Raw genomic sequence first — 227,119 nt, 5'->3', positions numbered from 1 at the left:
TCGAGACGAGGCGCTCGCCGCCGGGCATGAGCCGGTCGGCCTCGAACGCGGCGTGACCGCCGTTGGCGCTGACGACCTCGATGTTGGCGCGCCGGGCGGCGGCGATCACCGCGGCCACGCCCGGCGGCACCTGCCTGCCGAGCCCGATGACGGCGGTCAGCCGCTGGTCCCGCACCAGGCCGAGGACCGCCGCCGCGCCGCGCTTCTCGAGCTGCTCGCGCTCGTGCGCGCCTTGGTCGACGCCCAGCTCGTCGAGCGGACCAACGCGCCAGCCGTCGTCTTCGTGGACCTTGCCCGGGGTGTGCGCGTCGAACAGCTGCCAGGCGCGTTCGACCAGCTCGCTGGTGTCGCCGTCGCCGACGGGGACGAGGTCGTTGAGGACCATGCGCCCGGTGTCGAAGGCCTGCTCGTCGAGGACCAGCGTGTCGATGGCGTCCAGGTGGCGCAGCACCCCGCGATCCATGACCAGCACGCCCTCGGTGGCCAGCACGCGGCCGAGGCGCGCGCCGAACGCGGTGCGCCCGGCCTCGGCGGCCTTGGGCAGCGCGGCCAGGCCGATGCCGATCGCCCGGCGGGGACGCGCGAACGGCAGCGAGACGGCGGCCGCGGCGGCGCCGAGGTTGAGAATGCGCTGCTCGTACTGTTCGACCGGGCCGTCCGGGATCTCCCGCGGCCGCTCGACGACGACCGGGCCGGCCGCGGCGTCCTCGGGGCCTTGGATCAGGCGGTTCTCGGCCTGGCACCACAGCCGTTCGTGCGCGCGGGCCTCGCGCCACTGCTCGGCACGCTGGACGATGTCGACGACCGTGCCCTCGCCGCCGGACGCCAAGCCCTGGGCGAACGCGCCGAACGCCGAGGTCGCGGTGTCGGCCTTCTCGCTGCTGCCCGCCCGCTCGGCGGCGATCTTGCGCAGGCGCGGGTGCAGGTCGACGACGCTGGGCAGCGCGGCGATCTCGGTCGGGATCGGCGCCCACGGCGCGAGCCGGGTGATCAGCGACAGGCCGAGGCCGAGGGTGTCGGCGGCGAGGGTCGGCAGAAGGCGGGTGCCGCGCAGGCCGTCGGCCGGGTGGTGGAGCTCGTCCTCTTTGATCTCTTCGCCGACGCCGTTGGGCGCGCCCTCGGCCTCCTCGACGACGCGGATCAGCTCGTCGCTGTCCGGGGCGGGGTCCTCGACGCCGATGATCACCCGGGAGGAGGGCGCGTTGACCCGGGCCCACGCGACGCCGGGGTGACGCTGCACGGCCTGCTCGATGCGCTGCGCGACCGCTTCGCCGCCCGGCCCGTGCACCCCGTGGGCCTCGATGTGCAACCGGCCCGGGCAGGACCACACCCGGCGGCGGGGCCTGCTCAGCGGCGACAACACCGCCCCGGCGAGGCCCTTCACCGCCGACACCGGACCCGGCACCCGGACACCCAGCAACTCCATGAACCACTCCCGCACCTCGACGCCTCAGGTGCATGGGGTTGCCCATTAAGGGTGAAGATATGCGTGCCGCCGCAGGTCGGCCCCTGGTTTCGGGACCGGCTGCGGCGGCCGCAGGGCCGCGGGCCGCACTCTGCCGTCAGGCGGGCGCGGCCGCCACGCGGCGCCCCACCGCTTCGCGGCCCGCCACCGTCACACAGCGCGCCGCTGTCAGGCGGCCCGCGGCGCCCCACCGCCTCGCGGCCCGTCACCGCCACGCGAGCACGGCCGGTCAACCGAGCACGGCCGGTCAGGCGAGCCCAGCCGATCAGGCGAGTGCGTCGGTGATGGCGGCGCCCAGCTCGGTGGTCGTCGACTTGCCGCCCAGGTCGGGGGTCGCCACCGAGCCGGCCGCGAGCACCTCCTCGATTGCCTTCTGCACCGCCGCCGCGGCTGTCTTCTCGCCCAGGTGCTCCAGCATCATCGCGCCGGCCAGGATCTGCGCCACCGGGTTCGCGATGCCCTGCCCGGCGATGTCCGGGGCGCTGCCGTGCACCGCCTCGAACATCGACGGGTACTCGCCCGGCGGGTTGATGTTGCCGGACGGCGCCATGCCCAGCCCGCCGGTCACGGCCGCCGCCAGGTCGCTCAGGATGTCGCCGAACAGGTTCGACCCCACCACGACGTCCAGCCGGTCCGGGTGCTGCACCATGCGCGCCGCCAGCGCGTCGATGTGCGTCTGTTCACTGTGGACGTCCGGGTACTCCGCGGCGACCTCCGCGAAGACCTCGTCCCAGAACGGCATCGTGTGGATGATCCCGTTCGACTTGGTCGCCGAGCACACCCGGCCGCTGCGGGTGCGGGCCAGCTCGAACGCGAACCGGATGATCCGCTCGACCCCGACCCGCGTGAAGATCGACTCCTGCACCGCGAACTCGCCCGGCTGCCCCGCGTTGTGCCGCCCGCCGATCTGCGAGTACTCGCCCTCGGTGTTCTCCCGGACGATCACCATCTCCAGCTCGTCGGCCTCCCGGCCGGCCAGCACGGACGTCGTCCCGGGCAGCAGCCGCACCGGCCGCAGGTTCACGTACTGCGCGAACGCCCGCCGGATCGGGATCAGCAGCCCCCACAGCGACACGTGGTCCGGCACGCCGGGGAACCCGACCGCGCCGAGCAGGATCCCGTCGAACGGCCGCAACTGGTCGATGCCGTCCTCCGGCATCATCCGGCCGGTCTTGGTGTACCGCTCGCAGCTCCAGTCGAACTCCGTCCACTCCAGACGGAACCCGTGCACTTCGCCTGCCCGGTCCAGGACCTGGCGCGCCTCGGCGGTGACGTCGACCCCGATGCCGTCACCGGGGATGCTCGCGATCCGGTAGGTGCTCACAGGCTCACCGCGATGTACTTGGTCTCCAGGAACTCGTCGATGCCGACGGTGCCGCCCTCGCGGCCGAGCCCGGACTGCTTGACCCCGCCGAACGGCGCCGCCGGGTTGGACACGATGCCCTGGTTCAGCCCGATCATGCCGGCCTCCAGCGACTCCGACACACGCAGCGCGCGCTTGAGGTCGTTGGTGTAGACGTAGCTGACCAGGCCGTACTCGGTGTCGTTGGCCGCGGCGACGGCCTCGTCCTCGTCGTCGAACACGCTGATCGGCGCGACCGGCCCGAAGATCTCCTCGCTCGCCATCCGCGCGTCCCGCGGCACGTCGGTGAGCACCGTGGCCTGGTAGAAGTTGCCCGGACCGTCCACAGTGGCCCCACCGGTGAGCACCTTGGCGCCCCGCGAGGTGGCGTCGGCGACCAGCTCGGTCACCTTGTTCACCGCGTCGGCGTCGATGAGCGGGCCGACGACCACGCCGGGCTCGGTGCCGCGTCCCAGCGGCAAGGCGGACATCCGCTCGGTCAGCCGCCGGGCGAACTCGTCGGCGACCCCGCGCTGCACGTAGAACCGGTTGGCCGCGGTGCACGCCTCGCCGATGTTGCGCATCTTGGCCTGCATCGCGCCCTCGACCGCCGCGTCCAGGTCGGCGTCGTCGAAGACCAGGAACGGCGCGTTGCCGCCCAGCTCCATCGACGTGCGCAGCACCTTGTCCGCGCACTGCTCCAGCAGCTTGCGCCCGACCGCGGTGGACCCGGTGAACGACAGCTTGCGCGCGCGGCCGTCCTTGATCATCGGCTCCATCACGCCGCCGGGATCGCTGGTGGTGACCACGTTGAGCACGCCGGCGGGCAGCCCGGCCTCGGTCAGGATCGCGGCCAGCGCGAGCATCGACAACGGCGTCTGCTCGGCCGGCTTGATGACCATCGTGCAGCCCGCGGCGATGGCAGGCCCGATCTTGCGGCCGCCCATGGCCATCGGGAAGTTCCACGGCGTGATCAGCAGGCACGGCCCGACCGGCTGCTTGGTGACGAGGAACCGGCCCGCCCCGTTGGGCGCGACCTGGTAGCCGCCGTCGATGCGCACCGCCTCCTCGGAGAACCAGCGGAAGAACTCGGCCGCGTAGGCGACCTCGCCCTTCGCCTCGGCCAGCGGCTTGCCCATCTCCAGCGTCATCAACAGCGCCAGCTCGTCGACGCGCGCGTTCAGCAGTTCGTAGGCGCGGCGCAGGATTTCGCTGCGCTCGCGCGGCGCCGTCTTCGCCCAGTCGGCCTGCGCGGCCACGGCTGCGTCGAGGGCCGCCTTCCCGTCCTCGGGCGTGGCGTCGGCGACCTCGCAGAGGACCCGGCCGGTGGCGGGATCCTCGACGGCGAAGGTCCGCCCGGTGCTCGACGGGACCCACTTCCCGCCGATGAACAGCTCCTTGCCGACGGCGTCCACGACACCCGATTCGGTCAGCTCGGCCATTGGTCCTCCTGATCAACCTTGCGCCTGTCCACGGGCCATGCTAGACAGATTGTCAACAATCTACAAGCTCACTCCGGTTAGGAGTTCCGCCGTCATGGCCCAGCTCTCCCCCCTGCTCAAGCAGGCCACTCCGGTCGTCGTCGAGCACGGCGAAGGCGCCTACCTCTACGACGTCGACGGCAACCGCCACCTCGACTTCACCGCCGGGATCGGTGTGACCAGCACCGGCCACTGCCACCCGAAGGTGGTCAAGGCGGCGCAGGAGCAGATCGGCAAGGTCATCCACGCGCAGTACACCACCGTGATGCACCAGCCGCTGCTCAAGCTGACCGAGCGGCTCGGCGACGTGCTGCCCGCGGGGCTGGACTCGCTGTTCTTCGCGAACTCCGGCAGCGAGGCTGTCGAAGCCGCGCTGCGCCTGTCGCGGCAGGCCACCGGGCGGCCGAACGTCATCGTCTTCCAGGGCGGGTTCCACGGCCGCACGGTCGCCGCGGCGTCGATGACCACCTCCGGCACGCGGTTCAGCGCCGGCATCTCGCCGCTGATGGGCGGCGTGCACGTGGCGCCGTTCCCCTACGCCTACCACTACGGCTGGGACGAGCAGACCGCGACGAAGTTCGCGTTGCGCGAGCTGGACTACCTCTTCCAGACGATCAGCGCCCCGAACGAGACGGCCGCGTTCTTCATCGAGCCGATGCTCGGCGAGGGCGGGTATGTGCCTGCGAACAGGGAGTTCATGGCCGGGCTGCGCGAGCGCGCCGACCGGCACGGGATCCTGCTGGTGATCGACGAGATCCAGACCGGGTTCGGGCGCACCGGCCGGTTCTGGGGCCACGACCACTTCGACGTGCGGCCGGACGTGGTGCTGATCGCGAAGGGCCTGGCGAGCGGCTTCCCGCTGTCCGGCATCGCGGCGTCGAAGGAGCTGATGTCCAAGGCGTTCCCCGGTTCGCAGGGCGGCACGTACGGCGGCAACGCGGTGTCGTGCGCGGCCGCGCTGGCCACCCTCGACGTGATCGAGGAGGAGAACCTGGTCGAGAACGCGGCGGCACGCGGCAAGCAGCTGCTCGAAGGCGCGCGGCTGATCGCCGACAAGACGCCGGAGATCGGCGAGGTGCGCGGGCTGGGCCTGCTGGTCGGTTCGGAGTTCACCAAGGCCGACGGCACACCGGACACCGCGCTGGCCGCGGCGGCGCAGCAGGAGGCGGCGCGGCGCGGGCTGCTGCTGCTCACCTGCGGCGCGTACTCGAACGTCGTGCGGATGATCCCGCCGCTGGTGGTCACCGCCGAGCAGATCGACGACGCGCTCGCGATCTGGGCCGAGACCGTCGCCACCGTCACCGGTTCCAAGTAGGGAGAAGAGGCACGTTGGCCCGCTACATCACCATCTCGCTCGACAAGCGCGGCGTGTCCTGCCGCGCGGTGCTGCTGGACGCGGAGGCGCCGCGGACCTGCCAGGCGGTGTGGAACGCGCTGCCGCAGAGCGGTTCGGCCTACCACGCGAAGTACGCCCGCAACGAGGTCTACACGCTGGTGCCGCCGTTCGCCGACCCGAAGCCGGGCCGGGAGAACCCGACGGTCACCCCCATTCCCGGGGATGTCGTCTATTTCGGGTTCGAGGCGTGGGAAATCGGAAATCCGGCGTACGGGTACGAAGACAGCAGCGAGGCCCACAGCGACCAGGGCGCGACCGATCTGGCGATCTTCTACGGCCGGAACAACCTGCTCATCAACGGCGACGCGGGCTGGGTTCCCGGCAACGTGTTCGCCACGATCGTGGAGGGCCTGCCGGAAATGGCGGCGGCCGCACAGGACCTGTGGCTGCGTGGCGTCGAGGGCGAAACGCTGTCCTTCGCCCGCGCCGAGTAGCCCTCGACCTGCGGCCGTTAGGGGCAGAACCCTGGTCCCCCGTCACTCGTTAGCGTGATCATAGGGGGATCACCTTAAGTGGCAACGTGTTCACCCGTTCGGGCGGGCATCACCCGGTGGGTCGGGTCAAGATCGACATCACCCCAGGTGGGCCCGCCCGACGGCGCTACGAGCGGCACAATGGGACCCCCAGCCGAAAACCCGAAAGTGTTACGTGTTTAGGCTGGGCGGATTTTCCACCGCGCTATTCGAGGGGCACTGTGCTTTCCGCGGCGGTTTGACACCTCCCAGCGGAACTGAAAATCTTCCCTTGCTTTCGAAAGCAGCCAGATTCGCAAGGATTGATTTCGCAAAGGAGCCCCTCTCCAATGTTCGCTGCGCACTTCCACCACGGCCACGACATCGTTTCCAACATCCTGGCCGGTCTCGCGCACGTCCTCGGCTGGCTGGTCTGACCCGCTGACCCGAGAAGGCGGGGCCGGTACGTTGGCGCGGACCGGCCCCGCACCCTTTCCGGCGGCGGTAACGTCGCCGCTGCTCCGTCAGACATGAATCTCCTTCGCTTCCGGTCCTGAGCTCTCCCGTACTAGGCTTCCGTCATTCGGGCAGGCGCAGGAAAGGACCGGGCACGTCATGGGCGACGTCACCGCGCGGATCGCCGAGATCGTCGGCGAGCGCAACCTCCTCTCCGGGGACTCCGTCCCGGACGACTATGCGAAGGACGAGTCCCTCACCGTCGGCGCCGTCAAGCCGGCCCACGTCGTCAAACCCGCCACCGCCGAAGAGGTCGCCGCAGTGCTGGCCGTCGCCGCCGAGAACGGCCTCCCGGTCACGGCTCGCGGCTCGGGCAGCGGGTTGTCCGGCGCGGCCCGCCCCCGCGAGGACGGCCTGCTCGTCTCGTTCGAGCGGATGAACGCGGTCCTGGAGATCGACACCGCCAACCAGGTCGCCGTCGTCCAGCCGGGCGTCACGCTCAGCGAACTGGACGAGGCGACCAAGGACGCCGGCCTCGCCTACACGGTCTACCCGGGCGAGTTGAGCGCGAGCGTCGGCGGCAACGTCGGCACCAACGCGGGCGGTATGCGCGCGGTCAAGTACGGCGTGGCGCGGCACAACATCGTCGGCCTGCAGGCGGTCCTGCCCACCGGCGAGATCATCCGCACCGGCGGCAAGACGTCCAAGATCTCCAGCGGTTACGACCTGACCCAGCTGATCATCGGCTCGGAGGGCACGCTCGCGCTGGTCACCGAGGTGATCGTCAAGCTGTACCCGCGCCTGCCGCACGCCGCGACGCTGCTCGCCCCGTTCGGTGATCTCGACCAGGTGATGCGCGCCGTCCCGGAGGTGATCGCCAGCGGTTTGACGCCGAACATCCTCGAGTACATCGACAACCTGACGATGGCGGCGATCACCTACAACGAGAAGCTGGAGCTGGGCGTCCCCGAGGAGGTCCGCAACGCCACGCAGGCTTACCTGGTGGTGGGCCTGGAAAACCGCGACGGCGACCGGCTGGACGGCGATGTCGAGCGGGCCGGCGAGCTGCTCGGCGAGCTGGGCGCGTCCGACGTGTACGTGCTGGACGGCGGCTCGGCGCGCAAGCTCATCGAGGCGCGGGAGAAGGCGTTCTGGACGGCGAAGGCCGCCGGCGCCGACGACGTGATCGACGTCGTGGTGCCGCGATCGGAGATGCCCGGGTTCCTGGCTAAGGTCCGGGAGCTCGCCACGGCAGCCGAGGCCGGCGCGATCGGCTGCGGCCACGCCGGGGACGGCAACGTCCACTTGGGAATCTTCTGCAAGGACCCGGAGAAGCGGCACCGGCTGCTGCACGACATCTTCGCGGCGGGCATGGCGGCAGGCGGGGCGATTTCCGGTGAGCACGGGATCGGGCAGGCGAAGAAGGACCACTTCCTCGCGCTCGAGGACCCGGCCAAGGTCGCGTTGCTGCGCCGGATCAAGCAGGCCTTCGACCCGAAGGGCATCCTGAACCCGGATGTCCTGTTCGACTGAGGAGTGAGATGAACGGCGCGCAGTCCCTGATCCGCACGCTCGTCGACGCGGGTGTCGACGTGTGCTTCTCCAATCCCGGCACGTCGGAGATGCACTTCGTCGCGGCGCTCGATTCGGTGCCCGAGATGCGTGGTGTGCTGGCCCTGTTCGAGGGCGTGGTCACCGGCGCCGCCGACGGTTACGCGCGGGTCGCGGGCAAGCCGGCCGCGACGCTCCTGCACCTGGGGCCGGGGCTGGGCAACGGCCTGGCGAACCTGCACAACGCCCGGCGCGGCCATGTGCCGGTGGTGAACGTGATCGGCGACCACGCGACCTACCACAAGAAGTACGATGCGCCGCTGGAGTCGGACATCGAGGCGATCGCCGGTTCGCTGAACGGGTGGGTGCGCCGGTCGGGGAACAGCGCGGACGTCGGCGCGGATGCCGCGTTCGCGGTCGCCGCGGCGCAGGAGGCGCCGGGCAAGGTGGCGACGTTGATCCTGCCCGCGGACGTCTCGTGGGGCGACGGTGGTGTGGCGGTGAAGCCGATGCCGCCGCGCTCGCCGCAGACCGTCTCGGACACCACGGTCAAGGCGGTCGCGGAGGTGCTGCGGACCGGTGAGCCGGTCGCGTTGCTGGTGGGCGGACCGGCCTGTCGCGAAGCCGGTCTGCGGGCGGTGAGCCGGATCGCCACCGCGACCGGCGCGAAGCCGTTCGTGGAAACCTTCCCGGCGAGGCTGGAACGCGGCGCCGGGCTGCCGACGATCGAACGCCTGGCGTACCTGGCCGAGCAGGTGCAGTGGCAGCTGGAGGGCATCAAGCACGTCATCGTGGCCGGCACCAAGCCGCCGGTGTCGTTCTTCGCGTACCCCGGCAAGGCGAGTGACCTGGTGCCGGAGGGCGCGCAGGTGCACACGCTGGCAGAGTTGGACCAGGACGTGGTGGGCGCGCTGGAAGCACTCGCGGACGAGGTCGCGTCCGATGTGGACCCGGTACTGCAGGAACCGGCTCGTCCCGCCTTGCCGAGCGGCCCGCTGACGGTGCAGAACTGGGTCGAGGTGATCGGCGCACTGCTGCCGGAGGGCGCGATCATCTCGGACGAGGCCAACACCTCCGGACTGCTCCTACCGGGCGCGACGGCCGGTGCCCCCCGCCACGACGTGCTCACCCTGACCGGCGGCGCCATCGGACAGGGACTCCCGGTGGCCGTGGGCGCCGCGATCGCCGCCCCCGACCGCCCGGTGATCGCACTGCAGGCGGACGGCAGCGCCCTCTACACCATCTCGGCACTGTGGACGATGGCGCGGGAGAACCTCAATGTGGCCACGGTGATCCTGAACAACCACGCCTACGCCATCCTGCGCATGGAACTGCAGCGAGTCGGAGCGGAAGCGTCCGGCCCGAAGGCGAAGGACCTGCTGGACCTCGCAAGGCCCGACATCGACTTCGTGAAGATCGCGGAAGGCATGGGCGTCCCAGCAACACGGGCGACAACGGCCGAGGAACTGGCCGAGCAATTCCGCAACGCCCTCAACGAGCCCGGCCCCCACCTCATCGACGCAGCAGTACCCCCGTTGCTCTGACGGCGAAGCGCCAGGGCTTTGAACCCAAGGTAGCTGGGTGGTCATCCCGTCGCCTGACACCGGCGCGATCACCTTGAGCCAGGGCCGCAACCCAGGCCGCCAACCGGCGGCCGAACATGCCAACCTTGCGGCCCTGGCTCAAGGTGATATGCACAAACCGGAAGGCGACGGGATGACCACCCGGCGACCACCCACCCAAGGCGAGACTAGGCACCCAACCCCTGGTCATCCCGGAGCCTGCCCGTCCGGCGAGGACTCTTTTGATCTTTAAACCCGCGCCTTCGCGCGGAAAAAGCGCCTCACGGCGCTCGAACGGTAACCTTTCGACCACCCCCGCCCCCGATGCCTGATTGTGTTTCAGTCGCCGAGCAGCCGTGTCAAGGCGGGAAAGCGTGCCTTGACACGGCTGGTCGGCGACTAAAGATCGGCTGTGGATCGGGGGCGGGGGAGGTCTGGTTGGGGTAGTCGGTGGCGTTGCGTTGCCCGGTTCCTGTTTGGTGCAAAGAAAAAGCGCCCTTCCCGGGTTGTTGGGAAGGGCGCCTCTTCTTTTTGTTATTCGAACTTTTCGCCTGCTTCGGCCTTCTTCACCAGCGACTCCGGCGGCTGGAAGTGCTCACCGTACTTCTCGGCCAGTTCCTTCGCCCTTGCCACGAAGCCGGGCAGGCCGCCCTCGTACTGGTTGATGTACTGGATGACACCGCCGGTCCAGGCCGGGAAACCGATGCCGAAGATCGAGCCGATGTTGGCGTCCTGCACCGACATCAGCACGCCTTCGTCGAAGCAGCGGACCGTCTCCAGCGCCTCGGCGAACAGCATGCGCTCCTGCAGGTCCTTGAACGGCACATTGCCGCTGCCGGACTTGAACGCCTCGCGCAGGCCGGGCCACAGTCCGACGCGCTTGCCGTTCTCGTCGTACTCGTAGAAGCCCGCACCGGACGACCGGCCCTTGCGGTCGAACTCGTCGATCATCCGGTCGATGACCGCCTCGGAGGCGTGCGCCTTCCAGGTGCCACCGGCCGCCTCGATCGCCGACTTGGTCTCCTCGCGGATCTTGCGCGGCAGGGTCAGCGTCAGCTCGTCCATCAGCTGCAGCGGCGGCGCCGGGTAGCCGGCCTGCGAACCGGCCTGCTCGATCGACGCCGGCTCGACGCCCTCGCCGAGCGCCGCGACCGCCTCGTTGATGAACGTGCCGATCACCCGGCTGGTGAAGAAGCCGCGGCTGTCGTTGACCACGATCGGCGTCTTCTTGATCTGCAGGGTGTAGTCGAAGACCTTCGCCAGGGTGGCGTCCGAGGTCTTCTCCCCACGGATGATCTCCACCAGCGGCATCTTGTCGACCGGCGAGAAGAAGTGGATGCCGATGAAGTCTTCCTGCCGCTGCACACCCTGCGCGAGGCCGGTGATCGGCAGCGTCGAGGTGTTCGACCCGAGCACGGCGTCCGGGTTGACGATGTTCTCGATCTCGCCGAAGACCTTGTGCTTGAGTTCCTGGCTCTCGAAAACGGCCTCGATCACGAAGTCCACCCCGGCGAAGTCCGCCGGGTCGGCCGTCGGCTTGATGCGCGCCAGCAGCGCGTCCGACTTCTCCTTCGTGGTCTTGCCCCGGGACAGCGCCTTCTCTTCGAGCTTGACCGCGTAGCCCTTGCCCTTCTCGGCCGCCTCCAGCGAGACGTCCTTGAGCACGACCTCGATACCGGCCTTCGCCGACACGTAGGCGATCGCGGCGCCCATCATGCCCGCGCCGAGCACGCCGACCTTCCGCGCCTGGTACTTCTCGTACCCGTCCGGCCGCGAACCGCCGGAGTTGATGTGCTGCAGGTCGAAGAAGAACGCCTTCGTCATGTTCTTCGCGACCTGGCCGGTGACCAGGCTGACGAAGTACCGGGTCTCGATCTGCGTCGCGGTCTCGATGTCGACCTGCGCGCCCTCGACCGCGGCGGCCAGGATGGCACGCGGCGCGGGCATCGGGGCGCCCTTGAGCTGCTTGCGCAGGTTCGCCGGGAACGCCGGCAGGTTCGCCGCGAACTTCGGGTTCGACGGGGAACCGCCGGGCATCTTGTAGCCCTTGACGTCCCACGGCTGCTGCGCCTCGGGGTTGGCCTTCACCCACTCCTTGGCCTTCGGCAGCAGCTCGTCCACACTGGACACGACCTCGTGCACGAGGCCCAGCTCCAGCGCCTTCGCCGGCTTGTGCCGCTGGCCCTGCACCAGCACGTTCAGCACAGCGCTCTGGATACCGAGCAGCCGCACGGTGCGCGCGACGCCACCGCCGCCGGGCAGCAGGCCCAGCGTCACCTCGGGCAGGCCGATGACGGTGCCCGGCACGTCCGCGACGATCCGGTGGTGCGTCGCCAGCGCGATCTCCAGGCCACCGCCGAGCGCGGCGCCGTTGATGGCGGCCACGACCGGCTTGCCGAGGGTCTCCAGCTTGCGCAGCTGGGCCTTCATGGCGTTCGTGCTCTCGGTGATCTCGGCCGCGTGCTCCGGCGTGGCCTGGATCAGGTCGCGCAGGTCACCGCCCGCGAAGAAGGTCTTCTTCGCCGAGGTGATCACGACACCGGTGATCGAGTCCTTTTCGGACTCCAACCGCTCGACCGTGTTCTTGAAGGACTCGCGGAAGTCGGCGTTCATCGTGTTCGCCGACTGGTTGGGGTCGTCCAGGGTGAGCACGACGATGCCGTCGGAGTCCTGGTCCCAGCGAATAGTGTTGGTCATGATCACACCCGCTCGATGATCGTCGCGATACCCATTCCGCCGCCGATGCACAGCGACAGCAGCGCGCGCCGCGCCTGGCGCCGCTCCAGCTCGTCGACCATGGTGCCGAGGATCATGGCACCGGTCGCGCCGAGCGGGTGGCCCATCGCGATCGCCCCGCCGTTGACGTTGACCTTCTCGTCCGGCAGCTTCAGGTCCTTCATCCACTTGAGCACGACGGAAGCGAACGCCTCGTTCAGCTCGAACAGGTCGATGTCGTCGACCGTCAGGCCGGCGATGTCGAGGACCTTCTTCGTGGCCGGGGTGGGGCCGGTCAGCATGATCGTCGGATCGGACCCGGTGATCGCGGCCGCCACGATGCGGGCGCGCGGGGTCAGGCCCAGGTCCTTGCCGACCTGCTCATTGCCGAGCAGCACCAGCGCGGCGCCGTCGACGATGCCCGAGGAGTTGCCGCCGGTGTGGACGTGGTTGATCTTCTCGACCGAGTGGTACTTCTGCAGCGCCACCGCGTCGAAACCACCGAACTCGCCGATGGTCTCGAAGGCGGGCTTGAGCTTGGCCAGGCTCTCCAGCGTGGTGCCGGGGCGGCGGTGCTCGTCGTGGTCGAGGATCGTGACGCCGTTGATGTCCTTGACCGGCACGACCGACTTCGCGAAGTAACCGCCGGACCAGGCCGCCTCGGCCTTCTCCTGCGAACGGACCGCGAACCGGTCGACGTCCTCGCGGCTGAAGCCCTCGATGGTGGCGATCAGGTCCGCGCCGATGCCCTGCGGCACGAAGTACGTGTCGTAGTTCGTGGCCGGGTCGGTGAACATCGGGCCGCCGTCGGAGCCCATCGGCACGCGCGACATCGACTCGACGCCGCCCGCGATGATCAGGTTCTCCCAGCCGGAGCGCACCCGGGCGGCGGCCTGGTTGACGGCCTCCAGACCCGAGGAGCAGAAGCGGTTGAGCTGGACACCGGCGACGGTGTCGGGCAGGCCGGCGGCCATCGCCGCGGCGCGCGCGATGTCGGCGCCCTGGTCACCGACCGGCGAGACGACGCCGAGGATGATGTCGTTGATCGCGGCCGGGTCCAGGCCCGGGTGCCGCGCCTGGAGTTCGTGAATCAGTCCGGTCACGAGGTCGATCGGCTTCACCCCGTGCAGGGATCCACCCTTGTTCTTGCCACGGGGCGTCCGGATCGCCTCGTAGATGTATGCCTCGTTGCTCACACCGACGGTCCTTCCTGCTTACTGCATCCGTCTGGGTCTGACGCTAATTGCCACTAACATACTCTGCCTGAATCCCCTGGTGTCAACCGTTTGCAGGGGGCCTCACTCCGGCTAGAGTGGGATCACCATGTCGAGCACCTCCCGTCGCCCCGACCGCAAGAGCCAGCTGGCCGGACTCGCCGCCGAGCTGTTCCGCGCCCGCGGCTACCACGGCGTCGGCATCAACGACATCGCCGCGGCGGCCGGTATCACCGGGCCCGCCCTGTACCGGCACTTCGCGGACAAGCAGGCGATCCTCGCGTACGTGCTGCTCGGCGGGGTGCAGGAGATGGAGGACGCGACCGCGGCCGCGTTGTCGAGCCTGCGGCGGCCGGACGGCGCGCAGGTGGAGCGGCTGTTGCGGGGCATCGCGGAGGCGTCGGTGGAGCGGCGCGACGTGGCGGCGCTGTGGCGGTGGGAGGGGCGGCACCTTTCGCCCGAGGACCAGCGCGAGATCGCCCGGCGGTCCACGGCGCTGCTGTCGACCTGGGCCAAGGAGCTGATGAACCTCCGCGCCGACCTGGGGCCGGCGGACGCGGAGCTGCTGTGCTGGGCGGCGATGAGCGTGTTCGGCAGCGTTTCGGTGCACCGGACGTCCGTGGCGCGGAAGCGGTTCGCCGAGTTGCTGGCGGAGCTGGCGCGGCGGGTGCTGCACGTGCGGCTGCCGTCGGAGGTCGTTGAGGACGAGCCGGTGCCGGTGGGCGTCGGGGTGCCGTCCCGGCGGGAGCAGATCCTGTCGGCGGCCGCGGAGCTGTTCCACCGCAAGGGTTTCCACGCGGTGAGCATGGAGGACATCGGCGCGGCGGCCGGCATCGCGGGCCCGAGCGTGTACCGCCACTTTTCGAGCAAGGCGGCGCTGCTGGGGGCGATCGCGCGGCGGGCGGGCGACCGGTTGCTGCTGGACGCCGAAAGGGTGCGCCTGAGCAGCGCCGACGAGACGGAGGCGCTGCGCGGGCTGATCGACTCGTACGTGCGGGTGCTGACCGGTTCGGCGGAGCTGGCGGTGTCGTTTTCGGCGGACGCGGTCAACTACGCGGAGGAAGAGGGCCCCGAGCTGCTGCGCATCCAGCGGGACTACGTGGCGCAGTGGGTGAGCCTGCTGGGCGCGGCGCAGCCGGCGCTGAACCCGCGCGAAGCGAAGATCACGGTGCACGCGGCGCTGACGATCGCGAACGACCTGTCCCGCACGCGGCGGGTCAACTCGCGGCCAGGGCTGGCGGCCGAACTGCGAGTCCTGATGGCGGCGGTGCTGGACCTGGATTAGGGCTTGGGCAGCAGGGGTTCGAGCCTGCCGGCGAGCTCCTGCGCCGCCGTGCAGACCTGATCGCGAACATCGGACCGCGAAATCGAGGCGATGACGAGGGCACGCGCGTGCTCACCGACCGCGAGGCCCACCTCGCACATCCCATCCGCTGGAGAACCCACCTGAAGCGCGCGGCGGCCGTTCACCTGCGTGGACATCGCCCGCGGTTCCTGAGCCTGCAGTTCGGCAAGCCCCTGGACCGGATCAAGCGCGATCGCAAGGGCGCCGTACTCGCTCTTGGAGGCGACGCACTCGTTCCGCACGGTCTTCCGCTCGCCGGGCTGGAAGCCCTGACCGGCGAGCAGCTGGTCGAGCACAGTGCAGGCATCGAGCGAACGCAGCAGATCGGAAGCGTTCGTCCCGGTCGCCGAGGCGGTCACGGCCGGATCCGGCGCCGGGGCACCGTCCACGGTGGCGGTGCAGGCAGCCAACCCCAGGGCGACACCGGCCAGAAGGCTCGCCATACCTGAGCTACGGATCACTGGTCCCCTCAGTCCTTGAAACGCCCGAGATACTGCGTCGCGGCTTCATCGGCGGCGTCATAGTTGCGCATTGCCACCTCCAGCGCCTGCTGAAGATTATCCAGCCCTTCCAACAGCGCCTTGAACACCGGCACCAGGGATTGGGCATCGGAATCCATCGCGGCTCGCATGTGCTCCGCCACCTGCCGCGCGTATACATCATTACCGAGCTTCGGCGCCCGTCGAAGCAACTCGATTCGGGCGTTCAGCGCGTCGAGCTGGCCGTGAGCATGCGAAATCGCACTCCGCAGATGAGTTCCGGTCTCTTCGTCGACGGCCCACCGGCCCGCCTGCGCCTCTCCGAGCATGTGCTTCGCGCCGTCAGCGAAGGATTTTGCCTGCTCGGGGCTCCCCACAGCGTTCGTGATCGCGGAAGCCACCGATTGAACAGGTTCGCCGCTCTCGCTCACTTCGCCCCCTCGAGTAACAAGTCGCTCACTCACGGTACAGCGCGCCCAGCCGCACCTGGCCGAAACTTGCCAACTCACCCCAAAACCGGCACCCCGTCGATACCGTGCTCACTGTGAAGCGCGCCCTCCTGCTCCTCCTCCTTCCGCTGGCCGCGTGCAGCGGCGACGGCGAGCCCACCGAAACCCCGGCGCCGGCCGCCACCTCGTCCGCGCCACCGGCCCTCACCGCCGCCGATGGGCGTGACTACGGCGCCTGCCTGGACGGCACCTGCGAAGTCCTGGTGAGCGGCCCGGTCGACATCGTGCTCACCGGGCAGGGCGGGGTGGACCGGATCGCCGTCCGCGCGGTCACCGCCGGGGGCATCGAGTTCGCCACTGGCGACGGCAGCGGCAGCCTCACCCCCGGTTGCGTCTCCACCCTCTACGAGAACGGCTCCGGCTCGCGCTGCAGCAGCGGCGAACCCGAGAAGCCGAAGCCGGTCGACGGGGTCCTCGCGATGCAGGTCGTCGACGTGCGGGACGGCACCGCCGTGCTCCGGCTCGTGTCCGGGGCCGTCGGTCCGCCGCCCAGCTCGCTTCGGCCCCCGATGCCCGTCATCCCGACCTGGCGCCCCTGACGTCGGGCGGCTGGCGTTCACCGGCCCCCATGCGTTAACCTACTCACGAGTAGGTAACGGCGATGGGAGTGCGACGTGGCAGCGCTCAGGGAGAACAGCGGCCGGAAGAGGGACGTGATGGGCCTCGGCCTGGCCGCCCTCTCCCGGCTCGCGGGCAGCAGGACGCTGGAACGCAGCGGGTTGCGCGAGCCGGTTCAGAACCTGGTTTCGGCGGCGACGAGGAACGGTTTCAAGGTCGCCGGCGCGGCCAGCCGGACGTTCTCCTCGTCGCGCAAGCGGGGCGGCGACGCGACCCGCCCGGCGCCGGCCGAGGACAAGGGCCTGTTCGACCTCACGCCGTCCGAAGACCAGCAGATGATCGTCGAGACGGTGAGCGAGTTCGCGGCCGAGCAGCTGCGGCCCGCGGCCGCCGAGGCGGACGAGAAGCTCAGCCCGCCGGACGGCCTGCTCACCAGGGCCGCCGAGCTGGGCGTGACGCTCATCGGCATCCCGGAGGAGCTGGGCGGCGCGGGCGCGGAGCGCTCGGTCGTCACCAACGCGCTGGTCGCCGAGGCACTCGCCCACGGCGACCTCGGCCTGGCCGTCGCGGTGCTCGCGCCGTCCGCGGTCAGCAACGCGCTCGTCCTGTGGGGCGACGCCCAGCAGCAGGCCGACTACCTGCCGGAGTTCGTCGGCGAGAACGTGCCTGCCGCGGCGCTGGCCCTGCTGGAGTCCAAGCCGCTGTTCGACCCGTTCAAGCCCGCCACCAAGGCCCGCCGCACCCCCGGCGGCTACCAGCTGGACGGCGTGAAGTCCCTGGTCCCCCGCGCGGGCCAGGCCGAACTGTTCGTCGTGTCCGCCGACCTCGAAGGGCGCGGCCCGGCGCTGTTCCTCGTCGAGTCGTCGACCAAGGGCGTGTCGATCGAGGCCGACCCGGCGATGGGCCTGCGGGGCGCGGCGACCGGGAAGCTGCACCTGGAGAAGGTGTCGCTGCCCGCGGGCGCGTTGCTCGGCGGCGGTTCGCCGGACGTGTTCACCGAGGCCGTGCGGCTGTCCCGTCTCGGCTGGGCCGCGCTGGCCACCGGCACCGCGAAGGCCGTGCTGGACTACGTGATCCCGTACGTGAACGAGCGCACCGCGTTCGGCGAGCCGATCAGCCACCGCCAGGCGGTCGCGTTCTCGGTCGCGGACATCGCGATCGAACTGGAGGGCATGCGCCTGGTGATGCTGCGCGCCGCCGCGCGGGCCGAACAGGGCAAGCCGTTCGCCCGCGAGGTCGCGCTGGCCCGCAAACTCGCCGCGGACAAGGGCATGCGCATCGGCAGCGCCGGGGTGCAGCTGCTGGGCGGGCACGGGTTCGTGAAGGAGCACCCGGTCGAGCGGTGGTACCGCGACCTGCGTGCGATCGGTGTGCTCGAGGGCGTCGTCCTCCTCTGACAAGCCTGGGAAGGTCATCATGATCAATCTGGAAACCCCGAAGAAGGCCCGGGCGCTGATCAACCAGGCGTACCAGGCGGCGTCGGAAGTGCTGCGGCCGATCTCGCGCAAGTACGACCGCGCCGAGCACGAGTACCCGGTCGAGCTGGACATGTTCGCCGCGGTGCTGGACGGGCTGAACTCCTCAGGTGAGGGCGGCGCGGGCGCGGCCGGCGTGCGGCGCAACGAGAAGGAGAAGGCGACCGGGAACCGCAACGGCGGCAACCTGGCGACGGTGCTCGGCACGATCGAAATGTGCTGGGGCGACGTGGGTCTGCTGCTGTCGATGCCGCGGCAAGGTCTCGGCAACGCCGCGATCGCGTCGGTGGCCAACGACGAGCAGCTGAAGCGGTTCGCGAAGGTGTGGGCCGCGATGGCGATCACCGAGCCGGGCACCGGTTCGGACTCCGCGAACATCACCACGACCGCCACCGAGGACGGCGACAGCTACATCCTCAACGGCGAGAAGATCTTCGTGACCTCCGGTGACCGCGCGGACGCCGTGGTCGTCTGGGCCACTTTGGACAAGTCGCTCGGCCGGGCGGCGATCAAGTCGTTCGTGGTGGAGAAGGGCACTCCGGGCTTCGAGGTCGTGCGGCTGGAGCACAAGCTCGGGATCCGCGCGTCCGACACGGCGGTGCTGCGGTTCGACAACTGCCGCGTGCCGAAGGAGAACCTGCTCGGCTCGCCGGAGATCAACACGTCCAAGGGGTTCGCGGGGGTCATGCAGACCTTCGACAACACGCGCCCCCTGGTCGCGGCGATGGCGGTCGGCCTGGCGCGGGCCGCGCTGGAGGAGACGGCGAAGATCCTTGCCGAGGCGGGTGTCGTGGTGGACTACGACCGCCCGGCGCACCACCAGCACGCCGCGGCGGCCACGTACCTGGAACTGGAAGCCGACTACGAAGCGGCGTACCTGCTGACGCTGGAGTCGGCGTGGATGGCCGACAACCGCAAGCCGAACTCGCTGCAGGCATCCATGGCGAAGGCGAAGGCCGGCCGATCGGTCGTGGACATCACGCTCAAGTGCGTCGAGCTGATCGGCACGCTCGGCTACACGGAAGAGATGCTGCTCGAAAAGTGGGCCCGGGACTCGAAGATCCTGGACATCTTCGAAGGCACGCAGCAGATCCAGCAACTCATCGTCGCGCGGCGGTTGCTGGGGAAGACTTCGGCGGAGCTGAAATAGCGCGCCACCGCCCGGCTCCCCGTGTGCGGAGAGCCGGGCGGACTCGCCCGCCGGGTGACGGCGCTGGTCTTTCCGCGCGTTCGCGCGTTCAATGGGGATCCCGGAGGTGAACCATGGGCGATCGCGACGATTTCCTCACCTGGGTCGGCTCCCGGCTGCGGGACGCCGAAGTCGCGTTGCACAACGGCGACCCGGTGCCGCGGCGGGCGATCTGGTCGCGGGCGGAACCGGTCTCCGTGCTGGGCGCCTGGCTGAACGCCACCGGCCAGGCCGAGATCGACGACCTGTTCAGCCGGCTCGGAGCCACCTTCTCGGACTGCGCCTCCTACGAACACGAGATCGTCGCAGCCGATGTGGTCGGTGACATGGCCTACACGGTGGGCTACGAACACACCCGGGCGTCCGTCGACGGGGAACCGCGCGACTACACCCTGCGCGCGACCCAGATCTACCGCCGCGAGGACGGCGAATGGAAAGTCGCCCACCGGCACGCCGACCTCGTCCAAAACGCCTGAGCCATCGCAGTCGTTAGGCTTCCCGCGTGCGAAAAGCGACGGTGAAGATCCGGCCGGACACCGATCCCGCCACCATCGAACCGCGCATCGCCGGGCAGGCGACTGAGCGGGTCCTCGTCGCCGCGCCCTTGCCCGCCCCTGTCCTCGCCGCCGCCGCGGAGGCGCTCGCCGCGCATCCCGGCGTCGCGCTCCACCTGCTGGGACACGCCGATCCCGCGCAGCTGCCCGTGTTCCGCCACGTGCGAGAACTCGCCCTCGACGTGCCGCACGCCACGGCCTTCGACGTGCTCTCCGAGTTCACGGAACTCCGCGAGCTGCGGCTCGGCCGCACGAACTCCGCCAAACCGTCCCTCGCCTTCCTCGGCGGACTGCCGAACCTGGTCACGCTCGCCGTCGACGAGCACGGCAGGGGCTTCGAGTCGATCGCCGGCGCCTCATCCCTGCGCCACCTCGCACTGCGTTCTCCGCGCGCGAAATCCCTCGAACCCCTGCGCGGTCACCCCGCGCTCGAGACCTTCGCGATGGACTTCGGCGGCATCCGGGACCTGACCCCACTGGCCGGCATCCCGACGCTGCGCGGGCTCGCCCTCTTCCAGATCCGCGGGCTCGACGACCTCAGCGCCCTGGCCGACTGCGTCAACCTCGAAGCGGTCTCCCTCGGGGCACTCAAGAACGTCCCCGACTTGCAGGCGCTCGCCCGGCACCCCGCCCTGCGGTTCCTCATCCTCGAACTCCTCCGCGGCCTGGACACCCTCGCCCCGCTCGCGACGTGCGCACGCCTCGAACAGCTCGCTCTCTTCGACTCGCGCCCGGCCGACCGGCGGCTCGACGTCCTCGTCCCCGCGCCCGGCCTGCGGCACGCCCTGATCGGCGACCCGTACCCACCCGCCCAGGTCGACGCGCTGCGCGAGCGGTTGTACACCCTCCATTACCGCGGCGAGAACCTGCGCGGCGACGGCTCCGCTCTCCGCGTCCACTGGCGCACCCCGGTCACCGACCTCCTCTGACCGTCCACAGAAGATCTTCCGGCTCGACGTAACGCGCAACTCCCGGGTGCGACTCTCCCTACTATCCCGAAGGGAGGCCCGAAGATGACTGGTTACCTCGTCCAGCCCGCCTCGGTGGAAAGGTTCCGCGACGGCTTCGACGGCCGGATCGTCACGCCGGAGGACGGCGACTACGAGAGCGTCCGCGGCGTCTTCAACGCCATGATCACCGCCCGCCCGCAGGTCATCGCCCAGTGCGGGACCGTCCGGGACATCACGGCGGCGCTGCGGTTCGCCCGGGACAACGCACTTCCGGTCGCCGTGCGGGGTGGGGGGCACAGCGTCGCCGGGGCGTGCCTGGTCGAGGACGGTCTCGTCATCGACCTGCGCCGCCTCAACGCCGTCACCGTCGACGCCGAGGCGAAGACCGCGACGGCGGGCGGTGGCGCCACCTGGGGCGACTTCGACCGAGCCTGCCAGCCGCACGGCCTGGCCACCACCGGCGGCCGCGTGTCGACCACCGGCGTGGCCGGCCTGACGCTCGGCGGCGGCTCCGGCTGGATCGAACGCAAGTTCGGCCTCGCCTGCGACAACCTGCTCTCCGTCGACCTCGTCACCGCCGACGGCCGCGAGGTCACGGCAAGCGAGCAGGAGAACCCCGACCTCTTCTGGGCCCTGCACGGCGGCGGCGGCAACTTCGGCGTGGCCACCCGGCTCACCTTCCGGCTGCACGACCTGCCGGAGTTCTCGATGGCCCTGATGCTGTGGCCCGGCGACCAGGGGCGCGCCGTCGCCGGTGTCTACCGCGACCTCATGCGCACCGCGCCGGACGAGATCGGCGGCGGCCTGCTCTACCTCACCGGCCCGCCCGAGGAGTTCGTGCCCGGACACCTCGTCGGCCGGCTCTGCTGCGGCGTCCTGGTCACCTGCACCGGCCCGGAAACCCGGCTGCGCGACATCATCGGCCCGCTGCTCGCGACCGCGCCGCCCGGCCAGGTCATCACCGACGTCCCCTACGCCGGCCTGCAGTCCATGCTCGACGACCCCGCGGGCTTCCGGAACTACTGGTCCGACGAGAACCTGCGCGAACTGCCCGACGAAGCCCTCGACCGGTTCTGCGAACGCGCGCTGGACATGGTGGTGCCGTCACCGTCGCAGCACGCGCTGCTGCCGTGGGGCGGCGCCGTCACCCGCGGCCAGGACTGGCCGGGGTTCGACCGCGACAACCAGTGGGCCGTGCACCCGCTGGGCCTGTGGGCCGACCCGGCCGACGACGACCGCGCCATCGCGTGGGCCCGCAACCTGCGCGCCGACATGCGGCCGTGGGCATCCGGCGACGTCTACCTCAACTTCATCGGCGACGAGGGCGACGACCGCATCGTGGCCGGCTACGGCGAGGAGAACTACCGGCGCCTGCAACGCATCAAGGCCGACTACGACCCGGACAACGTGTTCAACCGCTGGCACGACATCAAGCCGGCCTAACCGAGCAGAGCCCGGAGCGCCGCGGCGAACTGCGTGGGGCGTTCGACCGGCCCGAGGTGGCCGCCGGGAAACTCCGTCAGCGGTAGTCCGAGCCGGTTCGCCAAAGCGGCGGCGGCCCGGTACGGCAGCTGGCCCCGCGAGTCGATCCCGGCGACCGGGACCAGCCGCGGCCCGGCGGCGGCGAGCGCGGCCACGTCGACGTCCGCGGACGTGAACGGCACCAGGACGTGCTCGAGGAACAGCGGCTGGAGTTCGCCGAGGCGGGCGAACAGCTCCAGCAGTTCCGGCGTCGGCGGCTCCGGGCTGGTTTCCGCGTACCCGTCCAGCCAGTCGCCGGGGTGGCGCAACTCCGGGGTCGCCGCGCCGGGTTCGGGAGCCGTCATGGCGTCGGTCATCAGCCGCGCCGCTTCGTCCAGGTCCCCGGTGCGCGCCGCCGCCCGGACGGCCTCGAGCGCGGCACGGTGGCGGTCCGCGTCCGGCAGCAGGCCGACCACCGGCGGCTCGTGGACCACCGCGAGACGCACGCGCTCCGGGTGGCGGGCGAGCAGGTCGAGGGTCGTGATGGCGCCGGCGCTGAACGCGAACACCGCGGGCGGCTCGTCGAAGAGCGCCTCGATCAGGCCGAGCACGTCCTCGGCGTAGACCTTCGGGTGCTGGTCGCCGTCCGGCCGCGCCGACACCAGGCGGCTGGACATGGCGACGACGCGGTAGTGATCGGCCAGGTGCGCGGCGAGCCCGTCGAAGACGCCGGCGTGCCCCGCCCCGCCGGGCAGGAGCAGCAGCGGCGGGCCGTCGCCGCGCTCGTGGTAGTCGATGGGCGTGCCGTCGAGCGTGATGCGCATGGGTTTCTCCGGTCCCGGGTCAGTGGATCTTCGTCCAGTTGGTCAGCGTGTGGTGGAGCGCGTCGACCGCGCGACGCCAGGACACGTCGAGACTGTGGTCGGCGGTGAAGGCGCCGGTGGCTTCCAGGTCGCTGAAGCCGTGCAGGGTGCTGCGCAGGAACCGGACCGCGTCGGTGGCGTCCGGTTCGGACAGGTCGTACCCGCGCAGCAGCGCGTAGCAGACCTCGATGATGCGCATGACGCCCGGCGTTTCGGCGGCCCGCTCCGGCGGCACCGGGTGCCGCGTGGCGGCGTAGCGGCCAGGGTGCTCCGTCGCCAGGGTTCGGTAGGTGTCGGCGAAGGCGGTCAGCGCGTCGCGGCCGGCGCGTCCGGCCACCGCCGCGCTCAACGCTTCCGCCCATTCGGAAAGCGCCCGCAGCGCCACACGTTCCTGCAGGTCTGCGAGGCCGCGGATGTGGGTGTAGAGGCTGGCGTCGCGGACGCCGAACCGCTTCGCGAGCGCCGCGAGCGTCACGTTCTCGAAGCCGATCTCATCGGCCAGGTCGGCGGCGGCCGACACCAGCGCGTCCGGCGTGATCCTCCCACGCGGCATTTTCCTAACCTCCCTAGGACTGGTCCTAATATACACAGGACCCGGCATCGCGGTCATCGGCAAGCAGATGCGGGTGCCCGAGCGGAGGTCCTCGATGGGGCACGCCAACGCAGGCACCACGGTGTATGCCGGTAGTTGATCGTGCAGCGTTATCAGGGGGGTGGCCGGCGGCGCGGATCGCTGAGCAGCTCGGGGTGGCCCGTTCCACGGGCAGCTTGGGCTCCGTCAGCTCACGACATCTAGTGCCTACCGTGGGCGGTTGAACCAGGCGCCGGCCTGTGCGGTGACCATCAACGCCAGGATGACGCCGCTGCAGGCGAGGCCGATGACCGGGCCGCCCGTGAAGATGAGGCCGAAGCCGTCCCCGAGGCCAAGGCTGCCCAGGCAGGTCATGATCATCAGCGAGGCGTACACGATCGTGGCGACACGGACACCTCCGCCGCGGGTGGCGAACTTCGTCCCCAGGACGATCGACAGCACACCCAGGCCCAGCAGCACACCGACAATGGCGACAGCATCGGCGATGCTGCCGCCGTCGTTGGCGATGACGCCGGCCAAGAGGCCGGCGACGAGCACGCCGACGGTGAGCTGCATGCCACCCATGACGAACAGGAGCACCCGCGCCCCCCTGATCAGTCCGGGCATGCCCGGGTGGCCGTACATAGTGGCGTCTCCTCCTTCGGACCGTCCGGGACGGCGCAGTGTACGACGAAGACAGGGGTAAGACCGGCGAGAGTCCTCCTCGCCGAACACGAATTTGACAGGCAAGTACTCACTTGCCTATCGTTGCCGGCGTGGGTGACGTCTTCAAAGCCCTGGCCGACCCCACGCGCCGCACGATCCTCGACGAACTGACCGACCGGGACGGGCAAACGCTCTTCGAACTCTGCGCCCGGCTGGTGTCCATCCACGGGCTCAGTTCGTCACGGCAGGCGGTTTCGCAGCACCTCGACGTGCTCGAATCCGCCGGTCTGGTCGAGTCGAGGCGTGAGGGCCGGTACAAGTTCCACTACATCAACACGAAACCGCTCGAACCGATCGTCGAGCGGTGGCTCAGGAAGCGGGGACGGACATGAGGATCAACCTGGCGAGCGTGCTCGTCGACGACCAGGAGAAGGCGCTGCGGTTCTACACCGACGTGCTGGGTTTCGTGAAGAAGCACGACATCCCGATGGGTGCGGACCGGTGGCTGACCGTGGTGTCGCCGGAGGACCCGGAGGGCACCGAACTGCTGCTGGAGCCGAGCGGGCACCCGGCGGCGAAGCCGTTCAAGGACGCGCTCGTCGCCGACGGCATCCCGTGGACCATGTTCGCCGTGTCCGACGTGCAGGCGGAGTACGAGCGGATGCGTGGCCTCGGCGTGCGTTTCACGCAGGAGCCGACGGACATGGGCACCGTGATCACCGCCGTGTTCGACGACACCTGCGGCAACCTCATCCAGATCGGCCAGATGAAGTCCTAATCGGACACCTGATCGCCGAGGAAGGCGTCGATGTGCCGCCAGGTGGTGTCCCGGGCGCGACGGCCGGTCAGCACGCCGAGATGCCCGCCAGGGGCGGTCTCGAACCGCACGTCCGGCGCGTTCTCCAGCAACGGCACCAGCCGCTCCACGGCGCGCCGCGGGGCGATGGTGTCGTTGCGCCCGGCGATCACCAGCGTCGGCACCTTCACCCCGGACAGCGAGATGATCCGGCCGTTCAGGTCGAGGCCGCCCTCGACGAGGTCGTTGGCGCGGAAGAACCGGTGGTACATCTGCCCGAACGTGCGGCCGGGGTAGGCGATCATGTTGTCCATGAAGTGGTCGACCGCCTCGATCTGGGCGAGGTAGTCCCGGTCGCCGAGGTTCTGCAGGATCGCCAGCGGCTTGGTCAGCTGCTTGTTGATGCCCGTCGCCCAGAACACGCGTTCGACCACATAGGACGGTGCGCCGCCGAGCATCCGGTACAGCGGCGTGAGCAGGTAGCCGCCGGTCAGGACCACCAGCGGCCGGAACGGCGCGACCAGCGGGATGGCGGTGAAGTCGACCGGCGAGGCGACCGTAGTGATCGACTGCACCGGCAGGTCGGGGCGGTCCGCCGTGGTCAGCAGGGAGAACAGCCCGCCGAGGCACCACGCGACCAGGTGCACGCCGCGCCCGCCGGAGTCCTCGCTGACCTTGCGGATGGCCCGCGGCAGCACCTCGTCGATCCAGTGCTCGATGCCCAGCCGGCGGTCGGAGAACGCGACGGTGCCGTAGTCCACCAGGTAGGTGCGGCGGCCCCGGTCGACCAGGTGCTCGGCGAGGCTGCAGCCGCGCCGCAGGTCGAAGCACAGGGCGGGCGCGGCCAGCGGCGGCACGAGCAGCACCGGATCACCGTCCGGCGACGGCGTCATCCGGTACAGCGACCGGTTCGGGCCCTGGTCGACCAGCACGCGCGGCACCGGTCGCAGGTCGGCGAGACCGCCGCGCAGGACGCCGAGCGCGTTGGCCGCCATCGCGGTCACTGCTGGTACCACCATCTACCTCGAAACTCCGTTCTCCGCACCGATCCTTCCCCGGGACCGACGCTACTTCAAGGCCGCCTCACCCTCGCTTCGTACTCCGCCCGCGCGCCCGCGTGCGCCTGGGTGAACACCTTGTCGGCGCCGATGGCGCGCATGAACCACTCCGCGGCCGCGCGCGGCAGCAGGCGGCTGACAGAGCAACGTTGCCATGGCGGCCATACTGCCCGGTAACTGACATTAGCGCCAGAGGTGTCACACCCGTTGTTCGAAGATCTGGACCCACACGTCGTCGCGCACACGCACCCGCTCGGTCGGCGTGAACCCCTGGCCCTCGTAGTAGCGGACGAGCTTGCCGTCTCCGCCCGCCCAGCAGTCGACGCGCAGCAGGCCGATGCCGCGGTCGCGGGCGTCCTGGCGGGCGAACTCCAGCAGCCGGGCGCCGACGCCGCGGTGCTCGCGGGAGGCCAGCAGCAGCGTCACGTACACCTCGGGCTCGTCGACCGGCGGCGTGTACGGCAGCGGGTGGTCGAGGATCAGGGCGCCGGCGGGCACACCGTCCGAAATGGCCAGGAACGGTCGGCCGTCGCGCAGCATCGTGCGGACGCGCTCGACCTTCGCCGGGTCCGCCGACCACGGTTCGGTGCCCCACTGGCCGGCGCTGCCGCGGGCGACGAGCCATTCGACGGCCGCGTCGAACAGCCCCAGGACGATGTGCAGGTCGCCCTCGCCGGACTCGCGGATCTCCATCACGGCGCCGTCAGGACGAGCGGGCCGTCCGCGGTGACGGCGATGGTGTGCTCGACGTGCGCGGCGCGGGAGCCGTCGCTGGTCAGGATGGTCCAGCCGTCGTCGGCGTAGCGGTAGTCGTCGCGGCCGCCCGCGAGGAACATCGGCTCGATCGCGATGACCAGCCCTTCCCGCAGCACCATTCCCTTGCCCGCGACGGCTTCGTTCGGCACGTGCGGCGCTTCGTGCATCGCGCGACCCACACCGTGACCCCCGTGGTCGGCGAGCAACCCGTACCCGGCGCGACGCCCGACCTCGGCGATCGCGTGGCCGATGTCGCCCATCCTGTTCCCTGGGCGGGCCTGCTCGATGCCCGCCCACATACCCCGCTCGGTGGCGGCGATCAGGTCCAGGTCAGCCTGATTCCCGTTGCCGACGACGAAGCTGACCGCGGCGTCCCCGTGCCAGCCGTCGACGTGCGCTCCGAAGTCGACACTCAGCAGATCACCCTCGCCGAGGCGGTAGTCCGTCGGGATGCCGTGCACGACGGCGTCGTTGACACTGGTGCAGAGCACAGCCGGATAGGGCGACGGCGCGAAACGCGGGTGGTAGTGCAGGAAGGACGACTTGGCGCCCTCGTCGTTGAGGACGTCCGCGGCGAGCTGGTCCAGCTCGCGCAGACTGGTGCCGACGGCCGCCTGCTCGCGGACGCTCTGGAGCACCTTCGCGACGACCCGCCCCGCGGCGCGCATGGCGTCCAGCTCACCGCGACTCTTCAGCTCGATCACTTCTCACCTCGCCGGTATAGTTATACCGGAAGTTATAGCACCGCGCCCACGACCCAAAGGTAGCTGGGTGGTCATCCCGTCGCCTGACACGCAACGATCACCTTGAGCCAGGGCCGCAACCCGCGCTGGGTCCGGCAGCCGAAAACAGAAAGCTTGCGGCCCTGGCTCAAGGTGATATGCACAAGCCGGAAGGCGACGGGATGACCACCCAGCGACCACCTCGCCAAGGTGAGACGACAACGGTCCCCTGGTCATCCCGGAGCCTGCCCGTCCGGCGAGGACTATCTTTTGATCTTTAAACCCGCGCCGTCGCGCGGAAATGCGCCTCACGGCGCCGAACGGTCACCTTCCGACCACCCCCGCCCCCTCTCCCTGAGTGTGTTTCAGTCGCCGAGCAGCCGTGTCAAGGCGGGAAAGCGTGCCTTGACACGCCTGGTCGGCGACTAACAACTCGTTTCATAATGAAGTCGGCAGCTTGCGGTAGCAGATGAGGACGCAGGCCAGGTGCATGAGGCCAAGGTGGATGTCGGCTCGGCGTTCCCAGCGGATCCGTAAACGCTTGAACTGGTGCAGCCAGGCGAACATCCGCTCAACTACCCATCTGATCTTGCCGAGACCGGAGCCGTGAGCGGTGTTCTTGCGAGCGATTCGCGGGACGATGCCCTTGTCTCGCAGGGTCTTGCGGTGATGGTCGTAGTCATAGCCGCGGTCGCCGTAGAGCCAGCGCGGGCGCTGACGAGGCCGGCCGCGTTTCCCGCGGATCACTGGAAGCGCCTCGACCAGCGGTATGAGCTGCGTGCTGTCGTGCCGGTTGCCACCAGTAACAGACACCACGAGCGGAATACCGTTGCCGTCGGTGATCACATGGTGCTTGGAACCGAGCCGAGCCCGATCGACGGGCGAGGGGCCCGTCGCTTCCCCCCTTTCAACGCCCGTACATGCGACCCATCCACCACCGCCACATCCAGATCGAGCCGATCCAGCGCTCGCAGCTGGTCAAGCAAGAGCTTGTGCACCGCGTCGAACACCCCGGCCTCGGTCCAGGCCCGCAACCGACGCCAACAGGTCACCCCGGAGCAGCCGAACACCTCACGCGGCAGCTCCCGCCACGAGATCCCGGTCTTGAGCACGAACACGATCCCCGCCAACGCCGCCCGGTCATCCACCGGCAACCGACCCGGATACCGACTCCGCCGCACAGGCCTCGGCGGCAGCAACGGCTCCACCCGCTGCCACAGACTGTCGGGAACCAACTTCTCAATCACCACATCAGCATGCCCACACTTGATCAACTACGGCCAGCAGACGCGCCGATCATTTTGAAACGAGTTGTAAAGATCGGCTGTGGATCGGGGGCGGGGGAGGTCTGGTGCGTGGTCGGTCTTCTTTCGTTGCCGGGTGGCGGTTTGTCTTCAGCAGTTGTGTGTTGTCAGTTCCAGGCGGAGGCTGAAGATCTTTTGTGATGGGTCCGTGTTGAACACGTAGACCGCTTTCGGGTTTCCCGGCACTGGTGCGGTGATGACGTAATTGGCGGTTGTCGCGTTGGGGTAGGCCGCCATCACTTCCGCGTCCGTCGAGCCGACGCCGATTCCCTCCGGCGTGGTGACGCCGGGCTTCGCGTTGATGCGGGCCACCCCGTAGGTGGGTGATATGTCGACCGGGGTTCCACCGCCGCGCAGCCAGTACCTGTGGCACGGGCTGCCCGAGTAGCCCTCGCTCATGTCGAACTCGTCCGTCGCCACCGCGTCCGCCTCGCTCATGCCCAGTGCGAGCCTGCCCCAGCCGGTGGGGCCGATCGTCGGGTCGGTAGACGCCGGGCGTTGTGCGGATCCGGTCGGTGTGCTGGAACTCCGCACCGGGCTGTGGGAGGCGCTCTGCGAACCTGTCACGCTCGGCACGCTCGTCACCCCCGTCGACGACTGCGGTGGCGGGACGCTGGAGCTGGTCGCGACCGGCGGCAAACCCGTTTCCGAGCCTGCCGTCGTCGCGATCGTCGTCACCGGGAGGTTCGTCGCGGGCAGCGTGTCCGTGCGGCCCCCACCCACGCCGGACAGGGCGATGCCCACCGCGGTGACCGCGACCAGCGTCAACGCCCCGCCGCTCGCCACCACCGTGTTGCGCCGGTGCCTGCGTCGCCGGGCGCCGGCCACCACCAGCAGCTCCGCGCCGGGCCGGACGGGCATGTCGAGGCGCTCATCCTCGAACAGCCGGCTCAGTTCGTCCTCGAGGTTCACCACTCGTCACCCACCCCCACCAGGCTCCCCAGCTTCCCGCGCAGGCTGGCCAGCGCCTTGCTGGCCTGGCTCTTCACCGTCCCGGGGCTGATCCGCATCGCATCGGCGATCTCGGCTTCGGACAGCCCCTCGTAGTACCGGAGCACGACGACGGTCCGCTGCCGCGGCGGCAAAGCCGCGAGCGCCTGCCACAACGGCTCGTTTTCCAGCCGGTCGGGCGGGGGGTAGGGGGGCGGTTCCGGGATGTCGGCGACCAGGCTTTCCCGCCGCCTGCTGCGCCACCTGCTGACGTGCGTGTTCGCCATGGCGCGCTTCACGTACGGCAGCGGGCTCTCCGCACCGCGCAACGTCCCCCAGCGGACGCCGATCTTCTCCAGGACGATCTGCACCAGGTCGGCCGCGTCATGGGGGTTGCCGGTCAGCAAGTGACCGTAACGGAGCAGCCCGGGCAACGCCGCCCGCACGAACTCCGCGAAATCCTCGTCCACCGCGCCCCCTGCTCAGCCGTCCCGGCTCGTCCGGGCGGTACACGCGCAGGGGGCGCCGCAGGTTGCCTCAGTTCACCGGATTCAACGAAGACCCAGCTCACGGGCGATCAGCATCCGCTGCACCTCGCTCGTGCCCTCACCCACCTCGAGGATCTTCGCGTCCCGGTAGAACCGTCCGACCGGGAACTCGTTCATGAACCCGTAGCCGCCGAAGATCTGCGTCGCGTCGCGGGCGTTGTCCATCGCCGCGTTCGAGGCGACCAGCTTCGCGATCGAAGCCTCCTTCTTGAACGGCTCACCACGCAGCATCTTCGACGCGGCGGCGTAGTAGGCCAGCCGGGCGGTGTGCGCGCGCACCTCCATGTCGGCGATCTTGAACTGGATCGCCTGGTACTCGCCGATGCGGTGCCCGAACGCCTCCCGCTCCCCCGCGTACCGCAGGCACTCGTCGACACAGCCCTGCGCGAGCCCGACGCTCAGCGCGGCGATCGCGACCCGGCCCTCGTCCAGGATGGACAGGAACTGCGCGTACCCGCGGCCACGCTCGCCGAGCAGGTTCTCCGCGGGCACCCGGCAGTCGTCGAACGACAGCTCGTGCGTGTCCGAGGCGTTCCAGCCGACCTTCGAGTACTTCGGCGCCACCGTGAACCCGGGCGTGCCGGACGGCACGATGATCGCCGAGATCTCCTTGCCACCGCCGGGCTTCTCCCCGGTCACCGCGGTCACGGTGACCAGCCGGGTGATGTCGGTGCCGGAGTTGGTGATGAACGACTTGCTGCCGTTGATCACCCACTCGTCGCCGTCGAGCCGGGCCGTGGTGCGCGTCGCACCCGCGTCCGAACCGCCGCCGGGCTCGGTGAGCCCGAACGCGCCCAGCGCCTCCCCGGAACACAGCGACGGCAGCCACTTCTCCTTCTGCTCCGCCGAACCGAAGCGGAACAACGGCATCGCGCCCAGCGACACACCCGCTTCGAGCGTGATCGCCACCGACGAGTCGACCCGCGCGAGCTCCTCCAGCGCCAGGCACAGCGCGAAGTAGTCGCCACCCATGCCGCCGTACTCCTCCGGGAACGGCAGCCCGAACAGGCCCATCCGCGCCATGCCCCGCACGATCTCGTACGGGAATTCCTCGCGCTCGTAGAAGCCGCCGATGACGGGCGCGACCTCCTTCTGCGCGAAGTCGTGCACGCTCTTGCGCAGCGCCTCGTACTCTTCACCGAGCCGGAAGTCGATCATTTCTGCTCCTTGACCACCGCGAGCGTCTCGTCGAGGGCCACCTGCTGGCCCACCTGGACGCGGAGTTCCTCGACCACGCCGTCGACCGGAGCGACCAGCGTGTGTTCCATCTTCATCGCCTCGACGACCAGCAGCGGCGCGCCCGCGCTCACCACGTCGCCCTGCGCGACCTTGACCACCAGCACCGTGCCGGGCATCGGGCTGACCACCGGGCCGGCCTCGCTCACGTCGCCGTGCGTGGCGAGCAGGTTGGGCCGCTCGCCGACCACCACGCCGTGCCCGTCGCGGCCGAGCCACACCCGGTCCTGCGGCGCGTCGGCCCGCAGGTACCGGCGGAACTCGCCGTCGTAGTGCACTTCGAGCCGGTTCCCGTTGCGCCGCGCGGAAACCGGGATCGGCTCGCCACCGTCCACAGTGACCTGCGCGGCGTCCGGCGGACCCTCGATCGTGACGAGCGCTTCGGCGTCCCCGGCCCGCAGCCGGAACGTGACCCCGCCCGGCCCGCCGAGCCGCCACCCGCTGGGCACCGCCCACGGATCGGAGGTGTCCTCCGGCACCAGGCCGAGCAGCCGGTCCATCGCGGCGGCGACGAAGAACTCCGCCGGCACCGCCGATTCGACCAGCTCGTCCAGGCGACGCTCGACGAGACCGGTGTCCAGCTTCCCGGCCTGCACGTCGGGATCGGCGAGCAGGGCACGCAGGAACGTCACGTTGGTGGGCACGCCCAGCACGGACGTCCCGGCCAGCGCCCGGTCCAGCCGGTGCAGCGCCGACGCCCGGTCCGGGCCCCACGCGATGACCTTCGCCAGCATCGGGTCGTAGTTCGAGCCGACCACCGAGCCCTCGGTGAGCGAGGAGTCGACCCGGACACCCTGCCCGCGCGGCTCGTCGAGCGCCAGCACGGTGCCGCCGGTCGGCACGAACCCGCGCGCCGGGTCCTCGGCGTAGACGCGGGCCTCGACGGCGTGCCCGTTGAGCCGGATGTCGTCCTGGGTAAGGGAAAGCGGCTCGCCCGCGGCGACCCGCACCTGCCATTCGACGAGGTCGAGTCCGGTCACCATCTCCGTCACCGGGTGCTCGACCTGCAGCCGGGTGTTCATCTCCATGAAGAAGAACTCGTCCGGCTTGCGCGCGGAGACGATGAACTCGACCGTGCCCGCGCCGACGTACCCGACCGAGCGGGCCGCTTCGACGGCGGCCGCGCCCATCCGGGCCCGGGTCTCCTCGTCGAGCAGCACCGACGGCGCCTCCTCCACGATCTTCTGGTGCCGCCGCTGCAGGCTGCACTCGCGTTCGCCCAGGTGCAGGACCGTGCCGTGGGTGTCGGCGAGGACCTGGATCTCGATGTGCCGCGGCGTGGTGACGAACCGCTCCAGCAGCAGCCGGTCGTCCCCGAACGCCGAGCGGGCCTCGCGCTGCGCGGACTCGACCGCGGCCGCGAGCTCACCGGGCTCGGTGACCAGCCGCATGCCCTTGCCGCCCCCGCCGGCGGAGGGCTTGAGCAGCAACGGGTACCCGACCTCGTCGGCCGCCTTCGCGAAGTCGTCCACATCGGACAGACCGGGCACCACGGGCACGCCTGCGGCGGACACCGTGGCCTTGGCCCGGATCTTGTCGCCCATGGCGTCGATCGCGCTCACCGGCGGGCCGATGAAGACCAGCCCGGCCTTTTCGCACTCGGCGGCGAACTCGGCGTTCTCCGCGAGGAACCCGTAGCCCGGGTGGACGGCCTGCGCTCCGGAATCCACGGCGGCGCGCACGATGTCCGGGATGGACAGGTAACTGCGGGTCGCCTCGGCAGGCCCGATGCGGATCGCGGTGTCGGCCTCGTGCACGTGCCGTGCATCGGCGTCGGCGTCGCTGTAGACCGCGACCGAGCGGATGCCGAGGCGCCGCAGGGTGCTGATGACGCGAACCGCGATCTCGCCGCGGTTGGCGATGAGGACTGTGTCGAACATGCCCCTCACATCCGGAAGACGCCGTAGCTGACGGGTTCCAGCGGCGCGTTCGCCGCGACCGACAACGCGAGCCCGAGCACCGTGCGGGTGTCCGCCGGGTCGATCACGCCGTCGTCCCACAGCCGCGCGGTCGAGTAGTAGGGGCTGCCCTGCTCCTCGTACTGGCGGCGGATGGGCTCCTTGAACGCCTCTTCCTCCTCGGCGGGCCACTCGCCGCCGCGGCTCTCGATCGAGTCGCGGCGCACGGTCGCCAGCACCGACGCGGCCTGCTCACCGCCCATGACGGAGATCCGGGCGTTGGGCCACATCCACAGGAAGCGGGGCGAGTACGCCCGGCCGCACATGGAGTAGTTGCCCGCGCCGAACGAGCCGCCGATGATCACGGTCAGCTTCGGCACCCGGGCGCACGCCACGGCGGTGACCATCTTGGCGCCGTGCTTGGCGATGCCGCCGGCCTCGTAGTCCCTGCCGACCATGAACCCGCTGATGTTCTGCAGGAAGACCAGCGGGATCGAGCGCTTGTCGCACAGCTCGATGAAGTGCGCGCCCTTCATGGCCGACTCGGCGAACAGGACGCCGTTGTTCGCGACGATGCCGACCGGGTGGCCGTGGATGTGCGCGAAACCGGTGACCAGGGTGGCGCCGTACTCCTTCTTGAACTCGTTGAAGCGGCTGCCGTCGACGATGCGCGCGATGACCTCACGCACGTCGTACGGGGTGCGCGAGTCGGTGGGCACGACGCCGTAGAGCTGCTCCGGGTCGACCGCGGGCGCCTCGACCTGGCGGACCTCCCACGGGCGTGGGCTGCGCGGGCCGAGGGTGGCGACGATGTTGCGGACGATCGACAGGGCGTGCGCGTCGTCGTTGGCGAGGTGGTCGGTGACGCCGGACTGGCGGGCGTGCACGTCCCCGCCGCCCAGCTCCTCGGCGGTGACGACCTCGCCGGTCGCGGCCTTCACCAGCGGCGGGCCGCCGAGGAAGATCGTGCCCTGGTTGCGGACGATGACGGCCTCGTCGCTCATCGCCGGGACGTACGCGCCACCGGCGGTGCACGAGCCGAGGACGGCCGCGATCTGCGGGATACCGCGCGCGGACATGGTCGCCTGGTTGTAGAAGATGCGGCCGAAGTGCTCGCGGTCCGGGAACACGTCGTCCTGCTTCGGCAGGAACGCGCCGCCCGAGTCGACCAGGTAGATGCACGGCAGGTTGTTGTGCAGGGCGACTTCCTGCGCGCGCAGGTGCTTCTTGACCGTCATCGGGTAGTAGGTGCCGCCCTTGACGGTCGCGTCGTTGGCGACGATGACGCACTCGCGACCGGAGACCCGCCCGATGCCGGTGATGATGCCGGCGGCGGGGGCCTCGTCGTCGTACAGCCCGTTCGCGGCCAGGGGCGACAGCTCCAGGAACGGTGAGCCCGGGTCGAGCAGCGCGTCCACGCGGTCCCGCGGCAGGAGCTTGCCGCGTTCCACATGCCGGGCACGCGCCTTCTCGGGGCCACCCGTTCGGGCGGCCGCCAAGCGCTTGCGCAGATCCTCGACCAGCTCCGCGTGCGCGGTCGCGTTCCGGGCGTACTGCTCGCTTCGCGGGTCCGCGGAGGTGCCGAGCACCGGGAAGTCCATGACCCTCCTCATCCGACGCCGGACGTGGTTAGTAGTCGTTAACGCCGGTACCGATGTTAACCACTACTAACGTGCGGTGTCCAGATCCGGGGTGCGGGAGGTGTCGAACAGCGGCGGGTTCGCGCGACGTAGAGGTGAGAGACCGGCAACCCGAGGAGGGCGACCATGACAGCCACCTACACCTTCGACGTCTTCACCAGCCTCGACGGCTTCGGCGCGGCCGGCGGCGACTGGACCGGCTACTGGGGCAAACAGGGCCCCGAGCTGCTCGAACGCCGCCTCGCCCTGTACGACGAGGAGCCGCGGATCGTCTTCGGCGCCAACACGTACCGGGCGTTCGCTCAGATGCTGGCCGAGAGCACCGAGGACTCCGACGTCCGCGACCCGTGGGTGACCCGGATGCGGAACCTGCCGGCGACCATCGTGTCGTCCACGCTGCGGGAACCCCTCGACTGGCCGGACGCGACCGTGGTCAGCGGCGACGCCGTCGACGTCATCAGGCGACTCAAGGAGGAGTCGGCGGCGCCGCTGCGCTCACACGGCAGCCTGTCGATGAACCGGGCGCTGATGGCCGCCGGCCTGGTCGACCGCCTGCACGTGACGCTCTTCCCGGTGATCACCGCCAAGACCGGGCTGGACCCGATCTTCGCCGGCGGGGGCGACTTCGACCTGGAACTCCTCGAGCACCGGACGCTCGACGGGCACATCCAGGAGCTGATCTACCGGCCCACGCTGCACGGCTGAACACAGCGAGGGGGCGGCCGCAGCACGCGGCCGCCCCCTCGGAGACAGTCATCCGAGCGCCGCCACCAGCGACGGGTAGTAGCCCTGGGCCTGCCCGGTCGCCGTCGGGTGGTAGGACTCGTCGATCGGATAGGTCACGCTGTGCAGCCACGCCGAGCCGGAGCAGATCTCGTGCCCGGTGAAGGCCGGGCGCACGTCCGCGAAGGCGAATCCCGCCTCCGAGGCCTCCTTCTGGATGACCGAGTCGAGCGCGTCGGCCCCGCTGTTGATGTACCCGCGCGAGGTGTCGGACAGCCCGACCGAGCACGACCCGCCGATCTTGTAGAAGTGCGGGTAGCCCAGCACGATCACCGTCGCCTCCGGCGCGCGGGACCGGATCTCGCCGTAGGTCTTCTCCAGCAGCCCCGGCAGCGTGCCGTTGACGAACGCCTTCGCGTTGTCGATCGCGGTCTTGCAGCCCGAGTCCCCGCCGAGGATGCAGTCCTGCATGACACCCGCGAAGCCGGCGTCGTTGCCGCCGACGCTGATCGTCACCAGATCGGTCTCGTCGGACAACGCGCTCACCTGGTTGTTCAGCACGTCCGAGGTCTTCGCGCCGGAACACGCCTGGAAGTCCAGCGAAGCCGACGTCTGCCCGGCGTAGAGCACCGGGTAGGCGTTCGAGCTGCGCTTGCAGCTGGACGAGTCCAGGTAGCTCCCGGCACCGACCCCCGAGGAGTAGGAGTCGCCGAGCGCGACGTAGTCGAGGGTGGCGGCATCGGCCACCCCGGAGGTCAGGCCGATCGTGGCCAGGGCCGCGACGACGGTGGTTGCAAGCGTTCTCAGCACAGCGGGGACCACCTTCCGTGAGTAATCAACTCAATGAACGATTACCAGGTGCAATGCTCACAAGGGAGCCCCTTTTAGTAGGCTTTTCGGCTACCAACAGGTGACGGGAGGCGGACGTTAGCGCTCGCTAACCTGACTCGATAAGATGTTCACGTGTCGACGAGTCCCACACCGCTGGTCACCGGCGAGAAGGCCACCCGCCGCGAGGAGATCCTGAGCGCGGCCGCGGAGCTGTTCGCCCGGCATGGCTTCCACGGCGTCGGCATCGACGACATCGGCGCGGCGGTCGGCATCTCCGGCCCCGCGCTGTACCGGCACTTCCGCAGCAAGGACGCGATGCTCGGGGAGATGCTGAACTCGATCAGCCACTACCTCCTCGACGGCGGCACCGCGCGGGTCGACGCGACCGCCGACCCGCAGCAGGCGCTGGCGCAGCTGGTCGAGTTCCACGTCGACTTCGCGCTCACCCACCCGTCGCTGATCACGGTGCAGGAACGCAACCTCGCGAACCTCACCGACGCCGACCGCAAGCAGGTGCGGGCCCTGCAACGTCGTTACGTAGAGATATGGGTGAAGGTCATTCGCGATGCCGTCCCCGGAGTGGGGGAACGCCAGGCACGCTCGGCGGCACACGCCGTGTTCGGATTGATCAACTCGACGCCGTACAACCGCCATCTGGACGACGACGAACTGGCCGTCCTGCTGCGGCGCCTCGCACTCGGCGCCCTGCAGTCCGCCGCGTGATCATCACGTCACTCGTTTTTCCCACTACCGTTGAACGCCTTTCCCCGGCTTTGATAGATCCCGTGACCCAGGACCGGCAGCAGCTGATCTCGCGGGCGCAGCGCGCCCTCGTCGCGATGCAGCTCGGCCGAGACGACGACGCGCTCGACGAGGTGGCCCCGTCGAGCCGGGACGAGACGCGCGAGCTGATGCTGCTCCTGTTCGAGGAGTGCAGCACGATGGTGACCACGCTCGGTGACGGCGGCAGCGCCCCGGTCAAGGTCCAGGTGTTCGACGAGACCGGTGAAGAGGTGTCGATCGACCAGGCCGACCCGCCGGTGCGCACCGCCGTCCGCACGCTGCTCGCGGAGGTGCACGGCAACACCGAGGCCGCCGCGGAACAGGTGGAGATCGCCCTGGCGAGCGCCAACCGCGAAGAGGTGGACAGCCTGACGCTGCAGGCACTGCGGTGGACGGTGCGCCTGTCGGCCGAGTGCCTGGAGCGGGACCTGCCGGTCACCGAGTGGATCTCCGAGGCGCTGACCTGATCCGGAACGTAGGCGTGTCCCGGCCGCGGCCCGGCGTCAGTAGTGGTAGCGGCGCACGGTCTCCGGGTGGATGACGATGCTGACCTGTTCCTCGGCCCCGATCCCGGCGAGGTCCGCGGCACGGGCCGGGTCGTCGAGGTCCCAGTAGCGGGCGGCCAGGCGGGCGCTCAGTTCCTGTGCGCCATCCGGTTCCAGCGTGACCCGGCCGGCGACCGACACCCAGCGTTCGCGTTCACCGACCGGCGCGGCGACGACGATCGAGGCGCGCGGATCGCGGCGCAGTTGCCGCACCTTGGGCGAGTCCGGGGTGGTGAACAGCTGGATCGTGCCGTCGTCGGTGGCCTCGAACCACACCGGCCGCGGCTGCGGCGGGACCGGACCCGCGGCCACGGTCAGGAACCCGTGCAGGGGGCGGCGGAGGAACTCGAGGTCGTCGGGGGTCAGCGCACTGTCGCTCATGATCCCGATTGAACACCGCCGGCTCGGACGAGCACATGGTCGAAAGACCGGATCACCTGTGTGATCGTCTAACCTCGTCGCCGTGGACGTGTTCAGTGATCTGATCCGCGGGGTGCGCGCCCACGGCTCGCTGTTCGGCAGCACGACCCTGTCCCCACCCTGGAACCTGCACTTCGTGGACAGCGCGCCGCTGACCCTGTGCACCGTGCTCACCGGGGAAGGCTGGATCGTGCCGGAACACCACGCGCCCGAGCGACTGCGCGCCCGCGAGACGGTCATCGTGCGCGGTCCCGGGACGTTCACGTTCGTCGACGAGCCGGACACCCGGGCCGAGCCGGTCGCGTGCGGCGAGTTCTGCGCGACGCCCGAGCAGGGCGGGACGCGGTACCGGCGCGGCTGGCACGACCACGGCGACGGCGCGACGACGCTGATCGTCGGCGCCTACCCGGTCCGCGGCGAGATCAGCCGCCGGTTGCTGGACGCGCTGCCCGTCGTGGTGCGCGTTGGCGATGCCGGCGACACCTCCGACCCCGTCCTGGACCACCTCGCCGCCGAGGTCGCCGTCGACGCGCCGGGTCAGCAGGTCGTGCTCGACCGGCTGCTGGACTGGCTGCTGGTCTGCACACTGCGCGAGTGGTTCGACCGGCCCGGCGGCGAGCCCCCGGCGTGGTGGGACGCGCAGCGCGACCCGGTGGTCGGCCGCGCGCTGCGCCTGCTGCACGCCGAGCCTGCGGTGCCGTGGACGGTCGCCGCGCTGGCGGAGCGCACCGGCGTGTCGCGGTCGACCCTGGCCAAACGGTTCGCCGACCTGGTGGGCGAACCGCCGCTGACCTACCTGACCCGCTGGCGCATGACGCTCGCGGCGGACCGGCTGGTGACGCGGGAGGCCGCGACCATCGGCGAGATCGCCCGCTCCGTCGGCTACGCCGACCCGTTCGGGTTCAGCGCGGCGTTCAAACGGGTCCGCGGCGTCAACCCGAGCGAGTTCCGGCGGGACCGGACGGGAGTCAGTGCAGCAGCGCCTTCACCAGCGCCGACACCTGCGCGACCTCGATCAGGAACGAGTCGTGCCCGTACGGCGAGGTGATCTCCGCGGCCTCGCCCGCGCCCGGGATCCCCGCCGCCAGCTCGTGCGCCTGCCGCATCGGGTAGAGGCGGTCGGAATCGACGCCCGCGATCACGCTGCGCGCGGTCACCCCGGCCAGCGCGGCGCCGACGCCACCGCGGTCGCGGCCCACATCGTGCGTGTTCATCGACCGCGTCAGCCACACGTAGGACGCCGCGTCGAAGCGGCGCACCAGCTTGGCCGCGTGGTGGTCCAGGTAGGACTCCACGGCGTACCGGCCGTCGTCGAACGGGTCCTCGTCACCCTGCGGCGACCGGCCGAACCGCTGGTCGAGTTCGAGTGAGCTGCGGTAGGTCACGTGCGCGATCCGCCGCGCGACGCCCAGCCCGCGGTGCGGGCCCTCGCCCGGCGGCGAGTCGTGGTAGTCGCCGCCGCGCCAGCCCGGGTCCGACGTGATCGCGTGCAGCTGCGGCGCGGCCCACGCGATCTGGTCGGCCGAGGACGCGGCGGGCGCGGCGAGCACCAGCAACGCCGCGACCCGGGACGGGAACGTCGCCGCCCACTCCAGCGCCCGCATGCCGCCCATCGACCCGCCGAGCACCGCGGCCCACCGCTCGACACCCAGCTCGTCGGCCACCACGGCCTCGGCCCGGACCTGGTCGCGGATCGTGATCCGCGGGAACCGGCTCCCCCACGTCCGGCCGTCCGGGTCCGGCGACGACGGCCCGGTCGACCCCTGGCAGCCGCCGAGCACGTTGGGCACCACGACGAACAGCTCGTCGGTGTCCAGCGCGCGGCCGGGCCCGATCAGGCCGTCCCACCAGCCCGGGGTGGGGTGCCCCGGGCCGGCCTCACCGGCGGCGTGGCTGTCGCCGGTGAGGGCGTGCTCGATCAGGACCGCGTTGGAGCCGTCGGAGTTCAGCGTGCCCCACGTCTCGTACGCGATCCGGTACTCCGGCAGCGAGCCGCCGGCGTCCAGCCGCAGCTGCCCGCCGGCGGCCCACTGCCGCCGTCCCGGTGGATCTCCCTCCCGCCACGCACCCGTCGCAGGCGGCAGATCCACAGTGGACGGTTGCGTCACAGGGCCGCCTTCGCCGCCCGGAACCCGGCCTCGAGGTCGGCCTTGAGGTCCTCCAGGCCCTCCAGCCCCACGGCGAGCCGCACCAGGCCCGGCGTGACGCCGCTGGCGAGCTGCTCCTCCGGGGTGAGCTGGCTGTGGGTGGTGCTGGCGGGGTGGACGATGAGGCTGCGCACGTCACCGATGTTAACCAGCTGGCTGTGCAGCTCGGTGCCGTCGACGAACTTCCGCCCGGCCTCGACGCCGCCACGCAGCTCGAACGACAGCACCGCACCGGCGCCCTGCGGCAGGTACTTCTGCGCCAGGTCGTAGTGCGGGCTCGACGGCAGGCTCGCGTAGTAGACGCGCTCGACCTCGTCGCGCTGCTCCAGCCACTCGGCCAGCGCCTTCGCGTTGCTGACGTGCCGCTCGACGCGCAGCGACAGCGTCTCGATGCCCTGCAGGATCAGGAAGCTGTTCAGCGGCGCGATCGCCGCGCCGGTGTCGCGCAGCAGCTGGACGCGGGCCTTCGCCGCGTACGCGCCGGGGCCGAGGGCCTCCCAGTACTTGAGGCCGTGGTAGCTGGGGTCGGGCTCGGTGAAGCCGGGGAAGCGGTCGCCGTGCGCGCCGAAGTCGAAGGTGCCGCCGTCGACCAGCACGCCCGCGACGGTGGTGCCGTGGCCGCCGAGGTACTTCGTGGCCGAGTGGACGACGACGTCCGCACCGTGCTCGATCGGGCGCAGCAGGTACGGCGTCGGGATGGTGTTGTCCACGATCAGCGGCACGCCCACCTCGTGCGCCAGGTCGGCGATCGTCCGGATGTCCAGGACGTCGCTGCCCGGGTTGGCGAGCGTCTCGCCGAAGAACGCCTTGGTGTTCGGGCGGACGGCGGCCCGCCACTGCTCCGGGTCGTCCTGCTGCTCGACGAACGACACCTCGACACCCAGCTTCGGCAGCGTGTAGCGGAAGAGGTTGTAGGTGCCGCCGTACAGCTTCGCGCCGGACACGATGTGGTCGCCGGCGTTGGCGACGTTCAGGATCGCCGCCGTGGTGGCCGCGGAACCGGACGCGAAGGCCAGTGCGGCCACACCGCCTTCGAGCGCGGCGAGGCGCTGCTCGAGCACGTCCTGGGTCGGGTTCATGATGCGGGTGTAGATGTTGCCCGGCTCGGCGAGGCTGAACAGGTCGGCGCCGTGCTGGCTGTCGCGGAAGACGTACGACGTCGTCTGGTAGATCGGGGTCGCGCGGGCGCCCGTGGCGGGGTCGGGGCTCGCGCCGGCGTGGATCTGCTTGGTCTCGAAGGACCAGGCCTGCGACTCGGTCATCGTCGTTCTCCTTGATGCGTGGGCTGTTCAGCGGAAGCCGCCGTGTCCGAAGCTAGTCAGATCGGATCAATCCGCCCAACCGGTTCCCACGCTGTGGATTTTTCTCGCTTGCTTAATCTCTTAGGTTCTAAAATACTTGGCGAACGGGATTTCCACAGCGAGGAGGAATCATGGAACGAGTCGACGTCCTGGTCGTGGGGGCCGGACTGGGTGGCCTGTCCGCGAGCGTGTTCCTGGCGCTCGGTGGCGTGGACGTGCTGACGGTGGAACGGCATCCGGGCACGTCGCTGCACCCGCGGGCGTCCGGGCAGACGCCGCGGACGATGGAGCTGTACCGGTTCGCCGGGATCGACCGGAAGGTGCTCGGCGTCAGCGAGCGCGCCTCGCAGGGGCTGCGGATCACCGTCGCCGCGAGCCTGAGCGGGCCGGTGTTCCACCGGATCGTCGAAGACCTCGGGGAGATCGACCTGAGCGCGGCGACCGCGGCGCCGTGGGGCATGGCCGGGCAGGACGTGGTCGAGCCGATCCTGCTGGAGCGGGCGCGCGAGGCGGGCGCGGACGTGCGGTTCTCGACGGAACTGGTGTCGTTCACGCAGGACGACGACGGGGTGACCGCGGTGCTGCGCTCGCGGGCCGGCTCGGAGACCACCGTGCGTGCGTCGTACCTGGTGGCCGCGGACGGCGGGCGGAGCCGGATCCGGGAGGCGCTCGGGATCGGGACCTCCGGGCTCGGCGCAATCGCACAGTCGATCGGGGTGGTGTTCGACGCCGATCTCGGTGACCGGCTGCTGCCCGGCGTGACCGACCTGTTCTACCTGCAGCACCCGGAGTTCACCGGCGCGCTGGTCAACACCGACGTGCCCGGCCGGTACGTGTGCGCGGTGGACATCGGGCCGGGTGAGACGGCCGACGACTTCCCGGAGGAGCGACTGGTCCACCTGATCCGGGTCGCGACCGATCTGCCGGACCTGGAGCCGAAGATCCAGTGGACGGGCGCGTGGGAGATGGCGGCGCGGGTCGCCGACCGGTTCGCGGCGGGCCGGGTGTTCCTGGTCGGCGACGCCGCGAAGGTCACGCCGCCGACCGGCGGCATGGGCGGGAACACCGCGGTCGGGGACGGCCACGACATCGCGTGGAAGCTGGCGGCGGTGCTCCGCGGCGACGCCGGGCCAGGGCTGCTGGACAGCTACGAAGCCGAGCGCAAGCCGATCGCGGAGATGGTGGTCAGCACTTCGCTGCACAACGCGAAGGAGCGGATGGTGCCGGACCTCGACCTGACCGGGGTGGCCCCGCCGGTCGACCAGATCGCGCTCACGCTGGGGTTCCGCTACCGGTCGGGCGCGGTGCTGGCCGAGGACGACGACCTGCTGGAGAACCCGGTGGAGCCGTCCGGCCGCCCCGGGTTCCGTGCGCCGCACGTGCCCACCACGACCGGGTCCACCTGGGACTTCCTCGGCCACGGCTGGGTCGTCTTCGGCACCGGCGGCTGGCGCGACGCGGTCGCGGAGGTGCGCGCGGAGACGGGCATCGCGTTGGAGTACCGGGAGTGCGGCGCCGATTTCGACGACCCCGACGGCGTGTTCCGCGCGCGGTTCGGGTTGGGCGACGGCGGCGCCAGCCTGGTGCGGCCGGACGGGATCGTGGCGTGGCGGTGCCCCGGCAGCGCCGCCGACCCGGCCGCTACCTTGTGGGACGTGCTGGCCAGGGTGCTGAGCAGGTAGCCGCGACTGGCGGCGCGGGGGCACCTCGCGCCGCCACTCGCGCGCCGCCGAGCCGTATCCTGCGGAAATGGTGTCCGTCCGCAGTGTGGTCGACCGTGTGGGGCCGACGTTGCTGCACGCGGTCCAGCTGCCCGACCCCTGCCCCGCGGTGGCGGACGTGGTGATCGCCGAGCCGGGCGCGCCAGCCCAGCTCGCGGCGGGCGACCTGGTCCTCGGCGTCGCCACCGGCGACACCGACGCGGCGGTCGAGCTCGTCCGGCACAGCGCCGCGGCCGGCGCCGCCGCGGTGCTGCTCAAACCCCCGGTCGCGCGGAAGCCGCCGGTCCGTCGGGCGGCGAAGGCGGCCGGCATCGCGCTCATCGAGGTCCGCGCGGCTACCGCGTGGGCCCAGCTGGTGTGGTTGCTGCGCACCGTGCTGGACGCCGCCGCGGAGGAACCCGAGTCGCTGGAGGGGGATCCGGCCTCGGCGGACCTGTTCCGGCTCGCGGACGCGGTGGCGGCGGTCGTCGACGCTCCGGTGACGATCGAGGACACCAACTCCCGCGTGCTGGCCTACTCGGCGCGGCAGGACATCACCGACCCGGCGCGCGTGTCGACGATCATGGGCCGCCGCATCCCCGACGACGTCCTCGCGAAGTTCCGCTCCCGTGGTGTGTTCCGCGAACTGTCCCGCGGCAGGCAGACGATTTTCGTGCCCGCGCAACGGGACGGCACGCTGCCGCGGCTCATCGTGCCGATCCGGATGGGCGGCGAACTGCTCGGTTCGATGTGGGCGGTCGTGCGCGGGCCGGTGTCCGACGAGCGCGCCGCCGCGTTCGCCGACACCGCGCCGGTCGTCGCGCTGCACCTCCTCCGCCGCCGGGCCCACGCCGACGCCCAGCGGCGTGCGTCGGCCGAACTGCTGCGTGCCGTGCTGGAGGGAAAAGCCGGCCCGCGCGCGGCGATCGCCGAACTGGAGCTGACCGACGAACCGCACCGCGTGGTCGTCGTCGACACCCCCGGCGACGACGAAGGCCTGCGACTCGCCTTGATGGAACGGATGTCGATGGGCATCGGGCGCCGTCCGATCGCGACGGAACTCGGCGGGCTGCTCTACACGGTCGTGCCGGACGGCGCGGACTGGCCGTCGCTGGCCGACCCGTCCCGCGGTGCGCCACGGGTGGCGGCGGGCAGCGCGGTGAAGACCGGCGAGCTGCCGCGGTCACGCGCCGAGGCGGAGGAGACGCTGAGCCTGCTGCGCGCCGGGGTGATCGAGGGACCGTCCGGCAGTTTCGACGGTCTGTGGACGGCGCTCGCGCTGCACCGCACGGCGACCGCGGCGGCCGCGGCGGGCGTCGCCGGACTCGGGCCGCTCGAACAGCTCCGCGAGTACGACCGGATCAACGGCACGGGTTACGTCGACACGCTGTACGAGTGGTTGCGCCACCCCGGGGACCCGCGCTCGGCGGCGCAGGCGCTGCGGATCCACCCCAACACGTTCCGGTACCGCATGCGGCGCGTGCTCGAACTCGTCCCGCTCGACCTGGACGACCCGGACGTCCGGTTAGCATTGCTGGTCCAGCTCGTCGCCGTGCGCTGGTCGTAGGAGGGTTTCAGTGTTCGAGGGGACGGTTGCCGGGCTGCACCGCTGGCCGGTGAAGTCGTTGCGGGGCGAGGAGGTCCGCGCCGCGCGCTTCGACGGGCGGGGCATGGCGGGCGACCGGGCGCACGCGCTGGTCGACGGGCGGGAGAAGCGCCGCGGGAAGGTGCTGACGGTGCGCCAGAACCCGCCGATGCTCACCTGGGGCGCGGAGTACGGCGCCGAAGTCATCGACCCGCCGAAGCCGCCGATGCTGCACGCGCCGGACGGCCGGTCCTGGTCGTGGGACGAGCCCGGCCTGGTGGACGCGCTCGCCAGGTCGTTCGGCATGCCCTTGGAGCTGCGTGCGGCGGACGGGCAGCAGGACCGCGGCCCCACCGTGCTCGTCACGTTCGAGGCGTCGCTGGTGGCGCTCGCGGTGGAGCTCGGCAGGCCCGTCGAACTCCACCGCTTCCGCCCGAACATCCACCTGGCCACCGACGCCCCCGCCTTCGCCGAGGAGGACTGGACCACCGGGACGACGCTCGACATCGGTGAGGTGTCGCTGGAGGTGACCGGCGAGCACGCCGGACCGTGCATCCGCTGCGCGGTGCCCAGCTGGGAGCCGTCCGGCCGGGAGCGGTGGCCGGAGTTGCAGACCCACCTGATCGACCGGCACGCCAACAAGTTCGGCGTGATCATGCGCGTGACGCGCGCCGGGGTGATGGCGGTCGGGGACACCGCCGTCGCCCGTCCCGCGTGAGGGTCACACCTCCAGCAGCGTCTTGCCGATCGTCGCGCGGTTTTCGATCGCCCGGTGCGCGTCGGCGGCCCGGTCCAGTGGGAAGCGTTGTCCCACAAGCGGTTTCACCCGGCCGGCCGCGGCCTCGGCCAGGATCCACTCCGTCGCGGCGCGCAAATCAGCCGGGCTGCCCAGCGGGCCCCGGTGCAACACCACGCCCCGCGCGGCGGCCTCCTCTTCGGACACCTCCGTCCACGCGCCGCTCGCCAGGCCGTAGCTGAAGTGCCGCCCGCCGCGCTGCACCAGCCCGAACGCGGCGACCCCGATCGCGCCGCCCACGCCGTCGAACACCACGTCCACCGGGCCGACCTGCGCGGCCCAGTCCGGCTGCGTGTAGTCGACCACCACGTCCGCCCCGAGGTCGCGGGCCACCGTCGTCTTCCGCGAGCCGCCCGCTGCCGCGATCACCGTCGCGCCCGCGTTGCGCGCCAGCTGCACCAGCAGGCTCCCCACGCCACCCGCGGCGGCCTCCACCAGCACCCGCTCCCCCGCCGACACACCGGCCGCGCGGATCAGCGCCGTCGCGGTCCGGCCGTCGGCCAGCAACGCCACCGCGTCGTCCAGCGCCAGGCCGTCCGGCACGCGGAACGGCGCCGCCGCATCCACCACGACCCGCTCGGCGTATCCGCCCGACCCGTTCAGGCTCGTCACCACCGGCGCGCCCACCAGCTCCGAGGGCCCGGCCAGCACCACCCCGCCGACCCCGTTGCCCGGGATCACCGGCGGCTCCGCGCGGAACGGCCCCGGCAACCCGGCCCGGAACTGCGTCTCCACGAACGTCGTGTTGGCGAACGTCACACCGACCAGCACCTGCCCGGGGCCGGGCACCGGATCCGGCGCCTCACCGGCGACAAGCACATCGGGCCCGCCGAACTCCCTCAACCACACCGCTCTCATGGAGATCATCCTGCGATCTCCACCAAGGTGGAGGTCAAGACCTTGTCCTGCGGGCACCACCCGAGCGACAGAGAATTGTCGGCAAGGCACGATGACACCGCCATCCGGGTGGTTCACCGTGGTCAGCACCACGTCCACGGATGCAGGAGGAAGCAGTGCGCATCGCCGTCCCCCGCGAGGTCAAGAAGCACGAGTACCGCGTCGCCGTGACCCCGGCCGGGGTGCACGAACTGACGGCGCGGGGCCACGAGGTCTTCGTCGAGGCCGGCGCCGGCATCGGGTCCGCCATCAGCGACGACGAGTACGTCTCCGCGGGCGCGAAGATCCTCGCCACCGCCGACGACGTCTGGGCCGAGGGCGAGATGATCCTCAAGGTCAAGGAGCCCGTCGCCGAGGAGTACCCGCGGCTGCGCCGCGACCAGGTGCTGTTCACCTACCTGCACCTCGCCGCGGACCGCCCGCTCACGCAGGCCCTGCTGGACGCGGGCACGACCGCCATCGCGTACGAGACCGTGCAGCAGCCCAGTGGAGCGCTGCCGCTGCTGGCGCCGATGTCCGAGGTCGCCGGGCGGCTCGCCCCGCAGGTCGGCGCCCACTCCCTGATGAAGCCCAGCGGTGGCCGTGGTGTGCTGCCCGGCGGCGTGCCCGGCGTGCACCCGGCGCGGGTGGTCGTCATCGGCGGCGGCGTCGCCGGCCTCAACGCGGCGCGCATCGCGCTCGGCCTCGGCTCGGACGTCGAGATCCTGGACACCAACGTGGACCGCCTGCGCCAGATCGACCACGACTTCGCCGGCCGCATCCGCACGGTCACCTCGAACGCGTTCGCCGTCGAGCAGGCCGTGCTGGAAGCCGACCTGGTGATCGGCGCGGTGCTGGTGCCGGGCGCGCGGGCGCCGAAACTCGTCTCCACCGATCTGGTCGCGCGCATGAAGCCGGGCAGCGTGCTCGTGGACATCGCGATCGACCAGGGCGGGTGCTTCGCCGACTCGCACCCGACGACGCACGACGACCCGACCTACACCGTGCACGAGTCCGTCTTCTACTGCGTGGCGAACATGCCCGGCGCGGTCCCGCGCACCAGCACCTACGCGCTGACCAACGTCACACTCCCCTACGCCGTCCAGCTGGCCGACCACGGCTGGCAGGCCGCGCTGCGCGCCAACGGCCCGCTGTCGCTCGGCCTCAACGCGCACGACGGCGCGCTGGTCAACGCGCCCGTCGCGCAGGCACACGACCTGCCGCACACGCCGCTGGCCGACGTCCTCGCCTGACCGGTGGGCGGTCCCGCGTCAGGGACCGCCCACCCCACCAGCGAACGTGTGAAGAACTTTTCAGACCAACATGGGCCCCCGCGTAAGCGAAGTCCGGGGAGACCACCTAAGCTTGTACGTGGCGGCCCGCTCCCAGTGACCCCCAGGCTGGTTGAGCGGGCCGCCCCTTTGTGCGCACCCTCCCCGACACACGGCACCCGGACGGGTTGAACCGGGCACGAGTAGGGCACTATGTGCCCGCGATCAAGTTCACCGGGCCGGGAGGGGCGCGCATGCAACACGACGGCAGCGGCCGGATATTCGTGCAGAACCTGAGCAAACACTTCGGGCCGGTCGCCGCGGTGCAGAACCTGAGCTTCGAGGTCCGCCCCGGCTCGGTCACCGGCTTCCTCGGCCCGAACGGCGCTGGGAAGACCACCACGCTGCGCATGCTGCTCGGCCTGGTCACGCCGTCGGCGGGTGTCGCCACCATCAACGGCCGCCCGTACCAGCAGCTGGGCAACCCGGCGCAGGTCGTGGGCGCGGTGCTGGAGAACGAGGGCTTCCACCCGAAGCGCACCGCGCGGAACCACCTGAAGGTGTACGCCGCGGCGATCGGCGCGCCGGACAACCGCGTCGAGGAGGTGCTGGGCCTGGTCGGGCTTTCCGGCGCCGCGGACCGCCGCGCGGGCGGGTTCTCGCTCGGCATGCGGCAGCGGCTCGCGCTGGCGACCGCGCTGCTCGGCAACCCGCAGGTGCTGGTGCTGGACGAGCCGGCGAACGGCCTCGACCCGGAGGGCATCGTGTGGCTGCGCAACTTCCTGCGCGCCTACGCCCGCGAAGGCCGCACCGTGCTGGTGTCGAGCCACCTGCTGTCCGAGGTGGAGCAGACGATCGACCAGGTCGTCATCATCAGCCACGGCGTCACGCGCTACTACGGCCCGCTGGACCAGCTGCGCAGCAGCCAGCAGTCGCGGGTGCTGGTGCAGGCGGCGGACGCGAACGCTCTGGTGAAAGCGCTTCAGGAAGCCGGTTTCACGCAGGTGGAGCCGACACCGGACGGGCGCGTCGCGGTGGTCGGCGCGACCCGTCAGCAGATCGGTGACCTGGTCGCGAAGTCCGGGATCGCGGTGTACGGGATCGAGGAGGAGCGGGCGGACCTGGAGAAGCTTTTCTTCCAGCTGACCAGCCCCCAGTACCCGGGAGCACAGTACGCGGGAGCGCCGCAGCAGCCGTACGGCCAGCCGCCGCAGCAGGGCGGTTGGGGCGGCCCGCCGCCGCCGGGATACCCACCGCAGCAGCAGTACCAGCAAGCACCGCCGCAGCAGGGGCACGGCGGCTGGGGAGGACAGGGCTGATGGGCCGGTTGATCAAGGCGGAGTTCCGCAAGACGCTCAGCCTCAACACCTGGTGGATCCTGATCATCCCGCTGGTGCTGGTCGCGTTCTGGATGTCGTTCGCGTGGGGCAAGATCACCAACGACTTCGCCGACTGGATCGGCTCCGGCACCGCGCGGATCATCGCCGAGCAGGCCGGGGTGTCCGCCGACGCGCTGCCGGTCGGGCTGCTGAGCATCGCGCACGGCGTGAACATCGCGCAGCTGGTCCCGGCGATCTTCGGCGTGTTCGCGCTGGCCGGCGAGTACAACAGCAAGACGATCACCACGACGTTCCTCACGGCGCCGAACCGGGTGTCCGCGCTGACCGCGAAGATGATCACCTACGTCCTGTGGGGCGCGCTCTACGGTCTGCTCAGCTTCGCGGTGTCGGCGCTGGCGACGGCGATCACGGTGGACAGCGACCGGTTGCCCACCGGCGGTCAGTGGCTCGCGGCGTTCGGCGCGACGGTGCTCGCCTACATCCTGGTGACGCTGTTCGGCATCGGGTTCGGCGCGGTGCTGAACAAGGTCGTGCTGGCCGTGATCCTGCTGATCGGGTACTTCCTGATCGTGGAGAACGTGCTGGTCATCGCGATGTGGAACACCACCGACGTGCTGGGCGCGATCCTGCCGAACAGCACCGCGAACGGCATCGTCGGCGGTGTCGCGGCGGAGGCGTTCGGCATCGACTCGATCAACCTGCCGGGTGGTGTCGAGCACTGGGACAAGCTGGGCCTGCAGCTCTCCGCCGGTGCGCCGGGCCTGATCTCGTGGTGGGCCGCCGCGCTGGTGTTCCTCGCCTGGACGCTGGTGTTCTTCGTCGGCGGCTGGGCCTCCAACCAGCGCCGCGACATCACGTAGGCGCACACACGCATAACCTGGCGTGGTGACTGTCGCACCACCACGCACTGTCGAAAACCCCGGGACCGGATGGATCCGCCGGCTGGCCGCGGCCTGCTGGCGCCATCCGGTCCTGGTCGTCTCGTCGCTCGCCGCGGCGGTGTTGAGCGTCGGCCTGCAGGCCGCGAGCCCGCTGCTGGTGAAGGTCGCCGTGGACGACGCGGTGGCCTCGCAGACCGGGCGGCTCGGCCTGCTGGTCGCGGGGCTGATCGGCGTGCAGCTGCTCATGTTCGGCACCGCGTTCGTCCGCCGCTACCTGGGCGGGCGGCTCGCGCTGGACGTGCAGCACGACCTGCGCCAGCGGGTGTTCGACTCGGTGTCCCGGCTGGACGGTGGCAAGCAGGACTCGTTGCGCACCGGCCAGGTGGTGTCGCGGGCGATCACCGATCTGCAGCTGGTCGTGTCGCTGTTGTTCGTGGTGCCGTTGTCGGCGGGCTCGGTCGTCTTCGCGGTGTTCTCGGTCGCCGCGATGCTGTGGATGTCGCCCGGCCTGACGGTGATCGCGTTGATCGTGGTGCCCGCGGTCGCGATCGTCGCGGGGATGGCCCGCAAGCGCCTGTTCCCGGCCACCTGGTCGGCGCAGCAGCGGGCGGCGGACCTGGCGCAGCACGTCGAGGAGACCGTCACCGGCGTGCGCGTCGTGAAGGGCTTCGGGCAGGAGGCCAGGGAGGTCGCGCGGCTGGAGAAGACCGCGCGACGGCTGTTCGCGGAGCGGCTGCGCGCGGCTCGGCTGGCCGCGGTGCCCACGGCGACGACGTCCGCGCTGCCCGCGGCGGGGCAGGTGGCGGTGCTGGCCTTCGGCGGCATCCTGGCGCTCAACGGGCAGGTCACGCTCGGGACGTTCCTCGCGTTCGCCAGCTACGTCTCCGGCCTGATCGGACCGGCCCGCATGATGTCGGCGCTGGTGGTGCAGGCCCAGCTGACCCGTGCCGGCGCGGAACGCGTGTACGAGCTGGTGGACGCCCAGCCGGAGGTCACCGACCCGGTCGAGCCGAAGCCGCTGCCGGACGGCCCGCTCGGCATCGAGCTGGACGACGTGCGCTTCGGCTACACGCGCTCGGAACCGGTCCTGGACGGGCTGAGCCTGCGTGCGGAACCCGGCGAGACGCTGGCCCTGGTCGGCACCGCGGGTTCCGGCAAGTCGACGATCTCGTTGCTGCTGCCCCGGTTCTACGACGCGCACTCGGGCAGTGTGCGGCTGGGCGGCTGCGACGTGCGGGACGTGAAGCTGACGGACCTGCGGCAGGCGATCGGCGTGGTGTTCGAGGAGGCGTTCCTGTTCTCCACGTCCATCCGCGACAACATCGCCTACGGCCGCCCGGACGCGAGCGACGAGGAGGTGATCGCCGCGGCGAAGGCGGCCGAGGCGCACGAGTTCATCTCCGAGCTGCCGGACGGCTACGCCACCCAGGTCGGTGAACGCGGCCTGACGCTGTCGGGCGGTCAGCGGCAGCGGCTGGGCCTGGCGCGGGCGCTGCTGACCGATCCGCGGGTGCTGATCCTGGACGACGCGACGTCCGCGGTGGACACGGTCACCGAGGCGGCGATCTACGAGACGCTGCGCTCGGTCACCGCGACGCGCACGACGTTGCTGATCGCGCACCGCAAGTCGACGTTGTCACTGGCCGACCGGATCGCGGTGCTCGACGCCGGCCGGGTGGTGGACGTCGGCACCTACGACGAGCTGGCGGAGCGCTGCGAGCTGTTCCGCGAGCTGATCGCCGGGCCCGGCGAGGGCGTGGAGAACGTGCACAAGCGCGACTGCGTGGCGAGCCCGGAAACCGGGACCACACCCGCGCTGTGGCCGGAGACCGGCGAGCGGGACGCGGTCGACGAGCTGGCCGAGGCGGCGCAGCAGCGGAACGCGCCGGCGCCGATGCCGGGCGGCGGGGGCATGGGCGCGAGCAGCGCGCTCAACGCGCCGCCGACGGCCGAACTGCTGGAGGGCGTGCGCAAACTGCCGCCGGCCAAGGACCGGCCCGCGCTGGATCCGCATTCGGTCACCGCGCCCGATCCGGGGTTCCGCCTGGGTTCCGCGCTGCGGCCGGTGCGTGCGCTGCTGATCACCGCGGTGCTGCTGGTCGGGCTGGACGCGGCGGCGTCGATCGCGTTGCCCGCGCTGTACCAGCAGGGCGTCGACCACGGTGTACGTCCCGGCCTGGCGTGGGTGGTGTGGCTGTGCGCCGGGATCGGCGCGGTGATCATCGCGGTGGACTGGTTCGTGATCGCGGCGCAGACGCGGATCACCGCGCGGGCCGGTGAGACGGTGCTGTACTCGCTGCGGGTGCGCAGCTATGCGCACCTGCAGCGGCTCGGGCTCGACTACTACGAGCGCGAGCTCTCCGGCAAGATCATGACGCGGATGACGACCGACGTGGACGCGTTGTCGACGTTCCTGCAGACCGGTGTCGCGCAGGCGGTGATCAGCGCGCTGACGCTGATCGGGATCACCGGAGCGCTGCTGATCACCGACGTGTCGCTGGCGCTGTACGCGTTGTCCGTGGTGCCGGTGCTGGTGATCGCGACGGTCATCTTCCGGCGCCTGTCCAGTGCGGCGTACACCGAGGCGCGGGAGAAGGTCAGCGCCGTGAACGCCGACATGCAGGAGAACGTGAGCGGTCTGCGGGTCGCGCAGGCGTACAGCCGGGAGGAGCGGTCGGCCGAGGACTTCGCGTCGAGGAGCGACGCGTACCGCCGCTCGCGGCTCCGGGCCCAGCGGTATGTTGCGACGTACTTCCCGTTCGTGACACTGCTTTCCGGGGTCGCCGAGGCGATCGTCTTGATAGCGGGCGCGAACCGGGTCGCGGACGGCACCCTGGCGGTCGGTGTGCTGCTGGCGTTCCTGCTGTACCTGAACCTGTTCTTCTCGCCGATCCAGCAGTTGTCGTCGGTGTTCGACGGGTACCAGCAGGCGAAGGTCGGCCTGCACCGGATCGGTGACCTGCTGCGCACCCCGACGTCGGTGCCGCCGCCCACGGACCCGGTGCCGGTGCCCGAGCGCCTCCGCGGCGAGGTCGCCTTCGACGCGGTCGACTTTTCGTATACCGGCACAGAGTCCCTTGCCCTGACGGATGTTTCGCTGAAGGTGTCGCCGGGCGAGACGGTCGCACTGGTCGGCGCGACCGGCGCCGGTAAGTCCACAGTGGTCAAACTGGCGGCGCGGTTCTACGACGCGACGAGCGGCAAGGTGAGCATCGACGGGGTCGACGTGCGAGACTACGACCTGGCCGGGCTGCACCGGCGGATGGGCGTCGTGCCGCAGGAGGCGCACCTGTTCTCCGGCACCGTGGCCGACAACGTCCGGTACGGCAACCCGTCCGCGTCGGACGCCGAGGTCGAAGCCGCGGTGCGCGCGGTCGGCGCGGTGGACGCGATCGCCGCCCTGCCGCAGGGCTTCCACCAGCCGGTGGGCGAACGGGGCCGATCGTTGTCCGCCGGGCAGCGGCAACTGGTCGCACTGGCCCGCGCGGAACTGGTGGACCCCGACGTGCTGCTACTCGACGAGGCGACGGCCGCACTGGACCCGTCCGCGGAAGCCACGGTCCTCGCCGCAACGGAAACGGTGGCGAGACGCCGCACGACTTTCGTGGTGGCACACCGCCTGGCGACAGCCTCTCGCGCGGACCGGATCGTGGTGCTCGACCACGGACGAATCGTGGAACAGGGCACCCACGAAGAACTACTGGCAGCGAACGGCCACTACGCACACCTGTGGAAAACAGGCGCATAGCGCCAGCGCTCTGAACCCAAGGTAGCTGGGTGGTCATCCCGTCGCCTGACACCGGACGATCACCTTGAGCCAGGGCCGCAACCCGCGCTGGGTCCGGCAGCCGAAAACACAAAGCTTGCGGCCCTGGCTCAAGGTGATATGCACAAACCGGAAGGCGACGGGATGACCACCCAGCGACCACCTCGCCAAGGTGAGACGACAACGGTCCCCTGGTCATCCCGGAGCCTGCCCGTCCGGCGAGGACTATCTTTTGATCTTTAAACCCGCGCCGTCGCGCGGAAATGCGCCTCACAGCGCCGGAAGGTCACCTTCCGACCACCCCCGCCCCCTCTCCCTGATTGTGTTTCAGTCGCCGAGCAGGCGTGTCAAGGCGGGAAAGCGTGCCTTGACACGCCTGGTCGGCGACTAAAGATCGGCTGTGGATCGGGGGCGGGGGAGGTCTGGTGCGTGGTCGGTCTTCTTTCGTTGCCGGGCGGCGGTTTGTTGTTTGGGGCTAGAAAACCTTGCCTGGGTTCAGGATGCCGTGTGGGTCCAAGGCATTCTTGACTGCGCGGTGCATCTCCAGCACCTCGGGGCTCACCTCACGGCGCAAGCCGCCGCGTTTGAGCAATCCGATTCCGTGCTCGCCGGTCACCGTGCCGCCCAGCTCTACCGCGTCGGCGATGATGTCCTCGAATGCGGCCTGCGCCCGTAGCCGAGCCGCGTCGTCTCCGATTGGTGTGATGAGCAGCGGGTGGAGGTTTCCGTCGCCGGCGTGGGCGATGTTCGCGATCAGCGTGTCGTGCCTGGCGGCGGCCTTCTCTATCCGTGCCAGCATTTCCGGCACCAGCGCTCGCGGCACGCACACGTCCTCGGTGAGCACCGGGCCGAGCCGCTCCAGTGCGGGGTACGCCAGGCGCCGTGCGTCGAACAGGGCTTCGGCCTCGTGCTCGTCCGTGGACAGCGCCGCCCAGGTCGCGCCGGCCTCCTCGAAACACCGCAGGATCGTCCGCGCCTCCTCCTCGCCGGCGTGGCCGGGGGTGTCGACGCGGCCCAGGAGCACGACGTTCGCCTCCGTGGACAGGCCCATGTTCTTCCACGCGTCGACCGCCTCCAGGCAGTGCCGGTCGACCAGCTCCAGCGCCGACGGGATCACCCCGGACGCGGACACCGCGCTCACTGCCTCACCCGCGGCGATCACCGAGTCGAAGTACCCGGCGATGGTGCGCTCGGGCTCGCGCCGCGGACGCAGCCGCACCGTCACCTCGGTGATCACGCCGAGCGTGCCCTCGGAGCCGACCATCAGGCCGCACAGGTCGTACCCGGCGACACCCTTCGCGGTGCGACGGCCCAGCCGCACGACCTCGCCGCGCCCGGTGACCACCTCGAGCGCCAGCACGTAGTCCCTGGTCACGCCGTACTTCACGCAGCACAGCCCGCCGGCGTTGGTGGCCACGTTCCCGCCGATCGTCGACCACGGCGAACTCGCCGGGTCCGGCGGGTACCACAGCCCCTGCTCAGCGCAGGCCGCCCGCAGGTCGTCGTTCACCACGCCCGGCTGCACCACCGCGAGCCGCTCGGCGCGGTCGATCTCCAGCACCGAGTCCATCGACTCGAACGAGATCATGATGCAACCGTCGACGGCGTTCGCCCCGCCGGACAGGCCCGTCCCGGCCCCGCGGGGCACCACCGGGATCCGGTGCTCCACCGCGAACCGCACGACGTCGCGCACTTCGGCGGTCGAGCGCGGCCGCACCACCGCGGCGGCCTGCCCGTATTCGGCCCATTCCGCGTGGTCCTGCAGGTAGGACTCGACCACGGCCGGGTCGTCCACCACGCGCTCGGCCGGAACGACCCGCCTCAGGGCGGCCACCAGTGTCGGGGAATCCATCACAACCTCCACCGAGGAGGCTACCGGTGTGACGACGGCCTCCGGGCACGCTGAGCGGCAGGTGAGACGCCCGCTACAGCCTCAGGTCACCGCGGCGACGGCGCGGTCCCTGGCCTGCTCACCGACCTCGGGCACCACGTAGCCGCGCGCCCGGATGTGCGCCACCAGCTCCGGGTCCGGCGGGACACCGTGCTCACGCAGGTAGTGGGTCACCGCACCCGGCCACACCCAGTGGCCGTCGGTCCGGAAGTTCAGCGGCACCGACGGCGGCTCCTCCGGCGCGAACTCGTCCACGGCGTAGCTGCGCGCGGCCAGCACGACCGGCGCGGCCTCCAGGTACGCGAGGACACGCGCCCGCTCCTCCGGCGCGAGCGGCTCCCGGCGCACGATCGGGCGCCCGTCGGAGTCGAGCCCGTCGTACACGCGCGGCGAGCGCACCAGGGTGTCCACTTCGGACCGCGGCTGGGCCCGTTCCCGCAACCACGCGGGCACGAACTCCTCGGCGCGCGGGAAGAACCGGAGCTCATCGGCGAACCCGATCGGCGGCGGCACCTGACGCCACCGCGGCTCGTGGTCGATGACGTAGTCCACCTGCGGCGGGCGGCCCGGGTCGAACACCACCACCGCCGCGAGCCACGTCCCCCGGCCCGGCTGGTACATGCCGGCCCGCAGCCGCCCGAGCAACTGGACCACCGGCGGGGGCGGCGGCACCGGCCGCGCGACCCCGTCCGGCCCGACGACGGCGACATCCACCTCGACGTGCCGCCCGGCGGCGCGGTACTCGGCCCGCATCTGACGCCACCCCGGCTGCACGGCGCCCGCGAGCACCTGCCCGGCCTGGGCGAGGATCTGCCACTGCTGCTGCGGCGTCAGCGGCGCGAACGGCTGGTTCACGGCCGCGAGCCGGACAGCAGACCGGCGGGCAGGTAGTCCGACTCGACGTCGAGGGTGAACCCGACGGCCTGCCCCAGCACCGCGACGGCCAGCGGGGCGAGCGCGACGAACCCTTCGGAGTCGGTGGCCCGGTCCCGCGCCGTCCAGTACTCGCGGTGCAGCTCCAGCGCCTGCACCAGGGCGTCGTTGAAGCGCTCCGCGTCGCGGCGGAGGATGTAGTAGAACATCTTGATCGGCGGGTACACCAGCTGCAGCATCGCGCCCCGCGGCGTGATGCGCGCCGAGTCGGGGTCGGTGCCGTCCATCGCGGGCGTGAACATCGACGGTGGCACCCGCTCGCGGCGCAGGAACGCCTGCAGCGACTCGATCCACGGGTACACGTACGGATCGTGGTCGACGCCGGAGGCGCGGAGCAGGTCCAGCGGCACCGCGCACAACTCCTGGACACGGGCGTCGTCGCGCAGCACCACCGCGTACCACACCGCGGTCAGCCACTTGCCCGCGTTCGCGTGCCTGGCCGGACCGGTCGCCGGGAGCTGGAACCGGTTGTCCCCCAACTGGTATCCGACCGTGCCCTCGCTCGCCCCGGCCATCGCGAACGTCGCCGCGGCCGCCTGCCCGGTGAGGTCGAACGCGCGCCAGGTCGCCGGGTCCGCGGCGCCCGGGTCGAGGACCGTGCGGTTCCGCGCGACCAGCCCGGCCCACCGGAAGACCGTGTCGACCGCGTCGGCCTTCTTCTCGACGTAGCCGAGGAACTGCCCCAGCCTCGGCTCGGCGGCTTCCACCTCACGGCTCGCGGCCTCGCGGTCGACGGGGTGCCGGGGAACGGTCGTCATGAAGTCGCTGTCCTCACGTCGTCTATTCGCCGAATGGCGGTTGGTAATCGTAGCCCAGATAAGGCTTGTATTCGTATCCCAGGTTCACGTGCGGGGAATCGGTTTCGTCGACGAGCGCGCGCACTTCCACGTAATCCAGCCGGTTGTCCAGCTTCGCCAGTTCCAGTTCCGCGGCGAGGTCCCGGTCCGGGATCCGGCTCGCCACGTCGTCGAAGTAGTCCGGGTGCCCCTGCGCCACGACCCGGTTCTCCCCTGGCAGGTACCGGGAACTGGGCTGGCCACCCGGGCCCTTGGCCTCGTGCACGATGTAGTGCGGCGGTTCACCCGGCTGGTAGTGCACCTCCCAGATCTGGTCGAACTTGCCGGACCCGGGTTTGCCGCCGTCGGTCGAGTGGCGCGGGATGATCTCGCCCAACACGTCGCCGGTGTCGGCGTCGACCACCTGGTAGTGCTGGCTGCCCGGCCCGTGGTCCGGGGATTCGCGCAACGTGATCGGCCGGTCCGGGTACGCCTCGCTGAAATCGCGGTGCACGCGGTCGCGGATCGCGTGTTCGGCCGCCCGTTCGCCGAGCGCTTCCGAGGCGTCGTTCTTCTGGTTGTGCGCGTCGGGCCATTCGTCGGCGTCCTCCGGGGTTTCCCGGTAGCGCTCGATCTTTTCCTCGCGGTCGGCGATCTTCTCGTCGATCGCGTCGTAGTCGTCGTCGCGCCAGTCCTGGCTGTGGTCCGGGTAGTCCGGCTGGTCGGGGTTGTCGGGGGTCGCCGGGCTGTCCGGGGTCGCAGGCGTGTCCGGAGTGTCCGGTGTGGACGGATCCGGCGCGCCGGCGAGGTCGTCGGCCTGGCGGGTGGGCGGGTAGACGCGCGAGCGGGCGTCGTCGAACCCGAGCCGTTCCACCGGCGGCCGGTCCGACTTGAAGGCGGGCTTGCCGTCGACGAGATCGAGCGGCGGCGGCGGGTTCCGCGGATCGACCCGGTTCGGGTTGACCACCAGTTCCTCCACGCCGTCCGCGCGAGTCCGCCGGTAGTAGTGCTCCTCGATGTACTTCGGGTCGGCGATGTTCTCGCGCGGGGTGCGGCCGTCCGGGCCGGGGCGGTCGCGCCAGTCGTCCGGCTCGTCGCCGCGGTCGCGGGCGTCGGCCGGGTCCACGTCCTGCTTGTCGGCGTCCCGGGTGCCCGGGGTGAAGCCGTCGTCGCCGGCGCGGGAGGTCGTGCCGTCCGGCCGGTGGACCTCCCACTCCCCGGTCGGCGGGATCTTCGGGCGGCGGGTGCCGTCCGGGCCGATCTCGTAGTCCGAGGAGTAGACCCGGCCCTGCGAGTCGCTCCAGCCCGGCCTGGTCGGGGCCAGCACCTCGGTGTCCAGCTCGCGGGACAGCCGGTTCGCGAAGCCGTTGGTGCTGCTGTCGCAGCCGAGCAGGCGGATGGGGCCGCCGTCGTAGCCCGGGTTGCGCCGCAGGATGTCGGCGAACTCCTCCGGGGTGTAGTGGCGGTCGCCGATGCGGGCGCGCCCGTCCGGGGTCACGTGCACGTCGACCGTGTGCCTGCCGTCCGGGTCGGGGCGGACGCGCTGGGGCAGGTCGCCCATCTCCGGGTCGCCCGCGTGGTAGGAGGTGCCGGCCGGGGTCGGCTCGGCATGGCGCTGGTTGACCTCGTCCGGGGTCAGCGGGTCCTGGTCGTGGGCGGTGTCCGGGCTGTCCTGTTCGGGACCGTCCTGGCGCGGGCCGTCGTGGCTGGGGGCGTCCGGATCGGCGGGGTGCGTGTGCGGGGTGCGGCCGGGCGCGTCGCCGCGGGCGGCGACCTCGGGCGTGCGGGTGCCCGGGGTGCCGGTCCAGGTGCCGCCCGGGCGCGCGGACGGCGAGGCCAGTGTGCCGGGCGCGTTCGGCGAGGCGGGTGCGGCGGGTGCGGCGCCCGGGCTCTGCGGGCTGGACGGCGCGTCCGCTTGGCGCGGCGAGGGCACCGGCCCCGGCTCGGCCGGCGCTCGCGGGGTGGCCGGGGGCGCGACGGAACTCGCGGAGGTCTGCCCGGAGCTGTGCGGAGCGCTCGACCCGGAGGGACCGTCGGCGGACGGCCTGCCCGCCGGCGCGTCCGGGGAGTGCGGCCCGCTGGGCGCGTCCGGCGCGCCGGGCGAGCGCGGGCCGCCAGGCGCGTCCGGCCCGTCAGCCGAGTGCCGTGTGCTGGGCGAGTGCGGCCCACCGGGCGCATCTGGCGCGTCAGGCGAGTGCCGCCCGCCGGGCGAGCCCGAAGCGTCGGGCAATCGTGCTGCGTCCGGCGAGTGCGGCCCACCGGGCGAGTGCGGCGCGTCCGGCGACCCCGGCGCGTCCGGCGAGTGCGCGGGTGTCCGGGCCGGGCCCCCGCTCTCCGGTGACCGGGCAGGCGCGTCGGGCGCCGGCGAGGGCGTGTCCGGGGCGTCGTCGGTGTTCCGCAGCGGCGAACGCGGACCGGGCCCGTCCGGCGAGGACGGCGCATCCGGCGACGACGGCGCGTCCGCACTACGGGCGGCGGTGCTCGGCGACCGGGGGCCGTCCAGGTTCGGCAGGTCGACGTTGCGGGCGCCGGCGGACGGGGCGGACGGGGCCGAGCCGTCCGCGCGCCCGAACCTGCGGCCGATCTTGGTCAGCTGCTGGATGATCTCGTCCAGCTTGCCGATGATCCGGCTGATCCGCGGCGACACGTTGCCGATGGTCTTGACCAGCTTGCGGATGAAGTCCGAAATCCGCGTCACCGCCGACGAGATCGCCGCCGTGGCCTGCGCGGCGATCAGCGGCGTGGCGAAACCCAGGGTGCAGGCCGCCTCCAGCGCCCAGGTGATCAGCTTGCCGACCAGCTCGGCCACGATGTCGCGCACCATTTCGCGCACGAACCCGACGACCATCCCCATGATCATCACGCCGGTGGAGATGCCGTCGGCCAGCGACGCCGCCCCCGCGATCGCCTCGGCCTGCTCCGCGCCCGACTGGCGGTAGGTGTCCGCGCCCTGGCCGGTCCAGCCCGCCGTGCCGCCGTCGACCTCGTTCTTGAGGTCACCGGCGACCGCGCCGACCTCCTTGGCCACGTTCGCCCAGGTGTCGGCGAACGACTGGATCACCGGCGGGTCCCCGGCCAGCCAGTCCAGCGCCTCCTTCAGCGGCCGCACGTGCTCGATCAGCCACGCGACCCCGTACTGCGCCAGCGTGCCCAGTGGGTCGATGACCATGGACAGCACCTCGAGACCGGTGCCGAGCGCGCCCAGCCCGCCCTCGACCCACGAGCCGTCCTTGATGCCGTTGGACAGGTCCTGCGCGGATTCGAGGATCCCGATGCCGGTGACCGCGGTCGTCTGCGACTGGGCCTGCGCGACGAGCGGGTTGCTCATGTCAGGGGCTCACCCAGCTGCTTGACCGTCTGCCGGGTGGTGTCGTCCTGTCCGTCGTAGTTGGTGACCGTCGTGCGGACGTTGCCCGCGGTGCCGCTGACCGACTCCGTCGCCACCTCCAGCGCGCGGACGCCCATCTGTTCGAACGGGTCGAGCATCATCGCGAACGGCTGGCAGATCACCCCGAACGCGCTGTTGTCCATGCTCACCTGGCGGGCCGCCTCGACAGCGGTCTGCAAGCGTTCCGCCAGCCCGTCGACCTTGCCCGCGTGCGTGCCGAGCTCGTCGGTGAGCACCTCGTAGCCGTTGGCGGCGCCGCGGGCGGCGGAACCGCCCGCCCTGGTGCCCGCGCCCCGCGCGAAGCTGCTGGTCATCGCTCCCCCTAGTCGCGTCGCAGGAAGGACTGGTCGCCGAAGTCGTCGTCGTCATCGCGCCGGGGCGGCGCCGGGCGGCGCGGCGGACGCGGCGGCTCGTCGTCGGCCTCGTTCTCGATCCGCAGCTGGCGGCCCGGTGCGGGCGGCTCGGGGTCCTCGGGCGGGGCCTCCGGGAAGTTCTCGGCCGCGGTCCGCACGATGTGCTGCGCCGCGCTGTCCGACTCGCCCACCGTCCCGGCCACGATCTCCTGGATGACCTGCGGGTACTTCGACTGGGCCTTCTGCATCGCCTTGAGCACGTTCGCCGCGATCTCGTCCGGGCTCATGCCGCGGACGGCGTCGGTCATGCGCACGTCGGTGGGGATGCCGTTGTTGCCGACGGTCACGCTGACCGCCCCGTTCGCCACCGATTCGGTGATCGAGATCTGCTCGACCTCGTGCTGCATCGCCTGGAAGCGCTGCGACCGCTCGACCGCGTTGCGCTCCCAGTCCCCGACCATGCGCTCGATGTCCGACAGGTCCGCCACCGAAACCCCCTTCCGCTCTTCCTGCAGACGGCCCGGCGACCGTACCGGTTCCACACCGGCCCCGTACTCGGTATCGGCAGGTCCCATACTCGTCCGGATGGACGCTGGACCGATCAAGTGAGGAATCCCAAACCCGAGTCCCGGGACTTGGGCCACTTCGGTCACAACGGCGAACGCGAGGGGGTTAGCCTGGTAGGCGCATCAAGCGGACAACAAGATCGAGATATGGATAGAGGCGAGTCCCTGCCGTGTCCAGCAGCAGCCCTGCGTCACAGTTCGGCCCCAACGAATGGCTCGTCGAGGAGATGTACGACCAGTTCCTCGCCGACCCCTCTTCAGTAGACGCCGCATGGCACGAGTTCTTCTCGGACTTCAAGCCGACGCAGACCACGGAGTCGAAGCCGGACGCCGCACCCGCGCCCGTCCGTGAGCAGCCCGCCAAGCCGGGCAACGGCCAGGTCAACCAGGCTGCGACGGCCCCGGCCGCGCCCGCCCAGCCGAAGCCCGCCGCCAAGCCGGCCGCACAGCCCGCCAAGCCGGCCGCCGCCAAGCCCGCTGCCGCGAAGCCGGCCGCCGCGGCGACGAAGCCGGCCGCCGCCGAGCCGGAGAGCAAGCAGCTGCGGGGCGCCGCGGCCGCGATCGCCAAGAACATGGACGCCTCGCTGGCCGTGCCGACCGCCACCAGCGTGCGCGCGGTCCCGGCCAAGCTGATGGCCGACAACCGCATCGTCATCAACAACCACCTCAAGCGAACCCGCGGCGGGAAGATCTCGTTCACGCACCTCATCGGCTACGCCATGGTGCGGGCGCTGCAGGACTTCCCGAACATGAACCGGCACTACGCCCTGGTCGACGGCAAGCCGCACGCCGTCACGCCGGAGCACGTGAACCTCGGCCTCGCCATCGACATGAAGGGCAAGGACGGCGGCCGCACGCTGGTCGTCGCCTCGATCAAGAACTGCGAGAACATGACGTTCCGCCAGTTCTGGCAGGCCTACGAGGACATCGTCAAGAAGGCCCGCAACAACAAGCTGACCGCGGACGACTTCGCGGGCACCACCATCTCGCTGACCAACCCGGGCGGCATCGGCACCAACCACTCGGTGCCGCGGCTGCAGGCCGGGCAGGGCGCGATCATCGGCGTCGGCGCCATGCAGTACCCGGCGCACTTCGAGGGCACCAGCGAGGAGACCCTCGTCAAGCTGGGCATCAGCAAGATCATGACGCTGACCTCGACCTACGACCACCGCATCATCCAGGGTGCCGAGTCGGGCGAGTACCTCAAGCGCATCCACGAGCTGCTGCTCGGCGAGGACGGCTTCTACGACGACATCTTCACGTCGCTGCGGCTGCCCTACGAGCCGGTCCGCTGGGTCTCCGACATCCCCGAGGGCGAGATCGACAAGACCGCCCGGGTGCTGGAGCTGATCGACGCCTACCGGATGCGCGGCCACCTGATGGCCGACACCGACCCGCTGAACTACCGCCAGCGCCGCCACGAGGATCTGGACGTCCTCTCGCACGGACTGACGCTGTGGGACCTGGACCGCGAGTTCGCGGTCGGCGGGTTCGCCGGCCAGCAGAAGATGAAGCTGCGCGACGTGCTGGGCGTGCTGCGCGACTCCTACTGCCGGACTGTCGGCGTCGAGTACACCCACATCCTGGACCCGGAGGAGCGCCGCTGGATCCAGGACCGGGTGGAGGTCCCGCACGCCAAGCCGGACCCCAACGTCCAGAAGTACATCCTGTCGAAGCTGAACGCGGCCGAGGCGTTCGAGACGTTCCTGCAGACGAAGTACGTCGGCCAGAAGCGGTTCTCGCTGGAGGGCGGCGAGACCGTCATCCCGATGCTGGACACCGTCCTGGACAAGGCCGCCGAGCACGAGCTCGACGAGGTCGTCATCGGCATGCCGCACCGCGGCCGCCTGAACGTGCTGGCCAACATCGTCGGCAAGCCGATCTCGCAGATCTTCCAGGAGTTCGAGGGCAACCTCGACCCGGGCCAGGCGCACGGCTCCGGCGACGTGAAGTACCACCTGGGCGCGGAGGGCAAGTACTTCCGCATGTTCGGCGACGGCGAGACCCGGGTGTCGCTGACCGCGAACCCGTCGCACCTGGAGACCGTCGACCCGGTGCTCGAAGGCATCGTCCGCGCGAAGCAGGACATCCTCGACAAGGGCGACAGCGACACCGGCGGCTTCTCGGTGCTGCCCGTGCTGCTGCACGGTGACGCGGCGTTCGCGGGCCAGGGTGTCGTGGCGGAGACGCTGAACCTGGCGCTGCTGCGCGGCTACCGCACCGGCGGCACCGTGCACATCATCATCAACAACCAGGTCGGCTTCACCACCGCGCCGGAGCACTCGCGGTCCTCGCAGTACGCGACCGACGTGGCGAAGATGATCGGCGCCCCGATCTTCCACGTGAACGGTGACGACCCGGAGGCGGCGCACTGGGTGGCCAAGCTGGCCGTCGACTACCGCCAGGCGTTCAACAAGGACGTCGTCATCGACATGATCTGCTACCGCCGCCGCGGCCACAACGAGGGCGACGACCCATCGATGACGCAGCCCGCGATGTACGACATCATCGACACGAAGCGCTCGGTGCGGAAGACCTACACCGAGTCGCTGATCGGCCGCGGTGACATCTCCGTCGAGGAGGCCGAGGCCGCGCTGCGGGACTTCTCGAGCCAGCTGGAGCACGTCTTCAACGAGGTCCGCGAGCTGGAGAAGCACCCGATCGCGCCGAGCCCCTCCGTCGAGGAGGAGCAGCAGGTGCCCGCGAAGGTGCCGACCGCGGTGCCCGCCGAGGTCATCGAGCGGATCGGCGACGCGTTCGTCAACGTCCCCGAGGGCTTCACCCCGCACCCGCGCGTCAAGCCGGTCATGGAGCGGCGGTACAAGATGTCCCGCGAGGGCGGCATCGACTGGGCGTTCGGCGAGCTGCTGGCGTTCGGTTCGCTGGCGATCGAGGGTCGTCTGGTGCGGCTGTCCGGCCAGGACTCCCGCCGCGGCACGTTCACCCAGCGCCATTCGGTGCTGATCGACCGCAAGACCGGCCGGGAGTACGCGCCGCTGCAGAACCTGGCCGAGGACCAGGGCCGCGTGATGATCTACGACTCGGCCTTGTCCGAGTACGCGGCGGTCGGTTTCGAGTACGGCTACTCGGTGGCCAACAGCGACGCGCTCGTGCTGTGGGAAGCCCAGTTCGGCGACTTCGTCAACGGCGCCCAGACGGTCATCGACGAGTACATCTCGTCCGGTGAGGCGAAGTGGGGCCAGCGGTCGGACGTCGTGCTGCTGCTGCCGCACGGCCACGAGGGCCAGGGCCCGGACCACACGTCGGGCCGCATCGAGCGGTTCCTGTCGCTGTGCGCCGAGGGCTCGATGACCGTGGCGGTCCCGTCCACCCCGGCGAACTACTTCCACCTGCTGCGGCGCCACGCGCTGGACGGCATCCAGCGCCCGCTGATCGTCTTCACGCCGAAGTCGATGCTGCGCAACAAGGCGGCGACGTCGGGCCTGGAGGACTTCACCGGCGACTCGAAGTTCATGTCGGTCATCGACGACGCCGAGGTGGAGCCCGGCAAGGTCCGGAAGGTGCTGCTGACCTCCGGCAAGCTCTACTGGGAGCTGGTGGCCGAGCGGGCCAAGCGCGAGGCCGACGATGTGGCCATCGTGCGGATCGAGCAGTACTACCCGCTGCCGAAGAAGAAGCTGCTGGCGGCGCTGGAGCGCTACACCGGCGCCGAGGTCGTGTGGGTCCAGGAGGAGCCCGAGAACCAGGGCGCGTGGCCGTTCTTCGGCCTCCACCTGCCGCGCATGTTCCCCGACGTGCTCGGCAAGCTGGACGTCGTCTCGCGGCGCCCGATGGCCGCCCCGTCGGCCGGCTCGTCGAAGGTGCACGAGGTGGAGCAGAAGGCACTGATCGCCAAGGCCTTCAGCTGATCTAGCAAGAAAAGAAGGCGCCCTCCCCCAAAACCCAGGGGAGGGCGCCTTTTCTTTGCACCAACCGCCGCCCGGCAACGAAACAGCACCGACCATTCCAACCAGACCTCCCCCGCCCCCGATCCACAGCCGATCTTTAGTCGCCGACCAGGCTTGTCAAGGCACGCTTTCCCGCCTTGACAAGCCTGCTCGGCGACTGAAACACAATCAGGCATCGGGGGCGGGGGTGGTCGGAAGGTGACCATTCGAGCGCCGTGAGGCGCATTTCCGCGCGACAGCGCGGCTTTAAAGATCAAAAGATAGTCCTCGCCGGACGGGCAGGCTCCGGGATGACCAGGGGACCGTTGTCGTCTCACCTTGCCGAGGTGGTCGCCGGGTGGTCATCCCGTCGCCTTCCGGCTTGTGCATATCACCTTGAGCCAGGGCCGCAAGGTTGGCATGTTTGGCCGCCGGTTGGCGGCCTAGGTTGCGGCCCCGGCTCAAGGTGATCGTTGCGTGTCAGGCGACGGGATGACCACCCAGCTACCTTGGGTTCAAGGCCCTGGCGCTATGCGCCTGTGTAGAGCAGGACGTTGGGGCTGTTTGTTCCGGCGCTGGTCACCTTCCCTGTCGTGGCTGCTGCCACCAGTGCGTCTCGCACCTGCTGGGGCGTCGCGGAGGTGTGGGTTGCCAGGTAAAGCGCTGCGGCTCCGGCGACGTGGGGCGTCGCCATCGAGGTGCCGCTGATGGTGTTCGTCGCGCTCGTGCTGCCGATCCAGTCCGACTTGATGCTGCTGCCGGGCGCGAAGATGTCCAGGCAGCTGCCGTAGTTCGAGTAGCTCGCCCGTGCGTCCGTGCTCGTCGTGGCTCCGACGGTGATCGCCGCCGGGACGCGGGATGGGGACGAGCTGCAGGCGTTCGTGTTGCTGTTGCCCGCCGCGACCGCGTACGTCACGCCCGCCGCGATCGAGGCCTTCACCGCGTTGTCCACGGCTGTCGACACGCCACCGCCGAGGCTCATGTTCGCCACCGCCGGCTTCACCGCGTTCTGGGTGACCCACTCGATGCCGGCGATCACCTGGTCGTAGGTGCCCGAACCCTCGCAGTCGAGCACCCGCACGGCGGTCAACTGCACCCCCTTCGCCAGACCGTACGCCGAACCACCGACAGTTCCGGCGACGTGCGTGCCGTGGCCGTTGCAGTCGCTGGCGTTCGAGTCGCCGTCGACGAAGTCGTAGCCGGACGTCGCGCGGCCGCCGAAGTCGCTGTGGCTCAGGTTGATGCCGGTGTCGATGATGTAGGCGTGCACGTTCGACGCGGTGGTCGAGTAGTTGTACGCCTGGTTCAGCGGCAAATTGCGCTGGTCGACGCGGTCCAGGCCCCACGACGGCGGATTCGCCTGCGTGGCGGTGATCGTGACGCGCCGGTTCTGCTCCACGAACGCCACCGACGGATCGGCCGCGACCCGCTTCGCCTGCGACTCGCTCATCGACGCCGAATAGCCGTGCAGCGCACGCGAGAACGTCTGCCGCACGTTGCCGCCGAGTTTGCCGGTCACCTCGCTGACCAGCGAAGACACCGGCGACGACGATTCCTTGAACACCACGATGTAGCTGCCGGAGATCGCGCCGGGCGCATCCGCGCCGACGATCGACCCCTCCTGGGCGGAAGCCGGGGCGGTGAACCCGACGGTCGCGACCGCCGCGGCCGCGAGCGCCACACCGGCTGATCTGGCCTTGCTGAGCAGGGACTTGGACATGAGTCCTCCTTGGCAGGGCCGGCGCGATGAGCTGGGGAATCGCTCACCGCGCCGCAAGGGGTGAGACTTTTTCACGGTAGGACCGCGTCACCGCCCCACGGAAGGACTGGCACCCGGGTGGCTCCCGGCGAAAGTAGGGCGGACCAGCCGCCCGGTCTGGATCAGTCCGCTGCCGTGACGCCCTCGATCACGTCCAGCACCTGCCGCGCCGTCACCGCCCCCACGGCCTTGCCCGTCTCGTCCACCACGACCCCCAGCCCGGCCGGCGACGACAACGCCGCGTCCAGCGCGCCCCGCACCGACGTGCCGCGCCGGTAGAGCGAACCACCGGCGACCAGGTCCGACTCGGCCAGCCCGCCGTCCACACTGGACCCGGGAGCCAGCCAGCCACGCGGCTGCCCGGAATCGTTCACCGCGAGCAGCCACTCCTCCGTCGGACCGGAAACGTTGTCGCCCAACGGAACCGTCGCCACCGAGCGTACTTCCACACCAGCGGAGTCCACAAACGACAGTCCACGGTAACCGCGGTCGCGGCCCACGAAGGACGCCACGAAGTCGTCCACCGGGTGCCGCAGCACGTCGGCCGGCGTGCCGTACTGCGCCAGCCGACCGCCGACGCGCATCACGGCCACCTTGTCGCCAAGCCGCACGGCCTCGTCGATGTCGTGGGTGACGAACACGATCGTCTTGCCCAGCTGCGACTGCAGCCGCAGCAACTCGTCCTGCAGGCCCTCCCGCACGATCGGGTCGACGGCCGAGAACGGCTCGTCCATCAGCAGCACCGGCGCGTCCGCCGCCAGTGCCCTGGCGACCCCGACCCGCTGACGCTGACCACCGGACAGCTGCGCCGGATAACGCTTCCCCAGCTCCGCGGGCAGACCGACGATGTCCAGCAGCTCGGCCGCGCGGTCGCGCGCCTTCCGCTTGCCCCACCCGGACAACACGGGCACGGTGGCGACGTTGTCCAGCACCGTCCGGTGCGGGAACAGCCCGGCGTTCTGGATCACGTACCCGATGCCGCGCCGCAGCACCGGCGGGTCCTGCTCGCGGATGTCCTTGCCGTCGAGCAGCACCCGTCCCGAGGTCGGCTCGACCATGCGGTTGATCATCCGCAGCGACGTCGTCTTCCCGCAGCCCGACGGCCCGACGAACACCGTGATGGTGCCGTCCTCGACCGTCAGGCTCAGATCGTCGACGGCGAGCGTGCCGTCCGGGTAGCGCTTGGTCACGCCGTCGAACTCGATCAACACGCCCTCCCAGCGAAAGCCTTCCCGGAGACGCGCCCAGCGCCTCCGGGAAGGTCCAGCTTAGCCGGTGACGCCGTCCTCGATCGCCGCCTTCGCCACGGCGGCGGCGACCTCGGGGGCGACGCGCGGGTCGAGCGGGCTCGGCACGATGCGGTCGGGCCCCAGGTCGTCCTGCGCGACGGCGACGATCGCCTCGGCGGCCGCCAGCTTCATGTTCTCGGTGATCGCCCGCGCGCCGGCGTCCAGCGCGCCCCGGAACACGCCGGGGAAGGCGAGCACGTTGTTGATCTGGTTCGGGAAGTCGCTGCGCCCGGTCGCCACGATCGCCGCGTACTTGGCGGCCTCGTGCGGGTGGACCTCCGGGTCCGGGTTGGACAACGCGAACACGATCGGGTCATCGGCCATGTCGGCCAGCAACTCCGGCTCGATCGTGGACCCGGACAGCCCCAGGTACACGTCCGCCCCGCGCAGCGCCTCGGCCAGGCCGCCACGCAGACCGGCCTTGTTGGTGGTCTGGGCCAGCTTCTCCTTGACCGGGTTCAGCCCGTCCCGGCCGGGGTGGATGATGCCGCGCGAGTCCAGCACCGTGACGTCGGCGACACCGGCCTCCTGCAGGATCTTCGCGCACGCGACACCCGCGGCGCCCGCGCCGGAGACGACCACCCGCTGCTGCTTGATGTCCCGGTCGAGCACCAGGTTCGCGCCACGCAGCGCGGCCAGCGTCACGATCGCCGTGCCGTGCTGGTCGTCGTGCATGACCGGGCAGTCCAGCGCCTCCTTGAGCTTGTCCTCCAGCTCGAAGCAGCGCGGCGCGGAGATGTCCTCCAGGTTGACGGCACCGTAGGACGGGCGCAGCCGCACCAGCGTCTCGACGATCTCGTCGACGTCCTTGGTGTCCAGCACCAGCGGGATCGAGTCCAGGCCGCCGAAGGTCTTGAAGAGCACCGACTTGCCCTCCATGACGGGCAGCGACGCGCTCGCGCCGATGTCGCCAAGCCCCAGCACCGCGGTGCCGTCGCTGACGACGACCACCAGCCGGTGCGCCCACGTGTAGCGCTGGGCCAGCTCGGCGTTCTCGGCGATGGCGCGGCTCGCCTTGGCCACCCCCGGCGTGTAGGCGATCGAGAGGTCGCGCGGCTGCGAGATCGGGCGCGTGGCCGCCACCGACAGCTTGCCGCCCTCGTGACCGCGGAAGATCTCGTCGTCGGTCACCGGCGAGTAGTCGGTACCCGTCGGCGGCACTGCCTCGGCCGCCGTGCTCTTGCTGACCTCGTCGTTCATCGATGTCCCTGCCCTCGTATCAGAGGTCTGAGCGTAGGTCATGGAAATGAATCCCTCCCGGGACCGTGTGCGGGGACACTGCCCCATCCCCCAGTGGCGTGGTTGATCTCGCAGCTCGGTAGCCCGGGCGCGGTGGCGCCGGCAGCCGGCTCGGCGTCCGTCTCGGCCGTGCGAAGCCCTTGGTGAGGCGACGGCCGCGGACGCGGCGGTCCCCCCAGTGTTGCAGGCTCCGCACCGGTTGTGATGCCGAGGTGCGGTTGATGTCACAAAAAGGGGAGGTCAACGGGGTTCTAGCAAGACGTCCGTCCGGCTTGGGAGTGCCCCGCTAAGGTTCGGTGTATGGAGGTCCGCCAGCTCGCCGTCCCCGACGCCTACGAGTTCACGCCGCGTTCGTTCCCGGACCACCGCGGCCTTTTCGTCGCGCCGTTCCAGGAGGCGGCGCTCGTCGAGGCGATCGGGCACCCGCTGCACGTGGCGCAGACGAACCACAGCGTGTCCCGGCGGGGGACGATCCGGGGAGTGCATTTCGCCGACACGCCGCCCGGCCAGGCGAAGTACGTCTACTGCCCGCGCGGCGCGCTGCTCGACGTCGTGGTGGACCTGCGGGTCGGCTCGCCCACGTTCGGCACCTGGGACGCGGTGCGGCTCGATTCGGTGGACTACCGCGCGGTCTACATCGCGGAAGGCCTCGGGCACGCGTTCGTCGCACTGGAGGACGACACCGTGATGGCCTACCTCTGCTCCACCGGGTACAACCCATCGGGCGAACACGGGATCACCCCGCTGGACCCGGAACTGGGCCTGCCCTGGCCGTCGGACCTCGCACCGATCCTGTCCGAAAAGGACGAAGCGGCCCCGGCTCTCGCCGAGGCCGCCGCCGCTGGGCTGCTGCCGGTCTACGCCGACTGCGTCGCCCACTACGAAAAACTCCGCGCGGGCTAGAGCCTCATCCGACGACGTTCACACGCTCATCGTCCGCGTGCGCGCCGAACTCGGCGACGCGCACCTCCGCGATGCGCTCGTACCGGCTGATCCGGTCGGTCCACTCCGCGTCGACGCCGAACGCCGCCTGCGCGAAGCCCACCCGCCGGACGGCCTCGGCCAGGCCCGGATCTCCAGGGGCCAGCAGCCGCACCGGCGCGTCGAGCGCCACGGTGTGCGGCGGCACGAAGTACTCGTCCGGCAGAACGGTGCGCGCATGGACGAGCGCGCCGACAGCGACGACCGAGCCGGCCCCCAACCGCGCGCGCTGCAGGACCGTCGCCGCGGTCGCCACGTAGACGCACCTGCCGGCCTCGCAGCCCAGCAGCGTGGCATGTGGCCCCACGAAGACGTGGTCGCCGAGAAGCACCGGCTGGTCGCCGGCGACCGCGGACCCGCGCAACACCGCGTTCTCGCAGATCACCGCCGCCTCCCCGACCTCGATCCGAGACCCCTCGGCATCGAGCACCGCGCCGTACATGACCCGCGCCCTCGGCCCCACGCGGACATCGCCGACGAGTGTGGCCGTGGGGGCGATGTAGGCGGTGGGGTGGACCTGCGGTTCACACCCGCGGTGCCGGATGCGGATTCCCCGCGCTCGCACGATCACGACCGGATTCTCGGCCGACCGGCCGGGAGCGTGCTGGCGGATTTCGGACGTCTCGTTCGCCCGTCGGCTGATACGGGCTAGAAGTCCTCCGCGAGCACCCGCGCGATGTTGCGCTCGGCCAGCGCGGTGATCGTGACGAACGGGTTCACGCCCGTGCTGCCCGGGATCAGCGAGCCGTCGGTGACGTAGAGGTTGCGGTAGCCCTTCACGCGCCCGTACAGGTCGGTCGCCTTGCCCAGCACCAGGCCGCCCAGCGGGTGGTAGGTGAACCGGTTCTCGAACGCACGGGTGTCGCCGAACAGGTCGTAGCGGTAGATCGTCCCGTTCGCCGAGTTGATCCGGTCGAACAGGCTCTTCGCCGCGTCGATCGACGGCTGCCCCTGCGCCACATCCCACTGCAGAACGGCCTTGTCGGCGCCCGGGTCGTACTTGAACCACCCGCGCTCGGGGTTCTTGGTGATCGCCAGGTACAGGCTCGCCCACGTCTCCAGCCCGGCGGGCACCGGCGCGATCTCGGCGAACACCGGGTTGACCGGGTCCTCCCACGCGTCGATGCCGAGCGCGGGCATGCCCGACTCGACGGCGCCGACCGGGTCCCACACGTGGTTGGCCCGGCCCAGCATGACGTTGCCGTTGGTGCCCCAGCCCTGGCCGACGTCCTCGCCGAGGTCCGGCAGCTTGCCGGTGTCGCGCGCCCGCACCAGCAACTCGGTCGAGCCGAGGCTGCCCGCGCCGAGGAACAGGTACTTCGTCCCCAGCTGGCGCACGCCGAGCACGTTGCCATCGGCGTCGATCTGCCGCACCGTCAACGTGTACGTGCCGTCCTGCTGCTGGGCGATGTCGCGGACCTCGGTGAGCGTCCGGATGGTGACGTTGCCGGTGCCCAGCGCGGCGGCCAGGTAGCTCTTGTCCAGCGAGCGCTTGCCGTGGTTGTTGCCGTAGATGACCTCCGAGGCCAGCGCGGAGCGGGGCACCTCGCCTGCCTCTTCGCGGCGCATGTAGTCGAAGTCGTAGACGCTGGGCACGAACGTGGTCTTCAGCCCGGTCTTCTGCGCGTGCTTCCGTGAGACACGCGCGAACTGGTAGGAGTCGCAGGTCTCGAACCAGTCCGGGTCGATGTTGTTCACGCCCAGCATGGAGTTCGCGAGCGGGTAGTACCTGCCGTACATCTCGTCGGCGTCGACCTCGGGCAGGATTTCCTCGAAGTACCAGCGCTTCGGCGTCACGGCCATCGCGCCGTTGACCAGGGAGCCGCCGCCGACACCGCGGCCGACGTAGACCGACATGTCGCCGAAGTGCACCCGGTCCAGCACACCGGCGTACGGGTCGATGTCGCGGTTGGCCAGGTCGAGCCACAGGAACGAGGCCAGCGGCGCCTCCGTGCGGTTCTTGAACCACGACGACCGGCGGTCCGGGCTGAGCATGTCCGAGAAGATCTTGCCGTCCTCGCCCGGCGTGTTCCACAGCTGGCCCATTTCGAGCATCAGCGTCGGGACGCCGGCCGCCCCGAGGCGCAGCGCCGTGACGGCGGCCCCGTAGCCGGTGCCGACGACGACGGCCGGCGAGTAGTCGGTGGCCGCCGAGGCGGAGGTCCGGGTCGAGATCGTGGTCAGCCCGAGCGTGGCGGCGGAGCTGAGCGCGGTCAAGCCGAGGAACCGGCGTCGAGAGAAGGACATAACGCGAACCATATTCGGATCAGCCACGCTTTGTAAACGGTGTTAATCCCTAGTGGGGCGATGCCAGGGTCGGCTCCGGGCTTTCCCCGATGGTGCCGTTTGCGCAGGTCGGACAGGATTTGGATCATGAAGATCGCGCTCGCAGCGGCCGCCGTCGCCGCACTCGCCCTGACGGTCACCAGCGCTCTCCCCGCCCGCGCCGCGGAGGACACGTTCGCGGACTGCCCCGCCCTGCCCGCCGGCGCCGACCCGAGCCAGTGGCGCTGCGAGGTGCTCGACTCGACCGCCACCATGTCCTTCGGCGACGTCCGGGACCTGCCGCTGGGCCCGATGCGCCTGACCTTCGCCGAGGGGCAGCTGGACGGCCGGTACGCGCAGGTGTTCGGCGCGCTGAGATCCGAGCCGGTCGCGGTGCCCGGACTGCCGCGCGCCACGGTGCGGTTCGGCTACGGCGGCCACTCCGACTTCCAGTCCAACGACGAACGCAAGGGCGAGATCGACCTGGTCGCCGAGTTCGACGCGCCCTACCTGCCGCGCGACTGCGCGACCGGCGTCATCCACTCCGTCCTGCGGGCGGACGGGCCGACCGAGGTCGTCTCGACCGATCCGCTGACCCTGAAGTTCGCCACCTACGACCACGAACTGGCCGTGCCGGCGACGGAGAACTGCGGCCCGCTCGGCCGGGTGGTCGACCACCGGCTCGGCCTGCCCGCCGCGTCCGGGACGAACTCCTACGCCCAGACCACGACGGTCCGCCTGCGCGACTACTGACGTTTGGGCGTCACCCAGATAGTGATGGTGGCGGTGACGACGGGTTTGCCCGCCCGGTCGGAGATGACGACGGGCACCGGCAGTTCCACGCCATCGACGCCGAACTCCGGGATCTCCGGCAGCTCGGCGACCGCACGCAGGCCCGTCTCCGCCTTCGCCACGTACCCCACCGTCATGCCCTTGGGCAGCCACCGGTGCGTGGCGGGCAGGGTCGACTCGGCGAGCATCCCCATCGCGATCTCCGCGAGGTTGCACGCCGCGATCGCGTGAAACGTGCCGATGTGGTTGTGAACACCCCACCACTTCGGCGCGCGCACCGCGCAGTAGCCGGGACGCAGCTCCTCCACGGTCGGCAGCACCGAACCGAAATAGGGCACACGCAGGCAAATCGCGGTCGAGAACAGTCGTTTGCCGCCGGGCAGCGCGCTCAGCCGCTGCCACAGCGAGTAGGTCGAAACCACCGGCTCCTCCAATGTTACCGACCGGTAGCAAAGCAGACCGGTGGCTATATTCGCAAACGTGGACCACGAGCTCTTCCTCTTCCGCCACGGTCAGACCGAGTGGTCGGTGAACGGCAAGCACACCGGTCGCACCGACATCCCGCTGACCCCCGCCGGGGAGAACCAGGCGCGCGCCGCCGGCCTGACCCTGCAGACGCTCCGCAAGGGCCCCGCGCTGGTGCTGACCAGCCCGCGGCAGCGCGCGGTGCGTACGGCCGAGCTGGCCGGGCTGCGGATCGACGAGCAGACCGAAGACCTCGCGGAGTGGGACTACGGCGACTACGAGGGCGTCACCACGCCGGAGATCCGCAAGACCGTGCCCGGCTGGACCGTGTGGACGCACGAGATGCCCGGCGGCGAGACCGTCGAGCAGGTGACCGCCCGCGCGGACGCCCTGCTGGAGCGGGTGCGCGCGGCGCTGGCCGACACCGAGGTGATCCTCGTCGGCCACGGCCACTTCAGCCGGGTGCTGATCGCACGCTGGATCGGGCTGCCCGCCACCGCCGGCGTCCACTTCGGACTGGACCCGGCCGGGGTGACGGTCCTCGGCGACGAGCGCGGCGAGCCGAAGATCGAGCACCTGAACATCCCGCCGTCCTGACCGTAGCGATCCCGTACCACCGACGCGGTCAGCTCGCTTGACTCGAGGTCAACGAGGACAGCCCGGCGCCATCCACCTCGCCTAGCGTCGAGCCGTGAACTCCTTCGCTCGGGCCACCCACGTCGGCAGCCTCCTCCGTCCCCCGCGACTGCTGAAGGCACGGGCCGACCACGCCGCTGGCCGGCTCGACGACGCCGGGCTGCGGCGTGTCGAGCAGGAGTCGATCCTGGTGGCGTTGTCGGCGCAGCAGGACAGCGGCATCGGCGTCTACACCGACGGCGAGTACCTGCGAACGGATTTCATGAGCAGGCTCACCGAGCACGTGGACGGTTTCGCCGCGCAGGCGCCGTCGCTGGAATGGCGGTCCGGCGACCACGCCGAGGAGGACAGCGACATCCTCCGGCTCATCGGGGGCAAGCTCGCCTACCGCGAACGGTTCACCGACCGCGAGGCCGCCTTCCTCGCCGCACACGCGCCCGGCCCGTTCAAGATCGCCATCCCGGAGGTCACGAACTTCGTGGTGGCCAACTGGGACCCGCGGGTCAGCGGCCCGCACTACCCCAGCCGCGCCGACATCGTCGACGACCTGGCGGCCGTCCTGCTGCAGGAGGCCGCGGCGCTCGCCGAGGACGGCGTCCGGCAAGTCCAGATCGACGCGCCGTGCTTCATCGCCTTCGCCAATCCGCGCATCCTCGGGCTCCTCGAGTCGGAGGGCATCGACGCGCGGGATCTGCTGCGCCGCTGCATCGAAGCCGACGCGGCCGTCGTCCGGCTGCTGCGCGACCGCGGCGTCGTGGTGGGCATGCACATCTGCCGCGGCAACTACCGCGGCCAGTGGTTCAACGAGGGTTTCTACGACGACATCGCGGCGGACGTGTTCGGCGGCATCCCGGTGGACCACTGGCTGCTGGAGTACGACACCGAACGTGCCGGCACCTTCGAGCCGCTCCAGCACGTGCCGGACGGGGTGCGGGTCGTGCTGGGCCTGGTCACGACGAAGACCGGTGAGCTGGAGGACGCCGACGAGCTCGCCCGGCGGGTGGACGAGGCCGCGCGGATCGTCCCGCTGGCGGATCTGGCGGTCAGCCCACAGTGCGGGTTCGCATCCGAGGTGCGGGGAAACCCGCTGACTTGGGACGATCAGCGCCGGAAGCTGGACCTGACGGTTACGGTGGCGCAGCGGGTCTGGGGAGGGGTCTGAGTCTGGCAGGATCGGGTGCAGCTCACCCGCCGAATCCTGGGAGTCCCCATGCCCGACAGCCGCATCCGCCGGATCCGCGAGTCCGATGTGGACGAAGTCGCGCAGCTGGTGCACGAACTGGCCGCCTACGAGAAGGCGCCGCAGGACTGCCACCTGACGGCCGACCGCCTGCGGGTGGCGCTGTTCGGCGACAACCCGGCGGTGTTCGGGCACGTCGCCGAGCAGGACGGCGAGATCGTCGGGTTCGCGCTGTGGTTCCTGAACTTCTCCACGTGGCGCGGCGTGCACGGCATCTACCTGGAGGACCTGTTCGTCAAGTCCGAGCTGCGCGGCTCCGGCCTGGGCAAGGCGCTGCTGGCGACGCTCGCGAAGGAGTGCGTTGACCGCGGCTTCGCGCGACTGGAGTGGTCAGTGCTGGACTGGAACCCGGCGACCGGGTTCTACAAGTCCCTCGGGGCGACCCCGATGGACGAGTGGACCGTCTACCGCCTCACCGACACCGCGCTGGACAAGCTCGCGAAGCTCGCCTAGTCCTCCTCGCCGCGCTCCCGGCGGCGGCCGGCCATCCCGCCGCGCTCGGCGGCCTCCTCCTCGGTCTCGTCCTCGTGCTGCCCGAGCGCCCACGCCCGCGCGGGCTGGCGGAACAGCAGCACGATGATCGCCACGCCGAGGACGATGATCGGCACCCCGAACGCCGGCCGCCCGGACGGCCCGGCCATGTACCAGCCGACGCCCGCGGTGATGAGCGCCATCACCAGCCCCGGCGAGCGGGCCCAGGTGTGGCCGAACAGCAGCCCGATCCCGCAGCCGACGACGGCGAGCCCGAACAGCACGTAGAAGGCACCCTCGGCGAGCACGCTGGTCAGCGGCATGGAGTCACCGGGCGAGGCGAACAGCAGCGCGCCGAACACCAGCAGGCCGATCCCCGGCAGGACGGTCAGCGCGCCGGCCACCCTGACCTCGCGCGGAGCGGGTGAAATCTTGTCGGCGAGCGCCATCGCAAAGGGCCTTCCACCAGCGGCTGAGCGGCACGGGTGACCGTGCGTGAACGCCATCGATACTAAGCCACCCGGTCGGCCGTTTTCGAACCGCGGCCAACCGCGCCAAGATCTGGGTGTCGTCGATGAGCCGGCGGACGCCCGGGGTGCACTTGTCACGACGAACGGACCGTGCCGAACGACGGGAGGTCAACCGGCAGGCTTTTCGCAGTGATGAGGTTCGCGCTGACGCTTGGGATGCGCCCGATTGGCCTACCCTGCGAGCATGCGCGCGATTCTGGTGGTCAACCCGCAGGCCACGTCCACGACGGCAGGCGGGCGGGACGTGCTCGCGCACGCGTTGGCCAGCCAGGTGAAGCTGGAGGTCGTGGAGACCGACTACCGCGGCCACGCGCTGGCGGTGGCCAGGGACGCCGCACGGGACGGGGTCGACCTGGTGGTCGCCCATGGCGGTGACGGCACGGTGAACGAGGTCGTCAACGGCCTGCTCGCCGACGGGCCTGGCGCGCCGGTGCCCGCGCTCGGCGTCGTGCCCGGCGGGTCGGCCAACGTGTTCGCGCGCGCCCTCGGTGTTTCCCGGGATCCGGTGGAGGCCACGCACCAGCTGCTGTCGGCCATCGAGTCGGGCCGCAGCCGCCGCGTCGGGCTGGGCCTGGCGGACGGGCGGTGGTTCACCTTCAACGCGGGCCTCGGCTGGGACGCCGACGTGGTCGCCACGGTCGCCGACCGGCGCGGGAAGCAGACCAACGCGCAGCTGTACATGCGGGCGGCGGTGACGTGCTACTTCCGCCCGCGGTCCCCCCGGTTGCCGCTCACCGTGCACGTACCCGGCGAGGAGCCGGCCGAGGTGCGGATGGCGTTCGTGTCCAACACGGATCCGTGGAGCTACCTCGGCGAGCGGCCCGTTCACCTCAACACCGGCAGCTCCTTCGAGCGGGGTCTCGGGCTGTTCGCGCTGCGCAAGCTGTCGCTGCCGCTGGTGTTCCGGCACGTCCGCCAGGCGCTGCGGGCGGAGGCCGAGCACCGCGGCAAGGCGCTCGTGAAGTACGACGACCTGGCGAAACTCAGCGTGACCGCGGAGGAGCCGGTAAACTTCCAGGTCGACGGCGACCTGATCGGCCGTCGGACGCAGGTGGACTTCACCAGCGTGCCCGACGTGCTGACCGTGCTGGCGTGAGTGATCGGTCCGGCGATCTGCAACTTGCCGTTCGTCGACGCACACGGTCCACTCACCGCATCGTCCTTCCCCCGCGAAGGCCGTTTCGGAGAGAAACCGCAGGTCAGCGGGGTCGCCTGACCAGGTGAGCTGACTCACCGATGTTGCGAAAACACTTGTCGAAAGCGGTGCTTCGTGAAAGCATTCACAAGCACCCCAAGAAACGATCCGCCATGACGACCTGTGGCGCAGCACGCTCTGCGCCCCGAGAAGGAGCTCACAGAAATGGACTGGCGCCACGACGCTGCCTGCCGCGACGAGGACCCCGAGCTGTTCTTCCCTGTCGGGAACAGCGGTCCCGCGCTGCTGCAGATCGCCGAGGCGAAAGCCGTATGCCACCGCTGCCCGGCAGCGTCCGAGTGCCTGGCCTGGGCCCTGGCCAGCGGCCAGGACTCCGGTGTCTGGGGCGGGATGAGCGAAGACGAGCGCCGTGCCCTGAAGCGCCGTCGTGCTCACATCGGCATGCGCACCGCCTGACCTCTCCACGCGCTGCGGCGTCGCTTAACGCGTCTCTTACGAGAGTACGCGGGACCTGACGCAGGGGCTCACACGCCCCCACTTAACGTTCGAAGGCCCGGCACCCACCTCCCGCGGGTGCCGGGCTTTTGAACGTCCTGAGCAGGAATTTTGGGTTTCGGCTGCCCTCGCCCGAGTGGGTTCCGCACATGCCCGGTGACGTTCCACCCGCTCCTGGGCTCCTGCTTTCGTCCGGCGTCGGCTCCTGCTCCGGCCAACTCCAGCTGCCGCTGCTTTCGTCCGGCGTCGGCTCCTGCTCCGGCCAACTCCAGCTGCCGCTCCTGCCTGACGGCTGCTCCCGTTTCGTCACCGGCACCGGCCGTCGCCCTGTCTGAGCGCCTCCCATCCGCGGGAGACGCCCACTCACACGGGCACCGTTGGCCCTCTCGCCTAGGCACCATTGGCTGGCTCTCTCGCTGGCCCTCTCCGGCCTCTCGCCGGCCCTTTCACGCTCCACGCACCGCTGGCCCACCCACGCGGGCACGGTTGGCCACCTCGCCGGACACGACTGGCCACCTCACGCAGCCACCAGCGGCCACCTCGCGCGGGCGCGACTGGCCCACTCACCCGCGCCCCGACCGGCCACCTCACGCAGTCCCGATTGGCCACCTCACGCGGGTGCCAGCGGCAACCTCGGGCAGTCCCGACTGGCCACCTCACGCGGGTGCCAGCGGCAACCTCGGGCAGGCGCGACTGACCCACTCGTGGGAGGCACACGACCGGCCACCTCACACACGCACCAATGGCCACCCCATGCAAGCATGACTGGCCACCTCACCGCGGGCCACACGCCCGGCCACCTCACGCAGCCACCAGCGGCCACCTCGCACGGGCGCGACTGGCCCACTCACCCGCGCCCCGCCCGGCCCCCTCACGCAGCCCCGACTGGTCACCTCAAGCAGGTGCCAGCGGCAACCTCGCGCAGGCGCGACTGGCCAACACAACCCACCCAAGCAGGCCCAAAGAAACTACGGCCGCCGCCCCAGGGGAAGCCTCAACGCGGCCTCCGTACCGCGCGCCGCACCGTCCCGCAGCTTCCGCAACGACAGCGAGCCCCGCAGCTCGGACTCGACCAGGGTGCGCACGATCTGCAGCCCCAGCCCGTCAGCCCGCTCCAGCGAGAACCCGGACGGCAACCCCCGGCCGTTGTCGCGGATCAGAACATCCAGCCAGCGCGCCGAGCGGCTCACCACGATCTCCACCTTGCCCGGCCGCCCATCCGGGAAGGCGTGCTCCACCGCGTTCTGCACCAGCTCCGCCAGCACCATCACGAGCGGCGTCGCGATCTCCGCGACCACCACCCCGAACGAGCCGGACCGGCTGATGCTCACCCGCGACTCCGCGGTCGCCACCTCGCCGACCATCGGCAGCACGTTGTCCAGCAACTTGTCCAGGTCGACCCGCTCGTCGACCGACACCGACAGCGCCTCGTGCACCATCGCGATCGACGCGACCCGCCGCACGGACTCCGTCAGCGCCTGTCTCGCCTCGGCATTCGAGGTGCGCCGCGACTGCAAGCGCAGCAACGCGGCCACCGTCTGCAGGTTGTTCTTGACCCGGTGATGGATCTCCCGGATCGTGGCGTCCTTCGACAGCAGCGCCCGGTCCCGCCGCTTCACCTCGGTCACGTCCCGGCACAGCACCAGCGCCCCCGCCGGCTGCCCGTGCGGCCGCAGCGGCAACGCCCGGAACAACACGACCGCCCCCCGCCGCGACTCGGCCTCCGTGCGGCTGCCTGGCTTCCCGTCCAGGGCGTCCAGGATCCGGTGCGCGACCTCCGTCGCGTCGAACGGGTCCCGGATCAGCGACCGCGTCAACGGCGCCAGCCGCGTCCCCACCAGGTCCGACTCGTGGCCCATCCGGTGGTACGCCGACAGACCGTTGGGGCTCGCGAACACCACGTTGCCGGCCGCGTCCAGTCGGATCAGCCCGTCCCCCACCCGCGGGCTCGTGTGCACGTCCGTCTGGCTGTCCACGTGCGGGAACGTGCCGTCGACGATCATCTGGCACAGGTCGCCCGCGCTGCCCAGGTAAGCCACCTCGAGCGGGCTCGGCACGCGCGGCGCGGCCAGGTTCGTCTCACGGGACAGCACCGCGATCACGTTCGAGCCGAACGTGACCGGGATCGCCTCCCGGCGCATCGGCAGGTCGCGGTACCAGTGCGGGTCCTCCTCGCGGCAGATCCGGACCTCCCGGATCGCCCGCGCGAGCTGCGGGTGGTCCGCCACCGTGAACCGCGCGCCGACCACGTCCTCGGGGTGCGCGGTGGGCGCCGTGGTGGGGCGGGCCTGCGCGACGCACACGAAGTCGCCGCCCTGCTCGTTGTGCTCCGGCGACACCGGCACCCACAGCAGGAAGTCGGCGAAGGACAGGTCGGCGAGCAGCTGCCACTCGGCCACCACGGCCTGGAGGTGGTCCGCCGCCTCGCCGGACAGGCCGGTGTTCTCGGCCAGCAGGTCGGAAAGTGTCGTCACGCTGGTACTCCTCCTCGGGGCAGCTCAAGTGAACCAGAGCGGGACCTTCCCAGCACCCGTCGGGGCGAACCTGAGACACTGGTGGGCAGATCGCGACCAGGGAAGGAGCAGGCATGTCGAAGCGAGCCCGCAAGCGCCGCGACCGCCGGAAGAACGGCGCCAACCACGGCAAGAAGCCCAACAGCTGAGTTCGGGCAACGAGAAAGGCCCCGGTGTCATGCACCGGGGCCTTCGTCGTGTCCGGGGTACTACTCGGCGTTCTGCTCCAGCCGGACCTCGGTCCGCTCGATCGTCACGTCACCGCGCCGCTCGACCGTCTGGTAGATCGACGCCCGCAGCTTCTGCTTGAACTCGTCCGGTGCGGTGTCGCCGCCGCACTTGCGGTGCAGGAGCTGCTTGAGCTGCTCGTCGATGCCGTACTCCTCGAGGCACGGCGGGCAGTCCTCGATGTGCTTGCGCAGCTGCGCGTCCCGCTCCGGGCTGCACTCGCGATCCAGCAACAGGAAGATCTCGGCGAGCGCCTCGGAACAGCGGACGTCGTCCTTGTGCGGCTCACGACCGGTGGTCATCGCGCTACCTCCTGCTTGGCGCCGCGGATGAAGCCGCGCTCGCGCGCGACGTCGGCGAGCAGGTTGCGCAGCTGGGCGCGGCCACGGTGCAGGCGGGACATCACGGTCCCGATCGGCGTGTCCATGATCTCGGCGATTTCCTTGTAGGCGAAGCCCTCGACGTCGGCGAGGTACACGGCGAGCCGGAACTCCTCCGGCAGCTGCTGCAGCGCGTCCTTGACGTCGCTGTCGGGCAGCCGGTCCATCGCCTCGACCTCGGCCGACCGCAGACCGCTCGAGGTGTGGCTCTCCGCCTGGGCGATCTGCCAGTCGGTGATCTCCTCGGTCGGCTGCTGCACCGGCTGACGCTGACGCTTCCGGTACCCGTTGATGTAGGTGTTGGTGAGGATGCGGTACATCCAGGCCTTGAGGTTCGTGCCCTCCTTGAAGGAGGCGAACGCGCCGTAGGCCTTGAGGTAGGTCTCCTGCACGAGGTCCTCGGCGTCCGCCGGGTTCCTCGTCATGCGCAGAGCGGCCGAGTACAGCTGGTCCAGCAGCGGCATCGCGTCGCGCTCGAAGCGCTCGGCGCGCTCTTCGACCGGCTCCTGCTCGGAGCCGGATTCGGGCACCGCGGAGTTCTGCGTGCTCGGCAAACCGTTCCCTTTCCCATCCGCGTCGAAGCGGTCCACACCCGTGGCCGGGTGCGCATACGACAGCTTCGAGGATACGCGGACGGGCTTGGCCGGGCCGGGTACACCGGCCGGCCGGGTGACGGCCTGCACACGGGCTCGTCGATCAGCAAGCTTTGACGGCACGTCCCTGTCAACACCGCACGATCCGGGCACATTCCCCGCCGCGGGAAAAGGACTTGCGCCTCCCGGCTAACGTGCACCCCATGGCCGGGAAGGGAACGCCGGCGACCGCCCTGCTCGCGAAGCAGAAAGTCGCACACAAGCTGCACGCCTACGACCACGATCCGAAGCACGAGTCCTACGGCCTGGAAGCGGCCGAGGTGCTTGGGCTCGAACCGGACCGCGTGTTCAAGACGCTGGTGGCCGATGTGGACGGAAAGCTGACGGTGGGCGTGGTGCCGGTCACCGGACAGCTGGACCTGAAGGCGCTGGCCGCGGCGGTCGGCGGCAAGCGGGCGAAGATGGCGGACGCGGCCGCCGCCCAGCGCGCGACCGGTTACGTCCTCGGCGGCATCTCGCCGCTGGGCCAGCGCTCGCGGCTGCCCGTGGTGATCGACGAGACGGCGGAGAAGTTCGAGACGATCTACTGCTCGGCAGGCCGCCGCGGCCTGGAGGTAGAACTGGCGCCCGCCGACCTGGTGCAACTGACCTCCGCCACCGTGGCACCCATCCGCGCCTGACCCGACGGGTAGCACCCGGCCACCATCGCGCCGACACGGGCAGCGTGCCTCGGGCGCGACGCCGCCCAGCCAACGCCTGCCGCCGCGGCCTGGAGGTAGAACTGGCGCCCGCCGACCTGGTGCAACTGACCTCCGCCACCGTGGCACCCATCCGCGCCTGACCCGACGGGTAGCACCCGGCCACCATCGCGCCGACACAGGCAGCGTGCCTCGGGCGCAACGCCGCCCAGCCAACGCCTGCCGCCGCGGCCTGGAGGTAGAACTGGCGCCCGCCGACCTGGTGCAACTGACCTCCGCCACCGTGGCACCCATCCGCGCCTGACCCGGCTGGCGGCACCCAGCCACCATCGCGCTGACCGGCGCCGCGGCGAGCACCGTGCCTCGGGCGCGACGCCGCCCAGCCGACGCCTGCCGCCTACGTCAGTGGCCGCAGCACCTTCGCGAGCCACTCGTGCACCGTGCGGTACACCGCTTCCAGGTCGGCGTCCAGCGCGTGCGTCCCGCGCACCACGACGACCTCGTGGTGCGGCCCCGGCTTCGGGCAGCCGAACGGGTCGGTCTCGCCCTGCACGACCAGCGTCGGGACCTCCACGGCGTCCAGCTCGGCCTGCCTGCTCTTCTCCGGCCTGCCCGGCGGGTGCTCCGGGAACGCCAGGCACAGCACCGCCACCGCCTGCCCGGCCGCCGCGGTCCGGCACGCCACCCGCGCCCCCGACGAGCGGCCGCCGAACACCATCGGCAGGTCGTCGAAGCGGTCGCACAGCTCCTCGGCCACCGCGAGCCACGCCGTGTCCAGCTGCTTCGCAGGCGCGGGTGCCCGGCGGCCTGCCACCCGGTAGGGCTGCTCGACCAGCGCGACGTGCACCCCGGCCGCCTGTCCCGCGCGCGTGGCCGCGACCAGGTCCTTCGCCTCGATCCCGCCGCCGGCGCCGTGGCCGAGCATCAGCACCGCCTCGCCGTCGGGCGCGCAATGCAGCTCCGCCATGGCCGGGCCGTGCGGTGTCGGGATCTCGATCCGGGTCATGGGTTCGGCAGGTCGAACAGGGCTTCGGCGGCGTCCAGGTCGGTGGCCGGCTCGACCCGCTCGATCAGCTCCGGGCCGTTGTTGCGCACGTTGCCGACCCGGTCGGACACCGGCCGCAGCTCGATGGTCTCCATCAGGTCCATCGGCGGCGCCAGCAGCTCGCCGACCTCGGTGCGGTCCGGGTCGAGCCAGTCCGCCCAGTTCCGCTCGTGGATGACCAGCGGCATCCGGTCGTGCACGTCGGTCAGCCGCCCGGCCGCGTCGGTCGTGATGATGGAAAAGGTGATCAGCTGCGGGGCGTCCGGGTCCTTCGGGTCGCGCCAGGTGTCCCAGATCCCGGCGAAGGACAGCGAGTGGCCGTCCGGCCGGGTCATGTAGAACGGTTCCTTCTGCTTTCCCGTGCGCCGCCACTCATACCAGCCGTCGGCGGGCACCAGGCAGCGCCGCTGCGCGAGCGACTTCTTGAAGGCCGGCTTCTCGGCCGCCGTCTCGGCGCGGGTGTTGATCATCCGGTTGCCGACGGACACGTCCTTGGCCCAGAACGGAACCAGCCCCCAGCGCATGACCCGCAGGCTGCGCACGGCTGGCTCGTCCTCCAGGACCTGCCCGTCGGCGTCCCGCGGGTGCCGCTGCACCACGGTGACCACGTTCTTGGTCGGCGCGACGTTGTAGTCGGCCTCGCGCGCCTTGCCGTCGGTCTCGTCCACGGCGTCGAACTCCTGGGCCAGATCGGCCGGGTTCTTCTTCGCCGCGTAGCGGCCGCACATCTCGCCCAACTCCTTCGGACCGGCTGCGGATAACCCATCGTGACACGGGTGGCGCACCACTGGCGAGCGGGATGGGGGATCATCTGTGCTCGGAAGGAGGCTCGGGGCTTGGCACGCAGGGACTGGCGCGATCTGGACGAAAGCGATGTCCGCGTGCGCCCGGGAAAGGGTTCGCGCCCACGCAGCAAGCGCAGGCCGACCCACTCCGACGCCACCCAGGCGATGGTGATCGCGGTCGACCGCGGCCGTTGGACCTGCGCGATCGACAGCGACCCCGGCCGCCTGGTCACCGCCATGCGCGCGCGTGAGCTCGGCCGGACCCCGGTCGTCGTGGGCGATCAGGTCGGCCTGGTCGGCGACACCAGCGGCGAGCCGGGCACGCTCGCCCGCATCGTCCGGGTCGACGAGCGCACCAGCCTGCTGCGCCGCACGGCCGACGACACGGACCCGTTCGAGCGGGTGGTCGTCGCCAACGCCGAGCAGCTGCTCATCGTCACCGCGCTGGCCGATCCGCCGCCGCGGCCCGGGTTCATCGACCGCTGCCTGGTGGCCTGCTACGCCGGTGGGCTGCAGCCGGTCCTGTGCCTGACGAAGGCCGACCTGGCGAGCCCGGACGAGCTGCTGTCCCGCTATGCCGAGCTGGACGTGCCCGCGGTGGTGACCCGCTTCGACGAGGATTCGCTGCCGCTGGCCGAAACCGTGCGCGGCCGGGTGTCCGCGCTCGTCGGCCACTCCGGGGTCGGCAAGTCGACACTGGTGAACCGGCTGGTGCCGGACGCCGAGCTGGCCACCGGCGAGGTCAGCGCGGTCGGCAAGGGGCGGCACACCTCCGTCGCGGCCGTCGCGCTGCCGCTGCCCGACGGCGGCTGGGTGATCGACACGCCCGGTGTGCGGTCGTTCGGCCTGGCGCACGTGACCGCGAACGACATCGTGGCCTCCTTCGACGAGTTCGCCGAGGCCGCCGAGGAGTGTCCGCCGGGGTGCGGGCACCTCGGACCGCCGGAGGACCCGGACTGCATGCTCGACGAGGTCGAGGACAAGCGCCGCCTGCCATCGCTGCGCCGCCTGCTCGCGTCGCGGGCGGGCATGGAGGTTTGATCTTCGCCCGTTTTGCCCATCCCAGTCGGTGACAACCCACATGGGGGACATTCGACTGAGGGATTCTTGTCATGCACAAAATCGCTCTCCTGGCGGGTGCGCTGGCGCTGGTCGCCGGCACCACCGCCTGTGGTTCGACCGCCGACTCCGGGCAGGCGGGCGAGGCGCCCACCCTGTTCGGCAACGCACAAGAGCTGGTGCTGGCCTCGTCCGGCAAGACCAGCCAGGCGCAGACGGCGAAGTTCACGATCACCGGCTCGGTGGCCGGCGAGACCCTGGACGCCAACGGCGAAGGTCGCTTCACCGGGCCCTCGCCCGCGATGAGCATGACCATGACCGTCGCCGGGCAGAGCCAGGAGATGCGGGTCGTGGACAGGGTCTTGTACCTGAAGCTGCCGCCGGAACAAGCGGCGCAGGTGGTCGAGGGCGGCAAGCCGTGGGCGAAGGTCCCGGAGGACAGCGAGGTCGGCAAGGCCATCGGCGCGAGCATGGACCAGGCCGCCCAGGGCGACCCGACGCAGATCTTGGAGCAGATCCAGCAGGCCGGCACGATCACCCGCAGCGAGCAGACCACGCTCGACGGGCAGCCGGTGAGCCACTACTGGGTCAACCTGGACGTGGCGAAGGCCACCGGCACGCTCAACACCGGCGAACTGCCGCCGGAGGTGCTGGACAAGCTGAAGAACTCCGGCGCCGTCATCCCGGTCGAGATCTGGCTCGACTCCGACCAGCTGCCCGTGCAGGTGACACAGGACCTGACGCAGGTGATGCAGGCGGCAGGCGCGCCGGCCGGTTCGCAGAACGCCACGATGACGATGAAGTACCGCGACTGGGGCGCGCCGGTCGACGTCGCGGCCCCGCCCGCCGATCAGGTCGGCGAGCTGAAGACCGCGAGCTGACGGAAGTAACGCCGGAGTCCTCTTGGGACATATCCCCGTTAGCCACCCGAAGACGGGTGGCCCCGACCAAAGGGGAATGTTCCACATGAAGAAAACCGCTCTCGCGTCCGGGATCCTGGCGCTGGTGCTCGGGCTCACCGCGTGTGGTGGCGGGGAGTCCGGCTCCAGCGGCGGGACCGCGGGGCCGGCGCTGTTCGGCAACGCGCAGGAGCTCGTCCGGGCGGCGTCGGCGAAGACCGGTCAGGTGCAGTCGGCGAAGTTCAGCATCTCCGGCTCGATCGCCGGGCAGCAGATGACCGGCTCCGGCGAGGGCCGTTTCAACGGCGCCGACAGCGCGATCGCCATGACGATGACCGTCGCCGGGCAGAGCCAGGAGATGCGCATCGTCGACAAGGTCCTCTACCTCAAGCTGCCGGAGCAGGCGCAGGCCGCGACCGGCGGCAAGCCGTGGGCGACGTTCCCGGAGGGCAGCGAGGCCGCGAAGACGCTGGGCGCGAGCCTCGAGCAAGCCGAGTCGAACGACCCGTCGAAGACGCTGGAGCAGATCGAAAAGGCAGGCACGATCACCCGCAGCGAGCAGACCACGCTCGACGGGCAGCAGGTCAGCCACTACTGGGTCACGATCGACGTGGCCAAGGCGTCCGACGAGCTGGCCTCGTCCGGCCTGCCCGCGGAGACGCTGGAGCAGCTGAAGTCGATGAACGTGACCTACCCGATGGAGCTGTGGCTGAACAGCGACCAGCTGCCGGTGCAGATCACGCAGGACCTCGGCCCGGTGATGCAGGCCGTGGGCGCGCCGGCCGAGGCGCAGCAGGCGAAGATCACGATGAAGTACAGCGACTGGGGCGCCCCGGTCGACGTCACCGCCCCGCCCGCCGACCAGGTGGGCGAGCTCAAGATCGGCGGCTGACACTCGTTGTTGCGGCGCGGTCTCGGTTCGCCGGGACCGCGCCGTTTTCGGTAACGCGAGTGTCCCTTCGCGACATATGTCCGGTAGTTCACCCGGCAGAGGTGATCCGACGGAGCCCAGCGCGTCGAGCGGTTCGATTTCGGTCCTGCCCGAGGAGGACCGCGGTGCCTCCCCACCATCGGGAAGCTGCGCTTCACCCCTTCCGGGTGGCCACGGGAGATAGCGCACATCGCCGACGGCGTCAGCTCAGCGGCTCAGCTCGCGACGGCGCCGAAAAGAACGACTCGGCGCCATGATGCGCGAGTCCGGCCAGAGCGATCCCGCCCAGGTGCTCGACGACGTCCGCAAGGGCGGCACCATCGACCGCAGCGAGCAGACCACGCTGGACGGGCAGCAGGTCAGCCACTACTGGATCACCGTCGACCTGGGGAAGACCTCCGGGCTGCCGGAGATGGCAGGCCGGACGGCGCCGATGGAGTTGTGGCTCGACGCCGACCAGCTCCCCGCCCAGATGCTGTTCGACTTCAGCGGGCTCACGTCCGCGGGCGACCCGCAGGTGGGCCCGATGACCATGCGCTACACCGGCTGGGGCGAGCCGGTCGACATCGCCGCCCCGCCTGCCGACCAGGTCGCCGAGCTGCCCGCCGGCTAACCCATGTGCGGGTAGCCGATCGCGGTGGGCGCGTCGAACGTCTCCTTCACCGACCGCGGGCTCGTCCACCGGAGCAGGTTGAACATCGACCCGGCCTTGTCGTTCGTGCCGGAGCCGCGGGAACCGCCGAAGGGCTGCTGGCTCACGATCGACCCGGTCGGCTTGTCGTTGACGTAGAAGTTGCCCGCCGCGAACCGCAGCGTCTGGTGCGCCTGCTGCACGGCGGCCCGGTCGTCGGCGAACACCGCGCCGGTCAGCGCGTACGGCGAGGTGCGGTCGACCAGTTCGAGGATCTCGCCGTACGAGCCGTCGTCGTAGACGTGCACCGCGAGGATCGGGCCGAAGTACTCGGTGGCGAACGCGGTGTGCGCCGGATCGTCGGACACCAGCACGGTCGGCTCGACGAAGTACCCGATCGAGTCGTCGCAGTGGCCGCCGACCAGCACGTCGAGGTCGTTGTCCGCGTCCACGCTGTCCAGCAGCCGCTGGTGCTTCGCGAACGCCCGCGCGTCGATCACCGCTCCGCCGAACACCGACAGGTCCGCGACGTCGCCGTACTTCACGGTCCGCGTCAGGTCCGCCAGCTCGTCCCGCAGCCCGCTGTCCCACAGCGACCGCGGGATGTACGCACGCGAGGCCGCGGAGCACTTCTGCCCCTGGTACTCGAACGCGCCACGGACGAGCCCGGCCACCAGCTTCTCGCGGTTCGCCGAGGCGTGCGCGACGACGAAGTCCTTGCCGCCGGTCTCGCCGACGATGCGCGGGTAGCTGGCGTAGGTGTCGAGGTTCTCCGCGATCCGCCGCCACAGGAACTTGAACGTGGCCGTCGAACCGGTGAAGTGCAGGCCGGCGAAGCCGGGGTCGGCGAGCGCGACCTCGCTGACCGCGTGCCCGTCACCGGTCACCAGGTTGATCACGCCCGGCGGCAGGCCGGCCTCCTCGAACACCTGCATCGTGTAGTGCGCGGCGAGCTGCTGGGTCGGCGTCGGCTTCCAGACGACCGTGTTGCCCATCAGCGCGGGTGCGCTGGGCAGGTTGCCCGCGATCGCGGTGAAGTTGAACGGGGTGATCGCCACGACGAACCCGTCCAGCGGCCGGTAGTCCATGCGGTTCCACGCGCCCGGCACCGAGTTCGGCTGCTCGGCGAGGATCCGGCGCGCGTAGTGCACGTTGAACCGCAGGAAGTCGATCAGTTCGCAGGCGGCGTCGATCTCGGCCTGCTGCACCGACTTCGACTGGCCGAGGATCGTCGCGGCGTTGAGCGTGTCGCGGTGCCGGCCGGCCATCAGGTCCGCGGCGCGCAGGAACACCGCCGCGCGCTCGTCGAACGGCATCTCCCGCCAGGCGGGAGCGGCCTCCTTCGCGGCGGCCACGGCGTCCGCGACGTCCTCGCGGGTGGCCTGCGCCGACGTGCCCAGCACGTGCGCGTGGTCGTGCGGCTGGACGACGTCGAAGGTGTCCCCGCCCGCCATCCGCCGCCTGCCGCCGATGGTCTGCGGCAGCTCGTGCTTGTCGCCCTCCAGCTCGGCGATCCGGCGTTGCAGGGACTCCCGCTCGGGACTGCCCGGCGCGTAGGTCCGGACGGGCTCGTTGACCGGGACGGGCACGTTCGTGATGGCGTCCATGCCTACCTCCTCGACGGCTGCTGTAAACGCTAGAGCAGGTCGAGGAGGAACGGCAGCTCCTGAGGCGCGTACCAGGCCAGTTCGTGGTCCTCCGCCTCCCCGAGGACGAACTCCGCGTCCGGGTCGCCGAGGTCCGCGGCGTCGACGACCTGAGCGGCCGCGCGCACGGCCTCCTCGGCCTCCTCCGCGTCGACGTGCACGGCCGCGACGTCCTCGTAGCTGATCGGCCCGGACAGCTTCACCACCGGCGCGTCCAGGTCCGGCCGCGGCGTCGCGTTCTCGACGTCGACCGAGATCACCACCCGGCGCGGGAGCTCCTTGGCGTCCTCCTCGGCTGCCCCGATCAGCCGCAGCGACGCGCGAGCGGCGTCCAGCAGCGCGACGTACTCCAGCTCCTCGGTGTCCCCGCTGAGGTAGGACTCGCGCAGCGCCGGGGTCAGGGCGAAGCCCGTCCCGCCGGGCGGCTGCAGCCTGCCGTCCGCCACCAGCCTGCGCAGCATTCCGATCGTGCCCGGAAGGTAGACCCTCACCAGCTCGCACCCTTCAGCTCTTCCAGCGAATCCTCGATCATCCCCGCGAGGACGTCCACATCGGACAGCGCCTTGCGGTCGCCGTTGAGTCCGAAGTAGACGCCACCGTGGTAGGACGTGACCCCGATGGCCAGCGCCTGGTTGCGCGCCAGCGGGATCACCGGGAACATCTCGGTCATCCTCGCCTGCCCCGCGTACAGCGGCACCTGCGGCCCCGGCGAGTTGATGACCACCAGGTTGAAGATGCGCCCGGAGAACGAGCCCGCCGCACGGGCGGCGAGCGCGTGCATCGTCGCCGGGGCGAACCCGCCCACCTTGAGCATCGCGCGGGCGGCCACCGAACGGCCCGAGTCGGCGTGCGCCCGCAGCGTGTGGCTGATGTGCTGGAGCCGCAGGACCGGGCTTGGCTCGCCAACGGGCAGGTCCACCAGGTACGGCTCGACCTCGTTGTTGACCAGCCCGGCCGGGGAGAACTCGACGGTGTCCGGTTCGAGCACCGCCAGCGGGACCAGCGCGCGGACCGTGGTCGCCTCCGAAACGCCCTCGCCGCGGGACAGCAGCCACTCACGCAGGGCTCCGGTGATCGCGGCGAGGACGATGTCGTTGACCGTGACGCCGTGCTCGGCGCGGATCTTGCGGTAGTCCTCCAGCCGCGTGCGCACCACGTCGAACACGCGGCCACCGGAGACGTGCCGGTTGAGCGGCCCGGACGGCGCCGGCTGCAGGACCCGGTGGACCGCGGCGGCGACCCCGCCGACCGCGTCGGTGACCTTGCCCGCCGTGGCGGACAGGTCGCTCACCACGTCACGCACGTTCTCGACGAGTTCACCCGGACGGCGGACCGCCTCGCTGACCGCGTCGAGCACCAGCTGGGCGGGGCTGGGCAGGCGGCGGGGCGTCCAGGTGTCCTCGTACGGCTCACAGGCCTGCGGCATCGTGTCCAGGATCAGCTGTCCCAGCTCAACGGTGCCGGCGCCGTCCACGACGGACTGGTGGGTCTTGGTGACCAGCGCGACCCGGTCGCCCGCGAGCCCTTCGATGAAGTAGGCCTCCCACAGCGGGCGCTCGTGGTCCATCGGCCGGGCCATCAGGCGGGCGACCAGGTCGTACAGCTGGTCGTCGGTGCCCGGGCCGGGCAGCGCTGAGCGCCGGACGTGGTAGTTGAGGTCGAAGTCGACGTCGTCCACCCACACCGGGCGGGCGAGGTGACCGGGCACGTTCAGCACGCGCTGCCGGTAGCGCGGCAGGAACGCGAGGCGCTGACCGACCAGGCACAGGAGCTGCTCGTAGTCGAACCCGTCGCGCGGCCGCTCGAAGACCGCGACGCCGCCCACGTGCATCGGCGTCGTCGCGTCCTCCAGGTAGAGGAACGACGCGTCGAGGGCGGAAAGGCGGTCGGGCATGAGGCGATCCTGACACATCCTGGTTCACTGGGGGCGTGGCTGAAACGACCGTCTCCCCGAAAGACCGATTCCTGACCGTCTACGGGCGCAAACCGGTGCTGGAAGCCCTGGACGACCCGGAGCTGCGGGTGGACAAGGTCATCCTCGCCGACACCGCCCGCGGTCCGGCCGCGGCGGAGATCCAGCGTGCGGCGAAGGCGGCGGGCGTGCCGGTGCAGCGGGCGAGCGCGCACCGGGTGAAGGTGCTGGCCGGCAACGGCAAGCAGGACCAGGGCGTGCTGGCGGACGTGGTCGCGCCCCGCATGCGGCCGCTGAGCGCCGCGCTGGCCGACGCGCCGGCGCGGGTGCTGCTGCTGGACGGCATCACCACGCCGGCGAACGTCGGGATGATCCTGCGCACCGCGACGGCGGCCGGCCTCGGCGGGATCGTCGTGCCGCGGCGGGGTGTGGCGGCCCTGGATCCGCTGGTCGTGAAGGCCTCGGCGGGGGTCGCGTTCCGCGCGCCGGTCCTCCGCTGCGCCACGGCGGCCGAAGCCGCGTCCATGCTGGCCGAGGCTGGATACGGATTGTATGCACTTGGTGCACAGGGCGGATCGTCGCTGTTCGAGGCGCCGTTGCCGGAGCGGGCGGCGTTCGTGCTCGGCGGGGAGACGGCGGGGGTGAGCGACGAGGTCGCGTCGCTGGTGACCGGGTGGCTGTCGATCCCGATGCCGGGCGAGGTCGAATCGCTGAACGTGTCCGCGGCCGCGGCGGTGCTGTGCTTCGAACTGGTCAGGCGGGGAACAACGCGCTGAGTTCGGCGAGCGTGTCCGCCACCGAGGTGTGGTGCACGCCGACCATGCCGGCGGCGGTGGCGCCGTCGACGTTGACCCGCGAGTCGTCGACCATGACGCACCCGGTGACGGAGAGGCCGAGGCGTTCGGCGGTGAGCCGGAAGACCCGCGGATCCGGTTTGGCGATGCCGACCTCGCCGGAGAAGACGAACGCGTCGAAGTGGCGGGCGAGACCCCCGCGGCCGGCGCCACCGTCCGCATTGGACAGCACGGCGGTCCGGATTCCGCGTTGGCGCAGGGCATCAACGGCGGCCAGCAGTTCGGCGGCGTCCGGATCGGTCAGGACACCGGCGTAGTCGAGCACCAGTCCTCGCAGCACGTGCGGACCCTACCGGCCCCGTTCACACCATCGGGCCAAGGCTGTCCGGTTCTCCCGGGAGTGCCGCTCTAGGGAGCGGCATGACTCGACCGAGGGGGACCGATGACCGGACTGTGCAAGCTGTACCCGTACGAACCGAACCGTGGCGCGGCGCCGCCGGATTCGATTCCGGAACAGGCGGGTGCCGCCCGCACGTGGCGGCGCGGCCGTCCGGGCGAACCGCTCGAACTGCGCCACGCGAGGACCGTCCTGACGGCAATCCTGGAAGTCCGCTCCGGACGGCGCGCGCCGGGCCAGTTGCGGGCGGTGGTCACGCCGCGGATGTACCAGCACCTGCGGGGCGCGCCGCCATCGCCCGGCCCGCGCTACACGGTGAAGTCGGTGCGGGCGAGCCACAGCGCGCCCGGCACGATCGAAATCTGCGGAACCGCCCACGCCGACCGCCGGGCGACGGCCGTGATGGCGAGGTTCGAACACTCCGAAGCCGGCTGGCGGTGCGGCTTCTTCACCGTGGTGCAGCCGCAGAGACACCGCTGACCTGCAGGCTCCAGCTCCTGGCGGCCCTGCCAGGAGCCGGAGCCGCGCACCCCACCTGCCGCGCGTGCGCTGTGCGCCAATCTGCAGGCCCAGCGGGCGCACACCCAACAGGCGTGGGGTACCACGCGCCAAGGCGCGGTGCCCTCTGGGCGCAGCGGCACTCGCCCACCTGCATCGTCGCCCAGCGGGCACCAGGCGTGCCGCAACGGCCGCCAAGCACGCGGCTGCGGCACCACTCACCCACCCCAGGCCAACCCACCAGCGGACCCACGCCCGCCCCGAGAGCCGCCCACCGAAAAACGCGGGGGCGGCACCAACCGGTGCCGCCCCCGCGGAAACGCCCAGCTCAGCGACGCTTCTTGGTCTTCTTCGCCTGAGTGCGGGCAGCCGCGCGACGCTCCCGCCGCGTGCCCGCCGCGCCCTGGCCGTCGGAGGACGCCGTGGCCGTCCCGCGGGACTGCACGCCGCCCTGCTCGGCCGGCCCGGAGAAGGTCAGGCCCTGCTGCGGGTTCTCGTTGCCGAGCCCCTTGCCGCGCAGCGCGCTCGGCACCGGGGAGCGCGGCGGCTCGGGCTGCTGCTGCGGCACGGGCTGCGCGTGACGCCCGTTGCCCGCCGCAGGCGCGGCTGCGGCGGCGGCCGGAGCCGCCGCCTCCTGCGGCTGCGCCGCCTCGACCTGCAGGTTGAACAGGAAGCCGACGGCCTCCTCCTTCAGCGAGTCCAGCATGGCGTTGAACATGTCGAAGCCCTCGCGCTGGTACTCGATCAGCGGGTCGCGCTGCGCCATGGCCCGCAGGCCGATGCCCTCCTTGAGGTAGTCCATCTCGTAGAGGTGCTCACGCCACTTCCGGTCCAGCACCGAGAGCAGCACCTGCCGCTCCAGCTGCCGCATCGCGCCCTCGCCGACCCGCGCGTCGATGTCGGCCTCGCGCCGCGCGTAGGCCGCCTTCGCGTCCTCGACCAGCGCGTCCCGGAGCACCTCGGCACTGAGGTCCTCGTGCTCCTCCATCAGGTCTTCCCAGTTCAGCGACACCGGGTAGAGCTGCTTGAGCGCGGTCCACAGCTTCTCGTGGTCCCAGTCCTCGGCGTAGCCCTCGGCCGTGGCGCCGTCGACGTACGCGGTGAGCACGTCGACCAGCATGTGCTGCATCTGCTCGGAGAGGTCCTCGCCCTCGAGGACACGGCGGCGCTCGGCGTAGATCACCTTGCGCTGCTGGTTCATGACCTCGTCGTACTTGAGGACGTTCTTGCGGATCTCCATGTTCTGCTGCTCGACCTGCGTCTGAGCGCTCTTGATGGCCCGCGAGACCATCTTGTGCTCGATCGGCATGTCGTCGGGCAGCCGCATGGTCGTCATGACGCGCTCGACCATCACCGCGTTGAACCGGCGCATGAGCTCGTCACCGAGCGACAGGTAGAACCGCGACTCACCGGGGTCGCCCTGACGGCCGGAGCGGCCGCGCAGCTGGTTGTCGATGCGCCGCGACTCGTGCCGCTCGGTGCCCAGCACGTACAGGCCGCCTGCCTCGCGGACCTCCTCGGCCTCGGCCTTGACCTCGGCCTTGACCTCTTCGAGCACCTTCGGCCACAGGGCCTCGTACTCGGCCGAGTTCTCGACCGGGTCCAGGCCGCGCTCGCGCAGCCGCTCGTCGGCGATGATGTCCGGGTTGCCGCCCAGCACGATGTCGGTACCGCGGCCGGCCATGTTGGTCGCGACCGTGACAGCGCCCTTGCGGCCGGCGCGCGCGATGATCAGCGCTTCCCGGTCGTGGTACTTCGCGTTCAGCACCTCGTGCGGCACGTTCAGCTTGACCAGCAGCTTCGACAGGTACTCGGACTTCTCGACGCTGGTGGTGCCGACCAGCACCGGCTGGCCCTTGGCGTGCCGCTCGGCGATGTCCTCGGCGACCGCCTCGAACTTCGCCTCCTCGGTCTTGTAGATCAGGTCCGGCTGGTCCTTGCGGACCATCGGCCGGTTGGTCGGGATCGGCACCACACCCAGCTTGTAGGTCTGGTGGAACTCCGCGGCCTCGGTCTCGGCGGTACCGGTCATGCCGGCGAGGCGGTCGTAGAGGCGGAAGTAGTTCTGCAGCGTGATCGTGGCGAGCGTCTGGTTCTCCGCCTTGATCTCGACGCCTTCCTTGGCCTCGATCGCCTGGTGCATGCCCTCGTTGTAGCGGCGGCCGGCCAGGATGCGGCCGGTGAACTCGTCGACGATCAGGACCTCGCCGTTGCGGACGATGTAGTCCTTGTCGCGCTTGTACAGCTCCTTGGCCTTGAGCGCGTTGTTCAGGTAGCCGACCAGCGGCGTGTTCGCCGACTCGTACAGGTTGTCGATGCCGAGCTGGTCCTCGATGAAGGCCACGCCCTTCTCGGTGACACCGACGGTCCGCTTGCGCTCGTCGACCTCGTAGTGGGTGTCGCGCTTCATCAGCGGCGCCATCCGGGCGAACTCGACGTACCAGCGGGCCGACTGCTCGGCCGGGCCGGAGATGATCAGCGGCGTCCTGGCCTCGTCGATCAGGATCGAGTCGACCTCGTCGACGATGGCGAAGTTGTGGCCGCGCTGGACGCAGTCGTCCAGGCTCCACGCCATGTTGTCGCGCAGGTAGTCGAAGCCGAACTCGTTGTTCGTGCCGTAGGTGATGTCGGCGTGGTAGGCCTTGCGGCGCTCCGCGGGCGTCATCTCGGAGAGGATCGCGCCGACCTCGAGACCGAGGAAGCGGTGGACGCGGCCCATCCACTCCGAGTCGCGCTTGGCGAGGTAGTCGTTGGTGGTGACGACGTGGACGCCCTTGCCGGAGATCGCGTTCAGGTACACCGGCAGGACCGAGGTCAGGGTCTTGCCCTCACCGGTCTTCATCTCGGCGACCTGGCCGAGGTGCAGCGCCGCGCCACCCATCAGCTGGACGTCGTAGGGGCGCTGGCCGAGCACCCGCAGGGCGGCCTCGCGGGCCACCGCGAACGCCTCGGGCAGCAGGTCGTCCAGCGACTCGCCGTCCCCGCCGTCGTGCCGCTCGCGGAACTCGGCGGTCTTCGCACGCAGCTCGTCGTCGGTGAGGTCCTTCACCTCGTCTTCGAGGGTGTTGATGTGTTCGGCGATGTTGCGCAGCCGCTTGATCATCTTGCCCTCGCCCGCACGCAGCAGGCGGTTGAGAACCATCCGGTCGACCTCACTAGCTGTTGGGACGCACCCAGGCTCAGTCCCTGGACCGCGCCGTGTCCGACACCTCTCCGACCCGTGGTGCGGGTCGTGCGCACCCTCCATCGTAGGGAAGGTGCGCGCGTCGGCGCACGCAACGTGCGAACATGCGCGAAACGGCCCGCGCGCTGGTCGCGCGCGGGCCGTTCCGGACGCCGCTAGTGGTCGAGGCGGATCACGCCGTAGGCGAAGCCCTTGCGCCGGTAGACGACGCTGGGGACGCCGGCCTCGACGTCGTTGAAGAGGTAGAAGTCGTGTCCGACCAGCTCCATCTCGGAGAGGGCCTGGTCGATGGTCATGGGCTTGGCGGAGTGGTGCTTCTCCCGGACGATCCGGCCGGGGAGGTGTTCGGCGGCCTGGTCGTCCCAGCGCTGCTGGGTGGGCAGCTCGATGTCCTCGGGGAGAGCGGTCCCGACCTCTTCGGCCACGGGAGCCGGCGCCTCGAGCACTGCGGTCGACGCGCGGCCGGTGGCCGGCGTCGCTCCCGCGGCGACGGCGCTCGACGTCGCTTCGGCGACGGATTCCGGACAGCGGCGCCCGTAGTGGACGCGCCGGCGGTCGTGCATCTTGCGAAGGCGGTTCTCGAGCTTGTTGAGAGCGGTGTCGAGGGCGGCGTAGAAGTCACCCGCGGTGGCCTCGGCCCGGACGACCGGGCCCTTGCCCCGGCCGGTGATCTCCACCCGCTGGCAGTTCTTCAGCTGCCTGCGGTTGGGCTCGTGGAAGAGCTCGACCTCGTAGCGGAAGACCTTCTTGTCGTAGCGCTCCAGGCGCTCGAGCTTGTCACCGACGTGTGTGCGGTAGTGATCCGGCACCTCGACGTTACGGCCTTTGACGACGATTTCCATACACGACCTCCCTCATTGCGGAATGAGTTCGAGAGCTCTCCTGATGGATCGGCGCCGACGCCGCTCCCGCCCGACCGGTCTGATGGCAGAACCGGGGGTCAATCTTCCGTCGGCGCCAGGGTCATCGGCTGTTCACCTCCCTGCCGGCGGGACTTGCTATAGCGCAGCACGCTAGCGCGGTAACGCGGATCACAAAACCCCCCGAGCCGGGGGATGTCACGGATCGGGAACCGGTGACGGTGCGCGTCCGAACCCGTCCGGGCACGCTGACCTGCTGCTCCGTTCGGAGCAGGACGCGAGACCGGTTTTCACCTTGACATTGAGCCGTTTTCCGGCGTCCAGCCCCGTGGGTGACGGAACCGCGCTCCGGCCGCAGCACTCCCCTGGATGCTTGCGGGTGAGCCGCTCCGGCGTTCCAGGGCCTCATGTCCCGACAACGGCCGGGGACCGCCTCGCGTTCCCGGCGAGTTGCGCCCGGGTGGGTGACAGACGCGAGATTCCTTGTCACACAAGGAAGATTCTTGAACGTCGATCAGTTGCGGTTGGACGAAGCGCCGGGTTTGCGCGCTCCTCGACGGCCGGGCTCGTTGGTCCATTTGATCTAATCGCCGGCCCGTGGTGGCCGGGACGCCCGAAACTGTCGGTGCCCATCCGCACACTCTCCGCATGAAGCTCGCATTGGATCTGCTCCTCCCCGTCCTGTGCGCCGGCTGCGGGGTGGCCGGCGCCGCCTGCTGCGCGGCCTGCCTGCTCGACCTCGCCCGCCCGCACCCGGCTCCACGCGGTTCGGCCGGGGTGCCGGTCTACGCGCTGGCCGCCTACGAGGGCACCGCACGCCGACTGGTGCTGGCCTACAAGGAACGCGGCCGCCGGGACCTGGCCGATCCGCTGGGGCGGGCGATGGCGGCCGCGGTGCCCCATCTCCCCGAGGCCAGGGCGGCCCCGGACGGGATCTGGTGGCTGGTCCCGGCCCCGTCGCGCCGGTCGGCGTCCCGGCAGCGGGGTGGCGCGCACCTGCTCCGCCTGGCCCGGCGGTGCGCGGCGCACCTGGCGCGCGCCGGGCACGCGGCCGCCGTCGCGCCGGCGCTGTGGTTGTCGTCCCGGGCCCGCGACGCGGTAGGGCTCGACCGCGACCAGCGCGCGGAAAACCTCGCCGGCCGGCTCCGGCTCGACCCGCGGGGCCACCCACCGCCCGGCGCCCCGGTTGTCCTGCTGGACGACGTGACCACCACCGGCGCGACGATCGCGGCGTGCACCCGGACACTCGCCGCCGGAGGATGGGAGGTGAGCGCGGCACTAATGCTGACCGCCGCTCGGTGAGCTGGAGACCTCCGCTGCTCGCTGCGCGCGCCCGAAGATCAACCCCGGTCACTCTGCTAGACGCCACCACCCGCGGTGATCACCACCTGCACCCGGACACCCGCCACCCGTGGCTGGCAGGCGAGCTCGGCACTGGCGCCGACCGCCGCCCGGTGACCTGGAGACCCCGCCGCTCGCTGCCGCACGCCCGAAGATCAACCCCGGTCACTCTGCTACACGCCACCACGCGCGGTGATCACCACCTGCCCCCGAACACCCGCCACCGGCGACTGGCAGACGAGCACGACACTGGCGCCGACCGCCGCGCCGTGACCCTGAAGTCTCCACAGCGAGGGGCGTTGCCTCGCGCCCGAAGATCAGCCCGGGTAGAACGGCGAGGCGTTGCCGCCGAAGCTGTGCGGGTGCGGGCGCCACACTTCGCCGACGTCCGAGGCCGTCCACAGGCCACCGTCGTCGGCGACGACGATCGACCGGCCGGGCGCGGCGGTGATGGCGTGGACCGGGAGCGTCAGGTTCGAGATGTTGAACGGGTCGAGCCGGAGCCCGTCGATCGGGATCTTGACCACCGGCTGCGACGGCATGGTCGTGGCGGCGACCAGGGCGTCCTGGCTGAGCCAGTCGACGTCCACGACCCCACCCAGGGTGCCGCCCTGCAGGATCCGCGGCGCCCGCAGCGTCACCGAGTCCTGGGCGCGCACCACCGACGCCACGAGCAACTGCCCGCCGGCGACCACCGCGGCCCGCGCGCCGTCGCGGGACAACCGCAGCACACTGATCGGACCGACCTGGAGGATCTCATCGGCGTTCACCACCTGCGGCACCCAGCTGCCGTCCGGCGTCCGCAGCGCGCGGACCACCGTCTGCCCGTCCACGACGGTCCACACCTCACCGGAACCGTCCGCGGTGGCCGTGGGCCGCCAGGTCGGCCGGGTCATCGTCGCGCCCGCGAGGTCGACAGCGGCCGCGTCCTTGCCGAACTGGCCGACCCGCAACCGCTGCCGCCCGTCGGCGTACTCGACGATCGCCAGCTGACGCCCGTCGATCGACTGGGCCGCGCTCGCCACCTGGTAACCGCTGCCCTGGCCGGCCGGGCCGGAGATCAGCGAACCGTCACCGAGCGAGCGCACCCGCCCATTTACGGTCACCAGCCCGGGCTGGTCCGCGCTCGGCGAGGCCAGCGCCGTGTAGGACGGCAGGTCACTCGGCACCCAGTCCTCGTGCCCGTCCACCAGCGGGGCGCCGTCGGACAACAGCCGCACCCGGTTCGTGGTCACCGACTGCAGCGACAGCACGATTTGCGCGGCGATCAGCCGCCGCACGTCCGCGGTCTGGTCGGCCACGCCGGTCAGCGGGACGACGAGCGCGCCGTCCGGCGCGGTCGTCACGTTGCCTTCGGTGTTCGCATCCTCGGGAAGGAGGTTCCGCACCGCGCCGACCAGGCTCGTCGACGGCCCGGCCAGCAGCAGCCCGACCACGCGCCCGGCAAGGCCGGTCTGCGGCTTGCCCGCCACGTACCGCAGGTCGGGGACCACCGTGTTCGAGTCCTGCGCGAAGAAGAACGCCTGGACCCGCACGTAGTTCGCGGTGAAGTCGCTGTAGGGCATCACGAGGTTCGGCGGCGGGTTCGTGATCCGCCACTGCCCGTCGGACTGGCGCCGCACCAGCAGCTTCAGCTCGACCGGCGTGCGCAGCGAGATGAACGCGCCGTCCTCACGCAGCGTGCCCAGGCCGGTGCCGCGCAGCACGACGTTGACCTCGTTCGGGTTCGCCGTCGTGTCCGCGCCGGTGGCCGGGACGGTGGCGAATACGTCGTCGATGATCGTGATGACCTTGCCGGGCGTCCACGCCTTGCCCGCTCCCTCGTCGAGGTACATGCGCGCGGCGGCGTTGTTGCTGATCGGCTGGGCGCTCGCGCGGACGAAGTCGCGGACGACGGTCAGCGCGTCCAGGTCCTTCGCCGGCTGCGGCACGTCCGGGTTGACCGGCTGCCCAAGCTCCTGCTGCGGAACGGCGACGGGCTGCGATTCCTCGGGCACGTTCGCACACCCCGCGGCGAGCACAAGGCAGGCGAACAAGGCGAACAGGCGCGGCAGGACCCTCACATGCCCTCCCGGGTGGACAGCCGCGCCCGGCCGGCCAGCGGGAGCCGCGCTTCGGGCAGGGCCGCGCTCAACGAGCGAGCGGCCCCGAGAACAGCTCCGCCGAAGGAGGGGCACACCCCGGGAACGGCTGCGCTCAAGGAGCGACCCGCCCCGGCAACAGCAGAGAGACGGCCCACCTCGGGAAGGACTGCGCTCAAGCAGCGACCCGCCCCGGCAACAGCAGAGAGGCGGCCCACTTCGGGAAGGATTGCGCTCAAGGTGCGACGTGTCCCGGGAGCAGCCGAGCTCGAGAAGCGGCGCCGCCCGGGAACAGCTGCACCCAAAGACCGACCCGCCTCAAGACCAGCTGCACTCCAGGAGGAAGCCGCCGCCCCGGGAAGAACTGCGCCTACGGAGCGAAGTGCCCCGGGCCGGGCCACACCCACAGACCGCCCCACCCCAGGCACGGCCGCACCCACAGACCGCCCCACCTCAGGCCGGGCCGCGCCGAATGACCGCCCCACCCCGGGCAGAGCCACGCCCACAGACCACCCCGCCCCAGGCAGAGCCACGCCCACAGACCGCCCCACCCCAGGCAGGGCCACACCCACAGACCGCCCCACCCCAGGCAAGGCCGCGCCGAATGACCGCCCCACCCCGGGCCGGGCCGCGCCCGAAGAGTGGCCGCCGCGTGCCCGGTCGAAACGCAGCGGAACAGCAGCGCTCACGGGGCCGGCGCCGCGCACCACACGGAACCGCGGGCTGGGGCGCTTGAGCGGCGTCGCGGGCAGCTCACTCATGCGTCCTCCTTGCGCATCTCGCCGATCGTGATCGTGTACTCGGTCGGCAGGCCGATCTGCAGGTGCCCGTTGGTCGCCGGAGCGTCGTCCGGGACCAGGGGCAGCGGGCTCTCCTCGAAGGGCTCGTCCTGCTTGCGCGGCAGCGTCAGCCGGAAGCACGCGCCGTGCCCTGGCGCGCCCCACGCCTCCAGCTGGCCGCCGTGCAGGCGGGCGTCCTCGTGGCTGATCGCCAGCCCCAGTCCGGTGCCGCCGGTGCGGCGGTTGCGCGACGGGTCCGCGCGCCAGAACCGGTTGAACACCAGGTCGGCCTCCCCTGGCCGCAGGCCGACACCGTGGTCCCGGACTGTGATCGCGACCGCGTGCTCGTTCGCCGCCAGCGTGAGCCGCACCGGGTTGCCCTCGCTGTGGTCGACCGCGTTGGCCAGCAGGTTGCGCAGGATCCGCTCGACGCGGCGGGCGTCGATCTCGGCGAGCGTCTCCTCCTCGGGCAGCTCCAGCTCGATCTCGGTTTCCGCGTTGCCCGCGATCACCCGCACCTGCTCCACCGCGCGCCGCGCGATCGACGACACGTCGATGAACTCCGCGGCCAGCTCCTCGACACCGGCGTCCAGCCTGCTGATCTCCAGCAGGTCGCCGAGAAGCGCCTCGAACCGGTCCAGCTCGTCGACCAGCAACTCGGTGGACCGAGCCAGCCCGGCGGGGAACTGCTCACGCGACGCGTGCAGCACGTCCGCCGCCATCCGCACCGTCGTCAACGGGGTCCGCAGCTCGTGCGACACGTCCGAGGTGAACCGGCGCTGCAGCGTGCCGAACTCCTCCAGCTGCCGGATCTGGTGCTGGATGCTCGCCGCCATCTCGTTGTAGGACACGGCGAGCTTCGACAGGTCGTCCTCACCCGTCACCGGCAGACGTTCGTCCAGCTCACCACCCGCGAACCGGGCGGCGGCCGCCGCGGCCTGCCGGACCGGGCGCACGACCTGCCGGGTAACCAGGTTCGCGATGCCGGCCAGCAGGACCAGCAGCACGAGACCACCGACCAGCAGCGTGTTCTGCACCGTCTGGACGGTGTTCTGCTCCGCGGTCATCGGGAACAGCAGGTACAGCTGGATCGGGCGGCCGGTGCTGGTGACCGGCGCGCCGACGATCAGGTGCGTCGTGCGGGTGCCGTCCGCGTCGGTGTCGGTGTTGATCTGCCAGGCGACCTGGTTGTTCTCGACGAACCGCTGCAGGCCGTCCGGCACCTTGGTGATCGGCCCGGCCGAGTCGGTCGAGTCCTCCCCGCCCGCGGTCAGCACCGGCTCGAACGCGCCCGCCGCCGACGCCGCGGTGCCCTGGTCCTCCGACGAGCTGCTGGTGATCTTCTTCAGCGCGTTCTGCAGCCGGTCGGCCAGCGCGTCCTGGTCGCTGATGCCGACCAGCTCGTTCTCCGCCGTGCGCACGACCTGCAGGGTCTGCGCGACGGCGGCCTGCCGCTTGGTGTCGGTGAGGCGCTGGGTGATCTGGTTCTGCAGCACCATGCCCAGCACGAGACCGACCGCCGACGACAGGGCGAGCGTCGACACGGTCACCTTGAACTGCAGCGACCGCCGCCACAGCACGCCGAACGCGACCGCGCGGCCACGGGCGTAGGCGCCCGCGCGGGGGGCCAGTCGCAGCACCGCGCGGACGAAGGCCAGGACTCTTCGCTTCATGTGTCTGTTACGGCGGGCCCGCCTTGTACCCGACGCCGCGCACGGTCAGGACGACCTCGGGGTGCTCGGGGTCCTTCTCGACCTTCGAGCGCAGCCGCTGCACGTGCACGTTGACCAGGCGGGTGTCGGCCGCGTGCCGGTAGCCCCAGACCTGCTCGAGCAGGACCTCGCGGGTGAACACCTGGCGGGGCTTGCGGGCCAGGGCGACCAGCAGGTCGAACTCCAGCGGGGTGAGCGGGATGGCCTTGCCCTCCCGGGTCACCTCGTGACCTGGCACGTCGATGGTCAGGTCACCGATCGTGAGCGTCTCGGCGGGCTCGGCCTCCGTGCGCCGCAGCCGGGCGCGCACGCGGGCGACCAGCTCCTTCGGCTTGAACGGCTTGACCACGTAGTCGTCGGCGCCGGACTCCAGGCCCAGCACGATGTCGACCGTGTCGCTCTTCGCGGTGAGCATGACGATCGGCACGCCCGACTCGGCCCGGATCGCCTTGCAGACGTCGATGCCGTTCATGCCGGGGAGCATCAGGTCGAGCAGCACGAGATCGGGCTTCAGCTCCCGCAGGGCGGGCAGCGCCCGGGAGCCGTCCGCCACCACCGCGGTGTCGAACCCCTCGCCGCGCAGCACGATGGTGAGCATCTCCGCGAGAGCGGGGTCGTCGTCGACGACCAACACACGTGCCTTCATGACCACATATTCGCACTACGGAGACCGTTCGTGACGTCCGACCCTGCGAAGACGTCACGAACTGAGCACACCGGTTAGCCCGGATGGACCAGCCGGGTGACGAGGGCGGCGTGGTCGACCCCCGCCGCGCCGTCCACGACGTGCCATCCGGACAACCAGGACGCGGCGGCGAGCTCGTCGTAGACGGCCGCGCAGCGGGACTGGAGGTCGTCGTCGGACTCGAACGCGTCCTTGGCCCGGGCGGCGTCGGTCGAGGCGCGTTGCTCGGCCCGCTGGGCGGCGACGGCGGGCGGGACGCGCAGCAGGATCTGCGCGTCCGGCAGCGGCAGGCCGAAGCGGTCGATCTCGATCTCGCGGACCCAGCGGACGAACTCGCCGTCGGCGTGCTGCCGCAGGCGGGCCGCGCCGTAGGCGGCGTTGGAGGCGACGTACCGGTCGAGCAGAACGACGTCGTGGGTGTCGAGACCGGCGCGGATCTCGGGCGCGGCTTCGCGGCGGTCGAGGGCGTAGAGCAGGCCCATGCCGTAGACGGAGTCGGTGAGGTCGCCGTGGCGGCGGTGCAGGCCCTCGTGGATGAGGTCGGCGTGCACGCTGCGGCCGTAGCGGGGGAAGGCGAGCGTGGTGACCGTGCGACCCTGGTCGTGCAGCGCCTTGGTGAGACCGTCGGTCAGGGTGCGCTTGCCCGCACCGTCGAGCCCCTCGATGACCACCAGCTTTCCCACGGGGCTCAGGCTATCCGGCGGTGGTCAGCGCACTTCGAGGCCGTGTGCCTTGGCGGCGTCGGCCTGCCGCTGGTCGCGGGTGACCATCACGACCGGTTCCCCATCGGCCAGGCCAGCCGTGTCGTGCAGCGCGACGGCCAGGTGGATCGCGTCGAGCGTGCGGAGCGAGTGGTGGTCGGACACCAGCCGGTACGCCGCCGGCATGATCACCTGGGGCACGAGCGGCACGAGGCTCAACGCGCCGTCACCACCGGCTTCGGCGTCGAAGCGCGAAAGCGCGAGCTTGGCGTCGCGGATCCGGCCGTTGTTCCACGCGGTCGCCATCGCACTGGCGAACTCGACCCTGGTCAGCTCGCTCGTGAGCACCAGGTCTTCGTTGTCGAGGAGCAAGTCGATCATCTGCTCGTGCTCCGGCTCGTCGGGGAGGAACGCCCGGACCACCGCGCTCGTGTCGGCGTAGAGGACCGTCACCACTCGCCCCGCGTCCAGTCGAGAGCCTCGCTGACGGAGGTCCCGCTACCCCTGAGAGCCTCGTCCAGTTGCGCGCGGGTGGGCACCGGGCCGTCGGGCGCGAACGCGACGAGCTTGCCGTCGGCGAGCAGGCGCTGCTTGCGTTCCCGGCGGGACTCCGGCCGGTCGACCGCGGCCTTCAGGATTTCGGTCACGAACTCGTTGACGCTGCGCCCCTCGGCCTCGGCTTTCGCCTTCACCCTGGCGTGCAAGTCGTCGTCAAGACGCGTGATCATCTGCCGCATACTGAGATGCTATCACAGGCTGCAAACTGTGATAGCACCCCAGTGCGGCAGGGTGCGGTCAGTAGCGGTAGTGCTCCGACTTGAACGGGCCCTCGACGTCGACGTCGATGTACTCGGCCTGCTCCTTCGTCAGCTTGGTCAGCTCGCCGCCGAGGGCCTGGAGGTGGATGCGCGCCACCTTCTCGTCCAGCTTCTTCGGCAGGCGGTACACCTCCTTGTCGTACTCCTCGTGCTTGGTGAACAGCTCGATCTGCGCGATGACCTGGTTGGAGAAGGAGTTCGACATCACGAAGCTGGGGTGCCCGGTCGCGTTGCCCAGGTTCAGCAGCCGGCCCTCGGACAGCACCAGCACGCTGTGGCCGTCCGGGAAGACCCACTCGTCGACCTGCGGCTTGATGTTGATGCGGCGAATCCCGGGGTAGCGGGCGAGCCCGGCCATGTCGATCTCGTTGTCGAAGTGGCCGATGTTGCCCACGATCGTCTGGTGCTTCATCCGGGCCATGTGCTCGGCCATCACCACGTCCTTGTTGCCGGTCGTGGTGATCACGATGTCGGCCTCGGGCAGCGCCGACTCCAGCGTCTTGACCTGGTAGCCGTCCATCGCCGCCTGCAGCGCGCAGATCGGGTCGATCTCGGTCACGATCACCCGTGCGCCCTGGCCGGACAGCGACTCCGCCGCGCCCTTGCCGACGTCGCCGTAACCGCAGACCACCGCGACCTTGCCGCCGATCAGCACGTCGGTGCCGCGGTTGATGCCGTCGATCAGCGAGTGCCGGATGCCGTAGCGGTTGTCGAACTTCGACTTGGTCACCGAGTCGTTGACGTTGATCGCCGGGAACAGCAGCTCACCCGCCGCCGCCAGCTGGTACAGCCGCAGCACACCGGTGGTGGTCTCCTCGGTCACCCCGCGCACGCCCTGGCCGATCCGGGTCCACTTCTGCCCGTCCGCGGCGAGCGACGCCCGCAGCAGCTCGAGCACGACCTTCCACTCGTCGGAGTCGTTGTCGTCGGGCTGCGGCACGACGCCGGCCGCCTCGTACTGGGTGCCCTTGTGCACCAGCAGCGTCGCGTCGCCACCGTCGTCGAGGATCATGTTCGGACCCTCGCCGTCCCAGGTCAGCATCCGCTCGGTGCACCACCAGTACTCCTCCAGCGACTCGCCCTTCCAGGCGAACACCGGCACCCCCTGCGGCGCCTCCGGAGTCCCGTGCGGGCCCACCACGACCGCGGCCGCCGCGTGGTCCTGCGTGGAGAAGATGTTGCAGGACGCCCAGCGCACTTCGGCGCCGAGCGAAACCAGCGTCTCGATCAGCACCGCCGTCTGCACCGTCATGTGCAGCGAACCCGACACCCGCGCACCGCGCAGGGGGTTCACCTCCGCGTACTCACGGCGCAGCGCCATCAGCCCCGGCATCTCGTGCTCGGCCAGCCGGATCTCCTTGCGGCCGAACTCGGCCAACTCCAGATCCGCGACGGCGAATTCCACCCCGTTGCGGGTGTCGTGCCACTTCGCAACGCTTTCGGGGGTCATAGCGGCATTTCCTCCAACGATCGACTCCACCTGAACAGTACCGTTGTCCGTTCATCGCGGAACACCCGGAAAAGGAGACAGCCGACGTGCCGCTTCCTGGTCCCGACACCCGAGTGGTCGAACTACGCGTGCCGGGCCTGTCCGGCACCAGCGGCGAAGAGCTGCTGGACGCGGCCGGCACGGTGGAAGTCGCCGGGGACGGTGTGGGCCGGGTGATCCGCCCGTCGGACCGGCTGCGGCGCCCGGCGCCCGGTCCGGTGCTGCAGGCGCTCGGCCGCTCGGTCCCCCGCACCCTCGAGGGTTACCTGTGGAGCGGCATGACCTCCGGGGGCGCCACGAAGGCGGCGTGGGCGCTGCTGTTCCCGTTCTCGCTGGCCAACGTGGCGCACTGGATGCTGCCGCCGGTGCCGGACGGCAGCCGCGCGGCGGCCGCGCTGGGCGGGCTGTGCCGGGGTGTGCTGCGGATCGCCGCGCTGCTGCTGACGATGCTGCTCGTCGCGCAGGTCGCGGTCATCACGCTGGACCTGTTCGCCGCGCAGTGCCTGGCGCCCGGCCGCCGCTGCCTGACGTGGCTGCCGGAATGGCTGCGCGACGTCGAGCAGGTCCGCCTGACCGCGGGGCTGCTGCCTGCCGCGCTCGTGGTCCTCGTGTTGTTCCGGGTGTCCGGCACGAACTGGACCGTCCGGGCGCACACCCCGCCGCCGCCCGGGGACACGCTGCCCGGTGACGCGCTGCGCGGCGACACCGACTCGCCCGTGCTGCGCTGCGTGCACACCCTGGCGGCGCTGAGCACCGTCGCGCTGCTCGCCGTCGGCGGGCCGCTGCAGGTGCCCGGCGACGTCTTCGGGCGGCTGCTGTGGGCCGCGTCCCTGGTGCTCGCCGGGGTCGCGCTGGTCACGTCGGCGTCCGGGGTGCGGGACCTGCCGCGGTGGGCGCGCGGCGGGCTGCTGTGGGTGGCGGTCGCGCTGCTGGTCGCGGTCGGGGTGCGCGGCGCTGTGCCCACCGGGTCGGACGCGACCGTGGAAGGCGTCGGCGCGGCGCTGCTCGGCGCGTGGCTGGTGTTCGCGTTGCTGCTGGTCCCGGCGGCGCTGCTGGCCCGCAGGACCTGGCGCGAGCTGCCGAAGCGGCTGCGGCCGTGGGCGGGTGGCTGGGCGGCCGCGCCGGCGCTGGCGCTCGCGGCGCTGCTCGGCGGCGGGTTCGGCGCGGGCCTGGCGACTGGTCTGCGGCGGCTGGCCGGCGCGAGCGACCTGCGGCTGCCGGACAGCTACCGGCTGGTGACCGCGCTGTGGGGCGGCGGCCTGGTGCTGGCGATCGTGCTGGGCGTGCTCGGGTTCGCGGTGGCCGTGCCACTGCGGCGGCGGTCGCGCGGGATTCCCGGAGTCGTGCGGATGCTGCAATCTCCGGCGGACCAGCAGGCCGCCGCTGCCGCGTGGGCCCGGTCGGCCTGGGAACGGCGGCACCTGCACCACCTCGCGCTCGGCGTGATCGCGGGACTGTCGCTCGGCGCGGCCGCACTGTTGGTCGCCTGGTACGGCTTCGGCACGTTCCCCGGCTGGCTCGACCCGCTGTCCGCGGCCGGGGTGTTCGGGCTGGGCGTGCTGGCCGTCGGGTTGCTGCGGGTAGTCTACACCGCGGCCACGAAGCCAGGACGCAACCGGCACCTGGGCGCGCTGGCCGACCTCGTGTGCTTCTGGCCGCGGGCGGCGCACCCGGCGATCCCGCCGTGCTACGCGCTGAAGGTGGTGCCGGACCTCGCGGCCCGCGCGAAGGAACACCTGGCCGAGCCGAACACACGCGTCGTGCTGGGCGGGGAGAAGCTGGGCAGCGTGCTGGCAGTGATCGCGGCCGCACGGCTCGTGCACACGGTGTCCCCGGCGGACCGGGAACGGGTGGGCCTGCTCAGCGCCGGGTCACCGCTGCAGTGGGGGTACCAGCGGGCGTTCCCGGCGGTGCTGCCGCACGCCGCGCTCGCCACGCTGTACGGATCGCTGGACGGGCGGTGGCGCGGGCTGGCGCGCGGCACGGACATCTTCGGCGGCGGCGTGACCACCTGGCGGCACCAGGTCGACGGCGACAAGCTGACCGGCGAGGGCTACCTGCCGGACGGCGGCTGGGGCGCGCTGCCGCCGGCCGCGGCGGGCGCGACCGGCGTGCTCGTCCTTGGCGGGGACCACTGGCTGCCCGATCCGGTACATCCGCCCTCCGGCGCGCGCCGCTGGGCGGCCGGGGTGCTCGGGCACGCGGACTACCTGGTGGACCCGGAATGGGACCAGGCGGTGGCGATCGCGGCCGGCCTGGAGACACCGGGCAAACCGGCGCGCGGGGAGGCCGAGCAGGTTCCCCTGTTCCCCGACCTACCCCGGTTCCACCTGAACCTGGCTCGCTGACCGCGACGAAAAGGCCCCCTCCGCGCGGAGGGGGCCTTTTCGTCGCGGTCTAAGGCTTCGTCGGGTCGGCGCCTTCCACCGGCATCGGCGACTCGGTCGCGCCGCGCTTGCCGAGCAGGGAGTGGCGGCGGCTGTAGGCGAAGTAGATGACCACGCCGAGCACCATCCAGGCCAGGAACCGCAGCCAGGTCAGCACCGTCAGGTTCAGCATCAGCCACAGGCACGCCAGGATCGCGAGGATCGGCACCACCGGCACCCACGGCACCCGGAACGCGCGCGGCAGGTCCGGCCGCGTCCGGCGCAGCACCAGCACGCCCGCCGACACCAGCACGAACGCGAACAGCGTGCCGACGTTGACCATCTCCTCCAGCTTGTCCGCCGGGAAGAACGTGGCCGCCACCGCGACCAGCAGGCCGACCAGCATGGTCGCGCGCGCCGGGGTGCCCCGCTCGCTCGTGCGGGCCAGCGAGCGCGGCAGCAGACCGTCGCGCGACATCGCGTACAGCACCCGGACCTGGCCGAGCATCAGCACCATCACCACGGTGGTCAGGCCGGCCAGCGCGCCGATCGAGATGACGTTCGCCGCCCAGTTGACGCCGTTCGCGGCGAACGCGGTCGCCAGGGTCTTGTGGCTGCCGTCGCCCGCGTCGGTGGCCAGGTCGGTGTAGGGCACCATGCCGACGACCACGAGCGACACGGCCACGTACAGCACGGTGACGATCGCCAGCGAACCGAAGATGCCGCGCGGCACCGAGCGCTGCGGGTTCTTCGTCTCCTCCGCCGTGGTGGCCACGATGTCGAAGCCGATGAACGCGAAGAACACCAGCGAGGCGCCTGCCAGCAGACCGAACAGGCCGAACGAGCTGCTCGCCCCGCCCGCGATGACCGAGAACAGCGACTGGTCGACGCCCGACTCACCGCTGGCCGCAGGCGCACCCGGCGGGATGTAGGGCGAGTAGTTGGCGCCCTTGACGTAGAACAGGCCGAGCACGATCACGAACAGCACGATGCCGACCTTGATCGCGGTGATCACCATGGACACCCGGGACGACAGCTTGGTGCCGATCGTCAGCACCAGTGCCAGCGCGAGCACCAGGATCAACGCGCCCCAGTCGACGGTGACGCCGCCGATGTCGAACGTCGTCTTCGCGCCGTCGCCGAAGATGTAGCCCAGCACCGTCTCCAGGTACACCGACCAGCCCTTGGACACCGCGGCCGCGCCGACGGCGAGCTCCAGCACCAGGTCCCAGCCGATGATCCAGGCCATGAACTCGCCGAACGTCGCGTACGAGAACGTGTACGCGCTCCCGGCGACCGGCACCGTCGAGGCGAACTCGGCGTAGCACAGCGCGGCGAGACCACACGCGATCGCGGCGAACACGAAGGCCAGCGACACCGACGGTCCGGCGTAGTCGCCCGCCGTGCGCGCGGTCAGCGTGAAGATACCAGCGCCGATCACGACCGCGACCCCGAACACCGTCAGGTCCCACGCCGACAGGTTGCGCCGCAACCTGGTGTCCGGCTCGTCGGTGTCCTTAATGGACTGCTCGATCGACTTCGTGCGCCACAGCCCGTTACCTGGCAAGGGTGTCTCCTCCCGGTGTCCTGGGTCTCAGGTCCGGTTGGCCACCCTAACGCGAACGGGTGAGGCGAGCGAATCGGAGGTCAGACGAGCTGACGGTCCAGGTCCGGCTCCAGGTAGATCAGCCGCGCGGACGGCACCCGCTCGCGCACCCTGGCCTCGGCGGCGTCGATCTCGCCCGCCACTTCGGAGAGCTCCAGGCGCGGGGCGAGCGCGAGCTTCGCGGCGACCAGCAGCTCGTCCGGGCCGAGGTACTGGGTGCGGATGTGGATGACGCGGTCGACGCGGCCGCCGGTCAGGGCCTCGCAGATGCTGTCCAGCTCGCGGTCGGTGGCGCCCTCGCCGATCAGCAGGCTCTTCATCTCGACGATCAGGATGATCGCGATGATGCCGAGCAGGACACCGATCATCACGGTGCCGATGCCGTCCCACACCGGCTCGCCGGTCACCTCGGACAGCCCGACGCCGATCAGCGCGAAGACCAGGCCGAGCAGCGCGCCGGTGTCCTCCAGCAGCACGACCGGCAGCTCCGGCGTGCGCGACTGGCGGATGAACTGCCACCACGTCGCGTCGCCCTTGATCTTGCGCGACTCCCCGATGGCCGTGACGAACGAGTAGGTCTCCAGGCCGATCGCGACGACCAGGATGCCGACCGCGACCAGCGGGCTGGTCAGCGGCTCCGGGTGCTCGATCTTGTGGATGCCCTCGTAGAGCGCGAACGCCGAGCCGAGCGTGAACAGCATCAGCGCGACCACGAACGACCAGAAGTACCGCTCCCGGCCGAAGCCGAACGGGTGCTCCCGGGTGGCCCGCCGCCGCGCCTGGCGCTGGCCGAGCAGAAGCAGGCCCTGGTTCGACGTGTCGGCGACCGAGTGCACGGACTCGGCGAGCATCGACGACGACCCCGTGATCAGGAACCCGACGAACTTCGCCACCGCGATCCCGGCGTTGGCGCCGAGTGCCGCGAGGATCGCCTTCGTTCCGCCACTTGCCGACACGCTGACCCCCTGTGAGTCTTACCCGTTTTGTCGCGATGAGCCTAAGGCCAACGGGTTCACCGCAGCAGAGGGAGCCCGCCGACCAGTTTGTCGATCTTGTTCCGCGGCCCCACCAGGCTCACGGCGTAGTACTCGAAGGCCTCCTCGTCGGTACCCGCCATGGCCTCGGTGTACTCCACGTAGGACCGGCTGGCCTGCGCGTGCTTGGACATGTCGGCGACGAAGATCCCCTCGCGGTTGGCGGCCTTCGTGCGGATCTGCAGCAGCTTCGCGGCGTCGGCGGCCAGGATCGAGCAGCCGGTCCACGGCAGCCCCGCGTGCGGGCGGGCGGAGGCGTCCTCGACCTGCGGGCCGACCAGGGCGGGCAGGACTTTGCCGACCGCGGCGCCGAGGCACGCGGTCGCGTTCGCGACGAGACCCGGCCCGAGCGACGGGTCGGCGACGATCACCCACTTGACCTTCGCGGTGCGAGTGGTGGCGTCGAGCTGGACTTCAACCTGAGGATCTGTGGTCACGAGCGCACAAGCTAGGCAAAGATGTGCGAGTCAGCCAGCAAGTCCGAACTTAATTCGACGGGAGGCCCGTTTTGGCGCGATTGGACGAACTTGATCAGGCGTTGCTGCGGGAACTGCAGCGCGACGGACGGCGCACCAACCGCGAGCTGGCCGCCGCGACCGGGGTTTCGCCATCCACGTCGCTGGAGCGCGTCCGGGCCTTGCGGGAACGCGGCGTGATCCGCGGCTACAACGTCGACCTCGACCTGGCCGAGATCGGCCGCCCGGTGCAGGCGCTCATCGCCGTCCGGGTGCGCCCGCCGTCCCGGCCGGTCATCGATGCCTTCCGGGAATGGGTGACCCTGCTGCCCGAGACGCTGGGCGTGTTCGTGGTCTCCGGCGGCGAGGACTTCCTCGTGCACGTGGCGGTGCCGGACAACGACGCCCTGTACGCGTTCGTCATCGACCGCCTCACGCAGCGCAAGGAAGTGGCCGACGTGCGGACCAGTGTCGTCTACGAGCACATCCGCAGCCGTGTGATCGACCCGGCCTAGCGGTCGCGGAGCAGAGCCACCCCGTCGCCGTCGAGCTCGTCGCAGTACGCCGTGCGACCGGTCATCGCCATGATCAGCGACAGGGTGGGTCCGGTGACCAGCGGACCGGAGCCGGTCGCGAACGGTCCGTCGGTGGCCGCCAGCCGCAACCCGCTCGCGCGGCTCTTCGCGACGACGACGAGGTCGGAGCCCGCGTAGTACTCGGCCAGCCGGGTCAGCACCGGTTCCGGGTGATCCCGCCGCAGTCCGAGCGGCCGCCGGATGTCCTCGCCGTGCACCACCGCTTCACCGAGCAGGGCGATCACCGGCAGCGGCGGCTTGGTCGTGCTGCCGACGACCCGGCGGAAGCGCGCGAGCGTGTCGGCCGGCGCGTCGCCGAGGTGCTCGGCCAGCCGCACCGCCACCTGCTGGTCGAAGTCGAAACGGCAGCGGATCACCCCCGCCAGCCACCGCACGGGCGTCAGGCTCGCCGACGCGGTGAGGTGGGCGAGCACCTCGCGCACCGACAGGCCGGCGCACAGCGACGGCGTCGCCCACTGCCCATCGGTCAGGTCGGCGAGGTCATCCGCGAGTGCCGCCCGCTCGGCGTGCACCAGTGGCCACAAGTTTCCGGTCATGCCGCATACGACCGCTCCGGCGCGCCGGAATCATCGCTACAGGCAGCCCGAGGTGGCGCGGAACAACTGCGTCCGGCCGCTCTCCGCGGGGTGCACGGCGACCGCCGGGTCCGAAGCCGGCACCCACACCGACTGCCCGCGGCGCAGCTCGATCTCCTGGCCGCTCTCCGCCTTGATCCGCACCGAACCCTGCGTGCACAGCAGGATCTGCGGCTTGCCGTTGTCGACGCGCAGCGAACCGGTCTCGCCGGCGTCCCACTCGCACCGCGACAGCTCGAACTCCGGCGCGTCGGTCGTGTACACCTCGCCGCAGGCGGACGGCTCACCACGCAGGATCGGCATGTCCGCGCAGGTGAAGTCGACGACGCGGAGCAGCTCGGGCACGTCCACGTGCTTCGGCGTGAGCCCGCAGCGCAGGATGTTGTCCGAGTTCGCCAGGATCTCCACGGCCGTGCCGTGCAGGTACAGGTGCAGGTTCCCGGCAGGCAGGTAGATCGCCTCGCCCGCGCTCAGCGTCAGCCGGTTCAGCAGCAGCGCGGCCAGCACACCGGCGTCCCGCGGGTGCGCCTCGCCCAGCTCGAGGATCGTGCGGCACTCGACGTCGAACTCGCCGTGGTCCTTCACGTGCAGCACGCACGCGTCGAGCACCTCGGGCAGCAGCTCGTCCAGCACCGGCTGCGGCAGCGTGATCCACGTGGTGAACAACGCGCGCAGGCCGTCGGAATCCGGCTGGGCGGCCAGCAGCTCGGTGTACTTCGCCAGACCGGGGGTCTCGATGGCGCGCAGCAGCTCCACCGTGCGCTCCGGCTTGCGGAAGCCCGCCAGCGCGTGGAACTCGGTCAGCGCGCACACCAGTTCCGGCTTCGCGGTCGGGTCCGGGTAGTTCCGGTTCGGCGCGTCCCGCGGGATGCCGGCGGCCTCCTCGCGGGCGTAGCCCTCGGCCGACTGCTCGGCCGACGGGTGCGCCTGCATCGACAGCGGCTCCTCGACGGCGAGGATCTTCAGCAGGAACGGCAGCCGGTTGCCCCAGTGCTCGGCGCACTCCCGGCCCAGCTGGCCGAGCGGGTCGGCCTCGACGAGTTCCAGCAGGCTGCGCTCGTCGCCGTCCGGGCCGACGATGCGCGACGGGTCGCCGGGGTGGGCGCCCATCCACAGCTCCGCCTCCGGGTGCGGCGCGGGCACCTCGCGTCCCAGCAGCTCGGGGATGGTCGTCCGGGACCCCCAGGCGTAGGGCCGCACCGCATTGCGCAGCAGCTCCACTGTCTTCTCAACTCCTTGGCTCTTCCAACCCCTCGCCCGATTCCCGCGGGATCGGGCCCGAAACCGGCGTCACGCGGACGCGGGCTCGTAGTGCCCGCCACCACCCGTGGTGGCGGTCGCCAGCCCGAGGTAGACCGCGGCCAGCTCGAACCGTAGCGCGAGGACCCCGGCGCGCACGGGCTCGTCACCGACGATCTCGTCCGCTGGGGCGACCACTCCGGCCCCGGGAAGCGTATGCGAAGCGTCGTGGCGCGCCGCGTCGGCCGCCGGGCCGCTGTGCACCGCGAGCAGCAGCACCCGGTAGTTCGGCAGGTCGGTGTCGAAATCGGGGTCGGCGAAGATGTCCCGCTCGCCGGAGCTGCTCGCCGCGGCCTGACGCAGAGCGCGACGGGTCATCGCCTGCCGGTAGTCGGCGATGTCGGCGACGACCCCGGCGAACGAGCCCAGCGCGTAGCCGGCGTGCTGGGCGACCGCGACCGCGATCGGGTCCAGCCCCCACAGCAGCGGGATCCGGTCGGCGAGGCGCAAGGCGAGCGCCTTGGCGGGGTTGGCGAAGGAGTCGCGGCCGAGGTGGCCGCGCTCGGCCTCGGAGTCGAGCTGGTCGGCCAGCAACTGCACGTCGGCGACCAGCAGGCCGAGCGCGTTGGCGGTGAGCAGCCCGGCGGCGAGGCCGCGGGCGAAGGTCAGCTCGGGCGGCACCGGGACCCGCGGGACGAGCTGGACGCCCTTGCCCGCCAGCGACGCCGCGACCGGGCCCTCGTTCGGAGCGGACAGCACCACCGTCGCCCCGTACCGCGCGGCCCGCTCCACGCCTGCGGCCAGCTCGCGGTCGAACGGGTCGTCGGTGTGCGCGAAGACGACGTCGAGCGCCCCGATCCACGGCGGCACCGCCTCGCTGACCACGACCGGCGCCGGGCAGGCCGGCGCCAGCAGCGCGTACAGCAGACGCGCGACGCTCCGGCTCACCCCGGGACGGACGATGAGCACGAGCGCCCGCGGACGGCCGAGGTCGAGCCGGTCGGCCAGCTCGGCGTCCGCGGCGACCTCGGCGGTGGAGCGCACCTGGGCACCGGCCATCGCCGCCGCCCTCAGCAGTCCTGCGGTGTCGGCCTCCGCCAGGCGTGCGGGGTCGTCCAGGAGGGTGTCGTCAAGCACCGTCGGCACGGGACTCACCCGGGATCGTGGCCTCGTCGAGCAACAGCACCGGGATGCCGTCCCGGACCGGGTACTCGCGACCACAGGACGTGCACGTCAACGCGTCGGCCTCCGGATCGCTCGCCGTTCCGGGGCGGAGCGGCGCGTGGTCGTCGGACGGGCACGCCAGGATCTCCAGCAACTGGGCATCGAGCGTGACTGCCATGGAACCTCCCTAGCTGCGAACGATCGCGAGGACTTCGTCGGTCAGCGCGCGGACCGCGTCCTCGTCGGCGGCCTCGACGTTGAGCCGCAGCAGCGGCTCGGTGTTGGACGGGCGCAGATTGAACCACGCCTTGCCCGGCAGCTTCACCGTCAGGCCGTCCATCTCGTCGATCTCGACACCGGGACGGCTCGCGAACGCGTCCTTGACCGCGAGCTGCTTCGCGACCTGGTCGTCGACCGTCGAGTTGATCTCGCCGGACGCCGCGTAGCGCGAGTACGCGGCGGTCAGCTCGGACAGCGGCCGGTCCTGCTCGCCGAGCGCGGCCAGCACGTGCAGCGCGGCCAGCATGCCGGTGTCGGCGCGCCAGAAGTCGCGGAAGTAGTAGTGCGCGGAGTGCTCGCCGCCGAAGATCGCGCCGGTGGCGGCCATCTCCTGCTTGATGAACGAGTGCCCGACCCGGGTGCGCACCGGCTTGCCGCCGTGCTCGGCGACGATCTCCGGCACGGCCTGCGACGTGATCAGGTTGTGGATGATCGTGCCGCCCGGGTCCTTGGCCAGCTCGCGCACGGCGACCAGCGCGGTGATCGCGCTCGGCGACACCGGGTCACCGTTCTCGTCGACCACGAAGCAGCGGTCGGCGTCGCCGTCGAAGGCCAGGCCCGCGTCGGCGCCGACCTCGCGGACCTTGGCCTGCAGGTCAACCAGGTTCTTCGGGTCGAGCGGGTTGGCCTCGTGGTTGGGGAAGCTGCCGTCGAGCTCGAAGTACATCGGCACGATCTCGATAGGCAGGCCCTCGAAGACCGTCGGGACGGTGTGGCCGCCCATGCCGTTGCCCGCGTCGACAGCGATCTTCAGCGGGCGGCTGCCGGACAGGTCGACCAGCTTGCGCAGGTACGCGGCGTAGTCGGGGAGGACGTCCCGCTCGGTGACGCTGCCGGGCTGGCCGGCGAACTCCGGCACGCCCTGCTCGACGGTGTCGCGGATCTCGGCGAGCCCGGACTCCTGCCCCACCGGGGCGGCGCCCGCGCGGCAGAGCTTGATGCCGTTGTACTTGGCCGGGTTGTGGCTCGCGGTGAACATAGCGCCCGGCATGTTGAGCGACCCGGAGGCGAAGTAGAGCTGGTCGGTGCTGCACAGGCCGATCGACACGACGTCCAGGCCCTGCGAGGTGACACCCTCGGCGAACGCGGCGGCCAGGCCGGGCGACGACTCGCGCATGTCGTGGCCGATCACGACCGACGGCGATTCCGGCTTGATCAGCAGCGCGAAGGCGGCGCCGAAGTCCCGTACGAGGCCGGCGTCCAGCTGCTCGCCGACGACGCCCCGGATGTCGTAGGCCTTGACGATGGCCGACAGGTCTGACACGCGCTCTCCCCGAGAGTTGTCCATGGGCTGCGGATACCCGAGAGCCTACCGGGGGAACGCCGGGCGGATGTGGCGTGACCTACGAGATCGGGTCGGGCAGCACCCGCAGGTGGCCGCGACGGCCGGAGGGGCCCTCCGGTTCCGGCGGCGGGGCGGGCCTGTCGGACCGGCCCGCCTCCCGGACGGCCTCGGCGAGCGCCGTGAGCTCGTCGTCGGACCGGTCCGGGGCGGCGAACTCGCCCTCGTGCCGGACGACCTCCCACCCCCGGGGCGCGGTCAGGCGGAGCGCGTGCGCCTCGCACAGGTCGTAGGAATGCGGCTCGGACGCCGTCGCGAGGGGACCGACCACCGCGGTCGAATCGCTGTAGGCGTAGGTAAGCGTGGCGACGGCCGGGTTCAGGCACCCCGTTCGCGAACACTTTCGTACGCTCGACACGATCAGGGACGATAGCGCTTCCCCCTGACAAGTGCGCGCAGGCGCACCGGTGCGGGCCACCGACCGAGGCCAACGCGTAACCTTCCGGATGTGTCTATGGCTCGAAGTTCCCGGCATCGGCGGCGTGTCCGCCGGGACCGGCATGGCCGCGGGCTGCGCGGGCCGCTGTACCCGGCGACCCTGCCTGCCGCGGCCAGCCGCGCGGAGAAGTTCGACCAGCTCGTGCTCGACGCGCTCGAGCCGATCGAGGCCAGATGGCGGGACCAGCTGACCAAGCTCGACGTGGCGGTTGACGACGTGCCCGAGATCCGCGGCGCCGGGGGCCCGGTGGACGACGGGGTGCTCCACGACGGGGCGGTGCCGCTGTCCCGCCTGGTCCCGGCGGGTGTGGACCGCACCGGCCTGCCGACGCGCGCCCGGATCGTGCTGTACCGGCGGCCGCTGGAGGCGCGGGCCAAGGACCCCGGCGAACTGGCCGAACTCGTGCACGACGTGCTGGTCGAGCAGGTGGCGGGCTACCTGGGCGTCGAACCGGACATCATCGAGGGCGGCGAGTAGTTCCCGGGGCGGTGCCCGGAACGAGTGGTTTCCGGACCGTTGGTTCTCGAGTGGGCGCAGCAGCTCGCCGGCCCGCTGGATCGCTCAGGAGTGCGCCGGCTCCGCCGTCGGCTCCAGCGGGCGTGGTTCGCGCAGCCGGGTCGGCACCGCGGTCAGCAGGGTGAACAGCGCGGCCGCGATCTGGACCAGCAACAGCACGTCCCGCAGGGTCGACGGGTGCTCGAGCGTCACCTCGGCCTGGGTGGTCGGCACCGCGACCGCCACCTGGTGCCCCCACGCCGGCACGATCGGCACCGGCTTGCCGTCCACCTGCGCCCGCCAACCGTCCTCCTGCTCGGCGGCCAGCACCAGCAGCCGCCCCGGCACGCCCTCCGACACCCGCACCCGCACGTCCGGCAGCTGCGCGTCCACCGGCGTCACCCCGAGGGTGCTCGTCGGCGCCTGCGCGGTCACCGCCTGGCGCGCCACCCCGGGCGGGACCAGCACGACCTGCCCGCCCGGCTCCAGCAGCCGCAGCACCGGCCGCCCGTCGGAGGTCGGCGCGACCGACGACGCCAGGTCGCCTGCCATCGTGATGATGGGCCGCGGATCGGCGCCCGCCGGAAGCACCACGAACAACGCCCCGGACGCCGCGGCGCCGGACAGCGCGGCCCTGGTCCGGCCCGGCTCGGGGTCGGTCAGCGCGTCCTGCCACCCGGCCAGCCGGGCGGGCGTCGCCGCGCTCACCGCCAGCTGCTCGTCCCCGAACCGCGGCATCCGGCCGCCCGTCTGAAGCGCGGGCGCGTCCCCGGCGTCCAGCACCAGCACCGACCGCCCGGTGCGGGCCAGCTCGTCGGCCTGGTCCTGCGCCAGCGCCGGCCCGCCGCCGGAGTGCAGCGGCCCGCCGCTGCCCGCCACGACGACCCCGACGGCCAGCGCCACCAGCAGCACCGCGCCACCGGCGAGAAAGGGCTTTCCGACCGGGCCGCGGCACGCGGACAGCACGATCCACAACAGCCCGGCGCCGATGACCATGAGCGGCACCCCGGCGAAGCCCGGCGACACCGGCCCGCCCTGCAACGGCGCCACTTCCACGAGCCGCACGACCAGCAGCCCGGCGACGCCGAGCACCACCACGGCGAGCCCGGCCCCGGCAGCCCGGCTCGGGCGCACCGCGAACGCGATCACGGCCGCCAACAGCAACGCGAGCCCGGCAGGCCACGCCCCGGCGCCGCCCGGGTCCAGCCCGGCCAGGTCGACCGCGGTCACCGGATCGCCCGGCCCGCTCAGCCCGTGCAGCACCAGCGCCGGGTGGTTGACCAGCACGGTCGGCCACGGCATCAGCAACGCCAACGGCACCAGCACGACGATGACCACCGACGCGGCGCGCTTGAGCAGCGGCGCCGGCGAGGGCAGCACGACGAACCCGACGACCAGCCCGGCCAGCGCGAGCAGGTGCGCCAGCGGGGAGAACGCGCCGAGCAACGCCAGGCCGAGCGCGCACAGCGACGACGAGTGCAGCCACCGCTGCCCCGGATCGGCGAGCACGCCCGCGATGCCGGCGATCACCGGCGGCAGCAGGATGTGGGCGGCCACGACGTCGAGCCGGCCCTGCGACACCGCCGCGGTCGCGGCGGGCAGCAGCCCGTAGGCGGCGGCGATCACCGCCCGCACCCACGGCTGGACCGGCAACCGCCGCGTAGCGAAGAACGCCGACACCCCGGCGAGCGGAGCGTCGGCGATCATCAACAACGACACGAACCCGTGCGGCGTGAACACCGCACCGAAGGTGCCGAGCACGGCCAGCGCGGCCGGCGCGGCGCTCGCGGTGCCGCCGTCCACGGCGTGCCAGCCCGCGAGGTAAGCCGACCAGACCTCGCTCAGCGAACCGGCTTCGAGGAGCCGTCCGCCTGCGAGGTCGAACCCCAATCGTCCCGCGTTCACCGACAGCCCCAGCGCGGCGAGCACCACGAAAACGCCCGCCACCGGGGCGATCCTGGCCACCTTCGAGGTCCTGTCCGGGACGTTCACGTTGTCGGGCAAGGCTTCTCCAGTGGGCGGCGGCGATCGGTGAGGATCTTTGCCGCGCCAGCCTAGCTGAGCCGACCGTGACTCCACGCACCCGCACGAGCACGCGGAGACCTGTCACCTCGTTGTGAAGCAGGCGTTAAATTCCCTTACACAGCCCGCTTTTTGAGCTTCCGACGCTCCCGTTCGGACAGACCACCCCAGATGCCGAAGCGCTCGTCGTGGGCCAGCGCGTACTCCAGGCATTCGCCCTTCACTTCGCAGCCCTGGCAAATCCGCTTCGCCTCACGGGTCGAGCCGCCCTTCTCCGGGAAGAACGCCTCTGGATCGGTCTGCGCGCACAGTGCGCGGTCCTGCCACTCGGGGGGCTCGTCGTTGTCGAAGAGGTCGACGAGCTCGCCCAGCTCCACCTCCGGGCCTTCTCGCCACTCCACGACGTTCCCCCAATCCCTTCCGTCGGATTCCAACCGCACGTCCGCCTCCTCTGCTTCCACGCACTCCCCAGGCTGGCGGTCTTGCATCGCCGTCACCGTCGCCCCCTTGCAGCAACGAATAACAGCACTGTGATTACACCTGTGTAATGAGGCTAGGTCAAGCGGAGTAGCGAGGTTGGGGGATGCTTCTGCCCCGTCGCGCAAGCGGACACGCCGAACATCAACTCGCCAGGATGCGACAGACTGGACCCCGTGCAACGATCCGCGGTCCGACCAAGTCCTGTCTTCTTCGGCATTCTCGCACTCACCGTAGTGGGTGGCCTACTGGCCGCGTTCGGTGACGCGAGCACACTGCTCACTTCCGACCAAGACCCGATGGTGGTAGCCGGCGTCTTCATCCTCGTGATCGCCGGCTGGGTGCTCTCACTCACGCTGCACGAGTTCGGGCACGCCTTCGTCGCCTTCAAGGGCGGCGACTACGAGGTGGCCTCGAAGGGCTACCTGTCGATGGACGTCCGGCACTACACCGATCCGGTGCTGTCGATCGTGCTGCCGCTCGTCTTCCTGCTCATCGGCGGCATCCCGCTGCCCGGTGGCGCGGTGTGGATCAACCGCTGGGCGCTGCGCACCCGCGGGGTCGCGTCCTGGGTGTCGCTCGCCGGGCCGCTGTCCAACCTGCTGATCGGCATCGTGCTGACCGTGGTCGTGATGCTGGTGCCGATGCCGGCCGGCCTGCTGGTCGGCCTGTCGTTCCTGGCGCTGCTGCAGATCGCGACGTTCGTGCTGAACATCCTGCCGGTGCCCGGGCTCGACGGCTACGGCGCCATCGAGCCGTACCTGTCACCGGACGCGCGCGAGTTCGGCGCGAAGGCGCGGCCGTGGGCGCCGCTGGTCCTGTTCGCACTGCTGTTCGCGGTTCCCGCGGTGGGCGACGCGTTCTGGGACCTGGTCACGTTCATCTACGGAGCGGTCGGCGGCGACGACATCGCGGCGGCGGTCGGCCAGTACACCTTCCTGTTCTGGCGCCACTGAGGTTCAGGCCGCGCGGGCGAGCCACTCGTCCGCGCGGCGCACGACCCGCTTCAGCCCGCTGCGCTCGCCGAGGTAGTCGCCGACCATGCCGACCACCGGCAGCATCCCGACGGCCCGGTGGTAGAACCGGCCGTGCGGCCGCTTCTCCAGCTCGTCGGTGATGGCCAGGAGCGAGCGGCCCATGCGCCACAGCGTCTTGCCTGCCGACTTCAGCGTGATCCGGCGCGGTCGCTGCTCCACCTGGGAGAACTCGCCCGCCAGCTTGGCGGTCTCGGCGTCCTCGTCGGCGGCGTCGAAGTCCTCGTTCTTGCCCGCGGCGAGCGCCGGGTCGATGTCGCGCTGGAAGAGCACCCAGGCGGCCAGCCGGACCTTCTCGCCGACGTCGCGGATGCCGTACTCCTCCGCGATGGCGGTCAGCAGCAGGGCCTGCGTGGCCGTGCCGAGCGCGTCCTGCACCGGCAGCCGGTCGGCGAGCGCGCCGCCCAGCCCGGGGATCGAGGTGACCAGCGACGTCAGCCTGCCGAGGCGGTTGACCCACCAGTCGATGTGGCCGTCGCGGTCGGTCGCCTCCCACGCGGCCGATCCCGGCACCCGCACCGAAGCCAGGCCCTCCAGGCGGCCCGGCGTGCGCAGCGCGAGCAGCACCGGGCCGGACGCGCGCACGACCGGGCGCAGCACGCCGACGACCTGACGATCGGAAATCGCTTCACCCACGGCTGGCAGCACCCTTCTTCGGCGGTACGGCGAGCGCGCCGCCGAGGCTCATGGCCGCCGGCAGTGCCCCGCCGGCGATGAGCAGCAACGCTCGCCAGTCCTGCAGCAACACGAGATCCCCGCCGGGCCCGAACAGCCCGACGATCACTATCACCAGTACCCACGCGACGAGCGGCGCAAACGCCGCGCGCGGCGCCACCAGCCGCCCGGCCAGCCGCACGAGCAGCGGGGTGGTGAGGGCCGCGACGAGCACGGTCACCGGGAACGGGATGGTCCCGCCCACGTACAGCGGCAGGAAGAACAGTTCGAGCACGGCCAGCAGGGCCGCGTCGAGCACCAGCAGCACCAGCAGCAGCCTGGACACCTACAGCCCTCCGAACAGGTCGCGCTCCGCGCCCTCCGCCGGGCCGCGCACAAGCACATAGTGCTCGACCTCGTCGATGGGCTGCGCGATGCCGTTGGACAACGCGAACGCCGGCGGCCGCACGCTGATCTGCGTCTCGTGGGCGGCCAGCGCCGCGATCTTGGCGTCGAGGTGGTCGCGCACGTCGATGGCGGTGGTGATCTCCTCGTCCGGGGTGACCGGGAGCTCGCCGTCGGCGGGCAGCCGCCACGGCAGCCCGGGCTCCGCACGCAGGCGCGCGACCCCGCGGGCGAGCGCGTCGCGCGAGGCGGCGATGTGGAAGACCCGCCGCACGTAGGGGGCGTCCTCGACGGCGAGCATGGTTACTGCGTGTGCCCGGATGTGGTCCGGGTGCCCATACCCTCCGAAGTCGTTGTAGGTCACCACCACATGGGGCCGCGTCTCGTCGAGAACGGCCCGCAGCTGGGCGGCCTGCTCACGTGGATCTCCTCCGGAAAACGCCCGCGGGTGGTCGGCCGACGGCGTGCCGGCCATGCCCGAATCGCGCCAGCGCCCGATACCCCCCAGATAACACTGCCGGGTCAACCCGAGCGCCCGGACGGCGGAGGCCAGTTCCCCCGCTCGGTAGCCCCCGAGCTGGTCCCCCGCCCACGCCCCGAGCTGGTCGAGCCGCTTCGGGATGATCTCCCCCTCCTCACCGAGTGTGCAGGTCACGAGGGTCGTCTCGACCCCTTCGGCGGCGTAGCGGGCGATGGTCCCGCCGGTGGTGATGCTCTCGTCGTCCGGGTGGGCGTGGACGAGCAGGAGCCTGCGTGCGGAGGTAGCGGTCACGACTTCAGGTTAATTAGAAGATTGTGTGGCGTTCCTGTCACAGGCGTATGACTAGTCCTTTCGTGGGGTCCACAAAGTGGGACGCGTCGGTTATTCTCCCCCGAGCTACGCACCGCGCCGTAGCAGGGGAAATCCAAGAAGGGGTGCCCGTGCACCGAGATCCGGTGGGCAGGACCTGCGGCCACGAACGGCGACTCTCGTCACCCGTTCGAGTTAGGGACCGCGCGTCACTGTTCCATCACAATCTCACGCTGAGTGGCCGTCTCGGCTGTTCCGCTGCCTAGGTTGCACGATTACGGTGGGCAAACTCGATCACCTCGACAGTTCGCCGCCACAGGACGAGGCCGCCTCGCTACCCACGACGGCGTCGAGCAAGGAGAATGAATGTTAGGGAAGACCAAGTCACGTGCCGCCAGAATCGGCGCGCTCGCCGCGACCGCCGCGCTGGTCCTCGCCGCGTGTGGCGGCGGCGGTGGTGACAACAGCGGTGTGCAGACCGGACAGGCCTTCGCCGAGTGCGACGCCAACGCCAACGCGTGCAACTCGGCCGCCGCTGACCAGCTGCAGGACGGCGGTGACGTCACCTTCGCGATCGAGAAGAACATCCCGAACTGGAACGTCACGTCCGGTGAGGGCAACGTCTTCGAGACCGGCATGGTGACCAAGGGCATCTTGCCCTACACCTTCTACACGACGCCGGACCTCAAGCCGACGCTGGCGACGGACTTCGTGACCTCGGCCGACATCACCAGCACGAACCCGCAGACGGTGGTCTACAAGATCAACCCGAAGGCCGTGTGGTCCGACGGCACGCCGATCACGGCGGACGACTTCATCTACAACTGGAAGGTCCAGAACGGCAAGGACTGCCCGGACTGCGCCCCCGCCAGCACCTCCGGTTACGACCGGATCGCCTCGGTCGTGGGCTCGGACAACGGCAAGACGGTCACCGTGACCTTCACCAACCCGTTCACCGACTGGAAGGTCCTGTGGAGCTCGACCGGTGCGATGTACCCCGCGCACCTGGCCGCCCAGCACGGTGACCTGAACACCCCGGCCGGCCTGGCCGAGTCGTACAAGTGGTTCGGCGAGACGGTTCCGACCTGGTCCGGCGGCCCGTGGAAGATCGACAACTTCCAGAACAACGTGTCGATCACCATGGTGCCGAACCCCGCGTGGTGGGGCGCCAAGCCGAAGCTGTCGCGCGTGATCTTCCGGATCATCACCGACGCCTCGCAGGAGCCGACGGCCCTGCAGAACAACGAGGTCCAGGTCATCTACCCGCAGCCGCAGGTCGACCTGGTCAACCAGGTGCGCAACATCCCGAACGTGTCCTCCTACATCGGCCTCGGCCTGACCTGGGAGCACTTCGACTTCAACCTGAAGAACCCGGCGCTGGCCAACAAGGCGCTGCGTCAGGCGCTGTACACCGCGGTCGACGTCCAGGGCATCATCGACAAGACCGTCGGCCAGTTCACCGACAAGGTGAAGCCGCTGCAGAACCACAACTTCATGCCGGGCCAGGAGGGCTACAAGGACGTCATCTCGTCCACCGGCCAGGGCACGGGTGACATCAACAAGGCGAAGCAGATCCTCACCGAGGCCGGCTACAAGCTGCAGGGCGACCAGCTGATCGACCCGAGCGGCGCGCCGGTGCCCGCCCTGCGGATGCGCTACACCGTGGGCAACCAGATCCGCCAGAACGAGTGCGAGCTGTTCCAGCAGGCCGCGAGCCAGCTGGGCGTCAAGGTGGACATCATCCCCACCGACGACCTCGGTGACACCACCAGCAACGGCGACTTCGACGTGATCGTGTTCGCGTGGGTCGCCTCGCCGTTCCCGTTCTCCGGTGCGCAGCAGAACTGGACCACCGGTTCGGAGAGCAACTACGGCGAGTACAGCAACACCCAGGTCGACAACCTGATCGCGCAGGCCAACGCCGAGACCGACCAGGCGAAGGCGTCGGAACTGCTCAACCAGGCCGACCAGATCATGGCCGACGACGCGTACGTGCTTCCGCTGTACCAGAAGCCGACCTTCATCGCGTCGTACGACAACATCGCCAACATCCGCAACAACTCGACCCTCGACGGGCCGGTCTACAACATGCAGGAATGGGGCATCCGGAAGGGCTGACCAGCCGAGCCGGAGTACATTACTGAGAAGTAATTCGGTGGGGGAGGCCGGCGACGCCGGTCTCCCCCACCCCCTAACCGCACGAAACCACCACAACTAGACAGGTCGCGCCGCCCGGTTCCGCCGTCACGAGCGGCGTGCTGGTCGAACTTCAGCAGGAAGACCTCCATGCTCGCCTTCGCATTGCGCCGGCTGCTCGTGTCGGTGCCGATCCTCATCTTGTCGACGTTCGTCGTCTTCGTGATGGTGTCGCTGTCGGCCAACCCGCTCAGCAACCTCATCACCCGAAATCCGCCACCGCCACCGCAGACCATCGCCGCCGAGACCCACCGGCTGCACCTGGACCAGCCGCTGATGGAGCGATACTGGAACTGGATCACCGGCATCTTCCGCGGCGACTTCGGCCCGTCCGTCAACTCGACGATGGACATCGGGTCGGAGGTCATCTCCCGCTTCGGCGTCACGTTCCGCCTGATCTTCCTCGCGATGGTCATCGCGCTGATCCTGGCGATCGTCGTCGGCGCCGTCAGCGCCGTGAAGCAGTACTCCAAGCTGGACTACACGGCGACCTTCTTCGGCTTCCTCTTCCTGTCGATGCCCGCGTTCTGGCTCGCGGTGCTCCTGAAGCAGGCCGGCATCAACATCAACAACACCGTCGGCGACCAGGTCTTCTACACGATCGGCGCGAGTTCGATCTACGTGCAGGGCGGCTTCTGGGCGCACCTCGGCGACGTGCTGGGGCACATGATCCTGCCGACCATCTCGCTGGCGCTGATCTCCTACGCCTCCTGGAGCCGCTTCCAGCGCGGGTCGATGCTCGAGGTGCTCAACAGCGACTACGTGCGGCTCGCCCGCGCCAAGGGCCTGTCCCGCGGCGTCGTGATGCGGCGGCACGCGCTGCGCAACGCCCTCATCCCGCTCACCACCGTCACCGCGCTGGACCTGGCGTCCATCATCTCCGGCGCCGTGGTGACCGAGAAGGTGTTCCAGTGGCAGGGCGCGGGTACCTTCCTGCTCGACGCCATCGCGCAGAGCGACGTGTACGCCGTCGAGGCCTGGCTGCTGATCTCGGCGACCTTCGTCATCCTGTTCAACCTTGTCGCCGACCTGCTGTACGGCGTGCTCGACCCGAGGATCCGCCATGCCTGAGCCTTCGACCACCGAAACCACCGCGACGGCCCAGCTGCAGGACAGCCCCAAGGGCACCGTCGAGCGCGAGTTCACCGTCCAGGAGCGCGGCCAGTTCCAGCTGGTGCTGCGCCGGTTCCTGCAGCACCGGCTGGCCGTGGCGAGCCTGATCCTGCTGATCGTGATCGTGCTGCTGGCCTACGTCGGCGGCTGGCTCTGGAAGTACGGGCCCGAGGACATCACGCCGGACAACTCCGAGGCGCCGTCGCTGGCGCACCCGTTCGGCACCGACGCGGTCGGCAAGGACATGCTGGCCCAGGTGCTCCGCGGCACCCAGATCTCGCTGCAGATCTCCGTGCTGGTCGCGATCTTCTCCACGGTCGTCGGCACGATCTGGGGCGCGGTCGCCGGCTACTACCGCGGCTGGATCGACACGGTGCTGATGCGCATCGCCGACCTGGTGCTGACCCTGCCGCTGCTGGCCGTCGCGGCCGTGCTCGGCCACAACGCGGGCGGCAGCTGGTGGCTCATCGCGGTCGTCATCGCCGGCCTGTACTGGGCCTACGTGTCCCGGGTCGCGCGCGGTGTGGTGCTGTCGCTGCGGGAGAAGGAGTTCATCGAGGCGGCCCGCGCGCTCGGCGCGGGTGACGGGCGGATCATCTTCCGGCACCTGGTGCCCAACGCGCTCGGCTCGGTGATCGTGAACGCGACGATCCTGGTGTCCATCGGCATCCTGCTGGAGACCGCGCTGTCGTTCCTCGGCTTCGGTGTGCGGCCGCCGGACACCTCGCTCGGCCTGCTGGTGAGCAGCGCGCAGACGGCGGTCGACACCCGCCCGTGGCTGTTCTACTTCCCGGGCCTGTTCATCATCCTGATCGCGCTGACGATCAACTTCATCGGGGACGGGCTCCGCGACGCGTTCGACCCCCAGCAGACGAAGGTGCGCGCATGACCTCGTTCGACTCCCAGACGACGGCCGACCCCGTCCTCTCGGTGGAGGACCTCACCGTCCAGTTCCCCAGCGACGACGGCCTGGTGCAGGCCGTGCGCGGTGTGAGCTACCAGCTCGGCCGCGGTGAGGTGCTGGGCGTCGTCGGTGAATCCGGCTCCGGCAAGTCGGTGACCTCGCTGGCGATCATGGGCCTGCTGCCCCGTTCGGCGCGCGTCAAGGGCACGATCAACTTCAAGGGCCGCAACCTGCTGGAGCTGTCCGAGAAGCAGATGACGCGGGTCCGCGGCAGCGGCATCGCGATGGTCTTCCAGGACCCGATGACGTCGTTGAACCCGGTCTACCCGGTGGGCGACCAGATCGCCGAGGCCATCACCGCGCACCACGACGTGCGCAGGGACGTGGCCCGCAAGCAGGCCGTGGAGCTGCTGGACCTGGTGCGCATCCCGAACCCGCAGCAGCGGGCCACCGAGTACCCGCACCAGCTCTCCGGCGGTATGCGGCAGCGCGTGGTGATCGCGATCGCGATCGCCAACCGGCCCGAGGTGATCATCGCCGACGAGCCGACGACCGCGCTGGACGTGACCGTGCAGGCGCAGGTGCTGGACGCGCTGCAGGCGGCGAAGCAGGAGACCGGCGCCGCGATGGTGCTGATCACCCACGACCTCGGCGTCATCGCCGGGCAGGCCGACCGGGTGCAGGTCATGTACGCGGGCAAGGTGGTCGAGGCAGGCACGGTCGACGACATCTTCTACACCCCGCGCATGCCCTACACGCTGGGCCTGCTCGGCAGCCTGCCGCGGCTGGACATCAAGACCGACCGGCTCACCCCGATCGCGGGTTCGCCGCCCTCGGTGGTCAACATGCCGCCGGGCTGCCCGTTCAGCCCGCGCTGCCCGATGGCGCAGGACATCTGCGACCGGGAGGAGCCGGTGCTCGCGCCGACCACCGACGGTCTGCACAAGGCGGCCTGCCACTTCAGCGACCAGCTGGCCGGCCGCGAAGCCACTGATCTGTTCAACCCCACCTCGGTCGACGACGTCGACGCGGTGGCCGCGGTGACCCCCGGGGAGAAGACCGAATGAGCGAGAGCGCAGCCGGCGTGCTGCCCGAGCAGGACCAGCGGACCCCGGTGCTGTCGGCCCGCGACGTCGTCAAGCACTTCCCGGTACGCAGCGGCGGGCTGATCCGGCGCCAGATCGGCGAGGTCCAGGCCGTGTCCGGGGTGTCGTTCGACATCTACGAGCGGGAGACCCTCGCGCTCGTCGGCGAGTCGGGGTGCGGGAAGTCGACCACCGCGCGGGTGGTGCTGAACTTGCAGCCGGCCACCGCGGGCGAGGTGCGCTTCGAAGGCACCGAGCTGCACAAGCTGAACCGCAAGGACATGCAGCGCCTGCGCAGGCAGATGCAGATCGTGTTCCAGGACCCGTACGCCTCGGTGGACCCGCGCATGCCGGTCAACGAGATCATCGCGGAGCCGCTGCGGATCCACAACCTGTACGAAAAGGGCGGCCGGGAGCGGGTGCGCGAGCTGCTCGCCACGGTCGGCCTGCGGCCCGAGCACGGCAACCGGTACCCGCACGAGTTCTCCGGCGGCCAGCGGCAGCGCATCGGCATCGCGCGGGCGCTCGCTCTGCAGCCGAAGCTGCTGGTGCTGGACGAGCCGGTGTCGGCGCTGGACGTGTCCATCCAGGCCGGTGTGCTGAACCTGCTGCAGGACCTGCAGTCGGAGTTCGGGCTGTCGTACCTGTTCGTGTCGCACGACCTGTCCGTGGTCCGGCACATCGCCAACCGCATCGCGGTGATGTACCTGGGCAAGATCGTCGAGACGGCGCCGTCGGAGGAGCTGTTCGAGAACCCGGCGCACCCGTACACGCAGGCGCTGATTTCGGCGATCCCGGTGCCCGACCCGCGCAAGGAACGCTCGCGGGAGCGCATCGTGATCACCGGTGACGTGCCGAGCCCGGCGAACCCGCCGAGCGGCTGCCGGTTCCGGACGCGGTGCCCGAAGTTCGCGAACGAGTTGAGCGACGCGGAGCGCTCGAAGTGCATCGACGAGGAGCCGTTGCTCGTCGACCGCGGGCAGGGTCACCCGGCGGCTTGCCATTATGCGCAGGCGCGGCAGTTGATCTGATCTCCGCTACGCGGGTGGCTCGATCGCCGGCTTCGCTTCGCTACGCCCCGATCGAGAGAGTCCTCCCGAACCCGATCTTTCAGTGTTCGGTTGCCGAGACACCGCGTCAAGGCGGGAAAGCGTGCCTTGACCCGGTGGCTCGGCAACCGATTTGGCTGGGGATCGGGTTGCGGGAGAGGGGTGGCTCGGGCGGTTGGTGTGTTTCGTTGCCGGGTCGCGGTTGTGTTCTGTTTTGTGCGAGAAGAAGGCCCCCGGTTCCGCCGGGGGCCTTCGTCGTTGCGGGGTCAGCGGGGGCTGCGGGTCCAGTTCACGGCTTCGCTGAACGGGCCGAGCAGCGGCGGGCCCGCGGTCATCCCGGAGATGCCCTGCCCGGTGGCGAGTGTGTCGGCCAGCTGGAACAACGGCAGCACCGTGTGCTGCGCCCACAGCTTCGGCTCCAGCTCGGCCAGCGCGTCGGTTAGTGGCTTCTCCCCGGTCAGCGCCTCTTCGATCGTCGTCTGCAGGTTTTCGTCGCAGACGGCGGCCGGGTTCGCCGGGATCACGGCCACGTTCGCCGACGGCGTGGACTGTCCGGGACGGCAACCGAACGTCGAGGCCAGCACCGTTGCCGCGTCGCCACCCACCGGGAGCGGCACCACCGCGATGTCGACGCCCACGGCGTTCGTGTTGCCCGTGGGGGCGGTCGAGCCCTGGCTCACCGGCAACGCCAGCAGGTTGGCGAACAGGTCGCGCGGCTGGGCGTTCAGCGTGTTCACCTGGATACCGGCCGCGATGAGCTGGTTGCTCAGCTCCTTCGCCATGCTCGCGTACGGCTCCTGCTGCCCCGGCGACGCGACGACCAGCGTGAGCGCCCTGCCGTCCTTGCGCCAGATGCCGGCTTCCTTGACGTAGCCCGCCGCGGTCAGCAGCGACTCCGCCTTCGCCGGGTCCGGCACGCCGTAACCGGCGGGGATCGTCGGCGCGTAGCCGGCCTGCGAGGGCCACCGCACCTGCGCGTCGGCCCGCAGCCCGGCCGACGGGCCGCCCCCGGTGCCCTCGTCGATCAGCTTGTTCCGGTCGATGATCGCCGACACGGCCTCGCGCACCTGGTCGTCCACGAGCGGGCCGTTCGCCGGGCGCAGCAGCACCTCGGCCACCCGCGGGCTGGCCACCGTGCTCAGCTGGACACTCGGCCCGAGCACCTGGAACTGGTTCAGGCCGGCGCTGTCGGTGCGGGACATGACGAACTGGTCGTTGCCGCTGCGCAGGGCGCCCGCCAGGCCGGTGGCGTCGGACCGGCGCAGCACGATCTGATCTACCGCGGCCGGCTTGTCCCAGTAGCGCTCGTTGCGCTCCAGGATGATCTCACCGCGCGCGTTGTCCCGCGTCTTGATCGAGAACGGCCCGCCGTAGGCCGGGAAGCTGTCCTGCAGCGCGCCCTGCCAGCCGCCCGGCGCGTCCTTGAGCAGGTGCTGCGGCAGCAGGTTCGAGAACAGCGTCTGCCAGCCCGGGTACGGCTCGGAGAACGTCACCTGGACGCCCTTGCCGCCCTCGCTGGGCTGGATGTTGCTGATCAGCCGGTACCCGGCGGGCTGCACGACACCGGGCTGGTCGCGCATGGCCTCGGCGAGGTAGACGAAGTCCTCCACCGCGATCGGCGCGCCGTCGGACCACGAGGCGTCCTGCCGGATCAGGTAGGTGACCGTGAACGGGTCGGTCGAGGTGACCTCGGCCGAGCGCATCAGCGTCGTGTCGAGCTGGTTCTCGCCGTTGGCGTCGGGCCGGAACACCGACGGCAGCAGCATCTGCGACAGCGCCGTGGTGATCGTGGACTGGTCGGCCAGGTTGTGCGGGTTGTAACCGCCCGCGATGTCGTCGACGCCGATCACGATCTGCGATGCCGTCGGCGCCGCCGGGCTCGACGACTGGGCCACCGGCGACGTCACGACCGGCGGTGGCGGGGTGCTGGTGCAGGCGGCCAACGCGGTCAGCAGCACCGTGACCAGTGCCGCCGCTTTACCGCTTCCCCGCACGCTGCCTCCCCTGATGAGCCCATGATGGTGTCACAAGGCCTGTAGCCGCGGTACCGAGATTGCCAGACCGGCCGGGACTCGCTGTCACCGGATCAGGTACCGCCGAAAGGTGGACGTTGCTGAGCGTGTCGTGGTTCCCCCGGAAAACGAGACGGGGGACGCCCACCGCGATGGACGTCCCCCGGCCCGGCGAACTCAGCCGCGCGACTTGGCGCGCGAACGCTCCTTGGCCCGCTGCGTGATCTCCAGCGTCACCTTCCGCACGCGCACCGCGTTCGGCGCCACCTCGACGCATTCGTCGGCGGCGCAGAACTCCAGCGCCTCCTCCAGGCCCAGCTTGCGCGGGCGCGCGAGGCGCTCCAGCTCGTCGCCGGTGGAGGAGCGCATGTTGGTGAGCTTCTTCTCCTTGGTGATGTTGATGTCGAGGTCCTCGGCGCGCGGGTTCTCGCCCACGACCATGCCCTCGTACACCTCGGCGCCCGGCTCGACGAAGAACGTGCCGCGGTCGGCGAGCTGGATCATCGCGTAGGAGGTGACCGGTCCGGACCGGTCGGCGACCAGCGAACCGCTGTGCCGCGTGCGGATCTCGCCCGCCCACGGGTGGTAGCCCTCGAACACGTGGTTCGCGATGCCGGTGCCGCGGGTCTCGGTCAGGAAGTCGGTGCGGAACCCGATCAGGCCACGCGCGGGCAGCACGAACTCCAGCTTGATGCGGCCGGTGCCGTGCCCGCTCATGTCCTCCATGCGGCCCTTGCGGGCGGCGAGCAGCTGGGTGACCGCGCCGAGATGCTCCTCGGGGATGTCCAGCGTGAGCCGCTCGAACGGCTCGTGCAGCTTGCCGTCGATGGTCTTGGTGACCACCTGCGGCTTGCCGACGGTCAGCTCGAAGCCCTCGCGGCGCATCTGCTCGACCAGGATCGCCAGCGCCAGCTCGCCACGGCCCTGGACCTCCCAGGTGTCCGGGCGCTCGGTGGGCAGGACGCGGATCGACACGTTGCCGATCAGCTCCTGGTCCAGCCGGGCCTTGACCAGGCGCGCGGTGACCTTGTCGCCGCCGTTGCGGCCGGCCAGCGGCGAGGTGTTCACGCCGATCGTCATCGAGATGGCCGGCTCGTCGACGGTGATCCGGGGCAGCGCCACCGGGTTCTCGACGTCGGCCAGCGTGTCCCCGATCGTGATGTCCGGGATGCCCGCGATGGCGACCAGGTCACCGGCCGAGGCCTCCTGCGCGGGCACCCGCTCCAGGGCCTCGGTGACCAGCAGCTCCGAGATCCGGACGTTCTGCACCGAGCCGTCCTCGCGCAGCCACGCGACGGTCTGGCCCTTGCGGAGCTTGCCGGCGTGGATGCGGATGAGCGCGATGCGGCCGAGGAAGTTCGACGCGTCGAGGTTGGTGACCAGGGCCTGCAGCGGGCTGTCCGGGTCGGCCTTCGGCGGCGGCACGTGGCGCAGCAGGACGTCGAACAGCGGGTCGAGGTTCTCGCTGTCCGGCAGGGCGCCGTCGGCGGGCTGCTCCAGGCTCGCCTTGCCCGCCCGCGCGGAGGCGTAGATCACCGGCAGGTCGAGGACCGCGTCCAGGTCGGCATCCTCGATGTCGCCGGCCAGATCGAGCAGCAGGTCGTGGGTCTCCTCGACGACCTCGGCGATGCGGGCGTCCGGGCGGTCGACCTTGTTGACCACCAGCACGACCGGCAAGCCGGCCTGCAGGGTCTTGCGCAGCACGAACCGGGTCTGCGGCAGCGGCCCCTCGCTGGCGTCGACCAGCAGCAGGACGCCGTCCACCATGGACAGGCCGCGCTCGACCTCGCCGCCGAAGTCGGCGTGGCCGGGGGTGTCGATCACGTTGATGGTGACCGGGCCGTCGGCGGTCTCGCGGCGGATGGCGGTGTTCTTGGCGAGGATCGTGATGCCCTTCTCACGTTCCAGCTCGCCCGAGTCCATCACGCGGTCGACGAGCTCGGCACGTTCGCCGAAGGCGCCGGACTGCCGCAGCATGGCGTCGACCAGGGTGGTCTTCCCGTGGTCGACGTGCGCGACGATGGCGACGTTGCGGAGGTCGGTGCGGACCTTCTCGGCGGTTGCTGTGGGCACGCGAGGGCTCCTGAACATTTCGAAGGGATGAATCGCGGGCCCGCTTTGGCATACGCGATCCCGTTCAGGATACCCGGTACCACATTGTGACCAGTGCCACGGTGGATGATCACTTAGGCTCACCTAACCTGAGGGCACCCCCGAGTCGTGGAGTGGTGGTTTTGGGCAAGAAGGACGCGGACCCGCGCAAGGTCGTCCGCAAGCTCATGAAGGCGGGCAAGGTCAAGAAGAAGTGCTGCCGCTCGAAGCCCCGCTGCAAGAAGTGCCCGGTCCTCGCACTCCAGCGAGCGAAGGCGGACATCAAGAAGGCGGCCTAGACGGCCAGCGCCTCGTTCACCAAGCGGAGTTCCGGCGCGGTGCGGGTGGCGCCGAATTCGACGATTTCGTGTCGCGCGAGGCGGCGCAGGTGGAACGGGTCGGAGGCCAGAATCGCCTCCAATTTCACCCGCGGCATCGGCCGCGTGATGATGACGCAACCGGAATGCGGCGTGCGCCGGCCGGCCGTCAGGAACTCGCCCGACCGGAAGTGCCGGTCCAGCCATTTCGCGTGGTCGGCCAGGTAGTAGTCGACTTCCTCCACCGGGGCCGTGTAGTCGATCAGCACGATGTACATGCCTTCACGGTAGCCCCGGCGAGGACCCCCGGGAAACAATTCTCAGCCATTTGCCAGTAATCTGTGCAACAGCGGTTCGACATTCCAAAGAATTGCTTTCCGGAAGGCAATGTGGATATTACTTTCGGGCGCTGCTACGCTGTCCGCGTGCGTACGATCGTGAACTTCTGGTGGCCGCCCGCAGGCGGTCCCTCCGACGTGCGCTGAAACCCACGACAAGGCCGCCCGCGCAGGCGGCCTTCGTCGTTCCCGGGGCCGTGGCGGGGGTGGCCACCGACCCGAGGAAGCAACCGATGCGAATTTCCGGGATCACCCCGTCCGGCCACACCCACCTCGGCAACCACCTGGGCGCGATCCAGCGCTGGGTGACCGACGGCGGGCCGGACGACCTGTACTTCGTATCCGACCTGCACGCCATGACGACCACGCACAACCCGGGCAAGCTGCGCGGCCGGACCAGCGAGATGCTGGCCATCCTGGTGGCGGCCGGGATCCCCGCCGAGCGCGTTTTCGTGCAGTCGGACCTGTCCCGCGAGCTGGGCGCGCTGACCTGGATCCTGGAGTGCACCTGCAGCTACGGCGAGGCCGCGCGGATGATCCAGTTCAAGGAGAAGGGCAGTGGCCAGCCGGGGGTGCGGCTGAGCCTGCTGACCTACCCGGTGCTGATGGCCGCCGACATCCTGCTGCAGGGCGCGGCGGAAGTGCCGGTCGGCGAGGACCAGAACCAGCACGTGGAGCTGGCGCGGGCGCTGGCCAGGCGGTTCAACGGCACCTACGGCGAGGTGTTCACGGTGCCGCGGCCAGTGCTGCCGCCGACGGGCGCGCGGGTGCGGGACCTGAGCGACCCGGCGCGGAAGATGTCGAAGTCGGCCCGGGACGCGGCCGGGGTGGTGTTCGTGCTGGACGAGCCGGACCTGATCCGGCGCAAGGTGCGGCGCGCGGTCACCGACGGGCTCACCGGGGTCGAGTACGCGCCGGAAGAGCGTCCCGGGGTCGCGAACCTGCTGGAGATCCTGGCCGGCTGCCGGGGCGAGCGGCCCGCGGACGTGGCGGCGGAGTTCTCGTCCTACGGAGCGCTGAAGGAAGCCGTGGCGGAGGCGGTGGTCGAGACACTACGCCCGATCCGGGAGCGGACGCTGGAGCTGCTGGCGGACCCGGCGGAGCTGGCGCGGATCCGCAAGGAGGGCGCGAGCCGGGCCGCCGAACGCGGCGAGCACCGCCTGACCTCGGCGATGCGGCTCATCGGCGCGGGAATGTGACCCGGCCTTGCTGATCCGGCAAATTTCCGTGCCGACCGGGTAGAGCCCGTGCCAGGGTGGCGGCCATGCCTCCCACAGCGCGCCGTCGTGACACCCGCCCGCCGAGGACCGGCCCCGGGGAGAAGGACGTGCTGGCAGGCTTCCTCGCCTACCTGCGCGCCGCGGTGGTCGCGAAGGCCCAGGGCGTCCCGGAACCGCAGGCCCGCACCCCCGGGGTGCCGTCCGGGACGAACCTGCTCGGCCTCGTCAAGCACCTCACCCACGTCGAACGCCACTGGCTCCTCGGCCAGCCGGCAGGCGACTGGGCGGCCACCTTCCGCCCGGAACCGGACGAGACCGCCGACGACATCCTCCGCGCCTACCGGGAGACCACGGCCCGCGGCGACGAGGTCATCGCCGCCTGCCCGGACCTGGCCGCGCCCGGGCCGCGTCCGGGCGGGCGGCGTGGCCCGGCGCCGTCCCTGCGCTGGACCCTCACTCACTTGATCGAGGAGACCGGGCGTCACGCCGGGCACGCCGACATCCTGCGTGAACTGATCGACGGCGCCACGGGACGCTGACTCAGGCCAGCAACCGCCGCAGGTCCGGGAGCAGTTCGAGGTCCGCGGGCAGCCACTCGACGCCGTCCAGGCCGTCCGCGTCGAGCCAGCGCAATGCCTTGTGGTCCAGCGCCTCGGGCCGGGCGCGCTCGTCGGTCAGCGAAGCGGCGAACACCCGCAGCACCAGCCCGGCCCGCAGCGGCACGTCCGGTCCCACGCGCGAGCCGACCACGACGTCCACCCCGAGCTCCTCGCGGCACTCCCGCCGCAACGCGTCCACTTCGGACTCGCCGGGTTCGACGCGGCCGCCGGGCAGTTCCCACAGCCCGGCCACCTCGCGCGGGTACGCGCGCTGCTGGGCGAGCAGGGACCGGCCCCGCACGATGGCCGCTCCCACGATCACCTTCACGAGGTGGAGACGTTACCGGCCGATCGCCAGACGATCTGGAAGCGGGCACCGCCCTCGGGCGACTCGCCGACGGACACCCGACCGCCGCGCCGCCGCACCGCTTCGGCGACCATCGCCAGCCCGAGCCCGGTGCCGCCGGAGGTGCGAGCCCGGTCGTCGCCCACCCGGTAGAACCGGTCGAACACGCGGTCGCGATGACCGGGCGGGATGCCCGGCCCGTCGTCGTCCACGACCAGCCGCACCGTGGAGTGCCCGGGCAGCACCGACACCACGATCTGCGAGGACGCGTACCGGCAGGCGTTGCGCAGCAGGTTGTTCAGCACCAGCTCCACCTCGGAGTGCGCCGCGTGCGCCCACGCCTGCCCGACCACCCCGGTCACGCGCACGGCGGGCGATCCGGGCGGCAGCCGGTCCGCGGCCGCGCGCGCCTCGGTGAGCAGTTCCACCGCTTCGGCGGGCGGCAGCTCCCCGGCGTCCGACCGCGCCAGCGTCAGCAGCCCGTCCAGCAGCGCGGACAACCGCTCGGCCTCGGCGAGGACGTCGGCCAGCGTCTCCTGCGCCAGCTCCGGATCGGGGTTCGCGACGGCGACCTCGGCCTGCACGCGGATCGACGCGACCGGCGAGCGCAGCTCGTGCGCGGCGTCGCCGGTGAACCGCCGCAGCCGCTGCGCCGCCTCCTCCTGCCGCGCCAGCAACGCGTTGAAGTCCGCCGCCAGCGCACGCAGCTCGTCGTCGGCCTCGGGCAGCGGCACCCGCTGCCCCGGCGGCAGCGCACGGACGGTGCGACGCAGGCGGCTCACGCGCCGCAACGCGAACCGCACCACGAGCCAGGTCGCGATCGCGGCGAGCGCCGCGCCGATCCCGGCCGCCCACAGCAACCAGGTCGCCGCTTTCTGCACGGCCGCGCGCTGGCCCACCAGCCCGGTCCCGGCCGCGACCAGCCGCAGCTGCCCGTCCGGCGCGGTCACCACCGAGCCCAGCCACCGCATCCGGTCCACGGTCACCGACTGCCCCGCCTTGAGCGCACGCACGTCACCCGGCCCGAGCGTGGCCGCCGGGCCCCCGTCGACCGGCGCGCCCGCGGTGTCGAGCACGCGCAGGGTGACCCCGTCCGACGGCGCCGGCGGCTGCCCGGCGGACACGGCCGCGGCGGCGGGCGCGAGCGCCTCGGACAGCTCGGTGTCGACGGAGGAGTCCCGCAGTGGACCGAGGCCGCGCCCCGCCACGATGGCGAGGCCGAGCAGGAACGCCAGCGTGACCGCGGCGGCCGGCGCCGTGATCCGGAACTGCATGGACCGGCGTTCCCACCACCGGCGGAGGAACGTCACCCGGGCAGGACCTCGTCCAGCGCGGCGTCGGAGGCCAGGTAGCCGTGGCCGCGGACGGTCCGCACCAGCGCGCCCGCCCCGACCGCGTCGAGCTTGCGGCGCACGTACCCGACGTAGACCTCGACGACGTTGCGGGTCGCGGCCTGCTCGTCACCCCAGACGGCACGCAGCAGCTCGTCCTTGGTGACGACCGTCCCTGCGCGCCCGACCAGCACCTCCAGCAGGCTGAACTCGCGCGGGCTCAGCGCGACCGGGTCGTCGTGCCAGTGCACCTCGCGGGTTGCGCGGTCGACGACGAGACCCCCGATGCGCAGTGGCCCGCGTGTCCCCTCGCTCGAGGCGCGCCGCAGCACCGCGCGGATCTGCGCGACCAGCACGACGAACGAGAACGGCTTGACCAGGTAGCCGTCGGCGCCCAGGTCGAGCCCGTCGGCCTGGTCGACCTCGCCGTCCTTGGCCGACACCATCAGCACCGGCGTGGTGATGCCCTGCGCGCGCAGCGCCTGCAGCACCCGGTACCCGGACAGGCCGGGGAGCATGATGTCCAGCAACAGCACGTCGAACGACCCGGTCTGCGCGAGGCGCAGGCCGCTCGGGCCGTCGGGAGCGGTGACGACGTCCATGCCCTCCGCGCGCAGCCCGCGGTGCAGCGCCTTGCGCACACCTGGCTCGTCGTCCACCACGAGGATCCGAGGGTTCACGGTTGTCTAGCATGCCCGGTTTTTCCAGCTCGGGCGCGCGCTCTCAGCGGTCTCTCAGCATCTCAGGCCCATCTCAGGGCGGATCGAGGAGTGTCAGCGGCGGGGAAAGAGCACACTGGTGCTCGGTTGACACAGGGAGAACAGATGCAGCCGAAGACGAAGGCCATCACCGCCGCGGTCACCGGATCCGCGCTCGGCGCCGCCGGGCTCGCCTGGCTCGCGATGCCCGCGGCCGCGGGCGAGGCGCCCGAGCTGCCGGCGATCAGCGCCGAGGAGCTGGTGCAGTCGGTGGCCACCACCAAGACGCCTGCGCTGGCGGGCACGGTCGAGGTGGACAACAACCTGGGCCTGCCGGTCTCGACCCTGCCGGGGGGCACGAGCCTGGACATCGACGCGGCCCGCGTCTACAACGACGGCGCGGGCAACAGCAAGCTCGCGATCGAGCAGGGGGCGAGCGAGCACACCATCGTCCGCAACGGGGCGACCGTGTGGACGTACGACTCGGCGTCGAACGAGGCCACGAAGGTCACCGTGCCGCCGGAAGCGCTGCAGAAGCCGGAGGAGTACCAGCTCAGCGACCCGGCGACGGCGACGACGCAGGTGCTCGCGAAGGTCCGCGAGAGCAGCACCGTGACGGTCGAGGGCACGGCGCGCGTCGCCGGCCGCGCGGCGTACGAGCTGGTGCTGACGCCGAAGCCGACCGAGCGCACGCTGCTGCGCGAGGTGCGCGTCGCGGTCGACGCCGAGAAGCGCGTGCCGCTGCGCCTGGCCGTGATGACCTACGGCACGTCGGACCCGGCGTTCCAGGTGGCGTTCAGCGACATCGCGTTCGCGCCGCAGCCGGCGAGCGAATTCCAGTTCACCCCGCCGCAGGGCGCGAAGGTGACCGAGGAGCAAGCGCCGGCCGAGCACCCGGACCAGCGGGCCGTCGAGGACGCGGTGCAGGTCAGCGGCGACGGCTGGGACAGCGTCCTGACCGGTTCGTTCCCGGCCGAGGCGCTGGCGCCGCAGCAGGGCGAGCGCGGGCAAAACGTGGACCCGAAGGCCCTGCTGGCGCAGTTCGGCAAGCCGGTCAGCGGCGCGTTCGGCACCGGCTACGTGATCACCACGAAGGTCGGCACCGCGCTGGTCACCGACGACGGCCGCTTCGCCGTCGGCGCGGTGCCGGAGCAGGTGCTGATCGAGGCTCTGGGAGCGAAATGACGGAGACACTGCCGGTGGGCGCTTCGGTCGAAGCGCCCACCGCGGGTCCGGCACTCGCCGCGCGGACCAGGGGGTTGCGCAAGGTGTACCGGACCGCGGTCGCGGTGGACCAGGTCGATCTGGACGTGCCGGAAGGCGCGGTGCTGGGCATGCTCGGGCCGAACGGCTCGGGCAAGACCACCACGATCCGGATGCTGCTCGGCCTGGTCCGCCCGACCGAGGGCGAGGTGGAGCTGCTCGGGCACCGGATGCCCGACGGCGCGCCGCGGGCGCTGCCCGAGGTGGGCGCGCTGGTCGAGGGGCCGGGGTTCCACCCGTTCCTGTCCGGGCGGGAGAACCTGCGCCGCGTCGCGGCCGCCGAGCCGCGGCTGTCGTCGGCGGCGATCCCCCGCGCGGTCGACGACGCGCTGGAGCGGGTCGGGCTCGGGCACGCCGCGCACCGGCGCTACCGGGGGTACTCGCTGGGCATGAAGCAGCGGCTGGGGCTCGCCTCGGCGCTGCTCGTGCCGCGGCGGATGGTCGTTCTGGACGAGCCGACCAACGGGCTGGACCCGGCGGGCACGCGGGAGATCCGCAACATCATCGGCGAGCTGCACGCCGAGGGCGTCACCGTGCTGGTGTCCTCGCACCTGCTCGCCGAGGTCGAGGCGACCTGCACGCACGTGGCCGTCCTGCACGACGGCACGGTGGTCGCGCAGGGCGAGCTGGACGAGCTGCTGGAGTCCGGCACGCCGTCGCTGGTCGTGTCCACTCCGGACGGTGACGAGGCGCTCACCGCGCTGCGCGACAACCGCATCCCCGGCCGGCTCACACCGGAGGGCGTGCGGGCGGACCTGACCTCGGCGACCGCGCCGCAGGTGATCGAAACGCTGGTGCGGGCCGGGGTGTCCGTGCACGAGGCGAAGCGGGCCCGCACCGGGCTGGAGGACCTGTTCGCGCGGCTGACGCAACGGGATTCCGAAACCGGGGGCCTGCCGGATGTGGACGAGGGGACGTCATGACGGCGACACTGGACGCGGCGCCGGTGGAACGGTGGAGTGTGCCGTTCCACCGGCTCTACCGCGCCGAGCTGCGGTGGATCTTCCGCCGCCCGCGCACGCTGATCGTGCTCGGCCTGCTCGCGCTGATCCCGGTGATCGTCGGGATCGGGCTGACGATCGCGGGGGACAGCGGCGGCGGGCCCGGCGGCGGTGACGGCGACAACGCGCTGCTGGCGTCCGCGGCCGGGAACGCGCTGGTCCTGCCGCTGGCCACGCTCGGGCTGACGCTGAACCTGATGCTGCCGCTGGTCACGGCGATGTCGGCCGGCGACGCGCTCGCCGGTGAATCGGCCGTGGGCACGCTGCGCGGGCTGCTGCTCGCGCCGGTGAGCCGCGGCAGGCTGCTACTGATGAAGGCGCTCGGGGTCGCGACGTTCACGCTCGCCGCGGCGCTGCTGATGGCCGTGGTCGCGATGATCACCGGGCTGGTGATCAACGGGACCGGCTCGCTGTTCACGCTGTCCGGCAACACGCTGTCCTTTGTGGACGCACTGGGCCGGGTCGCGCTGGCGGCGGCGTGGGTGACGCTGCAGCTGTGGGCGGTCGGGGCCATCGCGCTGGCGATCTCGGCGTGCACCGAGCACCCGATGGTCGTGGTGGTGTCGATGCTGGCCGGCGTCGTGGTGTCGACGGTCCTGCTCCTGCTGTCGGCGGTGGACTGGCTGCACCCGTTCCTGCTGCCGCAGTCCTGGACCGCGATCGCGGACATCCTGCGCGACCCGATCCCGGCCGACCAGCTCGGCGAGGGCGCGATCCGCGCCGCGTGCTACGTCGTGATCGGCCTGTCGCTGGCCTACGCGCGGCTGTCCACGAAGGACGGTTAGCCGATCAGGGCCACGCCGTCCGGGTCGGGGGCGATGCTGATCTCGTCGCCCGGGTTGACGTCGGCGGACACCGCCGCGACCGCGTCCACCGTGCCGGCGCTCGTGCGCACGGACAGGCGGACGTTGTCGCGGCGGTGCACCTTGGTCAGCACCTCGCCGGTGATCCCGGCGGTCGCGAGCCGCAGCCCGGCGGGACGCAGGCCGAGCCGCACCGGCCCGTCCGCGGCCTCCGGGATGGCGACCTCGCCGAACGGGCAGCGCACGATCCCGTCCGCCGCCTCGCCGTCGACGACCGTGGTGACACCGAGGAAGCGCGCCACGTTCTCGTCCGCGGGCCGCCGCCACACCTCGCGCACGGCCCCGGCCTGGCGGATCTTCCCGGCCTGCAGCACGGCGACGCGGTCGGCGAGGGTGAACGCCTCCTCCTGGTCGTGCGTGACGAGCAGCGCGGTGATCTTCGCGCTGCGCAGCATCTCGGCCAGGTCGACGGCCAGCTGCTCACGCAACCCGGCGTCCAAACCGGACAGCGGCTCGTCGAGCAGCAGCAGGCGCGGCTCCGGCGCGAGCGCGCGGGCCAGCGCGACCCGCTGCGCCTCGCCGCCGGACAGCTCGGTCACCCGCCGCTTCTGGTAGCCGGTCAGGCCCACGAGGTCGAGCAGCCGGCTCACGCGTTCCGCGCGCTCGGCCGACGACATCCCGTGCATCCGCGGCCCGAACGCGATGTTCCCGGCCACGTCCCGGTGCGGGAACAGCTGGCCGTCCTGGAACACCAGCCCGAACCCGCGCTTGTGCACCGGCACGCGCGCCAGGTCGGCGCCGTCCCAGCGCACGCTGCCCGCGGTGATCGGCTCCAGACCGGTGATGGCGCGCAGCAGCGTCGACTTCCCGGAGCCGGACGGGCCGAGCAGCGCGAGCACCTCGCCGTCGGCGATCTCCAGGTCCACGCCGGAGACGGCGATGAACGAGCCGTACCGCACGGTCAGGCCGGACACGGTCAACGCCATGGCTAGAACTCCCCCACCCGGCCGGACGCGAGCCGGTCGATCACGATCACCGCGGCCGCGGTGACCAGCATGAGCAGCGCGCACGCCGCGTACGCCATCTGGTTGTTGAGCTGGCCGGGCCGCGCGATCAGCGCCGCGATCGCGACCGGCAGCGTCGGCGTCTGCGGGCGCGCCAGGAAACTCGTCGCGCCGAACTCGCCGAGCGCGACGACGTAGCCGAACCCGGCCGCGGCGACGACGGCGCGGGAGGCCAGCGGCACGTCGATCTCGCGCCACACCCGCGCCGGGCTCGCGCCGAGGGTGGCCGCGGCCTGGCGCAGGCGGTCGTCGATCGACCGCACCACGGGCAGCACCGTGCGGATCACCAGCGGGATCACCACCAGCGCCTGCGCGAGCGGCACCAGCAGCGGCGACCGGCGCAGGTCGCCGGGCAGCGCGTCGAGCGTGATGAGGTAGCCGAACCCGACGGTCACCGCGGACACGCCGAGCGGCAGCATCAGCGCGGCGTCCATCGACTCGCCGACCCCGCGCGCGAGCCGTCCCGGCGACCGGCGCAGCGCAACCAGCAGGACCGACGCCGACACCCCGATGACCATCGCCAGCACCGTCGCGTCGGTGGCTGTGCGCAGCGAGTTCAGCGCCGCGTCCCAGCCGGAGACCTGGAGCGTGCCGTCGTTTCCGGTGCTGGACAGCGCCCGGTAGCCGGCCAGGCTCCAGCCGTCCACGGTGGACACCGAGCGCAGCAGCAACGCGACGATCGGGGTCAGCAGCAGGCCGAGCACGACGACCGCCGCGCCGACCACGGCCCACTCCCCGCCGACCGGGCGGCGCGCGGTCTCCCGCCGCGACCGCAGCCGCAGCGCGCTCTCCCGGCGGCGGCGGGCGGCCGCGCCGAGCAGCAGCGCGCCCAGGACGGCGGCGATCTGCACCAGCGACAGCGCCGCCGCTCCGGTCAGGTCGAGCAGGTTCTCGGTGCGCAGGTAGATCTCGGTCTCCAGCGTCCGGTACCGCGCGCCGCCGAGGATCAGCACCACGCCGAAACTGGTGGCGCAGAACAGGAACACGACGGCAGCCGCGGACGTGATCGCCGGCATCAGCGCGGGCAGCGTCACCGAACGGAACGCGCGCCAGCGGGACGCGCCCAGCGCGCGGGCGGCGTCCTCGGCCCGCGAGTCCAGCAACGCCCACAGCCCGGCGACCGTGCGGCCGACAACGGCGACGTTGAAGAACGCGTTGGCCAGCACGATGGACAGCCAGCCGCCGTCCGGCCACAGCGCCCGGAACGCCAGGCCCACCACCACGGTGGGCAGCACGAACGGGACGAGCACCAGCGTCCGGACGACCGCCACCCCGGGCAGCCGCACGCGCGCCAGCAGGAACGCGACCGGCAACCCGGCGACCACCGCGATCAGGGTCGAACCGGCGGCCTGCGCGACCGTGAACCACGCCAGCCGCCACGTCTCGCCCTCGGCCAGCGCGGCGAGCACCCCGCCGTCGGCGAAGCCCAGCCGCAGGATCGCGACGACCGGCCAGGCGAAGAAGACGACCAGGAACCCGAGCGGCAGCACAGCCAGTGCCGCCAGCCCGAGCCCGGCACGGCTCACTGGCCGAGCAAGGAGCGCCACTGCTCGATCCACCGCTCACGCCCGGCCTGCACCGTCTCGGCGGGCAGGCTCGCCGGGTTCGGCGGCAGCGGGGCGGCCGTCGTCCACGCGGCGGGCAACGCCACGCCCTCCCGCGCCGGGTAGACGTACATGTTCTCCGCCACCGTCGCCTGGAACTGCTGGGACAGCAGGAAGTCGATCACCTTCTGGGCCTTGTCCGCGTTCGGCGACCCGGCCAGCACGCCGGCGTACTCGACCTGACGGAAGCAGGTGTCCAGCAGCGCCTTCGTGCGCGGCTTGCCGTCCTCGCCGATCTCCGCCGCGGGCGAGGACGCGTAGGACACCACGATCGGCCGCGGCCCCTTGCCGGAGGAGCCGGAGAAGTCCTGGCCGTAGGCCTCCTCCCAGCCGGCGACGGCACGCATGCCGTTGTCCTTCAGCCGGGTCCAGTAGCCCTGCCAGTTCTGCTCGCCGTAGCGGGCGATGGTGCCGAGCAGGAACGCCAGGCCGGGCGAGCTGGTGGCCGGGTTCTCCACGACCAGCAGGTCCTTGTACTCCGGCTTGACCAGGTCGTCGTAGGTCGCGGGCTCCGGGATGCCGCGCTCGGCGAACCAGGTGCTGTCGACGTTGACGCAGACGTCGCCCACATCGACGGCCGACAGGCGGTGCTCGGAGTCCACGGCGTAGCGCTGCGGGCCGCGGTCGGCCTCGGGGCTGGTGTAGGGCGCGAAGACGCCTTCGGTGAGCGCGCGCGACGCGAAGGTCGAGTCGACGCCGAAGGCCGCCTCGCCGATCGGGTTGGCCTTCGTGAGGACCAGGGTGTTGGTGAGCGCGCCCGCGTCACCCTTCTTCACGACGTTGATCGTGATACCGGTCTGCTGCTGGAAGGCGTCGAGGACCTGCTGCGGAGCGGCGAACGAGTCGTGGGTGACGAGCGTGACCGTGGCCGGGCCGTTGTCCGCGTCGTTGCCGGCCAGCGTGCAGCCCGCGGTCAGGGCGGCGACAAGGCCGACCAGGACGCCCGTGCGGAATCTCATGACCACTCCTCGCTCGTTCCGGCGAGAAAGGTCGGGGCCCTCCCTGCGCCGGCATGATCCGGATCAGGTGCGAACGGTCGCGGGCGAACCCGCCTCTCAGCCCGGTGGACCCGGACTCCCGTGGCAACCGTGCAGCGTACCCGCCGCCGTACCACCATGGAGCACATGGCGGAACTACTGAGCGAAACCGAGATCTCCGAGGCCCTCAACAAGCTGCCGTACTGGCAGCGCGCGGGCGACGCGCTGGAGCGCACCGCCGAACTCGCCGACTTTCCGCAGGCCATCGCGGTGGTCAACCGCGTCGCCGAGATCGCCGAGGGCGTGAACCACCACCCGGACATGGACATCCGGTGGCGCACCGTGACGTTCCGGTGCAGCACCCATTCGGCGGGCGGCATCACCGCGAAGGACGTGTCGCTCGCCGAACAGATCGACGGCACGATCGACGCGCTGTGATCTAGGCCGGACCGGCAACTTCGCGGCCGGTCCCGTGCGTTGCCCCTGGTGGAGGGAACGCACCATGAGGAAGGTTGTCACGCGACTGGCCGCCGTGGGAGCCGCCGTCGCCTTGTTGCTGGGAGTGCTCGCCGGGACCGCTTCGGCGGTCACGTCCGCCGCCGTCGAACCGCCGGGCGAGACGCGGGCGGTGGTGGTCGGGACGCTGGCGTTCGGGTTGATGATCGCCGCGGCGGGTGCCGTGTTCTGGTAGACGGCGCGACATCGGGGACCGCAGGAGTGATTTCGGTCACGTCGGCCGCCGGGTTGTAACGACGGGGGCGTCGCGGGCGCTGTCACGCGCGGAAGTCCCTGCTCACCCCGAGGTTCGCCGCCATGAACAGCACGCCCGCCCTGTCGCCCGTCCAGCGCGCCTGGGTCACCGGCCTGGCCACCGCCATCACCCTGCTCGCCGTTCTCGTGCTCGCCGCGCTGGGCTGAGTCCCAGCAGGTCAGCGGCCCGCCGGTGCCCCGGCGGGCCTTTTTCATGCGCTGTTGATCTGTGTCCATGACCACTCGTTGGTGACATTTCCGTGTCCTATTCGTAATGTCACGGGCGGCCATCCCCCGAACGGCCGAAAAGTCCCCTCCCCGAAAATGGTGATCTTCCGAATGGTGGGTCGACATAGATCCAAAGCGAAATCGCTGAGAGTCCCCCTGGCGATCGGCCTGGCCGCGGCGTTCGTGCTGGGCTTCGCGGTCTGGCTGACCGGTAACTTCAGCAGGCAGGACACGGCCAGCATGGCGGCGCAGATGAAACCGCTGCCGACGACCTCGGCCCCGACGAGCACGTCGAGCAGCACGACCACCCCGCCGCCGCCTCCCCCGCCGTCGACGACGACGCCGTCCGTGGCGCCCCCGCCGTCGACCACTTCGAAGTCGACGCCGAAGTCCACGACGACGACCCCGAAGACGACGACCAAGGCGGCGAACGCCTGCTCGTCGGTGCTCGAGGGCACGCTGCCCCACGTGGCGAAGGTGGGCAACCACATCGCCGCGAAGTTCGGCGTGGACGAGATCGGCGGCCGAGCGGGCCGCTCCGGCACGAGCGACCACCCCAGCGGCCTGGCGCTGGACTTCATGGTGGACACCTCCACGGGCAACGCCATCGCGGATTACGTGCTGGCCAACCAGTCCGAGTTCAACGTCAAGTACGTGATCTGGAGGCAGCGCTACAACGACGGCAGCGGCTGGTCGACGATGGAAGACCGCGGCGACGCCACGGCCAACCACTACGACCACGTGCACGTGTCGTTCGAGTCGAGCGGCACGGTGAACGTGACCTGCTGATCGGCGCGGCGTGCGGGCACTGCCCGTGCGCCCCGTCGGTTCACGGAGAACGCCCAGGCTTCCCCCGCCTGGGCGTTCTCGTGTTCCCGATGTCGCCCAGCCGCCAGCGGCTGCCCTGTCCCCCGAGCAGATCCCGCGCCGCCTCTGCACGACGCGCAACACCCGGCACCCGGCACCCGGCATGCGGCACGCGGCACGCGGGCTACGCTCCCCGCCCGCCCGGCACCCCCACCGCCGCGGCAGGCAGCCTCGCCCTTCCCGCGCCACCGCACCCAAGGCCCCGTGCCCGCAACCCGCACCCGATATCCCCACTCGCCCGAGACCACTGGGCTCGGGCACCACCCCGCACCCGGGACCAGCGAACGGGCCACCAGCCGCCCGAACCCCCACTGCCCTCGTGCCACCCCACCTCCCGCGCCCGGAGTCGCCATTCACGCCATGAGCTCGCGCTCCGTGGATCGAGGGCTACTTTCGGTCACGTGGTTCCCGCGCCTCGAACGTCCTGGGCCGTGTCCCGCGGGTGGCACGGGCTCATCGCGCTCGGCGTGACCGCCTCGCTCGCCGTCCCGCTGACGCTGATCTTCACCGGCCGCGCGGACGCGAACTCCGGCCAGACCGGGGAAGCCTCAGCCTTGGCGTCCGCCTGTGGCGGCTCTTCAGCTACTGCACCGTCGAGAGCGACATGGTCGTGCTCGCCGCTGCTCCGGTGCCGGTGTGGCGCCCCACTTTGGACGGCCCGGTCTGGCGCGTGGTGCGGCTGGACGCGCTCCTGGGGATCCTCATTGGTGTTCGCGATCGTGCTGGCCCCCCAGGTGCACCTCACCCGGAGCCGCCCTGTCCGCGACCATCGGCTTCCACTACATCTCCCCGCGGGCGACGATCGCGGCGTGGCTGCTGTTCGGGCCGCGCGCGGATCTCGTGGTCGACGGTCGCGGGCGCCTTCACCGACTGGTACCCGTACCCGTTCCTGGACGTGACCGAACTGGGCCTTGGAGCAGCCATCCACAACGCGGGGCTCGTCGTGGTGCTCGCCCTGGCGTTCGCGGCGCTGTTCAAACTCGCCGACACCCGGATGCCTGCCCTCCTGGGCAACGCACCCACCCGCATGTCGACGCGCGATCCCGCGTGACCCATCGGCGCCGCAGGCCGGCTCAGACGTTGAAGCGGAACTCCACCACGTCGCCGTCAGCCATGATGTAGTCCTTGCCTTCCATCCGGACCTTGCCCGCGGAGCGCGCGGCGGCCATCGAGCCGGCTTCCACGAGGTCGTCGAAGGACACGACCTCCGCCTTGATGAAGCCCCGTTCGAAGTCCGTGTGGATGACGCCCGCGGCCTGGGGCGCGGTGGCGCCCTGCGGGATCGTCCACGCGCGGGACTCCTTCGGGCCCGCCGTGAGGTAGGTCTGCAGGCCCAGCGTGTGGAACCCGGCGCGAGCCAGCGCGTGCAGGCCGGGCTCGGTCTGGCCGACCGACTCCAGCAGCTCGCGCACCGACTCCTCGTCGTCGAGTTCGAGCAGCTCGGCCTCGACCTTCGCGTCCAGGAACACGGCGTCGGCTGGGGCGACCAGCTTCGTCAGCTCCTCGCGCTTCGCCTGGTCGGTCAGCACACCCTCGTCGGCGTTGAAGACGTACAGGAACGGCTTCAGGGTGAGCAGGCTCAGCTCACGCAGCAGCGCGGTGTCGACCTCCTTCTGAGCGGAGAACAACGTCCGCCCGCTGTCGAGGATGTCCTTCGCCTTCTGCGCGGCCTCCAGCGCGGGCCGGTTCTCCTTCTTCGTCCGGGCTTCCTTCTCCAGCCGCGGCAACGCCTTCTCCAGCGTCTGCAGGTCGGCGAGGATCAGCTCGGTGTTGATCGTCTCGATGTCCGACGACGGGTCCACCCGGCCGTCGACGTGCACCACGTCCGGGTCGTCGAACACGCGGATGACCTGGCAGATCGCGTTGGCCTCACGGATGTTCGCGAGGAACTTGTTGCCGAGGCCGGCCCCCTCGGACGCGCCCTTGACGATGCCTGCGATGTCCACAAAGGACACCGTGGCCGGCACGGTGCGGGCGGAGCTGAACATCTCGGCGAGCTTGTCCAGACGCTCGTCGGGCAGCGGCACGACGCCGACGTTCGGCTCGATCGTGGCGAACGGGTAGTTCGCGGCGAGCACGTCGTTGCGGGTCAGCGCGTTGAACAGGGTCGACTTGCCGACGTTGGGCAGGCCGACGATACCGAGGGTCAGACTCACGGCCCGAAGTCTACGGGGCGGGCCCACGGCCCGACCGGGCCGCCCGTTCACGGCCATGTCGGAATTCCGCCAGTCAGGCGCCTGACCTGCTGGCAGGATCGAACCCATGACAGCCATCGCCGCACCGGCCGAGCAGGCACTCTGGCGCGACAACGAGCGGTGCTACCGCGCCGTCGCCTCGCGCGACGCCCGCTTCGACGGCCAGTTCATCACGGCCGTGCGCACCACCGGCATCTACTGCCGGCCGTCCTGCCCGGCGCTCACCCCGCGGCAGGAGAACGTGCGGTTCTACCCGACCGCCGCCGCGGCGCAAGCCGCCGGATTCCGCGCCTGCCGCCGCTGCCTGCCGGATGCCGTGCCCGGCTCACCGGAGTGGAACGTGCGCGCCGACCTCGCCGCACGGGCCATGCGGCTGATCGCCGACGGGGTCGTCGAGCGCGAGGGCGTGCCCGGCCTGGCCCGCCGCCTCGGCTACTCCGAGCGGCAGCTCGGCCGGGTCCTCACCGCCGAGCTCGGCGCGGGACCGCTGGCACTGGCCCGCGCGCACCGGGCGCATTCGGCGCGGCTGCTCATCGAGCTGTCCGAGCTGCCACTGGCCGACGTCGCGTTCGCGGCCGGCTTCGCCAGCGTCCGGCAGTTCAACGACACCATCCGCGAGGTCTTCGCCCGCACTCCGTCGCAGCTGCGCACCGCCGCGGCCGCGGCACGCCGCCGGGCAGGTGCGGCCGAGCCCGAAGCGGGCACGGCCGGGACCCGGCTGTCCCTGCGACTGCCGTTCCGCCCGCCGTTCGACGCCGCCGGGCTCCTCGGCTTCTTCGCCGCCCGGGCCGTGCCCGGCGTGGAGTCCGTCGACGAGCACAGCTACGCCCGCACCCTCCGCCTCCCGCACGGCGCCGCGACGGTGACGCTGACGCCACAGGACGGGCACGTGCGCTGCGACCTGCGGCTCGCCGACGTCCGCGACCTCGGCGCGGCCGTCACCCGGGCCCGGCGCCTGCTGGACCTGGACGCCGACCCCGAGGCCGTCGCGCGCGTGCTCGCCGGCGATCCGGCTCTGGCCCCGGCGGTCGCCGCGACCCCGGGCATCCGCGTCCCCGGCGCCGCCGACGGTTTCGAGCTGGTGCTGCGCGCCATGCTCGGCCAGCAGGTCTCGGTCGCCGCCGCGCGCACCGCCGCCGGCCGCCTCACCGCGGCGCTCGGCGAACCGGTCCCGTGGCAGCAAGACCTCCTGCTGTTCCCCACCGCCGAGGCGGTGGCCGAGCGTGGCCACGAGGTGCTGCGCGGCCCGAAGCGCCGGATCGACGCCATCCTCGGCGCCGCCGCCGCACTCGCCTCCGGTGACGTCGACGTGCACGTCGGACGCGATCCCGCCGAACTGCGAGCCGAACTCCTCGCCCTCACCGGCATCGGCCCTTGGACCGCCGACTACGTGCTAATGCGCGTCCTCGGCGCTCCCGACGTGCTGCTCACCGGCGACCTCGTCCTCCGCAAGGGCGCGGCCGCCCTCGGCATCGCCGACGACATCCCCGCACTCAACGAACGCGCACAGGCGTGGCGGCCCTGGCGGTCCTACGCCGGCATGTACCTGTGGCGCTCCAGCCAAGCCTGAACCCCGTCAAGGAGAACCGACATGAGCATCGCCCACTGGTCCACGACCGACACCCGGATCGGACCGTTCACCGCCATCGTCGCGAGCGACGGCGCCGTCCTGGCCTCCGGCTGGACCGCCGACCTCGGCGAACTGACTCCCCAGATCTCCCCCTCCCTGCGCCCGTCCGACCTCCGTGAGAAGCGCGACCTCGGTGCGGTCAGCACCGCGGTCCGCCGCTACCACGACGGTGAACTGGACGCGATCGACGACATTCCCGTGCGCCAGCGGTCCGGCGAGTTCCTGCAGCACGCGTGGGACGTGCTGCGCACGGTGCCCGCCGGCAAGCCGGTCACCTACACCGAGTACGCCGCCCTCGCCGGCCGTCCCGCCGCCGTCCGCGCCGCGGCCTCGGCCTGCGCCCGCAACGCCGCGGCGCTGTTCGTGCCCTGCCACCGGGTGCTTCGCATCGGTGGCGCGCTGGGCGGCTTCCGCTGGGGAGTCGACGTCAAGCGCTGGCTGCTCGACCACGAAACCCCGTACCGCTCCTGAAGTTCACGCCATCTGCAGCTCCAAACTCGACCCGGTGCGGGACTTGCGCACCCGCAACCGGGTCGGGATCCGCTGCCGCAGCTCCTCCACGTGGGACACCAGGCCGACCACCCGGCCACCGGCCCGCAGCTCGTCGAGGATGTTCATCACCACGTCGAGGGTTTCGGAGTCGAGCGTCCCGAAGCCCTCGTCGACGAACAACGTGTCCAGCAGCGAGCCGCCGGTCTCCGCCGCGACCACGTCGGCCAGCCCGAGGGCCAGCGACAGTGACGCGAGGAACGACTCCCCGCCGGACAGCGTCTTCGCCGGACGGACCGTGCCGGAGAAGTCGTCCAGCACGTCCAGTCCCAGGCCACCCCTCGTGCCGTGCGATCCGGCCGCATCGGAGTGCACGAACGAGTAGCGGCCCTGGCTCATCGTCTGCAACCGCGCCGTCGCGGCGATGGCCACCTCTTCCAGCCGTGCCGCCAGCACGTACGACCGCAGCGACATCTTCCGCGCGTTCTGCCCGCGCCCGTTGACCACGTCGGTCAGCGCGTCGAGCTCGGCGAACTCCTCTTCCAGGGGCCGCAGCCGCTCGGTGGCGGCCGCCAGCCGCTCGGCCAGCGTGCCCAGCGCATCGGCTTGGGCCGTCGCCGACCGCAGGACAGCGACCGCAGCCTCGGCCCGTTCCCGCGCCGCCTGTGCCTTCGCCCTGGCCGACTCGACGTCCACCTCGTCGTCCGGCCCCACCCCGAACAGCTCGGGCTCGTTCAGCGTGGCGCGCGCCGCCGCCTCCGCCGCACGGGCATCGGCCAGTCGCTTCTCCAGATCACGGACCGTCGCCTCGTCACGCGCGGCGGCCCGCATCTCCTCCACGGTCTCGAAACCGGCCCGCCACAGCGCTTCCCGAACGTCGGCGCGCTGACGCTCGAGCTGTTCGGCGGCGCTAGCGGCCGCGGACCGCGCCTCGGCCAGGGCGTCCAGCGCCCGCGCGATCCCCGTCAGGTGCGCGCGGCGGGCGGCGACGTCGGGGTGGTCACCGCGCGCTTCGTCCAGGCGCCGGGCGCGTTCAGCGACGCGCTCGGTCAGCGCCCGGTGCTGGGTCTCGGCGGCCGTGGCCGCCTGCAGTTCGGCCGCACGCTTCGCTTCCAGCTCCCGTTGCTCGGTCTCGGCTGCCTGCACCTGCTTCGCGAGCGGCGCCCGCTGTTGTGCCAGCGCGTCGAGCCCGGCGATCTCCCTGCGCAGCAAGGAAAGTTCCTCGGTCAGCTGCGCGCCGTCCCGGCCCCGCAGACGCTCACGCAGCGCCGCGAGCTTCGTTTCGGCGTCGTGCTTGGCCGCCTCCGCCGACTTGCGGCGCCGCTCCGCCCGGCTCTCCGCCTCTTCCGCCGCCTGCTCCTGCTCCGGTGAAACGGCCTCCGGCGCGGCCATGGCCGGAGCCGGGTGATCGGAGGAACCACACACCGGGCACGGCGAGCCGGACGTCAACCGGGACGCCAGCTCGGCCGCCATGCCGTCGAGCCGCCACCTCCGCAGCTCGAGGAACCGTTCACGCGCCTCCTGGTGCTGGTCGATGGCCTCCCGGGCCGCCGCTCCGGCATCCGCCACGGCGCGCTCGGCCGCGGGCAGGCGCTCCGCGTCCCGGACCGCGGCGACCAGTTCGGACTCGCGCTTGCGGACCTCACCGAGCTTCGCCTCGGCGTCGATCGCGACGTCGAGGCGCTCCCGCAGGTCTCGCACACGCTCCGGGATGCCCGCCAGCTTTTCCCCGAGCACCTGCACGCGTGCCCTGGCCTCGCTCGCTGCCTCGGCGTGGCGCTCGATGTCCCGTTGATCGCGCACCTGCTGCTCGGCCTCGGCCACCAGCCCGGCGAGCGCACCGGCCTCCTCGCGCAGCTTCCCGGACAGCTTGCGCAAGTGCGCGGTGTCCGCCTGCACGTCCGTGAATCCGGTCGCCGCGAGGGCTGCTGCCTTGCGTTCCTCGGCCTCGCGGGCTTCGTCCAGCTGCGCCGCGCACCGGTCCGCCTGTGCCGCGACACCCACCACCGCCGCCGCCCGCCTCGCCGCCTCGAGCTCGGCAGCCCAGCGCGTCCGTTCCTCTTCCTGCTCGGCCAACGCCGCGAGCCGCCGGTGCGCCTCCCGGACCCGGCGGACGCGTTCCGCCGCCGACAGCCGCTCGGCCAGCAGCTCATCAGCCGATTCGCGTGCCGCCCTCGCGCGTTTCTCGTCGTCGCGGGCCTGCTCCACGCTGGTCCGGATCCGCTCGCCGGTGCGTGCGACCCAGCCCGCGATGTCCTCTTCGGGCACGTCCTCCCCGGCCACCTGGGCGAACCGCGCCGTCCATTCGCGCAGTTCCTGGCGCTGCTGGTCGAGTTCGCGCCGCCGGTCCGCCCTCCGCTCCCGGAACCAGCCCTCGACCTCGGCGAACCGCTTGGTGCCGAAGAGCCTCTCCAGCAGCTTCTCGCGCTCGTCGGTGTCCGCGCGCAGGAACCGGGCGAACTCGCCCTGCGGCAACAGCACGACCTGGAAGAACTGCTCGGCGCTCATCCCGAGCAGACGCTGGACCGCGCGGCCGACCTCGTCTATCCGCGTCAGGCCCTCGGGGGGCTGGCCGGCGGGCGGCGGACCGACCCACCGGAGCACCGCCTTCGCCTGCTGCGTCGTCGTTCCCTCGCCGCGCCGTTTCGGACGCTGGTATTCGGGGCTGCGTTGCAACCGCAGCCGCTGCCCCTGCACGGTCAGTTCGAGCACGACCTCGGTCGGCTCGTCCGGATCCGCCAGGTCGCAGCGCAGGCGCTTGACCTGACCGCGCGCGCCGGGAACCGTGCCGAACAACGCGAACGCCACCGCGTCCAGCAGCGTCGTCTTGCCCGCGCCGGTGTCCCCGTGCAGCAGGAAGAGCCCGTCGGCGCCGAGCGCGTCGAAGTCGACGACCTCGCGGGACCGGTACGGTCCGAAGGCCGCCACCTCCAGCCGGTGCAGTCTCATGCCGCGTCCTCCCTGTCCGCCTTCTCCAGGGCCGTCCGCAGCAGCGCGGCCTCCCGCTCGTTCGGCGGCGCGCCACGGCAGTCGTCGAGGAAACCGTGCGCGATCTCCTCGTCGGACCGGCCCCGCACCGCCGCGGCGTACCGCAACGCCGCGGACGTCTTCCCGTTCTCCGGCTGCCACTCCAGGTGCACGGCGTGGGGGAACCGCTCCCGCAGCAACCGCATCGCGTCCACCGGACGGACGGCGTCGGTGAGCGTGACCGACAGGTAGCACTCGATCAGCTCGTCGTGTGCCGGGTCGGCGAGCAGGTCCGCGAGCCTGCCGGTGATCTTCGCGAGCCGGCGCGGAACCGGCAGCTCGTGCCGCCGCACGCCGGTCAGGCCGGACGCGTCGAGGTCCACGATCCACACCGATTTCCGTTGCTGCGCCTCGGAGAACGAGTAGGCGACCGGGCTGCCCGAGTACCGCAGGTGCTCGGCGAGCGTCTGCGGGCCGTGCAGGTGTCCCAACGCGACGTAGTCCGCGCCGTCGAAGACCGAGCCGGGAACCTGTTCCACACCGCCGATCGCGATGGACCGCTCCGATTCGGTGGGCGCGCCGCCGGTCACGAACGCGTGTGCGAGGACGACCGAGCGGGTTCCCGGCGCACGGTTCGCGAGATCGGCGCGGATGCGGCGCATCGCCTCGGTGAGCACGCCCGTGTGCCCGCGCGCGCCCGTCACGCCGAGGGCGTGCCGCGCCGGTTCCGGCTCCAGGTAAGGGATGCCGTATATCGCGACCGGCCCGTGGTCGTCGTCGAGCAGGACCGGATCGGCGATCCGGTCGATCGTCGTCCGCAGGTGCAGACCGCCCGCGGCGGCGAACTCGCCGAACGCGCCCAGCCTCGGGGCCGAGTCGTGGTTGCCGGAGGTCAGGACGATGTGCGCGCCTGCGTGCCGGAGGCGGCTCAGGGCGCGGTTGGCGACCTGCACCGCCTCGGCGGACGGCACGGCGCGGTCGTAGATGTCGCCCGACACGAGGACGACGTCCACCCCCTCGGCGGCCACCACGTCCGCGAGGTGCCCGAGCACGGCGTCCTGCTCGGCGAGCAGGTCCAGCCCGTGGAAGGTGCGTCCGACGTGCCAGTCGGAGGTGTGCAGGAGTCTCACGTGGCCCAAGTTAGGAGGGGGGTCCGACAGAATCCCGCAGACACACCGCGATCCCTCACCCGAACGTGTGTTCGGAGTGGATCCGCGCGGGCGGGCCCCGTTTTTGTCGGTGCCCTCCGTCATGATGCGGTCACGTTCTCGACGATCAAGAAAGGAGGGCGGCAGTGGCCTCCACCGTGATCAGCACGGCAGCCGTCGCGATCGCTTTGGTCCTGGTCGTGGCGGTCGCCCTGCTGTGGCGGCTCTACGGCGACAGCATGCGCCGCGCGGACGCGGCGGCGCGGCAGGTCGAAGCCGAGCGGTCACGCGTGGATCAGCAGCAGGCCGCGTTGCGCAGGTACGAAGTGGCCTTCGCCTCGATCACCGGCCGGGGCGAGCTGGGCGAGCAGGTACTGGCGGAGACCGCGCGGGCGCTGGGGTTGCGCGAGGGGCTGCACTACACACTGCAGACCGACCTGGGTGGTGGTGGATCGGCCAAACCGGACATGGTGCTGCGGGTCGGTGGCGACCGGGCCGTGCCGGTCGACGCGAAGGCGAGCCTGGCCTGCTGGGCGGAAGCGGTCGAGACCGACGATCCGGACGAGCGGATGGACGCGTTGCGGGTCCACGTCCGCAACCTCCGCTCCCGGGCGGCCGAACTCGCGGGCAAGGGGTACCAGCGCTGGGCCGACGCGATCTACGGCACGGTGATGTTCGTGCCGTCCGACGCGGCCGTGGTGGCGGCGCTGGACACCGATCCCGAACTGCTGCGCTGGATGCTCGACCGGCGGGTGTTCCTGTGCGGACCGACCGGGTTCGCGGTGGTGGCGTCGGCCGCGCTGTTCGCCGCGAGCGACCGGGCGGTCGTGGACGACATCGAGCGGGTGCGGGCAGGCGCGGCGGCCGCACACCGGGCGGCCGGCAACGCGGTCGAGGCCCTCAACCTCAGCAGCACCCACCTGCAGCGGTTCCTGTCGGCGCGACGGCGGGAGATGGAGGCGCTCGAAGGGTTCCGGGCAGCCGTGGCGCCACTGTCGGACGCGGCCGCCAGCCCGACCGAAGTGGCGCCCATCCGAAGGGGGGACGAGATAGCCGCGAGCTAGCGAAAAATTCGCGTTACCGGCACGTTGCCAACACGGCCGGACGAGCCGAAACCCCTGATCACGACGGGGACCCGCGGGGCCGCGCCAGTGGTCTGAACCGCATCCTCGGCGGGATGGGGAGCCAGTGGGGTCGGCTACAGGTTACGGTGTTGCCTCGTGACCGCCATTCCCGATCGCCGGAGCGATTCCGACGCCGACGACATCCCCGTGCCGTGGGATCAGCGTCCCATCGTCGGTGAACGCCGGGGCCTGCCGTGGTGGGGTGCCGTGCTCCTCGCTTTCGGGCTGGCGGTGATCGGCGCGGTCGTCGACATGCAGGCGCAGAACAAGCTCGGCTGGCTGTTCCAGGGCGCGTACTTCGTCGGCGCCGTGGGCGCGGTGTGCGGCGTGCAGCGGCGCAGCCTGTTCGGGCCGATGGTGGAGCCCCCGCTGATCCTGGGGATCACCGTGCCCGGGGTCGTGCTGCTGGTCTCCGGGTTGCCGGACAACAGCGACATGCTGACGAAGGTGCTGGCGGTCGGCACGCCGCTGATCAACGGCTTCCCGACGATGGCGATCACGACGGGCTGCACCCTGGTGCTGGGCATCGTCCGGATCTACCGGGAGCGCAACCCGGACGCGAAGGCGAAGGCCAGCGACGGCAAGCGGCCCACGGACCCGAAGCGTCCCGGCGGCGAGGCTCGCGGCGGTGCGGCGCGGGGTGAAGCGCCGCGTCGGCGCCGTCCGGCGGAGGACCATGCCGGCGCGGAGGACCGTCCGGGCGGTGACGGTGCTGCTGCGGGTGCGGTCGCTGCCGGACGTGGTGCGGCGGGGCGACGTCCCGGACGCCGCCCGGTCGACGACGATCCGCGTCGCGCCGCGGACGAGGCGCCTCGGCGCGGTCGTCGCGGGGCGGACGGTGGCGCGCGGCGTCCGGCTGGGGACGACCCACGCCGGGACCCGGGTCTCCGGGACGACCCGCGGCGCGAAGCCCGCGGCGGCAAGACGCCGCCCCCGGGACGGCGCCCGCGGCAGCGCGGCGTGCCCCCGGAGGAAGCCGACCGCCGCGGCGGTGAACCACGCGCCGGCGGTCCGGCTGCCGACCGCCCCCGCCGGGTCCCCCCACGAGGCGGCGACCCACGCCTGGACCCGCGCCGAGCCCCCGAAGGCCGCCGCGGAAACACCCCACGCCGCCGCCCCTGGGACGACGACGCCTGAGAGTGCGGTCTGCCTGCGCTGGAACCAGGACGCCTGAGCGGGCGGTCTGCCAGCTGCGGCAGCAGGACGCCTGAGCGGGCGATCTGCCAGCTGCGGCAGCAGGACGCCTGAGCGGGCGATCTGCCAGCTGCGGCAGCAGGCCGGGCTCAAGACAGCCACGCCCGAGATCGCAACGTGCTAACTGCCCCAGCGGGCCGGACTCCAGCGAAGCCGGCGTGCTGGCGTTGAGGCGAGCGCGCCGGGCTCCGGTCGGGACGAGCGCCTGGGCCGTGGAGCGGACGGACGCCGAGGCTGCGGCGAGGACAAGCGCGGGCTGCAGTGGGATTGGCGTCGGGGCTGTGGAGCCGGTGCCCCAGCGCTGTGAAGTCAGTACCGGAGCAACCGATGCGCAGAGTTCGGCCAGACGCAGCGCGCCGAGCTGGGCAGAGTCCTAGCCGCCTTCAACAACCGCGGCAGGGTCCTAGCCGCCTTCAACAACCGCGGCAGGGTCCTAGCCGCCTTCAACAACCGCGGCAGGGTCCTAGCCGCCTTCAACAACCGCAGCAGGGTCCTAGCCGCCTTCAACAACCGCAGCAGGGTCCTAGCCGCCTTCAACAACCGCGGCGGTTCAGGTCTGAGGGCACAGGGCAAGAGGCAGTTCTGGGACAGGGGTCGTCTCGGAACCGGCCAACCACCCCGCCGAATCCGACCGGCACCAAACCCCGCGCGGTCAGACGCTTCGCAGCTCGCGGGGCAGTGCGAAGGCGATCTTCTCGTTCGCGGTCGTCACTTCCTGCACCTCGCCCCAGCCGCGTTCGGACAGCCACGCCAGCAGGTCCATCACGAGCACGTCCGGCACCGACGCACCGCTCGTCACGCCGACCGTCGTCACGCCCTCCAGCCACTTCTCGTCGACCTCGCGGGCGAAGTCGATCAGGTGCGCGTCCCTCGCGCCGGCCTGCTTGGCGACCTCCACGAGGCGCTGGGAGTTCGACGAGTTCTTCGACCCGACGACCAGCACGAGGTCGCACTCCGGCGCCATCGCCTTCACCGCCGTCTGACGGTTGGACGTCGCGTAGCAAATGTCGTCGCTGGGCGGGTCCGCCAGGTTCGGGAAGCGGCCCTTGAGCTGGTCGACGCGCTCCATCGTCTCGTCGACGCTGAGCGTGGTCTGCGACAGCCACACGACCTTCGACGGGTCCCGCACCTCGACCTTCGCCGCGTCCTCGGCCGTGTCCACCAGCTGCACGTGCGTCGGCGCCTCACCGGCGGTGCCCTCGACCTCCTCGTGGCCCTCGTGGCCGATCAGCAGGATGTCGTAGTCCTCGCGCGCGAACCGGTTGACCTCCTTGTGCACCTTCGTCACCAGCGGGCACGTCGCGTCGATGGTGCGCAGCTTGCGCTCCTCCGCCTCCGCCCGCACGGCCGGCGACACCCCGTGCGCCGAGAATACGACGAGCTCCCCCTCGGGCACCTCGGACGTCTCCTCGACGAAGATGACCCCACGCTCGCGCAGCGACTCGACCACGTGCCGGTTGTGCACGATCTCCTTGCGCACGTACACAGGGGGCCCGTACAGCTCCAGGGCCTTCTCCACGGCGACCACGGCGCGGTCGACGCCGGCGCAGTAGCCACGCGGCTTGGCCAGCAACACACGCTTGACGGGCTCGGAGACAGCAGTCATACGTCCAGGGTACGGGCCGCCCGGCAGGCGAACCCCGCCCCCACCGGGCACCCCTCGCCCGAATTCTGTGCATCCCGTCACGTCGCCACGCCGCACCGGTTGGGCTGAACCGCCAAGGTGCGGCACGCTGTACCCATGAAGCCACTCCCGCTTCCCCTCCGCGTCGCGGCGGGCCTGGCCGTCACCGCCGCCGAACGGGCCCGCGACCTGCCGAAAACCCTGCTCGGCCTGCCGGTCACGGTGATCTCCGGCGTGCTCCAGTTCTCCATGCGGATGCAGCAGCACGTCACCGAGCTGGCCATCCGCGGTGACGACGCCCTCGCCTCGCTGCGCCCCGTCGAGGACGCCCCGAGCTGGGCCACCTTCGACGAGGACCTGCCCGCCGACCAGCCTGCCGAACAGCCGCGCCCGGACCGCAACGGCCACCGCCCGGACGCGGTGCTCGCCGAGGTCGGCGACAGCCCCTGGGAGCAGGAGGAACGCGCGCTGGGCGAGGAGCACGTCGAGGGCGAGTTCGACAGCCCGGCCGGCACCGGCGAAGGCCCGCTCGACCTGGCCAACTACGACGAGCTCACCCTGCCCCAGCTGCGCGCTCGCCTGCGCCGCTTCTCCCTCGAAGAACTCGAAGAGCTGCTGGAGTACGAGCGCGCCCACGAGAACCGCGCGCAGTTCGTCGGCATGCTGGCCCGTCGCATCACCAACGTGCAGCGCGCCAACGCCACCGGGGACACCGAGGCGGAGTGAGCGCCGAACCCACCTCCGCCGAGAACCCGTGGCCGGTCCGCACCGTCGCGCGCAAGATCGCCGAGTGGATCAACCGGCTCGGCTCGGTCTGGGTCGAGGGCCAGGTCACCCAGATCAACGCCCGCCCCGGCACCCAGACCGCGTTCCTCACCCTGCGCGACCCGGCCGCCGACGTCTCCATGACCGTCACCTGCCCGACCGGCCTGCTGCGCGGCATCGAACCGCCGCTGCGGGACGGCGCCAGCGTGGTCGTCTACGCCAAACCGACCTTCTACCTGGGCCGCGGCACGATCTCGCTGCGGGCGACCGAGATCCGCGCGGTCGGCATCGGTGAGCTGCTCGCCCGCATCGAACGGCTGCGCCGTCTCCTGGCCGCCGAGGGCCTGTTCGCCAAGGAACGCAAGCGCCGCCTCCCGTTCCTGCCCAAGGGCATCGGCCTGATCACCGGCCGCGCGTCGGCGGCGGAGCGGGACGTGCTGGTCAACGCGCACGCCCGGTGGCCCGCCGCGCCGTTCCAGGTGGTCAACACCGCCGTGCAGGGCGTGCAGGCGGTGCCGCAGATCGTCAAGGCGCTGAAGATGCTCGACGCCGACCCGTCCGTCGAGGTCATCGTCATCGCGCGGGGCGGCGGCAGCGTCGAGGACCTGCTGCCGTTCTCCGACGAGACCCTGTGCCGCGCCGTCGCGGCCGCGCGGACCCCGGTGGTCAGCGCCATCGGCCACGAACCGGACACGCCCCTGCTCGACCACGTCGCCGACGTGCGCTGCTCCACCCCGACCGATGCGGGCAAGCGCGTCGTGCCGGACGTCAAGGAGGAGACCGAGCGGGTCCGGCAGATGCGCGACCGGGCCCGCCGCGCGCTGCACGGCTGGGTGGACACCCAGTGCCGCCTGCTCGACCAGCTGCGCAGCCGCCCCGTGCTGGCCGATCCGCTCGGCCCGATCAACCGGCGCGCGGACGAGATCGAGCTGCACCGGGAACGCGGCCGCCGCGCGGTGCTCAACCTGGTCTCGCACGAGCAGGCCGCCATCTCCGGCGCGCGCGGCAAGCTGACCGCGCTCGGACCGGCCGCGACCCTCGAACGCGGGTACGCGGTCGTGCAATACCGGGACGACGCAGGCAACCTCCAGGTGCTCCGGCACATCTCTGAAGTAGCGGACGGAACTCCGCTGCGCGTGCGCGTCGTCGACGGAGCGGTGCACGCGGTCGCGAAATCCACCGAACCTGGGGAGTAGGAAGTGCTGCGTTCCGCTCGGGCAACGTTCCTCCCGCTCACCACGGACGCCGCGGCCCGGGCCGGGGCGCAGGCCGTTCTCGACCGGGCAGGCGCCGCCGAGGCCGCGGCCGGCGCCTGCTGGGCGTCGCTGCTGGCCGGGTGCGCCGTGCCGGGCCGCTGGGACCTGGACGCGCGCCTGCGGCAGCTGTCGGAGGCGACCTCGGCCTTCGTGGGCGTGAAGTGGTGGTTCAACGAGGGCGCGCCGCACCGCAGGCGGGTCGCGCAGGCGCAGGGGTCCATCGAACTGGCGATCACCGAGGGTGACGGCCAGGAGTTCGCCACGGCCTTCGCCGGTTACGACCACGCGATGGCGAGCGCGGTAGTGTGCGCTCGTCGACCCCCGAGGAGCACAACCCGGTGACCGAAGAACTCGGCTATGAACAGGCCCGCGACCAGCTGATCGAGGTCGTCCGCGAGCTGGAGGCGGGCGGTCTGTCCCTGGAGCAGTCGCTGGCGCTGTGGGAGAAGGGCGAGCACCTCGCCAAGCTGTGCGAGCGTCACCTGGAAGGCGCGCGCGAGCGGATCGAGGACGCGCTGAAGTCCGTGGAGGACGAAACCGGCGACGAAGGGTGACATTCGCCATCACGACGCTGCCCTGCGAGCCCGCGCGAGTCTGAGAGAATCGTTACCCGCGCCAGCACGACCCTGGAGGGCAGCAATGACCAGCGGCACCCAGTCCCCGAGCTCGACCAGACGCAAGGAAGCGCCGGATCGCAACCTCGCGATGGAACTGGTGCGCGTCACCGAGGCAGCCGCCATGGCGGCAGGCCGCTGGGTCGGCAAGGGCGACAAGAACGCGGGCGACGGCGCGGCCGTCGACGCGATGCGCCAGCTCATCTCGACCGTGTCGATGCGCGGTGTCGTCGTCATCGGCGAGGGCGAGAAGGACGAAGCCCCGATGCTCTACAACGGCGAAGAGGTGGGCAACGGGGACGGCCCGGCCTGCGACGTCGCCGTGGACCCGATCGACGGCACGACCCTGATGTCCAAGGGCATGCCGAACGCGCTGGCCGTGCTCGCGGTCGCCGAGCGCGGCGCGATGTTCGACCCGTCGGCGGTCTTCTACATGGAGAAGCTGGCCGTCGGCCCGGAGGCCGCGGGCGTGGTGGACCTGTCCGCGCCGGTCGCGGAGAACATCCGCCGCGTCGCGAAGGCCAAGCACACCGAGGTCTCCGACGTGACGGTGTGCATCCTGGACCGCCCGCGGCACGAGCAGCTGGTGAAGGAGGTCCGCGAGGCGGGCGCCCGGATCCGGTTCATCTCCGACGGTGACGTCGCGGGAGCGATCGCCGCCGCCCGTCCGACCACCGGTGTCGACATGCTGTTCGGCATCGGCGGCACGCCGGAGGGCATCATCACCGCCTGCGCGATGAAGTGCCTCGGCGGCGAGCTGCAGGGGCGGTTGTGGCCGAAGGACGACGCCGAGCGCGAGAAGGCGATCGGCGCCGGGCACGACCTCGACCGCGTGCTCACCACCGACGACCTGGTGCGCGGCGACAACGTGTTCTTCTGCGCGACCGGCGTGACCGACGGCGACCTGCTGCGCGGGGTGCACTACCGCTCCGGCGGCGCGACGACCCAGTCGATCGTGATGCGCTCCAAGTCCGGCACGGTGCGGCTGATCGACGGCTACCACCGCCTGACCAAGCTCCGCGCGTACTCCTCCGTCGACTTCGACGGTGTCCTGACCGATGCCCCCGACGACGATGTGGTGCCCCCGCTGCCGTGAAACGCCTCCTGCTGATCGCCGCCGCCTGCCTGCTCGCCGTCACCGGGGCGGTGCAGTCGGCGGCGGCCCGGCCGGACCTGGTCGGCGGCGTGTCCGCCGACCAGACCTACTCCTTCGTCGCGTCGCTGCAGACCACCGCGGGCAGGCACTTCTGCGGCGCGTCCCTGATCTCCCCGCAGTGGTTGCTGACGGCGGCGCACTGCGTCCACGACCAGCCCGCGGACACCTTCACCGCCCGGATCGGCAGCAACGACCGCACGCAGGGCGGTGAGGTCGCGAAACCGGACCGGGTCATCACCCACCCGAACTACAACCCGAGCGGGCCGGGCGGGGACATCGCCCTGGTCCACCTGGCCGGCCCGGTGCAGGCCGCGCCGGTCGGGCTCGGCACATCGGTCGCGGTCGGCACGTCGGTGCGGCTGCTCGGCTGGGGCCAGCTCTGCCCGACCCCGGGTTGCGGCTCCGCGCCGATCGACCTCCAGCAGCTGGACACGACGCTCGTCGACGCGGCCCGTTGCGCGGCCATCGACCCGGCGACCGAGCTGTGCACCGACTCGCCGGGCGGGACGGCCGGCGCGTGCTACGGCGATTCCGGCGGGCCGGAGCTGGTGCGGGCCGGTGACCGGTGGCTGCTGCTGGGCCTGACCAGCCGCTCCGGCAACAACGATCCGGCCTGCACGACGGCGCCGTCGATCTACACCTCGGCGCTGGCGTACACGCAGTGGATCACCGAGCAGACCGCGCCACCACCGCCCCCGGCCCCTGCGCCCAGCCCGACGCCGACCCCGGCGCCGGCTCCCACGCCCTCCCCTAGCCCGACGACGACCTCCACGCCACCGCCGCCCGCCTGACTCACAGGTTGCTGGAGTGCCCCGGGAACAGGTGCGCTTCCGGGTCGAGGGTGACGGCGATGTTGTTGATCGCGGTCGCGGCCTCGCCGAACCCGGTGGCGATCAGCTTGACCTTGCCCGGGTAGGCGGCCACGTCACCGGCCGCGAAAACCCGTTCCACGCCGGTCGCCATGGTCGAGTCGACCCGGATGGCGCGCTGGTGGATGTCCAGCCCCCAGTTCTCGATGGGCCCGAGGTCGGCGGTGAACCCGAGCGCGGCCACGACCGCCTGCGCGGGCAGCACCACCGGCTCCTCGCCCTTGACCTGCACCTCGACCTCGGCGAGCGCGCCGTCCGGCCCTTCGCGCAGAGCGGTCACCTCGGCGTCGGTGATGATCCGCACCCCCAGCTCGCGGGCCTGCGTGACGATCGACTCCGCCGCCCGGAACCTGGCGCGCCGGTGCACCAGGGTGACGCTCGACGCGAGCGGGTGCAGCGCCAGCACCCAGTCGAACGCCGAGTCGCCGCCGCCGACGACCACGACGTCCTGCCCCGCGTGCGCGTCCAGCGAGGGCACGAAGTGGACCATGCCCCGGCCGAGCCAGCCGTCCCCGGCCGGCAGCGGCCGCGGCGTGAACTCGCCGATTCCCGCGGTGATCAGCACGGCCCTGGCGTGCACGACCTCACCGCCGTCGAGCACCACGTCCAGCCCGTCGTCACCGCGGCGCAGCTCCTCGGCCTTGCGCCCGAGCAGGTAGGCCGGGTTCCACGGCGCGGCCTGTTCGACCAGCCCCTTGACCAGGTCGCGGCCGCGCACCGCGGGGAACCCGCCGACGTCGTAGATCAGCTTCTCCGGGTACATCGCGGTGACCTGCCCGCCGGCCTCCGGCAGCGAGTCGACGACCGCCGTCGACAACCCGCGGAACCCGGCGTAGTACGCGCCGAACAGGCCGGTCGGGCCCGCGCCGACGATCAGGACGTCCACTGACAGAGCCATGGGCCGCCGCCCTTCCGCCGTGATCCAAGTCACCACCGATCTAACCATTCCGGGTGCGCAAACACACGGAGCGAGCGCCCGGCGGAAGGGCCAGACTCGGGTTATGGCTGAACCTGAATACCGGATCGAACACGACACGATGGGCGAGGTGAAGGTGCCCGTCGACGCGCTGTACCGGGCACAGACCCAGCGCGCCGTCGAGAACTTCCCGATCTCCGGCCGGGGCCTCGAGCGCGCCCAGATCCGCGCGCTCGGCCTGCTCAAGGCCGCGGCGGCGCGGGTCAACGCCCGGTTCGGCGTGCTGGAGGGCGACCTGGCGAACGCGATCGCGGCGGCGGCCGACGAGGTGGCCGAGGGCAGGCACGACGCGCACTTCCCCATCGACGTGTTCCAGACCGGGTCCGGGACCTCGTCGAACATGAACGCCAACGAGGTCATCGCGACCCTGGCGAGCCGCGCGCTGGGCAGCGACGTGCACCCGAACGACCACGTCAACGCCTCGCAGTCGTCGAACGACACGTTCCCGACGACGATCCACATCGCCGCCACCGAGGCGGTGCTGACCGACGTGATCCCGGCGCTGAAGCACCTCGCCGAGACCATCGAGGGGCGCGCCGCGGAGTGGCAGGACATCGTCAAGTCCGGCCGCACGCACCTGATGGACGCCGTGCCGATCACGCTGGGCCAGGAGGCCGGGGCGTGGGCGGCGCAGGTCCGGTTCGGCATCGAGCGGCTGGAGTCCGGGCTGGGCAGGCTGGGTGAGCTGCCGATCGGCGGCACCGCGGTCGGGTCCGGGCTGAACGCGCCGGAAGGCTTCGGCGCGGCGGTGGCGGAGGAGCTGGCGAAGGTGACCGGCCTGCCGCTGACCGAGGCACGCAACCACTTCGAGGCGCAGGCCAGCCAGGACAGCGTGGTCGAGACCTCCGGGCACCTGCGCACGGTCGCGGTGTCCCTGGCCAAGATCGCCAACGACCTGCGCTGGCTCGGCTCCGGTCCGCGCACCGGCCTCGCCGAGCTGCAGCTGCCGGACCTCCAGCCGGGTTCGTCGATCATGCCGGGCAAGGTCAACCCGGTGATCCCGGAGGCGACGCTGCAGGTGGTCTCGCAGGTCATCGGCAACGACGCGGCGGTGGCCTACGCCGGTTCGCAGGGCAACTTCCAGCTCAACGTGAACCTGCCGGTCATCGCGCGCAACGTGCTGGAGTCGGCGCGCCTGCTGGCCGCGGTGTCCCGGCTGCTCGCCGACAAGGTGGTCGCCGGGATCACCGTCAACGAGGAGCGCACCAAGGCCTACGCCGAGGGATCGCCGTCGATCGTCACGCCGCTCAACAAGTACATCGGCTACGAAGAGGCGGCCGCGGTCGCGAAGCAGGCGCTCAAGGAGCTCAAGACGATCCGCGAGGTCGTCGTCGAGCGCGGCTACATCGAGCAGGGCAAGCTCACCGAAGCCCAGCTCGACGAGGCCCTCGACGTGCTCCGGATGGCGCGCGGCGGCAAGTGATCGGGTGGAGGCCACCCGGCCGCGGGTGGCCTCCACGCCGAATCAGCGCCGCCGCAGCGACTTGTCCGCGAGCGCGGGCGGGGTGTAGTCGGGGTCGACGGCGTTGAGGTCGACGCCCGGCGGAACGATCTCGTCGATCCGGTCCAGCACGTCGTCGTCGAGCACGAGGTCCGCGCCTGCCAGCAGGTCGGCGAGCTGTTCCGGCGTGCGCGGGCCGATGATCGCCGAGGTGACCGCAGGGTGCGACCGCACGAACGCGAGCGCCAGGTGCGTGAGCGGGCGGCCCAGGTCGGCGGCGACCTTCTTCAGCTCGTTGGTGGCCGCCAGTTTCGCCGCGTTCCCGGGCAGGGCCGGGTCGAACTTGTGGTTCTGCAACGCGACCCGGCCGGCCTGCAGGTCCACATCGGACGGTGTGGAGTACCTACCGGACAGCCAGCCCGCGGACAGCGGCCCCCACGTCAGCACCCCCATGCCGTAGCGCTGCGCGGTCGGCAGGACGTGCGCCTCGATGCCCCGGTTGAGGATCGAGTACGGCGGCTGCTCGGTGCGGAACCGCACGTGCCCGCGACGCTCGGCCACCCACTGCGCCTCGACGATCTGCTCGGCCGGGAAGACCGACGACCCGATCGCGCGCACCTTGCCCGCCCGCACGAAGTCCGACAGCGCCGACAGGGTCTCGTCGATGTCGGTGTTGTGGTCGGGGCGGTGCACCTGGTAGAGGTCGACGTGGTCGACGCCGAGCCGTCGCAGGCTGTTGTCCAGCGCCCGGGTCAGCCAGCGGCGGGAGTTGCTGCCGGGCCTGTTCAGGCCGTAGAAGTGCCCCTTGGTCGCGAGGACCACGTCGTCGCGGCGACCCTTGAGCGCCTTGCCGACGATCACCTCGCTCTCGCCGTCGGAGTAGATGTCGGCGGTGTCGACGAAGTTGATGCCCGCGTCGAGCGCGGTGTGGATCATCCGGACCGACTCGTCGTGGTCGCGGTTGCCCCACGCGCCGAACATCATCGCGCCCAGCGTGTACTCGCTGACCTCGATACCGGTGCCGCCGAGAATCCGTCGTCGCATTTCGAGTTCCTCCTCTGGTGTGTGGTGCCCAAGATCGCCGCGGACGGGGAGGAGGACCAGGCAACGCTCGACCTGGGTCTGGCAGTACCAGGCAACGCGCCGGCGGATCCGGATACTGGAGGCGTGGACGGAGCTGATCTGGGAGCGTTCCTCAAGGCGCGCCGCGCGGCGCTGGACCCGCGCGACGTGGGACTGCCGCAGGGGGTGACGCGGCGGCGGGTCGCCGGGCTGCGCCGCGAGGAACTGGCGCAGCTGGCCGGGATCAGCGTCGACTACCTGACCCGTCTGGAGCAGGGCCGCGCGCGGAACGTGTCGGACGAGGTGCTCGAGTCGCTCGCCAGGGCGTTGCGCCTCAACCCGGACGAGTGCTCCTACCTGCACAACCTCGCGTCGCCGCGGCTCAGGCGGACCGGGCGGTGCCCCGCGCAGCAGGTGCGGCCGGCAGTGCAGCAACTGCTCGACGCCATGACGGTGCCCGCCTTCGTCTTCGGCCGCTACCTCGACGTGCTGGCGTGGAACCCGATGGGCGGCGCGATCGCGTTCGACTTCGGCTCGCTGCCACCGGACGAGCGCAACCTGCCGAAACTGTTCTTCCTGAACGAGGACGAGGCGCGCGCCCTGCACCCGGAGTTCGACCAGGTCTGCGAGGAGCTGGTGGCGAACCTGCGCGCCGAGGCGGGCCGCTGCCCCGGCGATCCCCGCCTGGCCCAGCTGATTGGCGAGCTGTCACTGGGCAGCGACCTGTTCCGCCGCCTGTGGGCCGGGCACCACGTGCGGGAGAAGGCGCACGGCCACAAGCGCATCCACAACCCGCTGGTCGGCGAGCTGCACCTGCGGTACGAAACGCTGCGCCTGCCGGACGAACCGGACCAGGCGATCGTCACCTACACCGCGGAGCCGGGCTCTGACTCCGAGCGCGCGCTGGGCCTGCTGGCCAGCTGGCTCGCCACGGACGACATCGATCAGGCGACGTTGCGCCGCGCTGCGGGCGGCTGATACTTCCGGGACTGCGCCGCCGGTTCGGCGAGGTCCTGGCCGGTCTCGGCGGAGCCGGTGCGGCTCGCCGGTTCGGCGCCCGCCCGGTTGCCCGGCCACGGCCACCGGCCGTCGCGCCGCGCCACCAGCACCGCGCAGAACAGGCCGAACAGCAGCGGCAGGTGGCTGGCCAGCCGTTCCCAGCCGACCCGGCCGCCGACCAGGTCCAGCACGGACAACCCGACCAGCACGGCGGCGAAGCTGAGCAGGACCGGCAGCTGGCTGCGTGCCTGTCGCGGCTTCACGGCCGCCCACAGCAGCGCGATCGCGATGGCGAAGTTGAACGCCGCGGCCTCGTGCTCGAGGTGTGATCCGGGCTGGACCGCCATCCCGTCGGCCATCCGCTGGGGCACGAACAACAGCGACACCACGATGGACATCTGGGCGATCGCGGTGAGGACGAGCGCGAGCCGCGGCCAGTCGAGCCGCGCCGGCCGGGCGGGCGCGGGCGCATGGTCGAGCACGCGCGCCGACACGTCCGGCGACGCGGCCGCCGGCTCGAGGCGCACCAGGCGCGTCACCGCCGCCGCCTCGTCCTGCCAGGTCAGACAGGCCGCGCAGCGCGAGACGTGCTCGTCCAGCGCCACCGGATCCACCCCGGGGTCCTCGCCGTCGAGGTTGGCCGAGATCGCCTCGCGCGCGGTTGCACAGTCCATATTTGCATTGTCGTCCGCCCGCGCTGGATAGTTCCCCTCACTGCTCCGGATCCTGGGATCGGTTGGGATTTCACATACCTGTGATGTTTCCTTGACGCCGGATGCCGCGAAGGCCATAAGGTCATCGGTCAGGGCCCGCACCGTCAGGCCGCACTGGGAGGAACGCGAAGTGGACGACGACGAGATCACCCGGGACGCCTTCCTGGCGGCGCGCGGCGATCGGGTGGCCGCCGAGCGCTTCGTGTCCGCCACCCAACGGCAGCTGCACCGCCTGCTGACCTACCTGTCCAACCCCGGCGTGGCCGAGGACCTGGTACAGGAGACCTACCTGCGCGCCTTCGCCGCCCTGCCGTCGTTCGCCGGCCGGTCGCCCGCGCGGATGTGGCTGCTGTCGATCGCCAAGCGCGTCGCCGCCGACCACCTGCGCGGCAACCGCCGCCGCCCGCAGACCAGCCAGGTCGAGGACTGGGTGGCCACCGCCGAGCAGAGCGGCGCCCAGACGCCCGACCACGGCCGGCTCGTCGTGCTGCGCAAGCTGATCGCCGAGCTGGAGCCGGAGCGGCGGGAGGCGTTCGTGCTCACGCAGGTGATCGGACTGTCCTACGCAGACGCGGCGGAGGTGTGCGACTGCGCGGTCGGCACCATCCGGTCCCGCGTGTTCCGGGCCCGCGAGGACCTGACCGCCGCGCTCAGCTCGAACGGGCGGGCGGCCTCACTCGGCTGAGCTCCACCGGTGCTCGACCCTGGCGAGCCGCCAGTACGCGATCGCGGCCGCCCACACCACCACGAACAACCCGACGACGATGTAGCCGACGCTGTCGAGGTCGATGTCCGCGATCCAGTCGACCAGCGCGCCCGACCAGCCCAGGTCGTCCCTGGCGACACCGACCAGCTCGATCGTGCCGATGACCAGCGCCACCGCGACGGACAGGCCGGTGATCGTGAGGTTGTAGTAGATCTTGCGGACCGGGTTGGCGAACGCCCAGTTGTAGGCGAAGTTCATGAATGTGCCGTCGAGCGTGTCGAACAGGCTCATCCCGGCGGCGAACAGCAGCGGCAGGCACAGGATCGCGTACCAGGGCAGGCCGGCGGCCGCGCCGGACCCGGCGAGCGCCAGCAGCAGCACCTCGGTGGCGGTGTCGAACCCGACGCCGAACAGCAGCCCGACCAGGTACATCTGACCCGGGCGGCGGATCGAGCGGGTGAGCCTGCCGAGGAAACGGTTGACGAACCCGCGCGAGTCGAGCCGCGCCTCCAGCTCGGCCTCGTCGAAGCGGCCGCGGCGCAGCTCACGCCACACCTTCCAGATGCCGACCAGCGCGACCAGGTTCAGGATGCCGATCAGGTACAGGAACCCGCCGGACGCGCCGGTGGAGATCACGCCGAGCACCCGGTGCGCCGACGAGCCGTCCTCGGTCCAGCTCAGGATGCCCTTCGCGCCGATCGCGACGAGCACCGCCAGCACGACGACCACGGTGGAGTGCCCGAGCGCGAACCAGAACCCGACCGAGACCGGGCGCTGGCCCTCGGCCATCAGCTTGCGGGTGGTGTTGTCGATCGCGGCGATGTGGTCGGCGTCGAACGCGTGCCGCATGCCGAGCGTGTACGCCGTCAGCCCGAGCCCGAAGCCGAACACCTGCGCGCCGACGGCGTAGTGCCCGGGCACCACGAGCAACGCGAGTATCCCGAAGGCGACCGCGTGCAACACGACGATCGCCAGCAGCAACAGGCCCGTGCGGTAGGTGTCCTGCCTGCGCCAGGACATGGTGGGTGAAGTCCCCATGGAGACCGCCTTCCAGCACCTCGTGGATGGTCCAACGTGCCGTGGCCGGTCTCCTGGCTTCGGATCGACATCCGCGGCCCGCCTTCCCGGACTCGCGTCCAGTGGCTGTCCCGGGCCGGGACTTCCCGTTCACAGTGGCGAGGGCCGCGCCGGTTTCACACCGGACTTCCCGAGCACCACGGCCCGCTCACGGTACGTTTCGGCCTCGCGGCGGGGCAAGGGCCATCCCGGTGACCGGCGCCCTACCGACGGGACGCCGAGTTGTGCTGCGCCGCCGTGGCTTCGTCCACCAGCGACTTCGCGACGCGCTTGGCCGTGGCCACCGCCGTCGGCGCCACGTCCAGCGACGCCGCGACCGTCGCGCCCTCGACCAGGACGAGCAGCGCCTCCGCCAGCCGCGCCGGGTTCCGCGCGCCCGCGTCCACTGCCAAGTCCCGCAGGTAGCCCAGCAACCACTGCTTCGACGCGGCGATCACCTGCCGGCCCGGGTGGTCGGGCGACGGCAGTTCGGCGTGCGCGTTGACGAACGCGCAACCACGCGTGTTCTCGATGTCGAGCCAGTCGGCGAGCGCGTCGAACACCTTGAGCAGCTTCTGGGCCGGAGTCGTCCGCGGGCCGGCGAAGGAGCGCACCCGCTCCCGCCACCGCTCGTCCCGGCGGCGCAGGTAGAGCGCGACCAGATCGGCCTTGGAACCGAACCGGTCGTACAGGGTCTTCTTGGTGACCCCGGCCTCGGCGGCGATCGTGTCCACGCCGATCGCGTGGATCCCGTTGTCGTAGAACAGTTTCCCGGCGACCGTGAGGATCCGTTCGGCGGCCGGGGTCAGCGGCTTGTCCGTCTCCACGACTTGACAGTACACCGACCGGTATAGCTACCGTGGACTATACAGACCGGTATACTCAGGGAGGGTGCATGCGGGGGAACGTCGTCGCCGGAAGCGGTTTCGTGCTGTTCTGGAGCTCCGGGTTCGTCGGCGCCACGCTGGGCGCCAGGTCCGGCGGCGCGGTGTCCCTCCTGGCCTGGCGGTTCCTCGCCGCGGGGCTGCTGCTCGGCGTGTGGTGGGTGGTCCGGCGGCGCTCGATGCGGCCGCGGGACGCCGCGATCCAGGCCGGCCTCGGCGTGCTCTCCCAGGGCGCGTACCTGTACTGCGTGTACGCGGCGGCCGACCTCGGCGTCGCCGCCGGGACGTCCGCGCTGATCGCGGCGCTGCAGCCGATCGTCGGGGTGGTGCTGAGCCAGTTCGTGCTGGGCGAGCGCGCGGGCGCGCTGCGGTGGGCCGGGCTGGTCGGCGGCCTGGCCGGGGTGGCGCTCGTGGTCGGCGACGACCTGTCCGGCCGCCCCGGCACCCCGCCGCTGGCCTACGCGCTGCCGTTCCTGGCGATGCTCGCCCTGGTCGCGGCCACGCTCATCGAGCGCAAGACGGCTTCCGACGTGCCGCTCTGGGACGGGCTGGTGGTGCAGTGCGTGACCAGCGCGGTCCTGTTCACCGAGGTCGCGGCGGCCACCGGCCAGCTGGTCGCGCCCGCGGATCCGGACTTCTGGTTCGCGGTCGGGTGGGTCGTCCTGTTTTCCACGTTCGGGGGATATGGCTGCTACTGGCTGGTCCTGCGTCGTAGCTCGGTGACAGCCGTGTCCGGGCTGTTGTACCTCACACCGCCTACCACGATGATCCTCGCCTGGCTCATGTTCGAGGACACGATCACGCTGCGTGGCCTGCTCGGGCTGGTCGTCTGCCTCGGCGCCGTCGCGCTGGTCCTGCGTCCCCGGAAATTGTCGGTGGGCCGGGAGATGATGTCCGCATGTTGCTCGCCGACGTCGTCACAGCCTCCGCCTCGCTAGCGGCCACCCGCTCGCGCAAGGCGAAGATCGCGACGTTGGCGGACCTGCTCAACCGCGCGGACGAGCGGGAGCTGCCCGCCGTGGTCGCCTTCCTGACCGGACGGCCCACCCAGGGCCGGATCGGGACGGGGTGGCGCACGCTGGCCGAGCTGGGCGCGGGCCCGGCTGACGAACCGAACCTGACCGTGGCCGGGGTCGACGAGGTCCTCGGCGAAGTGGGAGCCGCTTCGGGCAGCGGGTCGGCCAGGCGCCGGGCCGGCCTGTTGGCGGAGCTGTTCTCCCGCGCCACCGAAGCCGAACAGCAGTTCCTCTTCCGCCTGCTCACCGGTGAGCTGCGGCAGGGGGCGCTGGAGGGCGTGATGCTCGACGCGATCGCGGCGGCGGCGGACGTGCCCGCCGAAGTGGTCCGGCGCGCGTTCATGCTGTCCGGGCAGCTGCCGGTCACCGCCGCGGCCGCGGTCACCGGTGGCGAGGCCGCGCTCGGCGGCTTCGGGCTGGAGCTGGGGCGTCCGCTGCGGCCGATGCTGGCGTCCCCAGCCGAATCGCTCGACGAGGCGGTGCGCGAGCACCCGTCCGCCATCGTCGAGTACAAAATGGACGGAGCGCGGATACAGGTGCACCGCGACGGCGACGAGGTGCACGTCTACACGAGAACGCTGCGCGAGATCACCCAGCACGTGGGCGAACTGGTGTCCCTGGTGCGCGCACTGCCGTGCCGGTCGGTGGTGCTCGACGGGGAGACGCTCGCGCTGACCGACGACGGCAGGCCACGGCCGTTCCAGGAGACGATGAGCCGGTTCGGCAGCACGCGCGAGGAGCAGGTGCGCGCGTTGCTGCTGCAGCCGTACTTCTTCGACTGCCTGCACCTGGACGGCACGGACCTGCTCGACAAGCCGTTGCGGGAGCGCAACGAGGCGCTGCGCCGGGTGGCAGGCGAGCACCTCATCCCGGGACGGACGGAACCGTCCGATCCGGACGCGATCCTCGCGGCCGCCCTCGACGCCGGGCACGAGGGCGTGATGGTGAAAGCGCTCGACTCGCCGTACGCGGCGGGGCGGCGGGGCCGGGCGTGGCTGAAGGTGAAGCCGGTGCACACGCTCGACCTCGTCGTCCTCGCCGCGGAGTGGGGCCACGGCCGCCGCACCGGGTACCTGTCGAACCTGCACCTCGGGGCACGCGACCCCGACGGCGGCCCGCCGATCATGGTCGGCAAGACGTTCAAGGGGCTCACCGACGAGCTCCTGGCGTGGCAGACCAGGACGTTCCAGGAGATCGAGACCCACCGGGACAAATGGACGGTGCACGTCCGGCCGGAGCTGGTGGTCGAGATCGAACTGGACGGCGCCCAGGTCAGCACGCGCTACCCGGGCGGTGTCGCACTGCGTTTCGCCCGCGTGGTGCGCTACCGCCCCGACAAGGACCCGGCGGACGCGGACACCATCGACGCCGTCCGCGCGACGTTGAAGGGAGCCGCGCAGCCAGAGTGATCACCCCACGCCGCGACGGCTCCCAGCCCGTCGGTCTCGGTGGGGTCACACCCGGCCGAGGAAGATCGGGTTCGTCATCGCCGCCATGGCGCCGAAGTTGAGACCAGCCGACAACGCGGGAGCACCCGCCGAACCATCAGCAAGGGGGTGACGTACCTCAGCACGCACATAAGCCGACACCGCGGGCGTGGTCAGCCACGTCACGCTGCCGGTACCCGAAGCGGGAAGGCTCTGCTGGAACACCTGGCCCTCGTCGGTGATCAGGCGCACGGTCCCGTTCGGCACGCCCGACACGTCCAGCCGCACGGCGACCTTGTCCCCGTCCGCCACGGCGAGACGGTCGCCGATGCCGGCGGCCTGGCCGCGCGGTCCCGTCGCGGCGAGTGACAGGTCGACGCCGGCCGACTCGGCGATCCAGCTGCGCCCGGCCCTGATCCCGTCGAGGATCGCGTCCCGGGTGAGCGCGTCGGCGAGGACGACGGTCTGTGGCAGGCCGATCGTCTGGCCGGGGTTGTGCGCATCGCTGTTGCCCATCGCGGGCAGCCAGCTTCCCTTGCCGCGCACGGATTCCACCAGGGTGTTGTCCCATTCGGACACGGCTGCGTCGTCGTCCCACGTCCACGGACCGTTCCACACCTCGACCGCGTCGAAGCCGGTGTAGCCGAACTTGAAGTTGCACCCGACCCACGGGCAGTACGGGTGCGCGGCGACGCAGAGGCCGCCGGAGCGGTGCACCGCACGCTGGTATTCGGGCAGTTCACCGTCGCGGGACCGGTACCGCCAGTCGACGAACTGGCCGGGCCGCACGCCGAGCGCGAGCCAGTGGCCGTTGCGGGTGGTGACCTCCTCGCCGAGCATGATCAGCAGGTCGTCGCCGGCGAACTCGCCCCACACGCCGTGCGACGACGACGTGTTGTGGTCGGTCGAGGTGATGAAGTCCAGCCCGGCCTCCCGCGCACCGGCGGCCACCTCGGACGGCAGGCGCTTGCCGTCGGAGTGCACGGTGTGCAGGTGGCAGTCGCCCCGGTACCACTGGCGGCCGCGCGTGCGGGTGCGCTCGGACGGGTAGTTCGGGCGGTACGGCTCGCCCGCCGGGCCGTGGGTGAGCGTCACCTCGACGCGGTAGTTCAGGCCTTGCGGCGCGATCGTGTACGGGCCGAGGACGATGTGCCAGGTGCCGGGCGTGATGTCGCCGGGCAGGTAGCCGGGCGTGGCCTCGGTGCGGCTGATCGAGAAGCGGTCGCGGAAGCCGCCGGACCAGCCGCGGAAGCCGTCGCCGCCGAGAGCGGTGCCGCGGTTGTCGAAGATGCCGATGTCGCACGAGTTGCCGGGCGTCCCGCTGGGCACCGCCGGCTTGTCGTAGCTATAGACCACTGACAACTGGCTGACCCCGGCCGGGACCTCCACCGGCAGGTACACGAAGTCCGCGGTGCCCGGCTCGAACCGGCCGGTAAGCACCTTGGTCTCGGCCTGGCCCTCGGCCGCCTCGGCGAACGCCACCGGCGCGAGCGTCACCGCGCCGGCCACCGCCGCCGCCTGCAGGAAACCACGTCGGGAAACCCCGCAACCCATGCACATGCGGCCATGTCATCAGCGGCGGATGACCTTCGTGAGCCGGCTGCCCGTACACCGCGTGTCCAGAACCTGAACGAACGTCACACTTCCGTGCTTAGGTTCGGCTAAGCTAAGTTGCAGAGCGTGAACGCGATCATGTCACCCTCGGTGACCAGGACGACGCCGCGCCGGTTGGTGCTCCTGGTGTCCCTGCTGGCGGCGCTGGTCGTCGCGGTCGCGTTGAGCCTGGTCCTGGGCAGCAACCACCTCGGCATCGGCACCGCCGTCCGGGTGTTGCTGCACGACGACGGCAGCGAGGCGGCGACGATCGTCCGTGACGTGCGCCTGCCGCGCACCGCCCTGGGGGTGCTCGTCGGTGTCGCGCTCGGCGCCGCCGGGGTCCTCATGCAGGGGCACACCCGCAACCCGCTGGCCGATCCCGGTCTGCTCGGCATCAACGCGGGCGCCGCGCTCGCGGTGGCGCTGGCCGCGCAGGTTTTCGGGGTGGCCGATCCCGGTGGTCAGGTGTGGTTCGGTTTCGCGGGGGCGCTGATCGCGACGGCGGCGGTGTTCGCCATCGGGTCGAGCGGGCGCCAGCTGAGCCCGGTGCCGATGGCGCTGGCCGGGGCGGCCGTGATGGCGCTGCTGTCGACCTTCACGTCGCTGGTGATCCTGAGCGACAACCCGACGCTGGACGTCTACCGCCGCTGGGTGGTGGGTTCGATCAGCGGCCGCGACGCGAGCATCAGCCTCGGGATCCTGCCGTTCGTGGTGGCCGGGCTGGTGCTGGCGATGCTGAACACGCGGGCGCTGAACGCGGTCTCCCTGGGCGAGGACACCGCGCGTGGGCTGGGCCAGTCGGTCGCGGTGAGTCGCATGGTCGGCCTGGCCGCGGTGACGCTGCTGGCCGGCGCCGCGACAGCCGCCGCCGGGCCGATCGCCGCGCTCGGCCTGATCGTCCCGCACGTGGTGCGCACCGTGACCGGCCCCGATCACCGGTGGCTGCTCCCGTGCTCCGCCCTGGCCGGCGCGGTGCTGCTGTTGCTCGCCGACGTCGCAGGCCGCCTGATCGCCGCCCCGGCGGAGCTCCCGGCCGGCATCACGCTGGCCTTCCTCGGCGGCGGCGCATTCGTCCTGATCGCCCGCCGAACCCGGCTGGTGAAGCTCTGATGCCACCCACCCAACGCACCCCCACGGCCCGACACGCAGTCGCGACCAGTGCCACCCCACCCGATCGCGGCCGCGGCGCAACCCCCGGCCGGCATCATGCTGGCCATCCTCGGCGGCGGCGCCTTCGTCCTGATCGCCCGCCGAACCCGGCTGGTGAAGCTCTGCTGCCACACACCCAACCCACCCACACGACCCGACACGCAGTCGCGACCAGTGCCACCCCACCCGCCGGCCACCCGATCGCGGCCGCGGCGCAACCCCCGGCCGGCATCACACCGCCCATCCTCGGCGGCGGCGCCTTCGCACGCCGTCCGCAACACAGCGCCGCAATCACGGACCGGTCCGCGGCCGACCTCCCCCACACAGCCCGTGCGGCGGGCCTCGTCACCCGGGGCGGCGGGCGCGCATGACCACCACCCTCGGCGTGCGGTGGAACACCCGCGCGGCCACCGTCTGCCTCGTGGTGCTCGTGGCGCTCCTGCTGGTCACCGCGGTGGGCGTAACCATCGGCGAGTACCCCATCCCGCTCGCCCAGCTGCCCGAGCTGCTCACGGGCGGCGGGCACCGCATCGACCGGCACATCCTGTTCGACCTGCGCGTCCCGCGGGCCGTCACCGGGTGCGTGGCGGGCGCCTGCCTCGCCATGGCCGGGGCACTCACCCAGACCATCTCCCGCAACCCGCTCGCCACCCCGGACATCCTCGGCGTCACCGGCGGCGCCTCCGCGGCCGCGGTCGCGGTGATCGTCTTCGGGGGCGGCGTCTACAGCCTCGCCAGCGGAATCACCACCATCGGCGTGCCGGCCGCCGCGCTCGTCGGCGGTCTCGTCGCCGCCGCGGCCGTCTACTGGTTCTCCTGGCGCCACGGCGTCGACGGCTTCCGGCTGGTGCTGGTCGGCATCGGGTGCGGGGCCGTCCTCACGGCGCTCACCAGCTGGCTCCTCATCCTCGCCAGCATCAACAGTGCCGCCCAGGCCACGGTGTGGCTCGTCGGCTCGATCAGCGCCGTCAGCTGGGACCAGGCGATCCCCCTGCTCATCCTCGCCGCGCTGCTCGTCCCGGCCGCGCTCACGCTGCCCCGCACGCTCGCCGTCACCCAGCTCGGCGACGACGCGGCCGCCGGGCTGGGTGTGCGCATCCAGGCCTCCCGGCTGGGCGCGATCGGCGTGGCCGTCGGGCTCACCGCGGCCGCGGTCGCCGCCGCCGGGCCGATCGGCTTCGTCGCGCTGGTCACCCCGCAGATCATGCTGCGCCTCACGGGCGGGTCCCGGCCGCCGCTGGTCGCGTCCGCGCTCGGCGGCGCCCTGCTCGTCCAGGCGTCCGACCTGCTCGGCCGCACCGCGTTCAGCTGGGAGGTCCCGGTCGGCCTGATCACGGCCGCGATCGGCGCCCCCTACCTCATCTGGCTCCTCCTCCGACGACGTTGACCCCGACGAAAGGTGACCTCATGACAGCGACCCGCCGGACCTTCCTCACCGGCAGCCTGGCCGTGGCCGCGACCGGTCTACTCGCCGCGTGCGGTTCCAGCGGATCGGACTCGTCCGCGAGCGGCGGCGCCTGGTCGTTCACGGACGACCTGGGCACCAAGGTCGACCTCGACGCCCGCCCGACGCGCATCGCCGGCCTCAACGACGCCATCGCGTCCCTGTGGAACTACGGCATCACGCCCGTCGCCTCGTTCGGCTATACCGGCCTCGCCGACGACGTGAACTTCACCGGCCGCGACCTCAGCCAGGTCAAGGAGGTCGGCCGCACCTACGGCGAGATCGACATCGAGGCACTCGCCGCCGCCAAGCCGGACCTGATCCTCACCCACGCCTACCCCGTGGACAGCACGGGCAAGATCGACCCGGCGCAGCCGCTGTACGGGTTCAAGGACGTGACCCAGCAGCAGGCCGTCGCCGAGATCGCGCCGATCGTGGCGCTGAAGATGGCCGGCTCCGCGACCAACGTCGTCGACCGGACCGTCGAGCTGGTCCGGGCGCTGGGCACCGAGCCTGCCGCGAACGCCAAGCAGGCCTACGAAACCGCCCGCACCCGGTTCAAGAACGCCACCGGCAAGGGCCTCACCCTGATGGCGATCGCCGCCTACCCCGGCGACGGCGTCTACATCTGCAAGGCCGCCGACGACCCGGCGCTGCGCAGCTACACCGAGCTCGGCCTGACCTACCCCGACCCGGGCGGCTCGAAGTACTACTGGGAGCAGGTCAGCTGGGAGAACATCGGCAAGTACCCGGCCGACGTGGTGCTGTACTCGCTGCGCGCGATGGACAAGGACACGCTCATGCAGCAGGCGACGTTCGCCCGCACGCCGGCGGCCGCCGCCGGGCAGGTTTTCCCGTGGGAGTTCTCGTCGATGGACTACGTGGCGCAGGCCCGCACGCTGAACAACCTCGCGACGAACCTGGAGGCCTCGCGCAAGGTCGTCTGACCCGGCCGCCGCCCGTCCGGCAAACACAGCGCACGGAACGGCAAACACGGCACCCGCCGCGTGTTTTGCGGCGGCTTTGCCGCCCGCGGCGCGCTGCCGCGCGCGGCGGAGCCCGCCGGGCGCCGGGGCCGGGTGGCCAGTAGCGGCTGCGGGGTGGCCCGCCATGGTCGCGGGTTGGCCCGGGCGCGGCGGCGAGGTCGCCGGAAGCGGTCGCGCGGTGGCCAGGCACGGCCGCGAGCTGGCCCGGCACAGCCCCGGGGAGGCCCGGCACAGCCGCAAGCTGGCCCGGCACAGCCCCGGGGAGGCCCGGCACAGCCGCAAGCTGGCCCGGCACAGCCCCGGGGAGGCCCGGCACGGCCCCGGGGTGGCCCGGCACGGCCGCGAGGTGGCCCGGTACGGCCGCGAGCTGGCCGGGCGCCGGGGCGGGATGGCCGGGCGGGGTGGCTGGGTGCGGTGCGTTGTCCGCGCGGTCACAGGCCCACCCTGACAGGAAGCGGCTAGGTGAGCCGCGGGGTGCGGAGATTTTCCGGCGCCTCCGCACCCTCCCGGGCCCAGGCGACCAGGCCGGCCACGTCGATCCCGTGCGGGGACTCCGCCGCGTAGGGCTCGATCGCCGTGGCGCCGCGGGTCAGCAGCGACACCGCGCCCTTCGCGTTGCCGCGCGCGGCGTGCGTCAGCCCGACCGCCAGCTGCGCCAGCCCCTTCCACAACCCGCGGTCCGCGCCGTCGGAGGACTTCCACGCGTCCTCGAACACCTCGTGCGCGTGGAACGGGCGTCCGGCGTCCAGCAGGCGCTGGGCCTCCTCCACCGTCTCCGCCGGGGTGCGCGCGATGCCCTCCGGCTGGCGCTCCACCCCCGGCGTCCCGTACGGCAGCGGCCGCCCCAGCCCGTCGCGCGGGCGGGCGTTTCGCGGCTTGCCCTCGGCGTCGCGGTCCCGATCGGCCATGGCGCCGATTGTGCCGTAGTCTGGGGACTCGTGCGTTTTCTCGATGGCCACGGGCCCGCTCACGACCTGACTTACGACGACGTCTTCCTCGTGCCCAACCGCTCGGCCGTGGAATCGCGCTTCGACGTCGACCTGTCCACCGTCGACGGCACCGGCGCCACGATCCCGATCGTCGTCGCCAACATGACCGCCGTCGCGGGGCGGCGGATGGCCGAGACCGTCGCGCGGCGCGGCGGGCTCGTCGTCCTGCCGCAGGACGTCGACCCGGCCGCGGTCGCCGACATCGTCGCCTGGATCAAGAGCCGCCACACCACCTGGGACACCCCGCTGGTCCTCACCGCCGGTGACGCCGTCGCGGACGCTCTCAACCTGATCGGCAAGCGCGCGCACGGCGCCGTCGTCGTGGTCGACGAGGACGGCCGCCCACACGGCATCGTCGACGAGGCCGCCTGCACGGGCGTGGACCGCTTCGCGCGCGTCGCCGAGGTCGCCTACACCCCGCCCGTGACCTGCCCGCTCGACACCCCGTCGCGGGAGGTTTTCGAGCGCCTGCACGCCGCGGGCGCCCAGATCGCGCTGGGGGTGGACGCCGACGGCAAGCTCGCCGGGATCCTCACCCAGACCGCGGCGCTGCGCGCCGACATCTACACCCCGGCCGTGGACGCGCAACAGAAACTGCGCGTCGCGGCCGCCGTGGGTATCAACGGCGACGTCGCCGCCAAGGCCGAGTCGCTGCTGGCCGCGGGCATCGACACGCTCGTGGTCGACACCGCGCACGGCCACCAGGAGAAGATGATCGCCGCGCTGAAGGCCGTCCGCTCGGTCTCGCCCGCGGTGCCGGTCGTGGCGGGCAACGTGGTCACCGCGGAGGGCACGCGTGACCTCATCGACGCGGGCGCGGACGTGGTCAAGGTCGGCGTCGGCCCCGGCGCGATGTGCACGACGCGGATGATGACCGGCGTCGGCCGCCCGCAGTTCTCCGCGGTGCTGGAGTGCGCGAAAGCCGCCCGTGAGCTGGGCAAGCACGTGTGGGCCGACGGCGGCGTCCGCCACCCCCGCGACGTCGCGCTGGCGCTCGCCGCCGGCGCGTCCGCGGCCATGGTCGGCTCCTGGTTCGCCGGCACCCACGAATCCCCCGGCGACCTGCGCTACGACGAGCACGGCCGTCCGTACAAGGAGTCGTTCGGGATGGCGTCGAAGCGGGCCGTGGGCGCCCGCACGCGCACCGACAACGTGTTCGAGCGGGCCCGCAAGGCCCTGTTCGAGGAGGGCATCTCGTCGTCGCGGATGCTGCTCGACCCGCAGCGCCCCGGCGTCGAGGACCTGATCGACGAGATCTGCTCGGGCGTCCGGTCCGCGTTCACCTACGCGGGCGCGCGGGACATCGAGGACTTCCACCGCCGCGCGGTGCTGGGCATCCAGTCGGCCGCCGGCTTCGCCGAGGGACGACCGCTGCCCGCGGGCTGGTGAGGAACGGGGCCGCCTCGCCGGAGGCGGCCCCGCCCACGCTTACCCGTGGTCCTCCAGCATCTCCGTGACCAGCGCGGCGATCGGCGACCGCTCCGAACGGGTCAGCGTGACGTGCGCGAAGAGCGGGTGGCCCTTCAGCTTCTCGATCACCGCCGAAACGCCGTCGTGGCGCCCGACGCGCAGGTTGTCCCGCTGCGCGACGTCGTGCGTGAGCACCACGCGGGACGCGGTGCCCAGCCGCGACAGCACGGTGAGCAGCACGTTCCGCTCCAGCGACTGCGCCTCGTCCACGATCACGAACGAGTCGTGCAGGGACCGGCCGCGGATGTGCGTCAGCGGCAGGACCTCCAGCATGCCGCGGTCGAACACCTCGTCCAGCACGTCCTGGCTGACCAGGGCGCCGAGGGTGTCGAACACCGCCTGCGCCCACGGCTGCATCTTCTCCGACTCCGACCCCGGCAGGTAGCCGAGGTCCTGGCCGCCGACGGCGTACACCGGCCGGAACACGACCACCTTGCGGTGCTCGCGGCGTTCCATCACCGACTCCAGCCCGGCGCACAGCGCGAGCGCGGACTTGCCGGTGCCGGCGCGGCCGCCGAGCGAGACGATGCCGATGTCCGGGTCGAGCAGCAGGTCCAGCGCGATCCGCTGCTCGGCCGAGCGGCCGTGCAAGCCGAACGCCTCCTTGTCCCCGCGGACCAGCTTGACCTTCTTGGCCGGGGTCAGCCTGCCCAGCGCGGACGAGCTGCCGGAACCCGCCACCAGCCGCAGGCCGGTGTGGCAGGGCGATTCGCCCACCTCGGGCAGCCCGTACTCGGCCAGGTCCACGACACCGTCGCGGAACAACGCGTCGACCGCCTCCTGCGGGACCTCCACGTCGACCATCCCGGTCCAGCCGGACGGCGCGACCTCCAGGGCGCGGTACTCGTCGGCGGGCAGCCCGACGGCGCCCGCCTTGACGCGCAGCGGGATGTCCTTGGTGACCAGGGTGACCGCCTCGCGCTCGACCTTGAGGTTCAGCGCGCAGGCCAGGATCCGGTGGTCGTTGGAGTCCGTGCGGAACCCGGGCGGCAGGACCGTCGGGTCCGAGTGGTTCAGCTCGACGTGCAGGGTGCCGCCAGAGTCCCCGATCGGGATCGGCGCGTCCAGGCGGCCGTGCTTGAGCCGCAGGTCGTCGAGCTGACGCAGGGATTCCCGCGCGAACCAGCCCAGTTCGGGGTGATGCCGTTTCGCCTCCAGTTCACTGATCACGACCAACGGCAGGACCACGGCGTGCTCGGCGAATCTCGTGATGGCCCACGGGTCGGCCAGCAGAACCGAGGTGTCCAGGACATAGGTGTGCTGCCCTGGCACGGAACTCGGGGGTTCTGCGGTGCCCTCCGCGGAATTCGGTGAGCGGCCGGAGGCCTTACGGGGCGAACGCTGCGTAGTCACGACGGCATCTCCCTCGTGGACGTGGCACCACGCCCACACTCGCTGGGCCGGGCACCACCCTGGCTGGTCCGCTCTTCGCTGTCGCTTACGCGTCAGCGCGCAGGGCCACGAGGGCCGGGTGCCGGCCCCCTCGTGGGTATCGCGAACGGCTCATTCGCCGTCTGCTCTACAACCGCCACTACCAGGGCCTCCCGTGATGGTCCGCAAGGTCACGAGCCATCACTTCGGAAGTTACCTGCGTTCGCCGTTTCGTGCAGGCAGCCAGGCAGGTGATTCACCAGGTTGTCATCTCACCGTCGGTAGAGGAGAAATCAACGGATCGGCACGGAACGTGTTGTCAAGTACCGAAACGGCGGTGCCGCCACGCGTAGTCACGAAGTGCGCGGAGGAAATCGACCCTGCGGAAAGCGGGCCAGTAGGCCTCCGTGAACCAGAACTCGGAGTGCGCCGACTGCCACAGCAGGAAACCGGACAGCCGCTGCTCACCGGAGGTGCGGATGATGAGGTCCGGATCGGGCTGGCCCGAGGTGTAGAGGTGCTCGGAGATGTGGTCGACGTCGAGGATCTTCGCCAGCTCGCGGATGGAGGTGCCCTCGTCGGCGTGCTGGAGCAGCAGCTTTTTGACCGCGTCGGCGATCTCCTGCCGCCCGCCGTAGCCGACGGCGACGTTGACCTCCATGCCGGTGCGCTTCTCGGTGCTCGCCGCGGCCGACTGCAGGCGCTTGGCGATCGGCTCGGGCAGCAGCTCCAGCGCGCCGACGACCCGGATGCGCCACGGGTTGCCGGGGTGCGCCAGCTCGTCGACGACGTCGGCGATGATCTCCAGGAGCGGTTCGAGCTCCTCGGTGGCGCGGCTGAGGTTGTCCGTGGACAGCAGCCACATCGTCACGACCTCGACGTCGGCCTCGCGGCACCAGGTGAGGAAGTCGGCGATCTTGCGCGCTCCCGCGCGGTGCCCGTCGGCGACGTCGGTGAAGCCGGCTTCCCGTGCCCACCGGCGATTGCCGTCCAGCATGATCGCGATGTGGCGCGGGTGCTTGCCCGCGGCCTGCTGGATCAGACGGCGGCTGTAGATGCCGTAGACAAGCTTGGACCCGAAGGAGCGAAGACTCACGTCCAACCAATGTACGCAGGGTCCGAAAGCGACGTGGGCCGGGCCACGGTTGACTGGCGCGGAACCTACGTCGCCGTAACCTTGTTGGTGTGACCGTAGAGACCGAACCCTTCGTCGACACCCGTCCCCGGCTCCGCGGCCATATCCACTTCTGGACGTTCTTCAGCGCGCTGGCCTGCGTGGCGACGCTGGTCGTCCTAGCCGGGACGACGGTGTCCGGCCTGGCGGCGCTCGCCACGTCGGTGTACGGGCTGACCGTGCTCGGCGTGTTCGGGGTCAGCGCGCTGTACCACCGCCGGTTGTGGAGCCCACGCGCCTACCAGTGGATGAAGCGCGCGGACCACTCGATGATCTTCCTGTTCATCGCGGGCACGTACACGCCGTTCACGCTGCTGGCGATGTCGAAGCCGACCGGGTACGTGGTGCTGGGCGTGGTCTGGGGTGGCGCGGTGGCCGGGGTGGCGTTGAAGATGCTGTGGCCGGGCGCGCCGCGCTGGCTCGGCGTGCCGATCTACGTGGCGCTCGGCTGGGTGGCGATCTTCGTGCTGCCCGAGCTGGCCACGCACGCCGGGGTGGCCGCGCTCGTGTTGCTGCTGGTCGGCGGCCTGTTCTACACCGTCGGCGCGGTGTTCTACGCGGTGAAGTGGCCGAACTACTGGCCCAACACCTTCGGCTACCACGAGTTCTTCCACGCGTGCACGGTGCTGGCCGCGCTCTCGCACTACATCGCCGTCTGGCTGGCGCTCTACGCCTGAGCTGCGGTCAGGCGCCCGACGGCTAGAAGAAGGCGAGCATGCGCCGGGCCGCGTCCGGCGCCGCGAGCATTTCCTGGATCTGAGCGGACTTCCGGGCGGCCGAGTTGGTGCGGTCGAACATCTCCCGCTCGTACTCCTCGACCGCCGCTCGGGGAGGGAGTCGAGGAGCAGGTCACGCAGGTCGGCGCGGTCGACCTCGGGCCGGTCGAGTGGGGCGGCGGGCGTGTCCTCCTGCAGCAGCAGGGTGCCGTCCGGTTCCAGGAGCCGCATGTCCTGGCCCGCGACGCGAGCGATCGCCTGGAACCGGTCGAACAGCCCGGCCTCGCGCAGCGCCTGCTGCCCGGAGTGGATGTCGAGCATGCCGCCCTGGCCGCGCGCGTTCCGCGACGAGTCGCGTTCGTACACGACGGATTCGATGCCGTGCACGTGCAGCACGCGGGCGAGGGCCAGGCCGCCCCGGCCGGCTCCGACGATGGCGATGTTCACGAGCACTGAGCCGGGAGCGGATCGTCGAGGCGGCGATCCGGCTGGCCGATGCGGACGGCCTGGACGCCGTGTCGCTGCGCAAGGTCGCCGCCGAGCTGGGCGTCGGCCCGATGCGGCTGTACGGCTACCTCGAAACGAAGGAGGAGCTGCTCGACCTGATGGTCGACTCGTCGCGGAAGATCCGGCCCTCCGGCGAGGGCTGGCGGGAGGTGCTGCGGTCACTCGCGGAAGCCACCCGGCAGGCCGTCCACCGGCACGAATGGCTCGCCGACCTGCTCGGCGGACGGCCCCAGCTCGGGCCGAGCGCGCTGGCCAGGCTGGAGGCGGTGGTCGCCGGGGCTGCGGGGCGTCGATGCGGACGCCGTCCTGCCGGTGGTCGCGGCCGTCGACTCGTACGTCATCGGCGCCGTGCGGCAGGAGATCGCGGAGCGGCGCGCCGAGCGGGCCAGCGGGATGGACAAGACGCAGTGGCAGGCCGCGTCCTGGCCGCACCTGGAACGGGCCTTCGCGACGGGCCGATACCCAGCGCTGGCAGCCTTCGTCCGCGACGGAAGCAGGCCCGACGCCGACGCCACGTTCCGCAGGGGGCTGGACTTCCTGCTCGACGGCATCGGGGCCCACCTCGCCCGCTGACCGCGCGGTCGTCAGCCGAGCAGGCGCCGGAGCCGGCGTCGCTAGGCGTTCCCGGGGGCCGAGCCCGCGAAGAACCTCTCGTTGAAGCGGCTGATCTTGCACCCGGCGACGAAGACGACGTCGGCCCCGGTGGCCAGGAGTCGTTCCGCGCTCTCAGTTAGCGCCGCGAGCACGGAGGAGGTCAGCACGCGCGTCTAACGCAGCATCGCGGGGCGCAGGAACGGTTCCGGCACCGCGAAGCCGTCCACCAGCAGTCGCGCGTGGGGGCGTAGTTCGGCGCACAGGTCGTTCACCGCGGCGACCACCGCCTTCGCCCGCGCCGACGTCAGCCGGCCGTGCTCCAGGAACCACGCGCGATCCTCTTCGACGTTCGACAGCACGTACAGGTCGCACACCCGCTCCAGCAGGGCCCGCGCGTCCTGGTCCGCACACCGGTCGATCGCCGCGACGAACGCCTCCAGCACGATCCGCTCGACGTGCACCTTCGCCGCCCGCAGCACGTGGTCCTGCGCGTCGTTGAACACCTCGAACGGGTCCGCCTCCGCCGCCCGGCGCAGCCGTCGCGCGCAGCCCTCCAGCACGTGCTGCTCGCGGTCCTCGAACAGCTTCACCTGCCAGCCGCGGTCGAACAGCACATCGTCGTCGTCCCGGCCGGGCGCGGCGTCCACCAGCCGCTCGATCACCTTGCGCGCCGCGGTCCGCTCGATCACCGCGCCGACGAACTGCTCGGCCACGAACCGGGCCGTCGCCAGCGGGCTCAGGTCGGCGAAGTGGTCGCGGTAGCTCGTCAGCAGGCCCTTCGCGACCAGCTGCAGCAGCACCGTGTTGTCGCCCTCGAACGTGGTGAACACGTCGGTGTCGGCCTTCAGCGCGGGCAGCAGGTTCTCCGACAGGTATCCCGCGCCACCACACGCTTCCCGCGCCGTCTGGATGCTGCGGGTGGCGTGCCAGGTCGCGATCGCCTTGATGCCCGCGGCCCGGGACTCCAGCTCGCGCTGCGCCCGTTCCTCGGCGTCCGCGGTGCCCTGGATGTCGTGCAGCGCCCGGGTCAGCTCCTCGTGCGCGAAGTGCAGCGCGTAGGTGCGCGCGATCGCCGGCAGCAGTTTCCGTTGGTGCGCACGGTAATCCAGCAGCACCGTCTCGCCGTCCGCGCCGGGACGGCCGAACTGGCGGCGCTTCTCCGCGTACCGGGTCGCGATCGCCAGCGCCCGCTCGGTGGCGTGGATCGCGCCGCCCGCCACGCTGATCCGGCCGCGGATCAGCGTGCCCAGCATGGTGAAGAACCGGCGGTTGTCGCTCTCGATCGGGCTCGTGTAGGTGCCGTCCTCGGTGACGTCGCCGTACCGGTTGAGCAGCGCGTCTCGCGGCACGCGCACGGAGTGGAACGTCAGGCGCCCGTTGTCGACGCCGTTCAGGCCCGCCTTGCGGCCGTCGTCGCCGATCTCCACGCCCGGCATCGGTGCGCCCGTCTCGTCCCGGATCGGCACCACGAAGGCGTGCACACCACGGCTTTCCCCGCCGGTGACCAGCTGCGCGAACACCACCGCCACCTGGCCGTGTCGCGCCGCGTTGCCGATGTAGTCCTTGCGCGCCTGCTCGTCCGGGGTGTCGATGACGAACTCGCGCGTCGCCGGGTCGTAGGTGGCCGTGGTGCGCAGGTGCTGCACGTCCGAGCCGTGCCCGGTCTCGGTCATGGCGAAGCAGCCGAGCAGGTCCAGGTCCATGATGCGGGCCAGGTACCGCTCGTGGTGCGGAGCCGTGCCGAGCAACTGGATCGCGCCGCCGAACAGGCCCCACTGCACACCGGACTTCACCATCAGCGACAGGTCGCCGTAGCCGAGCATCTCGAACGACACGACCGAACCGCCGATGTCTCCCCCACCGCCGTACTCGCGGGAGAAGCCGAGCCGGTGCCAGCCGCTCTTGGCCAGTTCCCGCAGGCGGTCCAGCACCCAGGCCCGGTATTCCTCCGTGCTCAGGTCGTAGGGCTCGTCCAGGTCGTACCCGGCGAACTGCGCGCGAATCTCCCGGCGCAGCTGGGCCCACTGTCCATCCAGTACCGCGGTCAACGCATCGGGGTTCATGTTCCTACTCTGGCGTAACTTCCGCGGTCCCGCATGGCGAGCTCAGCCCAGATCCGGCCCCTCCCGGCGTAGTTCGTCGACCTTCGACATGGCCTCGCGCAGCTCGCCGAGCCACTCCTCGGCGTGCTGCCCGACGAGCCGGACGGCCCAGGCCAGGGCGTCCGAACGGGACCGCGCGACGCCCGCGTCGACGAGCGTGTCGAGCACCAGCCGCTCGGGCTGGCGCAGGCGCGTCATCACCGGCACCGACTGTGTGGTGAACAACTCTTCGGTGCCGCCGAGGCGCGCGCCCCAGGACACCTTGCGCTGGTACCGGTGCTCGGCCTGGCGCGCGATCTCGATGCGGTGCTCGCGGGTCTCCTCGCGGAACCGGCTGATGCGCCCCGACTCGGCGGCGGCGCGGGCGGCGTCGTCGGCGAACTCGTCGGTGAGCGCAGGCAGTTCGCCGACGATCAGGATCTCCTCGCGGTCCACCGTGATGTCCGGGGCGCCGGTGAACCAGCCGTCCGGGAGCCGTCCGGCGAACCAGCCCGCCGCGTCGTCCGCCGGCGGCGCCTCGGCCTGACCGCGGCCCTTCCAGCCTCGTCCCCACTGTGCGTGTGTGCGCATGTCCATCGCCTCCGCGATTACATGATTACGTTGCAACACACGCTACGCCGGAACGAGCGCGTCAGATCCCCTGTTCACTGCGGGCGGACAAGGCCGAAACGAGGTCGTCGGGGCTGGTCACCGGCCGGTCGCAGACGTAACCGCGGCACACGTAGGCCGCGGCCTGTCCGCTCACCAGCGGCCGGTCCGCGAGCAGCGGCACGCCCGCCGCGTCCGGCTCCCCGGCCAGCACGACCGCGCCGCCGTGCGCACGACGGGCGGCCACCGCGCGCAGCAGGTCCCGCTCGGTCGAGTCCGGCCCGGCGATCGCGACCTGGACGGGACCGGCCAGCAGCGCCTCGGCCGCGGTGAGCCAGTGCCCGGCGAAGCGGGGCGCCTTGGCGATCAGCCGGCCCGTCCGGTGCACGGCCTCCTCGGCGGCTGCCCGGTACCGCGCGGAGCGGTCCGGCCCGACCAGCACCGACGCCGTGACCAGCGCGTTCGCCAGCGCGGAGGCCCCGGAGGGGCTGGCGTTGTCGGTCGGGTCCGACGGCCGGTGCACGAGGACCTCGGCGTCGTCCGCCGTGTCGTGGTACGCGCCCGGGGTGTCCGCGACGGCGAAGTTGGCGAGTGCGGTGTCCAGCAGGTTCGTGGCCTCGGTGAGCCAGCGCGGGTCCCCGGTCGCCTGGTGCAGGGCCAGCAGCCCCTCGGACAGGCAGCCGTAGTCCTCCAGCACGCCCGCCGCGTCGCCGGCGGTCCCGTCCCGCGAGCTGCGGCGCAGGCGGTTGTCGCGGAGGTGGATGCCGAGGACCGCGGACGCGGCGTCCTGGGCCGCGGACACCCAGTGCGGCTCGTCGAGCGCCACGCCCGCCTCACACAGCGCGGTGATGGCGAGGCCGTTCCAGGCCGCGATCACCTTGTCGTCGCGTCCCGGCTGCGGCCGCTCGTCGCGGGCGGCCAGCAGCGCCGCGCGGACCCGCTCGAAGCGCTCCCGGTCGTCCGGGTCACGCCGCAGCTGCAGCACCGAGGTGCCGTGCTCGAACGTGCCGGATTCGGTGACGCTGAACAGTTCCGCGGCCCACGCGCCGTCGTCGTCGCCGAGCACCTCACGCAGCTGCGCGGGCGTCCAGACGTAGGTCAGGCCTTCCTCGCCGAGGGTGTCCGCGTCGAGCGACGCGGCGAACCCGCCCTGTTCCGTGCGGAGACGGGTGAGCAGGAACTCGCCGGTCATGCGCGCGACCCCGGCGGCCAGGGCGGAGCCGGTGCGGCGGGCCAGGTGCGCGTAGACCCGCAGCAGCAAAGCGTTGTCGTACAACATCTTTTCGAAGTGCGGCACGACCCAGGACGCGTCCACGGAGTAGCGGGCGAAGCCGCCGGCGAGCTGGTCGTGGATGCCGCCGCGGGCCATCGCCTCGGCGCAGGATTCCACAAGGGACAGCGCCTCGGCGGAGCCGGTGCGTTCGTGGTGGCGCAGCAGGAATTCCAGCACCATCGACGGCGGGAACTTCGGCGCGCCACCGAAACCGCCGCGTGCGGGGTCGGCCTCCCCGGTCAGCTTCAGCAGGGCGGCGTCGAGCACGCCCGCGTCGACCGGGGCCGGCGGCAGCGGCCCGAGCTGCCCGGCGAGGTGCTCGACGATCTTGCCTGCGCCCTCGCGCAGTTCGTCGCGGCGTTCCTGCCAGGCCTGGGCGACGGCGACGAGGAGGTGCTGGAACGACGGCATGCCCGGCCGCGGCTGCGGCGGGTAGTAGGTGCCGCAGTGGAACGGCTCGCCGTCGGGGGTGAGGAAGCAGGTCATCGGCCAGCCGCCCTGGCCGGTCATCGCCTGGGTCGCGGTCATGTAGACCGCGTCGATGTCGGGACGCTCCTCGCGGTCGACCTTGATGTTGACGAAGTGCTCGTTCATCAGGCGCGCGGTCTCGGCGTCCTCGAAGGACTCGTGGGCCATCACATGGCACCAGTGGCACGCGGCGTAACCGATCGAGAGCAGGATCGGCACGTCCCGGCGCTTGGCCTCGGCGAGCGCGTCGGCGCTCCACGGCCACCAGTCGACCGGGTTTTCGGCGTGCTGCAGCAGGTAGGGGCTCGTCGCGGCGGCGAGTCGGTTGGCCATGCCACCAGGGTGTCACGGCGCCCGTAGCGCCGCCGCGCTAGCTGCTCTCGCTCTTCTCCGGCTGCTTGACCGGCTCCGAATCGGGCACAGCCGGCTTCCCGGCCTCGTCCTTCTCGGCGGCGTCGTCGGCCTCGGCTTCGGCCTTCTCCTCCGGGTCGAAGGTGGCCGGAACGCGCTTGAGGTGCTTGGTCATCGAGCGCACCAGCAGGGCGACGGCGATGAGGAACAGCAGGAGGATCAGGAACCCCAGCGGCGAGGACTTGCCGAAGTCCTCGCCCTGGCCGCCGTTGTCGCCGTTGCCCGGCTGCTGCGCGAGGACGAGGGCGGTCGTGGCGACCGGCGCCGTCACCGGCAACAAGAGACTCATGTGTTCACCTTCTCACGGACGCCCGCGAACAGGTCGTCCTCGGGCAGCGTGCTGTCCACGAGCGAACGGACCAGCTCGTACTCCTCCGTCGGCCACACCCGGCGCTGCATGTCCAGCGGCACGAAGAACCACCGGCTGTTCGGGTCGATCTGGGTGGCGTGCGCTTTCAGCGCCTCGTCGCGGACCTCGAAGTAGTCGGCGCATTCGATGCGCGTGGTGACCCGCTCCATGACGTCCGCGCGGTCCGGGTCCCACTTGCCGAGCCACTCCGCGTAGGGCGACTCCAGGCCGGCCTCGACGAGCGCGTCGTGGAAGGCCTGCATGCGGGCGCGGGAGAAGCCGTGCATGTAGTACAGCTTGAGCGCCTGCCACGGCTCGCCCGCCTCGGGGAACTTGTCCGGCTCGGCGGCGGCGTCGAAGGCCGCCATGGAGACCTCGTGGGTGCGGATGTGGTCCGGGTGCGGGTAGCCCCCGTTCTCGTCGTAGGTCAGCACGACGTGCGGACGGAACTCGCGGATGACCTTGACCAGCTCGCGCACCGGCTCCTCGAGCGGGGTGAGCGCGAAGCAGCCCTCCGGCAGCGGGGGCAGCGGGTCGCCCTCCGGCAGGCCGGAGTCCACGAAACCCAGCCAGCGGTGCTGGACGCCGAGGATCTTGGCGGCCTTGGCCATCTCCTCGCGGCGGATGGCGGACATGTTGGCCAGCACCTCGGGCCGGTCCATGGCCGGGTTGAGGATGCTCCCGGCCTCGCCTCCGGTGCAGGTCACCACCATGACCTCGGCGCCCTCGGCGACGTAGCGCGCCATCGTGGCCGCACCCTTGCTCGACTCGTCGTCGGGATGTGCGTGCACCGCCATGAGACGCAGGCGCGATCCCGTCCCGGACATCAGCTCGTCAGAACCCACCATGCGTCCAACGACCCCTTCTGAATCCCTATTCCGCCCCGGAGAGATACTGCGGTTGCCTCCATTGTCCCCGGGGGTACGACAAGTTCGATCGGAGGCCCGGCACTTGAGCACCGCCAGCGCCCCGCCGTCCCTGCCGGACGGCCGCTACGGGCGGCCGCGCAGGCCGAGCCGCCGCTGGCGGGTGTGGGTCTTCACCGGGATCGCGCTGGTCGTGAGCTGCGCCGTCGCGTGGATCGGGTACGTGAACCTGGGCGCCGCGCCCATCAGTGCGGAACGCGTCACGTTCGAGGAGCTGCCCGGCAACGCGATGACGATCTCGCTGAACGTGACGCGGGACGAGCCGGACCGGCCGGGCGTGTGCATCGTGCGGACGCGGGACATCAGCGGCGCCGAGAGCGGGCGGCGGGAGGTCTACATCCCGGCGAACGACAGCCGGGTCGACGTGGTCGTGCGGAGCATCGACCGCCCGGTCACCGCCGACGTGTACGGCTGCTCTTACGACATCCCGGAGTATCTGTCAAGGAGTTAGCGGCCAACGGGGTGAATGACGCGACGAATGCCCGGTTTCTGAGAAAGACACCGGCGCTGACCTGCCCTGCCGTGGTACCCTGATCTACCGGCACGGCCCGAACGGGCCGTGTTTTTCCTTTATCCAGCCGCACTCGATCGAGTGCGGCTGCCGGCATGAACACCCATGTCCGGCAGGCACGACGAGGAGATGGTGGCCGTGAGCGACACCCAGGTGACCTGGCTGACCCAGGAAGCCTACGACAGGCTCAAGCACGAGCTCGACGAGCTGATCGAGAATCGTCCGGTCATCGCTGCGAAGATCAACGCCAGCCGCGAAGAAGGCGACCTCCGCGAGAACGGCGGTTACCACGCTGCCCGCGAGGAGCAGGGCCAGCAGGAGGCCCGCATCCGCCACCTGCAGGAACTCCTGCGGTCGGCGAAGGTCGGCGAGGCCCCGAAGAACGACGGGGTCGCCGAGCCGGGCAAGGTCCTCACCGTGCGTTACGACGGTGACGACGAGGACGAGAAGTTCCTGCTCGCCACGCGCGAAGAGGGCGCCGAGGGCGAACTCGACGTGTACTCCCCCGAGTCGCCCCTGGGCAAGGCCCTGCTGGGCGCCAAGGAAGGCGAGTCGCGCGAGTACGAGCTGCCCAACGGCAGCACGCAGAAGGTGACGCTGGTCAAGGCCGTGCCCTACTCCGGCTGAGACCCACACTTTTTTCGGAGCGGCTGCTCCGGGCGGGAGCATCGTCCGGAGCAGCCGCTTCGCTGTGCGTGCGGTCCCGCGCACCGCGAGCGCGGAACTCGCGCGGGAACGGCGCCAGCGAACCGGCACCCGGCGACGAAAGCCGGCCACGTCCGAGCCAGCCCCCTCCCGCAACCCGATCCCCAGCCAAATCGGTTGCCGAGCCACCGGGTCAAGGCACGCTTTCCCGCCTTGACGCGGTGTCTCGGCAACCGAACACTGAAAGATCGGGTTCGGGAGGGACTCCCTCGATCGGGGCGTAGCGAAGCGAAGCCGACGATCGAGAAACCCGCGTAGCGTCAGGAAACATGAACCCCATCTGCGTGACCTGCGGCATGCAGTACGCCTCCCCCCGCGCGGACTGCCCCATCTGCGAGGACGAGCGCCAGTACGTCCCACCATCGGGCCAGCGGTGGACCGACTTCGCCACGCTCCGAGCCGAGCACGAGCCCCTCATCAAGCAGGAGGGCGAAGGCATCACCGGCATCGCCTGCACCCCGAAGTTCGGCATCGGCCAGCGCGCCCTCTTCGTCGAGACCGCGAGCGGCAACTTCCTCTGGGACCTCACCGCGTACCTGGACGACACGATCGCCGAGCACATCACCAGCCGCGGCGGCATCACCGGCATCGCGATCAGCCACCCGCACTACTACACGACCTGCGTCGAGTGGGCCCGCGCCTTCGACGTGCCGGTCTACCTGCACGAAGGCGACCGCGAGTGGATCGGCCGCCTGGACGAGCGCATCGAGCTGTGGAGCGGCCAGACCAAGCAGGTCGGCGACGACCTCACATTGGTCAACCTGGGTGTGCACTTCACCGGCGGCACGGTCCTGCACTGGTCCGGCGGCGAGGACGGCCGGGGCGCGCTGCTGTCCGGCGACATCGTCCAGGTGATCCCGGACCGCCGGTTCGTCGCGTTCATGTACAGCTACCCGAACCTGATCCCGGAGCGGCCGTCGGTCGTGCGGCGCGCCGCGGAGATCCTCGCCGGCTACCGCTTCGACGCGATCTACGGCGCGTGGTGGGACGCGGTGGTGCGGCAGGACGGCTACGACGTCGTGCAGCGCTCGGCCAAGCGCTACCTGGAGTTCGTCTCGTAGGCGAGCCGTTCCAGCAGCGGCCGGACGCGCGGTGGCACGGGCGTGGACAGGGCCAGTGACGTCGACGTGCGCCGCACACCCGGCACGCTCACCACGGCGTCGATGACCCGCTGCAGGTCGTCGTGGTCGCGCGCCACCATCCGGACGAACAGGTCGCCCTGCCCGGTGGTGGCGTGCACCTCGCAGACCTCCTCGATGGCGTCCAGGGCCTCGGAAACCGAGGTGCGCTGGCCCTGCGCGATCTCGATCACCGCGAACGCGGTCAGCCCGTACCCCATGGCCGCCAGGTTCAGCTGCGGCGGGAAGCCGCCGAGGATGCCCTGTTGGGTGAGCCGGTCCAGGCGCGCCTGCACGGTGCCCCTGGCGACGCCGAGCCGGCGCGCGCACTCCAGCACGTTCAGCCGCGGCGCGTCGGTGAGCAACAGCAACAGCCGGGCGTCGAGCGCGTCCACCGCATCCTCCTGGTCACATTGCCCGATTTGATAGATCATCCTCGGCGAACACTGGTCAATTTGTCCAGAGAATGGCGCCACTGTTGCCCAGGATGCGACGAACTACGCATTCTGCCAGACATGACGAACGCTCTCGACGATGTCGACTACGACCAGTTGCGCCAGCTCGTCGGTTTGGTCGAGCACGATGAGACCGCCGATCCGTTTCCCGTGAAATCGCTCGATGCCGTCGTGTTCATCGCCGGCAACGCCACCCAGACCGCGTGGTACTACCAGCACGCGTTCGGCATGCGGCTCGTCGCCTACGCCGGGCCGGAGACCGGGCAGCCGGACCACAAGGCGTTCGTGCTGAAGTCGGGTTCCGCGCGCTTCGTCATCACCGGCGGCGTCCGCCCGGACTCCCCGCTGCTCGACCACCACCGCCGCCACGGCGACGGCGTCGTCGACCTCGCGCTCGAAGTGTCCGATGTGGACAAGTGCGTCGCGCACGCGCGTGCCCAGGGCGCCACGGTTCTGGAGGAGCCGCACGACGTCTCCGACGAGCACGGCATCGTGCGCAGGGCCGCGATCGCGACCTACGGCGAGACCCGGCACAGCCTCGTCGACCGCTCCCGCTACACCGGCCCGTACCTGCCCGGCTTCCAGGCGCGGGAGACGCCGCAGCGCAAGCGGCTGTTCCAGGCCGTCGACCACTGCGTCGGCAACGTGGAGCTCGGCAAGATGGACCACTGGGTCGACTGGTACCACCGGGTCATGGGCTTCACGAACATGGCGGAGTTCGTCGGCGACGACATCGCCACCGAGTACTCGGCGCTGATGAGCAAGGTCGTCGCCAACGGGAACCACCGGGTGAAGTTCCCGCTCAACGAGCCCGCAGTGGCGAAGAAGAAGTCGCAGATCGACGAGTACCTGGAGTTCTACGGCGGCGCCGGGTGCCAGCACATCGCGCTGGCCACCAACGACATCGTCGGCACGGTCACCGCGATGCGCGCCGCCGGCGTGGAGTTCCTGGACACCCCGGACTCCTACTACGACGATCCGGCGCTGCGCGCGCGGATCGGCGAGGTGCGGGTGCCGATCGAGACGCTGAAGGAACACCGGATCCTGGTCGACCGCGACGAGGACGGCTACCTGCTGCAGATCTTCACCAAGCCCGTCGGCGACCGGCCCACGGTCTTCTACGAGCTGATCGAACGGCACGGCTCGCTCGGCTTCGGCAAGGGCAACTTCAAGGCCCTGTTCGAGGCTATCGAGCGCGAGCAGGAGCGGCGCGGCAACCTCTAGCCGACGACGGTGAACCCGGCGCGCTGGAGTTCGGCGTGGACCTCCTCGCAGTGGTCGGGCCCGCGGGTCTCCAGCTTGAGCGCGATCTCGACCTCGCCGAGGGCCAGCGCGCCGGAGATCCGCGAGTGCTCGACGTCGAGGACGTTCGCGCCCAGGTCCCGCACCCGGGACAGCACCGACACCAGCGACCCCGGCCGGTCCGGCACGCGCAGCCGCAGCGCGAGGTAGCGCCCGCCCGCCGTCATGCCGTGCTGGATGATCTGCAGCAGCAGCAACGGGTCCACGTTGCCGCCGGACACCACGGCCACCACCGGCGCCGCGAACTCGCCGGGGTACTGCAGCAACGCCGCCACCGCCGCCGCACCCGCCGGCTCCACGACCAGCTTGCGGCGCTCCAAGCACAGCAGCACCGCGCGGGACAGCGACTCCTCCGACACCGTGAGGACGTCGTCGACCTTCGCGGCCACGTGCGCGAAGCTCACCGGCCCCGGCTGGCCGACCGCGATGCCGTCGGCCATCGTCTGCATCTCACGCAGGCGCACCGGGCCACCGGCCGCGAGCGACGGCGGGAACGCGGCCGCGTCCTCGGCCTGCACCGCGACGACCCGCACGTCCGGCCGCGACGCCTTCACCGCGCACGCCACGCCCGCGACGAGCCCGCCGCCGCCGGTCGGCACCAGCACCGTGGCCGCCTCCGGCACCTGCTCCAGGATCTCCAGCCCGACGGTGCCCTGCCCGGCGATGATGTCCGCGTGGTCGAAGGGGTGGATGAACACCGCGCCGGTCCGCTCCGCGAACGCGATCGCCTCGGCCAAGGTCTCCTCCAGCACGTCGCCGTGCAGGTGGACGTCCGCCCCGTAGCCGCGGGTGGCGGCCAGCTTGGGCAGCGGCGCGCGGGTCGGCATGAAGACGGTCGACGAGATGCCCAGCAGCGACGCCGCGAGCGCGACGCCCTGCGCGTGGTTGCCCGCGCTGGCGGCCACGACCCCACGGGCCCGCTCCTCGGCGCTCAGCCCGTGCAGGCGGGTGTAGGCGCCGCGGATCTTGAACGAGCCGGTGCGCTGCAGGTTCTCGCACTTCAGGTGGACGGGGCCGCCGTGCGCCCGCTCCAGGTCACGGGCGTGCTCCATCGGCGTGACGCGGATGATCCCCTCGAGCAGCTTCCGCGCCTCGCGGATGCGGTCGACGTCCACCAGATCCATATCCCGGATCATGCCACTCGCACCTCACGGGTTTCGGTACCCTGGGAGCCGGTCAGTACGGCGAATCGGGAGTAGCCATGCCAGCACGGGGTGAAACGGGCGGACGGGTCCGCCGCGCCACGCGTGCGGCCGGCCTGCTGCCGTTGGTCGCGGGCGTCACGTCCGCCCTGGCCCTCACCGGCGCGGCGGTCTACACGGTCGACAAGGCCAACTGCGGCGACCCGGCCCAGTACATCCGGCACGACAACTACGTCGAGCTGGTCGGCGGGTGCGTGAACGGCTCCGACCTGGAGGGCATCCGCACCGGCACCACCACCGGCGACGCCAAGACGGCCGAGCTGAACAACTACCGGCCCTGACCGAGCGGGGAAGCGCCGCGACGCTCCCCCGCCGTCGCCTCTCAGCCCAGCGCAGCGCGCAGGTCGTCGCTCAGGTCGCGGACGTCCTCGATGCCGACGGACAGCCGCAGCAGGTCGTCGGGCACCTGGAGCATCGAGCCGGCCACGCTCGCGTGCGTCATCTGGCCCGGGTGCTCGATCAGCGATTCGATGCCGCCGAGCGACTCGGCCAGGATGAACAGCTCGGTGCGCGCCGCGGTGTCCAGCGCGGCCGGCCTGCCGTCGGCGTGGCGGAACGAGATCATGCCGCCGAAGCGGCGCATCTGCTTGGCCGCCACCTCGTGGCCGTCGTGCCCGGGCAGGCCCGGGTAGTAGACCTCGGCGACCTTCGGGTGCGCCGACAGCATCTCGGCGATCTGCTCCGCGTTGTCGCAGTGCCGGTCCATCCGGACGGCGAGGGTCTTGAGCCCGCGCAGGGTGAGCCAGGCGTCGAACGGGCCGGGCACCGCGCCCGCCGAGTTGCGCAGGAAGAACAGCTGGTCGCGCAGCTCGTCCTCGCTGGTCAGCACGGCGCCGCCGACGACGTCGGAGTGGCCGCCGAGGTACTTGGTGGTCGAGTGCACGACGATGTCGGCGCCCAGCGCCAGCGGCGTCTGCAGGTACGGCGTCGCGAACGTGTTGTCGACGACGAGGCGGGCACCGGCGCCGTGGGCGATTTCCGCCAGCACCGCGAGGTCGGCGATGCCGAGCAGCGGGTTGGACGGCGTCTCGCACCAGATCAGCTTGGTTTCGGGACGGATCGCGGCACGGACCTCGTCCGGGTTCGCCAGGTCCGCGACGCCGTATTCGACGCCCCAGAGCTTCAGCACCTTGTCGATCAGCCGGAAGGTGCCGCCGTAGGCGTCGTTGCCCAGGACCAGGTGGTCGCCGGGGCGCAGCACGGTGCGCAGGACCGCGTCGGTGGCGGCCATGCCGGAGGCGAACGCCAGGCCGTGCCGCGCGCCCTCGAGCGAGGCCAGGGCCTGCTCCAGTGCGGTGCGCGTCGGGTTCGCGGTGCGGGAGTACTCGTAGTCACCCTCGCGGGTGCCCCCGACGCCGTCCTGCGCGTAGGTGGAGGTCTGGTAGATGGGCACGATGACCGCACCTGTCCGCGGGTCAGGCTCCTGACCTGCGTGGATGGCGCGCGTCTCGAAGCCGGAGCGGGAAAGGTCGTGCGTCATTTCCCCAGCCTACGACCAGCCCTGGGTCACCCATCGTCCGGTCGGCGGCAGGCACGCCAGCACCAGCGTGCCGATCGCGGGCACGCACAGCACGCCGACGTAGCCGAGCGGCACGTCACCGTCGAGGAGGCCGAGGAAGTACACCCCGAACGCGCCGAGCACCAGCACCAGCAGGTACACGAAGAGCGCCGCGGCCGCGCCGATGATCGTCGCGACGCGGCCGAACTCCTTGGCCAGCACGAGCCCGACCCCGCCGGTGATGAGGGCCGCGGCGAGCACCAGGTGCGTGGCGAACGTCAGGAGGCTGCGCCCGAGGTCGCCGTCGCCGGCGAGCAGCACCGCGCCACCGGCGACGCCGACCAGGTGGAACAGGCCGCCGAGCAGGGCCAGAACGGCCGCCGTGATGCCGGCGCCGCCGCCGCGGGATGCCGCGGCCGCTTCGGATTGGGACGGAAAGGTCACCACTACCAACTACCAGCCGGGCGGTGCCGCAGGTACCGGAAGGTCCAGGGAAGCACCGCGAGGACGAACACGAGCGGGCCGCCGACCACCGCGCCGACGCGCACGAACGCGTCGTCGGGGGCGAAGCGGAACATGGCGGCGAAGAAGTCCCCGAAGTAGCCGGGGTAGAGCAGGACCGGTTCGCAGATCACCGCGGCGACCGCGAGCAGCCCGCCGACCAGCAGCAACACCGCACCGGCGACCGCGCGGAAGAACGTGGTCAGCGCGCCGGCGAGCAGGACCAGCGCGGCGGCCGAGTAGACGCCGAGGACGCCACGCACCTTGCCGTCCATGCCGGCGAAGCCGTAGTCGACGAAGAACTTCAACGGCAGGTAGCCCAGCAGGCCGGCCAGCACCAGCCCGAGCAGGCCGGCGAGGATCGCGGTGGTCCCGCTGGGGCGCGGCTCGTGGCCGTTTCGACTCGTCACAGCGCCCCCGGGGGATCGGTCCGTTCCGGCGCTCACCCTAGCCGCGTTCCCGGCGCACGGACATCAACTGGGAAAAAGACGATGCCCCCGGCACGCGCCGGGGGCATCGTCGTCAGATCAGCTGGTCACCACTGCTGGGGCGGCTGACCGGGCTGGCCGTACTGGCCGGGCTGCTGCGGCGGCTGGCCGTACTGACCCGGCTGCTGGCCGTACTGGCCCGGCTGGCCGTAGCCGGGCTGCTGCCCGTACTGGCCGGGCTGACCGTAACCGGGCTGCTGCTGCGGCTGACCGTACTGACCGGGCTGGCCGGGCTGCGGGAAGCCACCGCTCTGCGGGTTCGGCCCACCGGGCTGGCCGTACTGTGCCTGGCCGTGCTGGGGCTGGCCGTGGGGCTGCCCGAACTGACCGGGCTGACCCGGCTGCGGGAAGCCACCGCTCTGCGGTCCACCGAAGCCGCCGGGACCGCCGAAGCCACCCGGGCCGCCCTGCTGACCGCCACCCTCGCCGAGACCGACGAACTGCTTGGTCTGCGGGAAGAACCCGAGGGCGCCGATCGCCAGAATGACGATGCCCAGGATCAGGTTCGTGATGATGCGACCAAGGTCGAAGGTGTACTGCGCACCGAAGATCACAGCAAACAGAACCAGGAGGAAGCCGCCGGCAGCCGCGACGATGTGCGCGAACTTCGTCTGCTTCAGGATGATGAGCACGCCGGCTGCAGCGGCGACCACCCCGCCGAGGATCATCATGATGAAGTAGAAGACCGCCGCCCCGGGAACCGAGCTGTCGCCCGCGTACTCCCGGCAGGCATCGGCCAGGCTGCCCTCGTAACCGCTGCAGGGATCCGAACTCTCAGCCCACAGGGTGATCGTCAGGATGGCGGTCAGCAGACCCAGAATGATCAGCACACCAGCCGCGATCCACCCGAAGAGCTGGTTGTTGCCCCCACCGGCGCCACCGCCCTGCTGGGGGTAGCCCGGAGCGCCGAAGCCCTGCGGCTGGCCGAACCCACCCGACGGCGGGCCGTAGCCCTGCGGCGGCTGGCCGTACGGGCCCGGCTGCTGCTGCCCGAAACCGGGCTGCTGCTGGCCGAAGCCCTGCTGTCCGAAGCCCTGCTGGGGATTCACCGCACTGGGGTTGTCCGCGGCGCTCGGCGGCGGCGAGTACGGGATGGCCGGCGGCTGGGAGCCCGGGGGCACCAGCTGCGTGGACTCCGCGCCCGGCTGCTCACCCGGGTTGACCTTCTGCGTGGCGTTCGGGTCCCCACCCGGCTGGACCACCTGGGTCGGCTCCGCGGTCTCGCCGAACGAGCCGCCCTCGGACGGCTGCGACTGGCCGGGCTGCACGACCTGGGTCGGCTCCGACGAGCCGAACGGGTTGTCTTGCTGCTGCTGGGGACCGCTCGGCGGGCCCTGAGGCGGCTGACCGCCACCCCAAGGCTGGTTGGGCGGCTGCGGAGCGCTCATGTGGGTCTTGAACCCCCTCGAGAGGACTGACAGTGCGTATTCACGTTGATCCGGGTGGCCACACGCTATCGGATACCGGTCATAGACGCTCGTAACGCCCCGACGGTTCCGCGCGATGAAGTCTGGTTCACCGTCCGGCGAGGTAGCCCAGCAGGTCGTGCCGGGTGAGCACGCCGGCGGGCTTGCCGTCGACCAGCACGAGCGCGCCGTCCGCGTTGGACAGGGCCTTCATCGCCGCGCCGACGCCCTCGCTGGCGCCGATCGTCGGCAGCGGCGGCGACATGTGCTTGTCCAGCCGGTCGGCGAGCTGGGCCTTCCCGGTGAACAGGGCCTCCAACAGCTCCCGCTCGTTGACGGCGCCGACCACCTCGGCGGCCATCACCGGCGGCTCGGCGCTGACCACCGGCATCTGGCTGACGTCGAACTCGGACAGGATCGCGACGGCCTCGGCGACCGTCTCGTTCGGGTGGGTGTGGACCAGGTCGGGCAGCGATCCGGTCTTGGCGCGCAGCACGTCGCCGACCGTGGCGCCGGAGGAGTCCGGCGGCAGGAAGCCGTAGCCTGCCATCCACTGGTCGTTGAAGACCTTGCCCAGGTAGCCGCGGCCGCCGTCGGGCAGGAGCACCACGATGACGTCGTCCGGGCCGAGCCGCTCCGCGAGCTTGAGCGCGGCCGCGACGGCCATTCCGCACGAGCCGCCGACCAGCAGGCCCTCCTCGAGCGCGAGGCGGCGGGTGACGGCGAAGGACTCGGCGTCGGAGATGGCGATGATCTCGTCGGCGATGCCACGGTCGTAGGTGTCCGGCCAGAAGTCCTCGCCGACGCCTTCGACCAGGTAGGGCCGCCCGGTGCCGCCGGAGTAGACCGAGCCCTCCGGGTCGGCGCCGACGACCTTGACGCGGCCCTGGGAGGCTTCCTTCAGGTAGCGGCCGGTGCCGGAGATCGTGCCGCCGGTGCCCACGCCGGCGACGAAGTGGGTGATCTTCCCGTCGGTCTGCTGCCAGATCTCGGGGCCGGTCGAGTGGTAGTGGCTCTCCGGGTTCTGCTGGTTGGCGTACTGGTTGGGCTTCCAGGCACCCTCGATCTCCTGCACCAGCCGGTCGGAGACGGAGTAGTAGGAGTCCGGGTGCTCGGGCGGGACGGCGGTCGGGCACACCACGACGCGGGCGCCGTAGGCCTTCAGCACGTTGCGCTTGTCCTCGCTCACCTTGTCCGGGCAGACGAAGACGCACTGGTAGCCCTTGCGCTGGGCGACCATCGCCAGGCCGACGCCGGTGTTGCCGGAGGTCGGCTCCACGATGGTGCCGCCGGGCTTGAGCTCGCCGGAGGCTTCGGCGGCTTCGACCATCCGCAGCGCGATGCGGTCCTTCACGCTGCCGCCCGGGTTGAAGTACTCCACCTTCGCCAGCACGAGCGGCGCCAGGCCCTCGGTGAGGGAGTTCAGCTTGACCAGCGGGGTGTTGCCCACGAGGTCAACGATGTGCTCGACGTAGTCCACGCGTGTCAGCCTAGACGGTCGACCAACACCGACGGCACCCATATCTCAAACGGCAACTTCCGAAATCGCGCCTAGTCACCCATTTGGATCTACCGACCGACATTCGACAATAGTAAACCTATTGTCGAAGCGCAAATCTGGGGAGGATTACAGATGATTCGCAAGACCCTAGCGTTCGCAACACTGGCGGCGGCGTCGCTGCTGACAATTGGCACACCTGCCGCCCAGGCCTCAACCACCAGCTACGGTGATGTGGCCAGAATTCAGACGAATTGGGTATGGTATAAAGATTACACCGACTACAACGCTTGTGTCAGTCAAGGGGTCGTCAGCTCCAGCTTCGGCGATGCCGACACTTATGAATGCCTTTGGTATCAAGAGGGCGGAGTCTGGCAGCTGTACCTCGGATACAATTAGCGCGGCCATCTGAGCCAGGAGGCACATCACCCCAGAGCGTTCGCCCTGGTGAATTTTTTCAGCACGAGGGCGAACGCTCGACATGCGGCTGACCTGGGCAGCGGCCAGGATCAATCGACGGGCACAAGCAGTTCCCGGAGTGGTACTGGTCGCGTAGGGGTTTGACCGCGCGCTCCCAAGGTGCAGGATGTAGGTAAGCACGCGCTTAGTCCGACCCGAAGGAGTGTCAAGCCATGCCTGAAGCCGTCATCGTCTCCGCGGCGCGTTCGCCCATCGGCCGCGCCGGGAAGGGCTCGCTGGTGAGCATGCGGCCGGACGACCTGGCCGCGCAGATGGTCCGCGCCGCGCTGGACAAGGTGCCGCAGCTGGACCCGAAGGACATCGACGACCTCATGCTCGGCTGCGGCCTGCCCGGCGGCGAGTCGGGCTTCAACATGGGCCGCGCCGTCGCGGTCCAGCTCGGCTACGACCACCTGCCCGGCTGCACCATCACCCGCTACTGCTCCTCCAGCCTGCAGACCACCCGGATGGCGCTGCACGCGATCAAGGCGGGCGAAGGTGACGTGTTCATCTCCGCCGGGGTGGAGACGGTGTCGCGGTTCGCGAAGGGCAGCTCGGACTCCTGGCCCGACACGCACAACCCGCTGTTCGCCGACGCCGAGGCCCGCACCGCCAAGGTCGCGGCCGAGGGCAGCGACACCTGGGTGGACCCGCGCGAGAATGGGCAGCTGCCCGACGTCTACATCGCGATGGGCCAGACCGCGGAGAACCTCGCCCGCCTGAAGAACGTCTCCCGCGAGGAGATGGACGAGTTCGGCGTGCGGTCGCAGAACCTGGCGGAGAAGGCCATCGCGGACGGGTTCTGGGCCAAGGACATCACGCCGGTGACCCTGCCCGACGGCACGGTCGTGTCGAAGGACGACGGTCCGCGCGCCGGCGTGACGATCGAGGGCGTGTCCGGCCTGAAGCCGGTGTTCCGCCCCGACGGCCGGGTCACCGCGGGCAACTGCTGCCCGCTCAACGACGGCGCCGCCGCGCTGGTGATCATGTCCGACACCAAGGCGAAGCAGCTCGGCATCACGCCGCTGGCGCGGGTCGTGTCGACCGGCGTGTCCGGTCTGTCGCCGGAGATCATGGGCTACGGCCCGGTCGAGGCGTCGCAGCGCGCGCTCGCCCGCGCCGGGATGTCCATCGGCGACATCGACCTGGTCGAGATCAACGAGGCGTTCGCCGCGCAGGTCATCCCGTCCTACAAGGACCTGGGCATCGACATCGAGCGGCTGAACGTCAACGGCGGTGCGATCGCCGTCGGCCACCCGTTCGGCATGACCGGCGCCCGCATCACCTCGACGCTGATCAACTCGCTGCAGCACCACGACAAGCAGTGGGGCCTGGAGACGATGTGCGTCGGCGGCGGCCAGGGCATGGCGATGGTCATCGAGCGGCTGAGCTGACCCCGCACGCGAAAAGGGGCCCGGCTGCGTGCCGGGCCCCTTTTTCGGGTGCGTGGATCAGGCGCTGGCGCCGTTCTTCGCGACCGCGCACATGGTGGTGGCGGGCTCGGAGTAGGTGACCGCGCCGTCGATCTCGAGACCCTCACAGGCGGCCTCGTCGGCCTGGCCGGTGACGACCTTGAGGAACTCGATCTCGGCCGTCGGGTCGGTGCAGGGGACCCGCTTGTAGCCGTCGGTCGAGGACGTCACGTTGGCGAAGCAGTCGCCGTCGTGCGCGTTGATCATCAGGCAGAGCTTGTAGTCGCCGCGGCCGCTGACGCTGTACTCGTCGTAGTCACCGGTCGGGCAGCTGTCGGACGCGTTGTCCAGCTTGACCGCGATCTTGACGTTCGCGTTCTGGTCGCCGCAGTCCTTCTTCGTCGGCTCGTCGCCGTTGGTCTTGAACTCGGTGATCTGCAGGCAGTCGCCGACCGCGGCCGATGCCGGGGACCCGACGAAGTTGATGATCGCGGCGATGCCGACACCGACCACCACGACGATCGGCAGGACGATCCGCAGCCAGGTGAGCTTGCTCTTCTTGGCGGGCTGGCCGGGCGGCGGGCCGAACGGCTGCCCCGGCGGGGGCCCGAACGAGCCGGGCTGACCGGGCTGACCCGGCGGCGGGAAGGCCGGCGGGGCGCCGGCGGGCTGCCCGAACTGGCCCGGCTGACCGGGCTGGCCCGGCTGGCCGAATGCGCCGGGAGCGCCCTGGTTGCCGGCGGGCGGCTGGTTGCCGAAGGGCGCCGGCTGCCCTCCAGGCGCAGCCGGCGGTGGGGGGACGCTCACGCGAACCTCACAAGTGTGAACTGGACAGGAGTCCTCGTATCCAACACTGCGTAGTCAACGAGACGATCACCGGGCCACCGAAAGGGTGAGCACATAACAGAAGGACACCTGGTTGGTAACCGAGTGTCCTTCTGATGTTCGACCGAGGCGCTAGTCGTTCTGCAGGTACGACAGGAGGCGGAGGATCTCCAGGTAGAGCCAGACCAGGGTGGTCATCAGGCCGAACGCGGCGAACCACGCCCACTTGGCCGGCATGCCCTGGCGGATCATCTGGTCCGCCATGTCGAAGTCGAGCAGGAAGTTGAACGCCGCGACGCCGATCACGACCAGGCTGAAGATGATCGCGAGCGCGCCGCCGTCCCGCAGGCCCATGTTCACGCCGAACAGGCCGAGCACGAGGTTGGCGAGCATGAGGATCGCGACACCGGCGGTGGCGCCGATGATCCACTTCGTGAGCTTCGGCGTGACCTTCACGGCGCCGGTCTTGTAGACCACCAGCATCGCGACGAAGACACCCGCCGTGCCCAGGATCGCCTGCAGCGCGATGCCCGGGTAGATGAACTCGAAGAGCCCGGTGATCGCACCGAGGAATACACCCTCGGCGGCCGAGTACAGCAGCGTCATCGGGCCGCTCGGCTTCTGCCGGAAGATCATGATCAGCGACAGCACCAGGCCGACGACCATGCTGCCGAGCATCAGCCCGAGCACCGGGCCGAGCGCCTGCGCGTCGGCCTGGGTGTGGGCCCAGATCGCCGCGATCACACCGGTGACCAGTGCGGTGCCGAGGCTCGCGCCGGTCTTGATGACGACGTCGTCGACCGTCATGGGGCGTTCGGTCGCCGGCGCCTGCTGCGCGCCGTACCCCGACGGCATGCCGTAGCCGGGCATGCCCTGGGGCTGGTTGAAGCCTACGTTCGGCCCGTAGGAGCCGTATCCCGCACTGCCGGTGGGCAGGTTGCGGAACGCTGGGTTGCTTGTGGAACGCACCTGATCCTCCTGGATCTACTGGCACCTGCATCAGGTTCAACGTCGGCAGCGCCCTGCCGGTTCCCGTCAAGTAAAGGCGACTTTACTCGCGTCCACTGATCGTTCCGGGGACCCCGTGCACTATGACTGTGGTCACGACTGCCACGGCGGCGGACAATGCAGCCGGGCTACGACGGCGGAGGGCAGGCACATGACCGGGTATCTCGTGACCGGGGCGACCGGGCTGATCGGACGCCAGTTCACCCCGCTGCTGGTGGCGCGGGCGGAGGTCGACCAGGTGTTCCTGCTGGTCCGGGAGAAGTCTCGGGAGCGGCTGGCGGACCTGGTCAACGGGTGGCCGCACCCGGAGAAGGTGACGCTGGTCGACGGCGACATCGGCCGCGAAGACCTCGGCATCGCCGAGGACGTGCGCGCCCAGCTGCGGGGCCGGGTCGACGGTCTGGTCCACCTGGCCGCGCTGTACGACCTGACCGCCGACGACGCGACGAGCGTCAAGGCCAACGTCGACGGCACGCGCCACGTGCTCGACCTGGCCGCGGACATCGGCGCCGGTTGTCTGCACCACGTGTCGTCGGTGGCGGTGGCAGGAGACCACGAGGGCGTGTTCACCGAGGACATGTTCGACACCGGCCAGCGCCTGCCGACGCCGTACCACCGGACGAAGTTCGAGGCCGAGCGGCTGGTGCGGCAGCAGTCCGAGGTGCCGTGGCGGGTGTACCGGCCCGCCGTCGTGGTCGGACACTCGCAGACCGGCGAGATGGACAAGATCGACGGCCCGTACTACCTCTTCCCCGCGATCAGCAGGCTCGCCGCGTTGCCGAACGTGCCGCTCGCCGGCCCGGACCTCGGCGACACGAACATCGTCCCGGTCGACTACGTCGCCAGGGCGCTGCTGGAGCTGGTGGTCAAGCCGGGTCTGGACGGGCGCGCGTTCCATCTGGTCAGCCCGGAACCGCAGTCGGTGATCCGCGTCTACAACGCCTTCGCCCGCGCGGCCGGGGCGCCGACGATCAACGTCGAGCTGGACCGGCGGCTGTCCCGCGGCCTGCTGAAGCTGGCCCGGCTGACCGAGCACGTGCCGGGTGTCACGATCACCCGCGACGCGTTCCTGGAGCGCCTCGGCATCCCGGCCGTCCTGCTGGACACGCTGTCGTTCCCGTCGGTCTTCGCCTCCGCCGCGACGCGCAAGGAGCTCGCGGCCAGCGGTGTCGACGTGCCCCGGATCGAGGACTACGCGCCCGCGCTGTGGCGGTACTGGCGCGAGCACCTCGACCCGTTCCGCGCCCGCAAGCACGGGCCGCGGGGCGAGCTGGACGGCCGCCGGGTGATCATCACCGGCGCGTCGTCGGGCATCGGGCGGGCGACCGCGCTGAAGGTGGCGGCCGAGGGCGGGGTGCCGCTGCTGGTCGCGCGGCGGGAGCCGGAGCTGGCGGAGGTGCGCGACGAGATCGTCGCCGCGGGCGGCTACGCCTCGATCTACCCGGCCGACCTGACCGACGAGGAGGCCGTGCGCAAGATCGTCGACCAGATGCTGGCCGAGCACGGTCGCATCGACATGCTGGTCAACAACGCCGGCCGGTCGATCCGCCGCTCGATCAAGCTGTCCTACGACCGCTTCCACGACTACGAGCGCGCCATGGCGATCAACTACTTCGGCGCGGTCCGGCTGATCCTCGCGGTGCTGCCGCACATGGCCGAGCGGAAGTTCGGGCACGTGGTCAACGTGTCGTCGATCGGCGTGCAGGGCATCGCGCCGCGGTTCTCCGCGTACGTCGCGTCGAAGGCGGCGCTGGACTACTTCAGCAAGATCGCCGCGACCGAGACCCACGGTGACGGCATCACGTTCACGACCATCCACATGCCACTGGTCCGCACGCCGATGATCCGGCCGACGAAGATCTACGACGCGTTCCCGACGAAGTCGCCGGACCAGGCCGCGGACATGGTGGTACGCGCGCTGAAGAACCGGCCCAAGCACATCGGCACCCCGGAGGGGTATCTGATCCAGGCGGCGTACACGCTGCTGCCGGGGCTCGTCGACGCCATCGCGTACGAGGGTTACCGCGTCTTCCCCGACTCGACGGCCGCGGGCGGCAGTGGTGAGCTGCGGATCGGGAAGGGCGAGCGGCACCTGTCCCGCGCGGCGAACGCCCTCGTCAAACTGACCAGGGGTTTCCACTGGTGAGTGACACACCGGGCGTGGGCCTGACCGTGTTAACGCGCTGTGCGCGGGTACGGTTTTCGCATGGTCTCTGAGCGCGACAGCCTGCTCCCGTTGCGGCGTGAGTACAACCAGGTGTGGCACGGCTTCGACCGCGGCCAGGTGCTGCAGTACCTGGACCACGTCGAGGCGAACCTGCGCCGGGTGATGGCTGATCGCGACAACGCGATGGCCAAGGTGTCCAACCTGTCGCGCGAACTGGAGGGCGCGCGCGGGGAGATCGCGCGGCTGCGGAACCGGGTAGAGGAGCTGAAGCGGCCGCCGGAGCGGGTCGAGGACCTGGACGAGCGCATGCAGCGCACCGTGGAGCTGGCGGAGATGCGCGCCGAGGAGATCACGTCGCGCGCGCAGGTCGCGGCGGAGGAGCACTGGAGCGCGACGACCGAGCTGTCCGGGAAGCTGCGTGAGCGGTACCAGAAGCTGCTGGCGGAGCTGGACACGCACGGGCAGGCGCTGCAGGCCGAGCACAAGCGGGCGCTGGAGGCGACGAAGGCGGAGGTCGAGCGCCTGACGTCGGAGGCGACGCGGCGGCGGACGCAGCTGGACATCGAGGCCGAGCGCAAGCGGCGCACCGTGCAGCACGACTTCGAGCAGTCGATGGCGTCGCAGCGGGCCGCGCTGGAGAAGCACATCGCCGACCAGCAGACGGCGAGCAAGCAGCAGGCCGAGCGGCGCATCGCGGAGGCGACCGCCGAGGCGAAGCGCCTGGTCGACGAGGCCAGCGCGAGGGCGCGCGCGATGGTCGAGGACGCCACCGCGAGGGCCGAGAAGCGCGAACGCGAGGCACGGCAGCTGGTGGAGCGCCTGACACGGATCAGCACGGAGGTCGCCGCGCGGCTCCGCAAGACCGACGAGGTGCTGGCCCGCAGCCAGTCGGCGCTGGAGCCGCTGCGGGAGGAGTCCGTGGTGGACATGAGCCGCCCCGTGGACGACGCGGCCGACGGCATGAAGACGGTGCCCGCGGTGAAGCCGCCGACGGTGAACTCCGCGGCAGTGAAGACGGCGGTGGTGAAGCCGGTCGGTGGGCCGGGTGCCGGTGGGCCGAGTGCCGGTGGGCCGGGTGCCGGTGGCGCGACCGCCGGTGGGTCCAGTGCCGGTGGGCCGGGTGCCGGTGGCGCAACCGCCGGTGGGTCCAGTGCCGGTGGGCCGGGTGCCGGTAGCGCGACCGCCGGTGGGTCCAGTGCCGGTGGGCCGAGTGCTGGTGGCGCAGCTGCCGGTGGGTCCAGTGCCGGTGGCGCGACCGCCGGTGGCGCAGCCACGGGCGCGTCGAAGCCGGGTGCCAGTGGCCCCGGTGCCGGGGGCGCGACTGGTGCGGCGAAGCCGGCCGCCCAGGCGCAGCCGGGGGCAGCTGCGCAGTCGGGGGCCGCGGCGAAGCCGGCGCCGGCTGCAGGCGGTGCGCAGGGCGACCGGTCGCCGAGCGCGCCTCCGAGCGCGAGTCGCCAAGGCGGTTCGGGCACCGACAGCCAGGGGGGCCCGGCCAGTGAAGCTCCGGCAGGTGGCAAGCCCAACCAGCCGAAGGCACCGGCCCCGAAGCCCGGTGGCGGTGCCCGCCCCGTGACGGGCAAGCCGCCCGCGGCGCTCGCGGGGCCGGCCGCCATGGCGGAGGGGCAGCAGCCGCCCAAACCGCTCGCCAAGCGGCCCCAGTCCACCAAGAAGTAGGCGGCGGAGGGCCCCGCGACCGGGCAGTCCACCAAGAAGTAGACCGCCGGAGGACCCCGCGACCGGACAGTCCACCAAGAAGTAGACCGCCGGAAGGCCCCGCGACCGGACAGTCCACCAAGAAGTAGACCGCCGGAGCGCCCCGCGACCGGGCAGTCCACCAAGAAGTAGACCGCCGGAGCGCCCCGCGACCGGACAGTCCACCAAGAAGTAGACCGCCGGAGCGCCCCGCGACCGGGCAGTCCACCGAAGGCGGTGACCCCACCGACCGCCGATCCCTTCATCGGCTGGTGCCCACCAAGCCAGTTGGTCGAACGGTGCCGCCGGAGGCGGCGTCCGCGGCAACCCCGGCCAGCCCCACCGCCCTGAGGGTGGAGCCTGGCCGGGACCCGGCTAGGGCAAGCGGGGCCAGGGGTTCAGCGCCTCCAGCTGCGCGGCCAGCGCCAGCAGCCGTGACTCGCCGCCGGGGCGGGTCACCAACTGCACCCCGATCGGCAGGCCGTTCGGGGTGCGGCCGGCCGGCACGGAGATCGCCGGGTAGCCGGACAGGTTCCACAAGCCCGTGAAACCCGCCAGTGCCACCGAAGGCAGCGCGTTCGCCAGGCACGACCTCGCGTGCCACGCCGCCGCCTTCGGGGGCATCGTCGCGAGCGTTGGGGTGATCAGCACGTCCTGGCCGGTGAAGAACTCCGCCGCCCGTGCCGTCCAGCGGCGGGCAGTACCAGGCGTCACCAGCCTCCGCACGGCACGCCCGATCCGCACGTGCCGCTGCGTCCGCGGCTGCAGCGCGTCGAAGTCCACCTCGGACGCCTGCTCGGCCGGGCCGGCGAACCACCGTTCCAGGATCCCGGCCACCGGCTCCACCCCGTACCGCGGCCGCGCGCGAGACACGCGATGCCCGGAGGCCGCCAGCAGGTCCGCCACCCGCTCGACCGCCGCCGTCAACGGGCGCGGCACCGGCGCGCGCGTCAGCGGCACCTCCGTCGACACCGCGATCCGCAACCGCCCCGGCTCGCGCACCTCGGCGAACTCCGGCCGGCCCGCCAGCACCGACAACAGCAACGCCGCGTCCGCCACCGTCGTCGCCAGGCTGCCGTGCGCGGACATCCCGAACCAGCCCTCCTCGGCCAGCACGTCCGCCCCCGGCTTGATCCCCACCAGCCCGCACATCGCCGCGGGCAACCGGATCGAGCCGAGCCCGTCGGTGCCGTGCGCGACCGGCACCAGCCCAGCCGCCACCGCCGCCGCACTGCCGCCCGACGAACCGCCCGCCGTGTACTCCGGCGCCCACGGGTTGCGCGTCACGGCTTCCGGCGAGTCGGTCATCGGCCAGATGCACAGCTCCGGCACGCGCGTGATCCCGACGACCACCGCGCCGGCCTCCCGCAGCCGCCGCACCACGAAATGGTCCGAACCAGCCGGCCGGGCCGTGGCGGTCCCGTTCGTCACGGTCTCGCCCGCGATCCCGGCGACGTCCTTCACCGCCACCGGCACCCCGGCCAGCGGCAGCTCCCCCAGGTCCGCACGCGAGCGCAGCGCCGCGGCCTCCGCCACGGCCTCGTCCGCCCGCACCCGGCGGAACGCCCCCACCACCCGGTCCGCGGCCTCGACGCCCGCGATCACCCGTTCGGTCTCCCGCACCGGGTCCACCGTCCCGGCCCGCACCGCTTCGGCCAGCGCCTTCGCCGTCACCATGGGAAAACCCTATAGAACAATTGGCGGCGCAATTTGCCGGTGGCGTGAGCACCCGATCACGCAGCGAGCCGGGCGATGTCGGATTCGTCACGGTTATCGGCGCACGAAACGTGATCAGTGCGTGCACCCACCGTGAGACGACCTGATCAGCGCCATTCTCCGAAAAGGACCCGCGACCGCCGACGCGGCCGGGGCCCCTTGCGCCACAGTTAGAATCTCGTTCGGAACCCCGGTACCTCATCGATAAAGGTGTGACAGATCACAGAAGGAACGAGCGCGACACCGCCCGCTACGACCATCCGGAGTAGCCGGCAAGACCATCCAGCGGAATAGAACCCGCGGAACGCTTCGGCATTCCCCGGACTCGCCAAGGATCTGCGCGGCCCATCAGTCGGGACGTAACGAGATCATATAGCGGGACGACAATATCCGCGCGGCTGACAAAGCCCCTGACCACTCAGCGGAGAGGCGGCGAGCGCGGACGGAACGTGAAGTTGACTCATACTTGTCCGGGCTGGTTCACTCTCCCGGTCGCAGAACCCGCCGCGGTTCCTGTGCGCAGCGTCAACTCGGGTCCGGGGGCCGAGGCCATCACATCGAGTTGCGGGAAGGCTCTTCAGAGCGTTGAAAAAGGTATTCGGAACACGTAGGCGGCGTGCTTCGATCCGGTCGAGGGTGCTCGCGATCGCGATCGTGCCCAGCGTCGCCCTGCTGCTCGCCGGCGTGGCGCTCGCGGGCTACCTGGTCGTGCAGGCGGTGAACGCCCGCGAATTCGCGACGAAGGTCCACGATTCGGCCGAGCCCGGCGCCCTCTTCTTCGGCGCGGTGCGCGCCGAGCGCGTGCTGACCCTGCGCACGCTGGCGAGCAACGGCGCGCCCGGCGCGGATCTGATCCAGGCCCGCGTCAAGACGGACACCACGGCCGCGCGGATGGCCACCGTGCTGCAGGACATGGTCGACGACGCGCCGGAATCGGTTCGCCAGAGCATCGCCAAGACCAGCGCGAACTTCGCGCAGCTGCCGGAGCTGCGGCAGCGCGTGGACAGCAGGCAAGCGTCGCCGCTGGAGGCCTACGCCTTCTACAACCGCATCATCGACGAGTTCGCCACCGGTCTGAACGGCGTCGCCGAGGGCGCGCCGGACGCGCAGACCGCGTTCCTCCGCGTCACCGCGATGCCGCTGTTCACCGCGGCCGACGCGATGTCCCGCGGTGACGCGCTGGCGGCCGCCGGCATCGCCGGGCGCGGTCTGTCCGAGGAGGAGTTCCGCACCTACATCAGCCAGGTCGGCGCCTACCACGCCGAGCTGGAGGTCGCCGCACCGCAGATGATCCCGTCGGTGCGCGCCAAGTACGAGGCGCTGCTCGCGAGCCCGGCGTGGGACACGCTGAGCATCGTTGAAAACGCTTTCCTACGCGGCAACCAGGACTCGCTCCCGGTGCCCGAGGCGCAGTGGCGCGATGCCGCGACCCAGGTCGGGAACGCGCTGATGGGCCTCTACATCGAGCAGAGCTCCAACGCCACGGACGTCGGCCTGGAAAGCGGTGACCGGACGCTGGTCACCTCGATCATCGCGGGCGCCGCGGCGCTGATCGTGTCCTTCGCGGTGTTCTTCTTCGCCTGGCGCCTGTCCAACCGCCTGATCCAGCGCCTCGGCCGGCTCCGCGAGGAGACCCTGGAGGCCGCCGAGACGCAGCTGCCGCAGCTGGTCGAGCGGGTCCGCACCGGCGAGGCCGTCGACCTCGACACCGAGGTCGCGCTGCTGGACCACGGCGAGGACGAGATCGGCCAGGTCGCCGACGCGTTCAACAAGGCGCAGCAGACCGCCATCGCCGCCGCCGTCGACGAGGCCAAGACCCGTGAGGGCACCAAGAAGGTCTTCCTCAACATCGCGCACCGCAGCCAGGTGCTGGTGCACCGGCAGCTCAAGGCGCTCGACGAAGCCGAGCGCAAGCAGGAGGACCCGGACCAGCTGGACATGCTGTTCCGCCTGGACCACCTGTCCACCCGCGCCCGCCGCAACGCGGAGAACCTGATCATCCTCGGCGGCGAGCGGCCGGGACGGCAGTGGCGCAACCCGGTCGCGCTGGCCGACCTGATCCGCGGCGCCACCGGCGAGACCGAGGACTACGCGCGCGTCACCGTCGGCAAGCTGCCGAACGTCGCGGTCGCCGGCCCGGTCGTCGCCGACCTCGTGCACCTGCTCGCCGAGCTGCTCGACAACGCCACCTCGTTCTCGCCGCCGAACTCGCGCGTCGAGGTGTTCGGCGACGTCGTCGGCAAGGGCGTGGTCATCGAGATCGAGGACCAGGGTCTCGGCATCGAGCCGGAGCAGGCCGAGGAACTGAACGCGATGTTGCGTGAACCGCCGGACTTCAGCGTCATGGCGCTGTCCGCGGAGCCACGCCTCGGTCTGTTCGTGGTCGCGCGGCTGGCGTCCCGGCACGGGATTTCGGTGACCCTGCGCGATTCCGCCTACGGCGGCACGCGCGCGATCGTGCTCGTGCGGTCCGAGCTGCTGGCTCCGGTGCCGCAGCCGGAGGACGGACAGCAGCCCGAGGAGGCGCTGGTCCCGGCGCAGAGCGTGCCGTCGCACCGCTGGCCGGAAGAGGCCGACACCCCGCCCGAGCCGCCCAGCACCAACGGGCACCGCGAGGAGCCGCCGGCGCGGGTGGACCTGTTCCGCGCCAACGTCCCGGCCGCTCCGCCGGAACCGCCGCCCGCCCCGCAGCAGCAGCACCACGCGCCACCGCAGCGGCCGCAGGTGCCGTTGCGGGCGCCGCTGGACTCGCGGCCGCCGCTGGACACCCGCATGCCGATCGACACGCGGCCGCCGCAGGCCCGGCCCCCGCAGCACGCAGGGCCGATTTCGCCGGACCGCCCGCCGCTGCCGCGGCGGCGACGGCAGCAGAACCTGGCCCCGCAGTTGAGGAAGGACGAGGAGACCACCACTTTCAGCGCCGCCACCGACCACAGCACCGTGCCCTCGGACAGCCCGGAGCAGGCCCGCAGCCGGCTCTCGGCGTTCCAGCAGGGCACCCGCCGCGCTCGTGAACAGGATCCGAGCACCACCGACATTCTGGGAGAGCACACGTGACGAACGCGGGAATCAACGAGCTGGACTGGCTCCTCGACGACCTCCTGCAGCAGGTCGTCGGAGCGGACCGGGCGGTTGTGCTGTCGGCCGACGGTCTGCTGATCGGCCGGTCGACCAATCTGTCCGAAGAGGACGGCGAGCACCTGTCGGCGGTGGCGTCGGCGTTCCAGAGCCTCGCCAAGGGCACCGGGCGCCACTTCGGCGGCGGCGCGGTGCGCCAGACCGTCGTGGAGATGGACCACGCGTTCCTGTTCGTCACCACGGCCGGGCACGGCGCGTGCCTCGCGCTGCTGACCGCGGCCGACGTCGACATGGGCCTCGTCGCCTACGCGATGAACATGATGGTCAAGCGGGTCGGCGCGGCGCTGAGCGCGGCGCCACGAGTTGAGCAGCAAAGCACGCCATGATGATCAGGCGGGACGACGACACCTGGTTCGATGACGCCGCGGGCCCGATCGCCCGGCCGTACACGATCACCGGCGGCCGCACCCACGCCGGCGACATCGACCTACAGCTGCTGTCACTCGTGGTCGCCCTGCCCGGACTGGCCGAAGCGGCCACCATGGCACCGGAGTACGCCCGGATCGTGCGCCTGTGCCAGCGGCCGCTGTCGGTCGCCGAGGTCGCGGCGCACCTGGACCTGCCGGTGCCGATCGTGAAGGTGCTGCTGGCCGACCTCATCGAGCGCGGCCACGTCATCTACCGGACGTCCCAGCCCATCTCCGACACCCCGGAACAACACGTACTTCAGGCGGTTCTCGATGGCATTCGCAGGCTCTGAGCCCCGGCGGAACGTCTCCGCCACCGTGGTGAAGCTGCTGATCGCAGGCGGCTTCGGGGTCGGGAAGACCACCATGGTCGGCTCGGTGAGCGAGATCTCCCCGTTGCGGACGGAGGAATCGATCACCCAGGCCTCGGCCGGGGTCGACGACCTCACCGGCGTGGAGAGCAAGACCACCACGACCGTGGCGCTGGACTTCGGCCGCATCACGATCAACCCCGAGCTGATCCTGTACCTGTTCGGCACGCCGGGGCAGGACCGGTTCTGGTTCATGTGGGACGAGCTCGCGCAGGGCGCGCTGGGCGCGGTGGTGCTCGCCGACACACGCAGGTTGGAAAGTTGCTTCCCGGCCGTGGACTTCTTCGAGCGGCGCGGGCTGCCGTTCGTGGTCGGCGTCAACTGCTTCGACAACGCCTACCGCTACGGCACCGAAGAGGTGCGCGCCGCGCTCGAACTGGACGACACGGTGCCGATCCTGCTGTGCGACGCGCGGGACCGGGAGTCGACCAAGCAGGTGCTGGTGATCCTGATGCAGCACGTGATGGCGAACGCGGCGCTGGCGCGACGCTAGCGACCCGGCTGGTCCATCCGGTGTGGACGGACGGGCATCGGCCCTAGTACGGGTTCACCTTGTCCCGGAACTTCGCGGCCACCTCGTCGGTGTCGGACTTCGGGTAGGAGATCCGTGCCGGGTCGCCGTCCGAGGTGTACCTGCTGTCCGCGTTCTGGGCGAGCTTGTCCAGCCACACCGCCGAACCGTATTCGGCCTCCTCGCCCGTCGCGCTCTGCGAACGGATGCGCGGGATGTTCAGCGGGTCGAAGTCGGCCGTGAACGGGGACGCGGACGGGTTCGAGCCCACCAGGAACGCGCCCTGGTAGCGGTAACCGTTGCCCTGCAAGGCGAGTTCCTTCGGCCGCGGGTGGATGCCGAACGGCAGCGCGATCGTCGTCGGGTTCGCCTGCGGCGCCGCGCGCCGGATCAGCGCGTCCAGCTCGCCGATCTCGGCCTGCGCGGTCTCCTCGTCGGCCTCGCGCAGGTTCGCGTGCGTCTTGGTGTGGTTGCCGACGTCGAAACCGTTGGCCAGCAACCACGGAATGGTGCGGGCGCCGCCGGGGTCGCCGAACGGCTCCGCGTTGACGTAGAACGTGGCCACCGGCCGGAACCGCGGGTGGCTGCGGGCGAAGTCGAGCATGATCGCGACCGCCGTGCCGGGCACCGGGTTGCCGTCCGGGCCGAGCGCGAACTGGCTGGGGTCGCCGTCGTCGAAGGTCAGCACCACCGGGTGCGTGCCTGCCGGGACGTCGATGCGGCCAGCGGTGAAGTCGGCGGCCGACACGGGCACGTAGCCCTCGCGGTCGAGCCGTTCCAGCTCCGCCCGGAAGTCCTCCGGCGTGCGGTCGTAGACCGACTCGGTCTCGGGCACGATGCGGTGGTACATGAGCACCGGGATCCGCCCCAGCTCGTTCGCGCGCACCGCGGCCGGCTGGGCCGGCGCCGCCGGGGCCGCGGACCGCAGCGGCGCGAACGCGGCCCACTCCTGGCCGTCGCCGCGCTGCTCGTGCGGCTGGCCGTCGACGACCGTGGTGCACGCCGTGAGCAGGAACAGGACCGCTACGAGGGAAGCCAGCTTGGGTGTCACGCCTTCCAACGTGCGCCCTGCGTAGCACGAAGGCAACGGGGTGTAACTCGAAGGGATGGATTCCCGAATGACCCGGTTGATCCGGGGAATGAGCCCGCTGCTCGGCACAACCGGCGCGGGAGGGTTACATGGGCAGGCACCGGACGCGGTCCCAGAACTCGATTCTGGTCCTCGTGGCCATCATCGCCACGATGGCCGTCGCGGTCACCCCGGCGGTGGTGCAGTCGCTCCCGTTCGGGCTGGCCATCCAGGGCCTCGGTGACGACGTCACCACCAACGCGGAGTCGCTGCGTGACATCCGGGTGCTGGCGGCGCGTGACAGCGACCTCGACCGGGTCGCGGTCACCCTCGACGACCAGCCGGTGACCACGAAACGTGACGGCGGACGGCTGGTCCTGCCGCCGCTGAAGATCGGCGACGGTGAGCACACCCTGGCCGCCCGGCTGCCGAACGAGGTCCCCGGCCTGCCGGACGCCGTGGTGACCCGCACCTTCACCGTCGACAACACCGCCCCGGAGCTGAGCTTCCAGCCCATCGAGATCAGCGACCCGCGCAAGCCGGTGACCCTGCGCGGCATGGCCAAGGGCGCGGAAAAGGTCACGGTCCAGGGCGAAGAGGTGAAGGTCAACGAGTTCGGCAACTTCACCGCGACCATCCCGACTCCCCCGGCGAAGATCGAGATCGGCGCGCAGGACGCGGCGGGCAACCGGGCAGCCGGGCGCGTCCCGGTGCGAGCGCGGCACCCCGGCATGCAGGGGGTGCACATGACCGCGGTGGCGTGGACGGCTCCGGCGCTGCGGGAACCGGTGCTGCAGATGGCGCGGGACGGGCTCATCGACACCGTCCAGCTGGACATCAAGGACGAGAGCGGCGAGGTCGGGTACAACTCGCAGGTGCCGCTGGCGAAGGAGATCGGCGCCGCGAAGAACTACTACGACCTGCGCGGGGTCGTCGAGCAGCTGCACAAGGAGGGCATCCGCGTCGTCGGCAGGCTGGTCGCCTTCCGCGACCCGGTCCTGGCCAGGGCGTCGTGGGAGTCCGGCAAGCGCGACCGGGTCGTGCAGAGCGCCGACGCGCAACCGTGGGCCAGCGGGTACGGCGAGTACGCCTTCACCAACTTCGCCAACCGCGAGGTGCGGGAGTACAACATCGCGCTCGCGACGGAAGCCGCGCGGGCCGGGTTCGACGACATCCTCTACGACTACGTGCGGCGGCCCGAAGGCCCCATCGAGCAGCTGCGGTTCCCCGGTCTGGAGGGCACACCGGAGGAAGGGATCGTGGACTTCCTCGCGGAGAGCCGCAACGCCGTGCGGGCAGAGGGTGCGTACCTGGGCGCGTCGGTGTTCGGGATCGCGGTCAACCGGCCGACGCAGATCGGGCAGGACATCACGGCCATGGCACGCAAGGTGGACTACATCGCGCCGATGATCTACCCGTCGCACTGGGGCACCGGCGAGTACGGGGTTTCCGACCCGGAGTCGCAGCCGCTGGAGATCACCCAGCGCTCGCTGGCGGCGTTCGCCGAAAAGGCCGCCGGGACGCAGACCGTGATCATCCCGTGGATCCAGGCGTTCAGCATGTCCGTCCACTACGGACGCGACCAGATCCGGGCGCAGCTGGACGGCGCGCGCGCCAACGGGATGGATTCGTTCCTGCTGTGGAACGCCTCCTGCAAGTACAACGCGGCCGACCTGGCGCCCTGACCGGTCACCTCCGGAGGGGTTCGACCTCGTCCGGCGTCGCGTACTGGTACCGGGTGCCCACCCTGACCTCCAGGTGCAGGTCGCCGTCCTCATCGGACAGTACCGCGTGGACGGTCCCGGCGCGGCCGTCGCGGAGACGCACCCGGCTCCCGGCCGACACCGCGACTCCGGAGACCACCACCTCGTCGGTTTCGGGTGACACCGGGCCGGGATCCCACCACACGTCCTCCGGGAGCCCACGACGCACGTACCGGATGCGTTGTTCGCCCTCCGGCACGACGACCGGGTGGTCGTACAGGGCGACCGGCGCGGCAAGCACCGCGGCGTCGTTGTCCCCCAGCAGGACCGGCCACAGGCGGTGACTTTCGCACTGCTCGGCGGCCGCCCGCGCCCACGACGGCGGGTCGGTCAGCGACACGAACCGGCCCGCGTTCACCGCGAGCACCAGGTGCGCGGCCAGCATCGCGTGCCGGAGCGCGACTTCCCGCGGCGAGTCCGGCTCGTACCACTCGGTGTTGTTGACGACGTCGGCCCGCAACCGGATGCCACCGTTGGGGCCGCCCAGCACCTGCGCGCTCAGCCGCAGCTCGCCGGTGACCGTCCAGGTCCGGCGGACCAGCCGGTCCGCCACGCCGAGGACCTCGGTCCGCTCGGCGCCGCCGACGACGAACGGGACGCAGGTGCGCTGCGCGGTCAGCTCGGCGACCGGGAGCACGGCGTCGACCTCGCGCTCGACCGCCTCGTCCCAGCTGACGTGCTCGGCGCCGTCCTGGCGCACGACGCGCTCCTGCCCCTGAAGGAACCGCAGCCGGACGTGCAGCACGGCGTGGGAGCGGGGTTCCAGCAGGCACTCGACCCGGCAGTCGGCGAAGTCACCGGCCTGCGGTGAGGCGAACGCCGGCGGCATCAGCACGCCGAACCGCCAGTCCTGCGCCCGCGGGCGGTACAGGACCGCGTCGCCGATCGCCCTGGCGGTGTCGAACGCGGTGGTCATGCGACACGGTAAAACTGTAATACACGTCACACAAGCGCTATCGTCCGCGCGGGGGGCGTAAACGCTGGTCAAGAACAAGCGGGAGCCGATCGGGCACGGATCGTGGTTCACCCGATCAGCCCAGTTCGCGGCAAGCCGGACGCGGGTACGGCTGACGGACACGGGAGGGCGGCCCATGCGCACCGAACTGATCGACGCCCTGCTCGAACTGCTGGCGCGCGAATCCGAGGGCTTCGACGTGCACCGGTTCGCGCAGGACCTCGCCGAGCGCGCCACCGTCCTCGTGCCCGCGCGCGACGCCGGGGTGCTGGTGTCGTTCCCGGCCGAGCCGGCGGAAATCGCCGCAGGCACCGGGACCGCGCGCGATCTGGTGCGCCTCCAGCTCGAGCTCGGCGAGGGGCCGGCGCCGGAGTGCCTCCACAGTGGATCATCAGGCAACGGCCCGTGGCCGCGGTTTTCCGCCGCCTGCACGGAAGCCGGTTACTCATCGGTACACACGTTGCCGATCGACGCCGACGGCGAGATCTTCGGCGCGCTGTGCCTGTTCGACGTCGGCGGAAATACCCACCCCGTCGGGCCGCGCCTGGCGCACGCGGCCGCGCTTCGCCTGGCCCACCAACGGGATCTGCACCAGCTCGGGGTGCGGCTGCGGCACCTGCAGACCGCCTTGGACAGCCGGGTCGTGATCGAGCAGGCCAAGGGCATGCTGGCGGAACGGCACAAGATCGGTGTGGACACGGCGTTCGAGGGCCTGCGGCGGTACGCGCGCGACCACAACCAGCGGGTCGCGGACCTCGCGCGGGCCATCGTCGAGGGTCGCGACCCGGTGCGGCCGAACGATTTCTGACCGATGAAGGGTCGTGTTCCGGACAATCGCCGGTTAGCATCGGGTTCCGCCGTCGCCAGGAGGCAGGCAGACGGCGGACGAGGAATCCGCTCCGGACCCCGGCGGTACCCGCTGTTGGAATTGACAATGCGAGGGGAGCACCGGATGACGACGACGTCCCACGACCACGAACTGCAAGCGGACGCCTTCCCGGTCGGCGAACGGCTGATGTACCTCGACCGCGACGACGACGGGCCCGACAAGGTGACCGTGCGCGTGGGTGTCGTGTCCGGAGAGTGCCGGGCAGGCGAGGACGGCCTGCGCGTCCCGATGACCGACGAAGACGGCGCCCAACGGTGGGTGGCCGCCTCGGACGTGCTGGGCAACGGCTCGAGATCGGGCAATCGGCACGAAACCGACCGGCCGGCGCGGTGGCGGCACCACCTGTCCCCCTCCGGGCGGCACCACCGGCGGGACGAACCTGGACACTGACAGGGCGGCCGTTCGGCCTAACCCGGGAAGGGGATTTTTCCAGGGGCGACTTTCACCGTGGCGCTGGGCGGCCCGGGGAACCGGACCGCCCAGCGTCACGCGGGAGCCTCGCTCAGCAGTTCGACGGGGCGTCCGTCCCGGCGAACCGGTCCACGATCCACCGGTGGGCATCCGCGTTGCCGGCGAAGATGCCGCTCAGGTGGTCGGACACGTAGGTGTTCCACTGCTCCGTCACGCCCGCCGCGCAGTACTGCTTGTGCAGGGCGTCCGCCTGCGGCGTGTTCACGATCTCGTCCGTCGCGGCGTGGTACTGGAACACGGGGACCCGCGGGGGCGCCGCGCCGAGCTTGTTCTCCGCCAGTCGCGCCTGCCACGCCGGGGTGTCCAACGGGTTCGACGTCGTGTAGTCGGAGATCTTCTTGAACGCGTAGTTCGTCAGCAGCTCGACCACGCACGCGTTCTGCTTGGCCTCGGCGATCTGCTGCCGTCCCGTGTCGTTGAGGTAGGAGTCCAGGTGGAGCTCCGGGTACGCCGCGTCCAGGCCGACCGCGGCGAAAGCCAGGAAGCCGAAGCCGAGGTAGCCGTCCAGCCCCTTCGCCACCTCGGTCAGGTCCGCGGGCACCCCGCCGGCCACCACGCCGACCAGGTTCAGCTCCGGTGCGTACGCCGGCTGCTTCTCCGCCGCCCACAGCGCGCCGCCGCCGCCCTGCGAGTAGCCCTGGAAGATCACCTTGGCGTCGTCGGACAGCCCCGCCTGCGACAACCGCTGCGCCGCGCGCACCGAGTCGATCACCGCGGGGCCCATGGACTGGCCGGTGATGTAGGTGGGCACCGTGGTCGGCGAGTAGCCCTCGTAGTCGGTGACCGCGACCGCGTAGCCGCTGGCCAGCGAGTCGTTGATGGCGGGCTGGTCGTAGAGCGTGCCGCGCTCGATGGCCTTCGACGGGGTGCACTTGAACGCCGGGCCCTGCGTCCCGACGGCGAACCCGACGATCGGCGCCTTCGCCGGGTCCACCCCCTTCGGCACCAGCACCGTGCCGGTCACCGCGTTGCGCGCGCCCAGCGCGTTCGTCGACAGGTACATGACCTCCCAGGCGTCCGCGTTCGCCGCGTTCATCAGCGGCACCGCGGGCCGCCAGCGGATCACGTCACCGGCGTCGCCTGCCGGGAGCGGTGACGGCGGGGTGTAGAACGAGTCGTCGAACGGGCCCGGCAGCACCGGGGCCGACAGTATTGGGCTCGACAGTATTGGGCTCGCCGCCACCGCGGACGGCGCCGAGAAGGCCACCGCGCCGCCGGCGAGCAGCACGAAACCCACCAGTGCGGCCAGCAGCCGTCGGCGGAAATTGCGGTTCTTCACAGATTCTCCTTCACAGACCAAGAGCCGGAGCGAGCACCGGCCACGAGTTGTGCAGTGCCCGTTCCCAGTACGGCCAGCTGTGCGTGCCTGCGCCGTAGTAGTCCACAGTGGCCGGAACGCCCATCCGCTTCAGCTTGTCGGTGAAGCTCTTGGACGTGAGCAGCGCCGCCGGTTCCAGCGGATCGGACTGCCCCGGCGGATCCAGCGGGCCGGTCCGGCCGTCGCCGCACGAGATGTAGAGCGCGGTGCCGCGCAGGTCGTCGATGTGGTCGTACGGGTTGCGGGACCACCAGATCGGCCAGCTGGCCTTCTCGTCGCCCCACAGGTCGAAGAAGTTGTAGTGCCCGGCGCGGATCAGGATGCCTTGGATCACCTCGGGCGTGCCGGGGAACAACGTGTTGGGGATCCCGCTGTAGGAGGCGGCCGCGCCGAACATCCCCTTGTGCAGGAACGCGTACGCCAGCGCGCCGTACCCGCCGATGGACACCCCGGCCACCGCGCGTTTCGTGCCGCCGCGGTAGCCGCGCTCGACGATCTGGCGGACCTCCTCGGTGTGGAACCGGTCCCAGTCCGGTGTGGACTTGAGCCCGAAGTTCCACCACTTCGTGTACATGCCGGCCTCGCCGTCGGAGGGCATGACGACGATCGCGTCCTTGTCCGCGGTGAAGGCCTTCACGTCGGTGAACCGGTCCCAGGACTGGTAGTCCGCCGGTTCGCAGCACCCGTGCAGCAGCCACAGCGTCGGCCAGGTCCGGGTGGGTTCGGCGCGCCACTTCACCGGCACGATCAGCCGCACCATGCCGGTCTCGCCCAGCGCGGGCGAGTCGATCTCCAGGTCGACCGTGCGGTCGTCGATCCAGGTCTCCTTGACCACTTTCGCTCCATCGTCGGCGCTGACCGTGGCGGCCGACACCGGCGCGGCCAGCGCGGCACCGGCGATCACGGCGACGACGGGTGACACCAGCAAGGCCCAGCGGCGACGGCGGCGCCCGGCCCGGTCGGTTCTCATCGGTTCTCCTCGGGTGGTTTCACAGCGGGATGTTGCCGTGCTTCTTCGCCGGCAGCGTCTGCCGTTTCGTGCGGAGCGCGCGCAGCGCCCGAGCCACCTGGAGCCGGGTCTGGGACGGCGGCACGACCATGTCCACGTATCCGCGCTCCGCGGCCAGGTACGGGCTCGCGTGGCGCTTGCGGTACTCCTCGGTCAGCCGCCGACGCGCCACCTCGCGCTCCGATGTGGACAGTGCGGCGAGCTCGTGCCGGTGCAGCACGCCGACCGCGCCCTCGGCGCCCATCACCGCGATCTCCGCGGTGGGCCAGGCCAGGTTGACGTCCGCCCCGAGGTGCTTGGAACCCATTACCGCGTACCCGCCGCCGTAGGCCTTACGCGTCACCACGGTCACCTTCGGCACCGTCGCCTCGGAGTAGGCGTAGATCAGCTTCGCGCCGCGCCGGATGATGCCCTGCCGTTCCTGCTCGGTGCCGGGCAGGTAGCCGGGCACGTCGGCCAGGGTGAGGACCGGGATGCCGAACGCGTCGCAGAACCGCACGAACCGGGCGGCCTTCTCGGAGGCGTCGATGTCGATCACGCCGGCCTGCCGGAGCGGCTGGTTCGCCACGATCCCGACCGACCGGCCCTCGACGCGGCCGAACGCGCAGATCATGTTGGGCGCGAACGCGCCGTGGATCTCGGTGAACTCGCCGTCGTCGACCAGCCGCCGGATCACCTCGGTCATGTCGTAGGCCTGGTTGAGCGAGTCCGGGACGATCCGGTCCAGTTCGAGGTCGGCGGGCGTGATCTCGCGGGAGGTCTCGTCTGCGTACTCCGGCGGCGCGTCCAGGTTGTTGAGCGGCAGGTACCCGAGCAGGGTCTGCACCCAGTCGATCGCGTCCCGCTCGTCGGCGGCGCGGTGGTGGGCGTTGCCGGAGATCTCGCTGTTGACCGCCGCGCCGCCGAGCTGCTGCGCGGTGACCCGCTCGCCGGTCACGGCGTGCACGACATCCGGCCCGGTGACGAACATGTGCGAGGTGTCCTCGACCATCACGGTGAAGTCGGTGATCGCGGGCGAGTACACCGCGCCGCCCGCGCACGGGCCCATGATCATCGAGATCTGCGGGATCACCCCGGACGCGTGCGCGTTGCGCCGCCCCAGCTCGGCGTAGTAGGCCAGCGACA

The 227,119-nt window shown here is 71.2% G+C and carries 210 protein-coding genes, 4 pseudogenes and 2 riboswitches (2 of these 216 only partly in view); of the genes and pseudogenes, 99 read left to right on the top strand and 115 right to left on the bottom strand.

The features are described 5' to 3' along the window. The 3 genes from AMYTH_RS0135665 to AMYTH_RS0135655 all read right to left on the bottom strand — a co-directional run. Positions 1-1,426 carry the 5' end (the start) of an HAD-IC family P-type ATPase gene (locus tag AMYTH_RS0135665; RefSeq protein WP_037324255.1) on the bottom strand. Its footprint begins 2,876 nt before the window's first position, so 1,426 of the gene's 4,302 nt are visible here — the first part of the coding sequence; its start codon is at positions 1,424-1,426; its stop codon lies beyond the left edge, outside the window. A 304-nt stretch (positions 1,427-1,730) separates the two neighbouring features. Then, on the bottom strand, positions 1,731-2,789 hold the full coding sequence (locus AMYTH_RS0135660) for a tartrate dehydrogenase (RefSeq protein WP_027934226.1): 1,059 nt from the start codon (positions 2,787-2,789) through the stop codon (positions 1,731-1,733). Continuing rightward, positions 2,786-4,249 (bottom strand): NAD-dependent succinate-semialdehyde dehydrogenase, encoded by a 1,464-nt coding sequence (locus tag AMYTH_RS0135655; RefSeq protein WP_027934225.1) that lies wholly within the window; start codon positions 4,247-4,249, stop codon positions 2,786-2,788. Before AMYTH_RS0135655 ends, AMYTH_RS0135660 begins: the two co-directional genes overlap by 4 nt. 94 nt (positions 4,250-4,343) lie before the next feature. Between AMYTH_RS0135655 and AMYTH_RS0135650 the strand changes: the two genes are divergently transcribed. From AMYTH_RS0135650 to AMYTH_RS0135630, 4 genes are all read left to right on the top strand, one after another. Then, positions 4,344-5,603 carry an aspartate aminotransferase family protein gene (locus AMYTH_RS0135650; protein WP_017984641.1) on the top strand — a complete coding sequence of 420 codons (1,260 nt, stop codon included), beginning with the start codon at positions 4,344-4,346 and terminating at the stop codon, positions 5,601-5,603. Positions 5,604-5,617: 14 nt separating this feature from the next. Further along, positions 5,618-6,118 carry a DUF3830 family protein gene (locus AMYTH_RS0135645; RefSeq protein WP_020420436.1) on the top strand — a complete coding sequence of 167 codons (501 nt, stop codon included), beginning with the start codon at positions 5,618-5,620 and terminating at the stop codon, positions 6,116-6,118. 633 nt (positions 6,119-6,751) lie between these two features. Further along, a complete protein-coding gene (locus tag AMYTH_RS0135635) occupies positions 6,752-8,125 on the top strand; it encodes an FAD-binding oxidoreductase (RefSeq protein ID WP_027934224.1) in 1,374 nt (457 codons plus the stop codon). A gap of 8 nt (positions 8,126-8,133) precedes the next feature. Then, on the top strand, positions 8,134-9,687 hold the full coding sequence (locus AMYTH_RS0135630) for an acetolactate synthase large subunit (protein ID WP_027934223.1): 1,554 nt from the start codon (positions 8,134-8,136) through the stop codon (positions 9,685-9,687). Between the two features lie 552 nt (positions 9,688-10,239). Here the strand turns inward: AMYTH_RS0135630 and AMYTH_RS0135625 are convergent. Then, entirely contained in the window at positions 10,240-12,402 is a 2,163-nt protein-coding gene (locus tag AMYTH_RS0135625) for a 3-hydroxyacyl-CoA dehydrogenase NAD-binding domain-containing protein (protein ID WP_037324254.1), read from the bottom strand. Between the two features lie 2 nt (positions 12,403-12,404). Next, the gene (locus tag AMYTH_RS0135620) at positions 12,405-13,616 is read right to left on the bottom strand and encodes an acetyl-CoA C-acetyltransferase (protein ID WP_027934221.1); all 1,212 of its coding nucleotides are present in this window, start codon (positions 13,614-13,616) and stop codon (positions 12,405-12,407) included. A gap of 127 nt (positions 13,617-13,743) precedes the next feature. Here AMYTH_RS0135620 and AMYTH_RS0135615 point away from each other — a divergent pair, with 127 nt between their 5' ends. Next, positions 13,744-14,919, top strand: a complete 1,176-nt coding sequence (locus tag AMYTH_RS0135615; RefSeq protein ID WP_027934220.1) for a TetR/AcrR family transcriptional regulator — start codon at positions 13,744-13,746, stop codon at positions 14,917-14,919. On the opposite strand, the gene AMYTH_RS0135610 is transcribed toward AMYTH_RS0135615, so the two are convergent. Continuing rightward, the gene (locus AMYTH_RS0135610; protein ID WP_037322939.1) at positions 14,916-15,422 is read right to left on the bottom strand and encodes a DUF3558 domain-containing protein; all 507 of its coding nucleotides are present in this window, start codon (positions 15,420-15,422) and stop codon (positions 14,916-14,918) included. The genes AMYTH_RS0135615 and AMYTH_RS0135610 overlap by 4 nt on opposite strands. Positions 15,423-15,448: 26 nt before the next feature. Beyond that, entirely contained in the window at positions 15,449-15,889 is a 441-nt protein-coding gene (locus AMYTH_RS0135605; RefSeq protein ID WP_228685097.1) for a hypothetical protein, read from the bottom strand. A gap of 113 nt (positions 15,890-16,002) precedes the next feature. On the opposite strand from AMYTH_RS0135605, the gene AMYTH_RS0135600 reads away from it, so the two are divergent. The 6 genes from AMYTH_RS0135600 to AMYTH_RS0135575 all read left to right on the top strand — a co-directional run bounded on the left by AMYTH_RS0135600 (position 16,003) and on the right by AMYTH_RS0135575 (position 22,136). Continuing rightward, complete coding sequence (locus AMYTH_RS0135600; RefSeq protein WP_228685095.1) at positions 16,003-16,506, top strand: hypothetical protein; 504 nt, start codon at positions 16,003-16,005, stop codon at positions 16,504-16,506. 117 nt (positions 16,507-16,623) lie between these two features. After that, entirely contained in the window at positions 16,624-17,922 is a 1,299-nt protein-coding gene (locus AMYTH_RS0135595) for an acyl-CoA dehydrogenase family protein (RefSeq protein WP_027934216.1), read from the top strand. A 19-nt stretch (positions 17,923-17,941) separates the two neighbouring features. Further along, positions 17,942-19,150 (top strand): acyl-CoA dehydrogenase family protein, encoded by a 1,209-nt coding sequence (locus AMYTH_RS0135590; RefSeq protein WP_020420445.1) that lies wholly within the window; start codon positions 17,942-17,944, stop codon positions 19,148-19,150. A 113-nt stretch (positions 19,151-19,263) separates the two neighbouring features. Then, positions 19,264-19,665 carry a nuclear transport factor 2 family protein gene (locus AMYTH_RS0135585; protein WP_027934215.1) on the top strand — a complete coding sequence of 134 codons (402 nt, stop codon included), beginning with the start codon at positions 19,264-19,266 and terminating at the stop codon, positions 19,663-19,665. Positions 19,666-19,691: 26 nt separating this feature from the next. Next, complete coding sequence (locus tag AMYTH_RS0135580) at positions 19,692-20,672, top strand: leucine-rich repeat domain-containing protein (RefSeq protein ID WP_157360716.1); 981 nt, start codon at positions 19,692-19,694, stop codon at positions 20,670-20,672. A gap of 84 nt (positions 20,673-20,756) precedes the next feature. Beyond that, the gene (locus AMYTH_RS0135575; protein WP_027934213.1) at positions 20,757-22,136 is read left to right on the top strand and encodes an FAD-binding oxidoreductase; all 1,380 of its coding nucleotides are present in this window, start codon (positions 20,757-20,759) and stop codon (positions 22,134-22,136) included. On the opposite strand, the gene AMYTH_RS0135570 is transcribed toward AMYTH_RS0135575, so the two are convergent. The 3 genes from AMYTH_RS0135570 to AMYTH_RS0135560 all read right to left on the bottom strand — a co-directional run bounded on the left by AMYTH_RS0135570 (position 22,133) and on the right by AMYTH_RS0135560 (position 24,188). Then, positions 22,133-22,978 carry an alpha/beta fold hydrolase gene (locus AMYTH_RS0135570; protein WP_027934212.1) on the bottom strand — a complete coding sequence of 282 codons (846 nt, stop codon included), beginning with the start codon at positions 22,976-22,978 and terminating at the stop codon, positions 22,133-22,135. The two genes, AMYTH_RS0135575 and AMYTH_RS0135570, sit on opposite strands and share 4 nt — an antisense overlap. A gap of 19 nt (positions 22,979-22,997) precedes the next feature. Continuing rightward, positions 22,998-23,570, bottom strand: a complete 573-nt coding sequence (locus tag AMYTH_RS0135565; protein WP_020420451.1) for a TetR/AcrR family transcriptional regulator — start codon at positions 23,568-23,570, stop codon at positions 22,998-23,000. A gap of 246 nt (positions 23,571-23,816) precedes the next feature. Further along, positions 23,817-24,188 (bottom strand): hypothetical protein, encoded by a 372-nt coding sequence (locus AMYTH_RS0135560; RefSeq protein ID WP_228685093.1) that lies wholly within the window; start codon positions 24,186-24,188, stop codon positions 23,817-23,819. Positions 24,189-24,364: 176 nt separating this feature from the next. Between AMYTH_RS0135560 and AMYTH_RS0135555 the strand changes: the two genes are divergently transcribed. Together AMYTH_RS0135555 and AMYTH_RS0135550 are read left to right on the top strand one after the other, a co-directional pair. Then, on the top strand, positions 24,365-24,646 hold the full coding sequence (locus AMYTH_RS0135555) for an ArsR/SmtB family transcription factor (protein ID WP_027934210.1): 282 nt from the start codon (positions 24,365-24,367) through the stop codon (positions 24,644-24,646). After that, complete coding sequence (locus tag AMYTH_RS0135550) at positions 24,643-25,032, top strand: VOC family protein (protein WP_017984656.1); 390 nt, start codon at positions 24,643-24,645, stop codon at positions 25,030-25,032. Before AMYTH_RS0135555 ends, AMYTH_RS0135550 begins: the two co-directional genes overlap by 4 nt. On the opposite strand, the gene AMYTH_RS0135545 is transcribed toward AMYTH_RS0135550, so the two are convergent. The 9 genes from AMYTH_RS0135545 to AMYTH_RS0135495 form a co-directional block, all read right to left on the bottom strand. Then, positions 25,029-26,069, bottom strand: a complete 1,041-nt coding sequence (locus AMYTH_RS0135545) for an alpha/beta fold hydrolase (protein ID WP_027934209.1) — start codon at positions 26,067-26,069, stop codon at positions 25,029-25,031. The two genes, AMYTH_RS0135550 and AMYTH_RS0135545, sit on opposite strands and share 4 nt — an antisense overlap. Positions 26,070-26,306: 237 nt before the next feature. After that, positions 26,307-26,801 carry a GNAT family N-acetyltransferase gene (locus tag AMYTH_RS0135535; RefSeq protein WP_027934208.1) on the bottom strand — a complete coding sequence of 165 codons (495 nt, stop codon included), beginning with the start codon at positions 26,799-26,801 and terminating at the stop codon, positions 26,307-26,309. Next, positions 26,801-27,568 (bottom strand): type I methionyl aminopeptidase, encoded by a 768-nt coding sequence (gene map / locus AMYTH_RS0135530; RefSeq protein ID WP_027934207.1) that lies wholly within the window; start codon positions 27,566-27,568, stop codon positions 26,801-26,803. Before map ends, AMYTH_RS0135535 begins: the two co-directional genes overlap by 1 nt. A 456-nt stretch (positions 27,569-28,024) precedes the next feature. After that, positions 28,025-28,833, bottom strand: a protein-coding gene (locus AMYTH_RS48280; protein WP_157360499.1) for an IS5 family transposase whose coding sequence is annotated in 2 segments (ribosomal slippage) — positions 28,025-28,482 and positions 28,482-28,833 — 810 coding nt in all. Because the reading frame shifts where the segments join, the coding sequence is not laid out codon by codon here. 147 nt (positions 28,834-28,980) lie between these two features. Continuing rightward, complete coding sequence (locus AMYTH_RS0135515) at positions 28,981-29,802, bottom strand: hypothetical protein (protein WP_228685091.1); 822 nt, start codon at positions 29,800-29,802, stop codon at positions 28,981-28,983. Then, positions 29,799-30,290, bottom strand: a complete 492-nt coding sequence (locus AMYTH_RS0135510) for a SigE family RNA polymerase sigma factor (protein ID WP_027934205.1) — start codon at positions 30,288-30,290, stop codon at positions 29,799-29,801. The genes AMYTH_RS0135515 and AMYTH_RS0135510 overlap by 4 nt, the downstream gene beginning before the upstream one ends. Positions 30,291-30,371: 81 nt before the next feature. Then, entirely contained in the window at positions 30,372-31,526 is a 1,155-nt protein-coding gene (locus tag AMYTH_RS0135505) for an acyl-CoA dehydrogenase family protein (RefSeq protein WP_027934204.1), read from the bottom strand. Then, a complete protein-coding gene (locus AMYTH_RS0135500) occupies positions 31,523-33,484 on the bottom strand; it encodes an acetyl/propionyl/methylcrotonyl-CoA carboxylase subunit alpha (RefSeq protein ID WP_027934203.1) in 1,962 nt (653 codons plus the stop codon). The genes AMYTH_RS0135505 and AMYTH_RS0135500 overlap by 4 nt, the downstream gene beginning before the upstream one ends. A 5-nt stretch (positions 33,485-33,489) precedes the next feature. Next, positions 33,490-35,103, bottom strand: a complete 1,614-nt coding sequence (locus AMYTH_RS0135495; RefSeq protein WP_017984665.1) for a carboxyl transferase domain-containing protein — start codon at positions 35,101-35,103, stop codon at positions 33,490-33,492. A gap of 165 nt (positions 35,104-35,268) precedes the next feature. Here AMYTH_RS0135495 and AMYTH_RS0135490 point away from each other — a divergent pair, with 165 nt between their 5' ends. Then, positions 35,269-35,847: a dihydrofolate reductase family protein gene (locus tag AMYTH_RS0135490; RefSeq protein WP_027934202.1), complete on the top strand. Its 579-nt coding sequence runs from the start codon at positions 35,269-35,271 to the stop codon at positions 35,845-35,847. A gap of 48 nt (positions 35,848-35,895) precedes the next feature. Here the strand turns inward: AMYTH_RS0135490 and AMYTH_RS0135485 are convergent, their stop codons facing one another. Beyond that, positions 35,896-36,675 carry an SGNH/GDSL hydrolase family protein gene (locus tag AMYTH_RS0135485; RefSeq protein WP_027934201.1) on the bottom strand — a complete coding sequence of 260 codons (780 nt, stop codon included), beginning with the start codon at positions 36,673-36,675 and terminating at the stop codon, positions 35,896-35,898. Positions 36,676-36,828: 153 nt separating this feature from the next. Between AMYTH_RS0135485 and AMYTH_RS0135480 the strand changes: the two genes are divergently transcribed. Continuing rightward, positions 36,829-37,419 carry an SACE_7040 family transcriptional regulator gene (locus tag AMYTH_RS0135480; protein WP_027934200.1) on the top strand — a complete coding sequence of 197 codons (591 nt, stop codon included), beginning with the start codon at positions 36,829-36,831 and terminating at the stop codon, positions 37,417-37,419. Between the two features lie 116 nt (positions 37,420-37,535). Beyond that, positions 37,536-37,946 (top strand): hypothetical protein, encoded by a 411-nt coding sequence (locus AMYTH_RS0135475; RefSeq protein ID WP_228685343.1) that lies wholly within the window; start codon positions 37,536-37,538, stop codon positions 37,944-37,946. A gap of 36 nt (positions 37,947-37,982) precedes the next feature. Here the strand turns inward: AMYTH_RS0135475 and AMYTH_RS0135470 are convergent, their stop codons facing one another. Further along, positions 37,983-38,405 carry a pyridoxamine 5'-phosphate oxidase family protein gene (locus tag AMYTH_RS0135470; protein WP_027934198.1) on the bottom strand — a complete coding sequence of 141 codons (423 nt, stop codon included), beginning with the start codon at positions 38,403-38,405 and terminating at the stop codon, positions 37,983-37,985. Positions 38,406-38,487: 82 nt separating this feature from the next. Here AMYTH_RS0135470 and AMYTH_RS0135465 point away from each other — a divergent pair, with 82 nt between their 5' ends. Then, the gene (locus AMYTH_RS0135465; protein WP_027934197.1) at positions 38,488-39,492 is read left to right on the top strand and encodes an AraC family transcriptional regulator; all 1,005 of its coding nucleotides are present in this window, start codon (positions 38,488-38,490) and stop codon (positions 39,490-39,492) included. Here AMYTH_RS0135465 and metX read toward each other — a convergent pair. Together metX and AMYTH_RS0135455 are read right to left on the bottom strand one after the other, a co-directional pair. Further along, positions 39,413-40,534, bottom strand: coding sequence for a homoserine O-acetyltransferase MetX (metX, locus tag AMYTH_RS0135460; RefSeq protein ID WP_037322937.1), 1,122 nt, complete (start codon positions 40,532-40,534; stop codon positions 39,413-39,415). The two genes, AMYTH_RS0135465 and metX, sit on opposite strands and share 80 nt — an antisense overlap. 14 nt (positions 40,535-40,548) lie before the next feature. Continuing rightward, the gene (locus AMYTH_RS0135455; RefSeq protein ID WP_027934195.1) at positions 40,549-41,853 is read right to left on the bottom strand and encodes a bifunctional o-acetylhomoserine/o-acetylserine sulfhydrylase; all 1,305 of its coding nucleotides are present in this window, start codon (positions 41,851-41,853) and stop codon (positions 40,549-40,551) included. 170 nt (positions 41,854-42,023) lie between these two features. Between AMYTH_RS0135455 and rdmE the strand changes: the two genes are divergently transcribed. The 3 genes from rdmE to AMYTH_RS0135440 all read left to right on the top strand — a co-directional run bounded on the left by rdmE (position 42,024) and on the right by AMYTH_RS0135440 (position 45,895). Continuing rightward, positions 42,024-43,574 carry an aklavinone 12-hydroxylase RdmE gene (gene rdmE / locus AMYTH_RS0135450; RefSeq protein ID WP_037322936.1) on the top strand — a complete coding sequence of 517 codons (1,551 nt, stop codon included), beginning with the start codon at positions 42,024-42,026 and terminating at the stop codon, positions 43,572-43,574. Between the two features lie 67 nt (positions 43,575-43,641). Next, a complete protein-coding gene (locus AMYTH_RS0135445; RefSeq protein WP_027934193.1) occupies positions 43,642-45,159 on the top strand; it encodes a PucR family transcriptional regulator in 1,518 nt (505 codons plus the stop codon). 10 nt (positions 45,160-45,169) lie between these two features. Next, on the top strand, positions 45,170-45,895 hold the full coding sequence (locus AMYTH_RS0135440) for an MOSC domain-containing protein (protein ID WP_027934192.1): 726 nt from the start codon (positions 45,170-45,172) through the stop codon (positions 45,893-45,895). 3 nt (positions 45,896-45,898) lie between these two features. On the opposite strand, the gene AMYTH_RS0135435 is transcribed toward AMYTH_RS0135440, so the two are convergent. Then, positions 45,899-46,831: a zinc-binding dehydrogenase gene (locus AMYTH_RS0135435; RefSeq protein WP_027934191.1), complete on the bottom strand. Its 933-nt coding sequence runs from the start codon at positions 46,829-46,831 to the stop codon at positions 45,899-45,901. 155 nt (positions 46,832-46,986) lie between these two features. Between AMYTH_RS0135435 and ald the strand changes: the two genes are divergently transcribed. The 4 genes from ald (at position 46,987) to AMYTH_RS0135415 (ending at position 54,089) form a co-directional block, all read left to right on the top strand. Beyond that, positions 46,987-48,102, top strand: coding sequence for an alanine dehydrogenase (ald, locus tag AMYTH_RS0135430; protein ID WP_027934190.1), 1,116 nt, complete (start codon positions 46,987-46,989; stop codon positions 48,100-48,102). Positions 48,103-48,374: 272 nt separating this feature from the next. Beyond that, positions 48,375-49,439 carry an ABC transporter ATP-binding protein gene (locus AMYTH_RS0135425; protein ID WP_027934189.1) on the top strand — a complete coding sequence of 355 codons (1,065 nt, stop codon included), beginning with the start codon at positions 48,375-48,377 and terminating at the stop codon, positions 49,437-49,439. Beyond that, positions 49,439-50,320, top strand: a complete 882-nt coding sequence (locus tag AMYTH_RS0135420) for an ABC-2 transporter permease (RefSeq protein WP_027934188.1) — start codon at positions 49,439-49,441, stop codon at positions 50,318-50,320. Before AMYTH_RS0135425 ends, AMYTH_RS0135420 begins: the two co-directional genes overlap by 1 nt. Positions 50,321-50,342: 22 nt before the next feature. Continuing rightward, positions 50,343-54,089 carry an ABC transporter ATP-binding protein gene (locus AMYTH_RS0135415; protein WP_037322934.1) on the top strand — a complete coding sequence of 1,249 codons (3,747 nt, stop codon included), beginning with the start codon at positions 50,343-50,345 and terminating at the stop codon, positions 54,087-54,089. 493 nt (positions 54,090-54,582) lie between these two features. Here AMYTH_RS0135415 and AMYTH_RS0135410 read toward each other — a convergent pair whose 3' ends face one another. The 6 genes from AMYTH_RS0135410 to AMYTH_RS0135385 form a co-directional block, all read right to left on the bottom strand. After that, positions 54,583-55,959, bottom strand: coding sequence for an FAD-binding oxidoreductase (locus AMYTH_RS0135410; protein WP_027934186.1), 1,377 nt, complete (start codon positions 55,957-55,959; stop codon positions 54,583-54,585). A gap of 81 nt (positions 55,960-56,040) precedes the next feature. After that, a complete protein-coding gene (locus AMYTH_RS0135405; protein ID WP_027934185.1) occupies positions 56,041-56,853 on the bottom strand; it encodes a hypothetical protein in 813 nt (270 codons plus the stop codon). Next, a complete protein-coding gene (locus AMYTH_RS0135400; protein ID WP_027934184.1) occupies positions 56,850-57,689 on the bottom strand; it encodes an immunity 49 family protein in 840 nt (279 codons plus the stop codon). Before AMYTH_RS0135400 ends, AMYTH_RS0135405 begins: the two co-directional genes overlap by 4 nt. Before the next feature lie 22 nt (positions 57,690-57,711). Then, on the bottom strand, positions 57,712-61,035 hold the full coding sequence (locus AMYTH_RS50630) for a hypothetical protein (RefSeq protein WP_051362912.1): 3,324 nt from the start codon (positions 61,033-61,035) through the stop codon (positions 57,712-57,714). Then, entirely contained in the window at positions 61,032-61,409 is a 378-nt protein-coding gene (locus AMYTH_RS0135390) for a type VII secretion target (RefSeq protein ID WP_027934183.1), read from the bottom strand. Before AMYTH_RS0135390 ends, AMYTH_RS50630 begins: the two co-directional genes overlap by 4 nt. An 8-nt stretch (positions 61,410-61,417) precedes the next feature. Beyond that, positions 61,418-61,936, bottom strand: a complete 519-nt coding sequence (locus AMYTH_RS0135385) for a YbaB/EbfC family nucleoid-associated protein (RefSeq protein ID WP_027934182.1) — start codon at positions 61,934-61,936, stop codon at positions 61,418-61,420. A 248-nt stretch (positions 61,937-62,184) separates the two neighbouring features. On the opposite strand from AMYTH_RS0135385, the gene AMYTH_RS0135380 reads away from it, so the two are divergent. After that, positions 62,185-65,883 carry a multifunctional oxoglutarate decarboxylase/oxoglutarate dehydrogenase thiamine pyrophosphate-binding subunit/dihydrolipoyllysine-residue succinyltransferase subunit gene (locus AMYTH_RS0135380; protein ID WP_027934181.1) on the top strand — a complete coding sequence of 1,233 codons (3,699 nt, stop codon included), beginning with the start codon at positions 62,185-62,187 and terminating at the stop codon, positions 65,881-65,883. Between the two features lie 550 nt (positions 65,884-66,433). On the opposite strand, the pseudogene AMYTH_RS0135375 reads toward AMYTH_RS0135380, so the two are convergent. The 3 genes and pseudogenes from AMYTH_RS0135375 to AMYTH_RS0135365 form a co-directional block, all read right to left on the bottom strand. After that, positions 66,434-67,621, bottom strand: a pseudogene (locus tag AMYTH_RS0135375) (S8 family peptidase); the annotation flags it as partial. Positions 67,622-67,782: 161 nt separating this feature from the next. Further along, on the bottom strand, positions 67,783-68,871 hold the full coding sequence (locus AMYTH_RS0135370; RefSeq protein WP_027934179.1) for an ABC transporter ATP-binding protein: 1,089 nt from the start codon (positions 68,869-68,871) through the stop codon (positions 67,783-67,785). 57 nt (positions 68,872-68,928) lie between these two features. After that, positions 68,929-70,149: an NAD(P)-dependent malic enzyme gene (locus AMYTH_RS0135365; RefSeq protein WP_051362911.1), complete on the bottom strand. Its 1,221-nt coding sequence runs from the start codon at positions 70,147-70,149 to the stop codon at positions 68,929-68,931. Between the two features lie 339 nt (positions 70,150-70,488). On the opposite strand from AMYTH_RS0135365, the gene AMYTH_RS0135360 reads away from it, so the two are divergent. Next, positions 70,489-71,091 (top strand): dTDP-4-dehydrorhamnose 3,5-epimerase family protein, encoded by a 603-nt coding sequence (locus tag AMYTH_RS0135360; RefSeq protein ID WP_017984691.1) that lies wholly within the window; start codon positions 70,489-70,491, stop codon positions 71,089-71,091. A 4-nt stretch (positions 71,092-71,095) separates the two neighbouring features. Here the strand turns inward: AMYTH_RS0135360 and AMYTH_RS0135355 are convergent, their stop codons facing one another. Together AMYTH_RS0135355 and AMYTH_RS0135350 are read right to left on the bottom strand one after the other, a co-directional pair. Next, complete coding sequence (locus tag AMYTH_RS0135355) at positions 71,096-71,740, bottom strand: gamma carbonic anhydrase family protein (RefSeq protein ID WP_027934177.1); 645 nt, start codon at positions 71,738-71,740, stop codon at positions 71,096-71,098. A gap of 77 nt (positions 71,741-71,817) precedes the next feature. Then, positions 71,818-73,416 (bottom strand): GMC oxidoreductase, encoded by a 1,599-nt coding sequence (locus tag AMYTH_RS0135350; protein WP_027934176.1) that lies wholly within the window; start codon positions 73,414-73,416, stop codon positions 71,818-71,820. 126 nt (positions 73,417-73,542) lie between these two features. On the opposite strand from AMYTH_RS0135350, the gene AMYTH_RS0135345 reads away from it, so the two are divergent. After that, positions 73,543-74,187, top strand: a complete 645-nt coding sequence (locus AMYTH_RS0135345) for a hypothetical protein (RefSeq protein WP_027934175.1) — start codon at positions 73,543-73,545, stop codon at positions 74,185-74,187. Here AMYTH_RS0135345 and AMYTH_RS0135340 read toward each other — a convergent pair. Further along, the gene (locus AMYTH_RS0135340) at positions 74,181-74,648 is read right to left on the bottom strand and encodes a hotdog fold domain-containing protein (protein ID WP_027934174.1); all 468 of its coding nucleotides are present in this window, start codon (positions 74,646-74,648) and stop codon (positions 74,181-74,183) included. The genes AMYTH_RS0135345 and AMYTH_RS0135340 overlap by 7 nt on opposite strands. Positions 74,649-74,706: 58 nt before the next feature. Here AMYTH_RS0135340 and AMYTH_RS0135335 point away from each other — a divergent pair, with 58 nt between their 5' ends. The 3 genes from AMYTH_RS0135335 to AMYTH_RS0135325 all read left to right on the top strand — a co-directional run bounded on the left by AMYTH_RS0135335 (position 74,707) and on the right by AMYTH_RS0135325 (position 77,020). Further along, positions 74,707-75,288 carry an acid phosphatase gene (locus AMYTH_RS0135335; RefSeq protein ID WP_020420492.1) on the top strand — a complete coding sequence of 194 codons (582 nt, stop codon included), beginning with the start codon at positions 74,707-74,709 and terminating at the stop codon, positions 75,286-75,288. A gap of 94 nt (positions 75,289-75,382) precedes the next feature. Beyond that, positions 75,383-76,489, top strand: a complete 1,107-nt coding sequence (locus tag AMYTH_RS0135330; RefSeq protein ID WP_027934173.1) for a cobalamin-independent methionine synthase II family protein — start codon at positions 75,383-75,385, stop codon at positions 76,487-76,489. A 48-nt stretch (positions 76,490-76,537) separates the two neighbouring features. After that, entirely contained in the window at positions 76,538-77,020 is a 483-nt protein-coding gene (locus AMYTH_RS0135325) for a GNAT family N-acetyltransferase (protein ID WP_027934172.1), read from the top strand. On the opposite strand, the gene AMYTH_RS0135320 is transcribed toward AMYTH_RS0135325, so the two are convergent. Then, positions 77,017-77,487 carry a DUF7144 family membrane protein gene (locus tag AMYTH_RS0135320; protein WP_027934171.1) on the bottom strand — a complete coding sequence of 157 codons (471 nt, stop codon included), beginning with the start codon at positions 77,485-77,487 and terminating at the stop codon, positions 77,017-77,019. The two genes, AMYTH_RS0135325 and AMYTH_RS0135320, sit on opposite strands and share 4 nt — an antisense overlap. A 265-nt stretch (positions 77,488-77,752) precedes the next feature. On the opposite strand from AMYTH_RS0135320, the gene AMYTH_RS0135315 reads away from it, so the two are divergent. Both AMYTH_RS0135315 and AMYTH_RS0135310 read left to right on the top strand, forming a co-directional pair. Next, complete coding sequence (locus tag AMYTH_RS0135315) at positions 77,753-78,664, top strand: diacylglycerol/lipid kinase family protein (protein ID WP_027934170.1); 912 nt, start codon at positions 77,753-77,755, stop codon at positions 78,662-78,664. Positions 78,665-78,928: 264 nt separating this feature from the next. Beyond that, positions 78,929-79,180, top strand: coding sequence for a WhiB family transcriptional regulator (locus AMYTH_RS0135310; protein WP_026153466.1), 252 nt, complete (start codon positions 78,929-78,931; stop codon positions 79,178-79,180). A 1,007-nt stretch (positions 79,181-80,187) separates the two neighbouring features. Here the strand turns inward: AMYTH_RS0135310 and AMYTH_RS0135305 are convergent. Then, complete coding sequence (locus tag AMYTH_RS0135305; protein WP_017984702.1) at positions 80,188-81,693, bottom strand: sensor histidine kinase; 1,506 nt, start codon at positions 81,691-81,693, stop codon at positions 80,188-80,190. A gap of 113 nt (positions 81,694-81,806) precedes the next feature. On the opposite strand from AMYTH_RS0135305, the gene AMYTH_RS51260 reads away from it, so the two are divergent. Further along, the gene (locus AMYTH_RS51260) at positions 81,807-81,881 is read left to right on the top strand and encodes a 50S ribosomal protein bL37 (RefSeq protein ID WP_369794341.1); all 75 of its coding nucleotides are present in this window, start codon (positions 81,807-81,809) and stop codon (positions 81,879-81,881) included. A 60-nt stretch (positions 81,882-81,941) separates the two neighbouring features. Here AMYTH_RS51260 and rsrA read toward each other — a convergent pair whose 3' ends face one another. Beyond that, complete coding sequence (gene rsrA / locus AMYTH_RS0135300; protein ID WP_020420497.1) at positions 81,942-82,262, bottom strand: mycothiol system anti-sigma-R factor; 321 nt, start codon at positions 82,260-82,262, stop codon at positions 81,942-81,944. Continuing rightward, complete coding sequence (locus tag AMYTH_RS0135295; RefSeq protein ID WP_026153467.1) at positions 82,259-82,894, bottom strand: sigma-70 family RNA polymerase sigma factor; 636 nt, start codon at positions 82,892-82,894, stop codon at positions 82,259-82,261. Before AMYTH_RS0135295 ends, rsrA begins: the two co-directional genes overlap by 4 nt. Positions 82,895-83,136: 242 nt before the next feature. Between AMYTH_RS0135295 and ybaK the strand changes: the two genes are divergently transcribed. Next, a complete protein-coding gene (gene ybaK / locus AMYTH_RS0135290) occupies positions 83,137-83,613 on the top strand; it encodes a Cys-tRNA(Pro) deacylase (RefSeq protein WP_027934169.1) in 477 nt (158 codons plus the stop codon). 71 nt (positions 83,614-83,684) lie between these two features. Then, positions 83,685-83,774, top strand: a pseudogene (locus tag AMYTH_RS50625) (Cys-tRNA(Pro) deacylase); the annotation flags it as partial. Between the two features lie 254 nt (positions 83,775-84,028). On the opposite strand, the gene AMYTH_RS0135285 reads toward AMYTH_RS50625, so the two are convergent. Both AMYTH_RS0135285 and AMYTH_RS0135280 read right to left on the bottom strand, forming a co-directional pair. Beyond that, positions 84,029-84,637, bottom strand: a complete 609-nt coding sequence (locus AMYTH_RS0135285) for an alpha/beta hydrolase family protein (protein WP_027934168.1) — start codon at positions 84,635-84,637, stop codon at positions 84,029-84,031. Then, a complete protein-coding gene (locus tag AMYTH_RS0135280) occupies positions 84,634-85,404 on the bottom strand; it encodes an SOS response-associated peptidase (RefSeq protein WP_027934167.1) in 771 nt (256 codons plus the stop codon). Before AMYTH_RS0135280 ends, AMYTH_RS0135285 begins: the two co-directional genes overlap by 4 nt. A 108-nt stretch (positions 85,405-85,512) precedes the next feature. Here AMYTH_RS0135280 and rsgA point away from each other — a divergent pair, with 108 nt between their 5' ends. The 4 genes from rsgA to AMYTH_RS46325 all read left to right on the top strand — a co-directional run bounded on the left by rsgA (position 85,513) and on the right by AMYTH_RS46325 (position 88,963). Beyond that, on the top strand, positions 85,513-86,502 hold the full coding sequence (rsgA, locus tag AMYTH_RS0135275) for a ribosome small subunit-dependent GTPase A (protein WP_017984708.1): 990 nt from the start codon (positions 85,513-85,515) through the stop codon (positions 86,500-86,502). 71 nt (positions 86,503-86,573) lie between these two features. Beyond that, the gene (locus tag AMYTH_RS0135270) at positions 86,574-87,401 is read left to right on the top strand and encodes a LolA-like protein (protein ID WP_027934166.1); all 828 of its coding nucleotides are present in this window, start codon (positions 86,574-86,576) and stop codon (positions 87,399-87,401) included. Between the two features lie 85 nt (positions 87,402-87,486). After that, positions 87,487-88,311 (top strand): LolA-like protein, encoded by an 825-nt coding sequence (locus AMYTH_RS0135265; RefSeq protein WP_027934165.1) that lies wholly within the window; start codon positions 87,487-87,489, stop codon positions 88,309-88,311. Positions 88,312-88,603: 292 nt separating this feature from the next. After that, the gene (locus AMYTH_RS46325; protein ID WP_228685089.1) at positions 88,604-88,963 is read left to right on the top strand and encodes a hypothetical protein; all 360 of its coding nucleotides are present in this window, start codon (positions 88,604-88,606) and stop codon (positions 88,961-88,963) included. On the opposite strand, the gene pruA is transcribed toward AMYTH_RS46325, so the two are convergent. From pruA to AMYTH_RS0135245, 3 genes are read right to left on the bottom strand one after another with little or no spacing between them, the layout of a single operon-like run. Continuing rightward, positions 88,960-90,588 carry an L-glutamate gamma-semialdehyde dehydrogenase gene (gene pruA, locus AMYTH_RS0135255; protein WP_027934164.1) on the bottom strand — a complete coding sequence of 543 codons (1,629 nt, stop codon included), beginning with the start codon at positions 90,586-90,588 and terminating at the stop codon, positions 88,960-88,962. The two genes, AMYTH_RS46325 and pruA, sit on opposite strands and share 4 nt — an antisense overlap. Positions 90,589-90,617: 29 nt before the next feature. Then, entirely contained in the window at positions 90,618-91,118 is a 501-nt protein-coding gene (locus tag AMYTH_RS0135250; protein ID WP_027934163.1) for a DUF6912 family protein, read from the bottom strand. Next, positions 91,115-92,521 carry a WS/DGAT/MGAT family O-acyltransferase gene (locus AMYTH_RS0135245; RefSeq protein ID WP_027934162.1) on the bottom strand — a complete coding sequence of 469 codons (1,407 nt, stop codon included), beginning with the start codon at positions 92,519-92,521 and terminating at the stop codon, positions 91,115-91,117. Before AMYTH_RS0135245 ends, AMYTH_RS0135250 begins: the two co-directional genes overlap by 4 nt. Before the next feature lie 35 nt (positions 92,522-92,556). On the opposite strand from AMYTH_RS0135245, the gene AMYTH_RS0135240 reads away from it, so the two are divergent. Further along, positions 92,557-93,315, top strand: a complete 759-nt coding sequence (locus AMYTH_RS0135240) for a TrmH family RNA methyltransferase (protein WP_027934161.1) — start codon at positions 92,557-92,559, stop codon at positions 93,313-93,315. On the opposite strand, the gene AMYTH_RS0135235 is transcribed toward AMYTH_RS0135240, so the two are convergent. After that, on the bottom strand, positions 93,293-93,673 hold the full coding sequence (locus AMYTH_RS0135235) for an HAD-IA family hydrolase (protein WP_027934160.1): 381 nt from the start codon (positions 93,671-93,673) through the stop codon (positions 93,293-93,295). The two genes, AMYTH_RS0135240 and AMYTH_RS0135235, sit on opposite strands and share 23 nt — an antisense overlap. A 102-nt stretch (positions 93,674-93,775) precedes the next feature. On the opposite strand from AMYTH_RS0135235, the gene AMYTH_RS0135230 reads away from it, so the two are divergent. Further along, on the top strand, positions 93,776-94,210 hold the full coding sequence (locus AMYTH_RS0135230; protein ID WP_027934159.1) for an Rv3235 family protein: 435 nt from the start codon (positions 93,776-93,778) through the stop codon (positions 94,208-94,210). Positions 94,211-94,556: 346 nt separating this feature from the next. On the opposite strand, the gene secA is transcribed toward AMYTH_RS0135230, so the two are convergent. Together secA and hpf are read right to left on the bottom strand one after the other, a co-directional pair. Next, positions 94,557-97,370, bottom strand: coding sequence for a preprotein translocase subunit SecA (gene secA / locus AMYTH_RS0135225; protein WP_027934158.1), 2,814 nt, complete (start codon positions 97,368-97,370; stop codon positions 94,557-94,559). A 197-nt stretch (positions 97,371-97,567) separates the two neighbouring features. Beyond that, positions 97,568-98,254, bottom strand: a complete 687-nt coding sequence (gene hpf, locus AMYTH_RS0135220; RefSeq protein WP_027934157.1) for a ribosome hibernation-promoting factor, HPF/YfiA family — start codon at positions 98,252-98,254, stop codon at positions 97,568-97,570. Positions 98,255-98,920: 666 nt separating this feature from the next. Here hpf and AMYTH_RS0135215 point away from each other — a divergent pair. After that, positions 98,921-99,574, top strand: coding sequence for a ComF family protein (locus tag AMYTH_RS0135215; protein WP_027934156.1), 654 nt, complete (start codon positions 98,921-98,923; stop codon positions 99,572-99,574). A gap of 356 nt (positions 99,575-99,930) precedes the next feature. Here AMYTH_RS0135215 and AMYTH_RS0135210 read toward each other — a convergent pair whose 3' ends face one another. The 7 genes from AMYTH_RS0135210 to ahcY form a co-directional block, all read right to left on the bottom strand. Further along, positions 99,931-101,676 (bottom strand): LpqB family beta-propeller domain-containing protein, encoded by a 1,746-nt coding sequence (locus AMYTH_RS0135210; protein WP_027934155.1) that lies wholly within the window; start codon positions 101,674-101,676, stop codon positions 99,931-99,933. 775 nt (positions 101,677-102,451) lie between these two features. Further along, positions 102,452-104,146 carry an MtrAB system histidine kinase MtrB gene (gene mtrB / locus AMYTH_RS0135205; protein ID WP_228685087.1) on the bottom strand — a complete coding sequence of 565 codons (1,695 nt, stop codon included), beginning with the start codon at positions 104,144-104,146 and terminating at the stop codon, positions 102,452-102,454. 7 nt (positions 104,147-104,153) lie between these two features. After that, positions 104,154-104,831: an MtrAB system response regulator MtrA gene (gene mtrA, locus AMYTH_RS0135200; protein WP_017984723.1), complete on the bottom strand. Its 678-nt coding sequence runs from the start codon at positions 104,829-104,831 to the stop codon at positions 104,154-104,156. 74 nt (positions 104,832-104,905) lie between these two features. Next, positions 104,906-105,553 (bottom strand): dTMP kinase, encoded by a 648-nt coding sequence (locus AMYTH_RS0135195; protein WP_037322927.1) that lies wholly within the window; start codon positions 105,551-105,553, stop codon positions 104,906-104,908. A 24-nt stretch (positions 105,554-105,577) separates the two neighbouring features. Beyond that, positions 105,578-106,024 (bottom strand): type II toxin-antitoxin system VapC family toxin, encoded by a 447-nt coding sequence (locus AMYTH_RS0135190; protein ID WP_228685085.1) that lies wholly within the window; start codon positions 106,022-106,024, stop codon positions 105,578-105,580. Then, positions 106,021-106,299, bottom strand: coding sequence for a FitA-like ribbon-helix-helix domain-containing protein (locus AMYTH_RS0135185; protein ID WP_228685083.1), 279 nt, complete (start codon positions 106,297-106,299; stop codon positions 106,021-106,023). Before AMYTH_RS0135185 ends, AMYTH_RS0135190 begins: the two co-directional genes overlap by 4 nt. A 67-nt stretch (positions 106,300-106,366) precedes the next feature. Then, complete coding sequence (gene ahcY / locus AMYTH_RS0135180; protein ID WP_017984727.1) at positions 106,367-107,839, bottom strand: adenosylhomocysteinase; 1,473 nt, start codon at positions 107,837-107,839, stop codon at positions 106,367-106,369. Between the two features lie 86 nt (positions 107,840-107,925). Here ahcY and AMYTH_RS0135175 point away from each other — a divergent pair, with 86 nt between their 5' ends. Continuing rightward, positions 107,926-110,226 (top strand): hypothetical protein, encoded by a 2,301-nt coding sequence (locus AMYTH_RS0135175; protein ID WP_051362909.1) that lies wholly within the window; start codon positions 107,926-107,928, stop codon positions 110,224-110,226. 49 nt (positions 110,227-110,275) lie between these two features. Here the strand turns inward: AMYTH_RS0135175 and AMYTH_RS0135170 are convergent, their stop codons facing one another. The 3 genes from AMYTH_RS0135170 to AMYTH_RS0135160 all read right to left on the bottom strand — a co-directional run bounded on the left by AMYTH_RS0135170 (position 110,276) and on the right by AMYTH_RS0135160 (position 113,321). Continuing rightward, positions 110,276-111,811: an amino acid permease gene (locus AMYTH_RS0135170; protein ID WP_027934151.1), complete on the bottom strand. Its 1,536-nt coding sequence runs from the start codon at positions 111,809-111,811 to the stop codon at positions 110,276-110,278. Positions 111,812-111,891: 80 nt separating this feature from the next. Next, a complete protein-coding gene (locus AMYTH_RS0135165) occupies positions 111,892-112,806 on the bottom strand; it encodes a cation diffusion facilitator family transporter (protein WP_027934150.1) in 915 nt (304 codons plus the stop codon). Positions 112,807-112,862: 56 nt separating this feature from the next. Beyond that, positions 112,863-113,321, bottom strand: coding sequence for a DUF2000 domain-containing protein (locus AMYTH_RS0135160; RefSeq protein ID WP_027934149.1), 459 nt, complete (start codon positions 113,319-113,321; stop codon positions 112,863-112,865). Between the two features lie 80 nt (positions 113,322-113,401). Here AMYTH_RS0135160 and AMYTH_RS0135155 point away from each other — a divergent pair, with 80 nt between their 5' ends. Then, on the top strand, positions 113,402-113,854 hold the full coding sequence (locus AMYTH_RS0135155; protein ID WP_017984732.1) for an Lrp/AsnC family transcriptional regulator: 453 nt from the start codon (positions 113,402-113,404) through the stop codon (positions 113,852-113,854). On the opposite strand, the gene AMYTH_RS0135150 is transcribed toward AMYTH_RS0135155, so the two are convergent. From AMYTH_RS0135150 to AMYTH_RS0135125, 6 genes are all read right to left on the bottom strand, one after another. After that, complete coding sequence (locus AMYTH_RS0135150) at positions 113,851-114,471, bottom strand: maleylpyruvate isomerase family mycothiol-dependent enzyme (RefSeq protein ID WP_027934148.1); 621 nt, start codon at positions 114,469-114,471, stop codon at positions 113,851-113,853. The two genes, AMYTH_RS0135155 and AMYTH_RS0135150, sit on opposite strands and share 4 nt — an antisense overlap. A gap of 36 nt (positions 114,472-114,507) precedes the next feature. Next, complete coding sequence (gene manA, locus AMYTH_RS0135145) at positions 114,508-115,731, bottom strand: mannose-6-phosphate isomerase, class I (RefSeq protein ID WP_017984733.1); 1,224 nt, start codon at positions 115,729-115,731, stop codon at positions 114,508-114,510. A 69-nt stretch (positions 115,732-115,800) separates the two neighbouring features. Then, a complete protein-coding gene (locus AMYTH_RS0135140) occupies positions 115,801-116,895 on the bottom strand; it encodes a hypothetical protein (protein ID WP_017984734.1) in 1,095 nt (364 codons plus the stop codon). Next, on the bottom strand, positions 116,879-117,091 hold the full coding sequence (locus AMYTH_RS0135135; RefSeq protein WP_027934147.1) for a Trm112 family protein: 213 nt from the start codon (positions 117,089-117,091) through the stop codon (positions 116,879-116,881). The genes AMYTH_RS0135140 and AMYTH_RS0135135 overlap by 17 nt, the downstream gene beginning before the upstream one ends. 9 nt (positions 117,092-117,100) lie before the next feature. Then, on the bottom strand, positions 117,101-118,456 hold the full coding sequence (locus AMYTH_RS0135130) for a phosphomannomutase/phosphoglucomutase (RefSeq protein ID WP_027934146.1): 1,356 nt from the start codon (positions 118,454-118,456) through the stop codon (positions 117,101-117,103). Between the two features lie 79 nt (positions 118,457-118,535). Further along, complete coding sequence (locus AMYTH_RS0135125; RefSeq protein WP_084022740.1) at positions 118,536-118,892, bottom strand: DUF3499 domain-containing protein; 357 nt, start codon at positions 118,890-118,892, stop codon at positions 118,536-118,538. 96 nt (positions 118,893-118,988) lie between these two features. Between AMYTH_RS0135125 and AMYTH_RS0135120 the strand changes: the two genes are divergently transcribed. Beyond that, on the top strand, positions 118,989-119,450 hold the full coding sequence (locus AMYTH_RS0135120) for a metallopeptidase family protein (RefSeq protein WP_017984738.1): 462 nt from the start codon (positions 118,989-118,991) through the stop codon (positions 119,448-119,450). 84 nt (positions 119,451-119,534) lie between these two features. Here AMYTH_RS0135120 and AMYTH_RS0135115 read toward each other — a convergent pair whose 3' ends face one another. Together AMYTH_RS0135115 and AMYTH_RS0135110 are read right to left on the bottom strand one after the other, a co-directional pair. Continuing rightward, positions 119,535-121,472 (bottom strand): hypothetical protein, encoded by a 1,938-nt coding sequence (locus AMYTH_RS0135115; protein WP_027934144.1) that lies wholly within the window; start codon positions 121,470-121,472, stop codon positions 119,535-119,537. Positions 121,473-121,606: 134 nt separating this feature from the next. Continuing rightward, positions 121,607-121,930 carry a WhiB family transcriptional regulator gene (locus AMYTH_RS0135110; RefSeq protein ID WP_026153473.1) on the bottom strand — a complete coding sequence of 108 codons (324 nt, stop codon included), beginning with the start codon at positions 121,928-121,930 and terminating at the stop codon, positions 121,607-121,609. Positions 121,931-122,143: 213 nt separating this feature from the next. Between AMYTH_RS0135110 and AMYTH_RS0135105 the strand changes: the two genes are divergently transcribed. Next, positions 122,144-122,923: a site-2 protease family protein gene (locus tag AMYTH_RS0135105; RefSeq protein WP_027934143.1), complete on the top strand. Its 780-nt coding sequence runs from the start codon at positions 122,144-122,146 to the stop codon at positions 122,921-122,923. Positions 122,924-122,926: 3 nt separating this feature from the next. Here AMYTH_RS0135105 and AMYTH_RS0135100 read toward each other — a convergent pair whose 3' ends face one another. From AMYTH_RS0135100 to mshB, 3 genes are read right to left on the bottom strand one after another with little or no spacing between them, the layout of a single operon-like run. Further along, positions 122,927-123,637 (bottom strand): hypothetical protein, encoded by a 711-nt coding sequence (locus AMYTH_RS0135100; RefSeq protein ID WP_027934142.1) that lies wholly within the window; start codon positions 123,635-123,637, stop codon positions 122,927-122,929. Continuing rightward, on the bottom strand, positions 123,630-124,001 hold the full coding sequence (locus AMYTH_RS0135095; protein WP_020422288.1) for a hypothetical protein: 372 nt from the start codon (positions 123,999-124,001) through the stop codon (positions 123,630-123,632). The genes AMYTH_RS0135100 and AMYTH_RS0135095 overlap by 8 nt, the downstream gene beginning before the upstream one ends. After that, the gene (mshB, locus tag AMYTH_RS0135090; RefSeq protein ID WP_027934141.1) at positions 124,002-124,832 is read right to left on the bottom strand and encodes an N-acetyl-1-D-myo-inositol-2-amino-2-deoxy-alpha-D-glucopyranoside deacetylase; all 831 of its coding nucleotides are present in this window, start codon (positions 124,830-124,832) and stop codon (positions 124,002-124,004) included. It abuts the gene before it with no gap. Between the two features lie 384 nt (positions 124,833-125,216). Here mshB and AMYTH_RS0135085 point away from each other — a divergent pair, with 384 nt between their 5' ends. The 5 genes from AMYTH_RS0135085 (at position 125,217) to AMYTH_RS0135065 (ending at position 131,179) form a co-directional block, all read left to right on the top strand. Beyond that, positions 125,217-126,968 (top strand): ABC transporter family substrate-binding protein, encoded by a 1,752-nt coding sequence (locus AMYTH_RS0135085; RefSeq protein WP_027934140.1) that lies wholly within the window; start codon positions 125,217-125,219, stop codon positions 126,966-126,968. A 168-nt stretch (positions 126,969-127,136) separates the two neighbouring features. Then, entirely contained in the window at positions 127,137-128,117 is a 981-nt protein-coding gene (locus tag AMYTH_RS0135080) for an ABC transporter permease (RefSeq protein WP_017984746.1), read from the top strand. Beyond that, positions 128,110-129,048 (top strand): ABC transporter permease, encoded by a 939-nt coding sequence (locus AMYTH_RS0135075; protein ID WP_027934139.1) that lies wholly within the window; start codon positions 128,110-128,112, stop codon positions 129,046-129,048. The genes AMYTH_RS0135080 and AMYTH_RS0135075 overlap by 8 nt, the downstream gene beginning before the upstream one ends. After that, the gene (locus AMYTH_RS0135070) at positions 129,045-130,130 is read left to right on the top strand and encodes an ABC transporter ATP-binding protein (protein ID WP_027934138.1); all 1,086 of its coding nucleotides are present in this window, start codon (positions 129,045-129,047) and stop codon (positions 130,128-130,130) included. The genes AMYTH_RS0135075 and AMYTH_RS0135070 overlap by 4 nt, the downstream gene beginning before the upstream one ends. Continuing rightward, positions 130,127-131,179, top strand: coding sequence for an ABC transporter ATP-binding protein (locus AMYTH_RS0135065; RefSeq protein WP_027934137.1), 1,053 nt, complete (start codon positions 130,127-130,129; stop codon positions 131,177-131,179). The genes AMYTH_RS0135070 and AMYTH_RS0135065 overlap by 4 nt, the downstream gene beginning before the upstream one ends. A 284-nt stretch (positions 131,180-131,463) precedes the next feature. Here AMYTH_RS0135065 and AMYTH_RS0135060 read toward each other — a convergent pair whose 3' ends face one another. Together AMYTH_RS0135060 and typA are read right to left on the bottom strand one after the other, a co-directional pair. Then, a complete protein-coding gene (locus AMYTH_RS0135060; protein WP_027934136.1) occupies positions 131,464-133,191 on the bottom strand; it encodes an ABC transporter family substrate-binding protein in 1,728 nt (575 codons plus the stop codon). Positions 133,192-133,386: 195 nt separating this feature from the next. Beyond that, positions 133,387-135,300, bottom strand: coding sequence for a translational GTPase TypA (typA, locus tag AMYTH_RS0135055; protein WP_123684931.1), 1,914 nt, complete (start codon positions 135,298-135,300; stop codon positions 133,387-133,389). 137 nt (positions 135,301-135,437) lie between these two features. On the opposite strand from typA, the gene AMYTH_RS49265 reads away from it, so the two are divergent. Next, positions 135,438-135,599, top strand: a complete 162-nt coding sequence (locus tag AMYTH_RS49265) for a hypothetical protein (protein WP_157358800.1) — start codon at positions 135,438-135,440, stop codon at positions 135,597-135,599. On the opposite strand, the gene AMYTH_RS0135045 is transcribed toward AMYTH_RS49265, so the two are convergent. Beyond that, complete coding sequence (locus AMYTH_RS0135045) at positions 135,596-135,895, bottom strand: YciI family protein (RefSeq protein ID WP_027934134.1); 300 nt, start codon at positions 135,893-135,895, stop codon at positions 135,596-135,598. The two genes, AMYTH_RS49265 and AMYTH_RS0135045, sit on opposite strands and share 4 nt — an antisense overlap. Positions 135,896-136,188: 293 nt before the next feature. On the opposite strand from AMYTH_RS0135045, the gene trpS reads away from it, so the two are divergent. Together trpS and AMYTH_RS0135035 are read left to right on the top strand one after the other, a co-directional pair. Continuing rightward, positions 136,189-137,154 (top strand): tryptophan--tRNA ligase, encoded by a 966-nt coding sequence (gene trpS / locus AMYTH_RS0135040; protein WP_027934133.1) that lies wholly within the window; start codon positions 136,189-136,191, stop codon positions 137,152-137,154. A gap of 65 nt (positions 137,155-137,219) precedes the next feature. Then, positions 137,220-137,714 (top strand): DinB family protein, encoded by a 495-nt coding sequence (locus tag AMYTH_RS0135035; RefSeq protein ID WP_027934132.1) that lies wholly within the window; start codon positions 137,220-137,222, stop codon positions 137,712-137,714. A gap of 1 nt (position 137,715) precedes the next feature. Here AMYTH_RS0135035 and AMYTH_RS0135030 read toward each other — a convergent pair whose 3' ends face one another. From AMYTH_RS0135030 to AMYTH_RS0135020, 3 genes are read right to left on the bottom strand one after another with little or no spacing between them, the layout of a single operon-like run. Further along, the gene (locus AMYTH_RS0135030) at positions 137,716-138,102 is read right to left on the bottom strand and encodes a (deoxy)nucleoside triphosphate pyrophosphohydrolase (RefSeq protein WP_017984755.1); all 387 of its coding nucleotides are present in this window, start codon (positions 138,100-138,102) and stop codon (positions 137,716-137,718) included. Then, positions 138,099-139,394, bottom strand: coding sequence for a sensor histidine kinase (locus AMYTH_RS0135025; protein ID WP_051363129.1), 1,296 nt, complete (start codon positions 139,392-139,394; stop codon positions 138,099-138,101). Before AMYTH_RS0135025 ends, AMYTH_RS0135030 begins: the two co-directional genes overlap by 4 nt. A gap of 32 nt (positions 139,395-139,426) precedes the next feature. Next, positions 139,427-140,131, bottom strand: a complete 705-nt coding sequence (locus AMYTH_RS0135020; RefSeq protein ID WP_020422302.1) for a response regulator transcription factor — start codon at positions 140,129-140,131, stop codon at positions 139,427-139,429. Between the two features lie 144 nt (positions 140,132-140,275). Between AMYTH_RS0135020 and AMYTH_RS0135015 the strand changes: the two genes are divergently transcribed. From AMYTH_RS0135015 to AMYTH_RS0135005, 3 genes are read left to right on the top strand one after another with little or no spacing between them, the layout of a single operon-like run. Next, positions 140,276-141,334, top strand: coding sequence for a LolA family protein (locus AMYTH_RS0135015; protein WP_027934129.1), 1,059 nt, complete (start codon positions 140,276-140,278; stop codon positions 141,332-141,334). Further along, positions 141,331-142,335: an ABC transporter ATP-binding protein gene (locus AMYTH_RS0135010; protein WP_027934128.1), complete on the top strand. Its 1,005-nt coding sequence runs from the start codon at positions 141,331-141,333 to the stop codon at positions 142,333-142,335. The genes AMYTH_RS0135015 and AMYTH_RS0135010 overlap by 4 nt, the downstream gene beginning before the upstream one ends. Continuing rightward, positions 142,332-143,198: an ABC transporter permease gene (locus AMYTH_RS0135005; protein WP_027934127.1), complete on the top strand. Its 867-nt coding sequence runs from the start codon at positions 142,332-142,334 to the stop codon at positions 143,196-143,198. The genes AMYTH_RS0135010 and AMYTH_RS0135005 overlap by 4 nt, the downstream gene beginning before the upstream one ends. Here AMYTH_RS0135005 and AMYTH_RS0135000 read toward each other — a convergent pair. Genes AMYTH_RS0135000 through AMYTH_RS0134990 form a run of 3 tightly spaced genes read right to left on the bottom strand, consistent with a single transcriptional unit; the run spans position 143,195 to position 146,843 of the window. Beyond that, positions 143,195-144,202: an ABC transporter ATP-binding protein gene (locus tag AMYTH_RS0135000; RefSeq protein ID WP_027934126.1), complete on the bottom strand. Its 1,008-nt coding sequence runs from the start codon at positions 144,200-144,202 to the stop codon at positions 143,195-143,197. The two genes, AMYTH_RS0135005 and AMYTH_RS0135000, sit on opposite strands and share 4 nt — an antisense overlap. 2 nt (positions 144,203-144,204) lie before the next feature. After that, a complete protein-coding gene (locus AMYTH_RS0134995; protein WP_084022738.1) occupies positions 144,205-145,806 on the bottom strand; it encodes an ABC transporter permease in 1,602 nt (533 codons plus the stop codon). Then, complete coding sequence (locus AMYTH_RS0134990) at positions 145,803-146,843, bottom strand: thiamine ABC transporter substrate-binding protein (RefSeq protein WP_027934124.1); 1,041 nt, start codon at positions 146,841-146,843, stop codon at positions 145,803-145,805. Before AMYTH_RS0134990 ends, AMYTH_RS0134995 begins: the two co-directional genes overlap by 4 nt. 22 nt (positions 146,844-146,865) lie before the next feature. Further along, positions 146,866-146,975: riboswitch (TPP riboswitch) on the bottom strand. Positions 146,976-147,008: 33 nt separating this feature from the next. Between AMYTH_RS0134990 and AMYTH_RS0134985 the strand changes: the two genes are divergently transcribed. Further along, positions 147,009-147,299, top strand: a complete 291-nt coding sequence (locus AMYTH_RS0134985; RefSeq protein ID WP_020422309.1) for a 4a-hydroxytetrahydrobiopterin dehydratase — start codon at positions 147,009-147,011, stop codon at positions 147,297-147,299. Positions 147,300-147,363: 64 nt separating this feature from the next. Continuing rightward, positions 147,364-147,552: a hypothetical protein gene (locus AMYTH_RS0134980; protein WP_027934123.1), complete on the top strand. Its 189-nt coding sequence runs from the start codon at positions 147,364-147,366 to the stop codon at positions 147,550-147,552. Between the two features lie 271 nt (positions 147,553-147,823). On the opposite strand, the gene AMYTH_RS51100 is transcribed toward AMYTH_RS0134980, so the two are convergent. Further along, positions 147,824-148,297: a hypothetical protein gene (locus AMYTH_RS51100; RefSeq protein ID WP_323807248.1), complete on the bottom strand. Its 474-nt coding sequence runs from the start codon at positions 148,295-148,297 to the stop codon at positions 147,824-147,826. A 10-nt stretch (positions 148,298-148,307) separates the two neighbouring features. Between AMYTH_RS51100 and AMYTH_RS51095 the strand changes: the two genes are divergently transcribed. After that, positions 148,308-148,628 carry a hypothetical protein gene (locus AMYTH_RS51095; protein WP_323807247.1) on the top strand — a complete coding sequence of 107 codons (321 nt, stop codon included), beginning with the start codon at positions 148,308-148,310 and terminating at the stop codon, positions 148,626-148,628. Between the two features lie 682 nt (positions 148,629-149,310). Further along, positions 149,311-149,757, top strand: a complete 447-nt coding sequence (locus tag AMYTH_RS48265; protein ID WP_209440810.1) for a Pr6Pr family membrane protein — start codon at positions 149,311-149,313, stop codon at positions 149,755-149,757. A gap of 22 nt (positions 149,758-149,779) precedes the next feature. Here the strand turns inward: AMYTH_RS48265 and ychF are convergent, their stop codons facing one another. Further along, the gene (gene ychF, locus AMYTH_RS0134955) at positions 149,780-150,862 is read right to left on the bottom strand and encodes a redox-regulated ATPase YchF (RefSeq protein ID WP_027934120.1); all 1,083 of its coding nucleotides are present in this window, start codon (positions 150,860-150,862) and stop codon (positions 149,780-149,782) included. Between the two features lie 106 nt (positions 150,863-150,968). On the opposite strand from ychF, the gene AMYTH_RS0134950 reads away from it, so the two are divergent. Both AMYTH_RS0134950 and AMYTH_RS0134945 read left to right on the top strand, forming a co-directional pair. Continuing rightward, on the top strand, positions 150,969-152,471 hold the full coding sequence (locus AMYTH_RS0134950; protein WP_027934119.1) for an AlkA N-terminal domain-containing protein: 1,503 nt from the start codon (positions 150,969-150,971) through the stop codon (positions 152,469-152,471). 21 nt (positions 152,472-152,492) lie between these two features. Next, a complete protein-coding gene (locus tag AMYTH_RS0134945; protein ID WP_017984770.1) occupies positions 152,493-153,002 on the top strand; it encodes a methylated-DNA--[protein]-cysteine S-methyltransferase in 510 nt (169 codons plus the stop codon). 3 nt (positions 153,003-153,005) lie between these two features. On the opposite strand, the gene AMYTH_RS0134940 is transcribed toward AMYTH_RS0134945, so the two are convergent. Then, a complete protein-coding gene (locus tag AMYTH_RS0134940; protein WP_027934118.1) occupies positions 153,006-155,969 on the bottom strand; it encodes an AAA family ATPase in 2,964 nt (987 codons plus the stop codon). Continuing rightward, positions 155,966-157,117, bottom strand: coding sequence for an exonuclease SbcCD subunit D (locus tag AMYTH_RS0134935; protein WP_027934117.1), 1,152 nt, complete (start codon positions 157,115-157,117; stop codon positions 155,966-155,968). Before AMYTH_RS0134935 ends, AMYTH_RS0134940 begins: the two co-directional genes overlap by 4 nt. A 164-nt stretch (positions 157,118-157,281) precedes the next feature. Here AMYTH_RS0134935 and rmuC point away from each other — a divergent pair, with 164 nt between their 5' ends. Continuing rightward, the gene (rmuC, locus tag AMYTH_RS0134930) at positions 157,282-158,199 is read left to right on the top strand and encodes a DNA recombination protein RmuC (RefSeq protein WP_020422321.1); all 918 of its coding nucleotides are present in this window, start codon (positions 157,282-157,284) and stop codon (positions 158,197-158,199) included. Between the two features lie 156 nt (positions 158,200-158,355). Next, on the top strand, positions 158,356-159,396 hold the full coding sequence (locus AMYTH_RS0134925; RefSeq protein WP_027934116.1) for a DUF6542 domain-containing protein: 1,041 nt from the start codon (positions 158,356-158,358) through the stop codon (positions 159,394-159,396). Between the two features lie 709 nt (positions 159,397-160,105). Here the strand turns inward: AMYTH_RS0134925 and AMYTH_RS0134915 are convergent. Continuing rightward, positions 160,106-161,059, bottom strand: a complete 954-nt coding sequence (locus AMYTH_RS0134915) for a 4-hydroxy-3-methylbut-2-enyl diphosphate reductase (protein WP_084022736.1) — start codon at positions 161,057-161,059, stop codon at positions 160,106-160,108. A gap of 135 nt (positions 161,060-161,194) precedes the next feature. Here AMYTH_RS0134915 and AMYTH_RS0134910 point away from each other — a divergent pair, with 135 nt between their 5' ends. The 6 genes from AMYTH_RS0134910 to AMYTH_RS0134885 all read left to right on the top strand — a co-directional run bounded on the left by AMYTH_RS0134910 (position 161,195) and on the right by AMYTH_RS0134885 (position 165,659). Then, the gene (locus AMYTH_RS0134910; protein WP_027934113.1) at positions 161,195-161,803 is read left to right on the top strand and encodes a lipid droplet-associated protein; all 609 of its coding nucleotides are present in this window, start codon (positions 161,195-161,197) and stop codon (positions 161,801-161,803) included. Next, entirely contained in the window at positions 161,800-163,038 is a 1,239-nt protein-coding gene (gene xseA, locus AMYTH_RS0134905) for an exodeoxyribonuclease VII large subunit (protein ID WP_027934112.1), read from the top strand. The genes AMYTH_RS0134910 and xseA overlap by 4 nt, the downstream gene beginning before the upstream one ends. A 3-nt stretch (positions 163,039-163,041) precedes the next feature. Then, positions 163,042-163,440: a hypothetical protein gene (locus tag AMYTH_RS0134900; RefSeq protein WP_027934111.1), complete on the top strand. Its 399-nt coding sequence runs from the start codon at positions 163,042-163,044 to the stop codon at positions 163,438-163,440. Continuing rightward, positions 163,437-163,652 (top strand): exodeoxyribonuclease VII small subunit, encoded by a 216-nt coding sequence (locus tag AMYTH_RS0134895; RefSeq protein ID WP_017984779.1) that lies wholly within the window; start codon positions 163,437-163,439, stop codon positions 163,650-163,652. Before AMYTH_RS0134900 ends, AMYTH_RS0134895 begins: the two co-directional genes overlap by 4 nt. 85 nt (positions 163,653-163,737) lie before the next feature. Then, positions 163,738-164,808 carry a class II fructose-bisphosphatase gene (gene glpX, locus AMYTH_RS0134890; RefSeq protein ID WP_027934110.1) on the top strand — a complete coding sequence of 357 codons (1,071 nt, stop codon included), beginning with the start codon at positions 163,738-163,740 and terminating at the stop codon, positions 164,806-164,808. Then, the gene (locus tag AMYTH_RS0134885) at positions 164,805-165,659 is read left to right on the top strand and encodes a S1 family peptidase (RefSeq protein ID WP_027934109.1); all 855 of its coding nucleotides are present in this window, start codon (positions 164,805-164,807) and stop codon (positions 165,657-165,659) included. The genes glpX and AMYTH_RS0134885 overlap by 4 nt, the downstream gene beginning before the upstream one ends. A gap of 1 nt (position 165,660) precedes the next feature. On the opposite strand, the gene AMYTH_RS0134880 is transcribed toward AMYTH_RS0134885, so the two are convergent. Beyond that, positions 165,661-166,635, bottom strand: coding sequence for an NAD(P)/FAD-dependent oxidoreductase (locus tag AMYTH_RS0134880; protein ID WP_037322922.1), 975 nt, complete (start codon positions 166,633-166,635; stop codon positions 165,661-165,663). A gap of 103 nt (positions 166,636-166,738) precedes the next feature. Here AMYTH_RS0134880 and AMYTH_RS0134875 point away from each other — a divergent pair, with 103 nt between their 5' ends. Further along, positions 166,739-168,136 carry a class II fumarate hydratase gene (locus tag AMYTH_RS0134875; protein WP_027934107.1) on the top strand — a complete coding sequence of 466 codons (1,398 nt, stop codon included), beginning with the start codon at positions 166,739-166,741 and terminating at the stop codon, positions 168,134-168,136. Between the two features lie 42 nt (positions 168,137-168,178). Here the strand turns inward: AMYTH_RS0134875 and AMYTH_RS0134870 are convergent, their stop codons facing one another. Further along, a complete protein-coding gene (locus AMYTH_RS0134870) occupies positions 168,179-169,198 on the bottom strand; it encodes an aldo/keto reductase (RefSeq protein WP_027934106.1) in 1,020 nt (339 codons plus the stop codon). 123 nt (positions 169,199-169,321) lie between these two features. Here AMYTH_RS0134870 and AMYTH_RS0134865 point away from each other — a divergent pair, with 123 nt between their 5' ends. Beyond that, positions 169,322-170,194 carry a helix-turn-helix domain-containing protein gene (locus tag AMYTH_RS0134865; RefSeq protein ID WP_027934105.1) on the top strand — a complete coding sequence of 291 codons (873 nt, stop codon included), beginning with the start codon at positions 169,322-169,324 and terminating at the stop codon, positions 170,192-170,194. Here the strand turns inward: AMYTH_RS0134865 and AMYTH_RS0134860 are convergent. After that, entirely contained in the window at positions 170,161-170,889 is a 729-nt protein-coding gene (locus AMYTH_RS0134860; protein ID WP_027934104.1) for a zf-HC2 domain-containing protein, read from the bottom strand. The genes AMYTH_RS0134865 and AMYTH_RS0134860 overlap by 34 nt on opposite strands. Positions 170,890-171,058: 169 nt before the next feature. On the opposite strand from AMYTH_RS0134860, the gene AMYTH_RS0134855 reads away from it, so the two are divergent. Continuing rightward, positions 171,059-171,613, top strand: a complete 555-nt coding sequence (locus AMYTH_RS0134855; RefSeq protein ID WP_027934103.1) for a sigma-70 family RNA polymerase sigma factor — start codon at positions 171,059-171,061, stop codon at positions 171,611-171,613. Here AMYTH_RS0134855 and nicT read toward each other — a convergent pair. Together nicT and AMYTH_RS0134845 are read right to left on the bottom strand one after the other, a co-directional pair. Next, entirely contained in the window at positions 171,602-172,654 is a 1,053-nt protein-coding gene (gene nicT / locus AMYTH_RS0134850) for a Nickel transporter NicT (protein ID WP_027934102.1), read from the bottom strand. The two genes, AMYTH_RS0134855 and nicT, sit on opposite strands and share 12 nt — an antisense overlap. A gap of 44 nt (positions 172,655-172,698) precedes the next feature. Then, positions 172,699-172,868, bottom strand: a riboswitch (cobalamin riboswitch). A 46-nt stretch (positions 172,869-172,914) separates the two neighbouring features. Beyond that, positions 172,915-173,517, bottom strand: a complete 603-nt coding sequence (locus AMYTH_RS0134845) for a TetR/AcrR family transcriptional regulator (protein ID WP_027934101.1) — start codon at positions 173,515-173,517, stop codon at positions 172,915-172,917. 68 nt (positions 173,518-173,585) lie between these two features. Between AMYTH_RS0134845 and AMYTH_RS0134840 the strand changes: the two genes are divergently transcribed. Both AMYTH_RS0134840 and AMYTH_RS0134835 read left to right on the top strand, forming a co-directional pair. Beyond that, entirely contained in the window at positions 173,586-174,512 is a 927-nt protein-coding gene (locus tag AMYTH_RS0134840; protein ID WP_027934100.1) for a DMT family transporter, read from the top strand. Continuing rightward, entirely contained in the window at positions 174,473-175,999 is a 1,527-nt protein-coding gene (locus tag AMYTH_RS0134835; RefSeq protein WP_027934099.1) for an ATP-dependent DNA ligase, read from the top strand. The genes AMYTH_RS0134840 and AMYTH_RS0134835 overlap by 40 nt, the downstream gene beginning before the upstream one ends. Before the next feature lie 45 nt (positions 176,000-176,044). Here AMYTH_RS0134835 and AMYTH_RS0134830 read toward each other — a convergent pair whose 3' ends face one another. Continuing rightward, on the bottom strand, positions 176,045-177,577 hold the full coding sequence (locus tag AMYTH_RS0134830; protein ID WP_228685081.1) for a CehA/McbA family metallohydrolase: 1,533 nt from the start codon (positions 177,575-177,577) through the stop codon (positions 176,045-176,047). A 120-nt stretch (positions 177,578-177,697) separates the two neighbouring features. Between AMYTH_RS0134830 and AMYTH_RS0134825 the strand changes: the two genes are divergently transcribed. The 4 genes from AMYTH_RS0134825 to AMYTH_RS50015 all read left to right on the top strand — a co-directional run bounded on the left by AMYTH_RS0134825 (position 177,698) and on the right by AMYTH_RS50015 (position 181,640). Further along, a complete protein-coding gene (locus AMYTH_RS0134825) occupies positions 177,698-178,723 on the top strand; it encodes a FecCD family ABC transporter permease (protein ID WP_027934097.1) in 1,026 nt (341 codons plus the stop codon). A gap of 406 nt (positions 178,724-179,129) precedes the next feature. Continuing rightward, positions 179,130-180,149 carry a FecCD family ABC transporter permease gene (locus AMYTH_RS0134820; protein WP_027934096.1) on the top strand — a complete coding sequence of 340 codons (1,020 nt, stop codon included), beginning with the start codon at positions 179,130-179,132 and terminating at the stop codon, positions 180,147-180,149. Between the two features lie 20 nt (positions 180,150-180,169). Continuing rightward, on the top strand, positions 180,170-181,153 hold the full coding sequence (locus AMYTH_RS0134815; RefSeq protein ID WP_027934095.1) for an ABC transporter substrate-binding protein: 984 nt from the start codon (positions 180,170-180,172) through the stop codon (positions 181,151-181,153). A 163-nt stretch (positions 181,154-181,316) separates the two neighbouring features. Continuing rightward, the gene (locus tag AMYTH_RS50015) at positions 181,317-181,640 is read left to right on the top strand and encodes a hypothetical protein (protein ID WP_157360713.1); all 324 of its coding nucleotides are present in this window, start codon (positions 181,317-181,319) and stop codon (positions 181,638-181,640) included. Positions 181,641-181,650: 10 nt separating this feature from the next. Here the strand turns inward: AMYTH_RS50015 and AMYTH_RS0134805 are convergent, their stop codons facing one another. Continuing rightward, on the bottom strand, positions 181,651-182,100 hold the full coding sequence (locus AMYTH_RS0134805; RefSeq protein WP_027934093.1) for a DUF309 domain-containing protein: 450 nt from the start codon (positions 182,098-182,100) through the stop codon (positions 181,651-181,653). A 30-nt stretch (positions 182,101-182,130) separates the two neighbouring features. On the opposite strand from AMYTH_RS0134805, the gene guaB1 reads away from it, so the two are divergent. Beyond that, the gene (gene guaB1 / locus AMYTH_RS0134800) at positions 182,131-183,570 is read left to right on the top strand and encodes a GMP reductase (RefSeq protein WP_027934092.1); all 1,440 of its coding nucleotides are present in this window, start codon (positions 182,131-182,133) and stop codon (positions 183,568-183,570) included. Positions 183,571-183,609: 39 nt separating this feature from the next. Here the strand turns inward: guaB1 and AMYTH_RS0134795 are convergent, their stop codons facing one another. Together AMYTH_RS0134795 and AMYTH_RS0134790 are read right to left on the bottom strand one after the other, a co-directional pair. Continuing rightward, on the bottom strand, positions 183,610-184,923 hold the full coding sequence (locus AMYTH_RS0134795) for a PhoH family protein (protein ID WP_020421473.1): 1,314 nt from the start codon (positions 184,921-184,923) through the stop codon (positions 183,610-183,612). 418 nt (positions 184,924-185,341) lie between these two features. After that, positions 185,342-186,118, bottom strand: a complete 777-nt coding sequence (locus AMYTH_RS0134790) for an isoprenyl transferase (RefSeq protein ID WP_020421474.1) — start codon at positions 186,116-186,118, stop codon at positions 185,342-185,344. A gap of 89 nt (positions 186,119-186,207) precedes the next feature. Here AMYTH_RS0134790 and trhA point away from each other — a divergent pair, with 89 nt between their 5' ends. Then, on the top strand, positions 186,208-186,873 hold the full coding sequence (gene trhA, locus AMYTH_RS0134785; protein ID WP_027934091.1) for a PAQR family membrane homeostasis protein TrhA: 666 nt from the start codon (positions 186,208-186,210) through the stop codon (positions 186,871-186,873). Positions 186,874-186,895: 22 nt separating this feature from the next. Here the strand turns inward: trhA and AMYTH_RS0134780 are convergent, their stop codons facing one another. Both AMYTH_RS0134780 and AMYTH_RS46310 read right to left on the bottom strand, forming a co-directional pair. Further along, entirely contained in the window at positions 186,896-186,994 is a 99-nt protein-coding gene (locus tag AMYTH_RS0134780) for a hypothetical protein (RefSeq protein ID WP_027934090.1), read from the bottom strand. A gap of 26 nt (positions 186,995-187,020) precedes the next feature. Then, positions 187,021-187,359: pseudogene (locus AMYTH_RS46310) on the bottom strand (FAD-dependent oxidoreductase); the annotation flags it as partial. 5 nt (positions 187,360-187,364) lie between these two features. On the opposite strand from AMYTH_RS46310, the pseudogene AMYTH_RS46305 reads away from it, so the two are divergent. Further along, positions 187,365-187,992: pseudogene (locus AMYTH_RS46305) on the top strand (TetR/AcrR family transcriptional regulator). A gap of 41 nt (positions 187,993-188,033) precedes the next feature. Here the strand turns inward: AMYTH_RS46305 and AMYTH_RS49260 are convergent. Genes AMYTH_RS49260 through mca form a run of 6 tightly spaced genes read right to left on the bottom strand, consistent with a single transcriptional unit; the run spans position 188,034 to position 194,052 of the window. Further along, a complete protein-coding gene (locus AMYTH_RS49260; RefSeq protein ID WP_157360712.1) occupies positions 188,034-188,180 on the bottom strand; it encodes a hypothetical protein in 147 nt (48 codons plus the stop codon). Positions 188,181-188,186: 6 nt separating this feature from the next. After that, positions 188,187-190,076, bottom strand: coding sequence for an acyl-CoA dehydrogenase family protein (locus tag AMYTH_RS0134765; protein WP_027934089.1), 1,890 nt, complete (start codon positions 190,074-190,076; stop codon positions 188,187-188,189). Between the two features lie 42 nt (positions 190,077-190,118). Then, entirely contained in the window at positions 190,119-190,691 is a 573-nt protein-coding gene (locus AMYTH_RS0134760) for a hypothetical protein (protein ID WP_017984804.1), read from the bottom strand. A gap of 55 nt (positions 190,692-190,746) precedes the next feature. Further along, complete coding sequence (locus tag AMYTH_RS0134755; RefSeq protein WP_027934088.1) at positions 190,747-192,777, bottom strand: thioredoxin domain-containing protein; 2,031 nt, start codon at positions 192,775-192,777, stop codon at positions 190,747-190,749. A gap of 37 nt (positions 192,778-192,814) precedes the next feature. Further along, on the bottom strand, positions 192,815-193,144 hold the full coding sequence (locus AMYTH_RS0134750) for a hypothetical protein (RefSeq protein ID WP_027934087.1): 330 nt from the start codon (positions 193,142-193,144) through the stop codon (positions 192,815-192,817). After that, positions 193,141-194,052, bottom strand: a complete 912-nt coding sequence (mca, locus tag AMYTH_RS0134745; RefSeq protein WP_027934086.1) for a mycothiol conjugate amidase Mca — start codon at positions 194,050-194,052, stop codon at positions 193,141-193,143. Before mca ends, AMYTH_RS0134750 begins: the two co-directional genes overlap by 4 nt. A gap of 103 nt (positions 194,053-194,155) precedes the next feature. Here mca and AMYTH_RS0134740 point away from each other — a divergent pair, with 103 nt between their 5' ends. The 3 genes from AMYTH_RS0134740 to AMYTH_RS0134730 all read left to right on the top strand — a co-directional run bounded on the left by AMYTH_RS0134740 (position 194,156) and on the right by AMYTH_RS0134730 (position 196,407). Further along, positions 194,156-194,581, top strand: coding sequence for a DUF4307 domain-containing protein (locus tag AMYTH_RS0134740; protein ID WP_017984808.1), 426 nt, complete (start codon positions 194,156-194,158; stop codon positions 194,579-194,581). A 189-nt stretch (positions 194,582-194,770) separates the two neighbouring features. Next, complete coding sequence (gene greA / locus AMYTH_RS0134735; protein WP_026153483.1) at positions 194,771-195,268, top strand: transcription elongation factor GreA; 498 nt, start codon at positions 194,771-194,773, stop codon at positions 195,266-195,268. Positions 195,269-195,615: 347 nt separating this feature from the next. Continuing rightward, positions 195,616-196,407 carry an MBL fold metallo-hydrolase gene (locus AMYTH_RS0134730; protein ID WP_027934085.1) on the top strand — a complete coding sequence of 264 codons (792 nt, stop codon included), beginning with the start codon at positions 195,616-195,618 and terminating at the stop codon, positions 196,405-196,407. Here AMYTH_RS0134730 and AMYTH_RS0134725 read toward each other — a convergent pair. Further along, entirely contained in the window at positions 196,386-196,898 is a 513-nt protein-coding gene (locus tag AMYTH_RS0134725) for an Lrp/AsnC family transcriptional regulator (protein ID WP_037322917.1), read from the bottom strand. The two genes, AMYTH_RS0134730 and AMYTH_RS0134725, sit on opposite strands and share 22 nt — an antisense overlap. A gap of 81 nt (positions 196,899-196,979) precedes the next feature. Here AMYTH_RS0134725 and hppD point away from each other — a divergent pair, with 81 nt between their 5' ends. Continuing rightward, positions 196,980-198,143, top strand: coding sequence for a 4-hydroxyphenylpyruvate dioxygenase (hppD, locus tag AMYTH_RS0134720; RefSeq protein ID WP_027934083.1), 1,164 nt, complete (start codon positions 196,980-196,982; stop codon positions 198,141-198,143). On the opposite strand, the gene ilvA is transcribed toward hppD, so the two are convergent. Continuing rightward, the gene (gene ilvA, locus AMYTH_RS0134715; protein ID WP_017984813.1) at positions 198,140-199,345 is read right to left on the bottom strand and encodes a threonine ammonia-lyase; all 1,206 of its coding nucleotides are present in this window, start codon (positions 199,343-199,345) and stop codon (positions 198,140-198,142) included. The two genes, hppD and ilvA, sit on opposite strands and share 4 nt — an antisense overlap. A 77-nt stretch (positions 199,346-199,422) precedes the next feature. Here ilvA and AMYTH_RS0134710 point away from each other — a divergent pair, with 77 nt between their 5' ends. Beyond that, a complete protein-coding gene (locus tag AMYTH_RS0134710) occupies positions 199,423-199,704 on the top strand; it encodes a hypothetical protein (protein WP_027934082.1) in 282 nt (93 codons plus the stop codon). 41 nt (positions 199,705-199,745) lie between these two features. Here the strand turns inward: AMYTH_RS0134710 and AMYTH_RS0134705 are convergent, their stop codons facing one another. The 5 genes from AMYTH_RS0134705 to AMYTH_RS0134685 form a co-directional block, all read right to left on the bottom strand. Beyond that, positions 199,746-200,903 (bottom strand): cystathionine gamma-synthase, encoded by a 1,158-nt coding sequence (locus tag AMYTH_RS0134705; RefSeq protein ID WP_027934081.1) that lies wholly within the window; start codon positions 200,901-200,903, stop codon positions 199,746-199,748. 9 nt (positions 200,904-200,912) lie between these two features. Next, complete coding sequence (locus AMYTH_RS0134700; RefSeq protein WP_228685079.1) at positions 200,913-201,365, bottom strand: hypothetical protein; 453 nt, start codon at positions 201,363-201,365, stop codon at positions 200,913-200,915. Between the two features lie 2 nt (positions 201,366-201,367). Beyond that, positions 201,368-201,832 (bottom strand): hypothetical protein, encoded by a 465-nt coding sequence (locus tag AMYTH_RS0134695; protein ID WP_027934079.1) that lies wholly within the window; start codon positions 201,830-201,832, stop codon positions 201,368-201,370. 125 nt (positions 201,833-201,957) lie between these two features. Continuing rightward, positions 201,958-203,298 (bottom strand): hypothetical protein, encoded by a 1,341-nt coding sequence (locus tag AMYTH_RS0134690; RefSeq protein WP_228685077.1) that lies wholly within the window; start codon positions 203,296-203,298, stop codon positions 201,958-201,960. 127 nt (positions 203,299-203,425) lie between these two features. Then, on the bottom strand, positions 203,426-204,796 hold the full coding sequence (locus tag AMYTH_RS0134685; protein WP_027934077.1) for a cystathionine beta-synthase: 1,371 nt from the start codon (positions 204,794-204,796) through the stop codon (positions 203,426-203,428). A gap of 153 nt (positions 204,797-204,949) precedes the next feature. Here AMYTH_RS0134685 and AMYTH_RS49255 point away from each other — a divergent pair, with 153 nt between their 5' ends. Both AMYTH_RS49255 and AMYTH_RS0134680 read left to right on the top strand, forming a co-directional pair. After that, the gene (locus AMYTH_RS49255) at positions 204,950-205,213 is read left to right on the top strand and encodes a hypothetical protein (protein ID WP_157360711.1); all 264 of its coding nucleotides are present in this window, start codon (positions 204,950-204,952) and stop codon (positions 205,211-205,213) included. A gap of 233 nt (positions 205,214-205,446) precedes the next feature. Further along, positions 205,447-206,667 carry an acetyl-CoA C-acetyltransferase gene (locus AMYTH_RS0134680; RefSeq protein ID WP_017984820.1) on the top strand — a complete coding sequence of 407 codons (1,221 nt, stop codon included), beginning with the start codon at positions 205,447-205,449 and terminating at the stop codon, positions 206,665-206,667. 57 nt (positions 206,668-206,724) lie between these two features. Here AMYTH_RS0134680 and AMYTH_RS0134675 read toward each other — a convergent pair whose 3' ends face one another. Both AMYTH_RS0134675 and AMYTH_RS0134670 read right to left on the bottom strand, forming a co-directional pair. Beyond that, complete coding sequence (locus tag AMYTH_RS0134675; protein ID WP_027934076.1) at positions 206,725-207,492, bottom strand: LppU/SCO3897 family protein; 768 nt, start codon at positions 207,490-207,492, stop codon at positions 206,725-206,727. 150 nt (positions 207,493-207,642) lie between these two features. Further along, a complete protein-coding gene (locus tag AMYTH_RS0134670) occupies positions 207,643-208,479 on the bottom strand; it encodes a Bax inhibitor-1/YccA family protein (RefSeq protein ID WP_027934075.1) in 837 nt (278 codons plus the stop codon). A gap of 190 nt (positions 208,480-208,669) precedes the next feature. Here AMYTH_RS0134670 and AMYTH_RS0134665 point away from each other — a divergent pair, with 190 nt between their 5' ends. Both AMYTH_RS0134665 and AMYTH_RS50615 read left to right on the top strand, forming a co-directional pair. After that, positions 208,670-210,664: an SDR family oxidoreductase gene (locus tag AMYTH_RS0134665; protein WP_027934074.1), complete on the top strand. Its 1,995-nt coding sequence runs from the start codon at positions 208,670-208,672 to the stop codon at positions 210,662-210,664. 60 nt (positions 210,665-210,724) lie between these two features. After that, a complete protein-coding gene (locus tag AMYTH_RS50615; protein WP_027934073.1) occupies positions 210,725-212,359 on the top strand; it encodes a coiled-coil domain-containing protein in 1,635 nt (544 codons plus the stop codon). Between the two features lie 393 nt (positions 212,360-212,752). Here AMYTH_RS50615 and AMYTH_RS0134655 read toward each other — a convergent pair whose 3' ends face one another. Further along, positions 212,753-214,054 carry an amidase family protein gene (locus tag AMYTH_RS0134655; protein WP_027934072.1) on the bottom strand — a complete coding sequence of 434 codons (1,302 nt, stop codon included), beginning with the start codon at positions 214,052-214,054 and terminating at the stop codon, positions 212,753-212,755. 675 nt (positions 214,055-214,729) lie between these two features. On the opposite strand from AMYTH_RS0134655, the gene AMYTH_RS0134650 reads away from it, so the two are divergent. From AMYTH_RS0134650 to AMYTH_RS0134635, 4 genes are read left to right on the top strand one after another with little or no spacing between them, the layout of a single operon-like run. Then, the gene (locus AMYTH_RS0134650; protein ID WP_051362908.1) at positions 214,730-217,150 is read left to right on the top strand and encodes a sensor histidine kinase; all 2,421 of its coding nucleotides are present in this window, start codon (positions 214,730-214,732) and stop codon (positions 217,148-217,150) included. Beyond that, positions 217,147-217,557 (top strand): roadblock/LC7 domain-containing protein, encoded by a 411-nt coding sequence (locus AMYTH_RS0134645; protein WP_020421504.1) that lies wholly within the window; start codon positions 217,147-217,149, stop codon positions 217,555-217,557. Before AMYTH_RS0134650 ends, AMYTH_RS0134645 begins: the two co-directional genes overlap by 4 nt. Then, positions 217,557-217,931, top strand: a complete 375-nt coding sequence (locus tag AMYTH_RS0134640; RefSeq protein WP_017984828.1) for a DUF742 domain-containing protein — start codon at positions 217,557-217,559, stop codon at positions 217,929-217,931. The genes AMYTH_RS0134645 and AMYTH_RS0134640 overlap by 1 nt, the downstream gene beginning before the upstream one ends. Next, on the top strand, positions 217,912-218,502 hold the full coding sequence (locus AMYTH_RS0134635) for a GTP-binding protein (RefSeq protein ID WP_026153485.1): 591 nt from the start codon (positions 217,912-217,914) through the stop codon (positions 218,500-218,502). Before AMYTH_RS0134640 ends, AMYTH_RS0134635 begins: the two co-directional genes overlap by 20 nt. 43 nt (positions 218,503-218,545) lie before the next feature. Here the strand turns inward: AMYTH_RS0134635 and AMYTH_RS0134630 are convergent, their stop codons facing one another. Further along, positions 218,546-219,571, bottom strand: coding sequence for a polysaccharide deacetylase family protein (locus AMYTH_RS0134630; protein WP_027934069.1), 1,026 nt, complete (start codon positions 219,569-219,571; stop codon positions 218,546-218,548). Positions 219,572-219,699: 128 nt separating this feature from the next. Here AMYTH_RS0134630 and AMYTH_RS0134625 point away from each other — a divergent pair, with 128 nt between their 5' ends. Further along, entirely contained in the window at positions 219,700-221,274 is a 1,575-nt protein-coding gene (locus tag AMYTH_RS0134625) for a putative glycoside hydrolase (protein ID WP_027934068.1), read from the top strand. A gap of 4 nt (positions 221,275-221,278) precedes the next feature. Here the strand turns inward: AMYTH_RS0134625 and AMYTH_RS0134620 are convergent, their stop codons facing one another. After that, a complete protein-coding gene (locus AMYTH_RS0134620; protein WP_027934067.1) occupies positions 221,279-222,268 on the bottom strand; it encodes a hypothetical protein in 990 nt (329 codons plus the stop codon). A gap of 175 nt (positions 222,269-222,443) precedes the next feature. Here AMYTH_RS0134620 and AMYTH_RS0134615 point away from each other — a divergent pair, with 175 nt between their 5' ends. Next, positions 222,444-223,115, top strand: a complete 672-nt coding sequence (locus tag AMYTH_RS0134615) for an ANTAR domain-containing protein (RefSeq protein WP_027934066.1) — start codon at positions 222,444-222,446, stop codon at positions 223,113-223,115. A gap of 144 nt (positions 223,116-223,259) precedes the next feature. After that, a complete protein-coding gene (locus tag AMYTH_RS0134610) occupies positions 223,260-223,586 on the top strand; it encodes a hypothetical protein (protein ID WP_027934065.1) in 327 nt (108 codons plus the stop codon). A gap of 112 nt (positions 223,587-223,698) precedes the next feature. Here the strand turns inward: AMYTH_RS0134610 and AMYTH_RS0134605 are convergent, their stop codons facing one another. The 3 genes in view from AMYTH_RS0134605 to AMYTH_RS0134595 are tightly spaced (at most 19 nt apart) and all read right to left on the bottom strand, a layout consistent with a single transcriptional unit that may run on beyond the window. After that, positions 223,699-224,946, bottom strand: coding sequence for a lipase family protein (locus tag AMYTH_RS0134605; RefSeq protein WP_027934064.1), 1,248 nt, complete (start codon positions 224,944-224,946; stop codon positions 223,699-223,701). 10 nt (positions 224,947-224,956) lie between these two features. Next, positions 224,957-225,955, bottom strand: coding sequence for an alpha/beta hydrolase (locus AMYTH_RS0134600; protein ID WP_027934063.1), 999 nt, complete (start codon positions 225,953-225,955; stop codon positions 224,957-224,959). Between the two features lie 19 nt (positions 225,956-225,974). Next, positions 225,975-227,119, bottom strand: the 3' portion of a protein-coding gene (locus tag AMYTH_RS0134595; RefSeq protein WP_027934062.1) for an acyl-CoA carboxylase subunit beta. It continues 448 nt past the right edge of the window; 1,145 of the gene's 1,593 nt are visible here — the last part of the coding sequence; its start codon lies off the right edge, out of view — the gene reads right to left on this strand; it ends in the stop codon at positions 225,975-225,977.

The organism is Amycolatopsis thermoflava N1165 (assembly GCF_000473265.1).
In the GTDB taxonomy this organism is placed as follows: Bacteria; Actinomycetota; Actinomycetes; order Mycobacteriales; family Pseudonocardiaceae; genus Amycolatopsis_E; species Amycolatopsis_E thermoflava.
This window is presented reverse-complemented; position numbering and strand designations above follow the sequence as displayed.

Coding starts and splice junctions, on each gene's coding strand:
- AMYTH_RS0135655 (WP_027934225.1), bottom strand. CDS start 4,249: ATGGCCGAGCTGACCGAATCGGGTGTCGTGGACGCCGTCGGCAAGGAG.
- AMYTH_RS0135650 (WP_017984641.1), top strand. CDS start 4,344: ATGGCCCAGCTCTCCCCCCTGCTCAAGCAGGCCACTCCGGTCGTCGTC.
- AMYTH_RS0135635 (WP_027934224.1), top strand. CDS start 6,752: ATGGGCGACGTCACCGCGCGGATCGCCGAGATCGTCGGCGAGCGCAAC.
- AMYTH_RS0135630 (WP_027934223.1), top strand. CDS start 8,134: ATGAACGGCGCGCAGTCCCTGATCCGCACGCTCGTCGACGCGGGTGTC.
- AMYTH_RS0135625 (WP_037324254.1), bottom strand. CDS start 12,402: ATGACCAACACTATTCGCTGGGACCAGGACTCCGACGGCATCGTCGTG.
- AMYTH_RS0135615 (WP_027934220.1), top strand. CDS start 13,744: ATGTCGAGCACCTCCCGTCGCCCCGACCGCAAGAGCCAGCTGGCCGGA.
- AMYTH_RS0135610 (WP_037322939.1), bottom strand. CDS start 15,422: ATGGCGAGCCTTCTGGCCGGTGTCGCCCTGGGGTTGGCTGCCTGCACC.
- AMYTH_RS0135595 (WP_027934216.1), top strand. CDS start 16,624: ATGGGCCTCGGCCTGGCCGCCCTCTCCCGGCTCGCGGGCAGCAGGACG.
- AMYTH_RS0135590 (WP_020420445.1), top strand. CDS start 17,942: ATGATCAATCTGGAAACCCCGAAGAAGGCCCGGGCGCTGATCAACCAG.
- AMYTH_RS0135585 (WP_027934215.1), top strand. CDS start 19,264: ATGGGCGATCGCGACGATTTCCTCACCTGGGTCGGCTCCCGGCTGCGG.
- AMYTH_RS0135575 (WP_027934213.1), top strand. CDS start 20,757: ATGACTGGTTACCTCGTCCAGCCCGCCTCGGTGGAAAGGTTCCGCGAC.
- AMYTH_RS0135570 (WP_027934212.1), bottom strand. CDS start 22,978: ATGCGCATCACGCTCGACGGCACGCCCATCGACTACCACGAGCGCGGC.
- AMYTH_RS0135565 (WP_020420451.1), bottom strand. CDS start 23,570: ATGCCGCGTGGGAGGATCACGCCGGACGCGCTGGTGTCGGCCGCCGCC.
- AMYTH_RS0135550 (WP_017984656.1), top strand. CDS start 24,643: ATGAGGATCAACCTGGCGAGCGTGCTCGTCGACGACCAGGAGAAGGCG.
- AMYTH_RS0135545 (WP_027934209.1), bottom strand. CDS start 26,069: ATGGTGGTACCAGCAGTGACCGCGATGGCGGCCAACGCGCTCGGCGTC.
- AMYTH_RS0135535 (WP_027934208.1), bottom strand. CDS start 26,801: ATGGAGATCCGCGAGTCCGGCGAGGGCGACCTGCACATCGTCCTGGGG.
- AMYTH_RS0135505 (WP_027934204.1), bottom strand. CDS start 31,526: ATGATCGACTTCCGGCTCGGTGAAGAGTACGAGGCGCTGCGCAAGAGC.
- AMYTH_RS0135500 (WP_027934203.1), bottom strand. CDS start 33,484: ATGTTCGACACAGTCCTCATCGCCAACCGCGGCGAGATCGCGGTTCGC.
- AMYTH_RS0135495 (WP_017984665.1), bottom strand. CDS start 35,103: ATGGACTTCCCGGTGCTCGGCACCTCCGCGGACCCGCGAAGCGAGCAG.
- AMYTH_RS0135490 (WP_027934202.1), top strand. CDS start 35,269: ATGACAGCCACCTACACCTTCGACGTCTTCACCAGCCTCGACGGCTTC.
- AMYTH_RS0135475 (WP_228685343.1), top strand. CDS start 37,536: ATGCAGCTCGGCCGAGACGACGACGCGCTCGACGAGGTGGCCCCGTCG.
- AMYTH_RS0135470 (WP_027934198.1), bottom strand. CDS start 38,405: ATGAGCGACAGTGCGCTGACCCCCGACGACCTCGAGTTCCTCCGCCGC.
- AMYTH_RS0135455 (WP_027934195.1), bottom strand. CDS start 41,853: ATGACCGAGTCGCAGGCCTGGTCCTTCGAGACCAAGCAGATCCACGCC.
- rdmE (WP_037322936.1), top strand. CDS start 42,024: ATGGAACGAGTCGACGTCCTGGTCGTGGGGGCCGGACTGGGTGGCCTG.
- AMYTH_RS0135445 (WP_027934193.1), top strand. CDS start 43,642: ATGGTGTCCGTCCGCAGTGTGGTCGACCGTGTGGGGCCGACGTTGCTG.
- AMYTH_RS0135435 (WP_027934191.1), bottom strand. CDS start 46,831: ATGAGAGCGGTGTGGTTGAGGGAGTTCGGCGGGCCCGATGTGCTTGTC.
- AMYTH_RS0135425 (WP_027934189.1), top strand. CDS start 48,375: ATGCAACACGACGGCAGCGGCCGGATATTCGTGCAGAACCTGAGCAAA.
- AMYTH_RS0135420 (WP_027934188.1), top strand. CDS start 49,439: ATGGGCCGGTTGATCAAGGCGGAGTTCCGCAAGACGCTCAGCCTCAAC.
- AMYTH_RS0135410 (WP_027934186.1), bottom strand. CDS start 55,959: ATGGATTCCCCGACACTGGTGGCCGCCCTGAGGCGGGTCGTTCCGGCC.
- AMYTH_RS0135400 (WP_027934184.1), bottom strand. CDS start 57,689: ATGACGACCGTTCCCCGGCACCCCGTCGACCGCGAGGCCGCGAGCCGT.
- AMYTH_RS50630 (WP_051362912.1), bottom strand. CDS start 61,035: ATGAGCAACCCGCTCGTCGCGCAGGCCCAGTCGCAGACGACCGCGGTC.
- AMYTH_RS0135390 (WP_027934183.1), bottom strand. CDS start 61,409: ATGACCAGCAGCTTCGCGCGGGGCGCGGGCACCAGGGCGGGCGGTTCC.
- AMYTH_RS0135365 (WP_051362911.1), bottom strand. CDS start 70,149: ATGAACGACGAGGTCAGCAAGAGCACGGCGGCCGAGGCAGTGCCGCCG.
- AMYTH_RS0135360 (WP_017984691.1), top strand. CDS start 70,489: ATGGAGGTCCGCCAGCTCGCCGTCCCCGACGCCTACGAGTTCACGCCG.
- AMYTH_RS0135350 (WP_027934176.1), bottom strand. CDS start 73,416: ATGTCCTTCTCTCGACGCCGGTTCCTCGGCTTGACCGCGCTCAGCTCC.
- AMYTH_RS0135345 (WP_027934175.1), top strand. CDS start 73,543: ATGAAGATCGCGCTCGCAGCGGCCGCCGTCGCCGCACTCGCCCTGACG.
- AMYTH_RS0135325 (WP_027934172.1), top strand. CDS start 76,538: ATGCCCGACAGCCGCATCCGCCGGATCCGCGAGTCCGATGTGGACGAA.
- AMYTH_RS0135320 (WP_027934171.1), bottom strand. CDS start 77,487: ATGGCGCTCGCCGACAAGATTTCACCCGCTCCGCGCGAGGTCAGGGTG.
- AMYTH_RS0135315 (WP_027934170.1), top strand. CDS start 77,753: ATGCGCGCGATTCTGGTGGTCAACCCGCAGGCCACGTCCACGACGGCA.
- AMYTH_RS0135310 (WP_026153466.1), top strand. CDS start 78,929: ATGGACTGGCGCCACGACGCTGCCTGCCGCGACGAGGACCCCGAGCTG.
- rsrA (WP_020420497.1), bottom strand. CDS start 82,262: ATGACCACCGGTCGTGAGCCGCACAAGGACGACGTCCGCTGTTCCGAG.
- ybaK (WP_027934169.1), top strand. CDS start 83,137: ATGGCCGGGAAGGGAACGCCGGCGACCGCCCTGCTCGCGAAGCAGAAA.
- AMYTH_RS0135285 (WP_027934168.1), bottom strand. CDS start 84,637: ATGACCCGGATCGAGATCCCGACACCGCACGGCCCGGCCATGGCGGAG.
- AMYTH_RS0135280 (WP_027934167.1), bottom strand. CDS start 85,404: ATGTGCGGCCGCTACGCGGCGAAGAAGAACCCGGCCGATCTGGCCCAG.
- AMYTH_RS0135270 (WP_027934166.1), top strand. CDS start 86,574: ATGCACAAAATCGCTCTCCTGGCGGGTGCGCTGGCGCTGGTCGCCGGC.
- AMYTH_RS0135265 (WP_027934165.1), top strand. CDS start 87,487: ATGAAGAAAACCGCTCTCGCGTCCGGGATCCTGGCGCTGGTGCTCGGG.
- AMYTH_RS46325 (WP_228685089.1), top strand. CDS start 88,604: ATGATGCGCGAGTCCGGCCAGAGCGATCCCGCCCAGGTGCTCGACGAC.
- pruA (WP_027934164.1), bottom strand. CDS start 90,588: ATGGACGCCATCACGAACGTGCCCGTCCCGGTCAACGAGCCCGTCCGG.
- AMYTH_RS0135245 (WP_027934162.1), bottom strand. CDS start 92,521: ATGCCCGACCGCCTTTCCGCCCTCGACGCGTCGTTCCTCTACCTGGAG.
- AMYTH_RS0135230 (WP_027934159.1), top strand. CDS start 93,776: ATGACCGGACTGTGCAAGCTGTACCCGTACGAACCGAACCGTGGCGCG.
- secA (WP_027934158.1), bottom strand. CDS start 97,370: ATGGTTCTCAACCGCCTGCTGCGTGCGGGCGAGGGCAAGATGATCAAG.
- hpf (WP_027934157.1), bottom strand. CDS start 98,254: ATGGAAATCGTCGTCAAAGGCCGTAACGTCGAGGTGCCGGATCACTAC.
- AMYTH_RS0135215 (WP_027934156.1), top strand. CDS start 98,921: ATGAAGCTCGCATTGGATCTGCTCCTCCCCGTCCTGTGCGCCGGCTGC.
- mtrB (WP_228685087.1), bottom strand. CDS start 104,146: ATGAAGCGAAGAGTCCTGGCCTTCGTCCGCGCGGTGCTGCGACTGGCC.
- mtrA (WP_017984723.1), bottom strand. CDS start 104,831: ATGAAGGCACGTGTGTTGGTCGTCGACGACGACCCCGCTCTCGCGGAG.
- AMYTH_RS0135185 (WP_228685083.1), bottom strand. CDS start 106,299: ATGATCACGCGTCTTGACGACGACTTGCACGCCAGGGTGAAGGCGAAA.
- ahcY (WP_017984727.1), bottom strand. CDS start 107,839: ATGACCCCCGAAAGCGTTGCGAAGTGGCACGACACCCGCAACGGGGTG.
- AMYTH_RS0135150 (WP_027934148.1), bottom strand. CDS start 114,471: ATGACCGGAAACTTGTGGCCACTGGTGCACGCCGAGCGGGCGGCACTC.
- AMYTH_RS0135135 (WP_027934147.1), bottom strand. CDS start 117,091: ATGGCAGTCACGCTCGATGCCCAGTTGCTGGAGATCCTGGCGTGCCCG.
- AMYTH_RS0135120 (WP_017984738.1), top strand. CDS start 118,989: ATGGCTCGAAGTTCCCGGCATCGGCGGCGTGTCCGCCGGGACCGGCAT.
- AMYTH_RS0135085 (WP_027934140.1), top strand. CDS start 125,217: ATGTTAGGGAAGACCAAGTCACGTGCCGCCAGAATCGGCGCGCTCGCC.
- AMYTH_RS0135080 (WP_017984746.1), top strand. CDS start 127,137: ATGCTCGCCTTCGCATTGCGCCGGCTGCTCGTGTCGGTGCCGATCCTC.
- AMYTH_RS0135075 (WP_027934139.1), top strand. CDS start 128,110: ATGCCTGAGCCTTCGACCACCGAAACCACCGCGACGGCCCAGCTGCAG.
- AMYTH_RS0135070 (WP_027934138.1), top strand. CDS start 129,045: ATGACCTCGTTCGACTCCCAGACGACGGCCGACCCCGTCCTCTCGGTG.
- AMYTH_RS0135065 (WP_027934137.1), top strand. CDS start 130,127: ATGAGCGAGAGCGCAGCCGGCGTGCTGCCCGAGCAGGACCAGCGGACC.
- typA (WP_123684931.1), bottom strand. CDS start 135,300: ATGTTCAGGAGCCCTCGCGTGCCCACAGCAACCGCCGAGAAGGTCCGC.
- AMYTH_RS0135045 (WP_027934134.1), bottom strand. CDS start 135,895: ATGTACATCGTGCTGATCGACTACACGGCCCCGGTGGAGGAAGTCGAC.
- trpS (WP_027934133.1), top strand. CDS start 136,189: ATGCGAATTTCCGGGATCACCCCGTCCGGCCACACCCACCTCGGCAAC.
- AMYTH_RS0135035 (WP_027934132.1), top strand. CDS start 137,220: ATGCCTCCCACAGCGCGCCGTCGTGACACCCGCCCGCCGAGGACCGGC.
- AMYTH_RS0135025 (WP_051363129.1), bottom strand. CDS start 139,394: ATGCAGTTCCGGATCACGGCGCCGGCCGCCGCGGTCACGCTGGCGTTC.
- AMYTH_RS0135015 (WP_027934129.1), top strand. CDS start 140,276: ATGCAGCCGAAGACGAAGGCCATCACCGCCGCGGTCACCGGATCCGCG.
- AMYTH_RS0135010 (WP_027934128.1), top strand. CDS start 141,331: ATGACGGAGACACTGCCGGTGGGCGCTTCGGTCGAAGCGCCCACCGCG.
- AMYTH_RS0135005 (WP_027934127.1), top strand. CDS start 142,332: ATGACGGCGACACTGGACGCGGCGCCGGTGGAACGGTGGAGTGTGCCG.
- AMYTH_RS0135000 (WP_027934126.1), bottom strand. CDS start 144,202: ATGGCGTTGACCGTGTCCGGCCTGACCGTGCGGTACGGCTCGTTCATC.
- AMYTH_RS0134990 (WP_027934124.1), bottom strand. CDS start 146,843: ATGAGATTCCGCACGGGCGTCCTGGTCGGCCTTGTCGCCGCCCTGACC.
- AMYTH_RS0134985 (WP_020422309.1), top strand. CDS start 147,009: ATGGCGGAACTACTGAGCGAAACCGAGATCTCCGAGGCCCTCAACAAG.
- AMYTH_RS0134980 (WP_027934123.1), top strand. CDS start 147,364: ATGAGGAAGGTTGTCACGCGACTGGCCGCCGTGGGAGCCGCCGTCGCC.
- AMYTH_RS48265 (WP_209440810.1), top strand. CDS start 149,311: ATGGTCGTGCTCGCCGCTGCTCCGGTGCCGGTGTGGCGCCCCACTTTG.
- AMYTH_RS0134950 (WP_027934119.1), top strand. CDS start 150,969: ATGACAGCCATCGCCGCACCGGCCGAGCAGGCACTCTGGCGCGACAAC.
- AMYTH_RS0134945 (WP_017984770.1), top strand. CDS start 152,493: ATGAGCATCGCCCACTGGTCCACGACCGACACCCGGATCGGACCGTTC.
- AMYTH_RS0134940 (WP_027934118.1), bottom strand. CDS start 155,969: ATGAGACTGCACCGGCTGGAGGTGGCGGCCTTCGGACCGTACCGGTCC.
- AMYTH_RS0134915 (WP_084022736.1), bottom strand. CDS start 161,059: ATGACTGCTGTCTCCGAGCCCGTCAAGCGTGTGTTGCTGGCCAAGCCG.
- AMYTH_RS0134910 (WP_027934113.1), top strand. CDS start 161,195: ATGAAGCCACTCCCGCTTCCCCTCCGCGTCGCGGCGGGCCTGGCCGTC.
- glpX (WP_027934110.1), top strand. CDS start 163,738: ATGACCAGCGGCACCCAGTCCCCGAGCTCGACCAGACGCAAGGAAGCG.
- AMYTH_RS0134880 (WP_037322922.1), bottom strand. CDS start 166,635: ATGGCTCTGTCAGTGGACGTCCTGATCGTCGGCGCGGGCCCGACCGGC.
- AMYTH_RS0134875 (WP_027934107.1), top strand. CDS start 166,739: ATGGCTGAACCTGAATACCGGATCGAACACGACACGATGGGCGAGGTG.
- AMYTH_RS0134870 (WP_027934106.1), bottom strand. CDS start 169,198: ATGCGACGACGGATTCTCGGCGGCACCGGTATCGAGGTCAGCGAGTAC.
- AMYTH_RS0134860 (WP_027934104.1), bottom strand. CDS start 170,889: ATGGACTGTGCAACCGCGCGCGAGGCGATCTCGGCCAACCTCGACGGC.
- nicT (WP_027934102.1), bottom strand. CDS start 172,654: ATGTCCTGGCGCAGGCAGGACACCTACCGCACGGGCCTGTTGCTGCTG.
- AMYTH_RS0134840 (WP_027934100.1), top strand. CDS start 173,586: ATGCGGGGGAACGTCGTCGCCGGAAGCGGTTTCGTGCTGTTCTGGAGC.
- AMYTH_RS0134835 (WP_027934099.1), top strand. CDS start 174,473: ATGTTGCTCGCCGACGTCGTCACAGCCTCCGCCTCGCTAGCGGCCACC.
- AMYTH_RS0134830 (WP_228685081.1), bottom strand. CDS start 177,577: ATGTGCATGGGTTGCGGGGTTTCCCGACGTGGTTTCCTGCAGGCGGCG.
- AMYTH_RS0134820 (WP_027934096.1), top strand. CDS start 179,130: ATGACCACCACCCTCGGCGTGCGGTGGAACACCCGCGCGGCCACCGTC.
- AMYTH_RS0134815 (WP_027934095.1), top strand. CDS start 180,170: ATGACAGCGACCCGCCGGACCTTCCTCACCGGCAGCCTGGCCGTGGCC.
- AMYTH_RS50015 (WP_157360713.1), top strand. CDS start 181,317: ATGGTCGCGGGTTGGCCCGGGCGCGGCGGCGAGGTCGCCGGAAGCGGT.
- AMYTH_RS0134805 (WP_027934093.1), bottom strand. CDS start 182,100: ATGGCCGATCGGGACCGCGACGCCGAGGGCAAGCCGCGAAACGCCCGC.
- AMYTH_RS0134780 (WP_027934090.1), bottom strand. CDS start 186,994: ATGTTCGACCGCACCAACTCGGCCGCCCGGAAGTCCGCTCAGATCCAG.
- AMYTH_RS0134765 (WP_027934089.1), bottom strand. CDS start 190,076: ATGAACCCCGATGCGTTGACCGCGGTACTGGATGGACAGTGGGCCCAG.
- AMYTH_RS0134760 (WP_017984804.1), bottom strand. CDS start 190,691: ATGGACATGCGCACACACGCACAGTGGGGACGAGGCTGGAAGGGCCGC.
- AMYTH_RS0134755 (WP_027934088.1), bottom strand. CDS start 192,777: ATGGCCAACCGACTCGCCGCCGCGACGAGCCCCTACCTGCTGCAGCAC.
- AMYTH_RS0134750 (WP_027934087.1), bottom strand. CDS start 193,144: ATGAGTCTCTTGTTGCCGGTGACGGCGCCGGTCGCCACGACCGCCCTC.
- mca (WP_027934086.1), bottom strand. CDS start 194,052: ATGGTGGGTTCTGACGAGCTGATGTCCGGGACGGGATCGCGCCTGCGT.
- greA (WP_026153483.1), top strand. CDS start 194,771: ATGGTGGCCGTGAGCGACACCCAGGTGACCTGGCTGACCCAGGAAGCC.
- AMYTH_RS0134730 (WP_027934085.1), top strand. CDS start 195,616: ATGAACCCCATCTGCGTGACCTGCGGCATGCAGTACGCCTCCCCCCGC.
- AMYTH_RS0134725 (WP_037322917.1), bottom strand. CDS start 196,898: ATGATCTATCAAATCGGGCAATGTGACCAGGAGGATGCGGTGGACGCG.
- hppD (WP_027934083.1), top strand. CDS start 196,980: ATGACGAACGCTCTCGACGATGTCGACTACGACCAGTTGCGCCAGCTC.
- ilvA (WP_017984813.1), bottom strand. CDS start 199,345: ATGGATCTGGTGGACGTCGACCGCATCCGCGAGGCGCGGAAGCTGCTC.
- AMYTH_RS0134710 (WP_027934082.1), top strand. CDS start 199,423: ATGCCAGCACGGGGTGAAACGGGCGGACGGGTCCGCCGCGCCACGCGT.
- AMYTH_RS0134705 (WP_027934081.1), bottom strand. CDS start 200,903: ATGACGCACGACCTTTCCCGCTCCGGCTTCGAGACGCGCGCCATCCAC.
- AMYTH_RS0134690 (WP_228685077.1), bottom strand. CDS start 203,298: ATGAGCGCTCCGCAGCCGCCCAACCAGCCTTGGGGTGGCGGTCAGCCG.
- AMYTH_RS49255 (WP_157360711.1), top strand. CDS start 204,950: ATGATTCGCAAGACCCTAGCGTTCGCAACACTGGCGGCGGCGTCGCTG.
- AMYTH_RS0134680 (WP_017984820.1), top strand. CDS start 205,447: ATGCCTGAAGCCGTCATCGTCTCCGCGGCGCGTTCGCCCATCGGCCGC.
- AMYTH_RS0134665 (WP_027934074.1), top strand. CDS start 208,670: ATGACCGGGTATCTCGTGACCGGGGCGACCGGGCTGATCGGACGCCAG.
- AMYTH_RS50615 (WP_027934073.1), top strand. CDS start 210,725: ATGGTCTCTGAGCGCGACAGCCTGCTCCCGTTGCGGCGTGAGTACAAC.
- AMYTH_RS0134655 (WP_027934072.1), bottom strand. CDS start 214,054: ATGGTGACGGCGAAGGCGCTGGCCGAAGCGGTGCGGGCCGGGACGGTG.
- AMYTH_RS0134640 (WP_017984828.1), top strand. CDS start 217,557: ATGATCAGGCGGGACGACGACACCTGGTTCGATGACGCCGCGGGCCCG.
- AMYTH_RS0134635 (WP_026153485.1), top strand. CDS start 217,912: ATGGCATTCGCAGGCTCTGAGCCCCGGCGGAACGTCTCCGCCACCGTG.
- AMYTH_RS0134625 (WP_027934068.1), top strand. CDS start 219,700: ATGGGCAGGCACCGGACGCGGTCCCAGAACTCGATTCTGGTCCTCGTG.
- AMYTH_RS0134620 (WP_027934067.1), bottom strand. CDS start 222,268: ATGACCACCGCGTTCGACACCGCCAGGGCGATCGGCGACGCGGTCCTG.
- AMYTH_RS0134615 (WP_027934066.1), top strand. CDS start 222,444: ATGCGCACCGAACTGATCGACGCCCTGCTCGAACTGCTGGCGCGCGAA.
- AMYTH_RS0134610 (WP_027934065.1), top strand. CDS start 223,260: ATGACGACGACGTCCCACGACCACGAACTGCAAGCGGACGCCTTCCCG.
- AMYTH_RS0134600 (WP_027934063.1), bottom strand. CDS start 225,955: ATGAGAACCGACCGGGCCGGGCGCCGCCGTCGCCGCTGGGCCTTGCTG.